This window comes from Pseudomonas sp. Pse1, from assembly GCF_024519635.1.
Taxonomy (GTDB): domain Bacteria; phylum Pseudomonadota; class Gammaproteobacteria; order Pseudomonadales; family Pseudomonadaceae; genus Aquipseudomonas.
In genome coordinates this window covers 1-230686 of the sequence record NZ_JALJRO010000003.1, presented here as the reverse complement: position 1 = coordinate 230686, position 230686 = coordinate 1, and the positions used below count along the sequence as shown (strand labels likewise).

The window sequence follows — 230686 nt, the reverse complement described above, 5'->3', positions numbered from 1 at the left end:
CGCCGAACTCTATTACGGCGTGCACCTGACCAACTGGCTGACCGTGCGCCCGAACCTGCAGTACATCCGCCATCCCGGTGGCGTGAACGAGGTGGATGACGCGCTGATCGGCGGGATCAAGATCCAGTCGTCGTTCTGACCCGCGCTACAAACCCTGTAGGAGCGAGTGCCCGCTTGCGGCCCGCTCGCGATGAACCCGAAAGCTACGCGGGGTGTCAGGCACCCAACGTCATCGTTTACGTCCATCGCGAGCAGGCTCGCTCCTACAGGGATCACCGTTTTTATCTGAACCACGCCCGCGCACGATCCTCATCTACAGTGAACTTGCGCAAGGCTACTTAAAACGTCACGGAGAATCGCACTATGAGCACTGAAGGTGCTTCAAGTCCAAGCCGCCTGATGCCGAGCCTGCTCGGCATCCTGCTGCTGCTAATGGGCCTGGCCTTGTTGGCCGGGGGGATCAAGCTGAGCATGCTTGGCGGCTCGTTGTACTACCTGCTGGCCGGTATCGGCCTGGCGCTGACCGGCATTCTGCTGCTGGCCGGCCGTCGCGCAGCCTTGGGCCTGTATGCACTGGTGCTGCTGGCCAGTACCGCCTGGTCGTTGTGGGAAGTCGGCCTGGACTGGTGGCAACTGGTGCCGCGGCTGTCGCTGTGGTTCGCCCTCGGCGTGGTCCTGCTGCTGCCGTGGTTCCGTCGTCCGTTGCTGCGCCAGGGCCCGGCACCACTGGGCACCGCCGCCTTGAGCGTGGCCGTGGTGATCGCCGGCGCCGCTGCCGTGGGCAGCCAGTTCACCCACCCGGGCGAAGTGCTCGGCGAACTGGGTCGCGACAGCACCGACATGACCAGCACCGCCCCGGCCATGCCGGATGGCGATTGGCAGGCCTATGGTCGCAGCGAGTTTGGCGACCGCTACTCGCCGCTCAAGCAGATCACCCCGGAAAACGTCGGCAAGCTGCAGGAAGCCTGGCGCATCCGCACCGGCGACCTGCCCACCGCGGGCGACCCGGTGGAGCTGACCAACGAAAACACCCCGCTCAAGGTCAACGGCATGCTGTATGCCTGCACCGCTCACAGCAAGGTGCTGGCGCTGGACCCGGACACCGGCAAGGAAATCTGGCGTTTCGACCCGCAGATCAAGAGCCCCGTGGGCTTCAAGGGCTTCGCCCACATGACCTGCCGTGGCGTTTCCTACTATGACGAAAACGCCTACGCCCAATCGGATGTCGCTTCCAACGCAGCGATTTCCGAGGCCGGCAAGGCCGTGGCCCAGGCCTGCCCACGCCGCCTGTACCTGCCCACCGCCGACGCGCGCCTGATCGCTCTCAATGCCGACACCGGCAAGGTTTGCGAAGGCTTCGGCAACCAGGGCGTGGTCGACCTGACCACCGGTATCGGTCCGTTCACCCCGGGCGGCTACTACGCCACCTCGCCAGCCGCGATCACCCGTGACCTGGTGATCATGGGCGGCCACGTGACCGACAACGAGTCGACCAACGAGCCGTCCGGCGTGATCCGCGCTTTCGACGTCCACGACGGTCACCTGGTGTGGAACTGGGACAGCAACAACCCGGACGCCACCGAGCCTCTGCCTGAAGGCGAACACTACAGCCGCAACTCGGCGAACATGTGGTCGCTGGCCAGCGTCGACGAAAAACTCGGCATGGTCTACCTGCCACTGGGCAACCAGACACCTGACCAATGGGGCGCCGATCGCACTCCGGGCGCCGAGAAATTCAGCGCTGGCCTGGTGGCCCTGGACCTGGCCACCGGCAAGGTGCGCTGGAACTACCAGTTCACCCACCACGACCTGTGGGACATGGACGTTGGCAGCCAGCCAACCCTGTTGGACATGAAAACCGCCGACGGCGTGAAACCGGCGCTGATCGCCCCGACCAAACAGGGCAGCCTGTATGTGCTCGACCGTCGTGACGGCACGCCGATCATCCCGATCCGCGAGATCCCTGTTCCACAGGGCGCTGTCAAAGGTGACCACACCGCACCGACCCAGGCCCGTTCGGACCTCAACCTGCTGGCTCCGGAACTCACCGAAAAAGCCATGTGGGGCGCCAGCCCGTTCGACCAGATGCTGTGCCGCATCCAGTTCAAGGAACTGCGCTACGAAGGCCAATACACCCCGCCGTCGGAACAGGGCAGCCTGATCTACCCGGGTAACGTCGGTGTGTTCAACTGGGGCGGCGTGTCGGTCGACCCGGTGCGCCAGATGCTGTTCACCAGCCCGAACTACATGGCCTTCGTCTCGAAAATGGTGCCACGCGCCCAAGTGGCGGCCGGCAGCAAGCGCGAGAGCGAAACCGCCGGGGTGCAACCGAACACCGGCGCGCCTTACGCGGTGATCATGCACCCGTTCATGTCGCCGTTCGGCGTACCGTGCCAGGCCCCCGCCTGGGGCTATGTGGCCGGGATCGACCTGACCACTGGCAAAGTGGCGTGGAAGCGCAAGAACGGCACCAGCCGCGACAGCTCGCCACTGCCTATCGGCCTACCGATCGGCGTGCCAAGCATGGGCGGCTCGATCGTCACTGCCGGCGGCGTCGGCTTCCTCAGCGGCACCCTGGACCAGTACCTGCGCGCCTATGACGTCAACACCGGCAAGGAACTGTGGAAAGCCCGCCTGCCAGCGGGCGGCCAGGCCACGCCTATGACCTACACCGGCAAGGACGGCAAGCAGTACGTGCTGCTGGTGGTCGGTGGTCACGGCTCCCTGGGTACCAAAATGGGCGACTACGTGATCGCCTACAAACTGCCGGAATAAGCTTTCCCGGCGGTATGAAAAAGGCGACAACCTCCCGGTAGTCGCCTTTTTTCTGCGCGAGCCAATCAGTCTCCAGGTAACAAAGCGCTTACCAAACAAACCGCGCCCACCATTGAAACCACCCGCCACCTGCCCCATCTAAGACCCATACCCCATTGCGCAGGTGCCCCATGAGCGACCAGCAAGCATTCCCCGAAGACCTCAGCGAATACGCCGATCCGCAGAACGCCGAACACCCCGCCCACTCCGGCAAAGGCCTGGCCTTGCCCGGGCAGAACCTGCCGGACAAGGTCTACATCATCCCGATTCACAACCGGCCGTTCTTCCCTGCGCAAGTGCTGCCGGTCATTGTCAATGAAGAGCCCTGGGCCGAAACCCTGGACCTCGTGGCCAAGTCCGAGCACCACTCCCTGGCGCTGTTCTACATGGACACCCCACAGGAAGATCCCCGACACTTCGACACCAGCGCACTGCCGCTCTACGGCACCCTGGTCAAGGTCCACCACGCCAGCCGCGAGAACGGCAAACTGCAATTTGTCGCCCAGGGCCTGACCCGTGTCCGACTCAAGACCTGGCTCAAACACCACCGCCCACCGTACCTGGTGGAAGTTGAATACCCGCACCAGCCGAGCGAGCCGACCGATGAGGTCAAGGCCTACGGCATGGCGCTGATCAACGCGATCAAAGAGCTGCTGCCGCTCAACCCGCTGTACAGCGAAGAACTGAAGAATTACCTCAACCGCTTCAGCCCCAACGATCCCTCGCCGCTGACTGATTTCGCTGCCGCGTTGACTTCGGCCACCGGCAATGACCTGCAGGAAGTCCTCGACTGCGTGCCCATGCTCAAGCGCATGGAAAAAGTCCTGCCAATGCTGCGCAAGGAAGTCGAAGTCGCGCGCCTGCAGAAAGAAATCTCCGCCGAAGTGAACCGCAAGATCGGCGAACACCAGCGCGAATTTTTCCTCAAGGAACAACTCAAGGTCATCCAACAGGAACTGGGCCTGACCAAGGACGACCGCAGCGCCGATGTCGAGCAGTTTGAACAACGCCTGACCGGTAAAGTCCTGCCGCCGCAGGCACAAAAACGCATCGAAGAAGAACTCAATAAACTGTCGATCCTCGAAACCGGCTCGCCGGAATACGCCGTGACTCGCAACTACCTGGAGTGGGCGACCGCCGTGCCCTGGGGCATCTACGGCGAGGATAAGCTCGACCTCAAGCTCGCGCGCAAAGTGCTCGATAAACACCATGCGGGCCTCGATGACATCAAGGACCGCATTCTCGAATTCCTCGCCGTGGGCGCCTACAAGGGCGAGATCGCCGGTTCCATCGTGTTGCTGGTCGGCCCGCCGGGCGTGGGCAAGACCAGTATCGGCAAGTCCATCGCCGAATCCCTCGGGCGGCCGTTCTATCGCTTCAGCGTCGGCGGCATGCGCGATGAAGCCGAGATCAAGGGTCACCGCCGCACCTATATTGGCGCGCTGCCGGGCAAGCTAGTGCAGGCGTTGAAGGACGTCGAAGTGATGAACCCGGTGATCATGCTCGACGAGATCGACAAGATGGGCCAAAGCTTCCAGGGCGACCCGGCCTCGGCGCTGCTGGAAACCCTTGACCCGGAACAGAACGTCGAATTCCTCGACCACTACCTGGACCTGCGCCTGGACCTGTCGAAAGTGCTGTTCGTCTGCACCGCCAACACCCTCGACTCGATCCCCGGCCCGTTGCTCGACCGTATGGAAGTGATTCGCCTGTCGGGCTACATCACCGAAGAGAAAGTCGCGATCGCCAAGCGTCACCTGTGGCCCAAGCAGCTGGAAAAGGCCGGCGTGGCGAAAACCAGCCTGTCCATCAGCGACAGCGCGCTCAAGGCGCTGATCGACGGTTACGCCCGCGAAGCCGGCGTGCGTCAGCTGGAAAAACAACTGGGCAAACTGACGCGCAAAGCGGTGATCAAGTTGATGGATGATCCGCAGCAAGTGATCAAGATCGGCCCCAAGGACCTGGAAACCTCGCTGGGTATCCCGGTGTTCCGCAACGAGCAAGTGCTTTCAGGCACCGGGGTGATCACCGGCCTGGCCTGGACCAGCATGGGCGGCGCCACCCTGCCGATCGAAGCCACGCGCATCCACACCCTCAACCGCGGCTTCAAGCTCACCGGGCAGTTGGGTGAGGTGATGAAGGAATCGGCTGAGATCGCCTACAGCTACGTCAGTTCTCACCTCAAGCAGTTCGGTGGCGATGCCAAGTTCTTCGACGAAGCCTTCATCCACCTGCACGTGCCGGAAGGTGCCACGCCCAAGGACGGCCCGAGTGCCGGCGTGACCATGGCCAGCGCCCTGCTCTCGTTGGCGCGCAACCAGCCGCCGAAGAAAGGCGTGGCAATGACCGGCGAACTGACCCTGACCGGGCATGTACTGCCGATTGGCGGGGTGCGGGAAAAGGTAATTGCCGCGCGGCGGCAGAAGATTCATGAACTGATCCTGCCGGAACCCAACCGGGGCAGCTTCGAAGAACTGCCGGACTACCTCAAGGAAGGGATTACCGTGCACTTTGCCAAGCGCTTTGCGGATGTGGCGAAGGTGTTGTTCTGATCCTTCTGTAGCGCCTGTCCTGGCCTCTCGCGGGCAAGTCCGCGAGAGGCCAGACCTGCCAATCCATTTCCCAGACATCCATGGCCCACTGTCACAATTTGTCTCATCTTCGGTTATGCTCGCCGTTCGTCGCGAAATTCCGGAGCGCCTGATTTTGATGTCCCCCACCCGCCTGTTATTGCCCCTGAGCCTTGCCCTGCTGGCAGCCTGTGCCTCGCAACCCAAGCAAAACCTGACGGTTGAGAAGCAGAGCCAGTGCCCGGTGCAACTGCACACCGGGCAAAACCTGATCCTGACCCTGCCGAGCAACCCGACCACGGGCTATCGCTGGGCAATTCAGGATTCAGCCGGTGGCGTGCTGCGGGCGATCAGCCCCGAGGTGTATACCAACCCGGAAAACAGCGGCCTGGTGGGCAGCGCCGGTGTTTCTACCTGGCGCTTTCAGGCGTTCAGCAGCGGTAACGGCCGCCTGCGCCTGACCTCGCAGCAGCCTTGGGCGCCGGAAGTGGATCCGGTCGAGACCTTCGACTGCGCGATCACGGTGAACTGATGGGCTGGTTGATTCTGGCGCTGATGGGGGCGGTCACCTTCCTCTACGGGGTAAGCGTGCACGCCGAGTTGCTGTGCCTGCTGGTCAAGCCGCTGCCGGTCCTGGCATTGCTCGGCTGGCTGCACGATGCACCGCCGAGCGAATACCGTCGCTGGATCAGCCTGGGACTGATCTTTTCCCTGCTCGGCGACGTGCTGCTGGCCTGGCCGGGCGATCTGTTCGTGTTCGGCCTCGGGGCGTTCCTGGTGGCGCACCTGGCGTATCTGAAAGCCTATTTGAGCGATTGCCGGCGTCCGGCGCTGCCAGCGCTGATCATTGCTCTGGTAGTCGGTGCCGTGCTGCTGGGGATCCTGATTGCCCACGGCCTCGGCCCGCTGCTGATCCCCGTGATTGTCTACGGCACCGCCATCAGCGCCATGCTCTGGCGCGCCCTGGCCCGCCTCGGCAGCGATGTGCCCAAGCGCTCCGCCTTGTTGGCCGCCGCGGGTGCCCTGGCCTTTGTGTTTTCCGACAGCGTGATCGGTATCGACCGCTTTGCCGTGCCGTTTTCGGCCGCGCCTTATGTGATCATCATCAGTTACTGGCTGGGGCAATGGGGCATCGCGGCGTCAGCCTTTTCCCAAAGCCATCGCCCGGAACGCGAGCAGCCATAGCACGGCCCGGCGCGGTTTATCAGACAAGCCGCGCATCCCCTCGCCAACTTGGCTAAAATGCCGGCCTTTTCCATATCACCGCTGGAACCGCCGTGAGCAAAGAACCCGATCGCCTTTTCGCCCAGCCTTTGGCCCAGGTGCCTGACTTCGCCTTTAACGAGGATGTGGTGCGGGTGTTCCCGGACATGATCAAGCGCTCGGTGCCGGGTTATCCGACCATTGTCGAGAACCTCGGCGTGCTCGCCGCGCAGTTTGCCCAGCCCAACAGCGTGCTGTACGACCTCGGTTCGTCCCTCGGCGCGGTGACCCAGGCCCTGCGCCGTCACGTGCGCACCGACGGCTGCCGGGTAATCGCGGTGGATAACTCGGCGGCCATGGTCGAGCGCTGCCGCGAGTACCTGAATGGTCAGGATTCGATGTTCCAGGAGTTGTTGCCAGTAGAGGTGATCGAAGGCGACATCCTCGCCCTGGACTTCCAGCCGGCCTCGGTGGTGGCGCTGAACTTCACCCTGCAATTCATCGCGCCGTCGCAGCGCACTGAATTGCTCGCGCGGATCCGCCAGTCGCTACTGCCCGGCGGCGCCCTGATCCTTTCGGAAAAACTGCGCTTTGAAGACCTGCAGGAGCACGAGTTGCTCACCGATCTGCACATCGCCTTCAAGCGCGCCAACGGTTACAGCGAACTGGAAATTGCCCAGAAGCGCAGCGCCATCGAAAACGTCATGAAGCCCGACAGCCTCGAAGAACACCGCGAACGCCTGCTGGCCGCCGGATTCTCGAAAGTCGTGCCGTGGTTCCAGTGTCTTAACTTTGCCTCGTTGATTGCCTTGCCATGATTGATCTGTCCCCCCTCGCCCGCCGTCTGGCTGGTACACCGCTGGCTGAATGGGCCAAGACCCTGCAAGCGCAACTCGACGTCAAGATGGAGAAAGGCCACGGCGACCTTGAGCGCTGGCAAAGCGCGCTGGATGCCCTGCCAAAGATCCAGCCCACTGAAGTCGATCTACTCAATGGCCTGAAGCTCGACACCGATTGCGACGCCGAAACCCGGGCACAGATGCGCACCGCACTGATGGGCCTGTCACCATGGCGCAAGGGCCCGTTCGACCTGTTCGGCGTGCATGTCGACACCGAATGGCGTTCGGACTGGAAATGGTCGCGGGTCGCGCCTCACCTGGATCTCAAAGGAAAGCGCATCCTCGACGTCGGCTGCGGCAACGGCTATTACATGTGGCGCATGCTCGGAGCCGGGGCCGACAGCGTGATCGGCGTCGACCCGAACTGGCTGTTTTTCTGCCAGTTCCAGGCGGTTCAGCGCTACCTGTCCGAACCCAACGCCTGGCACCTGCCCTTCCCCTTCGAAGACCTGCCGCCTAACCTGGAAGGCTTCGACACCGTATTCTCCATGGGTGTGTTCTATCACCGCCGCTCGCCGATCGAGCATCTGCTGGCGCTCAAGGACTGCCTGGTCAAGGGTGGCGAACTGGTGCTGGAAACTCTGGTAATCGAAGGCGACGAGCAACAGGTACTGGTGCCGGAAGATCGTTATGCGCAGATGCGTAACGTCTGGTTCCTGCCGTCGGTGCCGGCGCTGATGCTATGGCTGCGCCGTGCCGGGTTCAGCGATGTGCGCTGTGTGGATGTGAGTACTACGACGGTCGAGGAACAGCGTGGCACCGAGTGGATGAAGTATCAGTCGCTGAGGGATTTCCTCGACCCCGAGGACCACAGCAAGACCATCGAAGGCCTGCCGGCGCCGATGCGGGCGGTGATTGTCGCCAGAAAATAATGCAGAAACCTGTAGGAGCGAGCCTGCTCGCGATGGACTTGAAAGCGCCGCATTCATTCAGAAAGCCCGCGTTATCGTTGTCCACCATCGCGAGCAGGCTCGCTCCTACAGGGGGTCGGTGCTTAGTCTGAAGCTTTTGCTCTGCGAGCCTTGAAGAACTCGCTCAACACCGTCCCGCACTCCTCGGCCAGCACCCCACCCTCATACAGCACCCGGTGATTCAAGAAGCCCTGGCTGAAGAACTGTCCCTGGCTCTGCACAATCCCCGCCTTGGGCTCCAGCGCGCCGTACACCACCCGGGCAATCCGCGAGTGGACGATCAGCCCGGCGCACATGCTGCAGGGTTCCAGCGTCACATACAGCGTGCTGCCGGGCAGACGATAGTTATTCAGAGCCTGGGCGGCGGCGCGAATCGCGACCATCTCGGCGTGGGCACTGGGGTCGCTGCCGCTGATCGGGCAATTAAAGCCGCGACCGATGATTTCGCCGTTCTGCACCAGCACCGCGCCCACTGGCACCTCACCGAGGGCCGCACCTTGCGCGGCCAGGGCGAGCGCCTCGCGCATGAAATGCTGGTCGCGGCTGCGGTCGATAATGGCCGCTGGACGAATCTGGCGCATCACTTCACCTCGATCGCGGCCATCAGGCCGGTTTCCATATGGTCGATCACATGGCAGTGGAACATCCACACCCCCGGGTTATCGGCCACCAGCGCCACTTGCGCGCGCTCGTTCTTGCCCAGCAGGTAAGTGTCGGTGAAGTACGGAATCACCTTGTGCCGGTTCGAGGCGATCACCTTGAAACTCATGCCGTGCAGGTGAATCGGGTGTTGGTACTGGGTCATGTTCTTCAATTCGAAAATATAGCTCTGCCCCAGCTTGAGGCTGGCAATCGGCCGGTCGGCGCAGGTCTTGTCGGTGATGTCCCAGGCCTGGCCGTTGATCTGCCACAGGCTCGGCGGCTTGCCGTTCTCGACATTCACCGAGACCGAACCGACCCATTCGAAATTGAAGTTGAGTTTCTCGGCGTTGGCCATGTCCGGTTCGGCAATCGGATTGGCCGGTAGTGCTGGCGGCCACTCGGTCGGCGCGTCGCTGTTGGCCACCGAGCGCAAGGTGCCCAAGCGCACCGGGCCGTTACGCAGAGACAATTCCTCACCCGCCGCCGGCGCCTTGATCGCCAGGCAAATGCGCATGCCCGGACCCAGCCAGTAATCCTTGCCCAACGGCCGCGGCTCGACCGGGTTGCCGTCCAGCGCATAAATCTGCGCTTCGACGCCCGGGATGTTGATGCGATAGGTCAGGGTATTGTCGAGATTAAGCAGACGCACGCGAGTAATCTGCCCGGCAGGCAAGTCGATGACGGGCAATGGCACGCCGTTGATGGTCGACAGGCGCCCCGCCGTACCGCCGCGCGCCGCTTCCCGGGGGATGCTGAATTCGACGAAATTGCCCACGTCATCGATATGCCAGTTCTTCAGGCTCAGGGTCTTTTCGTACTTGAACCCAGTGGGCTCGCGCTCCTCGACAATCAACGGCCCGACCAGGCCACGGCCCAGCTCTTCGCTGCTGCTGACATGGGGGTGGTACCAGTAGCTGCCGGCATCCGGCACGCGGAACTTGTAGTCGAAATACTCGCCTGGCAGCACCGGCAGTTGCGAGACGTAGGGCACACCATCCATCTCCAGCGGCAGGCGGATGCCGTGCCAGTGAATGGTGGTCGCCACTGGCAGGTGGTTGATGAAACGCACCCGCAGCCACTCCCCCTGACGCACCCGCAACTCGGTCCCAGGCGCCGAAGGGCCAAAGGCCCAGGCCTGGGTCTTGTGCCCGGGCACCAGCTCCACGTCCAGCGGCGCGGCAATCAACTCGTAGTCATGACCGGCGTTGGCGTCCGCCACTTTCCCCAGCCAGTAACGCGATGCACCACCGGCCCCGACGCCAACCACTGCCAGACCGGCCAGACCACCAAGTATTTGTCGACGGGTAAAGGACATGGACTCAACTACCTCACGTATCTGCCGCAGGCCCAGGGCCCGCAAAAGGCGAATACGATACACCCGCAATTGCGAAAGAAACAGCAAAGCGCACGTGACTACGGGACGCAGGGTGGCCAGGTTGGCGGCTACCCATGAGCTCCCTGCGCGGTCAGTTTGCGGCGCTATCGACTTTTCGAACGCCAATGGTTTTGCGTTCACCGGTCGCGCTGACTTCGTACACGTTCATGACCCACGTGTCGGCGATCACGGTTTCAACCAGGTAATTCTTCTTAGCTTGCGGCGTGAATTGCTGCGCAGCAGGCTGCTCCTTGTCGAACGGCGTAGGCATGGGAATACCGTTCAAGGTAAACGATTTGGCCTTGACCTTCCCTTCCACGTAGACGGTTTTGTCAGCCTCGACCAGTTGACTGATGCTGTCCGTACCACCGGCCATTTTCTTCAGATAAGCCGGTATGCGCTTGAAGTAAGCGGAGTCATAAACCCGATCACCCGCGCTCTCAAATCCCGCATTGTCATAGCCGTACGTGTAACTGACAGGATGATCACCCTCGCCGCCTATGGTTCGGAAAGTCATGCTGGCTTGATGGTCATTCATGGCCAGTGGAACTACCGGCTCTGAAGTAAGATCACCCGCCTGGCGGCTGCTGCAGCCGGTCATGACAAGCGCGAAAGTGATTGCTAATGGAAAAGCCAAAGAGGTTTTCATTCGATCCCTGAACAAGCTAGAAGTAGGCCTGTGTAGAGCCACTTGCACAGCTAAAGTTCCTGGAAGTGCCCCTTCTGCCGATGCGCATAGCTGCCAGATTCTGCCACCCCCAAAAAGCCAAAAGCCCGCATTTACGCGGGCTTCAGGGTGTTTCTTGCTAGTGGGTGCCGGTCAGTACCGGACGTCCATCATTCCCACTCAATGGTCGCTGGCGGCTTGCTCGACACGTCGTAAGTAACGCGGGAGATGCCTTCGATTTCATTGATGATGCGTCCGCTGACGGTTTCCAGCAGTTCGTAAGGCAGGTGTGCCCAACGTGCGGTCATGAAGTCGATGGTTTCCACGGCACGCAAGGCCACGACCCAGGCGTAACGACGGCCATCGCCAACCACGCCTACCGATTTCACCGGTTGGAACACCACGAACGCCTGGCTGACCTTGTGGTACCAGTCGGCCTTGCGCAGTTCTTCGATGAAGATGTGGTCGGCGCGACGCAGCAGGTCGGCGTATTCCTTCTTCACTTCACCGAGGATCCGCACGCCCAGGCCCGGGCCCGGGAACGGATGACGGTAGACCATGTCGTACGGCAGGCCCAGTTCCAGGCCCAGACGACGGACTTCGTCCTTGAACAGTTCGCGCAGTGGCTCGACCAGTTTCAAGTTCATTTCTTCCGGCAAGCCGCCCACGTTGTGGTGCGACTTGATCACGTGGGCCTTGCCGCTTTTCGCGCCAGCCGACTCGATCACGTCCGGGTAGATGGTGCCCTGGGCCAGGTACTTGATGTTGTCCAGCTTGCAGGATTCGGCATCGAACACGTCGATGAACGTGCGACCGATGATCTTGCGCTTCTTCTCCGGGTCGGCTTCGCCGGCCAGGTTACCGAGGAACTGCTCTTCGGCGTTGGCACGGATCACCTTGACGCCCATGTTCTCGGCGAACATGGCCATCACTTGCTCGCCTTCGTGAAGGCGCAGCAAACCGTTGTCGACGAAGACGCAGGTCAGTTGGTCGCCAATCGCCTTGTGCAGCAGCGCGGCGACTACCGAGGAGTCGACGCCACCGGACAAGCCCAGCAGGACGTTGTCGGTGCCGACCTGGGCACGGATGTTGGCGATCGCGTCTTCGGCGATCTTCGACGGCGTCCACAGCGCTTCGCAGCCGCAGATGTCGAGGATGAAGCGCGACAGGATGCGCCCGCCCTGCTTGGTGTGGGTCACTTCCGGGTGGAACTGCACGCCGTAGTAGCCGCGCTCGTCGTTGAACATGCCGGCGATCGGGCAGCTCGGGGTGCTGGCCAGGATGTGGAAGTCTTCCGGCATCTTGGTGACCTTGTCACCGTGGCTCATCCATACGTCGAGGCCGAACAGGCCGTCGGCGTCGATGTGGTCTTCGATGCCGTCGAGCAGGCGGCTCTTGCCGACCACGTCAACGCGGGCATAACCGAACTCACGCAGCTCGGAACCTTCGACCTTGCCACCCAGCTGTTCAGCCATGGTCTGCATGCCGTAGCAGATACCGAAGACCGGCACGCCCAGGTCAAACACCGCTTGCGGGCAGCGTGGGCTGTCGGCGACGTGCACAGACTCGGGGCCGCCGGCGAGGATGACGCCTTTGGGAGCGAACTCGCGAATCGCTGCATCGTCCATGTCGAACGGGTGCAGTTCGCAGTACACGCCGATCTCACGCACGCGGCGGGCGATCAGTTGGGTGTACTGGGAACCGAAGTCGAGGATCAGGATTCGGTGAGCGTGAATGTCGAGGGCCATGATTCAGTCTCGTCTAGATAATTCAGAAACAGTCGTGATTCAGAAACAACTCGGGGCTGAATCAAACAGCCCCGGTCGTTAACTTTTTACTGAAGGCTCAACCTACGCGGTAGTTTGGCGCTTCTTTGGTGATCTGCACGTCGTGGACATGAGACTCGGCCATGCCGGCGCCGGTGATGCGCACGAACTCAGGCCGGGTGCGCATTTCCTCGATGTTGGCGCTACCGGTGTAGCCCATGGAGGAACGCAGGCCACCCATCAGTTGATGGATGATGGCGCTCAGAGTGCCCTTGTACGGAACACGCCCTTCAATGCCTTCCGGGACCAGCTTCTCGGCGCCTGCCGAGGAGTCCTGGAAGTAACGGTCGGAGGAACCCTGGGCCTGGGACATGGCGCCCAGCGAACCCATGCCACGGTAAGCCTTGTACGAACGGCCCTGGAACAGTTCGATCTCGCCCGGCGCTTCTTCGGTGCCGGCGAACATCGAGCCCATCATCACGCAGGAAGCACCCGCTACGATGGCCTTGGACAGGTCACCGGAGAAACGGATACCGCCGTCGGCGATCAACGGCACGCCAGTGCCTTCGAGGGCAGCGGCAACGTTGGCGATGGCGCTGATTTGCGGCACGCCAACACCGGCAACGATACGGGTGGTGCAGATCGAGCCAGGGCCGATACCGACCTTGACCGCATCCGCGCCCGCTTCGGCCAGGGCCTTGGCAGCAGCGCCGGTGGCAATGTTGCCGCCGATCACTTGCACTTCAGGGAAATTCTCTTTGACCCAACGCACGCGGTCGATCACGCCTTTGGAGTGACCGTGGGCGGTGTCGACCACCACCACGTCAACGCCGGCAGCCACCAGGGCAGCAACGCGGTCGCCGGTGTCTTTACCGGTACCGACGGCAGCACCCACGCGCAAACGACCCTGGTCGTCCTTGCTGGCCAGCGGGTAGGCCTTGGCTTTTTCGATGTCGTTGACGGTCATCATGCCCTTGAGGGCGAATTTGTCGTCGACGATCAGCACGCGTTCGATGCGGTGCTTGTGCAGCAGCTCACGCACGTCGTTCTTGTCGGCGCCTTCCTTGACCGTGACCAGACGCTCTTTAGGCGTCATCACTTCACGGACAGTGGCTTCCATACGGTTTTCGAAACGCACGTCACGGGAGGTGACGATGCCGACCAGGTCGCCGTTGTGCAGCACCGGCACACCGGAGATGTTGTGCATGCGGGTCAGTTCGAACAGTTCACGCACGGTAGCGTCAGCCACGATGGTGATCGGGTCCTTGACCACGCCGGCTTCATAACGCTTGACCTTGCGCACTTCGGCAGCTTGCTGCTCGATGGTCATGTTCTTGTGGATGATGCCGATGCCACCTTCCTGAGCCATGGCAATGGCCAGACGGGCTTCGGTAACGGTGTCCATGGCGGCAGAAACCAGTGGAATATTCAGCTCGATGCCACGGGTAAGACGGGTTTTGAGACTGACTTCGTTAGGAAGCACCTCGGAATAACCGGGCACTAAAAGAATGTCGTCGAAGGTCAGAGCTTCTTGGCTGATACGCAGCATCGCGGGGGCTCCCGAGCGGGAAAATGGAAGCGCGCCATTATACTCAGACACCCCCGCCGGCTCAATGTAAAAGTCTGTCTATTATTGATGCGGTGATCGACGGGGTATCTAGCGCCAAATAATCTGTAGGAGCGAGCCTGCTCGCGATGGACTCAAGAACACCGTGGGGAACCAGACTCCCCGCGTAATCGTTCACGTCCATCGCGAGCAGGCTCGCTACACAAGGTCATCAGAGTTCGACTTTCACCCAACTCACCGGCAAATCCAGCCAGTCGGCGAACTCATCGATAAAGCTCTGCTTGAACCCGGCCTCGGCCCAGTTGTTGAAAATGAAGCCCAGATTGGAAAACCCGCACTCCTGAAGGAACAGGAAGCCATTGATGTCATCTTCATGGCCGCACTCGGGGCAGGTGAAGTTATCGGTACGCCCCGGCATCCAGTCTTCCAGGCTCTCGAACAGCGCTTCACCGACTTCCTGGCGGCATTCGGCACAGCCGGCTTCTTCGAGAAAGCCCTTGGCCGGGGTATAGATGCAGCGCTTGGTGATGATTTCCAGGCCATTGATCGGCTCGCCGAACGGCAACGCCTTCGGATGCAGCACCACCTCGCGGGCGCCGGGGGCGATGGCGTGGGCCATGCGGTTGCCGGTCCGGCCACAGGTGCTCAACGGCTCTTCAATGATGTTCTTGCGCACCAGCCAACGCACAATCGCCCGCGCCCTGGGCTCGTGCACCGGCAGGGTGGATATTTTCGGGACGAGGATACTTTGTGAGTTCATGCTGGGGGTCCTGCTGTATGAAGGCCGGCAGCTTAATCCCTGACAAAATCAGGTCAAGTACTCAAATAGCGACCAATCAACGCCAGCCCACTGGCCAGCACCAACCAGGTCACCAATCGCACAAACGCCTCGCGGGACAACTTCATGGCCAGGCGCCGGCCGATCCACAGCCCCAGGCCCATGGCCGGCAACAGGCACGCCGCCAGCATCAACAAGGGTAGCTCGGCATAGACCCCGGCGACCAGGAACAGGCTCAGGCGCACCAGGGTGCTGCAACTGATCAACGCGCTTTGGGTGGCGCGGGCCGCCTCCTTGGGCAGGCGACTGTTGAGATAGATCGCATATAAAAAGCCGCCGCTGCCAAACAGCGCGCCGAACAAACCGCCGATCGTGCCCATGGGAATTGCCCAGCCGGCGGATAATTGCGCGGGACGCACCTTCACCCACAGGCTGTAGACCGCATAGAGACTGATAAACAACCCCATTAATAGCAGCAACAGATCGGACTTCAGGTTCAGCAGGAAGATCACCCCCAGGGTGCAGCCAACCGCCATGCACGGCAGCAAGCGCAACAGTTCGGACTTGGCCACATCTCGCCGCGAGGGCAGCAGGTTGCCGAACGCAGCGACAAAATCCAGCAGCACCAGTAATGGCACGATTTTCGACAGGGGCATGAACAGGATCAGGATCGGCCCAGCCACCAGCGCCGTACCGAAGCCGGCAATGCCAAACACGATGTAGGCGAGACTGATGCCCAGCCCGACCAACAACCAATCCGTGGCCCCCAGCGGCCATTGCTGCAACAACTCGAGCACATTCATCGACAGGCGTTCCTTGAGTAATGTTGATGACTTTAGCCAGCACGGAGCATTGCGACTAATATCGTCTACGCCTCCAACCTATCTCTAAAAGGCATGACTTGTGCTATCGACCCGTCAATTGCGCTATTTCGTCGAAATCGCCGAAAGCGGCAGTTTCAGCGCCGCTGCCGAACGCCTGTTCGTCGCTCAATCCGCCTTGAGCCGGCAGATCAAGGACATGGAGAACCGCCTGCAGACCCCGCTGTTCGAGCGCACCGCCCGCCAGCCGCGCCTGACCGCCGCTGGCGAGGCCTTCTTGCCGCGTGCCCGCAGCCTGCTCAATGAACTGGTCAAGGCCAGTGACATGGCCACCCAGGTCGGCAACGGCCAACTGGGCACCCTGCGCCTGAGCCACTCCAGCACGGTGCCCTTGTCCGGGCGGGTACTGACGGATATCAGCGCCTTTATCGAGCGCGAGCCCGGCGTGTCGCTGGACATCGGCAAACTGTCCTCCGAAGCGCAGCTTGAGGAATTGAGTGAGGGCCGTCTCGACCTTGGCCTGCTACGTCTGCCGGTGTTGCGCCAGCGTGAAGGCATCCAGATTGTGCCGCTGTTCAGCGAGCGCTTGCTGCTGGCAGTGCCCACGGACCATCGACTGGCCGCCTCCAGCACGGTCGAGTTGGCGCAATTAAAGGACGAGGCGTTCATTTCCATCCCCCATCCGCAACGCGGCGGCCTCAGCTATTTATGCGCCGAGTTGTGCATGGGCCAGGGATTTTTTCCGACAGCCGCACGGGTGGTGTCGCGCAAGACCACCCAATTGCAGTTGATCCAGGCCGGATTCGGCATCGCCTTGCTCCCCCAGTCCATGCAGGACATCGCCCCATCCGGCGTGCGCTTTTTGACCTTGGCTGATGAGCATTGCCAAAGCACGGTCGCCCTCGCCTACCGACAGGACCCACCGCCGCTGATCCAGCACTTGATCCGAACCCTGACCCGTGACGAAGATCGCTGAGGCCCGGACATGGTCATGGAGATTCCCAAGCGAATGCCTTTAAACTGCGCCCCATGATTAAAGATCCCTTTGCAAGACTCGGCCTCGACCGGGAAGTCCTGACCGTCAGCCAGCTCAACGGCCGTGCGCGGGTGTTGCTCGAAGACGTGTTCAGCAACATCTGGGTCGAAGGCGAAATCTCCAACCTCGCCCGCCCGGCGTCCGGTCATGTCTATTTCACCCTCAAGGACAGCGGCGCCCAGGTGCGTTGCGCGCTGTTCCGGCAGAACGCGGCACGGGTGCGCCAGGCCTTGAAAGATGGTCTGGCAGTCAAGGTGCGCGGCAAAGTCTCGCTGTTCGAAGGACGTGGCGACTATCAGCTGATCCTCGATACCGTCGAGCCTGCCGGCGACGGCGCTTTGCGCTTGGCGTTCGATGCGCTGAAGGAAAAGCTCAGCGCCGAGGGCCTGTTCAGCGCCGAGCGCAAAGTGCCGCTGCCGGCCCACCCGCAACGCATCGGCATCATCAGCTCGCCAACCGGCGCGGTGATTCGCGACATCATCAGCGTATTCCGCCGCCGCGCGCCGCAGGTGCAACTGACCCTGATCCCCACCGCTGTGCAGGGCCGCGAAGCCACGGCGCAGATCGTCCGCGCCCTCAAGCTGGCCGACTCCCGGGGCTTCGACGCCTTGATCCTGGCCCGTGGTGGCGGTTCGCTGGAAGACCTCTGGTGCTTTAACGAGGAGGCGGTGGCGCGTGCAGTGGATGCCTGCGTCACGCCGATTGTCAGCGCGGTCGGGCATGAGACCGACGTGTCGATCAGCGATTTCGTCGCCGATGTCCGCGCCCCTACCCCATCGGCCGCTGCCGAGCTGCTGGCGCCAGACTCCAGCGACCTGGTGCGCCGCATCGAAAGCCTGCACCGGCGACTGCTGATGCGCATGCGCGACCGTTTGCTGCGCGATCGCCTGCGCTTGGAAGGCATTTCCCGCCGCCTGCGTCATCCGGGCGAGCGTCTGCGCCAGCAGGCTCAGCGTCTGGATGACCTGGACATGCGAATGCGCCGCGCGTTCGAACGTCAGCTCAACAGTCGACGCGAGCTGTTGCTGCGCCTGGAAACCCGCCTTGCCGGCCAGCATCCCGGACGCCAACTGGCCCTGCTGCGCCAACGCCTCGACAGCCTCGGCGAACGCCTGCCGCGGGCCATGCGCGAAGGGCTCAAGGCTCGACGAATGCAACTGCAAAGCCAGGTGCAGACCCTGCAAGTGGTCAGCCCGCTGGCGACCCTGGCCCGTGGCTACAGCATCCTGCTGGATGAACGCGGCAACGCGATCCGCAGCGCCGCCCAGACCCACAACGGCCAACGCCTGAAAGCCCGGCTGGGCGAGGGCGAGCTGCAGGTACGTGTCGAGGACAACCACCTGACGCCTGTCACCCTTTCTCTACTGGATTGATCAATGCCGCGCTTTCTCGCTCCCCTGCTGTTGCTTTGCCTGACCTTCAATGCCCACGCCGACAGCTACATCACCCGCCTGCTGAACAAACCGGTGCCCGGCGGCGTTGCCGTGATCAGTCTCGGCGCCTCCCCTCAGGCGCCCAAGGCCAGCTACCAGGGCAAACCGGTGCTGGTGGTGAAAGAACAGGACAATTGGCTGGCGATTGTCGGCGTGCCCTTGACCGTCAAACCCGGCCAACAACAAATCAGCAGCGCCGGGCGCAACCTGAGTTTCACCGTGAGCATCAAGAAGTACCCGGAGCAGCGCATCACCCTGAAAAACACCCAGCAGGTCAATCCGAACCCGGCCAACCTCAAGCGCATCGAGGCCGAACTGGCGGAACAGATCAAGGCCTACCGCACGTTCAGTCCGAATACCCCGAGCAATCTGCTGCTGGACAAGCCGGTCAATGGCCCGTTGTCGAGCAAGTTCGGGGTACGCCGCTTCTTTAACGGCGAAGAGCGCAACCCCCACTCCGGCCTGGATTTCGCAGTGCCGGCGGGAACGCCAATCAAGACCCCAGCCGCTGGCAAGGTGATCCTGATCGGTAACTACTTTTTCAATGGCAACACGGTGTTCGTCGATCATGGGCAGGGCTTTATCAGCATGTTCTGCCACATGTCGAAGATCGACGTGAAGGTCGGCCAAGCGCTGGCCCGAGGCGCGGTCGTCGGTAAAGTGGGCGCCACCGGGCGTGCAACCGGGCCACACATGCACTGGAACGTCAGCCTGAATGATGCCCGGGTCGACCCGGCGATCTTCATTGGTGCGTTCCAGCCGTAACCCCTGCCCTATGGATTGCGCACGACCAAAAGTCTGCGCAATTACCAGCAACAATTTCACCAATCTCGAAAATAAAATCTCGAGATTAGCGACATTACAGGTATTCCTCTCAAAGATTTTCGACTGCTTGCCATCCTTTCCCGGCGCGGTTAGGGTTGAGGGCATGAAAACCTCTCACACCCTCATTCAGCTTCGCCAGCACCGCAGCCTGTGCCTCGTCAGCGCACGACTGCCGGGCTGAATCGCAGCGCCTCGCCCCCTGCTTTATCCCACAAGAATTGATCCACCGGCAGGCCGCCTCTTTTCGGCCGATCACAGAACAAGGATTACCCAGATGAGCATGCTCAAAGACCCGTCTTCGAAATACCGCGCGTTCCCGACCATCGACATCCCTGACCGCACCTGGCCATCGAAGACCATCGATGTCGCGCCGATCTGGTGCAGCTCCGACTTGCGCGACGGCAACCAGTCGCTGATCGAACCGATGGACGCGGTGAAGAAGCTGCGCTTCTGGAAAACCCTGGTCTCGGTGGGCGTCAAGGAAATCGAAGCGTCGTTCCCGGCCGCTTCGCAAACCGACTTCGACTTCGTACGTACCCTGATCGAAGACGGCCACATCCCGGACGACACCACCATCCAGGTGTTGACCCAAGGCCGTGAAGACCTGATCGCGCGCACGTTCGAATCCCTGCGCGGGGCGAAAAAAGCCATCGTTCACCTGTACAACGCCACCTCGCCTTCGTTCCGACGCATCGTCTTCAACCAGGACAAGGACGGGATCAAGGAAATCGCGGTCAGCGCCGCCAAGCTGTTCGTCAAATACGCCGCCCAGCAGCCAGAGACCGAGTGGACCTTCGAGTACTCGCCAGAAACCTTCAGCGCCACTGAGCTGGAGTTCGCCAAGGAAGTCTGTGATGCGGTGATCGAGGTCTGGAACCCGAGCCCAGAACACAAGATGATCCTCAACCTGCCAGCGACCGTCGAGTGCGCTACGCCGAACATCTACGCCGACCAGATCGAGTGGTTTGGCCGTCACATCAACCGTCGTGACAGCGTGATCATCAGCCTGCACACCCACAACGACCGTGGCACTGGCGTGGCCGCCACCGAACTGGGCCTGATGGCCGGCGCCGATCGCGTCGAAGGCTGCCTGTTCGGCAACGGCGAGCGTACCGGTAACGTCGACCTGGTGACCGTGGCCTTGAACCTCTACACCCAAGGCGTCAACCCGGAACTGGACTTCTCCGACATCGACGGCGTGCGCAAAGTCGTCGAAGAGTGCAACCAGATCGCCGTACACCCGCGTCACCCGTACGTCGGCGACCTGGTCCACACCGCATTCTCCGGCTCGCACCAGGACGCCATCCGCAAGGGCTTCGCCCAGCAGCAACCGGATGCCTTGTGGGAAGTGCCGTATTTGCCGATCGACCCGGCCGATATCGGTCGCAGCTACGAGGCGGTGATTCGCGTCAACAGCCAGTCCGGCAAAGGCGGTATCGCTTACCTGCTGGAGCAGGAATACGGCATCAACTTGCCGCGCCGCATGCAGATCGAGTTCAGCCAGGTGGTGCAACGCGAAACCGACCGCTTGGGTCTGGAAATGACTGCACAGCAGATCCACGCTTTGCTGCACAGCGAGTACTTGCAGGCCAACACCCCGTACGCGCTGGTCAGCCACCGCCTGCAGGAAGAAAACGGTCATAGCGCGGTCGAAGTTGAAGTGTCGAGCAAGGGTCAGGGCGAAACTAACCTGAACTGGCGCGGCAAGGGCAACGGCGCCCTCGAAGCCCTGGTGGCCGGCTTGCCAATCCCGGTTGAAATCATGGACTACAACGAACACGCGATTGGCGCAGGCACCAATGCCAAGGCGGCGGCCTACATCGAACTGCGGGTCAACGGTGAACGTGCGGTACACGGTGTGGGTATCGATGAAAACATCACCACCGCCAGCTTCAAGGCCCTGTTCAGCGCGCTGAACCGCTCGCTGAGCCAGCCGCAGGCCAAAGCGGCGTAATGCAATAGCTGCAATGCAAAAGGCCCCGAATTACGGGGCCTTTTTTTGTGACCTTAAAGGCCCCATCGCGAGCAGGCTCGCTCCTACAGTGAGAAACGCATTACCTGTAGGAGCGAGCCTGCTCGCGAAGCGATCTGTCAGGCAACAAAGAACTCAAGTGAACTCAAAGGTATCGGCATCCAGATTCGCCGGGAACCGCGCCCGGTAAGCCGCCAACTCGGCAGCATCGAGCACGACCTTGAACACCCCATCCGCCTCGCTGGCACTGAGCAAAGTCTCGCCCTGGAAGTCCAGGACCTGGCTGTCGCCGGTATAAGCGAAGCCCTTGCCATCGGTGCCGACCCGGTTCACTGCAGCGACATAACAAAGGTTTTCAATGGCCCGCGCTGGCAGCAAGCGATTCCAGTGCAGGCGGCGCGCGCCGGGCCAGTTGGCGGTGTACAGCAACAGATCAGTGTCGTGTGGGTCACGGCTCCACACCGGAAATCGCAGGTCGTAGCAAATCAGCGGTCGCACCCGCCACCCCTTCAGCTCGAACTGCACCTGACGCTCGCCGGGGGTGTAATGGTTGTGCTCACCGGCCATGCGAAACAGGTGGCGCTTGTCGTAATGCCACACCTCGCCATCGGGTCGCGCCCACAGCAAGCGATTGCGATGACTGCCATCCGCCGCCTGGACAATCACGCTGCCGGTGATTACCGCATCCAGCTTGGCCGCCTGAGCCCGCAACCATTTACTGGTCGGACCGTTTTCCGCCTCGGCAAGGGTTTGCGACTCCATGGAAAAGCCAGTAGTAAACATCTCGGGCAAGATCACCAGGTCAGCACCACGGGCCTGCTCCAGCAGCAGTTCGAAATGCTCGAGGTTGGCCTGACGGTCGTGCCAGGCCAGCGTGGTCTGGATCAACGCCACGGTGAGATTCGGCAAGCTGCTCAGATCGCGCATAGTTTCACCGCTGCTTCACGCAGGGTCTCCTCTCGCTTGGCAAAGCACAGGCGCACCAAGCGCTGGCCTTGCGGTGGCGTCTGGTAGAACACGGAAATCGGAATACTCGCCACGCCATGCTCGCGGGTCATCCACAGGGCCATTTCGACATCATTGAGGTCGGGACGGATCTGCGAGTAATCGACGAGCTGGAAGTAAGTGCCAGTTGACCGGGTGAAACTGAAGCGCGATGGCGCCAGCAGGTCGCAGAACAGATCGCGCTTGGCCTGGTAGAAACCGGGCAGTTCTTCAATGTGTTCAGGATGCTCAGCCATGAAATCGGCCAGGGCGTATTGCAGCGGCGTCACCCCGCAAAAGTTCACGTACTGGTGCACCTTGCGCAATTCCGCCGTGAGGGCCGGCGGCGCGACCACATAGCCGGTTTTCCAGCCGGTAACGTGGTAGGTCTTGCCGAACGAGCTGACCACGAATGCACGCTGGTACAGCTCTTCATGGGCCAGGACGCTGGCATGGGGCACGTTGTCATACACCAGGTGTTCGTAGACTTCGTCGCTGATCAGGTAGATATCGCGATCCCGGATCAACGCCGCCAACTGGTCGAGCTCGACACGGCTGATCAAGGCACCGCTGGGGTTGTGCGGGCTGTTGAGGATGATCATCCGCGTGCGCGGGCTCAGTGCCCGGGCCAACTTTTCGAAGTCGATACGAAAATCGTCCAGGCCCAATTGCACATGCACACAACGACCGCCGGCCAGCTCTACCGAGGGCTCGTAACTGTCGTACGCAGGGTCAAACACGATGACTTCGTCACCGCTGTGGATAACCGCCTGAATGGCACAGAAAATCGCCTCCGTGGCGCCGGGAGTCACGGTCACTTCCGCGTCCACATCGACTTGCACACCGTAACGGCGGGCGACCTTCGCGGCAATTTGCTCACGCAACACCGGCAGCCCGGTCATTGGCGAATACTGGTTGTGGCCGTTGGCGATATGCCGGCCGACCGCATCGCACAGTGCCTGGGGGGCCGCGAAATCGGGGAATCCCTGGGACAGATTGAGCGCGCCGGTCTGCGCCGCGAGCTGAGACATTTGCGTGAAGATGGTGATGCCGACATTCGGCAGCTTGCTGGTGATCATCGGTGGTTCCCTGCTCTACACCCGACTCGAAAGCCCGAGGATAGCCCATCCGCCGCCGATAAAAAAAGGGCGCATAAAGCGCCCTCTTTCGGCTCGGATCCAGGGATCAGAGCAGGCCAGCCATCAACGCTTGTCGCGACGCTTCTTGTCGGCCTTCTTGTGGTGCGACATCAAACGACGCTTCTTGTTGACCTGGCGGTCGGTCAGCGAGTTCTTGTTGGCTTCGTATGGGTTCTCGCCGCCCTTGAACTCGATGCGGATCGGCGTACCGACCAGCTTCAGCACACGACGGTAAGTGTTCTCCAGGTAACGAACATAGGAGTTCGGGACCTTCTCGATCTGGTTACCGTGGATCACGATCAGCGGCGGGTTGGCACCACCCAAGTGCGCATAACGCAGCTTGATCCGGCGGTTGTTGACCATCGGTGGCGCGTGCTCGCTGACCGCGTCTTCGAGAATCTGGGTCAGGCGGTTGGTTGGCCAGCGAGTGATCGCCGACTTGAAGGAGTTCTGTACCGACTGATACAGGTTACCCACACCAGTGCCGTGCAGCGCCGAAATGAAGTGGATGTCGGCGAAGTCGACGAAGAACAACCGGCGCTCCAGTTCGACCTTCACGTAATCACGCTCGGATGGCGTCATGCCGTCCCACTTGTTCAGCGCGATAACGATGGCGCGACCGGCTTCCAGGGCAAAGCCCAGCAGGTTCAGGTCGTGGTCTACCACGCCTTCGCGGGCATCCATCACAAAAATCACCACGTTGGCGTCTTTGATCGCCTGCAGGGTTTTGACCACCGAGAACTTTTCAACTTCCTCGTTGATCTTGCCGCGCTTGCGCACACCGGCGGTGTCGATCAGCGTGTACTTCTCGTCGTTACGCTCGAACGGGATGTAGATACTGTCGCGGGTGGTGCCTGGCTGATCGTAGACGATGACCCGGTCTTCACCGAGCATGCGGTTGACCAGGGTCGACTTGCCGACGTTCGGACGACCGATGATGGCGATCTTGATGCCATCTTTTTCGCTCGGACCGGGAATCCGCACCGCTTCTTCGCCTTCGGCGACGTTGGCGTTCAGATCCTCTTCTTCGGTGTCACGCGGGAATTCGCCCAGGGCGGCTTCCAGCAACGTATTGACACCGCGACCTTGCGCACCGGCAACACCGATGGCGTGGCCCATGCCCAGCGGGGCGAATTCGGCGCGGGCCATTTCAGGATCGATGTTGTCGATCTTGTTGGCCACCAGCAGGGAGCGTTTGTTGCGCTTGCGCAAGTGCTCGGCAATCATCTGGTCGGCGGCGGTGAAGCCCGCCTTGGCGTCTACCAGGAACAGAACGACATCGGCTTCTTCGATGGCCAGCAGCGACTGCTCGGCCATCTTTTCGTCCATGCCGTGTTCGTCACCGGAAATACCACCGGTGTCGACCAGGATATAGGAGCGCCCTTGCCACTTTGCCTCACCGTATTGGCGATCACGGGTCAGACCGGAAAGGTCGCCGACAATAGCGTCGCGGCTTTTGGTCAGGCGGTTGAACATGGTGGACTTGCCGACGTTCGGTCGGCCCACCAGGGCGATTACGGGAACCATGCGGCTCTCCACTTCGATAATTCAGAAAATACAAAAGCCGCTGCAAGGCAGCGGCTGGTGCTCGAGGGCTTCCCTGGACGCATCTCTGTAGGAGCGAGCCTGCTCGCGAAAAACGCCCAGACACCGCATTTATTCAGGACGCCAACGTCATCGTTGACGTCCATCGCGAGCAGGCTCGCTCCTACAGTTCAGTATTGCCGACAGGTATAGCCGCCTGGGGTATTACCCCCAAGCATAGTCCTTACTTGATGGTCAGGGCTTCCAGTTTGCCGCTGTTGCCATACACATAAATCGTGTCACCCACCACCAGCGGACGGGCGCGCAGGCCATCGCTGTCGATGCGTTCACGGCCGACGAAACGGCCATCCACCTGACTCAACAGGTGCAGGTAACCTTCCAGGTCACCGACTGCAACGTAGCTGGAGAACACTTCCGGAGCCGACAGTTGACGACGGGCCAGCGAATCGTTGCTCCACAATGCCGTGGTGGAACGCTCGTCGACGCCTTCAACAGTGCCCGAAGACAGGCTCACGTAGACGTTGCCGAAACCCTGGGCGACACCGGCGTAGCTGGACGCATCACGCTGCCACAGCTGACGACCGCTCTCCAGGTCCAGCGCCGCAACGCGACCCTGATAGCTGGCGACGTACAGGGTGCCGCCCGACAGCAGCAGGCCGCCGTCGATATCGACCACGCGGTCCAACTCGGAACGACCCTGAGGGATCGCTACACGAGTTTCCCACACCGGCACACCGTTGTTGATGTCCAGCGCCACGACCTTGCCAGTCGACAGACCGGCCAGCGCCAGGCGGTTGGTCACGATCGGTGCACTGGTACCGCGCAGGGTCAGAACGGCAGGCGTGCTGTCGTAGATCCAGCGCTGATTGCCGGTGGACGCATCCAGGCCGATCAGGCGATCGTCCTGGGTCTGAACCACCACCACGTCACCATTGTTCGCCGGCGGAGCCAGTACTTCACTGGTCACACGGGCGCGCCAGCGCTCGTCACCGGAGTTGGCATCCAGGGCAACCACTTCGCCGCGCAGGGTACCGACCATGACCAGCCCGTAACCCACGCCTACGGCGCCGGAGACTGGCAGTTCAAGGTCTTTCTTCCATTTGACGTCGCCGTTACCGCGATTCATGGCCACGACAATGCCGTTTACGTCGCCGGCATAGATGGTATCGCCATCGATCGCCGGGACCAGCATGTTATAGGTCTCGCCCTGACCGTCACCGATCGAACGACTCCACTGCTTCTGCAGGACCACTTCTTCTTTGAAGTCGACCAGTTCGGCCGGTGGCAATTCTTTTTTGCTGTTGCTGCTGCAACCCGCGGCCAGAACGGCCAGAGCCAGCAATGCTGCATGTTTCCAACGAATCACGTCACGCATCCCCTTTGGCCAGGTCATCCAGCTTGATTTGCAGGCCGCCGACTGCCGCTTCATCCGACAGTGCCGCCTTGGCTTTTTCGTACGCCGCGTGAGCCTCGTCGGTACGACCCAACTGCACCAGCAGGTCACCCTTGAGCTCTTCGCGAGTGGCCAAGAACGCCTTGTCGGCATCGCCGTCCAGCAGTTTCAGGGCATCTTCAGCTTTGTTCTGTGCAGCCAGGACCTGCGCCAGACGCTGACGCGCGATCTCGCCCAGGGCCGGATTGGCCGGCTTGTCGGCAACTGCTTTCAGCTCGGTGGCTGCGTCGTCGAGCTTGCCGCTGTCGACCGCGACCTTGGCCACGAACAGGCTGCCGTATTGGGCGTAGGCGGTGCCGCCGAACTCGCTGTTGAGCTTGTTCGCCAGGTCCGCTACACGGGCTGCGTCAGGCTTGCCGTCCGGGGTCAGGGTGGTTTCCAGCAATTGCTGATAGAGCATCGAGGCGCCTTGCGACTGATTGCTCTGATACTTCTGGAACGCCTGCCAGCCGAACACGATGACCAGCGCCAACAGGCCGCCAGTGACCAGGGGTTTACCGTTGCGCGTCCACCAGTCCTTCAAATCCGCCAGCTGTTCATCTTCGGTACTCGACACCCCAATACTCCTTATTCGCTAAATCGGCTGTTTGACAGCTTCAACCCTGCACGACGCAGGTGGCCAGGTGAGCGGCGAGCGCATCCCAGGCAATGCTTTGTTGTTCGCCCTGGCCACGCAGGGGTTTGAAACCTACCACTTGCTGGGCCATTTCGTCGTCACCCAGGATCAGTGCGTAGAGTGCACCGCTCTTGTCGGCTTTCTTGAACTGGCTCTTGAAGCTGCCACCGCCGGCATTCACTTGCAGGCGCAGGTTGGGCAACTGGTCACGCACCCGCTCGCTCAACGCCAGCCCGGCCAGCTCGGCGGCTTCGCCGAACGCGCACAGGTAGACATCGACCTGACGGGAGATTTCTTCCGGGATCTGCTCCAGGGTTTCCAGCAGCAGCACCAGACGCTCGATCCCCATGGCGAAACCGACGCCAGTGGTCGGCTTGCCGCCCATCTGCTCGACCAGGCCGTCGTAACGACCGCCCGCGCACACGGTGCCCTGGGCACCGAGCTTGTCGGTGACCCATTCGAAAACGGTCTTGCTGTAGTAATCCAGCCCGCGCACCAGCTTCGGGTTGATCACATAAGGAATGCCCGCGGCATCCAGGCGCGCCTTGAGGCCTTCGAAGTGCGCGCGCGACTCGTCGTCCAGGTAGTCGGCCATCTTCGGCGCATCGACCAGGATCGCCTGGGTATCGGCGTTCTTGGTGTCGAGCACGCGCAGCGGGTTGGTCTTCAGGCGGCGCTGGCTGTCTTCGTCGAGCTTGTCGAGGTGTTGCGAGAGGAACGCCACCAGCGCTTCACGGTAACGACCACGGGACTCACTGGTGCCCAGGCTGTTGAGCTCGAGCTTGACCGCATCGCGGATACCCAGCTCGCCCCACAGGCGCCAGGTCAGCACGATCAGCTCGGCATCGATGTCCGGACCGTCGAGGTTGAACACTTCGACGCCGATCTGGTGGAACTGGCGATAACGGCCTTTCTGCGGACGCTCGTGGCGGAACATCGGGCCGATGTACCAGAGCTTCTGCACCTGGCCACCACCGGTGATGCCGTGCTCCAGCACTGCACGTACGCAAGCGGCAGTGCCTTCCGGACGCAGGGTCAGGGAGTCGCCGTTGCGGTCATCGAAGGTGTACATCTCTTTTTCGACGATGTCGGTCACTTCACCAATCGAACGCTTGAACAGCTCGGTGAACTCGACGATCGGCATGCGGATCTGCTTGTAACCGTAGTTATCCAGCAGACGCGAAACGGTGCCTTCGAAGTGACGCCACAGCGGGGTCTGATCGGGCAGGATGTCGTTCATGCCACGAATGGCTTGCAGAGACTTGCTCACAAAAATTCCTTAATTCGTTTGATCAGCCGCGGGCGATCAGCGCTGCGTCAGCTTCGACCTTTTCGGCCGCTTTCTGGCGAATCAGCCGTTCCAGCTCATCCACCAGATTGTCATTCGTCAATTTCTGCGACGGCTTGCCGTCGATGTAAATCAGGTTCGGTGTGCCGCCCGTCAGGCCAATGTGCGCCTCTTTGGCTTCACCAGGACCGTTGACCACGCAACCGATTACCGCCACATCCAGCGGTACCAGCAGGTCTTCAAGGCGCCCTTCCAGCTCGTTCATGGTCTTGACCACATCGAAGTTCTGCCGCGAGCAGCTCGGGCAGGCGATGAAGTTGATGCCACGGGAACGCAGGTGCAGGGACTTGAGGATGTCGTAGCCGACTTTCACTTCCTCGACCGGGTCGGCCGCCAAAGAAATGCGAATAGTATCGCCAATCCCTTCGGCGAGCAGCATACCGAGGCCCACGGCGGATTTCACTGTGCCTGAACGCAAACCGCCGGCTTCAGTGATCCCCAAATGCAGTGGCTGGACGATTTCCTTGGCCAGCAAGCGGTAGGCTTCGACCGCCATGAACACGTCAGAGGCCTTCACGCTGACCTTGAAGTCCTGGAAATTCAGGCGCTCAAGGTGCTCGACGTGACGCAAGGCCGACTCGACCAGCGCTGCCGGCGTCGGCTCGCCGTATTTCTTCTGCAGGTCTTTCTCCAGGGAACCGGCGTTCACGCCGATGCGGATCGGGATCCCGCGGTCACGTGCCGCATCGACCACAGCGCGAACCCGGTCTTCACGACCGATGTTGCCCGGGTTGATACGCAGGCAATCGACGCCCAGTTCAGCCACGCGCAGGGCGATGCGGTAGTCGAAGTGGATGTCGGCGACCAGCGGCACCTTGACCAGTTGCTTGATCTTGCCGAAGGCTTCGGCCGCGTCCATGTCCGGAACGGAAACCCGCACGATGTCGACGCCAGCCGCTTCCAGGCGGTTGATCTGGGCCACGGTGGCCGCGACATCGTTGGTATCGCTGTTGGTCATGCTCTGCACGGCGATGGGCGCATCACCGCCCACCGGTACCGAACCGACCCAGATCTTGCGGGATTCGCGACGTTTAATTGGAGATTCGCCGTGCATGACTTATTGACCCAACTTAAGGCGAGCAGTGGCGCCATTGGTGAACGGAGCGATATTGACCGCCTGCCCGTTGTAGGAAACTTCTGCGCCACGGGCAAAGCCCAGGAGGACAGCGAACGGCGGCTTGCCGCTGACATCAACAGTGTCGCCTTTACGTTTCAGACCGGCAAACAGCACTTTTCCGTTGCCGTCTGTCACTTGGGTCCAGCAATCGGCAACAAATTGAATGCGTACCTGGCCGGAACCGGCGACCGGAGTGGCCGGTGCGACGACTGTGGCGACCGGAGCTGCTGGCGTTGCTGGAGCGGCAACAGCAGGGGTCGGTGCAACTGGCGCTACCGGAGCAGCAGGCACGGCCGGTGCAGTCACCACCGGAGCCGCGGTAGCGACCGCAGCAGGATCGGCAGCAGTCGTTTCCGCTGCCGGCGCCGTGCTGGTGCCCTCTGGCAGAGCCAACGGCGTCGCCGCCTCGGTTTGCGCCTCGACCACGGCCTGATCTTCCGGCTCGTCGAGCGGGTGGATCTGCGTGGTGCCGTCGGCGCCCTCGACTTCAACGTGTTCCGGATTCAGACCGATCAGATCTTTGGTACGCAGCGAGGTTTGGTCCTGCCACCAGACAAAACCGCCACCCACGACGGCAATCAGCAGCAACAGGCTGACGATGCGCAAAATGGTGTGGGAAATACGGCTTGGTTCTTCGATGCGGCCCAGGCTGTGCACGTTGCTGCCCTGGGCATCGGTGCCGGTGTGCTGGTCGAACTGCTGAACCAGAACGGCCTGGTCCATGCCGAGCAATTTGGCATAGGCACGGATATAGCCGCGGGCAAAGGTATGCCCTGGCAGCTTGTCGAACGCGCCAGCTTCCAGGTTACCCAAGGAAATCGTGGTGAGGTTGAGCTTTACTGCCACTTCCGCCAACGACCAGCCATTGCTTTCGCGGCCCTGACGCAAGGTCTCTCCGGGGTTTACGCGAGTCGCTGCTACAACTTCGGGATGCGCCGCTTTCATCATTGCTCCGACAGGTATTGCTGATATTCCGGGGTACCGGGATAGAGTCGTGTTAATTGCAGGCCCAGACTGGCGGCCTTGTCGCGATCTTCGAACACACTGGCCAACCGCACGCCGAGCCATAGACTACGTGCATTTTGCTCGGCGAGCTGGCTAAAACGGTCGTAATAGTCGCGCGCGGGCACATAATGCCTGTCTTCGAACGACAACTCAGCCATTTCCAGCAACGCCCGTGGCTGCTGGCGATTCAGGCGCAGGGCTTTTTCCAGGTATTCTCTGGCCAGATCACGCTCGCCGAGCTTCATGGCGGTCATGCCCAGGCTTTCGAAAACCCGTGAACGTTCAGGGTAGAGACTGTCGGCAGCCGCTTGTTCAAAGCGCTCGTAGGCGTCCTTGTAGCGCTGCTGCTGATAGAGAAAGCTGCCGTAGTTGTTCAGGATCCGCGCATCGCCGGGACGCACCGCCAGTGCCTTGCGAAAATGCTGGTCGGCCAGCGACGGCTCCATTTCCGCCTGGAACACCAAGCCCAGGGCAGCATTCGCATCGGCGTCCGCAGCATCGAGCTCCAGCGCTTTCTTGAGCGGCACCTTCGCTTGCTCGGTCATGCCCTTGTGCAGGTAGCCCATGCCCAATTGCACATAGGCGGCTCGCGCTTCGTCCCGCCCCTTGCCGGTCTGCAGCGGGTCGTTGCCGCCCGATGACACACAGCCAGCCGAAAGGCTGGCCAACAGCAGGAGCAGCGCCAAGCGCAGGGACATAGAGATCCTCTCTTAGTTACGGGTCGCAGCGTCTTGGGCCATATCGTTGTCGGCGCTCAATTCACGCACGGCGATATAACGTTCGCTGCGGCGGGTGCGATCCAGCACCTGCCCTACCAATTGACCACATGCGGCATCGATGTCTTCGCCGCGCGTGGTGCGCACGGTGACGTTGAAGCCAGCATGGTGCAGTTGATCCTGGAAACGGCGAATGGCGTTGTTGCTCGGCCGCTCGTAACCGGAATGCGGAAACGGGTTGAACGGGATCAGGTTGATCTTGCACGGTACGTTCTTGAGCAACTCGATCATTTCAACCGCGTGCTCAACTTTATCGTTGATGTCCTTGAGCAAGGTGTACTCGATGGTCAACACACGCTTCTCGCCCAGGGACGACATGTAGCGCTGACACGATTCGAGCAGCATCTTAAGCGGATACTTCTTGTTGATCGGCACCAATTGGTTACGCAATGCATCATTCGGTGCGTGCAGCGACAACGCCAGGGACACGTCGATGTGCTTGGACAGCTCATCGATCATCGGCACCACGCCGGAGGTCGACAGGGTCACGCGGCGCTTGGAGATGCCGTAGCCCAGGTCGTCCATCATCAGGTGCATGGCGGCAACGACGTTGTCGAAGTTCAGCAGCGGCTCGCCCATGCCCATCATCACCACGTTGGTGATGGCACGTTCGGCGGTAGCCGGAATGCTGCCAAACGATTTGTTGGCAATCCACACCTGGCCGATCACTTCGGCGGCGGTGAGGTTGCTATTGAATCCTTGCTTGCCGGTGGAGCAGAAGCTGCAGTCCAGGGCACAGCCTGCCTGGGACGAAACGCACAAAGTGCCGCGTTTGCCCTGGGGAATGTAGACGGTCTCGACGCAGCTGCCGGACGCCACGCGCACCACCCACTTACGGGTGCCGTCGCTGGAAATGTCCTCGCTGACCACTTCGGGGCCGCGAACTTCGGCAATGGCCTTGAGCTTGTCGCGCAGGGCCTTGCTGACGTTCGTCATGGCGTCGAAATCATCGACGCCAAGGTGGTGAATCCATTTCATTACCTGACCGGCACGGAAACGCTTCTCCCCGATTGAGTCGAAGAATTTTTCCATTTCCTGTTGAGTCAGACCCAGCAGGTTGGTTTTTACAGTCGATGTAGTCATGGATTCACCTTCACTCTTAAGCCAATGCTTAGCGAGTGGTTACTTCAGTAGCTGCGAAGAAGTACGAGATTTCGCGAGCAGCAGCGGCTTCGGAGTCCGAACCGTGTACAGCGTTGGCGTCAATCGATTCAGCGAAGTCAGCACGGATGGTGCCGGCAGCAGCTTCTTTAGGGTTGGTAGCGCCCATCAGCTCACGGTTGCGAGCGATAGCGTTTTCGCCTTCCAGAACCTGAACAACCACTGGACCGGAGATCATGAAAGCAACCAGGTCACCGAAGAAACCGCGCTCTTTGTGCTCAGCGTAGAAGCCTTCAGCTTCGGCTTTGGACAGCTGCTTCATTTTCGAAGCAACAACTTTCAGGCCTGCTTTTTCGAAACGAGTAACGATTTCACCAGCGGCGCCTTTGGCAACGGCGTCAGGCTTGATGATGGAGAAAGTGCGTTGAACAGCCATGATGTAACTCCAGAAACAGTAATGTGCGAAAAATTAAACCCGCGAATTATACGCGGGTTCTTGGGTATTGCCTAACCTGCGAGGACGATCAGTCGACTTCTTCAATCCAGAGCGCCTGGACCGCTTCCAACACCTTCTCGCCGACTCGGCCAGAAGTGTTGTCAAAGTCCGGCAGCTCCATGATCCATCGCTGCAGGTCGACGAAATTGACCGAAAGCGGATCTACATCCGGCTTGGCTTCAGCCAGTTCTTCTGCGATGCGTTGAACATCATTCCAACCGTAGCTCATGACAGTCTTACCAGTCAGTGCGGCGCTTCGGCCGCATGGTTAAGCGAATATTTCGGGATTTCGACGGTGATGTCTTCTTCACCGACGATGGCCTGGCAGGCCAGGCGCGACTGCGCTTCCAGACCCCAGGCACGATCGAGGAAATCTTCCTCCAGCTCGTCCGCCTCTTCCAGCGAATCAAAGCCTTCGCGAACGATGCAGTGACAGGTGGTGCAAGCACACACGCCGCCACAGGCACTTTCCATCTCGATGTGGTGCTCATGCGCCAGCTCGAGGATGGAGATGCCGGGGGCCGCGTCAACGACCAGGCCTTCCGGGCAGAACTTCTCGTGGGGCAGAAAAATGACCTGCGGCATCGTTATTCCTCAATCTCGTTCAGGTTGCGCCCCGCCAGCGCGGCTTTCACCGTCGAATCCAGGCGGCGGGCAGCAAAAGCGTCGGTCACTTGCGACAGACGCTTGGTCTGCTGCTCGATGGCGAAACCATCGGTGCCTTGCATCAATTCGGTCAGTTCCTGCACTTGCAACTCGATGACCATGCGCTCGTCGGCATCCAGCAAGCGCTCGCCGTCAGCTTCCAGTGCAGCCTGCACCGCTTCGATCAGGCGCTGGGCGTCGACTTGCTGCTCGCGCAACACGCGGGCCACCTTGTCATCGTTGGCGTGCTGGAACGAGTCCTTGAGCATGCGAGCGATTTCACCGTCGGTCAGGCCGTAGGACGGCTTGACCTGGATGCTCGCCTCGACACCCGAACCCAGTTCGCGGGCGGACACGCTGAGCAGGCCATCGGCGTCGACCTGGAAGGTCACGCGAATCTTCGCCGCACCTGCCACCATCGGCGGGATACCGCGCAATTCAAAGCGCGCCAGAGAGCGGCAATCGCTGATCAGCTCGCGCTCACCTTGGAGCACATGAATCATCATGGCCGACTGGCCATCTTTGTACGTGGTGAAATCCTGGGCGCGGGCAACCGGGATGGTGGTGTTGCGTGGAATCACCTTCTCCATCAGCCCGCCCATGGTTTCCAGGCCCAGGGACAACGGAATCACGTCGAGCAGAAGCAGTTCGCCACCATCGCGCTTGTTGCCGGCCAGGGTATCGGCCTGGATCGCAGCACCAATGGCGACCACTTGATCCGGATCGATTTCGGTCAGCGGCTGGCGACCGAAGGCTTCGGCGACCGCCTCGCGAACACGCGGAACACGGGTCGAACCGCCGACCATGACCACCGCATTGACTTCTTCCAGTTCGACACCGGAATCACGCACGGCACGCCGGCAAGCCTTGAGGCTGCGCGCGACCATCGGCTCGATCAGCGCATCAAAGGCTTCGCGAGTCAGCGCGGCCTTCCACTCGCCGTAGACCACTTCGACGCTGGCGGCGCTGGTCAACGCTTCCTTGGCCGCACAGGCGGTTTGCAACAGATGACGCTGCGCACCCGGATCGAGGTCAGCCGACAGGCCAGCGCTCTCGATGATCCAGCCGGCAATCGCATGATCGAAGTCATCGCCACCCAGGGCCGTATCGCCACCGGTGGCCAGCACCTCGAACACACCGCCAGTGAGGCGCAGGATCGAAATATCGAAGGTACCGCCGCCCAGGTCGTAGATCGCCACCAGCCCTTCGGCGTGCTGATCCAGGCCATAAGCCACCGCCGCAGCGGTCGGCTCGTTGAGCAAGCGCAAAACGTTGAGACCGGCCAGCTTGGCCGCATCTTTGGTCGCCTGGCGCTGAGCGTCGTCGAAGTAGGCCGGAACGGTGATCACCGCGCCCACCAGTTCACCACCCAGGGTCGCTTCTGCGCGCTGGCGCAGGACCTTGAGGATATCAGCAGAGACTTCCACCGGGCTTTTCGGCCCCTGAATGGTGTCGATGAACGGCATGTGCGACTCGCCGTCGACGAAGCGATACGGCAGTTGCTCGCCCAATTGCTTGACGTCGGACAGACCACGACCCATCAAGCGCTTGACCGACAGCACGGTGTTCAGGGGATCGGCGGCCGCGGCCTGGCGGGCGGACTCGCCGACCTCGACATGGTCGGCGTGGTAGCGCACTGCAGACGGCAGGATCACCTGCCCTGCAGCGTCGGCCAGCGGTTCGGAAAGACCACTGCGCAACGCAGCGACCAGCGAATTGGTAGTACCCAAGTCGATCCCCACAGCCAGGCGACGCTGGTGCGGTTGAGGACTTTGGCCGGGTTCGGCGATCTGCAGTAGGGCCATCGTTATCAGGACTTATCTGTATATCAGGCGTGCGACCGAGGCGGCACTGGGTTAATCGTCGAGGCGCTCTTCTAACTGGCGCACTTCGTAGGTGAGCTTGTCGAGGAACTGCATGCGCCGCATCAGGCGTTCGGCCTGTTCGCGTTGCGCTGCATCGTTCCAGCAAGCTGCGAAGCTTTGGTTCAGCTCATCCTGGGCAGTTTTCAGGCGTCGCTTGAACACCGCGACACCGGCCAGATCGGCGCTGTCTTGCAGGTCTTCGAGCTCTTCACGCCATTGCATCTGCTGCAGGAGGAAGTCCGGATCGTGCACCGTGACTTCCAGCGGCAACTCGCCACCGCCGAGCGCGAGCAAGTATCGCGCACGCTTGGGCGGGCTCTTGAGCGTCTGGTAGGCCTCGTTGAGGCTCGCCGACTGCTCCAGCGCCAGGCGCTGCTCACGCTCGGAAGCATCAGCAAAACGGTCCGGGTGAACGCCGCGTGCCAACTCACGGTAGCGCGTAGCCAGCTGATCGAGGTCCAGATTGAAGCTCGGTTGCAGCTCGAATAAAGCGAAATGACAAGGAGTTCCCACGAGCTGCCTCAGATGTTGAAGCTTTCGCCGCAGCCACATTCACCGCGTACGTTGGGATTGTTGAACTTGAAGCCTTCGTTCAACCCTTCCTTGACGAAATCGAGTTCGGTGCCGTCCAGGTAGGCCAGGCTTTTTGGGTCGATGATCACTTTCTCGCCGTGACTCTCGAACACCTGATCCTCTGCCACCACTTCGTCGACAAACTCCAGCACGTAGGCGAGACCGGAACAGCCTGTGGTGCGCACACCCAGACGAATCCCCTCACCTTTGCCGCGCCCGTCGAGGGAGCGTCGCACGTGCCGAGCGGCCGCTTCTGTCATGCTGATAGCCATCGTTGACTCCTTACTCGTCGCCAAAACCTGAAAGTCAGATCAAGCCTTTTTTCTGCTTGTAGTCGCGAACGGCGGCCTTGATGGCGTCTTCAGCGAGTACCGAGCAGTGGATTTTCACTGGCGGCAGGGCCAGTTCTTCAGCCAGCTGAGTGTTCTTGATGGTTTCGGCTTCATCCAGGGTCTTGCCCTTCATCCACTCGGTGGCGAGGGAGCTGGAGGCAATGGCGGAACCGCAACCGTAGGTCTTGAACTTGGCGTCTTCGATCACGCCCTGCTCGTTGACCTTGATTTGCAGGCGCATCACGTCGCCGCACGCCGGAGCGCCGACCATGCCGGTGCCGACGTCAGGATCTTCCGCGTCCATCTTGCCGACGTTGCGCGGGTTTTCGTAATGGTCGATGACCTTTTCGCTGTAAGCCATGATTCTCAATCCTCACTCATCAGAGAGTCGCTCTTTGGGTCCGGTGAAGCATTGATTCAAGGCCGGACCCGTGTGCGGCGACTTAAATATCAGTGTGCCGCCCACTCGATCTTCGAAATGTCGACGCCATCTTTGTACATATCCCACAGCGGCGACAGAGCGCGCAGCTTGGTAACGGCCTCGCAGACTTTCTGCGCGGCGTAATCGATTTCTTCTTCGGTGGTGAAGCGGCCGAAGGTGAAGCGGATCGAGCTGTGGGCCAGTTCGTCGTTGCGGCCCAGGGCGCGCAGCACGTACGAAGGCTCAAGCGAGGCCGAGGTGCAGGCCGAACCGGACGACACGGCCAGATCCTTGAGCGCCATGATCAGCGACTCGCCTTCAACGTAGTTGAAGCTCAGGTTCAGGTTGTGCGGAACGCGAGCGGTCAGGCTGCCATTCACGTACAGCTCTTCGAGGTTTTCCACTTGTTTGTAGAAACGGTCGCTCAGGGCCTTGATGCGCACGTTCTCGGCCGCCATGTCTTCCTTGGCCACGCGGAACGCTTCACCCATGCCGACGATCTGGTGGGTCGCCAGGGTACCGGAACGCATGCCGCGCTCGTGACCGCCGCCGTGCATGGTCGCTTCGATGCGCACACGCGGCTTGCGGCTCACGTACAGTGCGCCGATGCCTTTAGGGCCGTAAGTTTTGTGAGCGGAGAACGACATCATGTCGACCTTCAGCTTCTGCAGGTCGATCTCGACCTTGCCAGTGGACTGAGCGGCGTCGACGTGGAACAGGATGCCCTTGGCGCGCAGCAACTCGCCGATAGCGGCGATGTCGTTGATGGTGCCGATTTCGTTGTTCACGTGCATGACCGAAACCAGAATGGTGTCGTCACGCAGTGCAGCCTCGATCATCTCAGGGGTAACCAGACCATCTTCGCGCGGTTCGAGGTAGGTTACTTCGAAACCTTCACGCTCCAGTTGGCGCATGGTGTCCAGGACAGCCTTGTGCTCGATCTTGGTGGTGATCAGGTGCTTGCCCTTGGTGGCATAGAAATGTGCCGCACCCTTGATTGCCAGGTTGTCGGACTCGGTGGCACCGGAGGTCCAGACGATTTCACGCGGATCGGCGTTGACCAGGTCGGCGACCTGACGACGGGCGTTTTCCACCGACTCTTCGGCTTTCCAGCCGAACACGTGGGAACGGGACGCCGGGTTACCGAAGTTTCCGTCAACCAGCAGGCATTCACTCATCTTTTGCGCGACACGCGGATCAACCGGGGTGGTCGCAGAGTAATCAAGGTAAATCGGCAATTTCATGGACTATCTCCTAAATCAGGCTGGCTGGCGTGCCGCTAGCTCTTTGGCTGTCATTCGACGGCGGACGCTTCAATCTTGTCCAGACGCGGCGCCTTGCTGTTGCAACGACGCTGGTCCTGACGCTGGGCTACTTCTTGCACCTCACGGCGGGTGACAAGATCAGCCAAGCTGATACCGCTGAGAAATTCGTGGATTTGCAGGCTCAGATCACACCACAGGTGGTGGGTCAGGCAGGTATCGCCGCCATGGCAATCGCCTAGACCCTGGCACTTGGTAGCGTCAACCGATTCGTTAACCGCGTCGATCACCTGGGCGACCTGAATCCCCTGCATGTCACGCGACAGCTGGTAGCCGCCGCCAGGACCACGAACGCTGGACACCAGGTTGCTGCGGCGCAATTTGGCGAAGAGTTGTTCGAGGTAGGACAGGGAAATGCCTTGGCGCTCGGAGATGTCAGCCAGGGACACAGGGCCATGCTGCGCATGCAACGCCAGGTCAAGCATGGCGGTGACAGCGTATCGGCCTTTAGTAGTGAGTCGCATGGACAATTACCGCGGAGTTTCGAGATGGGGACGAGTATGCGATTCCCGAGTATTTAAGTCAACTATAAGACCTAGTACTTTAGTCAGGATTACCCGTAAAACAGCGCGCGAATTGTAGCAAAGACTGGTTGCAATCGGCCAGCGGTACCGCGTGATCGTTCTTCGCGAGCAGGCTCGCTCCCACAGAAGATTACATTTCAACTGTGAGAGCGAGCCCGCTCGCGATGCGGCCAACCCGATTTAACTGGCCTGACTCTGATCCTTGTCCTTCACACACGCAAAGTCTTCTTCACGCAGCTGCGGCAGGTCTTTGGCACAGTAATTACTGCCCAGATCCTTCAGCGCACCGCACATCCCCTCCAGGCGCCCATCCACTGCCTGCAGGTGATCGAGCAACTGACCGATGGCGCGCGCCACCGGGTCTGGCATGTCTTCGCTGACGCCGTAGGCATCGAAGCCGATCTTCTCGGCCATCGCCTTGCGCCGGGCGTCCAGCTCATGATCGGGCTTGATAATGATCCGCCCAGGGATACCGACGACGGTCGCACCCGGCGGAACTTCCTTGGTCACCACCGCGTTGGAGCCGACCTTGGCCCCGGCACCGACAGTGAACGGACCGAGCACTTTCGCACCGGCGCCAACCACCACGCCATCGCCGAGGGTCGGATGCCGCTTGCCCTTGTTCCAGCTGGTGCCGCCGAGGGTCACACCCTGGTAAAGGGTGACGTCGTCGCCGATCTCGGCGGTTTCACCAATGACGATGCCCATGCCGTGGTCAATGAAGAAGCGCCGGCCAACCTTGGCGCCCGGATGGATTTCGATCCCGGTCAGCCAGCGACCGAAGTTCGACACCAGCCGCGCCAGCCACTTCCAGTTCCGCCCCCACAGCGCCGCCGACAGGCGATGAATCCAGATCGCGTGCATGCCCGGGTAGCAGGTCAGCACCTCGAACGCATTACGTGCCGCCGGATCACGGTGGAAAACGCTCTGGATATCTTCACGCAAACGCTCGAACATCATTATTCCTTCCGCTTAGGGAGCTCGCCACGGGCCGCTTTCTGGGTTTCCGTGAGGATGCCACGCAAAATGTTCATTTCCGCCCGGCTGACCGAGCTTCGACCGTACAAGCGACGCAGGCGCGCCATCAAGTGCCGGGGCTGTTCCGGATTGAGGAACTCGATCGCCACCAGGGTCTGCTCGAGGTGCTCATAAAAGCGCTCCAGCTCATCCATGGTCGCCAGCTCGGCACTCTTGGTGGACGCCACCTCTTCCTTCTCGACCTTGCTCGGCTGGCCTTGTGCCGCCAACCAGGCCATGCGCACTTCATAGGCCAGCACCTGCACCGCGGCACCCAGGTTCAGCGAACTGAACTCAGGGTCCGAGGGAATGTGCACGTGATAATGACATCGCTGCAGCTCTTCATTGGTCAGGCCGGAATCTTCACGACCGAACACCAGGGCGATCTGCGCGTCCTGCGCGGCTTCTTCCACCACCTTGGTCCCGCATTCGCGCGGATCCAGCAGCGGCCAGGGGATGCGCCGGTCACGGGCGCTGGTGCCGAGCACCAGGTTGCAGCCCACCAGCGCATCTTCCAGGGTGGCCACCACTTGCGCGTTTTCGAGGATATCGCCCGCGCCCGAAGCCCGTGCGTCGGCTTCGTGATGAGGAAAAACCCGTGGTTCGACCAGCACCAGCCGCGACAGCCCCATGTTCTTCATGGCACGCGCAGCCCCACCGATATTGCCCGGATGACTGGTATTGACCAGGACGACACGAATGTTCTGCAGCAAGGGAGGCGCTCTCTGACAGGGAATTTAGGCGGCAAATCTTACAGTTCATCCTAAAGTTAAGCTACGAAAGCGAACGTCGTCGTTCACCTATAGAAACTTTCTGCTAGAATGCTCGGCTTTCTTTAACAACCTTAGGTGACACATCCATGCAGCCCATGCTGAATATCGCGCTGCGCGCCGCCCGCAGCGCCAGTGAATTGATTTTCCGCTCCATCGAGCGCCTGGATACCATCAAGGTCGATGAAAAAGACGCCAAGGACTACGTGTCCGAAGTGGATCGTGCCGCCGAACAGAAAATCGTCGACGCCCTGCGCAAGGCTTACCCGAACCACTCGATCCTGGGTGAAGAGACTGGTATGCACGCTGGCACCGGCATCGAAGGCGAAGAGTACCTGTGGATCATCGACCCACTGGACGGCACCACCAACTTCCTGCGCGGCATCCCGCACTTTGCCGTCAGCATCGCCTGCAAATACCGTGGTCGCCTGGAACACGCCGTGGTCCTCGATCCGGTTCGCCAGGAAGAATTCACCGCCAGCCGTGGTCGCGGCGCCCAACTGAACGGCCGTCGCCTGCGCGTCAGCGGTCGCACCAGCCTGGACGGCGCCCTGCTGGGTACCGGCTTCCCGTTCCGTGACGACCAGATGGACAACCTCGACAACTACCTGGGCATGTTCCGCGCCCTGGTTGGCCAGACCGCCGGCATCCGCCGCGCCGGCGCCGCGAGCCTGGACCTGGCCTACGTCGCCGCCGGCCGTTTCGACGCCTTCTGGGAATCGGGTCTGTCCGAGTGGGACATGGCTGCTGGCGCCCTGCTGATTCAGGAAGCAGGCGGCCTGGTGAGCGACTTCACCGGCGGCCATGACTTCCTCGAAAAAGGCCACATCGTTGCCGGCAACACCAAATGCTTCAAGGCAGTCCTGACGGCCATCCAGCCGCACCTGCCAGCCTCGCTGAAGCGCTAAGCTTCCAGCGACAGAGAAAGCACCCTGCGGGGTGCTTTTTTTATGCCCGTCATTCCCATCACTTGTGGGTCTTGCGGTGTTCTTGCGAACATAAAAAAGCACCCCGAAAGGTGCTTTTTTGACCATCGACGATCAGCGCATCACTGACGCTGCTGATTCTCCGACAGGATCAACCGACCCTCTTTATCCACCGGAATCTGGTTGCCCGGATCACGGTCCATGCGCACCTTGCCTTCCTTGCCATCAAGCGAATAACGCACGTCGTAGCCTACGACCTTGTCGCTGATGTCATTGACCGTGTTGCAACGGGTCTGAGTGGTGGTGTAGGTGTCACGCTCCTGCATGCCTTCCTGCACCTTGTTACCGGCGTAACCGCCGCCTACAGCACCGGCCACGGTGGCAATTTTCTTGCCGGTGCCGCCGCCGATCTGGTTACCCAGCAGGCCACCCGCCAGTGCACCAACCACCGTACCGGCAATCTGATGCTGATCCTTGACCGGCGCCTGGCGGGTCACGGTCACGTCCTTGCACACCTCACGTGGCGTTTTGATCTGTGTCTTGACCGGCTCGACCGCCAGCACTTGCGCATACTCAGGGCCGCTTTTCACCAGGCTGTAGGTGGCAACAGCACCCCCGGCAGTCACACCGACAGCACCCAATACCGCACCAACCAGCAACGACTTGTTCACATGAACCTCCTGACCATCACATGCGGGCATGCCCGCGCTTCTCCCAGCCTTGGAGCATAAAAAAAGGCGCGAGTTCAATACTCGCGCCTTTTTGGGTACTACCAGGTGGGAAAACGTCTTAAGGACGGTCGTCCACTTCCTTCTCGGTATTGGCAGGAGGGATCAGGTCCTCGCTGCTCAGGTTCAGCCAGATCAGCACCACGTTGGCGATGTAGATCGACGAGTAAGTACCCGCCAATACACCCACCAGCAGCGCCACCGAGAAGCCCCACAGGTTGTCGCCACCGAAGATCAGCAGCGCAGCAATCGCCAGCAAGGTCGAAACCGAGGTCGCGATGGTCCGCAGCAGGGTCTGGGTGGTCGAGATATTTAGGTTCTCGATCAGCGTCGCCTTGCGCAACACGCGGAAGTTCTCACGCACCCGGTCGAATACCACGATTGTGTCGTTCAGCGAGTAACCGATGATCGCCAGTACCGCCGCCAACACCGTCAGGTCGAAGGTGATCTGGAAGAACGACAGGATACCGACGGTCACGATCACGTCGTGGACCAGCGACACAATGGCGCCGACCGCGAATTTCCACTGAAAGCGAAACGCCAGGTAGATGAGGATGCCGCCCAGCGCCATCAGCATGCCGAGGCCGCCCTGGTCGCGCAGCTCTTCACCGACCTGCGGACCAACGAACTCGACGCGTTTGACCACGGCCGGGTTGTCGCCGCCGACTTTCTGCAGCGCCTCTGCCACCTGGTGGCCCAGTTGCGGGTCTTCACCCGGCATCCGCACCAGCAGGTCGGTGGTCGCGCCGAAGCTCTGCACCACGGCTTCGTGATAACCCGAGCTCACCAGCTGCTCGCGCACCTTGGTCACATCGGCCGGACGCTCATAAGTCAGCTCGATCAGCGTACCGCCGGTGAAGTCCAGGCCGTAGTTCATGCCTTTGGTGGCAACGCTGAACATCGCCAGCAGGGTCAGCAGCAGTGTGATGCCGAACGCAACGTTGCGAACGCCCATGAAGTTGATTGTACGTAACATGGCAGCCCCTTAAATCCACAACTTCTTGAAGTCACGACCGCCGAAGATCAAGTTGACCATCGCGCGGGTAACCATGATGGCCGTGAACATCGAGGTCAGTACCCCGAGGGACATGGTCACGGCGAAGCCCTTGACCGGACCTGTACCCATGGCAAACAGAATCCCGCCCACCAGCAAGGTGGTCAGGTTGGCGTCGAGAATCGCAGTGAATGCGCGCCCGAAACCTTCGTTGATTGCCCGTTGTACGGTCATGCCGGCGGCGATTTCCTCACGAATCCGCGAGAAGATCAGCACGTTGGCGTCGACCGCCATACCCATGGTCAAGACGATACCGGCGATACCCGGCAGGGTCAGGGTAGCCCCCAGCAGCGACATCAGGGCCAGCAGCAGCACCATGTTCACGCCCAGCGCAACGGTGGCGATCAGGCCGAAGAAGCGGTAGATGGCGATGATGAACAGCGAGACGAACAGCATGCCCCACAGCGACGCATCGATACCCTTGGTGATGTTGTCAGCACCCAGGCTTGGACCAATGGTGCGCTCTTCAGCGAAGTACATCGGCGCCGCCAGACCACCGGCACGCAGCAGCAGGGCCAGTTCCGAGGACTCGCCTTGGCCGTTCAGGCCGGTGATGCGGAACTGCGCACCCAGCGGCGACTGAATGGTCGCCAGGCTGATGATCTTCTTCTCTTCCTTGAAGGTCTGCACCGGCACGTCTTTCTCGACGCCATCAACCACCTGCTTGACGTAGGTGGTCACCGGACGCTGCTCGATGAAGATCACCGCCATGCTGCGACCCACGTTGGAACGGGTCGCACGGTTCATCAGCTCGCCGCCATGACCGTCCAGGCGAATGTTCACCTCCGGCGTGCCGTGCTCACCGAAACCAGCCTTGGCGTCAGTCACCTGGTCGCCAGTAATGATCAGGCCACGCTCGATTTGTGCAGGAGGACGCTTGCCCTCGCGGAACTCGAACATCTCGGAAGTGGCTTTGGATGCGCCCGGCTCAGCGGCCAGACGGAACTCAAGGTTGGCCGTCTTGCCGAGGATACGCTTGGCTTCGGCAGTGTCCTGCACGCCTGGCAGCTCAACCACGATGCGGTTGGCACCCTGACGCTGAACGATAGGCTCGGCAACACCCAGCTCGTTGACGCGGTTACGGACCGTGGTCAAGTTCTGCTTGATGGAGTATTCACGGATTTCCGCCAGCTTGGCCGGGGTCATCGCCAGACGCAGTACCGGCTGACCATTGAGGTCGGCGGGAACAATGTCGAAATCGTTGAAGCTCTTGCGGATCAGGCTACGGGCTTGTTCGCGGGCCGCTTCATCAGTGAAGCCCAGCTGAATGGCACCGTTGAGTTGCGGCAGGCTGCGATAGCGCAGACGCTCTTTGCGCAACAGGCTCTTGACGTCGCCTTCGTAGACTTTCATGCGCGCGTCGATGGCTTTGTCCATGTCGACTTCGAGCAGGAAGTGCACGCCACCGGACAAGTCCAGACCCAGCTTCATCGGGTGCGCGCCGAGGCTGCGCAGCCATTGCGGAGTGGTTTGTGCCAGGTTCAGTGCAACGACATAGTCATCACCCAGAGCCTTGCGCACGACGTCCTTGGCCGGAAGTTGGTCTTCCTGCTTGGTCAGACGAATCAGGCCGCCCTTGCCGTTGGCTGCCAGGGTGGCCGCCTTGACGTTGATCCCGGCATCGTTGAGCGCTTTGCTCACACGATCCAGATCCGCCTGATTGACCTGCAGCGCAGTGCTTGCACCGCTGACCTGAATGGCCGGGTCATCAGGGTAAAGATTGGGAGCGGAATAAATCAGACCGATCGCCAGCACCGCCAGGATCAGTACGTATTTCCACAGAGGGTATTTGTTCAGCATCACGCCGCCCGCTTATGACGCGGGGCGCCTTGCGCGCCCCGTCGATTGGTAGAAGATGAAACTTAGATCGCTTTCAGCGTGCCTTTTGGCAGCGTGGCAGCGATGGCGCCTTTCTGGAACTTCAGCTCTACCGAGTCAGAAACTTCGAGAACCACGAAATCATCCGCTACTTTGGTGATCTTGCCGGCGATGCCGCCAGTAGTTACCACTTCGTCACCCTTCTGCAAGCTGCCCAGCAGATTCTTCTGCTCTTTGGCGCGCTTGGCCTGTGGACGCCAGATCATCAGATAGAAGATGACCAGGAAGCCAACCAGGAAAATCCACTCAAAACCAGTGCCAGCAGGGCCGGCAGCAGGTGCAGCGGCATCTGCCATCGCGTTCGAGATAAAAAAGCTCATTTAGCACTCCAGTTGCTGAATTAGGGTCTTAAACGTTTGAAACTCAGTCCAAGGGCGGAACAGGCAAGCCGCGCTTGGCATAGAAGGCATCGACAAAGGCGGCCAATGTACCCTGTTGAATAGCCTCGCGCAAACCAGCCATAAGCACTTGATAATGGCGCAAGTTATGGATGGTATTGAGCATGCTCCCCAGCATTTCGCCGCACTTGTCCAGGTGATGCAGATAAGCGCGGGAGAAGTTCTGGCAGGTATAGCAATCGCAGGTCGGATCGAGCGGCGAATCATCATGGCGATGGAACGCGTTACGGATCTTCAGCACACCAGTATCAATGAACAGGTGCCCATTGCGGGCATTACGGGTTGGCATCACGCAATCGAACATGTCCACCCCGCGGCGCACACCCTCAACCAAGTCTTCCGGCTTGCCAACACCCATAAGGTAACGAGGTTTGTCAGCCGGCATCTGGCCCGGCAGGTAATCCAGCACCTTGATCATCTCGTGCTTGGGCTCGCCCACCGACAAACCGCCAATGGCCAGGCCATCGAAGCCGATCTTGTCGAGGCCTTCCAGGGAGCGCATGCGCAGATCCTGGTGCATGCCGCCCTGAACGATGCCGAACAGCGCCGCCGTGTTGTCGCCATGGGCGTTTTTCGAGCGCTGGGCCCAACGCAGGGACAACTCCATGGAAATCCGCGCGACGTCTTCATCCGCCGGGTACGGCGTGCATTCGTCGAAAATCATCACAATGTCGGAGCCGAGGTCGCGCTGCACCTGCATCGACTCTTCCGGGCCCATGAACACTTTCGCGCCATCGACTGGCGAGGCGAAGGTCACGCCCTCCTCCTTGATCTTGCGCATGGCGCCCAGGCTGAACACCTGGAAACCGCCGGAGTCGGTCAGGATCGGGCCTTTCCACTGCATGAAATCGTGCAGGTCGCCATGCTTCTTGATCACTTCCGTGCCCGGGCGCAGCCACAGGTGGAAGGTGTTGCCCAGAATGATCTCGGCGCCAGTGGCCTCGATATCCCGTGGCAGCATGCCCTTGACCGTGCCGTAGGTGCCCACCGGCATGAAGGCCGGGGTCTCGACGGTGCCACGGGGGAACGTCAGGCGACCGCGACGGGCCTTGCCGTCGGTGGCCAGCAATTCAAACGACATACGACATTCGCGACTCATACTGTTTCCTCTGGGCCCGCTTCTTTAGGGGCAGTCGGCGCAGGATTACGGGTAATGAACATCGCATCACCGTAGCTGAAAAAACGGTATCCGTTGTCGACCGCGGCTTTGTAGGCCGCCATGGTCTGCGGATAACCGGCAAACGCCGAAACCAGCATCAACAGCGTGGATTCGGGCAAATGGAAGTTGGTGACCAGGGCATCGACCACATGGAACGGCCGGCCCGGGTAGATAAAGATATCGGTGTCGCCACTGAACGGCTTGAGCACGCCATCGCGCGCGGCGCTTTCCAGGGAACGCACGCTGGTGGTGCCTACTGCGACCACACGACCGCCGCGCGCACGGCAGGCGGCAACCGCATCCACCACGTCCTGGCCGACTTCCAGCCATTCGCTGTGCATGTGGTGATCTTCGATCTTCTCCACGCGCACCGGCTGGAAGGTGCCCGCGCCGACGTGCAGGGTCACGAACGCGGTCTCGACGCCCTTGGCGGCAATCGCCTCGAGCAACGGCTGGTCGAAATGCAGCCCCGCCGTCGGCGCCGCCACCGCGCCCAGGCGCTCGGCATACACCGTCTGATAACGCTCGCGGTCCGAACCTTCGTCCGGGCGGTCTATATAAGGAGGCAGCGGCATGTGCCCAACGCGGTCGAGCAGCGGCAGCACTTCCTCGGCAAAGCCCAGTTCGAACAGCGCATCATGGCGCGCCAGCATCTCGGCCTCGCCACCGCCATCGATCAGGATCTTCGACCCCGGCTTCGGCGACTTGCTGGACCGCACATGAGCCAGCACGCGGTGACTGTCGAGCACCCGCTCCACCAGGATTTCCAGCTTGCCGCCGGAAGCCTTCTGGCCAAACAGCCGCGCCGGAATCACCCGGGTATTGTTGAACACCATCAAGTCGCCCGGGCGCAAATGCTCGAGCAAATCAGTGAATTGACGGTGTGCCAGGGCGCCGCTGACTCCATCGAGAGTCAACAGGCGACTGCCGCGCCGCTCGGCCAACGGGTGGCGAGCGATCAGCGAATCAGGAAGGTCGAAAGTAAAGTCAGCAACGCGCATGATGGGGTGTCGTCTAGCAGGGCCGGGAAGTCTAGCGGAAATATCAAAAATTCTCTATGTACCTGATTGACCGACGGTAATCACCTCTCTATACTCCGCGGCCATTGCCCTGATGGCGGAATTGGTAGACGCGGCGGATTCAAAATCCGTTTTCGAAAGGAGTGGGAGTTCGAGTCTCCCTCGGGGCACCAAAATTGAAAAAGGTCTTGCGAAAGCAAGGCCTTTTTTTTGGTCTGGGGAAAACTGCCTGGCACCCCGCCGACCATACGCTGACACCACGATGACCTGTAGGAGCCGGCTTGCCGGCGAAGCTTTTGATCTGCCCCTCCGCGCCATCCGCGCCGCCGGAACATTGCACAAGAACTCCTTACAAGAATTACACCTGAAAACCGCCGCCCTCTTCTCGCTCAAACTCGCCTACGAAACCGAAGGCCAAAGCCCGATCCTGCGTGATGACCTGGTGATGGGTGATTACCAGCGCGATGTGTTTGAGCTGCTGGTGCGGCGTGGGGATTTTGAGGGGATTCAGGTGAAGGTGCGTGAGTGTATGGGGTTGGCGTTGGAGACGGCTGGGAGTGTGGATAAGCCGTTGGGGCGGGAGTTGGGGAGGTTGGTGGGGGAGTTTGCCGGGATTCAGGCAATGGAGCAGCTTGGTACGCCGCTCGTTGCGCTTAAGGATTATCTGAAAGACATCCAGTGAATAACGGTGGGCGTCCTAAAAAGCGGGAACGCCCGATAGTCGGAGCCACGCTGGCTGCCATGTCTAACCCTGTAGACCCCTTTCGCCCGCGACTAAGCTCCAGATTTTTTAAAATAAGCTCGTTAGTACCTTTTAACTTCTGAGCGATGTACCCACACCTCAAACAATACAAAATATACCGATCAGGTTTTCTTTCTGATCGCAGAGGTATTGCGCGCAACTCTGTCGACTCTCATTTTCATTAACGCATCAACGTCTACATCCTCCAACCCAAAGAATGCCATGCTATTGAACTCTCTGGACATAAACGCAGACCACGCACCAAAATACTTTTTCCCCAAGGGCTTTAATAGTGAGTATTTTTCTACATAGTACTTTAGATCCGCGCCGTACGAGCCGAGGCAGTTTATTTGCAACAGCGCCATTTCCGACTGACTAAGTTGAGCCCGCACAATATTGGCATAGTTTCTCTTGCGAAGATAATCCGTATAAAACCGCCTCTTACTTGAGACCAGAACCTCATCACCTTTAAAGTCCAGCGATATATCCTGACTTGTATCAATCATTTTCATAATCCAGTAAAGATTACGAAAATAATGCCCAGACACACTTAGCCACTGATTACAAAAAACCTCAATTTCACTTTGAATGCTACTGTCTACCACTGACTCCGGATAAAAAATACCTGCTTGGTATTTCCTGCCTTCTTTGAAATCTTTTACAATCATGTCGATTGCGTCTCGTCCTTGACGGGCGCGGCCTGGTTGATCGCCATGCTTTATATCTCCTAGTATTTTCGCATGCACATCCAACATACCAAACAGTGTCGACTCAAACATTTGTTTAGAATAAACAGCCGTTTGCTGGCGTTGCTCTTGTGTTGCAGTTTTTGCCTCCAACTGGGCTGCCTTCATCTCTGCCCGCTGCAAAGCCATCGTTTTCAGCACTGCCATTAACGCAAGAAAACTCAACAGCGGATTTAAAAAACCACCCGCAAAATCGCCTAACTGCCCCCAGTAGCTTGCGGTCCCCTGATTTACAACTGCTATTGCAGGGATATTTATTCCCCAGAAAAAATGTACGAACAGAGCGCCAAAAATCGTACCGCAAGCAGTGAGCGCTATCAGGGCGACCCCAATAAAAAAGCGATTTTTCCTTCTATATTCACGAAGCGAGTGTAAATCAACAATACATGCTTTAAGAAAACTCCGAAAATCCATAACTGCTCCATAGCACCAACAAGATTATTTCAACAGTGCAATTTTGCGAGATTGCATGCTATTAACGACATGATGGCATATCGCCCATAAGTCGACAACACCTACACGTAAGCGTATGAATAGAGAGCGACTAACCATTCAACACCACTCATGGTGGTCGCATAAATCACCCTCAACTGACTAGATCACCTTAAATATACTAGTAATCGCTTCATAATTTGACCTTGCCTGATGCGTTTGTGTCGTTGGTGAGAAAAATTGAGAGGGACAGATTATTTCCATTCAATGGATGAGCGTTAGGCGAGCAAGGCATAAAAATGACACATTGAATAATTAAACTGACCCTTTCCATCTTTCCAATGCCTTTTTATGGTCCTCTTTCCACGAAAGCTGGTAGCGAACTGCCCACTTTCTACATCCACACCTAACAACAACCCTTTGTACAAGCAGATCATCCTCCTCACTCACAGCTTGTATTTTTCTATGAATTAACTCATACAAATAAAGAGTCTCGATATAAACCCAGCAAATATATCGAATCATCAAATAACGACCAGGAAAGTAGCATCACCTTTATAAAATATGAAGAGATTTAAAATGACTATCAGTCATACTGATTAATCGTGAACGAAAGTCTCATTCGCTTAACCAGAACATATTCGACATCAAGGAATTTTATCATCAGATATTAAAAGATGGCTTAAAAAATAATTTTTGACGAGTGTGGCTACTTGGAACATTACATAGCAATGACAAAATAGTAGGGCGAACCAGACAGCGACGGCTGCCTGGGTAATTACAAAGATGGGTAAAACAGGAACAGACCGCATTACTTCAGATAATTGGCTTCAGGTTGATGCGTTCGAAGGTTGCGATTAAGTTGTCTGCACGATACCCTCCCGCCGTCGCTGCAAATTCAGCGACCGGGCTTGGTAACCCGAGGTAAATCACTGCGCAACAGTGCCATGCGTCAGGCGCTTTTTTTCGCCTGCGATATTCGTTATGGCGGCTGTGCGTGGGACGTCTCCGGACGTGCCGGTTTCCTTGATTTCCCGGTTTACCAACCTGCGCACAGCTGCCACCCACTCGCTTGGTAACGAGTGCTGGCGGCTCTTCAAATTAAGGAGCTTCACAATGCGCAGCATGGATCCGTTTCAAATTCGGTTGTTTTCCTCAAAAAATCCCTCCCCCATCGCCTCTCCCTCCCCGGAGGCGACCAATGACTGATAAATCCGACCTCAAAACCATCGGCCTGACCCCTGCCATCCACTGCGCAGACCAAGCGCTATTTCACGTCGCTCGCGATGTGCCGCTCGGTGATGCGCTGTCCATGGCCTCAGACTTTCTGCATCTGGCGAAGTTGCTTTCGGAGGATGCTGCGTACGCCCGGGATACGGATCGGCATGCCTGGGCGGCGCACTATTTGATGGGGATGGGTAAGGCGTTGGTGGATGATGCGGTGAAGGTGTTGGGGCAGGATCGGGGTTAAAAGCTGAGGGCTGTGGGGGTGGATGGGCTGGCGTCTTCGCGGGCAGGCCCGCTCCCACGGAATTTGACAGGCTGATTGTCGTTTGCAGTTGGGCAGTAGTAATTTCCGGGGACGCCGCATGGTTCCAGGATAATCGCGTCATCGTTGACGATTTTCGCGAGCAGGCTCGCTCCTACAGGGGATTGGGGCTCAGCCAGCCATCTGACCAGCGCCAGACCGCCCTCGCAGCACTCATCTAGACTTACCCCATAGTCGCAAGCAGAACCAAACACGTCGCTTTCATGCCGATGAATTAAAAGCCCCGTGGCAAGCTGCCTTTTATGCCCAACAGAGGCGCGGCGAAGACCGCGCCGGGCACAACAAGATACCCGTTCAGGGTGCCCTGGCCAACGGCCTGAAAATGCCACGATACCGTGACGTGGCGTGAGTGCCGCAGCCGACACTTTCGGACAACCGACGACCTTCTGGTGTGTCCGTGACCGTGAGGATTGCGCAATGCCTGATGAGAGTTTGCACCTGCCCGTGGTTAACAGCCTGCTGGAGCGCCATGCGGGCACTCCGGGGGCATTGTTGCCGCTGCTTCATGACATTCAAGAACGCATTGGCTATATCCCCGATGCCGCTGTCCCCGAGATTGCCCATGCGCTGAACCAGAGTCAGGCCGAGGTGCGCGGGGTGATCAGTTTTTACCATGACTTCCGTACCGCGCCGCCGGCCCGGCATATTCTGCGTTTGTGCCGCGCCGAGTCGTGCAAGAGCCGTGGCGCCGAGCAGTTGGCGGCGCAGTTGCGCGAGCGTCTGCAACTGGATGACCACGGCAGCAGTGCCGATGGCAGCATCAGTTTGCGCCCGGTGTATTGCCTGGGTGCCTGTGCCTGTTCGCCGGCGTTGGAGCTGGATGGCCGGGTACATGCGCGGTTGAGTGCCGAGCGCCTGGATGCCCTGCTTGATGCTTGCCGGGAGGACGCGTGATGCCGACTCTGTATTTGCCGACTGATTCCCTGGCCCGTGCCGTGGGTGCCGATGAGGTGGCTGTGGCGCTGATCACTCAGGCCAGAGCACGCAATCTGCCGCTGGAGCTGCAGCGCACCAGTTCCCGTGGTCTGTATTGGCTGGAGCCCTTGTTGGAGGTGGAAAGCCCGCAAGGTCGAATCGGCTTTGGCCCGCTGACCGCTGCCGATGTGCCGTCGGTGCTCGATGCGCTGCAAGATCCGTCTTCCCAGCATCCACTCGCCCTCGGCCTAGTAGAAGCATTGCCCTATCTGAAGACTCAACAACGCCTGCTGTTCGCCCGCGCCGGCATCACCCGCCCGCTGTCGCTGGACGATTACCGGGCCCACGGCGGTTTCGAAGGTTTGACCAGGGCCGTCAACCTCGGTGGTGAACAGACCGCCACCGAGGTGTTCGACTCCGGCCTGCGTGGCCGTGGCGGTGCGGCTTTCCCCGCCGGGATCAAATGGCGCACGGTGCGCGCTGCCGAGGCCGAACAGAAGTACGTCGTTTGCAACGCCGACGAGGGCGACTCCGGCACCTTCGCCGACCGCATGTTGATGGAAGGCGACCCCTTCCTGCTGATCGAAGGCATGGCCATTGCCGGTCTCTGCACCGGCGCCACCTTCGGCTACATCTATGTGCGTTCGGAATACCCGGATGCCGTGGCCACGTTGCGCCAGGCGCTGAACCTGGCGCGTGAGGCCGGTTATCTGGGCGCGAATGTCGGCGGCAGCGGCCAGGCCTTCGATCTGGAAGTACGGGTCGGGGCCGGTGCCTATATTTGCGGCGAAGAAACCGCGCTGCTGGATTCGCTGGAGGGCAAGCGCGGCTATGTGCGCGCCAAGCCGCCGATTCCGGCGCTCAAGGGCCTGTTCGGCCAGCCGACGCTGGTGCACAACGTGCTGACCCTGGCTTCGGTGCCGCTGATTCTGGCCAAGGGCGCGCCGTTTTATCGCGACTACGGAATGGGCCGTTCCCTGGGCACCATGCCGTTCCAGTTGGCGGGCAATGTGCGCAAAGGTGGTCTGGTGGAGCGCGCGTTTGGCCTGACCCTGCGCGAACTGGTGGAAGACTATGGCGGCGGCACCGCCAGTGGTCGGCCGCTGAAGGCCGCACAAGTGGGCGGCCCGTTGGGTGCCTGGGTGCCGCCGTCGCAGTTCGACACGCCGCTGGATTACGAAGCCTTCGCCGCCATCGGCGCGATGCTCGGCCACGGCGGTGTGGTGGTGGCGGACGACAGCCTCGACATGGCGCAAATGGCGCGCTTTGCCATGCAGTTCTGCGCCGAGGAATCCTGCGGCAAATGCACCCCGTGCAGGATCGGCTCGACTCGTGGCGTCGAGGTCATCGACCGGTTGCTGGCCGCGCCTGAACAAGGCGCTCGCGATCAGCAGGTGGTCATCCTCAAGGACCTCTGCGACACCCTGCAATACGGTTCACTCTGTGCCCTGGGCGGCATGGTGTCCTTCCCCGTCGCCAGCGCCCTCAAGCACTTCCCCGCCGACTTCGGTGTGCACGCCTCGGAGGCCGAGCAATGATCACTGTATTCGATCCGAAAACCGACATGGATCTAGGCACGCCGGCTCGCGACAGCCAGGTGCAGATCACCCTGAACATCGATGGCCGCAGCATCAGCGTGCCCGAAGGCACCTCGGTGATGCGCGCTGCGGCGCTGATGGGCACCACCATTCCCAAGCTCTGCGCCACCGACAGCCTGGAAGCCTTCGGCTCGTGCCGCATGTGCCTGGTGGAGATCGAGGGAATGCGCGGCTACCCGGCGTCCTGCACGACGCCGGTCACCGAAGGCATGACCGTACACACGCAGACGCCGAAGCTGGCGACCCTGCGCCGCAACGTGATGGAGTTGTACATCTCCGATCACCCGCTGGACTGCCTGACCTGCTCGGCCAACGGCAACTGCGAGCTGCAAACCGTGGCCGGCCAGGTCGGCCTGCGCGAGGTGCGTTACGGCTACGAAGGCGACAATCACCTGGCCGACGTCAAGGACACCTCCAACCCTTATTTCGATTACGACCCGAGCAAGTGCATCGTCTGCAACCGCTGCGTACGCGCTTGCGAAGAAACCCAGGGCACCTTCGCCCTGACCGTTACCGGGCGCGGTTTTGAATCGCGGATTTCGGCGGCCGGTGGCGAGGATTTCCTCGACTCCGAGTGCGTGTCCTGCGGCGCCTGCGTACAGGCCTGCCCGACCGCGACCCTGATGGAAAAAAGCGTGGTCGAACTCGGTCAGCCCGAGCGTTCGGTGATCACCACCTGCGCCTACTGCGGTGTCGGCTGCTCGTTCCGCGCCGAGATGAAGGGCGATCAACTGGTGCGCATGGTCCCGGACAAGAACGGCCAGGCCAACCACGGCCACTCTTGCGTCAAAGGACGCTTTGCCTGGGGCTACGCCACCCACCCGGATCGCATCACCAAACCGATGATCCGCAAGCACATCAGCGACCCGTGGCAGGAAGTCAGCTGGGACGAAGCGGTGACCTATGCCGCCAGCGAAATGCGCCGTTTGCAGCAGAAATACGGTCGCGACTCGATCGGCGGGATCACCTCCAGCCGCTGCACCAACGAAGAAACCTACCTGGTGCAAAAACTGGTGCGCGCCGCTTTCGGCAATAACAACGTCGACACCTGTGCACGGGTCTGCCATTCACCCACCGGCTATGGCCTGAAACAGACCCTCGGCGAATCCGCCGGCACCCAGAGCTTCGACTCGGTGATGCAGGCCGACGTGGTGCTGGTGATGGGCGCCAACCCCAGCGACGCGCACCCGGTGTTCGCCTCGCAACTCAAACGCCGCCTGCGTGAAGGCGCGCGGCTGATCGTCATCGACCCACGGCGCATCGATCTGGTGGACGGCGTGCACGCCCGCGCCGAACTACACTTGGCCCTGCGTCCCGGGACCAACGTCGCCATGCTCAACGCCCTGGCCCACACCATCATCACCGAAGGCTTGCAGGACCAGGCCTTTATCGACGCCCGTTGCGAAGGCGATGACTTTGCGCGCTGGAGCGAATTTGTCAGCCGTGCGGAAAATTCCCCGGAAGTGATCGGCCCGATCTGCGGTGTGCCGGCGCAAGACATCCGCGCCGCTGCCCGGCTGTATGCCACCGGCGGCAACGCGGCGATCTACTACGGCCTGGGCGTCACCGAACACAGCCAGGGCAGCACCTCAGTGATGGGCATCGCCAACCTCGCCATGGCCACAGGCAACATCGGTCGCGAAGGTGTGGGCGTCAACCCGTTGCGTGGGCAAAACAACGTGCAGGGCTCGTGCGACATGGGCTCATTCCCGCACGAATTGCCCGGCTACCGGCACATCTCCAACGTCGCCGTGCGCACCGAGTTCGAACAGGCGTGGAACGTCACCCTGCAACCCGAGCCCGGCCTGCGCATCCCCAACATGTTCGAGTCGGCACTGGCTGGCAGCTTCAAAGGCCTGTACTGCCAGGGCGAGGACATCGCCCAGAGCGACCCGAATACCCAGCACGTCACCGCCGCCCTGTCGGCCATGGAATGCGTGGTGGTGCAGGATATTTTCCTCAACGAAACCGCGAAGTTCGCCCACGTGTTCCTGCCGGGCAGCTCATTCCTGGAAAAAGACGGCACCTTTACCAACGCCGAACGGCGTATCTCGCGGGTGCGCAAGGTGATGGAGCCGCTGGGCGGCAAAGCCGACTGGGAAGGCACCGTGGCCCTGGCCAACGCCCTGGGCTATCGGATGGATTACCAACATCCATCGGAAATCATGGATGAAATCGCCCGCCTGACGCCGACTTTCACCAACGTGAGTTACGCCGAACTGGAGCGTCACGGCAGCCTGCAATGGCCGTGCAACGCCGAGGCACCGGACGGCACGCCGACCATGCATATCGAGGAGTTCGTGCGTGGCAAGGGGCGCTTTATGCTCACCGGTTACGTGCCGACCGAAGAGAAGGTCAACGCCCGTTATCCACTGCTGCTGACCACCGGACGGATCCTCAGCCAGTACAACGTCGGCGCCCAAACCCGGCGCACCGACAACGTCGCCTGGCATGATGAGGACCGCCTGGAAATCCACCCGACCGACGCCGAGAGCCGTGGCATCAACGAGGGGGATTGGGTCGGCATAGGCAGCCGCGCGGGGCAGACCGTACTACGCGCGCGAGTCACCGAACGGGTGGCACCGGGGGTGGTGTACACCACCTTCCACTTCCCGGAATCGGGGGCCAACGTGATCACCACCGACAACTCCGACTGGGCCACCAACTGCCCGGAATACAAGGTCACGGCCGTGGAAGTCAGCCGCGTCTATCACCCTTCCGAGTGGCAAAAACGCTACCAGGCCTTCAGCGACGAACAGGATCGCCTGCTCAAGGACCGCCGACAGGCACGGGGCGATAAAGCGGAGGTACGCCGATGAGCACAGCCAATTTGATCAAGATGGCCAACCAGATCGCCCAGTACTTCGCCAGCCAACCGGACCAGGAACAGGCGGTGCTCAGTGTGCGCAATCATCTGCAGTTGTTCTGGGCACCGAGTATGCGCAGGGAATTGTTGGAGTGGCAGACGGAGCATAAGGGCGCGGAGCTGCATCCATTGGTGCAGGCGGCGGTGATTGGGGCCGGGTGGGGGGCATGAAAACCTAAAACCAAAACACCACCCCTGTAGGAGCGAGCCTGCTCGCGATAGCGGTCTGACAGTCGACAAATAAGTTGAATGTAAGGCCGCCATCGCGAGCAGGCTCGCTCCTACAAAGGGAATCGGTATGGGTGTGGATGGTCAGCTATCCCCACCCACCTTGCGCACCGCCTCTTCAATCGCCCGCACACTGATCGCTGCAAAAATCGCCGTCAACAACACCCCATTAAACCCCAGCAAAATCGCCAACACCCGCGACAGCGGCTGTTTCGGCACCAGTTCGCCGTAGCCGATGGTCAGCCCTGTCACGAAGCCGAAGTAGATACCGTCGAACGGCTGCCAGCCTTCCACATAGGCAATGATCAGGCCGACCGTGACGATCACCACCAGCATGGTTGAGAAGATCGGCCAAGCCAATTTCAGGTAATAACCGACAGCTTTGTAGAACTCGCGGCGGATGTTCGACACGGGAGCGTTGTTCATGGCGGGGCTTTCCTGGGAGTGGCCGGGGCACTGCATCAGCTTGGCACAACCTGGGAAATTTGAACGGCAACCCGTCCCCGACCACAAGCACAGGTCTTTTTTTTCCTCGGCGAAACCGCGATCATCCTCGACCGCCAAGCCCATCTCAGGATTCACACCATGCAACTGCCGCTGGAATCGGTCGCCCTTTTCGCGCTCAAGCTCGTTCACGAAACGGATGGCGCGAGCCCGGTGTTGCGCGATGATCCGGTGATGGACGAGTACACACGGGAAGTCTTCGAGTTGCTGCTGCGCCGCGAGGATCTCGCGGCGATCCAACTCAAGATCGCCGCCTGCGTGGAGTTGGCGCTGGCGGCTGTCGGCGGTGTTGATAAACCGCTGGGGCGCGAGTTGCAGCGCCTGGCCGGCGATGTGGCCACGGCGCCGACCCTTGAGCAGTTGCAGGCGCCGCTGCTGGCGCTGCGGGATTATCTGAAAGACATTCAGTGACCCGATGAGGACCTGACTGATACCGGCATCGCCCGACGCTTGATCAGCCCCACCAGCAGCGCCGCCAGAATCAGCACGATCGACAGCCCTTCGCGGCCATCCACCCGATGGCCGAGGATCAGCATCGAGCCGCCTATGCCGAACAGCGGAATCAGCAACGACAACGGCGCCACCCGCGAGACCGGGTACTCGCGCAGCAACAGGTTCCAGCCCCAGTAGCAGAAGTGCGTCGCCGCGTAGACCTGGAACAGCAACGAGAACAACGCCAGCCAGTGGAAGTCCGTGACCAGCCCGGTAAACGGCGCCGAACCGTGGGCGAGCCAGGTCAGCAACAGCAAGGGGATCGGCGGGAACAGGCTGGCCCACACCACAAAGGCGAACATCTCACGCACGTTCGATTGCTTGATGATCACGTTGCCGACGCTCCAACTGAAAGCGCTCACCAGTAACAGGCCATAGCCCAGCGTGGTGGCCTGACCGGGACTGCTGGCGATGATATTCACCAGTCCCACAGCCGCCAGGCCAATACCCACTACCTGCCCGAAACGCAGGCGTTCGCGAAACAGCAGCACGCCCCAGCCGAGGGTGAAAAAGGCGCTGAACTGAATCAACAACGCAGCGGTTCCGGCAGGGACGCCCATCTCGATACCGAGGTTGATCAGCGCCCACATCGCCACCCCGAAAATCAGCCCGTAAGCGGCCAGCCAGCGGAAGGCAATCGGTGGTCGGCGGATAAAAAACACCCAGGGCAACGCGGCCAGGGTGAAGCGCAGGGCGGTCAACAGCAGCGGATCAATGCTCGCCAGGCCCAATTGGGTGACCGGGAAATTCAGCCCCCAGACGGCCGTAACCAATACGGCGAGTATCAAGTGTTTGCTGTGCATGGTGCGCGGTTCCTCAGGACAGGACCCGCACTATGGGCAATACGGGTATCGGCCCGCTTGCGCTATCGGGTCTTTGATCAGTAAATTTGGGCCATGCCCAAAACCCAGATCGATCCCTACGAAACTATTCCCCGCGATGCCGTGGTCACCGCCAGCGACTATCACGACGGCCTGCACTTTGCGCGGCACAGCCATCAGCGCGGACAATTCGCCTACGCCGCCTGCGGGGTGATCACCGTGTTCAGCGACCAAGGCGACTGGGTCGTGCCGCCGCAGCGGGCCATTTGGGTCCCGGCCGGCGTGCCCCACGCCATGTCCATGAATGGGCCGGTGACCATGCTCAACACCTACATCCGCCCCCTCGCCGCCACCCGCCTCGGCCTGCCGGCGCACTGCCAGGTGTTCGGCGTTTCGCCTTTGCTCCAGCAATTGCTGATGGGCGCCATCGACGTCGCGCCGCTGTACGCCGAAGATCAGCGCGAAGGTCACTTGATGAGCCTGCTGCTGCACGAAATCGCCGCCATGCCGCCGCTCTCGCTCAATGCCCCGCTGCCCCGTGAGCCGAGGTTGGCACTGGCCTGTCGCAAGTTGTTGGAGCAGCCGTCGCTGGAGGTGGGGATCGATACGATGTGCCGGCAGGTGAGCATGAGTCGGCGGACCTTTACCCGTCTGTTTCGCCAGGAAACCGGGATCAGCTTTGTCGAGTGGCGCCAGCAGGCGTGCCTGTTGAGTGCCGTGGTGAGGCTGGGCAATGGCGAGGCGGTGACGCGGGTGGCGATGGATCTGGGCTACAGCAGCCCAAGCGCATTCAGCAGCAGTTTCCGCCGTTTGTTGGGGGAAGTACCGAGTCGCTATTTTGCACAACAGGGAGTGAAGGAATGAGTGGAACCTTGATGATGTCTTGCACGGTCACTAACGGTCAGCTGCCAAGCACCGAAGCATCGTCGATCGACGTGCCCTGGTGGAGTTTCGGCAAAACCGTGATGGCGGCCACCGCCCTGACCCTGGTGTGCGATGGTCTGGTCGACCTCGACCAACCGCTGCCGGAAGGCCCCTTCACTTTGCGCCAATTGCTCCAGCATCAAGCCGGTTTGGCGGACTATGGCGAGTTGCCGGAGTACCACGCGGCAGTGGCCCGGCACGAGTCGGCGTGGTCGGTGGATGAACTGCTGCAGCGGCTCGACGCAACCCGGTTGCGCTATGCACCGGGTACGGGTTGGCGTTATTCGAATGTGGGCTATCTGTACGTCGCACGGCTGATCGAGCGCATCAGCGGTTTGTCCTTGGAGCAGGCTTTGCAACAACGCGCTTTGCTCCCATTAGGCATTTCTCACGTGCGCCTGGCCCGCAAGCGCAGCGATCTGCCAGGCACGGCCGCCAGCTACGATCCGAACTGGGTCTATCACGGCCTGTTGATCGGGCCGCTGCCACAGGCCGCGATTTTCCTCGATCGACTGCTGGCCGGGGACTTGCTGCCAGCCAACCTGCTCGAGGCCATGCAGAGCGTCTATCACCTCGGCGGTCCGATTCCCGGTCGGCCGTGGCAGTCACCCGGCTACGGCCTGGGCGTGATGCAAGGTCCGACGGCGGATGGCTTGCTGCTGTGCGGTCATACCGGTGGCGGTCCGGGCAGCGTGGTCGCGGTGTATCAAGCGAGCCGGGGCGACGACTCGGCCACCGCTGCGGTGTTCGTCGAAGGCGGCAGCGAAGGACAGGTCGAGAAGGCGGTCGTCGAGGCGCTGTTATCTGCCCTGAATTGAAATAGCTTGGTAATGACACTTATTCTCATTAAAGTACGCCGATTCGCGTGGAGCCGCTTTTGGCGTGGCAGGGACGGTGGGCATGGACTCGGGAGACAACCAGCACAAACTCAGCGCGCTGTTTATCGGCCAGCGCGGGGCCTTGATCCGCATGCTCTCGCGGGTGGTCGGCTGCGCCAGCCTGGCTGAGGACCTGGCCCAGGAAACCTACGTCAAGGTCGCCAATGCCCTGAAGACCCGGCCCATCGAGCACTTGCACCCCTTCCTCTACCAGACCGCCCAGTACCTGGCCTTCGATCACCTGCGCAGCCAGCGCAGCAAACGCCGCTTCGAATGCCAGTGGGTCGACGACAGCGTGGTGGTGGAAGTGCCGACCAGCGTCCCCGGTCCGGACATTCAGGTGCAGGGCCAGCAACAGTTGCAGCAATTCCAGAAAGTCCTCGGCAGCCTACCCAAGCGCCAGCAACAAATCCTGGTTTTGCATAAACTGCAGGGCTTATCCCAGGGCGAGATTGCCCAGCGCCTGCAGGTGTCCTTGAGTACGGTGGAAAAAGATCTGCGAAATACCCTCAATGCCTGCCTCAAAGCCACCGACTTGCAGGACCGCCATGACTGACCAGCCCACCCGACTGCCGCCTGGCGCAACCGCTCGGGAACAGGCAAGCGACTGGTTCGCCCAGCGTCAGGCCATCGCCGACAACCCACTGCTGCGCCAGCGTTTCGAGCAGTGGCGCGCGGCCGATTCGCACCATGCCGACGCCTACGCCGAGCTGGAGAACCTCTGGCAATCCCAGGCATTCGAACAGGCCCTGCAAGCGCTGGCGGTTGATCTCGGATTGCCGCCCGCCCCGCTCGAAAAGCCCCCGGTCCACCGCCGCTGGCTGGCCACCGCCGCGGCCCTGCTGCTGATGCTCGGCGTCGGCTGGATCGGCGATGTGCCGATGCGCCTGCAAGCCGACCACCTGACGGCGACCGCCGAGGTCCAGCGCCTGCAACTACCCGACGGTTCAAAGATCGTGCTCGGCAGTCACAGCGCCATCCGCACCGAATTCGACGGCACTCAACGGCGCATTCGCCTGTTGCGTGGCGAGCTTTACGTCGAGGCCTTCCATGACAGCGCGCGGCCGATGGTGATCGACACCGGCGAGGCGCAGGTCACAGTGGTCGGCACCCGCTTCAGCGTCAGTAAAAACGCCAATGGGGTGACGGTGGCGGTACGCGAAGGCCGAGTGCGCCTGGCCAATCGCGAGGGTGCGGACAGCCTGTTGCAAGCCGGCAACTGGCAGCAACTCAAGCTGGGCCATTTGCAAGCCCTGCACACGGAAGGCAGTGAACGGCAACTGGCCTGGCTGAATGGCCGCTTGTCGTTCCAGGACCGGCCACTGGCGCAGGTGCTGGATGAGTTACAGCGTTATTACCCGGCGCCGATTGTGCTGCTCAACGAGCGTGCCGCGCAGCAGAACGTCAGTGGCAGCTACCAGTTGGATGATCCGCAAGCCGTGGTCCAGGCGCTGGCCAAGGTGACGGCCAGCCAACTGACCCGACTGCCCGGCGGCGCCCTTCTGATTCGCTGAATCACGACCTCGAAAAAAATTTTACGGCTTTTGCGCAGCCAACCCGTCAAGGAATTGCTTTTGCAAATAATTCCTATTCAGTACGGGACTCGCATGCTCTTTCCTACGCTCAATCCGACCCCCGCCCGCAGCCTGCTGGCACTCGCCATCTGCCTGGCCTGCAGCCACGCCGCCGCCGTCGAGCCCGTCGCCGAGACGACCGGCCACGAAATGCAAAGCACCCATCGCTTTGCCATTGCTCGCCAGCCACTGGCTAACGCGCTGGATCAATTGAGCGTGCAGAGCGGTCTGCAGATCGCCTACACCTCGGAGATGGCCCAGGGCATCGAGTCTCCCGGCGTCAACGGCCAGATGAGCATCCAGCAGGCCTTGAACCAACTGCTGGCCGGCAGCTCGTTGGACTTCCAGCAAAACGGTCCCAACGCGATCATCCTTGTGCAGCGCGCCAGCGCCGGTGACGCACTGGAGTTGGGCGCCACCAGCATCATCAGCAACCAGTTGGGCACCGTCACCGAAGGCAGCGACTCCTACACCCCCGGCACCATCGCCACCGCCACGCGACTGGTGCTGACGCCACGGGAAACCCCGCAGTCGATCACCGTGATCACCCGCCAGCACATGGACGACTTCGGCCTGAACAACGTCGACGACGTGATGCGCCACACCCCAGGCATCACCGTCTCGGCCTTCGACAGCGACCGCACCAACTACTACGCCCGCGGTTTTTCCATCAACAACTTCCAGTACGACGGCGTGCCCTCCACCGTGCGCAACGTCGCCTACTCGGCGGGCAACACCCTCAGCGACATGGCCATCTACGACCGCGTCGAAGTGCTCAAGGGCGCCACCGGCCTGCTGACCGGCGCCGGTTCGCTGGGCGCCACCATCAACCTGGTGCGCAAGAAACCCACCGCCGACTTCCAGGGCCACGCCAGCCTCGGCGTCGGTTCCTGGGACAACTACCGCAGCGAACTGGACGTCAGCGGCCCGCTGACCGAAACCGGTAACGTCCGTGGCCGCGCCGTGGCGGCCTACCAGGACAAGCATTCGTTCATGGACCACTACTCGCGCGACAGCTCGGTGTACTACGGCATCGTCGAATTCGACCTGACCCCGGACACCCTGCTGACCCTCGGCGGCGACTATCAGGACAACAATCCCAAGGGTTCCAGCTGGTCCGGCAGCTTCCCGCTGATCAACTCCGAAGGCGGGCATAACAGCGTTTCGCGCTCGTTCAACAACGGCACCGACTGGAGCGGCTGGGAGCAATACACCCGCACCGTGTTCGCCACCCTTGAGCATGAACTGGGCAACGGCTGGGTGACCAAGCTGCAACTGGACCACAAGATCAACGGCTACCACGCCCCGCTCGGCTCGATTCAGTTCGACCAGCCACAGCCCGACGGCACGGCGAAAATCAACACGCAGAAGTACACCGGCGAAACCACCAGCGACTCGGCAGACTTCTACCTCAGCGGGCCATTTACCTTCATGGGCCGTGAGCATGAACTGGTGATCGGCGGCTCGGCGGGCAACTCGCACTGGACCGGCAAGGGTTACTGGGACGTGACCCAGAACGCGCCAAACGTGGTCGACTTCAACAACTGGAACGGTAACTTCCCTGAGCCAAACTGGGGCCCGGTGTCGCAACGCACCGATGACACCGTGCGGCAGACCGGCACCTACATGACCACCCGCCTGAATGTCGCCGACGACCTGAAGGTGTTTCTCGGCGGCCGCGTGGTCAACTATCACCTGACCGGCCTGACCCCGTCTTACCGCGAGACCGGGCGCTTCGTACCCTACGTCGGCGCGGTCTACGACCTCGACGAGCAATACTCGGTGTACGCCAGCTACACCGACATCTTCATGCCCCAGGACAGTTGGAACAAAGACCGCAACAGCACCATCCTCGAACCGGACGAAGGCCAGAACTATGAGCTGGGTCTCAAGGGCGAGTTCTTCGACGGCCGCCTGAACAGCAGCCTGGCCTACTTCGAGGTGCACGAAAACAACCGCTCGATGCCGGACGACGACTACAACAACCAGCAACCGACGCCACCGAACTACGCGTTCAAGGGCACCAAGGCCACCACCAAGGGTTATGAACTGGAAATCTCCGGCGAACTGGCCCCCGGCTGGCAGGTGCAGGCCGGCTACACACACAAGATCGTGCGCGACGAAAACGACCAGAAGATCTCCACCTTCGAACCTGAAGACCAGGTCAGCCTGTACACCCGCTACAAATTGCACGGTGACCTCGACAAGCTGACCGTCGGTGGCGGCCTGCGCTGGCAGAGTGTCGGCTGGCAATCGATCTACAACGCGCCGCTGGGTCACTACGAGGATATCGCCCAGGATGCCTATTGGCTGGTGGACCTGATGACCCGCTACCAGATCACCCAGAACCTTTCGACGACCCTCAACGTCAACAACATTTTCGACAAGTCGTATTACACCAACATCGGCTTCTATAACTCGGCGGCCTACGGCGAACCGCGTAACTTCATGCTCAACACGCGCTGGGATTTCTGAGTTGGCAGCTGCCTGTGCAGGGGGGGTTGCATAACCCTGCGCAGGCGGCCCCTACAACACCGGCAACACCACCCGCGCTTCCAGCCCGCCAATGCTGCGGTTTCTCACCGTCAGTTCGCCACCGTGTTCCAGCACGATGGCCCGCGCCGCCGACAACCCCAGGCCGACACCGCCGGTGCTTTTATTGCGCGAGCCTTCCAGGCGATGGAACGGCACGAACACCTGTTCATAACTGTCACTGGGGATTCCCGGCCCGCGATCCAGCACGCGAATAGTCACGTGTTCGGCATCGCTGCGCAGCTCGATGGCCGGTTCACTGGCATATTTGAGGGCGTTTTCCAGCAGGTTGGTGATCACCCGTTTCAGCCCCAGCGGACGACCGACATACGCCAGGCGCTGGGGGCCGCTGAAAGGGATTTCGATGGACTGGTCGCGGTAGTCGTCTATCAGGGTTTGCAGGAGTTCGGCGAGGTCGAACGGGGTGGCTTGTTCAAGGCGTGCGTTGTCGCGGAAGAACTCCAGGCTGGAATTGATCATGGCGTGCATTTCGTCGACGTCGCTGAAGAGCTTTTTCTGCAACTGCGGATCGTCGATGAATTCACCGCGCAAACGCATGCGCGTCAGCGGCGCGCGCAGGTCGTGGGAGATGGCGGCGAGCATTTGCGTGCGGTCCTTGATGAAGTGCTGCAACTGCGCCTGCATGGCATTGAACGCGAGGATCGCCTGGCGGATTTCGTGGGGGCCGACCGGCTTGATCGGCGGCGCACGGAAATCCACGCCAAAGCGTCGGGCGCCCTCGGCGAAAGTTTGCAGGGGGCGGGCCAGGCGGCGGGTGGCGATCAGCGCGACCAAGCCGGTGGAGAGCAATATCAGCACCACCACGATCAAATTGCGCGCCCAGTGCTCCAGGCCCCAACTGCGTGACGGCATGCTGAACATCAGCCAGGAGCCGTCCGCCAGTTGCATGGCCATGGCGTATTGGCCATTGTGCTGCGGCCAGTCCGAGGGTTGGTAGGCTTCCAGGCGCTCACTGTTGAACAGTTTGCGGGCGTTTGGTTTGTCGGCACGGCTGGCGGCGTCAGGTGCGGCGGGCAGCTCCAGCGCTTCGTGGCTGGCGCTCCAGCGGATCGTCAGGCTGCTGTCGCTTGCAGCGTCGGCCAGGCGTTGTCGTTGCGCCGGTTCGGAGGCGGCGATCACTCGACTGAGGGACGAAAGTTTTTCCAGCAGCCCGGTCTCGGTCAACGGCGGATAGGCCCAGACGCCTGCGACCTGGGTGAACAGCGCGTAGAAGCCCAGGGAGGTCAGCATCGCGAGGATGGTGGTCAGGGCGATCCAGCGCGACACGGTATCGCGTTTGCGCAGGCACCAGGCCGCCCGCCAACCTTTCACTGCCGGGTCACGCTGGGGGTGAACAGGTAACCGCCGTTACGCACGGTGCGAATCATTTCCGGGCGTTTGCTGTCGATTTCCAGCTTGCGCCGCAAACGGCTGACCTGCACGTCGATGCTGCGATCGAAGGCTTCGTGGGTGCGTCCGCGCGCCAGATCCAGCAGCAGTTCGCGGGTGAGGATGCGTTGCGGGTGCTCGACGAACACCAGCAGCAGGTCGAATTCACCGGCTGACAGCGGGATCATCACCTGATCCGGCGAGCGCAGTTCGCGGCGCGTCAGGTCCAGTTGCCAGTCGCAGAACTTGATCAGCGGATGGGGCACTTGGCCGGTCAGCGGACGCACTTCGCCGACCCGGCGCAACACCGCACGTACCCGTGCCAACAGCTCGCGAGCATCGAACGGCTTGCTGACGTAATCGTCGGCGCCCATTTCCAGGCCCACCACGCGGTCGCTCAGTTCGCCCATAGCGGTGAGCATGATCACCGGCATGCTGTGTTGCTGGCGCAGGCGCTGGCACAGCGTCAGGCCGTTTTCGCCGGGCATCATGAGGTCGAGGATGATCAGGTCGGGCATTTGTCGCTCAAGGGCGGCCCACAGCGCCACGCCGTCGGTGGCCACGTCGACGACATAACCTTGCTGGACAAAGAATTTACGCAGCAGATCGAGGACCTCAAGGTCGTCGTCCACGATCAACAGATGGCTCACCGGCGGGCACACTCAGCGATGGATAGTGCGGATATCTAAAACCATTCGGTGAGGTTCGTCATATATTTCAACTCGGTCACAAAGCATCAATCCGGTAAAAAAGCAGACATTTTTAAGCAAGGCACGGATGTCAGGATCCAGTTCCCTTATCCCGAAGACTGTTTGCCATGCCTTTGTTCAAGCGTTCCCATGCACTGTTCCGCAATGCTGCATTGCTGCTGACCTTGACCTACCTGTACGGCTGCGCCAGTCGTACTTCGGCCGACAGCGCCCAGGCCGGCTACCCGTTGCATGACCCGGCGGAACAGGTCAACCGCGGCAATTTCGCCTTCAACCAGGTGATCGACGAAGACGCCATCGAGCCGGTTGCCCGGGGTTATGGCTACACGCCGGAATTCTTCCAGTTGGGTCAGCACAACTTCACCACCCACTTCAACCAACCCACGGTGTTCCTCGACAGCCTGCCCCATGTCAACGGCAAACCCTCCTTTGAGCGCTCCGACACGCCGGGCATCGCCCTTCGTCGCTCCGCCTTCGGCCAGACCTTCGGTATCTGGGGCGTTATCAGCGGGCCGCTCGTGGCAACCGATGCCACGTAACAGCCCGCCGCTGGTGCTCGAACAGCGCCTGAACCGACGCGCCAACAGCGGCCTGCACTGCAGCGAAACCAGCCTGCGCCTGACCGACGACGAGCGCGAACTGGTGCTCAGCCGCTACATCGAACTGTACCGCCCCGAAGGCGTGGAATGGGTCGAGCGCAGCCACCGCATCTCGGTCAACGCCCTGCTGCGCTGGATCATCGCCAACGGCGAGGCGCAGGCGGTGGAGCAAGGCAGCGACCTGCCGGGGCGGGGGTCGATGAATTGATCCGCCTCCCCTGAATACCCTGCTCCCACAGAAGAGCCGCTCGGTGTTGCACTGCAGGGAATGTTCCGGCCCATCACCTGCGTTATCATCGCCGGCCTGTTTTTACCTGGAGCCCACCCCTCGGATGTCCACGCCTGCGCCGCACCTCGCTGATCAATCGCCCTTGCCCGCCGTGCTGGTCGGCCCGCTGTTGCGGCGTCTGGAACCGACGCGCCTGGTGCTATGGCTGGTGGGATCGCGGGAACTGGCGCTGACCCTGCGCCTGGCCGGCGTCGGCGACATCGCGCTGAAGCCCCAGGTCATCGCGGTCGGCCGCCAGGCCTTTGTCCACCTGATCGACGTTCAACTCGACCAGGCCCTGCCCCAGGACGTGAGCATCGACTACGATTTGCTGGTCAACGGCGACGATGGCCAGCAGTCGGGCATCGCCGACTGGGCGCCGCACCTGCTGTACGGCACGGCGCAATCGGCGAACTTTGTCCTGCGCAGCCGCATCGACCAACTGCTCCATGGCTCCTGCCGCAAGCCGCATTTTCCAGCCCGCGATGGCCTGCTCTGTGTCGATCAATTGCTGGCGGACAACCCCGCCCCCGAACAACGCCCGGCGCTGTTGATGATGAGCGGCGATCAGGTCTACGCCGACGATGTCGCCGGCCCGATGCTGCGGGCGATCCACGCGCTGATCGAGCGCCTGGGCCTGTTCGGCGAGCACCTCGACGGCGCGGTGGTCGAGGACAGCGCCGCGCTCTACCAGCACCCGGCCAGTTACTACCATCGCGCCGACCTGCTGCCGGCGCTGGAGAGCAACGAGACCCTGCGCGAACGCTTCTTCGGCGGTGCGCGCAAACCGATTTTCACCAGCAGCAGCGCCGACAATCACTTGGTGACTTTCGCCGAAGTCATGGCCATGTATCTGCTGGTCTGGTCGCCCACCGCCTGGACCCTGATCGACCCGCAGCCGCCGGCGCTGACGCCAGAACGCCGCGAGCGTTATGCCCTCGAACAGACCCGCATCGACGCCTTCAAGCTCGGCCTCGATCAGGTGGCACGAGTGCTCGCCCATTTGCCGTGCCTGATGATTTTCGATGACCACGACATCACCGACGACTGGAACCTCAGCGCCCAATGGGAACAGACCGCCTACGGCCATCCGTTCTCCAAGCGCATCATCGGCAACGCGCTGATCGCCTACCTGCTGTGCCAAGGCTGGGGCAACAACCCGGATGCGTTCACCGGCCTTGTGGATAAAACCCGGGCCCTCGACCCGCAGCACGGCTACCTCGACAGCAGCGCCCAGGATGAGCTGATCGACGACCTGCTGAAGTTCCAGCACTGGCATTACGTGCTGCCGACCACTCCGGCGCTGGTGGTGCTCGACACCCGCACTCGGCGCTGGCGCAGCGAGTCCAATCTCAAGCAACCCTCGGGCTTGCTGGATTGGGAAGCCCTGTGCGAGTTGCAACAGGAACTGCTTGATCATCCGTCAGCGATCATCGTTTCGCCGGCGCCGGTGTTTGGCGTCAAGCTGATCGAGACCGTGCAGAAAGTCTTCAGCTGGTGTGGCTACCCGCTGCTGGTGGACGCGGAAAACTGGATGGCCCATCGCGGTGCGGCACAGGTGATCCTCAACATCTTTCGTCACTCGCGCACGCCGGGCAATTACGTGATCCTCTCCGGTGACGTGCATTACTCGTTCGTCTACGAAGTGCTGATCCGCCACCGCAGCGCCGGGCCGCGCATCTGGCAGATCACCAGCAGCGGCATCAAAAATGAATTCCCGCCCACCCTGCTGGAGTGGTTCGATCGCCTCAATCGCTGGCTATACTCGCCACGCTCGCCGCTGAACTGGCTGACCAAACGCCGGCGCATGCAGGTCGTGCCCCACGTACCGGAGCACGCGGAAGCCGGCGAGCGGTTGTGGAATTCGGCGGGGATTGGCCAGGTGTTTTTCAATCAACAGGGCCAGCCCCAGGCAATCTACCAGCACAACTCGAACGGCGCGGCGAAAACCCGGATGGTGCCACCCGCCACCGATTGATCTCTGAGAAACGAAGGATATGTATGCTCAAGCGCAACAAGATGGTGCCCGAACTGACGGTCAGCGACATCGCCAAAAGCCTGGACTTCTGGACTCGCTTGATCGGTTTCCAGGTCGCTTACGACCGTCCCGAGGAGGGCTTCGCCTACCTCGACTTCGACGGCGTGCAGGTGATGCTCGAACAGTATTTTCCCGACGACGGCCAGTGGCACACCGGGCCATTGCAGGCGCCCTTTGGTCGCGGGATCAATTTCCAGATGGAAGTGCAGCAGGTCGAACCGATCCTGGCTCGGCTGACGGCCGCCCAATGGCCGCTGTTTCGTCCCGTTGGCGAAGCCTGGTATCGCTCCGGCGAGATGGAAGTCGGCCAGCTTGAACTGATCGTCCAGGACCCTGACGGTTACTTGTTGCGCCTGGCACAGGCACTCGGTGAGCGGCCGATTCTCTGACCCCGGCCGCGCCAGCGCTCTATCACGCGCCCCCCCCAAAAACGCTGGCTCGTGCACTTATCAATAATGTTTATTTCCTCGCCGTGCGGTTTGACGCCCGCCCTGCCGCCCGGCGCTAATGACCTTCCATCGTCGCCGCTCGATGACGCCCCGACGATTTGCCCAAGGTCATGACATGCACACCCCAGCGTCCCTCAAGCACTCTGAATCGCCCCATTGCAAAAACTGCAAGCTGGCCTCGTTATGCCTGCCACTGGCGCTGGGCAGTGACGATGTCAGTGCCCTCAATGCCATCGTCAAACGCGAACGCCCGCTGCGCAAAGGCGACAGCCTGTTTCGCCAGGGCGATGCCTTTACGTCGATTTACGTGATCCGCTCCGGCGCCTTGAAGACCTCCAGCGTCAACCTCAATGGCGAGGAGCACATCATCGGGTTTCATCTGCCCGGCGAGCTGATCGGGTTGTCGGGGATGGATATCAACACCTACGCCTGCACCGCCCAGGCCCAGGAAACCACCACTGTCTGCGAAATCCCCTTCGATCAACTCGAAGCCCTGCTGGAGAAAATCCCCCAGCTACGGCGGCAACTGATCAACCTGATGAGCCGGGAAATTCGCGACGATCACAAAATGATGCGCATGCTCGCGCAGAAAAATGCCCATGAGCGCCTGGCGATGTTCCTGGTCGACCTGTCCGGGCGTTTCCACGCCAATGGCTATTCAGCCCGGCAATTTCGCCTGAACATGACCCGCGACGAAATCGCCAACTACCTGGGCATCGCCACCGAAACCACCTGCCGCAGCTTTACCTTGCTGCAACAGCAGGGCCTGATCGTGGCCCAGGGCAAATCGATCCAGATTCTGGATTCACCGTCGTTGTCGCAGCTTTCGGAGCGTTAGCCTGCCAATCCCTTGTAGGAGCGAGCCTGCTCGCGATGACGGTGTATCAGTCGATATTTGAGTCGGCTGACAGGGCGCTATCGCGAGCAGGCTCGCTCCTACATTAGTGGAGGGTGGTCATTCAGTTTTCAGAACGCCGTACACCCCCCCGCACAATCATCTCCACCTCCCGCTCGTCCAATGTCAGGGGCGGCAGCAGGCGGATGATGTTGCCCCGGGTGACGTTGATCAGCAGCCCGTGATCGCGGGCGGCGGTCAGGCTCAGGTTGCGTATCGACTGTTTCAACTCGATGCCAATCATCAGGCCCAGGCCACGGATCGCCGCCACATTCGGCAGGCCCTCGAGTTCGGCGCGCAGCCGGCTCAACAGGCGTTCGCCCTGGCGCCGGGCGTTTTCCAGCAGGCCCTGCTCCTCGATGATTTCCAGCACCGTGCAACCGACCCGGCACGCCAGCGGATTACCGCCGAAGGTGCTGCCATGGCTGCCGGGGGTGAACAGTTCGGCAGCCTTGCCCCGGGCCAGGCAGGCGCCGATCGGCACGCCGTTGCCCAGGCCCTTGGCCAGGGTCATGACGTCGGGAACGACGCCTTCGTGTTGAAAGGCAAACCACTGCCCGGTGCGGCCGATGCCGGTCTGAATTTCATCGAGCATCAACAACCAGTTGTGCCGGTTGCACAGCCCACGCAACGCCCGCAAAAAGCCAACAGGCGCCGGCTGTACACCACTTTCACCCTGCACCGGCTCCATCAGCACCGCGACGATGCGCTGGCCATAGGTGGCCTGCGCCTGCTCCAGTGCGGCGAGGTCGCCAAACGGCACCTTGAGAAAATCCCCCGGCAATTGCGCAAAACCCAGGCGCACCGCCGGGCCGTCACTGGCCGACAGGGTGCCGAGGGTACGGCCGTGAAAGGCATTTTCCATGACCACCACCAGCGGCTGCTCGATCCCTTTTTGCCAACCGTACAGCCGCGCCAGTTTCAACGCCGTCTCATTGGCCTCGGCGCCGGAGTTGCTGAAAAACGCCCGATCCATTCCCGACAATTGCGTCAGCTTCTGCGCCAGCCGCTGTTGCCAATCGATGCTGTACAGGTTGGAGGTGTGCAGCAACAGCCCGGCTTGTTCGGTGATGGCGCTGACCACACGCGGGTGCGAGTGACCGACATTGGTCACCGCCACGCCCGCCACCGCGTCCAAGTATTCACGCCCGGCCTGATCCCACAGGCGAGTGCCCAGGCCCCGGGTAAAACTCAGGGCCAGGGGTTGGTAAGTGCTCATCAGGTGGGTGGCGGTCATGGGGGGCAGGCTCCTTGAGGTGGGATGAGGACACTCCTACAGGGGTTGCGTACAGTTAGCAGGACAGTGTTTTCGCAGTATCGTTAACCACCAGAGCTGGATAAACGCCTTAAAACTTCAATCATCTTAAAGCTGAGCTTGATAATGGATCTGTTCCTGGCAATGTCGGTGTACGTCAAAGTGGTCGAGACCGGCAGCATGACCGCCGCTGCTCGCCACTGCAGTTTGTCGACCACTATGGTCGGTAATCACCTGCGAGCGCTGGAGCAACGCCTGGGGGTCAGCCTGATCAACCGCACCACGCGGCGCCAGCGCCTGACCGAATTCGGCAGCGCCTACTACGAGCGCTGCCTGGAAGTGCTGGGGCTGGTCAACGAATCCGAGCGGCTCGCCGAGACGGTCCAGGGCGAGCCCAAGGGCACCCTGTGCATCACCGCGCCGCCGAGCTTTGGCTCCGAATGCCTGGCCCCGGCCATGCACCTGTTTACCCAGCAGTACCCGGACATCCGCGTCGATATTCTGCTCAACAACCAGGTGATGGACCTGATCGACAACAGCGTCCACGTTGCCTTTCGCCTCGGCAACCCCGAGCCGTCAGGCCTGATTGCCCGGCCTTTGGTCGACTACACCCTGAGCATCTGCGCCGCCCCGTCCTATCTGGAGCGACACGGGGTGCCGACCACCCCCAGCGAACTGAGCCAGCATGCCTGCCTGACTTATGCCTATCCGGCCGGTGACGAGTGGAGTTCAGTAGGCAAGCAATGGCCGCTGAGCGGGCCGGAGGGCGAAGTGCTGGTGCCGGTCAGCGGGCCGATGGTGATCAACAGCGTACCCGGCCTGCTACAGGCCGCGCGCGTCGGCATGGGCGTGGTGATGTTGCCTGACGTGCTGGTGCAACAGGATTTGCGCGAAGGCAAGCTGGTAGCCCTGCTGCAGGACTACCAACTGCCGCGCCGGGCGATGAATCTGGTCTACGCCCCTGACCGCTATCGCCTGCCGAAACTGCGCTGCTTTGTCGAATTCGCCCTGCAGATGTGGGGCAAGCCGGGGTTTACTGGCCAGCCCTCACCAACACCGGTTTATCCGCATAGCGCTGGGGATAAAGCTGTTTGAGTTGCGCCACTTTCGGCAGGTCGTTGATCACGATGTAAGGATGGCTCGGGTGCTCGGTGAGGAAGTTCTGATGATAGTCCTCGGCCGGGTAGAAGCCGTTGTAGGTTTCCAGCGTGGTCACGATCGGTTTGCTGAAGACCTGGGCGGCGTCCAGTTGTTTGATATAGGCCTGGGCGACGCGCTGTTGCTCAGGATTTTCGACGAATAGCGCCGAGCGATATTGGGGGCCACGGTCCGGTCCCTGACGGTTCAGTTCGGTGGGGTTATGGGCCACTGAAAAGTAGATTTGCAGCAAGCTGCCATAGCTGACCTGGGCCGGGTCGTAGGTCACTTGCACCGCTTCGGCGTGACCCGTATCGCCCTCGCCGACCCGCTCATATTGCGCCGTCTCGGCACGGCCACCGGCATAGCCGGACACCGCGTTCTTCACCCCTTTGACGTGCTGGAACACGCCCTGCACGCCCCAGAAGCAGCCGCCGGCGAACACTGCGGTTTCACTGCCCGTCTTGGGCGTTTCATCGAGTACCGGCGGGGCCAGCAGGACGGCCTCCTCGGCGCCTGCGACCGACATGGCCAGGCATTGTCCGACAACGCCGGCCAGCGCCAGACCAAGCAGGCTTCGACGCCAGGTCCATTGCATTTTCATCATCATTTTCCTCAGTCATGCACAGGTAAAGGCTCAGGCCGCTTGCGCGGTGAAGGTCATCGCCAGGCCGTTCATGCAGTAGCGCAGGCCGGTGGGTTGTGGACCGTCATCGAAGACATGGCCCAGGTGCCCGCCGCAACGACGGCAGTGCACGGATTCACGGAGCATGCCGACGGAGCGGTCCTGGCGCGTGCCGACCGCATTCGCCAGCGGTGCCCAGAAGCTCGGCCAGCCGGTGTGGCTGTCGAACTTGCTGCTGGAAGAAAACAGCGCCAGCTCGCAGCCGGCGCAGGCGAAAGTGCCGGGCCGGTGTTCATTGTTCAGAGGGCTGCTGTAGGCGCGCTCGGTGCCTTCTTCACGCAGGATGTGGAACTGCTCGGCGCTCAATCGCTGGCGCCACTGTTCATCGCTGTAATTGACCTCGAAAGTCTCGGCGGCCTGCGCGGATTCGATCAACGTCACCCTCCGTGGCCAGGCACTCGCCACCAACGCCGCAATGCCCAGCCCGCCGCCTGCCAGAAGAACTTGTCGACGTGAGTACATGGCTGTCTCCGAAAAATCACTGTGAGGGGTATGCAACACAGCCTAGGCTTGTGCTGATCGCCAAATCCTCACGGGCAGTTAAACAATTCGTGATAACTCGGCGCCGGGAAAACCCGCACAATGGGTGTCATTACGTAACGAGATCGAAGCCCTATGGATCAGCCCAAACGCGTCCTGGTGGTCGAGGACGACACGCACATCGCCGACCTGATCTGTCTGCACCTGCGGGACGAGCATTTCGAGGTGGTGCACAGCGCCGACGGCAACCAGGGCCTGCGCCTGCTCGAACAAGGCAACTGGGACGCGCTGGTCCTCGACCTGATGCTGCCCGGGGTCGACGGCCTGGAAATCTGCCGCCGCGCGCGGGCCATGGCGCGCTACACGCCGATCATCATCACCAGCGCGCGCTCCAGCGAAATGCACCGCATCCTTGGCCTCGAACTGGGCGCCGACGATTACCTGGCCAAACCGTTCTCGATGCTCGAGCTGGTGGCGCGGGTCAAGGCCCTGCTGCGCCGGGTCGACGCCATGGCGCGCAACCTGAAGATGGATGCCGGCAGCCTGAATAGCGACGGCCTGTTCATCGATCCGATCACCCGCGAAGTGGCGCTGCACGACAAGCGCCTCGACCTGACCCCGCGCGAGTTCGACCTGCTGTATTTCTTCGCCCGCCAGCCGGGCAAGGTGTTCTCGCGCATGGACCTGCTCAACGCCGTCTGGGGCTACAGCCACGAAGGCTACGAGCACACGGTCAATACCCACATCAATCGCCTGCGGGCGAAGATCGAAAGCGACCCGGCGCAACCGGTGCGCATCCTCACTGTCTGGGGTCGCGGCTATAAGTTCGCCTCGGCGCAGGAGTCGGCATGAGACTGACCCTGTCGCAACGCCTGTCCCTGGTGTTCGCCCTGTTGCTGCTGGTGTGCAGCGGCACCTCGGTGTGGATGCAGGTGCGCGCGAACAAGATGCACGAGCTGGAAGTGGTGCAAGGTCTGTCCCGCGACCTGGCCCAGCACATCGCCCGCGACACCCAGTTGATGGACGCCAACGGCCTGAAACCCGAAGCCCTGCGCGGACTGTTCAGCCAGTTGATGCTGGTGAATCCGAGCGTCGAGGTGTACCTGCTCGACAACCAGGGCCGGATCATCGGCGACGCCGCGCCGGAAGGTCACCTGCGCCGTGAGCAAATCGACCTGGCGCCTGTACAGCGTCTGCTCAACGACGAAAGCCTGCCGATCCTCGGCGACGACCCGCGCAGTGTCGACGGCCGCAAGGTGTTCAGTGCCGCTCCGCTCAAGGTCGCCGGCAAGCAGGCGGGGTATCTGTATGTGGTGCTGCTCAGCGAAGAGCGTGACCGCCTCGCCGAGCGCGATGCCAACAGCGTTGCCCTCAATACCGCGCTGTGGTCGATTGGGTTGGTGGCGTTGCTGTGCCTGATCGCTGGTCTCACCGCTTTTACCCTGATCACCCGGCCGCTGCGGCGCCTGACCGACAGCGTGGCGCACTTCGATATCGATGGTGTGCCTGCGGCACCGCCCGTTGCACCTGCGCCCGAGCCATCGGCCAGCCAGGACGAAATTGCCATACTCGATGCAGCCTTTCGGCAGATGCAAAACCGTCTCGGCGAACAATGGCGCTCCCTGACCCGTCAGGACCAGGAGCGCCGTGAGTTGGTGGCGAACATTTCCCATGACCTGCGCACGCCGCTGGCGTCGCTGCATGGTTACCTGGAAACCCTGTCGCTCAAGGACGCCAGCCTGACCCCGGAGGAGCGCCGGCGCTACCTGGGCATCGCCCTCGATCAGAGCCGCAAGGTTGGAGGGCTGGCGCAGTCGCTGCTGGAGCTGGTGCGCCTGGAACACGGATTCGTCCAGCCGGTGCTGGAGCGGTTTCCGGTGACGGATCTGGTGCAGGATATTTTCCAGAAATTCGAGCTGACCGCTGAAGCCCGGCAGGTGCAACTCAACGCCAGCTTTGCGCCAACGGTAGCGGCGGTGTGCGCTGACCTGGGGCTGATCGAGCGGGTGCTGACCAATCTGTTCGACAACGCGTTGCGCTATACACCGGTCGGTGGCTCGATCGATATCCGCTTGGTGCCTCAGGGTAAATTCGTCGAAATCACCGTCAGCGACAGCGGCCCGGGGATCGCGGCCGAACTGCGCGAGGGCTTGTTCTTGCGTCCCTTCAACATCGGCGGCGCCCGCCGCGACGGCGGCCTTGGCTTGCGCATCGTGCAGCGGATCCTGCAACTGCATGGGCGGCAGATTCGCTTGCTGGATGTGCCGGGGCAGGGTGCGACTTTCAGCTTTTCCCTGCCGGTGGATGAAGAGACAGCCAGCGGGTTGGCGGTGCGCTCGATGAATCTGAATACGCCGGGGACTCATTGAGGCGCAGACGCCTGTCGGGCCGCCGCGATTGCTTTGGGTCAGGCATGCAGATGCAACTGATCCACCGCCATCGCGAGCAGGCTCGCTCCTACAGGGATCGGGGGCGGTCACAGGTGTGTCTGTGAATTCGCAGGTTAATCCCGGTAGTCCGGTGCTATCCGATCCAACAACCGCAACAACGCCTTCCACGCCAGATCCAGTGCATCCGGGTCGTTCAATTCGCCCTCGGCCAATGGCCGGTCAGGCTGGTTGAACTGGCGCTCGGTGTGGACGCAGACCTCGGGGGTGGGCAGCACCAGTTCGCCGCAGGCCTGAGCCGCGAGCTGGATGTCGCAGGCTTTTTCCAGGTAGTACATGCGCAGGAAGGCTTGGGCCACGCTGGCGCCGACGGTCAGCAGGCCGTGGTTGCGCAGCATCAGCACGCTCTTGTCGCCCATGTCCGCCACCAGCCGCTTCTGCTCTGCCAGATCGAGGGCGATGCCTTCGTAGTCGTGGTAGGCGATCCGTCCGTAGAACTCCATGGAAATCTGATTCACCGGCAGCAAGCCGCAGGCCAGCGCCGCCACCGCACAGCCGGCACGGGTGTGGGTATGCAGCACGCACTGAGCGTCTGCGCGGGCTGCATGCAAAGCACTGTGGATAACAAAGCCGGCCGGGTTGACCAGATGCGGACTGTCCTCCACCGCACGACCATCCAGGCCGATCTTGACCAGGCTCGACGCCGTGATTTCATCGAACATCAGCCCGTAAGGGTTGATCAGGAAATGATGCTCTGGCCCTGGCAAACGCACCGAGATGTGGGTGAAGATCAGGTCGGTCATGCGAAAGTGCGCGATCAGCCGGTAACAGGCGGCCAGCTCTTCGCGCAACCGCTGTTCGGTCGGATTCATGGACGCACCTGGCACTGCTCCAGGCCGTCGATCAAGGCCTGCCAATTGTCGAAGCCACGGCGCCCGATAAACACCAGGCGCGTACCGCTGGCGGTTGCTTCATCGATGGCCGGGAGGAACTGACTGCGGCTGCCGACGTGTTGCAACCAGTGCGCCTTGGCGCCCTGATCCAATACCACCAGACCTTTGACCCGGAACACATCATTGGGCAACGCCTGTAACCAGGCGCGCAGCCGTTCGACGTTGAGCGGCGCGGTGCCCTGCCACAGATGACTGCTGAACATCTCGCTGTGGTCGTCGCTGGCCACCCGCACCAGTGGCTTGAGTGCGCGCGGTTCCAGGTCCAGATCGGAATCTAGCCACAGCGCATCAGGCAACTGCGCCTGCACGCTTTCGTGAATCCGCGTACGCAACCCCAAGGCCTGACGCAGCGCCTGCAACTGTGTTTCGTCGACCAGATCGGTCTTGTTCAACAGCAGCAAGTCCGCCGCCCCGACCTGGGCCCGCGCCAGCCGCGCATACTCGCCTTCGAGCTGCAAATGGCGGGTGGCGTCGACCACGGTGATCACCATGTCCAGTTGCATCTGGCTGCGCAGTTGCGGATAGGCCAGGGTCTGCACGATGCGCTGCGGGTCGGAGACGCCGCTGCACTCGATGACGATGCGTTCCAGGCGCGGCTGCAATTGCGCCAGGCTGGTCAGTTGCGCCAGCAGGTCTTCCTGCACGGTGCAGCAGATGCAGCCATTCTGCAGGCTGTACACCGCATCGGTGACCTCGGAAACGATCGCCGCATCGATGTTCAGCTCACCAAAATCGTTGACGATGACCGCCAGCCGGCTGCCCTCGGCACGGCGCACCATGCGGTTGAGCAAGGTGGTTTTACCGGCGCCGAGAAACCCCGAGACGACGGTCACGGCGATGCGTGGGGAAGTCATTCTGCCTTGCCCTCCAGCACCGGTGGTTCACCCTGCCACACGGCCTTGAGGCCGATATCGCCGAGGGCGCCATGACGGTCGTAGACCAATTGCCCTTCGACGAAGGTCAGCAGCACCTGGGTCTGGTGGATGTAGTTGCGCGCCGGCTGGGCGAACAGGTCGCGGTCGATGACGATCAGGTCCGCCGATTTGCCGACTTCCAGGCTGCCGGTCGAATGCTCCAGGCCCATGGCCACGGCACCGTTGATGGTGATCACGTTGAGGGCTTGCTCGAGGCTGATCGGATCGCCGAAGCAGGACGGGTCGTCGTTCCACGGGTTCTGCCGGGTGACCATGGTTTCCAGCGCCAGCCACGGGTCGATCGACGCCACCGGCCAGTCGGTACCCATCACTGCCGTGCCGCCGGCTTCGAGCACGCCTTTGAAATCGTAGATACGCTTCAGGCGTTCCTGGCCATAGCCCGAGCGCGCACCGCTGGCGAACGGCGTCGGATACCAGGCGGCCGGGGAAAACTCGGCGATCACGTTGAGTTCCTTGAAGCGCGGCAGGTTGCCCGGATGCAGCAGGGTGCTGTGGGCGCACTGGTGACGTACGCCGCTGAAACCGTTGCGGCGACGGGCTTCGGCCACGGCATCGAGGAACACGTCAGAGGCGCCGTCGCCGGTGCAGTGAGCAATCACGCGGATGCCCTTGCGGTCCATGTCCACCACCATATCGGTGATGTGTTCTGGGGTCAGGTTGAGCTTGCCGCGCCAGTTTGCCTCTTCCGGCCATGGGGTCAGCAGGTAGGAGGATTTCGGCTCGACCGTGCCGTCGAAGTGGAATTTCACCGCGTTGGCGCTCAAGCGCGAGCTGCGGTAGTAGTGACGCTCACCGGCCAGCAATTCCCAACGCCGACGCACCGGGAAAATATCGTCCTGCCAACTGATCGCCGCTTCGATGCGCACGGTCAGTTCGCCGCTGTCGTCCAGCTCCTTGAGCGCCTGCAGGCGTTGCTCGCAGACATGAACGTATTTACTCGCGGTGACGCCACGGGAGCTCTGGAAATGCACACCGTCACGGTAGGCACGGCGCAGCACGCTGACCGGAGTCGGCGGCATGGCCGCGTGGATCATCGCGTAGGCGCCGTCGATCATCAGGCCGTTGGGCTCGCCGGTCAGTTCGTCGCGCTCGAAATAGCCGTTGCGCGGGTCCGAGGTGTGGCGGTCGATGCCGGCCAGTTCCAGTGCCTTGGAGTTGACCATCATGGTCCCCCACATGCGGTCGAGCAGTGCCACCGGGCGGTCCGGCATGACGCTGTCGAGCCAGGCGCGACCCGGAGTCAGGCCGGCTTCGCGGAAGGTGTAGCGCACCCAGTACTGACCGTAGATCCAGCCGTCGCCGGGGTGGCTGTCGGCGTAGGCAAGGATGCTTTGGCGCAGTTGCTCGGGAGTCGGGTCTTCGATGCCGACATCCAGGTCATCGCTGTAGCGCGGTGCCAGGGCGAGGTCGGGGTGGGTGTGCATGTCGTGCAGGCCGGGCATGCAGAACGCGCCGTCGAGATCATGCATGCGGGTGTTCGGGCCCTTGAACTGTTGCAGCTCGTCGAGGCTGGCGACACCGATCAACTTGCCGTCGCGAATGGCCACGGCTTCGGCCCATGGCCGCGACGGGTCTTGGGTGTAGATACGGCCGTTCCCGAGGATCAGGTCGGCGTAAACGCCCCGCGCGGAATGGGTAGAAGAAAAGTTGTCGGACTCAGCCATGCAAGCCACCTATGGGTTCAATGCCAGTGAAAGGTCTACCGCGCTCAAAAAGGCTGCGTGGACCCAGACGAATGGCGCTAGTATTGTTGAATCAACCAATACAACAATCGATTTTTTTTGGCCTGATCGTTCAATTTAAGTCACCATAACTGGCACTTTGCTCTCGGCTCGGAATCAGCAAAATACGCCGCCACCCTCACCCTCAACCCTGGCAGGACTTTCTATGCGCTTTCCTTCGATGACAGCCCTTCGGGCTCTGGACGCGGTCGCCCGATTGGGCAGCGTGTCGGTGGCCGCCCGCGAACTGAACCTGACGCGCAGCGCCATCAGCCATCAGATCAGCAAGCTCGAGGAGTGCGTGGGCTTTGCCCTGACCGAGCGCATTGGTCGCGGAATCGGCCTGACCTATCAGGGCGAGCGCTATGCCCGTGAGGTCCACGGCATCCTCCTGAACCTGCTGGACGCCGGGCAACCGGTGAACGACCAGGAAGTCTCCGGGCGCCTGTGCGTCAGTTGCGCCCCGGGCTTCGCCACCTACTGGCTGTGCCACCACATCGGCGCGTTCCTGCGCCAGTACCCGCAGGTGCAGTTGCAGTTGATTTCGCCGAAGTCGCCGGACGACACCCACAACAGCAACGTCGATCTGTTCATTGCCTACGGCATTGGCGACTGGCCGGAAATGGAGGTTGAGGAAATCGTCGCATTGCGCTTTTTCCCGGTGTGCAGCCCACGCCTGATCAACGCACTCGGCGGCCTGAAAAGTCCGCAAGAGCTGAGCGACTACCCGCTGCTGCACATGACCGATTATTCGGACTGGCGGATCTGGCTGACCGCCGCTGGGGCCACGGGGGTCAATGCCATGAGCGGCATTCTGTTCTCCGATGCGCACTGCGCGCAGTCGGCTTGCATAGCGGGGCAAGGGATCGCCATTGGCGACAACCTGATCAGCGGCGACGCATTGTCCAAGGGCCTGCTGGTGCGCCCGTTCGATATCACCATTGATCTGCACCGCGGCTACTACCTCGCCACCGACCCGCAAAAGGCTGAACGCCGCGTGGTGCGCGCCTTCAGCAGTTGGGTCAAGACGCAATTGCAGTCTTCCCATCAGACCTGGCAGGACACGCTGTAAGAAGGTCTGAAGCCACTGGGCAATTGAGTAATTTTTTTGACCAATACCCGCAAAATAATTCCATTGATGTAGCAATGCTTTTAACAATAATGAGGTCAAGCCCCTGTCGGATTAATCCCCGCCTCGCCTGTCGCAGTGGCAATAAAAAGAGGAATTCCATCGTGTCCAGCGGTTCAGCCATCCAGCTCAGCGCACAAGGTATCAGCCAGTATTACGGTCGTTTCGCCGCGCTGGATAATGTCGATCTCGACGTCCGCCAGGGCGAGTTCCTGACCCTGCTCGGCCCGTCCGGTTCGGGCAAGACCACCTTGCTGATGATCCTCGCCGGCTTCCTCAGCCCGACCTCCGGCAAGTTGATGGAACAGGGCGTCGACATCATCAAGCGCTCCGCCGAGAAACGTAACTACGGCATGGTGTTCCAGGGCTATGCGCTGTTCCCGCACATGACCGTGGCGGAGAACGTCGCCTACCCGCTGCGCATCCGCAAAGTCGGCGCCGAGGAGCGCCAGCGTCGGGTCAAGCACATCCTGGAAGTGGTCGGCCTCGGTGCGCAGATGCACAAGAAGCCGGCCGAGATGTCCGGCGGCCAGCAGCAACGGGTGGCGATTGCCCGGGCGCTGGTGTTCGAGCCGGAACTGTTGCTGCTCGACGAGCCGCTGTCGGCGCTGGACAAGAATTTGCGCGAACAGCTGCAAACTGAATTGCAGCGTATTCATCGTCAGGTCGGCACCAGCTTCGTGTTCGTCACCCACGACCAGAACGAAGCCCTGGCCTTGTCGTCGCGCATCGCGATTTTCAATCACGGCAAGCTGACTCAGGTCGACACCCCGGAGAACATCTACAACCGCCCGGAGAGCCGCTTCGTCGCCGAATTCCTCGGCAAAATGAACCTGTTCCCGCTGCACGACACCACGCGCAACGGCCCGACCGCCAGCGGACGCTGCGGCGACAGCGTGCTGCACGCCCAGGCGCCTTCGCCCCTGAGCAAGCAACCGATCGTGCTGGCGGTGCGCCCGGAACACATGGACCTGCACAGCGAGCGGCCGAACCGCGAAGGCTACAACGTGATCCCCGCGCAGCTCACCGACAAGGTCTACCAGGGTTCCAGCACCCATCTGGCGCTCAAGGTCGGCGGCGACAATCTGCCGATCAATCTCTCGGTCCCCGGCAATCACCCTGGCGCACAGATGCCCAGCGGCGCCCCGGTGTGGCTGAGCTGGCCGGTGCAGCAGAGTTTCCTGCTGCAAGCCTGATCGCCCGAACAATGCGTCACGAAGCTCTCTTTTAACCAATAACAACAGCGGACCACCGCCCACCGAGGACTTGCCATGCGCCAGGATCATCAACGCGACTGTATTGAAGTGCTTATCGAAAAGGCCCGTGGCGGCGAGATCAACCGACGCACCTTCATTCAGGCCATGGGCCTGTTGGCGGCGGTGCCGTTGGCGTTGCGCAGCGGCATCAGTTGGTCGGCGGACAAGCCGCTGGTGGTGGTCAACTGGGGTGGCGACGCCCTGACTGCCTTCCGTTCGGCCTGGACCGACACCTTCACCAAGAACACCGGGATCCAGGTGCGCATCGACGGCGCCGGACCGACCGAGGGTGCCATTCGCTCGCAGCTGGCCAGCGGTCAGCCGAGCTGGGACGTGGTCGACGTCGAGAGCTACAGCGCCATCGTCCTCGGCAAGGAAAAGATCCTGCAGCCGCTGGACTACAGCGTGATCAAGCGCGATCAGGTGGCCCCGGCACTGGCCTCGGACCACGGCATCGCCAGCTACCAGTTCAGCTACGTGATGGCCTGGGACAGCGAGAAGTTTGGCGACAACGGTCCGAAAACCTGGGCAGATTTCTGGGACGTGAAGAAATTTCCCGGCAAACGCACCCTGTACAAGTGGATGAACGGCATGCTCGAAGCAGCCTTGCTGGCTGACGGTGTTCCCGCTGATCAGCTGTATCCGCTGGACGTGGCACGCGCCTTGAACAAGATCGACGAGATCAAGCCACACGTGCTGTCGTTCTGGAGTTCGGGCGCCGAGAGCCAGCAGTTGATGGTCGACGGCGAAGTCTCGGTCGGTGCGATCTGGCACACCCGCGCCAAGCTGCTCAGTGAAGACACCGAAGGTCGGGTGCGCTGGAGCTTCGACAACGGCTTCATCAACTCCAGCAGTTGGGCGGTGTTGAACGGCAATCCGGCCGGCACGCCAGCGGCGATGCAGTTTATCCAGCATGCGCTGCAGCCCGAAGGTCAGCTGAAGTTGTTCGAACTGCTGGGCAATGGGCCGTCCAACAGCGCCACCGAGAAACTGATGTCGGCCGAGCAACTGGAGGCCAACTGCGCGTCCGAAGCGAACCTGAAAAAACAGATCGCGCTCAATGCCCAGTGGTACGCCGACAACTATTCAGCCGCCCTGGAACAGTACCTGACGCGACTGTCCAAGTGAGCCCTCGATCATGACCATGACCTTGACCCTGAGCAAACCCAAGCCCCGGTTCAGTTCGCCGGCGCTGGAGCGCAGCCTGCTGCTGTTGCCGCTGCCGGTGTTGCTGCTGATCTTCTACGTGCTGCCGTTTCTTGGCGTGGTCGGCTGGAGCTTTTCGCTGCCGACGCCGGGCATCGAGCAATATGAGCGGATTGCCACGGACCCGGCGATCCACGAAATGCTCTGGCGCACCTTGCGCCTGTGCCTGACGGTCAGTTGCCTGGCGCTGTTGATCGGCTACCTGCTGGCCTACTGCTGGGTGTTCAGCCCGCCGTTCTGGCAGCGCGTGGTGGAAATCTGCATCTTCATTCCGTTCTGGATCTCGGTACTGGTGCGGGCCTTCGGCTGGTTGATCGCGCTGCGCAGCAACGGCGTGCTGAACAATGGGCTGATGGGCATGGGCCTGATCGATCAACCGCTGCAGCTGAGTCGCAACGAAATCGGCGTGGTGATCGGCATGCTCCACGTAATGATTCCGTATGCGGTGTTCCCGCTGCTGTCGAGCATGCGCCAGTTGGACCAACGCATCCTGATGGCCTCCCGTGGTTTGGGTGCCGGGGCGTTGCGCACCTTCTGGCAAGTGTTGCTGCCACAGACCCTGCCGGGGGTGCTGGGTGCGTTCATCATGGTCTTCGTGTTCTGCCTGGGCTTCTTCATCACCCCGGTACTGCTGGGTGGCGGACAGACCGTCATGATCGCCGAATACGTGTTCCTGCAAATGTTCCAGACCAGTAACTGGGGCCTGGGTGCAGCGCTCAGCGTGGTGTTGCTGGCCCTGGTCAGCGCGCTGATCTGGGTCCTGCTGAAAATGACCCGCGTGAACCGCCTGGTAGGCTGAGGTTACTTATGAACACCCATCGCACAAGCCTGAGTACCCGGCTGCTGGCCGTAATTGCTATGGCCTTCATGCTGTTCCCGCTGCTGACGGTCATTCCGGTGTCCTTCACCAGCAAACGCTTCCTGTCGATGCCCGAGGGCAATTGGTCGATGCGGCACTACGAGGCACTGGTGAGCAATCCGGACTGGTTCCATGCCATCAGCCAGAGCCTGACCATCGCCCTCGCCACCAGTGTCATCGCGACCCTGCTGGCCGCCAGCTTCAGCCTCGGCATCTGGTACTCGCGCTCGAAACTGGCCACCGCGCTGATCGGTCTGGTACTGCTGCCGATGGCGATTCCGCCGGTGATCTCGGCGCTGGTGCTGTATTTCATGGAAACCAAACTCGGGCGTTTCGCCCCGGGCATGGGCTATGACACCTTGCCCGGTGTTGTGATTGCCCACGTGATCATGGTCGTGCCCTACGGTGTGGTGACCATGCTGGTTGCCCTCAGCCAGATCGACCGACGCATCGAACTGGCCTCGCGCAACCTCGGCGCCAGCTTGATGCAGACCACCTTTATGGTGATCCTGCCGAACCTGAAACTGGGCCTGGCCTCCACCGCGCTGCTGGGGTTTGCCCTGTCGTGGGAGGAAGTGGCGGTGACGCTGTTCATCACCAGCGTCAACGTCGACACCCTGCCCAAGCGGATCTGGAGCGGCTTGCGCGACAACGTAGACCCGAGCGTGGCGGCGATTTCGGTGTTGTTGATTTCGCTGACCCTGCTGGTGTTGATTGGCCGCCTGGTGGTCCAACACCTGGCCGACAAGCGTGCGCAGAAACTTCTGCATCCGTAACGCGCTTACCCCCCGAGAGAGCCCCGCGTTTGCCTGGCATGCGCGGGGCTTTTTTCGTTTATCCCCCGCCGTCCCTGTAGGAGCGAGCCTGCTCGCGATGGTCGTCAACGATGACGCGAACATCCTGAATGCACGCGGCGCCCTCAGGTTTTTCGCGAGCAGGCTCGCTCCCACAAGGAGTTTGCGGTGGACGCTGATCTCGTGATCAGCCACAAACATTGCAGGAACGAAAACATGACCAGTCACCCGTTCATCCGTGACAACGCCGCCCCGCTCCCATAAATTAGGCGGCCCGAAAAGCCCTAGGGCTTTCTCGCCCCGATCCAGTTAGAGAAGTAGTGAAATTTCAATGTCAGATTCCAACACCGCTGAATCCGTAGTCACCCTGTCGTCCAAAGCGGAATACGAAAACTCCATCAATCTTTCACAACACGTGCCCCAGGCCAAAACCATCAGCGAGATGGTGCTGGACGCCTTTCACAGCAACAAGGAAAGCGAGCAGATTCGCGAACTGCGCGCGGCCATCCGCGAGGCCCATGACCGTTTCGACGATGACCAGGCCTACGAACTGATGGGCCAGCTCAAGCAACTCAAGGACGCCGAGGCCGCCGACAGCGCCGCCCTCGAAGACCTCAGCAGCAAGTTTCCGATCAGCCGCATCCTGTCGAGCTTCAAGGATGACCCGAGCTTCCAGGAACTGGTCTACGGCCTGGCCCTGAAAGTGCTGAACCAGACTCACCAGGCCATCAGCAACCCGAGTGGCGGCAAAGGCAAAAGCGCCCGGGTGAAGAAAGAAGCCGAGGTGTTCAGCATCAGCAAGGACGGCGTCAGCGTCACCCTGCCCCTGCGCACCCCGCGCTCGAAACCGAGCGTCGACCGCGAAGCCTTCGAATTCCTCGGCTTCAGCTTTGTCGGCGAAGGCGATGAGCAGGAACTGACCAGCGAGACCTTCCTCGACCACCAGGGCAACGAACAACCCGCCACGCGCAAAGCCATCATCACCGCCCTGCAACAACAGACGGCGTTTGAGGGGTACAGCATTACTGCGCAGTAAATAGATGCCTGACACACCGCCTTCGCGAGCAGGCTCGCTCCCACAAGGTTTTGAACTGCGCCAAACGACACAACACCTGTAGGAGCGAGCCTGCTCGCGATGAGGCCATAAGCTACACCACTTGCACTTCATCGCTGGCTCGCTCCAACAAAAAGCCCCGCTCTTCTCTCGAAGGCGGGGCTTTTGTATTGCGGCAAAGCTTATGGCGCGTAGGTCAGCAACAGCTCGGTCGGTACCTTGAAGTCCAGCGACATCATCACGCTCAGGGCGGTGATGGTGAAGATCGAGAACACGAACAGCTTGCGTGCCCAGACCGTGTCATCCACTGCCTTGTAGCCGGTCCAGGCCATGTACAACCAGTACATGCCCATGGCCGCGGCGACGGCCAGGTAGCTCATGCCTGCGTAACCACTGAAGGTCAGCATCAAGGTCGCTACCAGGAACGCCAGGATGTAGAACAGGATGTGCTTCTTGGCCACCTGGATTCCGCGCTTGACCGGCAGCACCGGGATCGATGCGGCCAGGTAGTCGTTGAAGCGGAAGATCGCGATGGCGTAGGAATGCGGCATCTGCCACAGGCTGAACATCACCAGCAGGGTCAGCGCAGCCATGTCGAAGCTGTTGCTCACTGCCACGTAACCGATCACCGGCGGCATCGCACCCGACAGACTGCCCACCAACGTGCCGTGAACCGACTTGCGCTTGAGGTACAGGCTGTAGAAGCCGACATAGATGATGAAACCGATTACTGCGAACAGTGCGGCCAGCGGGTTGGCGACCTTGTACAGCAAGGCAACCCCGGCAACGCCCAGGACGGTCGCGTAGACCAGTGCCAGTTTCAGGGAAATCAGGCCCTGCACCAGCACGCGGTTCTTGGTGCGCTCCATCTTCAGGTCGATGTCACGGTCGATGCAGTTGTTGAACACGCAACCCGAGGCCACGACCAGGGACGTGCCGATCATCGCGGCCAGGAAAATGGCCAGATCGACATGCCCCTTCGAGGCCAGGAAAAATCCGCCTGCCACAGAAAGCACGTTACCGAAAATGATCCCCGGTTTGGTGATTTGGATAAAGTGCTTAAAGGACATCCGGACTTACCTCACTTCGCCATCATGAACGTGTGGATGCTGAACATGATCCACAGCGACAGGCCAACCAGCAGGACAATCACGATCGCAGCGAAAACAAACGCAATGACGTTGTTACGCTGGGCGGCCGAGCGGTCCATGTGCAGGAAGTACACCAGGTGCACCAGCACCTGGATGATCGCGAACGCCAGGACGATCCACAGGGTGATCGACTTCGGCAGCGATGGGTACATCACCAGGCCGAACGGGATCACGGTGAGGATCACCGACAGGATGAAGCCGATGGCGTACGACTTGACGCTGCCGTGACCGGCTTCGTCGTGGGAGTGTGATGCGTTAGCCATTTACAGAGTCCCCATCAGGTAAACAACGGTGAATACGCAGATCCACACAACGTCCAGGAAGTGCCAGAACAGGCTCAGGCAGCTTAGACGCGTCTTGTTGGTCGCCGTCAGGCCGTGTTTGTTGACCTGATACATCATGATCGCCATCCAGATCAGACCGCTGGTCACGTGCAGACCGTGGGTACCAACCAGGGTGAAGAAGCCGGACAGGAAGCCGGAACGGCTAGGGCCGTAGCCCTCGGAGATCAGAACGTGGAACTCGTTGATCTCCATGCCGATGAAGCCGGCACCGAACAGGAAGGTCATGGCCAACCAGCCCAGGACCTGCTTCTTGTTGCCCTTGAAGAAGGCCAGCATGGCGAAGCCGTAGGTGATCGAACTGAACAGCAGCAGAGCGGTTTCGCCCAGTACGTACGGCAGTTCGAAGATGTCGTGGCCCGACGGGCCACCCGCTACGTTGTTTACCAGTACCGCGTACACCGCGAAGATCGACGCAAACAGGATGCAGTCGGTCATCAGGTAGAGCCAGAAACCGTATACGGTCATCTCGCCCGAGTCGTGGTGGTGGTCATCGTGCCCATGTCCATCGACATGGGTGTGTCCAGCATTGGTCACTAAGTTCGACATGGTTTAAGCCTGTTCCAACGAGGTTTCAACACGGGTGGCAGTAGCAGGGACTTTCCCGGCGGCAACCAGACGCTTGTGCTGCTCGGCTTCGATGCGCTCGATCACGTCGACCGGCACCATATAGCCTTGATCATCACGGGCCGCGTGGATCGCGAAGTAGATCACGGTGCCCGCAAGGCTCGCGATTGCCAGCCACCAGATGTGCCAGATCATCGCGAAACCGAACACGGTCAACAGCGCGCCCATCACCACACCGGTCGCGGTGTTGTTCGGCATGTGGATCGGCTGGTACTTGGCCGGAGCCTGGTACGCAGTGCCGTTTTCCTTGGCTTCGGTGAACGGGTCGATGCAGTCTGCTTTTGGCAGCACGGCGAAGTTGTAGAACGGAGGTGGCGACGAGGTCGACCATTCCAGGGTATGGGCATTCCACGGGTCACCGTGTTCGCACATGTTTTCTGGCAGCTTGCGGTCACGCACGCTGACGTACAGCTGGATCAGCTGGCAGGCGATGCCGACAGCGATCATCACCGCACCGAACATGGCCACGTACAGGTACGGGACCCACTCAGGGTTGGTGGTGGCGTTCAGACGACGGGTCATGCCCATGAAGCCCAGTACATAGAGCGGCATGAACGCGACGAAGAAGCCGGTGATCCAGAACCAGAATGCAGCCTTGCCCCAACCTTCGTGCAGCTTGAAGCCGAACGCTTTAGGGAAGTAGAACGCGAAACCTGCGATGTAGCCGAATACCGCGCCGCCGATGATCACGTTGTGGAAGTGCGCGATCACGAACAGGCTGTTGTGCAGGACGAAGTCCGCACCCGGGATGGCCAGCAGTACGCCGGTCATGCCGCCGATGGCGAAGGTCACCATGAAGCCCAGGGTCCACAGAACCTGGCTGGTGAAACGCAAACGGCCCTGGTAGATGGTGAACAGCCAGTTGAATAGCTTCACACCCGTCGGGATCGAAATCAGCATCGTCGCCAGGCCGAAGAAGGCGTTGACGCTGGCACCCGAACCCATGGTGAAGAAGTGGTGCAGCCAAACCATGAAGCCCAGTACCGAGATCGCGCCCGAGGCGTAGATCATCGAGTGGTGGCCGAACAGTTTCTTGCCGGTGAACGCCGAGATCACTTCCGAGAAAATGCCGAATGCCGGCAGGATCAGGATGTATACCTCAGGGTGGCCCCACGCCCAGAACAGGTTGACGTACATCATTGGATTGCCACCAAGTTCATTGGTGAAAATGTGGAAATCCATGTAACGGTCAAGCGTCAGCAGTGCCAGGGTAGCGGTCAGGATCGGGAACGAAGCGACGATCAGGACGTTGGCCCAGGTGCAGGTCCAGGTGAAGATCGGCATGTCCATCAGTTTCATGCCAGGGGTACGCATTTTCAGTACGGTCGCGAGGAAGTTGACCCCCGTTAGCGTCGTACCTAACCCGGATAGCTGTAGCGCCCAGATGTAGTAATCCATCCCCACGCCCGGGCTGAATTGCAGGCCCGACAGCGGCGGATAGGCAACCCAACCGGTCTTGGCGAATTCGCCGACGCCCAGGGACAGGTTGATCAGTACCACGCCGGAAACCAGCAGCCAGAAGCTCAGGGAGTTCAGGAACGGGAAGGCAACGTCACGCGCGCCGATCTGCAGCGGCACTGCAAGGTTCATCAGGCCAGTGAAGAATGGCATCGCCATGAAGATGATCATGATCACACCGTGAGCGGTGAAGATCTGGTCATAGTGTTCAGGCGGCAGGTAGCCAGGCGAACCTTCGGTGGCCATGGCCAACTGGGTACGCATCATGATGGCGTCGGCAAAGCCGCGCAGCAGCATGACCATGGCGACGATGATGTACATCACGCCAATTTTCTTGTGGTCAACCGAAGTCAGCCACTCGGTCCAGAGATAGGTCCACTTCTTGAAGTAAGTGATACCCGCGAACAGTGCCAGACCACCCAGCGCGATCATGGCGATGGTCACCATCACGATCGGCTCGTGGAACGGGACCGCTTCCCAACTTAATTTACCAAACATCTTTTACTCCTCTGCCCCGGCAGCTGAATGCGAGTCCATGTCCGTAGCGGCCACTTCTTTTTCTTTCTTCTCGTGCTTGACCTTCGGACCCGGTTTCATGCCTTCGTACTTGTCGACGATGGTCTGGAACAGGTTCGGCGTCACCGACGAATAGAGTTCAACCGGGTTGTTCTGGCTTTGCTTGGCAAGAGCCGCGTATTCAGCTTGTTCAAGCTGTTTAGGTGACTTTTTGACTTCACTTACCCAGGCGTCGAATTCTTCCTGAGTGGTGGAAATAGCCTTGAATTTCATGCCGGTGAAGCCAGCGCCGCTGTAGTTGGCGGAGATACCGTCCATTTCAGCGTTGCGATCAGCGATCAGGTGCAATTTGGTCTGCATACCCGCCATCGCGTAGATCTGGCCGCCCAGGCCCGGGATGAAGAACGAGTTCATCACGGCGTCGGAGGTGATGCGGAAGTTGATCGGCGTGTGGGCCGGGAACACGATCTTGTTGACCGTGGCAATGCCTTGTTCCGGATAGATGAACAGCCACTTCCAGTCCAGCGCGACCACTTCGATGGTCACCGGCTTCACGTCGGATTCGATCGGACGGTACGGGTCCAGTTCGTGAGTCGACTTGTAGGTGATGTAACCCAGGGCAATGATGATCAGCACCGGAACAGTCCACACCGCGATTTCAATCTTGGTGGAGTGGTTCCATTTAGGCGTGTAGGTCGCCTTGGTGTTGGAGGCGCGGTATTTCCAGGCGAACAGGAACGTCATGACGATCACCGGAATAACCACCAACAGCATCAGCAGCGTGGCGGTGATGATCAGGTTTCGCTGTTCCAGGCCAACCTGGCCCGTGGGATTGAGCAAGGTCATGTTGCAACCTCCCAGCAACAACGTGCCGAGCAGCGGCACTAAGCCTAGTAGTCTGGGGTACCTGTTTTTACTCATCTCACGACCTCTAAAGCAGCTTGCGCAATGCAGTTGGGTTTTGATCGCCAACACTTCACCCTGCCAAGGGTTGGCATTTTTCTTGGATTGAATAAGGGCTTGCCCGTCATGCGTTAAACGCGCAGTGACATCACCTCGGCGAGCGCTGGTTTCTTATTCGAATTCGTGGTCAAAGGCCTTGTCACAGACCAATTCCATTTGGTGCGGAAAATTGGAAGGCACCGACACCTGGGGTCGCATGGAGCACTCAAACCGCCCCTCGACCACCCTTCGCTGCTCAGGGATGAGCAGTGCCGGAATTTCAGTGCGGGCGATTGTAGATATGTAGCGTTTTATAAACCATGTCTCATCCCGAAATAATTTTTATCGGATACAGCAACAATCATTAAATAAATTCGTAATGATCGCCTATCTTATCGCGATTAATTCTCAACAAGAACCCCAAAAAATGTAGGTCTACTGGGCGCATTTCAGACAGCTTCGTCTTTCAGCAGTCGCCGCCGCCCTCGCCAAAGCCCCCTTTTCACAAGGCCTCTGGCCATTTGCTGGCCGCTGTTAAAATTGCCTGGCTCCCGCGACGAATAGGTCCTGGCCCAATCCGCTTCAGGCTCGATTTTCTGTATCAATCCATAACCAAAAGTGGAATTTGAAATGCACTGCGACACTTTCTCTGTGACAACATGTCGCACATGTGTCGCGCCCGAACTTGCGTCACGTCATGGTCTTCCCATGCAGTGGCCAAAACGCAAAACGCCCCGGCCTCTGTCGAGGGCCGGGGCGTTGTTTTCAGCTAGGGAGGCCTGAGGTCAGCGACCCTGCTTCAGCTGTTTGCGGTTACGCGAAACCAGCAGCGGCACCAGCACCACGATCAGCACGAAGGCCACCAAGGCCCACTGCGCCAGCGACAGGCCGAGGATCGGCGGGTAAGGCGTGGAGCAGAAACCGTCGACCTGGAAACCCAGCGGGAAAATCTTCGCCAATGGCAGGTCATCGACAATTGGCTGGAGCACGTCGATGCCGCAGCTGACCGCAGGATAGAACTGGGTATAGACGTGGTGCCCGGCCGTCGCGGCTCCCGCCAGGGCGAAGATCACCACCAGCACTTCAAAGAAACTGATGCTGCGTCGGGTACTCATGGCCGCCCCGGCAAAGGCACTGATGGCGATCAGCAACAGCGCGTAACGTTGCAGGATGCATAACGGGCAAGGTGCCTCACCCAGAACGATCTGCATGTACAACGCCCCGCCGATCAACGCCAGGCAGATCAGCCCCAGCAACACCAGATAGCGCCGCTCACGGCCCAGGCGCATGGTTTCCTCGTTCATTCCGGTTTCCTTAGTCATCAATGCAGGTAGTGGCCTGGTGCAGATCCCTTGTGGAACTTAGATCTTTTGATTGATGCCGCCCCCTGTAGGAGCGAGCCTGCTCGCGATGGACTCAAAGACAGCGCATTTACTCAGGTATGACGCGTAATCGTTGACGACCATCGCGAGCAGGCTCGCTCCTACAAGGGATCTGCGTTCCAACATCAGGGAAAGGTTTTCCAGCGACAGGCAATGCCCGCCAGTGTACACGCCGCACGCGGGCATGCAGCACGCGCCGTGGTGTCGGACGTTTCGCCAGCGGCTCAACAGAAGGGAATTAACGGCAGGGGTATTAACAGCGGATTAAAGAAAAGGGGCTGTGGCGCCAAGTACGCGCCAACAGCCCCTTGCGCATGTAGCAGCGCTGATTATTCCAGCGCAGCCGCCGGACCGAAGAACTCGTAGCGGCTCTGGCTTTCCGGTACGCCCAGTGCCTTGAGGTGACGCTTGACCGCCGCCATGAAGCCTTTAGGCCCGAGGAAGTAGGCATCCAGGTCGCGTTGCTCCGGCAGCCAGTGCGCCAGTTGTTCCTGACTCAGGAGCCCGACCTTGTGCGCCGCCGGGCTGACACCGTCGTCCTCGGCATAGCAGTAGAAGCGCGTGAGTTGCGGGTGACGCTCGGCCAGTGCGTCGATCCAGTCGCGGAAGGCATGCACGCCGCCGTTGCGCGCGCAGTGGATGAAATGCACCGGGCGCTCAGTGGCCAGCGCCGCTTCGAGCATCGCTAGGGTCGGGGTGATGCCGACACCACCACTGATCAGCACCAGCGGCTTGTCGCTGGCCGTCAGGATGAAATCCCCGGCGGGCGGGAACAGTTGAATGCTGGCGCCGACCTGGAACTGGTCGTGCAGGTAATTTGAGGCACGGCCGCCGGCTTCGCGCTTGACGCTGATGCGGTACTGGCCGTCAGTGCCCAGGGACGATAGCGAGTAGTTGCGACGGATCTCTTCACCGTCGAGGAACAGCTTCATGCCGATGTACTGCCCGGGCTCCGCCGCCAGGATCGGCCCCTTATCTGCCGGTTCGAAGTAGAACGAGGTAATTTCGCTGCTCTCTTCCACCCGTTTGGCCAGCTTGAACTCCCGCGCCCCGCGCCAGCCGCCGACGGCCTCGGCTTTCTGGTCATAGATTGCCGCCTCGGCACCGATCAGGATATCCGCCAGTTGGCCGTAGGCCGCGGCCCATGCGCTCATCACTTCTGGCGTGGCAATCTCGTCGCCGAGCACTTCGCTGATGGCGCGCAACAGGCAACTGCCGACAATCGGGTAGTGTTCCGGGAGGATTTGCAGGGCAACGTGCTTGTTGATGATCTTCGCCACCAGGTCACCGAGCTGGTCAAGCTGGTCGATGTGCCGGGCATACATCAGTACGCCATTGGCCAGGGCACGGGGCTGGTCGCCGCTGGCCTGATGGGCCTGGTTGAACAGCGGGCGCACTTCGGGGTACTCGGAGAGCATCATGCGGTAGAAATGGGTGATCAGGGCTTCTCCACCGCTTTCCAGCAAGGGCACGGTGGATTTGACGATGGCACGGTCTTGGGCACTAAGCATTAGGGTGACTCCTGCACGACGGCTTTTCTAATGAGTTGCCCTTCTCTAATCAGCTTTCGTGCCACCTTTAAAAACTTTATAAATCAATAGCTTAATTTTAAAGTAGTCATATCGACACGCTAGCACTTATAGTCATACAGACTACACGGAGTCATTATGACTGCAAAAGCCTTGCTCACTACCCTGCTGCCCCTGGTCTCCGACCTGTCCCGCGAATTGCCCGAAAGCGAGCGCTATCGACGCCTGCTCGAAGCGATGCGCGCCCTGCTGCCCTGCGACGCTGCCGCTCTGTTGCGCCTGGACGGTGAGTGGCTGGTACCACTGGCCGTCGACGGCCTGAGCACCGACACCCTGGGCCGCCGCTTCAAGGTCAGCGAACACCCACGCTTCGAGGCCCTGCTGAGCAGTCCCGGGCCCACCCGCTTTGCCGCCGACAGCGACCTTCCGGACCCCTACGACGGTCTGGTGGATGGCCTGCACGAGAATCTGGAAGTCCACGACTGCATGGGTTGCCCGCTGTTTATCGATGAGCGCCCCTGGGGCCTGCTGACTCTCGATGCGCTGGACCCGGAACGCTTCGAGCCGATCGAGCTGGACGCCCTGCAAGCCTTTGCCAGCCTCGCCGCCGCCACGGTCAACGCCGCCGAGCGCATCGAACGCCTGGCCAACCGGGTCGAGGACGAGCATCAGCGCGCCGAGGTCTATCGCCAGGCCAGCGGCCAGTTGCAGCGCGAAATGATCGGCCAGAGCAAAGCCCACAAACGCCTGGTGGAAGAGATCGACCTGGTCGGTGGCAGCGACCTGACGGTGTTGATTACCGGCGAAACCGGGGTCGGCAAGGAGTTGGTCGCCCAGGCTATTCATGCCGCCTCAAAGCGTGCCGACAAGCCGATCATCAGCCTCAACTGCGCGGCGCTGCCCGATACCCTGGTCGAAAGCGAGCTGTTCGGCCATGTCCGTGGCGCCTTCACCGGCGCCACCAGCGAGCGGCGCGGCAAATTCGAACTGGCCAATGGCGGCACGCTGTTTCTGGATGAGGTCGGCGAGCTGTCGCTGACGGTCCAGGCCAAGTTGCTGCGGGTGCTGCAGAGCGGCCAATTGCAACGCCTGGGTTCGGACCGCGAGCATCAGGTCGACGTGCGCCTGATCGCCGCCACCAACCGCGACCTGGCCGAAGAAGTGCGCAGTGGCCGTTACCGCGCCGACTTCTACCACCGTCTCAGCGTCTACCCGTTGCGAGTGCCGGCGCTGCGTGATCGAGGGCGCGACGTGCTGCTGCTCAGCGGCTACTTTCTCGAGCAGAACCGCTCGCGCATGGGCCTCAACAGCCTGCGGCTGACCAGCGATGCCCAGGCGGCGCTGCTGGCCTATGGCTGGCCGGGCAATGTCCGCGAGCTGGAACACCTGATCGGCCGCAGCGCGCTGAAAGCCTTGGGCAATGCTCGCGAACGGCCAAAGATTCTCAGCCTCAGTACCGCTGACCTGGATCTGCCCCATGACACATTTCCGGCGTCGCCGTTGTCCGAAGCGCCCGCTCCGGTGAATAAGGTCACCGGCGATTTACGCCAGGCCACCGAGCATTATCAACGGCAATTGATCAGTGCCTGCCTGGAGCGCCACCAGCACAACTGGGCCAGCGCCGCCCGAGAGCTGGGCCTGGACCGGGCGAACCTAGGGCGCATGGCCAAGCGGTTGGGGTTGAAATGATTATTCGACCTGTAGGAGCCAGCCCCCGCTTGCGGCTGGCCGGCGAAGGCGACGGACCTGCCACACCGTGGTGACTGGTTCACGGCGTTGCGGCGTGCCGAAAAGCCAGCGCCTACAGGGGATGGATGTGCCGAGTTATTGGCTAAAGCCAGCCCCTCACAGGTCGATAACCTGATACCAGCGTTCCACAGAAGGTTTTTATGTCCACAACCAAAGCCCGCGCAGATTCCCTATCGCTTCTGCTGTTTACCTTGCGCAGCGGCAAGCTAATGGCGATCAACCTGCTGAAAGTCAGTGAAATCATCCCCTGCCCGCCCCTCACCCGGTTGCCGGATTCCCACCCGCACGTCAAAGGCATCGCCACCTTGCGCGGTAACTCGCTGTCGGTGATTGATCTGAGCCGGGCGATTGGCGAGCGTCCGTTGGTGGACCCCGACGGCGGCTGCCTGATCGTCACCGAAGTCAGCCGCTCCAGGCAGGGCCTGCATGTGCAGGCGGTGAGCAAGATCGTGCACTGCCTGACGTCGGACATTCGCCCGCCGCCCTACGGCTCCGGCGGCGTGCGTTCGTACATCACTGGCGTGACCTCGGTCGACGGTACCCTGGTGCAAGTCCTCGATATCGAAAAAGTCATCCATGGCATCGCTCCGGCGCCGCTGGAAAACGCGCCTACCGAATTGAGCATGGAAGAGGCCGAATTGCTCGGTAACGCGCGGATTCTGGTGGTCGATGACAGCCAGGTGGCGCTGCAACAATCGGTGCACACCCTGCGCAACCTCGGCCTGGAGTGCCATACCGCGCGCAGCGCCCGGGAAGCCATCGACTGCCTGCTGGACCTGCAGGGCACTGCGCAGCAAATCAACCTGATTGTCTCGGACATCGAGATGTCCGAGATGGACGGCTACGCCTTCACCCGCACCCTGCGCGAAACCCCGGATTTCGCCCATCTCTACGTGTTGCTGCACACCTCACTGGACAGCGCGATGAACAGTGAGAAGGCTCGCTTGTCCGGCGCCAACGCACTGCTGACCAAATTCTCCTCGCCTGAACTCACTCAGTGCCTGATCACCGCCGCCAAAGCGGTGGCACAGCAGGGCGCTTGAGCCATGGGCGAGGCCTGGTGCCTGCTGCTGCGACGTGATTTGCGCGATGTTCTGCCGAACGCTGAGTGGCCGGTGGGCATCAACCTGAGCACTTATCAACCGGCCCAGGCGGCGGCTGTCCATCAATTACTGAAAGCCGGCTACCAAAATGGTGGCGGCAGCGTGCCGGCCCTGGACGACTGGCGCGAGCGCTTCGAGCGTGACGCCGAATACGATCCGCAGTTGTGCTTTATCGCGGCGGACAGTCAGGGCATCGTCGGGGCGATCCAGTGCTGGACCAGTGCCTTCATCCACCACCTAGTGGTGCATCCACGCGCCCAGGGCCGGGGCCTGGGGTGGGCATTGCTGCTACACGGGTTCGATGTATTTCAACAAAGGCGCGAAGGTTATGTCGACCTGAAGGTCATGGAAGACAACCATCGGGCGCGGCGGTTGTACGAAAAGGCTGGCATGTATGTAGTCCACCGAGAATTGCTGGTGGATTGAAGGTGTTCGGTAAAACCGTCGCGAAGTATCCGGCATACTCCGGGACCTCTTTTTGTAGGAGCGAGCCTGCTCGCGAAAAGCCAAAGGGCGCCGCGTACATTCAGGATTTTCGCGTGATCGTTGGCGTTTTTCGCGAGCAGTCGAGCCTCGACCGGCTGCTCCTACCAGAACAAACACAACTGCGGAGCCACACCATGAAAAACCCCGCCCTGCTCTTCCTCACCCTGACCAGCCTCGCCACCCAGGCCCACGCCTCCAGCCCCGATGCCTGGGCCGCCTTCGACAAAGCCGTGCTCGCCAGTTGCACCAAGGCCAGCCAACTGAGCCACGTCAAACCGGTAGGCAACGCCGCGCAGTTCGATGATCGAGTCGGCTATACCGCGATGCTGCTGCAAGGCCAGTACCCGCAGAAACACATGAAGGGCCAGACCGGAACCGAGCTGTGCCTGTATCACAAGAAAAGCAAAACCGCCTACGTGACTGAGTGGGACTCGGTGCGGGCGACCGGCAAAGGTCAGTGACTGACGCGTTTTTCGATAGGCCGGGTCAGGTGAGCCTTGCCACGTCTTGAGCAGGCTCTCCAGCCGGCCTCGTCAGACCTCCAACTGGATATCGAACGCACTCGCCAGACGCTTGCGTCCTTTGGCTGTGACGGTCAATGCACGAGAGTCCAGGGCGCGCACAACCCATTTTTCCCGCACCATATGGCCCAGCAGCGCCGCGCCTAACGTGCCGCCGACATGGGCGCAGCGCTGGCTCCAATCCAGACAGGGATAAGCAAACCGGCGCCGCGTCGGGGTATCGGCAGAAAGGTCCATCCCCATTCGGGTCAGGCGCTCGATGCCCTTGGGGGTCAGGCCATAGTCACCTTGCTCCTGGTACATCCACTCGCCCGCCAACAAGGCATCATGCAACAGGACCCCGACCTCCCCGGCCAAATGGTCATAACAGGTACGGGCGTGGCGCAGATGACACGGCGTGGAGGGTTTGAATGCTGGCGACTCGAACGAAGTGAGCGACAGCAGTCCTTCCAACGCCTTGGCAACATCGGCGCTCGCCAGTTGGAAGTACCGATGTTTTCCCTGGGAAACCAGCGTCACCAGCCCTTGCTCCAACAACTTCTGAAAATGACTGGATGCCGTGGAAGGACTCCTCTGCGCGACTACTGCCAGTTCGGTGGCCGTACGGGCCCGACCATCCAGCAAGCAGCACAACATTCGCGCCCTGGCCGGATCGGCAATCGCCGCCGCGACGTTGGCCAGACGCAACTCGGATTGCTCGACATCCATTATTCGATACTCCTCGAAGTGAGACGTTATCCGCCAGCATAACCTATGGCTCAACATGGAGGAGATGGCGATGAAGAACTCGGCTTTTTTTGGACAAACCGTACTGAGGTGTACGTTCATCCTGGCATTGGTCGGCTGGGGCGTGGGGTTTTACGGGCCGCCTATTTACATGCAGGCCGTGATGGACCGTACAGGCTGGCCAATCACACTGGTATCGACTGCCGTCACCCTGCACTTTCTCAGCGGCACAGTGGTCATCGCCAACCTGCCGCGGATGTATGCCCGTTTCGGAGTGCCTGTCGTTACGTTGCTGGGCAGTATCACTCTGGGCGTCGGGGTGAATCTCTGGGCTCAGGCCAACCAACCGTGGGTGCTGAATGCCGGCGCCCTCTGTTCGGGCATTGGCTGGGTGACACTGGGAGCCACCGCCGTTAATACCTTGATCGCCCCGTGGTACATCAAGGAGCGTCCCAAGGCCTTGGGCAAGGCGTACAACGGTGCCAGCCTGGGCGGGGTGATTTTCTCGCCCTTGTGGGTGTTCCTGATTGAACGCTTCGGCTTTGGCATGGCGGCGTTGGTGATCAGCCTGATGGCAGTGGTGCTGATGGGCACCCTCGCCTTTCTGGTCTTCAACAAAACCCCGCAAAGCCTGGGGCAACATCCCGACAACGCAGTATCACTGGAACCCAGCGCAACCACCGCCAACGCCGCGCCCTGGACTGCCGCACAGACGCTCAAGTCAGCGAAGTTTCGCTCCCTGGCGGCCGGTATGTCGCTGGGCCTGTTCGCGCAGATAGGCTTGATCGCTCACCTGTATTCGATCCTGGCGGGACGCATGGGTGCCCAGGACGCCTCCTTCGCCATGGGTCTTGCCACCGCCAGCGCAATGGGCGGTCGATTCATTGCTGCTCGCCTGATGAGCCGGGGCGTCGACCGTCGTCAATTGGCCTGCCTCGGCTACGCGATCCAGATGAGCGGAACGCTGATGCTGCTTGGCCTGGACAGTCACCCGGCGGTAGCCTGGGTGGCGGTGCTGCTGATTGGCTCAGGCATCGGCAACGCCACCTCCCTGCCACCGCTGATCGCACAGACCGAGTTCAGCCGCGAACAAACCGCCAAGGTGATCGCGCTAATGGTGGCAATCAGTCAAGCCACTTACGCCTTCGCCCCCGCGTCCTTCGGACTCATACGCGCAAGCCTCTCCAACCCCGGCGAGGCAATCGTCGCCCTCGTTATGGCCGCCGTAATAGTCCAAACACTGGCCATCCTGTCGTTCTATCTCGGTTCGACCACGCGCCCACTGGGCAAAGCGCTCTATTAACCTATCGGCAGCCTGCTGGAAAATGGCGCACTCCTTGCTTCGTGGCCGTCCCCTGCGATGGTTTTCCGTCATCGCTGATACGTGGCCGGCTTTTCCATGAACACGAAGTTTTCCTGTGTAGGTTGCGGTAAGTGCTGCAGTGACCACCATGTACCCCTGACCCTCGCCGAAGCGCGGATGTGGGCCGCGGACGGCGGTGCCGTGATCGTGCTGGTGGAGGGTTTTCTGAGTAATGGCCTGGGCTTGCCAACCGAACAGCGCGAGCATGCGCAACGGCGCTCGGTGGCGGTGCCCAGTGGCGCAGCCAAGGCCTACGTGACGATCACCTTTGCCGCGTTCAACCCTGGACGCTGCCGGAATCTTGACGAGGAAAACCTTTGTCGGATTTATGAGCGGCGACCGCTGGTGTGTCGGATCTATCCGATGGAAATCAATCCGCATATTCCGCTGAACCCCGGCGCCAAGGACTGTCCACCGGAGTCGTGGGAGCGGGGTCCTGAATTGATTGTCGGTGGTCAATTGGCTGATCTGGAGTTGGCGAGCCTGATCGAACAGTCGCGCCAGGCCGACCGTGATGACATTCGAATCAAGGAAGCACTCTGCCGGCGATTGGGAATTCGCACCAGTGCGCTCAAAGGCGACGGTTTTACCGCGTACTTACCGGACATGACGGCATTTGCCCAGGCGCTGGAACAGGCTCAGGCAGATGCGTCAGTGGATGCGGTCGAGGAGTGGCAGTTTCATGTCTCGGGCGACAGTGTCGCCGAACAGATGCAGGCCGCCGGGGCGTGGTGGACCGTGGAACAACCGCAGACTTACGCGTTTATTTCATTGCGTGCGGCGTGATCCTTATGGCCGCCTACGGCGGATCGTCGGAACGCCGCCCGGAGCGAGCCTGCTCCCACAGGGCGTCAGCGGAGTTTCAGCAGGACTCAGCGTTTGCCCATCGAACGGCGGGTGCCTGGAGGCGCGGCGCCTGGCACTTTGGTATGGCCATTTTTCGCGCCATTCTTGTACCACGGCTGATTGCCCTGCTTGGCCGCAGCCAGTTCGCCCGGCTTGAACGGAAACTTGAAGGCCGGGATCGCGGCTTTGCTGTCGCTGTCGGCGCTGGAGTCGACGCTGTCTGGCAGGTCAGCCTGGTCGTCAGCCGCAGGCATTTGTGTCGGGGAAGTCATGAATGCTCCGGTGTTGCATTGAGTCGGACCCGGAGGGTGGGCCACGAAAGACCGGCAGTATAGCGGGAAGCGCAGCGGCAAGCTTCTGGCTTGGGACGACAAGTCCTACCGCTCGAAACTGTCACGTCTGTCAGTCAGCGGTCACGCTACTGACCGGATCAACGGCCTATAACAGAGGCATACTGCTACCTATCCTACCCACTGGCCCTGGCGATTGACCTGATGCCCATACGCAAACGACCCCTGCTGCTTGTCGGCGCCCTGATTGTGCTGGTCGCCGCTGGCGCCTGGATGCTGCTGCGTCCGACCTCGAGCAAACTGACGGCGCCGACGGCGATTCCCGTGCGGGTGGTCAGCGTCGCCGAACGCGATGTGCCGCGTTACGTCAGCGGGATCGGCTCGGTGCTGTCACTGCACAGCGTGGTGATTCGTCCGCAGATCGACGGCATCCTTACCAAGCTGCTGGTCAAGGAAGGCCAATTGGTCAAGGCCGGAGATCTGCTGGCCAGTATCGACGACCGTTCGATTCGCGCCAGTCTCGATCAGGCCAAAGCGCAATTAGGCGAAAGCCAGGCGCAACTTCAGGTGGCACAGGTCAATCTCAAACGCTACAAGCTGCTCAGCGTCGACGACGGCGTGTCCAAGCAGACCTACGATCAACAGCAAGCGCTGGTCAAGCAGTTGCAAGCCACCCTGCTGGGTAATCAAGCCGCCATCGATGCCGCGCAGGTACAGCTTTCCTACACGCAGATTCGTTCACCGGTCAGCGGTCGGGTCGGCATTCGCACCGTGGACGAAGGCAACTTCCTGCGCATGAGCGACACCCAGGGCTTGTTCTCAGTGACCCAGATCGACCCCATTGCCGTCGAGTTCTCCCTGCCTCAGCAAATGCTGCCAACCTTGCAGGGGTTGATCGACGCTACGCCGGCAGCGGCGGTCAACGCTTATCTGGGGGCCGACACAGACGGCCAGACTGGTGACCTGCTAGGTGAAGGCCATCTGACTCTGATCGACAACCAGATCAACGCCAACACCGGGACCATCCGCGCCAAGGCTGAATTCGACAACGCCGGGCAAAAGCTCTGGCCCGGGCAACTGGTGACCATCAAGATCCAGACTGCGCTGAACAAGGACGCGTTGGTGGTGCCGCCGACCGTGGTCCAGCGCGGCCTCGACCAGCACTTCGTGTACCGGGTCAAGGACGGCAAGGTCGAATCGGTGCCGGTGCAAATGGTCTACCAGAACAGCGAGCTGAACATCATCAAGGGCGTGCAGGCCGGTGACGTGCTGGTCAGCGACGGCCAATCGCGACTCAAGCCGGGGGCCAGCGTGCAGGTTCTCGACGAACCACCGGAGCTGACCCAAGCCACCGCCCCGCAGGCCCAGCCATGAAGGCCCGTGGCGGAATCAGCGCCTGGTGCATCGATCATCCGGTGGCTACGGTACTGTTGACCTTTGCCCTGGTGCTGCTCGGCCTGATCGCCTTCCCCAAGCTGCCTATCGCACCGCTGCCGGAAGCCGAATTCCCGACCATCCAGGTCAACGCCCTGCTGCCCGGCGCCAGCCCGGACACCATGGCCTCGTCGGTGGCGACGCCACTGGAAGTGCAGTTCAGCGCGATTCCCGGCGTGACCCAGATGACCTCCAGCAGTGCTCTGGGCTCGACCAATCTGACCCTGCAATTCACCCTCGACAAAAGCATCGACACCGCCGCCCAGGAAGTCCAGGCGGCGATCAACACCGCCGCCGGCAAGCTGCCCAAGGACATGCCGACCCTGCCGACCTGGCGCAAGGTCAACCCGGCCGACAGCCCGGTACTGATCCTCAGCGTCAGCTCGCTGCAAATGCCCGGCACCCAACTGAGCGACTACGCCGAAACCCTGCTCGGCCGCCAGCTGAGCCAGGTCGACGGTGTCGGCCAGGTCAATATCACCGGGCAGCAACGCCCGGCGATTCGCGTCCAGGCCTCGGCCGACAAACTCGCCGCCATCGGCCTGACCCTGGCCGACATTCGCCTGGCGATCCAGCAGACCAGCCTCAACCTGGCCAAGGGCGCGCTGTATGGCGAGTCGAGCATCTCGACCCTTTCGACCAACGATCAGTTATTCCACCCTGAGGAATACGGTCAGCTGATCGTTTCCTACAAGGACGGTGCGCCCGTACATCTGCGCGATGTGGCCAAGGTGGTCAACGGTGCGGAAGATGCCTACGTGCAGGCTTGGTCCGGCACGCAACCCGGAGTCAACCTGGTGATTTTCCGCCAGCCGGGGGCCAATATCGTCGAGACCGTCGACCGCATTCAGGCCGCCTTGCCGAGCCTGCAGGCGATGCTGCCGGCGTCGGTCGAGGTCAAGGTGCTGATTGACCGCACCCAGACCATCCGCGCCTCGTTGCATGAAGTGGAGCTGACCCTGCTGATCGCGGTGCTGCTGGTGGTTGCGGTGATGGCGTTGTTCCTGCGCCAGCTGTCGGCGACCTTAATTGTCTCCAGCGTGCTGGCGGTGTCGTTGATCGCCAGTTTCGCCCTGATGTACGTGATGGGCTTCAGCCTGAACAACCTGACCCTGGTGGCGATCGTGATTTCCGTCGGCTTCGTGGTCGACGATGCGATTGTCGTGGTGGAGAACATCCACCGCCACCTGGAAGCCGGCGATGGCATGCGCGAAGCGGCAATCAAGGGCGCCGGCGAGATCGGCTTCACGGTGGTGTCGATCAGCTTCTCGCTGGTGGCGGCGTTCATTCCGCTGCTGTTCATGGGCGGTGTGGTCGGGCGGCTGTTCAAGGAATTCGCCCTGACCGCCACCTCGACCATCATGATTTCGGTGGTGGTATCCCTGACCCTGGCCCCAACCCTGGCCGCGCTGTTCATGCGTGCGCCGAAACACCACGCCCAGTCCAGGCCGGGCTTTGGCGAGCGGCTGCTGGCCTGGTACGAGCATGGCCTGCGCCGCGCCCTGGCTCACCAGAAGCTGATGCTCGGGGTGTTCCTGGTGACACTGGGGATGGCGGTGGCCGGTTACGTGTATATCCCCAAGGGCTTCTTCCCGGTGCAGGACACCGGTTTCGTCCTCGGCACCACTGAAGCCGCTGCCGATATTTCCTACGGCGACATGGTGAAAAAACACCTGGCGATGGCGAAAATCGTCGCTGCCGATCCCGCCGTTCAGGCGTTCTCCCACTCGGTCGGCGTCTCGGGCAGCAACCAGACCATCGCCAACGGCCGGTTCTGGATCGCCCTGAAAAAACGTGGCGATCGCGATGTCTCGGCGAGTGAGTTCATCGACCGGATCCGCCCGCAATTGATGAAGGTCCCGGGCATCGTCCTCTACCTGCGCGCCGGCCAGGACATCAACCTCAGTTCCGGCCCGAGCCGCGCCCAGTACCAGTACGTGCTCAAGAGCAATGACGGCCCGACCCTCAACCTGTGGACCCAGCGCCTGACCGAAAAACTGCGCACTATCCCGGCCTTCCGCGACCTGTCCAACGACCTGCAACTGGGCGGCAGCATCACCCACATCAGCATCGATCGGGCCGCCGCCGCGCGTTTCGGGCTGACCGCCAGTGACGTCGACGAGGCACTCTACGACGCCTTCGGCCAGCGTCAGGTCAATGAGTTTCAGACCCAGATCAACCAGTACAACGTGATCCTCGAACTCGACACCCGCCAGCGCGGCAAGGCCGAAAGCCTGGCCTACTTCTACCTGCGTTCGCCCTTGAGCGGCGAGATGGTGCCGTTGTCAGCGCTCGCGCGTTTTGAAGCGCCGACGGTCGGCCCGCTCTCCATCGCCCACGACGGCATGTTCCCGGCCGCCAACCTGTCCTTCAACCTGGCCCCCGGCGTGGCCTTGGGCGATGCGGTGATCCTGCTCAATCAGGCGAAAGCCGAGATCGGCATGCCGACTTCAGTCAACGGTAACTTCCAGGGCGCCGCCCAGGCGTTCCAGAGCTCGTTGGCCAGTCAGCCGTGGCTGATCCTCGCCGCGCTGGTGGCGGTGTACATCATCCTCGGCGTGCTCTACGAGAGTTTCGTGCATCCGCTGACGATCATTTCCACACTGCCGTCGGCCGGCCTGGGCGCGCTGATCATGCTCTGGCTGCTGGGCCAGGACTTTTCGATCATGGCCCTGATCGGGCTGGTGCTGCTGATCGGCATCGTCAAGAAGAACGGCATCCTGATGATCGACTTCGCCCTCGATGCCCAGCGCAATGGCGGCCTGTCGCCCGAGGAGGCGATCTATAAAGCCTGTATCACCCGTTTCCGGCCGATCATCATGACCACCCTCGCCGCCCTGCTCGGCGCCCTGCCGTTGATGCTCGGCCACGGCACCGGCGCCGAGTTGCGCCAGCCGCTGGGCATCGCCGTGGTCGGCGGGTTGCTGGTCAGCCAGGCGCTGACGCTGTTCACCACGCCGGTCATATACTTGTGGCTTGAGCGGCTATTCCATCGGCCCACGTCAGCGCCCGCGCTGGCGACCACACACTGAGGCGGGTCATGCGCGTCCTGATTGTCGAAGACGAAGAAAAAACCGCGGACTACTTGTATCGCGGCCTGACCGAACAAGGCTACACCGTGGACGTGGCGCCGGACGGTATCGAAGGCCTGCACCTGGCCCTGGAAGGCGACTACGCGGTGATCGTCCTCGACGTCATGTTGCCCGGCCTCGACGGTTTTGGTGTGCTGCGGGCACTGCGCGCGCGCAAGCAGACGCCGGTGATCATGCTCACTGCCCGGGAACGAGTCGAAGACCGTATCCGCGGCTTGCGCGACGGCGCCGACGACTACCTCGGCAAGCCGTTCTCGTTCCTCGAATTGGTCGCTCGCCTGCAAGCCCTGACCCGGCGCAGCGGCGGCCACGAACCGGTGCAGGTCAGCGTCGCCGACTTGTGGATCGACCTGATCAGCCGCAAGGCTACCCGCGCCGGCACGCGCCTGGACCTGACCGCCAAGGAATTCTCGCTGCTCAGCGTATTAGCTCGCCGCCAGGGGGAAATCCTCTCGAAAACCTCGATTGCGGAGATGGTCTGGGACATCAATTTCGATAGCGATGCCAACGTCGTCGAGGTCGCAATCAAGCGCCTGCGGGCGAAGATCGACGGCCCATTCGAAGAGAAACTGCTGCACACCATCCGTGGCATGGGCTACGTGCTGGAGAGCCGTCGTGCCCCGTAACTCCATCGCCCTGCGCCTGAGCGCGATGTTCAGCCTGGTGGCGGCGCTGGTGTTCCTGCTGATCGGCTGGGCCTTGTATCAACAGGTCGACAAGGGCCTGGGCCTGCTGCCGGAAGCCGAGCTGGACGCGCGCTACAGCGTGCTCGAATCCACGGTCGGGCGCTTCGGTACACCGGAGCATTGGGTGAAGATCAACAACAAGCTCAAGCTGCTGGGTGAAGAAGACAAACGCATCAGCTTCTGGATCATCAGCGGCGACCGCCAATACGAGTACGGCACCATCACCCCGCAGATTCGCGCCTTTGCCGAAGGCCCGCTGGGCATGCGCGACATGCAGTTGCCGCAGCAACCCTACCCGCTCAAGGTGCTGGTCAGCCAGTTCCCGGCCAAGGATCAGCGCCCGCCCCTGCGCTTCATGATCGGCATCGACACCCAGACGGTTTATGAAACCCAGCACCACTTGCTGATCGCCTTGATCGGCCTGGCGATAATCGGTGTGCTGCTGTCGTGCGCCTTGAGTTATTGGGTCGCGCGCATTGGTCTCAAACCGCTGATCAAGTTGTCCCACGAGGCGCAACGCCTGGCGCCGCCGCTGTTGTCGGCACGCCTGCAACTGTCACCCCTACCGCCGGAACTCGATCAGTTCGTCACCTCATTCAACTCGACCCTGGAACGGGTCGAGCAAGCCTATACGCGCCTCGAGTCGTTCAACGCCGACGTCGCCCATGAACTGCGTTCGCCGCTGACCAACCTGATCGGCCAGACCCAGGTGGCCCTCACCCGCGGGCGATCGGCGGAGCATTACTTCGAGGTGCTGCAATCGAACCTCGAGGAGCTGGAACGCCTGCGCTCGATCATCAACGACATGCTGTTTCTCGCCAGCGCCGACCAGGGCAGCAAGGCCACCAAACTCACCACAACCTCGCTGGCCGATGAAGTGGCGACCACCCTTGACTACCTGGACTTCATCCTCGAAGACGCCCAGGTCCGCGTGCACGTCAGCGGCGATGCCAAGGTGCAGATCGAGATCGCCCACCTACGCCGGGCCTTGATCAACCTGCTGAACAACGCCGTGCAGCACACCGCCCCCGGCCAGGTGATCGAGGTGCATATCGCCACCGAAGAACACCAGGTGCGCCTTGGCGTGGCCAACCCGGGCGAGCCCATCGCCGGTGAGCATCTGGGCCGGCTGTTCGAGCGCTTCTATCGGGTCGACGCCTCGCGCAGCAACAGCGGCGCCAACCATGGCCTGGGCCTGGCCATCGTCAAGGCGATTGCGTTGATGCACGGCGGCGACGTGTTTGTGCGCAGCGATGATGGGGTCAATACCTTCGGCATCTGTTTGCCGGTATGACTGTTGCTTCTGGCGCAATAGTCCTTTCTGTAAATCGCACTGTTTCCTTTTGCCCAAGCGCCTTATCTTTGCCCGCACCAAACAGCACTTGCCAAGCAAGAAGGTTTTAAAGATGTCCAACAGTATGGGTATTGCCAGCGCTTTCGTTTTGTCGTCCCTGTTCCTTTCGCCTTTGGCCATGGCCGAAGAGTCGCCAGCCTTTGTCGCGCAGAATGCTGCACGCGCTGCCGCCTTCGACCAAGCCCAGGCCGAACTGACCGCCAAGACCCAAAACCCTGAGCACGCCCCGCAAGCATCGACTATCAAGGCTCAACCACAGGTTGAAAAAGATAGCTGATTCGCACTATGTAACTGTTTCCCTCGACACTTTTCCGGGCTCTTTCCCAGGTTGAGTTGTCTTAAAAGCCGCTGCTATCAGCGGCTTTTTTTTGTTGTGCTTTTAAACTTGCACGCCTCTTCATTTCCGCTCGCAAAGATTGGATTTTCAAACAGTAACCCTGTTGGTTATAGGTCCAAGAAGATGTATCCCCGTGAGCATCACCGTTAGACGCAGAACCCTGTTCGTTGCAGTCGCTGCAACGATCGCCGCACGCTGGATCTGAGCAACGTCGATCCGGACGGTTATCCGCTGAATGTTTTCCAGCCAAGCAGTAGCCGCATGGTGCAGTTTACTCAGGCAAATGAAATACTTTGTCGGAGCGAGCAAGCTCGCTCCTACAGTTTATTTACTTGTCAGAGCATGAGCCGTATGCACCTTCACTTGACGGGCAACACCCGGCGCCCGGAATTCATGCTGATTCTGGGCAGCTCGCTGACAGTCATTGCGATTATCGCCATCGTCACCTTCCTGCTCATCCGCGAGCACGCTAACGCTTTGCAGGCCGCGACCCGCAGTGCGACCAACATCGTGCAGTTGATCGACGCCGATGTGCTGCGCAATGTCGAACTCTATGACCTGTCGCTGCAGGGCCTGATCGCCGCCTCCCAGCGCAAGGACCTGCAACAGGTGTCACCGCAGGTGCGCCATCTGGTGCTGTTCGACCGTTCCAGCGCCGCACGCTTCAAAGGCGATCTGCTGTTGTTGGACAAGTACGGCAACGTCACCGCGGACTCCTCGCTGATCGAACCCAAGCCGGGCAATTTCGCCGACCGCGACTACTTCCTCGCCCATGCCTTCAATCACGACACCGAGATGTTTATCAGCCGCCCGTTCAAGGCTCGCTGTGACTGTGCCGACAGCGGCCAGTGGCAGATCAGCTTCAGCCGCCGCATCTCCTCCACCAGTGGCGAGTTCCTTGGCGTCGCCGTGGCGTCGATGCGCCTCGAGTACTTCGACGAACTGTTCAAGGGTCTGGACATCGGCAACGACAGCACCCTCAACGTGCTCGACAATGACGGTATCCTGCTCGCGCAAAAACCCATGCTGCTCAATAACAGCATCGGCCAGAGCTTCGGCGCCCGTCCCAACGTAGTGCGCATCATGCGCGAGGGCAACGGCAGCTTTACCAGCGTGTCGAGCATTGACCATCGCGACCGGTTGTACACCTTCTCCCGCGTCGGCAACCTGCCGCTGACAGTGAGCGTGGCGCTATCGGTGGATGAAATTTTCGCGACCTGGCGGCGCACCGCCTACGTCATCAGCGGCGCCACTGGGGTGCTGTGCACTGGCCTGCTGTGGCTGACCCTGCTGCTGTGCCGCGAGCTGCGCCTGCGGCATCACGCCGAGCGGGAGCTGGCGCAGCAGGCGGCCATCGATGCGCTGACCGGCGTCGCTAACCGACGCACCCTGGATGCGGTATTGAGCCGCGAGTGGTCGCGAGCCCAGCGTACGGGCACGCCGCTGTCGATGCTGATGATCGACGCCGATCACTTCAAGGCCTTCAATGATCGCCATGGCCATCAGGGCGGTGACGATGCCCTGCGCGAACTGGCCCGGGTCATCACCGAAAACATCCGACGCCCCGGTGACCTGGCGGCCCGTTATGGCGGCGAAGAATTTGCCGTGGTGCTGCCAGAGACAGACAACGCCGGCGCCCTGCGGATTGCCGAAAACATTCGCGCAGCGGTCGAGCAGATGCCGCTGTTGGCCGGTGACCAAGCGCCGATGACTGTGAGCGTTGGGCTTGCTACTTCCAGTGGACTGCCGAGCGAGAGCCTGGAGAACCTGATGTTCAGGGCGGACAAGGCGCTGTATCAGGCCAAGGGCGAGGGGCGGAATCGGGTGGTGAGTGCGTTGGGGTAGGTTTGAGGTGTGCGTTGTCGTTCTTCGCGAGCAGGCTCGCCCCCACAAAAGAAGGACAGTGAGCGGGAGTAAAATCCGGGATAAAAAAAGGCCACCCGAAGGCAGCCTTTAAAAAACTAGAGAGGTTTTTTACTTACACTGCCGCAACCGGGCGCATGTAAGAGATCGGAGCAGTGCTGGCGTCTTCAAAGGTCACGACTTCCCAAGCGTCTGTCTGCTCAATCAACTTGCGCAGCAGCTGGTTGTTCAGTGCATGGCCGGACTTGAAGCCCTTGAACTCACCGATCAGGCTATTGCCCAGCAGGTAGAGATCGCCAATTGCATCGAGAATCTTGTGCTTCACGAATTCGTCTTCATAGCGAAGGCCGTCTTCGTTCAGTACACCATCGGCGTCGACCACAATGGCGTTTTCGACGCTGCCGCCGAGTGCGAGGTTGTGCTTGCGCAGGTACTCGATATCACTCATGAAACCAAAGGTCCGGGCGCGGCTGACTTCTTTTACGAACGAAGTGCTGGAAAAATCCACGCTGGCGCTTTGTGTGCGGTCGCGAAACACCGGGTGATCGAAATCGATCTCGAAGCTCACCTTGAAACCTTCGAAAGGCACGAAAGTGGCGCGCTTGTCGCCGTCTTCCACTGTCACTTCACGCAGGATGCGGATGAACTTCTTGGCAGCGTCCTGTTCTTCCAGGCCTGCCGATTGAATCAGGAATACGAAAGGTCCAGCGCTACCATCCATGATTGGCACTTCGGACGCGGAGAGCTCGACGTAGGCGTTATCGATGCCCAGGCCAGCCATGGCCGAGAGCAAATGCTCAACCGTGTCCACTTTCACGTCGCCATTGACCAGCGTCGTCGACATGGTTGTCTCGCCGACATTGGCCGCACGCGCCGGGATCTCGACCACAGGATCGAGGTCGGCACGGCGAAAGACGATTCCGGTGTCGATCGGTGCAGGCTTGAGGGTCAGGTATACCTTCTCCCCGGAGTGCAGACCTACACCTGTGGCACGGATAATATTTTTCAGTGTGCGTTGTTTAATCATGGCTTGGGCCGCTTCAGCGCAAATTGCGAACTGGTATCAACAAAGGCTGGCGATGATAGCAGACCACGCCTTTGCTGAACACCAATCACCTTCATAGCCCTAATACATTCCATCAATCGGCCTGACGACGCAGAAATGCCGGGATGTCCAGGTAGTCCAGATCATCTTGCGGATTCAGCTTCGCCGCCGCTGCTGCGCCGGCCTGGGCCTGGTTGCGCATCACGGTTGGACGATCGAGGTCGCGGTAGTTCACCGACGGCAGTTCCTGACGTGCGGCAGCGGCAACAGGAGCCGGGGCGCTGGTCATGGAGGTGTGAACGGTATTGTCGATAACCTTGACCGGCTTCTCGATTTTCGCGCCCAGACCGGTAGCAACCACGGTCACGTGCAGCTCGTCGCGCATGTCCGGATCGATAACGGTACCGACCTTGACCATGGCGTGCTCGGAAGCGAAGGCTTCGATGATGCTACCCACGTCGGAGTACTCACCCAGAGACAGGTCAGGACCGGCGGTGATGTTCACCAGGATGCCACGCGCACCTTGCAGGTTGACGTCTTCGAGCAGCGGGTTGCGGATGGCCGCTTCAGTCGCTTCACGCGCACGGTTCGGACCGCTGGCGCAGCCAGTGCCCATCATCGCCATGCCCATTTCGCTCATCACGGTACGTACGTCGGCGAAGTCGACGTTGATCATGCCCGGACGCTTGATGATGTCGGAGATACCGCGAACGGCACCGGCCAGCACGTCGTCGGCCTTGGCGAAAGCCGACAGCAGGCTGGCGTCTTTGCCGAGGATGGTCAGCAGCTTCTCGTTAGGGATGGTGATCAACGAGTCGACGCTTTCCGACAGCAGGCGGATGCCTTCGTCGGCCAGTTGCATGCGCTTGCGACCTTCGAACGGGAACGGACGGGTCACCACCGCAACGGTGAGGATCCCCATTTCCTTGGCCACTTCGGCAATGATCGGCGCTGCACCGGTACCGGTACCGCCGCCCATGCCGGTGGTGATGAATACCATGTTGGTGCCGGCCAGCACTTCAGCGATGCGCTCGCGGTCTTCCAGGGCCGCCTGACGGCCAACCTCAGGATTCGCGCCGGCACCCAGGCCTTTGGTCACGCCGGTACCCAGTTGCAGGATGGTCCGCGCGCTGATGCTTTTCAGCGCCTGGGCATCAGTGTTGGCGCAGATGAACTCAACGCCTTCAATGTTGCTCTTGACCATGTGGTTGACGGCGTTGCCGCCGCCTCCGCCAACACCGATGACTTTAATGACCGGGCTTGCGGGGATGTTGTCTACGAGTTCGAACATTTTCCCTCTCCTTCAATTCTCTAGTTTTTTTCGCCTACTGCGCCTACAGCGTTTGCACTGCCTTTGCTGCTTGAAGCTTGTTGCTTGCATCTACTGCTTAAAAATTGCCCTGGACCCAGCTCTTGATGCGATCGATCAACGGGCTCTTGGCTTCCTCGTTGCTGTAGCTATCGCGGTTGCTGCTGATCCCCGAGAAGGAAATGCCATCGGACTGCTTCTGCAGGCCGTACATCAGCAAACCCACGCCGGTGGAATAAATCGGGTTGCGTACGACATCGTCCAGACCCTTGACGCCATGGGGCACGCCCAGGCGAACCGGCATGTGGAAAATCTCTTCGGCCAGTTCGGTCGCGCCTTCCATCTTCGCCGTACCGCCGGTCAACACGATGCCGGCCGGGATCAGGTCTTCGTAGCCGCTGCGACGCAGTTCGGCCTGGATCAGGGTGAACAGCTCGTCGTAGCGCGGCTCGACCACTTCGGCCAAGGCCTGGCGCGACAGTTCGCGCGGCGGACGGTCGCCGACACTTGGCACCTTGATGGTTTCACCGGCACCGGCCAGCTTGGCCAAGGCGCAGGCATAACGAATCTTGATTTCTTCGGCGTACTGGGTCGGAGTGCGCAACGCCATGGCGATGTCGTTGGTCACCTGGTCGCCGGCAATCGGGATCACCGCGGTGTGACGGATCGCACCTTCGGTGAAGATCGCGATGTCGGTGGTGCCGCCGCCGATGTCCACCAGACACACGCCCAGTTCTTTTTCGTCGTCGGTCAACACCGAGTAGGCCGAGGCCAGTTGCTCGAGGATGATGTCGTCGATTTCCAGGCCGCAGCGACGCACGCACTTCTCGATGTTTTGTGCGGCATTGACTGCACAGGTGACCACGTGGACCTTGGCTTCCAGACGCACACCGGACATGCCCAGTGGTTCACGCACGCCTTCCTGGTTATCAATCACGTAGTCCTGCGGCAGGGTGTGCAGGACGCGCTGATCAGCCGGGATCGCCACTGCCTGCGCAGCATCGAGAACGCGCTCGAGGTCGGCGGAGCTGACTTCGCGATCACGAATCGCCACGATGCCGTGGGAGTTCAGGCTGCGAATGTGGTTGCCGGCGACGCCGACGAATGCCGAGTGAATCCGGCAACCAGCCATCAGTTGCGCTTCTTCGATGGCGCGCTGGATCGACTGCACGGTGGATTCAATGTTGACCACCACGCCCTTCTTCAGTCCTCGGGAAGGATGGGTACCGATCCCGACGATTTCCAGCTGGCCATCGGCCGCGACCTCGCCTACCAGTGCCACCACCTTGGAGGTACCGATATCCAGACCGACGATCATTTTGCCGCTTTGCACGTTTGCCATGGTCCTGCCTCTTCTCAATTCTTCGCGACGGCGGGTTGGGCCGTCGTGGGCGCTACAGGTTCCCGCCAGCCTACGGCGAGGCCGTTGGCGTAACGCAGGTCGATGCGCGCAATGTTCGTAATCTGTTCTTTAAGCGTCTTGTCGTAGATGGCAAAGAAGCGGCGCATCTTTTCCACCAGGTTGCCGCGGCCCAACAACAACTCGATCCCCGGCCCCGCACTGCCGGCGCCAGTGGTCAGGAACCAACTGCCGCGTTCACGCAACTCCAGCCGGGCGATGGAGAAGCCCATTGGCCGAAGCATCTGGCTCAACACCTGATACTGCTGCATCACTTGCTGCTGGGCCCGCTGCGGACCGAACAACTGTGGCAAGTGTTCGTAGTTGGCCAGCTCTCGCGGGGTAAACGCCTGGCCCTGGTTGTTCAGCAATGCCTCGTCGCCCCAACGGGCCACCGGCAGTTGTTCTTCCAGGCGAATCACCACCTGGTCCGGCCAGACCCGACGCACTTCGGCATGGGCGATCCAGGGCATGGTTTCCAGCTCGGTGCGCATGCTCGCCAGGTCGATGGTGAAGAAGCTCGCCGCGACGAAAGGCGCGATCCGCTGCTGCACTGCTTGCTGGCTGATGTAGCTGAGGTCGCCCTGCACGTTGATCTTGGTGATCGGGCGGTCGGCGTACGGCATCAGGCGCTGCGCACCTTCATAGGTACCGAAACCCAGCGCCACCAGCAGCACTGGCCAGAACAAAGCCTTGAGAAAGCCGAAATTGGCTTTGGGCAGGCGCACCGACATCGGCTCTTTAGCCACCATTCGACTGGCACCCCGTGGCACCGGCTTACGGCCGGGTGCAGGGGACTGATGACGAAGCTGGGCGCCTTGCATGGACTTAACCTCGCGACTCAATACTGGCCGCCAGGATCGCCAACACCAACTGTTGGAAATCCAGGCCTGCCGCCCGTGCCGCCATCGGCACCAGGCTGTGATCGGTCATGCCCGGTGCGGTGTTGACTTCGAGAAACCAGAACTGCCCTTCGGCGTCCTGCATCACGTCAGCCCGTCCCCAACCGGCAATACCCAGCGTCTCACAGGCCTTGGCCGTGAGATCCATGAGCTCTTGTTCCTTGGCACTGTCGAGGCCACACGGAATCCGATACTGGGTATCGGACGCGATGTACTTGGCGTCGTAGTCGTAGAAAGTGTGTGGCGTACCCAGGGCGATCGGCGGCAATACCTGGCCACGCAGCATGGCGATGGTGAACTCCGGACCCTGGATCCATTGCTCAACCAAAACTTGCGAATCGTAGGTGCTGGCCGCTTTCCAGGCGTCGGTCAATTCAGACGCAGATGTCACTTTGGCCATACCGATACTTGAACCTTCATGCGCCGGTTTGACGATCAAAGGGAAGCCCAGTTCCGTCGCCGCCAAAATACAATCGGCTTCGCTGCTCAATACCGCGTGACGGGGCGTCGGAATACCCACGGTGTGCCAGACCTGCTTGGTGCGCAGTTTGTCCATGGCCAGGGCCGAGGCAAGGATGCCGCTGCCGGTGTAGGGAATGCCAGCGACTTCCAGCAGCCCCTGCATGCTGCCGTCTTCACCGCCGCGACCGTGGAGAATGATGAACGCACGGTCGATTTTTTCGCTGAGCAGGCGCTGCAGCAAGTCGTCACCGACGTCGATGCCGAAGGCGTCCACGCCGGCACTTTGCAGGGCGTCGAGCACGGCGTTGCCGGATTTCAGCGACACTTCGCGTTCGGCGCTCTTGCCACCGAACAGCACGGCGACGCGGCCGAAATCTTTCGGGGCAATGGTCGAGGACAGGTTGGCGTAGTCAGCAGTCATTTCAGCTTCCCTTCACTGGGCGCGACAACGGCGCCCGCAAACAACGGACTTTTCAAGAGTTTCGGCGCGAGGCCGCCGATATCACCGGCGCCCTGGCATAGCAGAATGTCACCGGCACGCAGCAGCGGCTTGACCAGCGGCGCGAGGTCGACACCGCGCTCGATGTAGATCGGGTCAAGCTGGCCACGCTGGCGAATGCTGTTGCACAGCTTGCGGCTGTCGGCACCCGGGATCGGCTCTTCGCCGGCCGGATAGACTTCCATCAGCAGCAGCACGTTGGCATCGGCCAGGACATTGACGAAATCGTCGTACAGGTCGCGCGTACGGCTGTAGCGGTGCGGCTGGTAGACCATCACCAAGCGGCGCTCCGGCCAGCCACCGCGTACGGCTTTGATCACTGCCGCGACTTCGGTCGGGTGGTGACCGTAGTCATCCACCAACATCACGTGGCCGTTTTCGACCGGCAGTTCGCCGTAGACCTGGAAGCGTCGGCCCACGCCCTGGAAGCCCGACAGGCCCTGGACAATGGCCTCGTCGCTGACACCTTCGTCGGTGGCGATGCAGATGGTCGCCAGCGAGTTGAGCACGTTGTGGTTGCCCGGCATGTTCACCGACACGTCCAGCGGCTCGCGGTCAGGGCGCAGCACGGTAAAGAAGGTCTGCATGCCGGTCTGGCGCACGTTGATTGCACGTACGTCGGCGTCTTCGCTGAAACCGTAGGTGACGGTCGGACGCTTGACCTGCAGGAGGATTTCGCGAACCACCGGATCGTCCAGGCACACCACGGCCAGACCGTAGAACGGCAGGTTGTGGAGGAACTCAACGAAGGTTTTCTTCAGTTTGTTGAAGTCACCGTCGTAGGTCGCCATGTGGTCGGCGTCAATGTTGGTGACCACGGCCACCAAGGGCTGCAGGTGCAGGAAGCTGGCGTCGCTCTCATCGGCTTCGGCGATCAGGTAGCGGCTGGTGCCCAACTGCGCGTTGGTGCCGGCTGCATTCAGGCGGCCACCGATGACGAACGTCGGGTCCAGGCCGCCGGCAGCGAACACCGAAGCAATCAGGCTGGTGGTGGTGGTTTTGCCGTGGGTACCGGCGACGGCAATGCCGTGGCGGTAGCGCATCAGCTCGGCCAGCATCTCGGCGCGCGGGACTACCGGAATGCGGCGCTCCAGGGCAGTTGCCACTTCCGGGTTGGAGGTGTTGACCGCACTCGAGACCACCAGCACATCGGCGGTCGCGGCGTTCTCGGCGCGATGGCCGAGGAAAATCTGCGCACCAAAGGACTCCAGGCGCTCGGTCACCGGGGAAGCCTTGAGGTCGGAGCCCGACACTTCATAACCCAGGTTGAGCAACACTTCGGCAATCCCACACATGCCCACGCCGCCGATGCCGACGAAGTGGATACGACGGATGCGGCGCATTTCCGGCTGTGGCATGGCTTTCTGATTCTCAACCATGAACCACCTCCAGGCAGATATCGACCACGTTGCGGGTGGCATCAGGTTTGGCCAGGCGACGAGCAGCGCCAGCCATGTCGTTGAGTCGTTGTGGTTGCATCAGCACCTCTGTCAGGCGCGCGGCAAGATCCGCGGCGCCAGTCGTTCTTTGCGGCATCAGGAAGGCAGCGCCTTCTCGGGCCAAATAATCGGCGTTGCGGGTCTGGTGATCGTCGATCGCGTGGGGCAAAGGCACCAGCATCGAGGGCAGACCGGCGGCAGCCAGCTCACTGACAGTCAGCGCACCCGCGCGGCAGACCACCAGGTCGGCCCAACCATAGGCTTGGGCCATGTCTTTGATGAACGGCTGCACTTGCGCCTCGACGCCGGCAGCGCGATAGCGCTCGGCAGTCACTTCATCGTGGTTCTTGCCAGCCTGGTGAAACACCTCCGGACGCAGTTCCACAGGCACCTGCGACAGGGCTTCCGGTAGCAACTTGTTCAAGGGCTCCGCCCCCAGGCTGCCGCCGAGAATCAGCAGCCGTGCCTTGCGTCCGGCCAGCGCCGGGCGCGGTGTTTCGAGGAACAGTTCAGTACGCACCGGGTTACCGGTGGTCCGCCGACTGTCGCGGGCAGCAAAGGTATCCGGGAAAGCTTCGCAGACTCGGGCGGCCAGCGGCACCAGCAACCGATTGGCGGTACCGGCCACGGCATTTTGTTCGTGGACGATCACCGGTACGCCAGCAAGTCGGGCCGCAACACCGCCAGGGCCGGTGACATAGCCGCCAAATCCGAGAACGCAGACCGGTTTGAGTTGGCCAATGATTTTGCGCGCCTGCAGTACCGCCTTGAGCAGGACAAACGGCGCCTTGAGCAGCGACAGCTTGCTCTTGCCACGCAGTCCGCTGACGTTGATCAGGTGCAAAGGCAGGCCGGCATTCGGTACCAGCTCGTTTTCGATGCCACGGGGCGTGCCAAGCCAGTGCACGGTGTAGCCGCGCGCCTGGAACTCGCGTGCGCAGGCCAGCGCCGGGAACACGTGGCCACCGGTGCCGCCCGCCATGATCAGCACGTTAGCGCCCATGGGTTGGCTCCTCGGCAAAATCACTCTCCTTGAATTCCATTTCCTCGCTGCCCAAGTGGGTCCGACTCTCCCACTCGATGCGCAGCAACAGACCCAGGCAGGCACAGCAGATCACCAGCGAGCTGCCGCCGTAGCTGAGGAACGGCAGGGTCAGGCCTTTGGTCGGCAGCAGACCGACGTTCACGCCGATATTGATCAGGAATTGACCAATCCACAGGAAGGACAGGCCGTAGGCGATATAGGCTGCAAAATACTGCTTGGCGCGCTCGGCCCAGAAACCAATGTACATGCCGCGAATACAAACGAAGGTGAACAGCGCCACGGTGCAAAGCGATCCGATCGCACCCAGCTCTTCGGCCAATACCGAGAACACGAAGTCGGTGTGGGCTTCCGGCAGGTAGAACTGCTTCTGCACGCTGTTACCCAGGCCAACGCCAAACCATTCGCCACGGCCAAAGGCGATCAACGCCTGGGACAGCTGGTAACCGGCGCCGAACTGGTCAGCCCATGGGTCGGCAAAGTTGGTCAAACGCGCCATTCGGTACGGCTGCACCTGGATCAGCAACACCACAGCCGCCACCGCCAACACCACCATCAGCGAGAAGCGAAACAGCCCAACCCCACCGAGGAACAGCATGGCCGCCGCCGCGCCCATCATGACTACCGTGGCCCCGAAGTCAGGCTCCATTAGCAGCAGGCCGGCCATCGGCAGCAGCACAATGAACGGCTTGAAGAAACCCATCCAGCTCTCGCGCACTTCTTTCTGGCGCCGCACCAGATAACCGGCGAGGTAGATCACCACGAACACCTTGGCGATTTCGGAGGGCTGGACGTTGAAGAAGCTGAAGCCGATCCAGCGCATCGAACCGTTCACTTCACGGCCGATCCCCGGAATGATCACCATCACCAGCAAGCCGAACGCACCAATCAGCATCAGCCAGCCGAGACGCTGCCAGGTGGCAATCGGGATCATCATGGTGACGATGCAGGCACCCAGGCCCAGCACCACATAGATCAGGTGGCGAATCATGTAGTACAGGGCGCTGCCCGACTGCACGGCTGCCACTTCAGTGGATGCCGAGGCGATCATCACCAACCCCAGGCCGATCAGTGCCAGGCAACCGGCGAGCATCGGGAAGTCGAGGTCGATTCCGCGTCCGGTAATGATCGGCGAAGGATAAGGCTTGATGATGTCGCGCAGACTCATGCCAAGCCCTCCACAGCCCGGGCGAACAAGTGCCCACGCTCTTCGTAGTGCTTGAACATGTCGAAACTGGCGCAGGCCGGGGACAACAGCACCGCATCACCCGGCTGGGCCAGGGCACGGCATTGCGCGACCGCTTCGTCCAGCGAGTTGACGCGAATCAGAGGTACGCCGTCGCCGATGGCCTCGCCGATCAGCTCGCGGTCGCGGCCCATCAGCACCACGGCGCGGCAGTGGGCCAGGACCGGGTCACGCAGGTCCTTGAACTCGGCGCCCTTGCCATCGCCACCGGCGATCAGCACCAGTTTGCCGGCGATGTCTGCACCCAGGCCTTCGATGGCCGCCAGAGCGGCGCCGACGTTGGTCGCCTTGGAGTCGTTGTAGTAGCTGACGCCATCGAGATCACGCACCCACTGGCAGCGATGCTCGAGACCGGCGAAGCTGCGCAGGGCCGTCAACATCGCATCGAACGGCAGACCGACTGCATGGCCGAGCGCCAGGGCCGCCAGGGCGTTGGACTGGTTGTGCGCGCCACGGATTTTCAGCTCACGCACCGGCATCAGGTTCTGGAATTCGAACGCCAGGTACTTCTCGCCGTCCTCTTCGCGGATCCCGAACGCCTTGAAGTCCGGTTTGCTCAGACCGAAGGTCCAGCATGGCTGGCCCTCACCCATGAGCGGCCGGCTCAGCGCGTCCTGACGGTTGACCACGAACTGCTTCGCACCACGGAAGATCCGGTGCTTGGCCAGGTGGTAGGCCGGCAGACCGCTGTAGCGGTCCATGTGGTCTTCGCTGATGTTCAGCACGGTGGCCACTTCGGCGTTGAGCTGGTCAGTGGTTTCCAACTGGAAGCTCGACAGCTCCATCACGTACAGCTCGACGTCGTCGCTCAGCAGATCCAGCGCCGGGGTGCCGAGGTTGCCGCCCACGGCCACGCGCTTGCCGGCCGCAGCCGCCATGTCGCCAACCAGGGTGGTCACGGTGCTTTTCGCGTTGGAGCCGCTGATGGCGACGATCGGCGCCTTCGCGTTACGCGCGAACAGCTCGATGTCACCGGACAGTTTCACCCCACGGGCAGCGGCCGCCTGCAAAGCCGGAGTCGCCAGCGCCAGGCCGGGGCTCACGTAGAGCTCATCGGCACGGCAGAGGAATTCGACATCCAACTCGCCACAACGCACCTCCACGTGCGGATAGTCACGGCGCAGCGTGACCAGCTCCGGTGGATTCTCCCGCGTATCGGCCACGGCAAACGCCACGCCCCGGTTCGCCAGGAAGCGAACCAGGGACATGCCGCTCTTGCCGAGGCCGACAACGATGCGGAAGTGGTCAGAAGCGATCAGGGACACTCGTTCTACCTCAGTTTCAGGGTGGCAAGGCCAAACAGCACGAGAATCACGGTGATGATCCAGAAACGAACGATCACACGTGGCTCGGGCCAGCCCTTGAGTTCAAAGTGGTGGTGAATCGGCGCCATGCGGAACACCCGGCGACCGGTCAGTTTGAAAGAGGCAACCTGGATGACCACCGACAGGGTTTCCATCACGAACACGCCGCCCATGATGAACAGAACGATTTCCTGGCGCACGATCACCGCGATGGTGCCCAGCGCAGCGCCGAGTGCCAGCGCGCCGACGTCGCCCATGAACACTTGGGCCGGATAGGTGTTGAACCACAGGAAGCCCAAACCCGCGCCGATCAGTGCGCCGCAGAACACGATCAACTCACCGGCGCCCGGTACATAAGGAATCAGCAGGTATTCGGCGAACTTCACGTTACCCGACAGGTAGCAGAAGATCCCCAGTGCGCCGCCAACCATCACTGTTGGCATGATCGCCAGGCCGTCGAGACCATCGGTCAGGTTGACCGCGTTGCTCGAACCGACGATCACGAAGTAGGTGAGGACGATAAAACCGGCACCCAGCGCAATGCTGTAGTCCTTGAGCATCGGCAGGATCAGCGTGGTTTCCACCGGGGTCGCTGCGGTCATATAAAGGAAGATCGCCGCGCCGAGACCGAACACCGATTGCCAGAAATACTTCCAGCGGCTCGGCAGGCCACGGGAGTTCTTCTCGATGACTTTGCGGTAGTCGTCGACCCAGCCAATGGCACCGAACAGCAGGGTCACCAGAAGTACCACCCAGACATAGCGGTTGGTCAGGTCAGCCCAGAGCAAGGTGCTGACACCGATGGCAGACAGAATCAGCGCGCCACCCATGGTTGGGGTGCCGGATTTCGACAGGTGCGATTGCGGGCCATCGTTACGTACGGCCTGGCCAATCTGACGGTTCTGCAGGGTACGGATCATCCACGGGCCAAAGCACAGCGACAATGACAACGCGGTCAGTACACCGAGAATCCCGCGCAGGGTCAGGTACTGGAAGACCGCGAAGCCCTTGTAGAACTGTTGCAGATACTCCGCTAGCAGCAGCAGCATTAATGTTTCTCCCCGCTCGAACCGCACAACGCCGCCACGATGTTTTCCATCGCCGCGCTGCGCGAGCCCTTGATCAAAATGGTGGTGTTTGAATCGTGTTCGGCGCCGAGCGCCGCAATCAGCTCGGCCTGATTGGCAAAATGACGGGCCTGCTCACCGAAAGCCGCGACGGCATGCGCCATCATCGGTCCCACGGCGTACAACGCAGACACCTTGCCGCGGGCATAAGCGCCCACATCACGGTGCCCCTGCTCCGCCCACTCGCCCAACTCGCCGATATCCCCGAGCACCAGAACGGTGCGTCCGGAAAAGCCGGCGAGTATATCAACGGCGGCGCACATCGAGGTGGGGTTTGCGTTGTAAGAATCATCAATCACGCGCATGCCGTTGCTAGCCAATTGCGCGACCGCACGGCCCTTGACCGGTTGCACCGCATTCAGCCCGGTGGCGATGCCAAACAGCGACACCCCGAGGGCATGGGCAGCGGCCGCAGCGGCCAGGGCGTTGGCCACGTTGTGAGTGCCCAGCAAGTTCAACTGGACGGGTTCGACACCCATCGGGCTGTGCAATGTGAAGGACGGGCAACCCCGGGCATCACGGCCCAGGTCACTGGAGTAGAAGTCGGCCTGGCTGTTTTCCAAGGCAAAGGTAAGCACCTGGCGCCCGGCAGCACGGGCCTTCCAGATGGCGAAAGCCTTGTCGTCCAGATTCAGCACCGCAATGCCGTCGGCATCGAGGCCCTCGATAATTTCGCCCTTGGCCTCTACGATCTTGTCCGGCCCGCCAAATTCGCCGACGTGAGCGGTCCCGGCATTGTTGAGCACGGCGACATGGGGCTTGGTCATGGCCACTGTGTAGGCAATTTCACCGATGCGCGAGGCGCCGAGTTCGATGACCGCTGCGCTGTGCTCCGGGGCCAGTTCGAGCAGGGTCAGGGGCACGCCCAGATCGTTATTCAGGTTGCCACGGGTCGCCAACACCGGACCGCGGGTGCGCAGGATGCTCGCGAGCATCTCCTTGACCGTGGTCTTGCCGCTGGAACCGGTGATCGCCGCGACCGGGTTGCTGTAAGCCGCGCGATTCAGGGCGCCGAGTTGCCCCAGAGCCTGACGAGTGTCTTTTACCAGCAGTTGCGGCAGCGTCGAGTTCGACACTTCCCGCTCGACCAGCGCGGCAACCGCGCCTTTGGCTGCGACTTCGTTGAGGTAATCGTGGCCGTCGAAACGCGGGCCGGTCAGGGCCACAAACAACTGGCCCGGCTGGATCGCCCGGCTGTCGATGCTGACGCCCTCGAAACGGCTGTCGCTACCGATGACTTGGCCAGCCAATGGCGCAGCCACTTCGCTCAAGGTCAGAGGCTTAAGCATGGGCCACCTCCCAAGCGGTCAGGGCGTGATCGGCCTCGACCAGATCAGAGAACGCATGGCGCTGGCCATTGATTTCCTGGTAGTCCTCGTGCCCTTTGCCGGCCAGGACAATCACGTCATCAGCGCTGGCGCTGGCAATGATTTCGGCAATCGCCGGGCCACGGCCCGGGACAAAACGCACCTTATCCACAGCGGCAAAACCAGCGCGGATATCGTCGAAAATCTGTGCCGGGTCCTCTGTGCGTGGATTGTCATCGGTGACCAGCACGCCATCGGCCAGGCGCTCGACCACTTCGGCCATCAGCGGGCGCTTGCCGCGATCGCGATCACCACCGCAACCGAACAGGCACAGCAACTGGCCCTTGGCATGCGGGCGCAAAGCGGTCAGGACTTTTTCCAGGGCATCCGGGGTATGGGCGTAATCGACTACCACCAGAGGCTGGCTGCCACCACCAAGGCGCTGCATGCGACCGACCGGACCCTCGAGCTTTGGCAGCACGCGCAGGATCTCGTCCAGTGCGTAATCCAGCCCGAGCAAAGCGCCGACCGCTGCCAGCACGTTGCTCAAATTGAAACGACCGAGCAAGGTGCTGCGCAAATGGTGCTCACCCTGCGGCGTCACCAACGTGGCACGCACACCTTCGTCGTCGAACTGGGCTTCGCGGCAGTACAGGTAGGCGCTGGAATCTTCCAGGCTGTAGCTCATCAGCCTCGACTCACGTTTTTCTGCGGCCAACTGCCGGCCGAATTCATCGTCAAGGTTGACCACCCGGCATTTCAGGTCATTCCAGGCAAACAGCTTGGCCTTGGCCTCGCTGTAGGCCTGCATGGTGCCGTGGTAATCCAGGTGATCGCGGGACAGGTTGGTCATCACTGCCACGTCGAACGCCAGCGCACTGACACGCCCCTGATCCAGGCCATGGGAAGACACTTCCATGGCCACGGCCTTGGCCCCGGCCTTCTTCAGGTCGGTCAGGGTCGCCTGCATGGCAATCGGGTTCGGCGTGGTGTGCAGGCCGCTTTGCAGCGCGCCATAAAAGCCGCTGCCCAGAGTGCCGACGATGCCGCAATGCTGGCCCAATAGGTCGAGAGCCTGCGCCACCAGTTGGGTCACGCTGGTCTTGCCATTGGTCCCGGTCACGCCGACCAGATTGAGGTGGTGGCTCGGCTCGCCGTAAAAGCGCCCGGCGATGTCCGACAACTGCGCTGCCAGGCCCTTGACCGGAATCAGCGGAACATCGGTAATCGGCAGGACGGTAGCCCCTTCCACTTCATAGGCCACGGCGGCCGCACCGCGTTGCAGAGCATCAGCGATGTGCGCGCGGCCATCGAACTTGCCACCCGGCACGGCCAGGAACAGGTCGCCAGCGCGCACATTGCGGCTGTCCAGGGTCAGTTCGCGAATCAGCAGATCGTGGCCAGCGTGGGCGAAAATCTTGTTCAGGCTCAGAGACATCAGCCGCGCCCTCCATTGGCTTTAAGCGGGACTACCGGGGTGGCGTTGGCCTGTTGGGTCGGCGGCAGATTGTCCGGGGAAATATTCATCAGGCGCAGGGTGCCCGACATGACTTTGGAGAACACCGGCGCCGATACCAGGCCACCGAAGTAACCGGCCTTGCTCGGCTCATCGATCACCACCACGATGGCAAAACGCGGATCGCTCATCGGGCCGAAGCCGGCGAACAGCGAACGGTAAGAGTTCTCGGCGTAGCCCTTGGTGCCGACCGACGTCTTGCGCGCGGTACCGGACTTGCCTGCCACGTGATACGCCGGCACTTGCGCCCGGAATACCCCGCGCGGAGCCTCGATCACCTGCTGCAGCATGCCTTGCATGGTTTTCGCGACCTTCTCCGGAATCACCTGAGTGGTCTGTGGCGGCTTATCGGTCTTGATCAGGGTCAACGGCGCGATACGACCATTGTTGGCCAGCGCCGAGAAGGCGTGGACCAACTGGATGGCGGTCACCGAGATGCCATAGCCATAGGACAGCGTGGCCGTCTCGGCCTTGCGCCACTCGCGATAGTTGGGCAGGTTGCCGACCCGTTCGCCCGGGAAGCCGAGGCCGGTGTCCTGGCCCAGGCCGATGCGCTGGGCCAGACGGAAAATCGCTTCGCCACCGATATCGAAGGCGATCTTGCTCATGCCAACGTTACTGGAGTTGATCAGGATGCCGGTCAGGTCGAGCACCGGGCCTTCGCTCTTGGAAACGTCCTTGATGGTGTATTTGCCGATCTGCAGGGAGCCCGGGTACACCTCGACGGTGTCGCTCGGCTTCCAGCGCCCGGTTTCCAGGGCGGCGCTCATGGAGATGGCTTTCATGGTCGAACCCGGTTCGAACACGTCGATCATCGCGCGGTTACGCATCATCGCCGGCTGCAGGTTGCGACGGTTGTTCGGGTTGTAGGTCGGCTGGTTGACCATGGCCAGGATCTCGCCGGACTTCACGTCCATGATCACCAGGCTGCCGGCCTTGGCGCCATTCTCGATGATCGCGTTACGCAATTCGCGGTTGGCCAGGTATTGCAGGCGCAGGTCAATCGACAACGCCAAGGGCTTGCCGGCCTTGGCGTTTTTGGTGACCTGGACGTCTTTGATCAGTCTGCCGCGCCGGTCCTTGATGACCTGACGCTTGCCCGGTACGCCGGCCAGCCACTCGTCGTAGGCCAGTTCGACCCCCTCACGACCATGGTCATCAATGTCGGTAAATCCGACCATGTGCGCGGTGACTTCACCGGCCGGATAGAAGCGCCGGAACTCTTCGATGCCATAGACGCCAGGCACCTTGAGGTCGAGCACGACCTGGCCCTGCTCAGGGGTCAGGCCGCGCACCAGATAGATGAATTCTTTATTGGCCTGCGCTTCGAGGCGCTCAGCCAGGGCTTTCGGGTTCTGCCCCAGGGCAGCCGCGAGCGCCGGCCACTTGTCCTTGGCCGTTTGCATTTCCTTGGCGTTGGCCCACAGGGTGGTCACCGGCGTGCTCACTGCCAGCGGTTCGCCGTTGCGATCGGTGATCAGGCCACGGTGCGCTGGAATAGGGATGTGACGAACACTCCGGGCATCGCCCTGGCCCTTGAGGAAGTCACGGTCGACTACCTGCAGGTCGATGATGCGCCAGGCGATCGCAGCCACCATGATCCCGAGCAACCCCAGGACCAGGCGAAAGCGCCAGGGGAACAGGCCGCCTTCGAGCTTCATCATGGCGCCACCATCTGCACTTCTGCGGCGCCAGGAATGCGCATCTTCAGTTGCTCGGTGGCCAGTACTTCGATCCGGCTGTGAGCGGTCCAGGTACTCTGCTCGAGAATCAGCCGACCCCACTCAGCCTGCGCCTTGTCGCGCACACTCAGTTCGTTGTACAGCGAATTGAGCAATTGCCGATTCCAGTGGGCGCTGTAGGACACCGCGATCGCCGAAACGAGCACGCTGACAAACAGCAGGAACATGAAAAAGCTTCCGCCGGGAAGTGGCTTGGCGAAAAGCTTGCTCACCGAAGTTTCTCCGCTACGCGCATGACTGCGCTGCGGGAACGAGGGTTGGCCTTGAGTTCAGCTTCTCCGGCGAACTGCGCTTTGCCATGGACCTTGATTTTCGGTGAGAAGGCTTCAAAACGCACCGGCAAGTTGCGCGGCAGGTTATCGCTTTCGCCCTTGACCAGTTTGCGCATGAACAGTTTGACGATGCGGTCTTCCAGCGAGTGAAAGCTGATGACGACCAGACGGCCACCGATTTCCAGCGCTTCGAGCGCAGCATCGAGGCCGGCTTCGAGGTCGCCCAGTTCGTTGTTGACGTGAATACGCAGGCCCTGGAAGGCGCGAGTCGCCGGGTTCTTGCCCTTTTCCCACGCCGGATTGGCGACTTTCAGGACTTCGGCCAGGTCGCCAGTGCGCTCGAATGGCTTGATGTCACGCCGCTCCACCACTGCACGCGCCATGCGGCCGGAGAAACGTTCTTCGCCGTACTCTTTGAATACGCGGGCAATTTCTTCGACAGGTGCGGTATTGACGAATTCGGCGGCGCTGATTCCGCGAGACGGATCCATGCGCATGTCCAGCGGGCCATCATTGAGGAAACTGAAGCCACGCTCGGGGTCGTCGAGTTGCGGCGAGGACACGCCCAGGTCGAGCAGTACACCGCTGACTTTGCCAGCCAGGCCTCGCTCGGCCACTTCCGAGCCCAGCTCGGCAAAGCTGCGCTGCACAACGACAAAGCGGCCGTCTTCGGCCGCTAGCGTTTGCCCGGTGGCAATCGCCTGTGGATCCTTGTCGAATCCCAGGAGCCGGCCATCGGGACCGAGCTGGCTGAGAATAAGGCGGCTATGGCCGCCACGCCCGAACGTGCCATCGAGATAGCAGCCATCAGGGCGTACAGCGAGAGCCTCGACGGCTTCGTCAAGCAGTACGGTGATGTGGTTAAAGCCGCTATTAATAGTCACAGAATCAAATCACGCAGTTCATCAGGCATGGCGCCCGGTTGTTGAATAGCAGCCAGGTCAGCAGCAGACACTGCATCCCAGGCATCCTCGTCCCACAATTGGAACTTGTTCAGTTGGCCGACCAACATTGCGCGCTTATCCAACTTGGCATATTCACGCAACCGCGGCGGTACCAGAAAACGACCACTGCCATCGAGCTCGAGGTCGACGGCATTACCAATCAGCAAACGTTGCAGGCGACGGTTCTCTTCGCGAAGCGAAGGCAGTGCGCGCAGTTTGGTTTCAATCAGCTCCCACTCATCGAGGGGGTAAACACATAAACAGGGATCAACGGCATCGATCGTCACAATCAATTGCCCGGAACTTCGCGAAATCAGCTCGTCACGGTACCGGCTCGGCATGGCGAGACGGCCCTTTGCATCGAGACTGATAGCGTTGGCTCCGCGAAACACGTCAGCGTTTCTCCAAATTTTAGCGTTTTGCGCTCAAAAAACCCACTTCATGCCACTTTTCGCCACTTGCGCACACTATAGGAATGCGCCCACCGCACCGTCAAGGCGCGCAGTAAAGGAAAATCCTTACAAATCGGCGATTTAACTGGGTAAAAGAAGGGGTTACGGATATTTGGAGAATGAGTACGCCCAGCAACTTCAAGCAGCACAGGCGGCTACGTTGAGAAGTTAAAGTAATTTATTAAGAGTAAGATTTTTTCGGTATTACAAAAGCGCTTCTGCTAGTGATTCAGCAGGGGTGGGTAATTGCTACTACACGCGCGCCTCTACAAGGGGGTCAAGCGGGGAATGATGTCATAGCAACATCAACTTGCACTGCCAGTCACTGTTACTGACATGACGCTGATAATACCAAGCTTTCGTGCCCGTTATTCAAGCACAAGAGCGTAAAAAAGGTGGAGAGTCGATCTGTAAGCCGGGTTCTGTCTTGAACAGTCATTCGTCTACGATGGCCATCACTGGACACCTTTAGCAACCTACCCGGTCCCAGCGCGGGCCACGCCTTGGGACCCTATTTGGTCTTGCTCCAAGTGGGGTTTACCTAGCCACGAACTGTTGCCAGTCGTGCGGTGCGCTCTTACCGCACCTTTTCACCCTTACCGGCGCCGAAGCGCTTAGGCGGTTGTTTTCTGTGGCACTTTCCGTAGGCTCACGCCTCCCAGGCATTACCTGGCACTTCGCCCTATGGAGCCCGGACTTTCCTCCCCCCCCTAATTTTCATAGAGGGCAGCGACTGTCCGATCGACTCTCCGGCGCGAATGCTAACGGCACATGGCCCGAAGAACAAGTAATAAAAGCCTTTTCCTGCTCTGCAGGCCCCGCTGTTACTCGCCCTTCTGTTTTTCCAGGGCAATCTGGTAAAGCACGTTCTTGCGCTCCCCGGTAATTTGCGCCGCCAATGCCGCTGCACGCTTGAGCGGCATTTCCTCCAGCAACAGATTCAGCACCCGCATCGCCTCACTGCTGACTGCATCCTCACTCTCCGGCGCCGTCCAGCCAGCGACCAGCACCACGCACTCGCCGCGCTGCTGATTGCTGTCGCTCTCGACAAACTGACGAAGCTCGGCCAGCGGGAGTCCCTTGAGGGTTTCGAAGGTCTTGGTCAACTCGCGCGCCAACAACGCCGGCCGCTCGGGACCGAATACCAGCTCCATGTCCTGCAGGCATTCGAGAATTCGGTGCGGCGCCTCATAAAAAATCAGCGTACGCGGCTCTTCCTTTATAGACTCCAGACGCGCGCGACGACCCACGGCCTTGGCCGGCAGGAAACCTTCAAAGATAAACCGGTCGGAAGGCAGACCTGCTGCCGACAAGGCGGCGATCAGCGCGCAAGCACCAGGAACCGGCACCACCTTAATACCCGCTGCCCGCGCCTGGCGCACCAGGTGATAGCCTGGATCCGATATCAGTGGGGTGCCGGCATCGGAAATCAGCGCGACATTGTCGCCGGCCAGCAGACGGGTTATGAAGCGACTGCCTTCATCGCGCTCATTGTGCTCATGGCAGGCGGCCAGCGGCGTGGCGATACCGAAATGCTGGAGCAAACGCAGGGAATGACGCGTGTCTTCAGCAGCAATCAATGCCACTTCACGCAAGATTTTCAGGGCCCGCGCACTGATGTCATCCAGGTTGCCGATGGGCGTCGCCACCACAAAAAGCGAGCCAGCAGCGGAATTCAAAGCACCTGGAGCAGTCAAAGCGCACACCTCATGATCGATAAAGCTGCCATTGTAGCGCGTCGAAGGGTGACAGATGCGCCCCACTGTCATGCTCGCGCACTACCCTTTAGTGACCTCGGCAACATTTACACGACCTAAATCGAACGTTTCACGCCAGTAACATCGCGCCCCGGCCAGTGCTTGGGTACAATTCCACGCTAATTTGATCGAGTATCAGGAACACTTACATGATCGCTTGCCTGCGGCTGTTCACTGCCCTCTGCCTCGCTGCCCTGTTGGCGGCTTGCGCCAGCTCGCCCTCGTCCAGCCTTGGCGACCTTCCACGGACGGCCGATGCCAGTATCGAGCAACTGCTCGAACAGGCTGCCACCAGCACCAATCCGGAGAAGGCTGCCCTGCTGCGCCTGAGCGCAGCCGACCTGGCTTATCGCCAGGGCAATGCCGGACAATCCGCGCAAATCCTGCAACAGGTCCCGGTGGACCAACTCAAGCCGGGCCAGCAGGTATTTGCCAGCACCCTGGCCGCTGAACTGGCAATGACCCGGAACCAGCCCAAGGCTGCGCTGACCGCCCTGAGCCACCCGAGCCTGCAACGCCTCAGCGAGTTGCCGGACGAGCAACAGGTACGTACCGGTATTGTCCGCGCACGCGCCCTTGAAGCCGATGGCCAGACCCTCGCCGCAGCACGCGAGCGGATCGCCATCGCCCCACTGATGAAGGGCGACGCCGCCGGCAAGAACCACGAAGCCATCTGGACCCTGATCGCTTCGCTGCCCACCGACCAACTGCAACCCATCACCGACGACGTGCTGGGTGGCTGGATGAGCCTGGCGGTCGCGGTGAAAACGGCCGGCACCCTGGAGTCGCAGCAGACCGCCATCGATACCTGGAAAGCCCAGCACCCGAAACACCCGGCCGCGCTGCAACTGCCGCTGCCACTGACCCAACTCAAGCAACTGGCCAGCCAGCCATTGGCCAAGATTGGCCTGCTGCTGCCCCAGGAAGGCCCGCTCGCGTCCGTCGCCAAAGCGCTGCGAGAGGGCTTCATGGCCGCGCACTACCAGGCACAGCAGGCCGGACAGAATCCGCCCGCCATCGAGTTTTACGACAGCTCGCGCCTGACGTCGCTGGATGACTTCTATCGCAAGGCGCAAGCCGATGGCGTGCAACTGGTGGTCGGCCCTCTGGAAAAACCCCTGGTCAAACAACTCAGCGCCCGCCCACAACTGCCCATCACCACCCTGGCGCTGAACTACAGCGAGGGTGAACAAGGTCCGGCGCAACTGTTCCAATTTGGCCTGGCCGCTGAAGACGAAGCACGCGAAGTATCGCGCCGCGCTCGCGCCGACGGCCTGCATCGCGCCGCAGTGCTGGTGCCGAAAGGCGAATGGGGCGATCGCGTATTGAAGGCTTTCAGCCAGGATTGGCAGGCCAACGGCGGCAGCATTATCGGTATCGAGCGTGTCGACCAACCCGTGCAACTGGCCCAGCAGATCGCCGATCTGTTTCAACTGCGCCAGAGCGAAGGTCGCGCCAAGAGCCTGCAAAGCACGGTAGGCACTGCGGTCGCTGCACAACCTTCGCGCCGCCAGGACATCGAGTTCATCTTCCTCGCCTCGACGCCGCAACAGGCTCAGCAGATCAAGCCAACGCTGAACTTCCAGTACGCAGGCGATGTACCGGTCTATGCCACTTCCCACGTCTATAGCGCCAGTGGTGACCAGAACCAGTACAACGACATGAACGGCATTCGCTTCTGCGAAACCCCATGGCTGCTCAGCACCAGCGACCCACTGCGCCAGCAAGTGGCCGCACAATGGCCGCAAGCCAACAGCAGCCTGGGCCGCCTGTACGCCATGGGCGTCGACGCCTATCGCTTGGCACCCCGCCTGGGTCAGCTCAAGGCCCTGCCGAACAGCACCATCGAAGGCCAGTCGGGCAACCTGAGCATGAGCCCGACCCAGCGCGTGCAGCGCCAGTTGCCGTGGGCACAATTCGTCAGCGGCCAGGTTCAGCGCCTGCCTGACACGCCGCGCTGATGCCCGACAGGTCACGCCAACAAAGCGGTCGAGATGCCGAGCGCCAGGCGCTCGAGCATCTCCAGCAACAGGGTCTGCGCCTGCTGGCGCAGAACTGGTTGTGTAAACGCGGCGAGCTTGATCTGGTCATGCTTGACGGCGATACAGTAGTATTCGTCGAAGTCCGCTACAGACAACACACCCAATGGGGTGGCGCGCTCGATAGTATCGATGCGCGAAAGCGCGAAAAACTGATTCTCGCCGCGCAGTATTTTCTGCAGAGCGAGGCACGCTGGGCCGAATCTCCCTGCCGTTTTGATGTAGTTGCCATAGACAGCACTGCAGCGCACCTGAACTGGCTAAGGAATGCCTTTGACAGCTGAACGCTCTCGGGCTCGGCCGTTTTTTACCCACTATTCTTGCTCTTTGCTTTGCGGGCCGCACATTGCGGTGCCACCAGGCCGCGCCACTTAAGGTCACACAGATGGACATGCAATCCCGAATTCGCCAGCTTTTTCAGGCCAGCATCGACACCAAGCAACAGGCGATGGACGTACTTGCACCACACATCGAGCAAGCCAGCCAAGTGATGGTCAACGCCCTGCTCAACGACGGCAAAATGCTTTCTTGCGGCAATGGCGGCTCAGCAGGTGATGCCCAGCACTTTTCCTCCGAGCTACTCAATCGCTTCGAGCGTGAGCGCCCGAGCCTGCCAGCCATCGCGCTGACCACCGACAGCTCGACCATCACCTCGATCGCCAACGACTACAGCTACAACGAAATCTTCTCCAAGCAGATTCGCGCTCTGGGCCAACCCGGCGACGTACTGCTGGCGATTTCCACCAGCGGCAACTCGGCCAACATAATTCAAGCGATCCAGGCCGCACATGATCGCGAAATGATTGTCGTAGCAATGACCGGACGCGATGGCGGCGGCATGGCCTCGCTGCTGTTGCCGGAAGACGTCGAGATTCGCGTACCGGCCAATGTCACCGCACGCATCCAGGAAGTCCACTTGCTGGCGATCCACTGCCTCTGCGACTTGATCGATAGCCAACTGTTCGGGAGTGAAGAATGACCCCTAATCGCCTAGGCCTTCTGGCCCTGACCCTATGCCTCGGCATCAGCGGTTGCACCTCGGTGGTTAATGCCAGCCGTGAAAGCCCCATTCAAGATGACCGTGGCACCCGCACCTTCGGCAGCAAGATCGACGACTCCCTGATCGAAACCAAGGTCGGCGTCAACGTTGCCAAGGCCAACCCGGATCTGGACAACAAATCCCACATCGTCGTCTCCAGCTTCAACGGCGTGGTTCTGCTGGCCGGGCAAACGCCCCGCGCCGACCTCAAGGCCCAGGCCGAACAGGCAGCGGCAGCCGTACAACGCGTCAAGACGGTACACAACGAACTGCAGGTGATGCAGCCATCGTCGCTGCTGGCGCGCAATAACGACGCCTGGCTGACCACCAAGATCAAGACCCAGATGCTGGCCGATGCCAACATTCCCGGTTCGCGCATCAAAGTCATCACCGAAAACGGCATCGTCTATCTGCTGGGCCTGCTGACCAAACAGGAAGCCGCCCAGGCCACCAATCTGGTTCAGGGCGTTTCCGGGGTGCAGAAAATCGTCAAACTGTTCGAGTACATCGACTGATGTAATCCGAACGGCAGGCACAAAAAAGGCGATCCATCCGGATCGCCTTTTTTATTACTTCACCACTTTCAGACTTGGCCGCCCGCTTGGGCGCGGCGGCTCGTCGTCCGGTGGCAAATCGTCTTCCGGCTCGAGCTCATCCTCGTCACCTACCGGCGACTCCAGATCGAACACCATGCCCTGCCCATTCTCCCGGGCGTAAATCCCCAGGATCGCCGCGACAGGCACGTACAGAGTGTGCGGCACACCGCCGAAGCGGCCCTCGAAGCTCACCGCATCGTTGTCCATGTGCAGATGGCGTACAGCTGCAGGCGATACGTTGAGGACAATCTGTCCGTCACTGGCAAATCCCTGCGGCACCTGCACCGACGGAAACTCGGAGTTGACCAGCATGTGCGGGGTGCAATCGTTATCCACAATCCACTCATAGAGCGCACGGACCAGATAAGGTCGACTGGAGTTCATAGCGGCTCCTTAAGCCTTAGCGCATATCGCGTTCGACAGCAGACAGGCTCGCCTGAAATGTCTCACGCGCAAACTGGCGCTCCATATAATCAAGCAGCGGCTTGGCCGGCCGCGGCAGTTCAATACCCAGAATCGGCAAACGCCAGAGTATGGGCAATAGGCAGCAATCCACCAGACTTTGTTCCTCACTGAGGAAAAACGGTTTGTCGGCGAACAGCGGCGAAACGCCCGTGAGGCTTTCACGCAGCTCTTTGCGCGCCTGCGCACGCGCGGGCTCTTTGGTGCGCGAATCCAGGATCAGATCCACCAAGCCACACCAGTCGCGCTGGATGCGGTGCATCAGCAGCCGGCTATTGGCCCGCGCCACAGGATAAACCGGCAATAGCGGCGGATGCGGGTAACGCTCATCCAGATATTCCATCACCACCGTCGACTCCCACAACGCCAGGTCGCGATCGACCAGGGTGGGCAAGCTGCCGTACGGGTTCACTTCGATCAGTTTAGGCGGCTGACGCCCCGCCTCAACGCTGATGATCTCGGCGCTGACACCCTTCTCTGCCAGTACGATGCGCACTCGGTGGGAATAGTGGTCGGCGGGGTCGGAGTAACAGGCCAACCGATTGGTCACGCCCATGGCGGTCCTCCTCGCTTGTTGAAATATTCGTAAGCGGAAAAACGCGCGCGCCCAGAGGGCGCCTCCCGTAACACCTGTTTGACCAGGCCTGTTACGTTTTCAGAGACACCCTTGGGCGCGCGCGGTTAACAGCAATTGCTTGAAGCTTTATCAGTGAACATCTTTCCAGTATTCGCGCTTGAGCAAGTAGGCGAATACGAAGAAGAACGCCAGGTACAGCAATACATAGGTACCAATGCGTTGATGCTCCAGCTTAACCGGGTTAGCCGAGTAAGCGAGGAAGGTTACCAGATTCTTGACCTTCTCATCGAACTGCTCTTCGGTGAGAGCACCGGACTTCGGCACGATGGTCAACTGATCGCACGCTTCATGAGTCAGCGGCGTACCGGTCAGCGGATCATATTGCTTCTTGCCGTCTTCGACGATCTGCACCTGTTTGCAGCCTACGACCTGGCGACCTTGCAGGCCGACCAGCACGTTGGGCATGCCGACGTTCGGGAAGACCTTGTTGTTCACACCCCAAGGGCGTGCAGGATCTTCGTAGAACGATTTCAGGTAACCGTACAGCCAGTCAGTACCACGCACACGGGCGACCAGGGTCAGGTCAGGCGGCGCAGCGCCAAACCATGCCTTGGCGTCCGCCGGCTGCATGCCGATGCTCATGTGGTCGCCGATTTTGGCGCCGGTGAACACCAGGTTCTTGAGCATCAGATCGTGAGGAATACCCAGATCGTCGGCAACGCGCTCGTAGCGCTGGAACTTGGCACTGTGGCAGCCCATGCAGTAGTTGGCGAACGTGCGTGCGCCATCCTGCATAGCCGCTTTATCGGAGACGTCGATATCGACTTTCTCAAGCTCGGGGCCACCGTGTTCAGCCGCAAAGGAGAAGACAGGCAGAGCAGCAAGAATCAGTACAGCAAATAGCTTTTTCATCAGCCAGTCACCCTTTCCGGAACCGGTTTTGTCTTCTCGAGCCGGGTGTAGAACGGCATCAGAATGAAGTAGGCGAAGTACAGGAAGGTGCATACCTGCGACAGCAGCGTACGACCCGGCGTTGGCGCCAGAACCCCCAGTACACCCAGGATCACGAACGAAATGCAGAATACCCACAGCCAGATCTTGCTCATCCAGCCCTTGTAGCGCATGGATTTGACCGGACTGCGGTCAAGCCATGGCAGGACGAACAGCACGGCAATCGCGGCACCCATGGCGATAACGCCCAGGAGTTTGTCCGGCACCGCACGCAAGATCGCGTAGAACGGGGTGAAGTACCAGACAGGAGCGATGTGCTCTGGGGTCTTGAAGGCGTTTGCCACTTCAAAGTTCGGTTTCTCCAGGAAGTAACCGCCCATTTCCGGGAAGAAGAACACGATCGAGCAGAAGATGAACAGGAACACCACCACGCCGACGATATCTTTCACGGTGTAGTACGGGTGGAAAGCAATGCCATCCAGCGGTACGCCGTTCTCGTCTTTGTATTTCTTGATGTCCACGCCATCCGGGTTGTTCGAGCCGACTTCGTGCAGTGCCAGGACGTGCAGTACCACCAGGCCAAGGATAACGATTGGCAAGGCGACCACGTGCAAGGCAAAGAAGCGGTTCAGGGTGATGCCCGAGATCAGGTAGTCACCACGGATCCACTGGGTCAGGTCGTCACCGATAACCGGGATCGCACCGAACAGCGAGATGATCACCTGGGCACCCCAGTAGGACATCTGGCCCCACGGCAGCAGGTAGCCCATGAAGGCTTCCGCCATCAGTGCCAGGTAGATCAGCATACCGAACACCCAGACCAGCTCACGCGGCTTCTGGTACGAACCGTAGAGCAGGCCACGGAACATGTGCAGGTAGACCACGATGAAGAACGCCGAGGCGCCGGTGGAGTGCAGCAAGCGCAGGATCGAGCCGTACTCGACGTCGCGCATGATGTATTCGACGGAGGCAAAGGCCTCTTCCGCCGACGGGGTGTAGCTCATGGTCAGCCAGACACCGGTAACGATCTGGTTAACCAGAACCAGCAGTGCCAGGGAGCCAAAGAAGTAGAAGAAGTTGAAGTTCTTCGGGGCGTAATACTTGCTGAGATGGTCTTCCCACATCTTGGTCGCGGGGAAGCGCGCATCAACCCAATCCATGAACTTGCTCATCACGCTTTCTCCGTGTCGACGCCGACGACGATGATCTCGTCCGACTCATAGGAATGCGGGGGAACTGGCAGGTTCAAAGGCGCAGGCTGCGACTTGTAGACACGGCCAGCCAGGTCGTAGTGGGAGCCGTGGCAAGGACAGAAATAGCCACCTACCCACTTCGGCCCGAGATCGGCGGGCGCCACTTCTGGACGGAAGGTCGGCGAGCAGCCCAGGTGCGTGCAGATACCGATCAGCAGCAGGACCTCTGGCTTGATCGAACGCGTCTTTGGGTCAACGTAGGCCGGCTGTACCGAAGCCTTGGACTCCGGATCGGAGAGGTCACCCTCGATCTTCGTGAGATTGCCGAGAATTTCCGGGGTACGGCGGACAATGAATACCGGCTGGCCGCGCCATTCAGCAATCAATTGCTGGCCTGGCTCGATCTTGCTGACATTCACTTTCACCGGTGCACCTGCGGCTTTCGCCTTGGCACTGGGAAACCATGAACCCACGAACGGGACCGCAGCCCCCACCGCTCCTGCAGCACCCACCACGGATGTGGCTGCTACCAAGAAGCGACGCCGGCCTGTATTCACGCCGTCATTGCTCATCCAGTCCTCTCCCATCAGCTTTGTGGCCTGTTAAATCAGGCATCTACTAAGTAAAAATCTGTACTTATAAAAATTTTGCAGAATGGTAATGAAAAGCCCCAATTCTGACAAGGTAATTACCACCCGTCAGAACCCCAGAGCCTTGTAGTATAGGGGCTCTGTGGCTGTGGCAAGTTGTCACACCAAAAAAACATCGCCCAAAAAAAACGCCCAGCTCCGTGAGGAGACTGGGCGCTTTGAACGCGAAAGCGAATTAACGCTTCGAGTACTGCGGACGCTTACGCGCTTTACGCAGACCAACTTTCTTACGTTCAACTTCACGCGCGTCACGGGTTACGAAGCCCGCTTTACGCAGAGCGCTGCGCAGAGTTTCGTCGTAGTCCATCAGGGCACGAGTGATACCGTGGCGGATTGCGCCAGCTTGACCACTTACACCACCGCCGATAACGGTGACGTAGATGTCGAACTTCTCGACGGTCTCGGTCAGTTCCAGCGGCTGACGAACTACCATGCGGGCAGTTTCGCGACCGAAGAAGTTATCCAGGGAGCGGTTGTTGATGGAGATGTTACCAGTGCCCGGACGCAGGAAAACGCGTGCGGTTGCGGTCTTGCGACGGCCAGTGCCGTAATTTTGAGTCGCCGACATAATGAACTATTCCGTTAAATCTTCAGTTCTTGGGGCTGCTGAGCAGTATGAGGGTGTACAGCGCCCGCATAGACTTTCAGCTTACGGTACATGTCACGACCCAGCGGGTTCTTAGGCAGCATGCCTTTAACCGCGGTCTCGATCACGCGCTCAGGGGCCTTGGCGATCAGCTTTTCAAAGTTGATCGACTTGATGCCGCCCGGGAAACCGGAGTGGGAGTAGTACATTTTATCAGTGGTTTTAGCACCGGTAACACGGATCTGCTCAGCGTTGATTACGACGATGTAGTCGCCGGTATCTACGTGAGGAGTGTACTCAGGCTTGTGCTTGCCACGCAGACGGCTCGCGATTTCGGTGGCCAGACGACCCAGGGTCTGACCAGCAGCGTCGACGACGAACCAGTCGCGCTGTACTGTTTCCGGTTTAGCAGTAAAAGTTTTCATTCTTTATAGCCTCAGGGGCCGCCTGTAAATTTAGACGGCGGATCTTACTGAATAGTGCGTACTTTGACAAGTCAAAGGCAGCCGGATACAGACGCTTTCGGGGGCTCGGGTCGGCGCGTCCGTTCAACGGCAAGATTCTTCGGCGGCGGCGCATCACTTCCACTGCAGAAAGAGGTGCGCAATTATGCAGATTGCGAAAAATATTTCAACCTGCTTTTATGATTGTTTTGCCAAGGGAGCACCCGATGGACTATCGCCAGCTAGGCCGCACCGATCTCAAAGTGAGTGCCATCTGCCTCGGAACCATGACCTGGGGTGAGCAGAACAGCGAGGTCGAGGCCTTCGCCCAGATCGAAAGAGCCAAGGGCGCCGGGATCAATTTCCTCGATACGGCCGAGATGTATCCGGTGCCACCAAAAGCTGAGACCTACGCCAGCACCGAGCGTTATATCGGCAACTATTTCAAGAGCCGTGGCGATCGCGCCGACTGGATCCTCGCCAGCAAGATCGCCGGTCCGGGCAACACCATCGACTACATCCGTGACGGCCACCTCAAGCACAACCGCGAACACATCGTCCAGGCTCTGGATGCCAGCCTCAAGCGCCTGCAGACCGACTGGATCGACCTCTACCAGTTGCACTGGCCGGAGCGCAGCACTAACTTTTTCGGCCAACTGGGCTACAAGCACAAGAGCGAGGTCAACCTGACGCCGCTCGAAGACACCCTTGAAGCGCTGGATGAACAGGTCAAGGCCGGGAAGATCCGCCACATTGGCCTGTCCAACGAAACCCCGTGGGGCACCATGCGCTTCCTCGCCCTGGCCGAGGCCCGTGGCTGGCCACGCGCGGTAACGATCCAGAACCCCTACAACCTGCTCAACCGCAGCTTCGAAGTCGGCCTGGCAGAAATTGCCATCCGCGAACAATGCGGCCTGCTCGCCTATTCGCCCCTGGCGTTCGGTTTCCTGTCGGGCAAATACGAAGGTGGCGCACGTCCGCCAAAAGGCCGCCTGAGCCTCTACAGCCGCTTCAGTCGCTATTTCAACCCACAGTCGGAAGCGGCGTGCAGCCGTTATGTCGCACTGGCCCGCGAACACGGCCTGGACCCGGCGCAAATGGCCCTGGCCTTCGTCACCCAGCAGCCGTTCGTCACCAGCAACATCATCGGCGCGACCACCCTTGAGCAACTGGACAGCAACATTGCCAGTTTTGATTTGAAGTTGTCGGATGAGGTGCTGGAGGGGATTGAGGCGATTCACCGGGATCACCCGAATCCGGCGCCTTGATCGACCGCTAAAAGCTTCGCGGGCAAGCCCCTTCCTACAGGAGCGAGCCTGCTCGCGAAACGATCTGTCGTCAGCTGCAGATCAAAGCGCCCGCGCAATAATCTCCTTCATGATTTCATTGGTCCCGGCATAGATCCGCTGCACCCGCGCATCCGCCCAGGCCCGGGCGATCGGGTATTCCCACATGAAGCCGTAGCCGCCATGCAGTTGCACGCACTCGTCGAGCACCTGGCATTGCAGGTCGGTCCCCCAATACTTCGCCATCGCGGCCGTCGGCACGTCGAGTTTGCCTTGCAGGTGCAGTTCCAGGCAGCGATCGACAAATACCCGGCCAATCTGAATCTGCGTGGCCATTTCCGCCAGCTTGAAGCGGGTGTTCTGGAAATCCGCGATCGACTTGCCGAACGCCTTGCGCTCACGGGTGTATTCCAAGGTCCACTGCAACGCCGCTTCCGCCGAGGCCAGACCACCGATCGCCACCGTCAACCGCTCCTGGGGCAACTCCTGCATCAAGTAGGCAAAACCCATCCCGGCCTGCCCCAGCAAGTTCTCCTTGGGCACCCGCACGTCCTGGAAGAACAGTTCGGAAGTGTCCTGGGCCTTCATCCCCACCTTCTCCAGACGCTTGCCCTTATCGAAACCCGGCGTGCTTGCCTCCACCAGGAACAGGCTGGTGCCCTTGGCGCCCGCCTTTGGATCGGTCTTGGCCACCACGATCACCAGGTCCGCCAGAAAGCCGTTGGTGATAAAGGTTTTTGAGCCATTGATCACGTACTCGTCGCCATCCAGCACCGCGGTGGTCTTCACCCCTTGCAGATCGGAACCGGCGCCAGGCTCGGTCATGGCGATGGCGGTGACCATTTCCCCGGAGACCAACTTGGGCAGGTATTTGTGTTTCAGGGCTTCACTGCCGTAATGCAGGATGTACGGCGCGACGATATCCGAATGCAGGGAAAACCCAATCCCGGTCAAACCGAGGCGCCCTACCTCCTCGATCACCACCGCGCTGTAAAGGAAGTCCGCCCCCAGACCGCCGTATTGCTCCGGCAAATGAGAGCACAGCATCCCCGCCTCCCCCGCCTTGTTCCACAGCGTACGATCGATGAAACCCTGTTTTTCCCACTGCGCATGGAACGGCACCGCCTCTTTTTCGAGGAAAGTTCGGACGCTGTCACGGAACAGTTCGTGCTCGGAGCTAAACAGGGTTCTAGGGATCATCGGGGCACCTGTAATTATTGTTGGCCGAAAATGAATCCAGAGACTAAGCCGACCACCTGCAACAGGACACTGGACACATCCGCCAAAAAATAAGACGATCCAGCCGCTTGGTGACCACTTTCCCCTATAAGAATAAATTGAATTATGTCTACCCAATCCTCTGCGCCATTACGGCGCGTCAGCATCCTGGCGATCGACCGGGTTTTTGCCTATACCCTCATGCAGGCCAAGGATTTCTTCCATCTGGCCAGCCTGCGCTACGGCAAACAACAGGGCCAGGGCCTCACTCCCGGCTTTGAAACCCGCGTTGTCAGTCCCGACGGCAAACCCGTCAACAGCTTCAGTGATGTGCTCATGCCGGTGGACGGCGGCCTGGAAAATACCGACGTGATCATCCTCCCGGCCTTCTGGGACGATTTCGAGACCATTTGCCAGCGTTATCCACAGGTGTTGCCGTGGCTGCGTGAACAGCATGCACGAGGCGCGGTGCTCTGCGGTGAAGCGACCGGCGTGTTCTGGCTCGCCGAAGCCGGCCTGCTCGACGGCAAGGAAGCGACCACCTACTGGCGTTTCTTCAATGCCTTTGAGGAGCGCTTTCCCAACGTCCAACTGAATAAAGACAAGCACCTCACGGATGCCGACAACCTGTTCTGCGCCGGCGGCACCACGTCGGCCTGCGATCTTTACATCTACCTGATCGAGCGTTTCTGTGGCGCCAACGTCGCCCAGGCCGTTGCCCGCGACATCCTCTACGAAGTGCAGCGCAACTACTCTCCCGGACGCATCGGTTTTGGCGGGCAGAAGCTGCACCAGGATGTAATCATCCTGCAGATCCAGCACTGGCTCGAAGAGCATTTCGCCGACAAGTTCCGTTTCGAGGATGTCGCCCGCGAACACGGCATGAGCATCCGCAATTTCATGCGCCGCTTCCAGACGGCCACCGGCGACAAGCCGCTGCACTACCTGCAAAGGCTGCGCATCGAAACCGCCAAAGGCCTGCTGTCAGGCAGTCGCAAAAGTATCAAGACCATCAGCTACGAAGTCGGCTACGACGATGCGAGCTTCTTCGCACGGCTGTTCCGCCAACACACCGAACTGTCGCCGAACCAGTATCGCCAGCAGTTCCAGCAAGCCGCCTGATTACAGGTGCAGCACACAAAAAAAGGGCCTGCATTGCAGGCCCTTTTTTGCATCCGTGTCCGCTTAAGGCTTGTGCGCCCGCGACAGGAATTCGTGGGATTGCATCTCCAGCAGACGGCTCAGGGTGCGCTGGAACTCGAAGTTCAGGCGACCGCCGGTGTATAGATCCTTGAGCTCGACTTCAGCAGAAATGATCAGCTTGACGTTACGATCATAGAACTCGTCGACCATGTTGATGAAGCGACGGGCGATGTCGTCGGTGGTCACGCTCATCTGCTCCACGCCACTGAGTAACACGGCGTGGAAGATCTTGCCGAGTTCGATGTAGTCGTTCTGGCTCCGTGGGCCGTCGCACAGTTCGCGGAAGTCGAACCAGGCCACGTCGTCGCAGGTGCGCAGGGCACGGATCTCGCGGTTCTCGATGATCAATACGTCATTTTCAACGGCTGCCGTGCATTCCGGAGTGAGTGCGCGGAAGCTTTTGCGCAGGCTCTCGTGGGACGCTTCGTCGAGCGGGAAGTGAAACAACTCCGCTTGCTCAAGATGGCGAAGACGGTAATCGACGCCGCTGTCGACGTTGACGATGTCGGTGTTCTGCTTGATCAACGCAATCGCGGGCAGGAAGCGCGCACGTTGCAGACCGTCCTTGTACAGGCCATCCGGCACGATGTTCGAGGTCGCGACCAGGGTCACGCCGTTCTTGAACAACTCTTCCATCAGAGTGCCGAGAATCATCGCGTCGGTGATGTCGGACACGAAGAATTCATCGAAGCAGATCACCCGCGCTTCGGCGGCAAAGCGCTTGGCGATGATGGTCAGCGGGTTCTTCTCGCCGCCCAGGGTTTTCATCTCTTCGTGCACGCGCTTCATGAAGCGGTGGAAGTGCGTCCGGGATTTCTCCTTGAACGGCAACGCTTCGAAGAAGGTATCGACCAGGTAGGTCTTGCCGCGACCCACGCCGCCCCAGAAATACAGGCCCTTGACTGGCGCCTGGTCCTTCTTGCCGAACAGTTTGCCGAGCAGGCCCGGCTTGTTTTGCGAGGCCGCGATCAGGTCGTCGTACAGGCGCTGCAAATGACGCACAGCAGTTTCCTGGGCGGCGTCATGGAAGAATTCCGGACGTTTGAGATCAGCTTGATATCGTTCTAGGGGCGTCATAATTCGTTAGCAAGGCAACAAAAACGGGCCGACACTGTAGCGACGGCCCTGAAGAATGGCAATCGGCCCTTGGTCGGGCCGGGCCGTTGTTTATTCCTGAACGGGGGTCAGCGCGACGCGCAAGGCCTCGATGGCCAGGTCCCGCGCTGCGCCGTCGGCGAACGCCGGGCTGTCGCCGACGCACTCGCCTTCCAGCCAGACACTGAAGCTCGACCCTTCGCTGCGTACATCCAGCGCCTGGCCGGATTGCAGTTGTTTGGTCACCTGACCGGCGGTCTTGCCGTCGGCGAAATTGCGCGACAACAGCAATTGCTCGCCATCCGCCGCCAGCAGACGGAAACGGAAACTGCCGTCGTCTTCACGGAAACTGACGAAACGCGCAGCTTTGGCCGCCTTCTTCTTGGTGCTGGCAGCGACCTGGGTCTGAGTGACGAACGAACGCAGGCCGACCGCTTCACGCAACTGCTGCAGGAATGGTGTTGCCACCGCACGGGCTTTTTTCGCGCCCATTTGCAGGATGTCTTCCAGGTCCGCCGGACGGGCGATCAACTGGTGATAACGCTCGCGGGACTCACCCAGCTCGGCATCGAGCAACTGGAACAGACGGTTCTTCGCCTCACCCCAGCCCAGGCCCTGCACCAGCTCACCGTGGAACTCGGCGGCTTGCGCCGGTGTGGCGAAGGCCTGGTACAAGGTGAACAGGTGCGAGTTGTCCGGGTCCTTGGCTTCGCCCGGGGCGCGCGAGTCGGTGACGATGCGCGAGATCGCGTCCTTCATCTCCTTGGCGCTGCTGAACAACGGAATGGTGTTGTCGTAGCTCTTGGACATCTTGCGACCGTCGAGGCCTGGCAAGGTGGCGACGCTTTCCTCGATCAGCGCTTCGGGCAGGGTGAAGAACTCCTGGCCCTGGCCAAACAGGTGGTTGAAGCGTTGGCCGATGTCGCGGGCCATTTCCACGTGCTGGATCTGATCGCGACCGACCGGCACTTTATGCGCGTTGAACATCAGGATGTCCGCCGCCATCAGCACCGGGTAGCTGTACAGGCCCATAGTGATGCCGGCATCCGGGTCTTCACCGGTCTCCAGATTTTTATCCACCGAGGCCTTGTAAGCGTGGGCACGGTTGAGCAGGCCCTTGGCCGCAACGCACGTCAGCAACCAGGTCAACTCGGGGATTTCCGGGATGTCGGACTGGCGATAAAAGGTTGCTCGCTCGACATCGAGGCCACCGGCCAGCCAGGTCGCGGCGATTTCCAGACGCGAGCGCTGGATGCGCAGCGGGTCATCGCATTTGATCAGCGCGTGGTAATCCGCCAGGAAGTAGAAGGAATCGGCATTGCTGTCACGGCTGGCGACGATCGCCGGGCGAATCGCGCCCGCGTAGTTGCCCAGGTGCGGGGTGCCAGTGGTGGTGATGCCGGTAAGGATGCGCGTACGAGTCGTCATGGGTAATCGCTTGTCTGACTGCATTCAATTCGAAAGGCGCGGCAGGAGCAGATCCTTGAGATCGGTCAGCTTGCCGTGAAAAAAGTGTCCGCATTCTGCCACTTTCAGCAGCTCATGGGGGCGATCAAGGTTTTCGGACCAGTCGTAAACCAGCTGTGGGTCGATGACTTCGTCGGTTTCCGGCTGGATCAGGGTCAAGGTGCAGTGCTGTGGCAACTGATCCTGGCTGCCCAAGCGCATCACCGCTGGCGCCACCATGAACAATCGGGTGAGACTTTCGCCCTCGGCCTCCAGGCGTCCGCCGAGGCTGGCAGCAACGAAACCGCCGAAGGAAAAACCCATAAGGGTCATCGGCAACTCGGGGTGCTTTGCGCGCAACCAACGGGCGGCAGCCTGGGCGTCATCGACTTCTCCGGTGCCCATGTCATGGCTGCCGGCACTCGCGCCGACGCCACGGTAGTTGAAGCGCAAGGTGATAAACCCGGCGTCACGGGCGGTGCGCTGCAAGGTCGAAACGACTTTATTGAGCATGGTGCCGCCTTGCACCGGATTGGGGTGACAAATCAGCGCCAGGCCCCGTGGTTCGGGGGAATCCAGGTACAAGGCTTCCATTTGACCCACCGGGCCATCAATCACTACAGGGGTTTCACGCATAAGCAAGGAAGGAACTCCGTGACCTCTCGAAGGGTCGACTCGTCTAGCTAAAAGTCTGTGCCTGGCATAATTGCGATCTCATCGCGGTATACAGCGCAGGTCCGAGCCGTTAACGTAAAGCAAAGCCGTTTATAGAGGAAGGACTCGTGGAACACTCGCTCTTAGTTTGGTTGTTGCCGACTCTTGCCCTGGTTGCCGGTGTCGCCATTGGATTCCTGGTTGCTCGCCTGCTGCCCAATGCCGTGCCCAACAGCACGCAACGTCAGCTGGATGACATTCAGGAACGTTTTGACAGCTATCAGAATGAAGTGGTTACCCACTTCAACAGCACCGCAACGCTGGTGAAGAAACTCACTCAGAGCTACCAGGAAGTGCAGGATCACCTGGCCGAGGGCGCCAATCGTCTGGCCCTGGACGAGCAGACTCGCCAACGCCTGCTGGCTGCCCTGCATGCCGACGCCGGGCATGCACCACGGGAACGCCTGACGCCACCGCGCGACCAGGAACCGCCTCGCGACTACGCGCCAAAGACGCCTAACGCTCCGGGCATGCTCGACGAGCACTACGGCCTGAAAAAGTAATACGCCTTCAGCGCCAATAAAAAGCCCTCGGCCAATGACTTGACCGAGGGCTTTTTCATGCCCGCCGATTACTCAGGCATTCAGCATTACTGCTGACCACCATACTGCTGACCAGGGATCGCCTTGAGGTTGACCTCGACACGGCGGTTCTGAGCACGGCCGTTGACGTCGCTGTTGCTCGCGATCGGATTGTCCGGACCGGCGCCACGGGCGCTCAGGTTGGCACCGCTCACGCCTTGCGAAGTCAGGTAGGTCGCTACGCTCTGCGCCCGACGCTGGGACAGGTCCATGTTGTGCTGGCGGCTGCCGGTGCTGTCGGTGTAGCCGACGATTTCGATCTGGTTCTGGCTGAACTCTTTCAGCGAACCGGCCAGGTTGTTCAGCGGCTGGTAGAAGCTCGGAGCGATGTTCGCCGAATCGGTGGCGAAAGTGATGTTGCCCGGCATGATCAGCTTGATCTGATCGCCCTGACGCTGCACTTCAACCCCGGTATTGGCCATACTGGCGCGCAGTTTCTTTTCCTGCTGGTCGGCGTAGTAGCCATAGCCGGCGGCGGAAGCACCGACCACCGCAGCGCCAATCAGCGCGCCCTTGCCACGGTTATCGTGGTTGATCGCGGCACCGGCGAGGGCACCGGCCAGCGCACCCAGGCCACCGTACTTGGCAGTTTTGCTCATGCCCGTGGAGCCGCCGTCGGCCTGACCCTGGTTGTCATACGGGTTGGGCGATGCACAGCCAGACAACAAGGCCACGGCGGTAGCGACAATAATCAAACGACGCGAGGTGAACATGGAGAGCTCCTACTTTTTCATTCTGTGGTGCAACGGACGTTAGCAAAAGACCCCTGCGGGCGTTGGAACACGGCAACCGGCAAAAATTCCGTGAGCGGCCCCGACGTCGGGAAAATCAGGCCCGTACGAACGGGTTTTCACGCATTTCATCGCCAAGACGGGTATCTGGACCATGTCCGGCGACCACGGTGGCCTCTTCATCAAGGGTATACAGGCGCTGCTTGATCGAGCGCACGATGGTGGCCTGATCGCCGCCCCACAGGTCGGTCCGCCCTACCCCGCGCCGAAACAAGGTGTCACCGGCAATCAGCAGCTTAGCCTCTGCAAACCAGAAGCTCATGGAACCCGGCGTATGCCCGGGCGTGTGCAACGCCACCCCGCAACCGCAGGCCAACTCTTCATCGTCCTCCAGCCAGCGGTCCGGCGACGGCACCGGGACGTAAGGCACGCGAAACATCTGGCATTGCATCTCCAGATTGTCCCAGAGGAACTGGTCTTCCTTGTGCAGGTGCAGGGTGGCGCCGGTTTTTTCCTTCAATTGGCCCGAGGCCAGGAAGTGATCCAGATGCGCGTGGGTATGAATGATGCTCACCAGCTTCAGGCCCTGGGCCTCGAGACGCGCCAGAATCAACTCATGATTGCCACCCGGGTCGACGACGATGGCCTTTTTGGTGATCGGATCGCCAATGATCGTGCAGTTGCACTGCAACGGGCCGACGGGGAAGGTTTCGCGGATCAGCGCGGGTTTGGCAGCGTCCATGAGTGTTCCTGGAGAGAGTTAATCGACTATTCTGGCACAGCCGCTGGGCGTCGCCGATGGCGCGAGCGTTACAAAATCATCGCAAGGAAGCCGCATTCATGACATTCAACTGGCACAGCGACACGCTGACCGTCACCACCCCCATCGACCTAACCTACAAGAACACCCAGAACGTGCGCCGCTTCATGCACGAGCACTGCGGCGCCGAGTTCAAGTTTGACCGCGACTTCATGGCTTGGATCCGCAGCGGAATCCCGGCCACCCTGGGCGATGTGGTCGATGAATACCGTCGGCGACAGACGGCAAAGTGCTGATCAGAACCCCAGTGGCAGGGTCTCCCGGCCTTCCAGCCCCAACAGATACTGCTTGGCTTCCAGCCCGCCGGCGAACCCGGTCAGGCTGCCCGATGCACCAATCACCCGGTGGCAGGGTGCGACGATCGACAGCGGGTTCTTGCCGTTGGCCGCGCCCACCGCGCGAACCGCCTTGGGGCTGCCGATTTGCTGGGCAATCTGACTGTAGCTGCGGGTTTCGCCGAAGGGGATGGTGAGCAAGGCCTGCCAGACTTTTTGCTGGAACTCGGTGCCGGCAAAATCCAGTGGCAGCTCGAAGCGGTCGCGCTCACCGACGAAATACTGCTTGAGCTGGCGCTCGGTTTCCTGCAGCAGCGGGTTGTGGATATCTTCCTGCAGCGGGCCGATGCGCACCCGATTGAGTTTTTCGTTTTCCCAGAGGATGGCGCACAGTTTGTCGCCCCGGGCGATCAGGGTCAGGGTGCCAACGGGCGAAGGTAGCCGCTTGAATACGTAGGACATGGGAGGCTCCTGGGTCAGAGAACGTATTCAGGGTAATTCGGGATTCAAACGCAAGAACTACGTTTCTTGCGTTTGAATTTGCCCCATCGATCAGTGCGCCTCCTCCAGCTCATCATGCAGCAGGCCGAAGATCTCGCGTTTCATCTCGATGAACGAGCGCTCCATGACCATATCCAGCGTGCGCGGGCGCTCGATGGGCACGTCGAGGATCTGCTTGATCCGCCCCGGGCGAGCGCCCATGACGTAGACCCGGTCGCCGAGCAGGATGGCTTCATCGATATCGTGGGTGACGAACAGTACGGTTTTTTTGCTGTTGCCCCAGACCCGCAACAGCAGTTGCTGCATTTGCAGGCGTGTCTGGCTGTCGAGGGCGCCGAAAGGTTCGTCCATCAACAGGATCTGCGGGTCGTTGGCCAGGGCGCGGGCGATGGCCACGCGCTGCATCATGCCGCCGGAGAGCTGCTTGGCGTAGTTGTCGGCGAAAGCGCTCAAGCCGACTTCGTTGACGTAGTAATCAACAATTTCCTTGCGCTTGGCGGCCGGCATCCCGCGCCGCTTGAGACCAAATTCAACGTTCTGCCGCACAGTCAGCCACGGAAACAGGGTGTAGCTCTGAAACACCATGCCGCGATCGGCACCGGGGCCCTCGACTTGCTGGCCGCCGACGTAGATCTCGCCTTCGGTGGGCTCCGCCAGGCCAGCGGTCAGGTACAGCAAGCTGGATTTGCCGCAGCCTGAAGGTCCGACCAATACCGCAAACTGCTGGTCCGGCACCTCGAACGAGACCTTTTCCAGCGCGCTGAAAACGCCGCCATCAGGTTTCTGATAACGCAGGCTGACCTTGTCGACCTGCAGGCGCGGGGCGGCGCTGATGGCAGCCGCTCGGGGAGTATCAAAACGGTGAGTGGCAGCGCTTACTGAGCCCATGCGGCGATCCTCAGGCGAAGGAAACGGAACAGTTGGTCGGTGATCAGGCCCAGCAGGCCGATGATCGCGATGGCGAGGAAAATCACGTCAACCTGGAAGCCACGCATGGCCTTGAGGCTCAGGTAACCCAGGCCGCTGGAGGCGGCCACCAGTTCGGCGACCACCAGGTAGGTCCAGGCCCAGCCCATGGTCACGCGTAAGGTGTCGAGTACGCCGGGCAAGGACGCCGGGGCGATCACATGCAGCACCGCATCACGCCGGCTGGAACCGAGGGTGTAGGACGCGTTGATCAGATCCTTGGAAATGCCCTTGGAGACGTCGGCAATCATCACCAGTTGCTGAAAGAACACGCCGAAGATAATCACCGACACCCGCTGCTCCAGACCGATGCCGATCCACAGGATGAACAACGGCACGAACGAGGTGACCGGCAGGTAGCGGATGAAGTTGACCATCGGCTCGAGGAACGCCTGAACGATACGGAAGCTGCCCATCAGCAGGCCCAGCGGCACTGCCACCAGCGACGACACGATGAAACCCACCATCACCACTTCCAGGCTCGCCCACACATGCTGGCCGAGGGTGCCATCGCGGCTCAGTCGCCCAGCCGCTTCCACCACCGCACCCGGGGTCGGCAGGAACATCCCCGGCACCACGCCGCCGTACGACAACCCCGCCCACAGGCCCACCAACAGCACCCAGGCCAGGCCACTGGCGCTCCAGATGACCTTGACCGGCAAAGCCGTCTTGGGCGTGACACAGCGGCTCAACCATGAATTGCGCTTGAACATGACAGTCTCCTAGAGCGGGCTGACGAAGCGGTTGTCGACCAGTTCGTCGTGGCTGACGTTGTAGGGTTTGCCTTGCAGTTCGCTGGCGGTTTCGTTGGCCAGCTTGATCAGCGCGGCGCTGTCACCCGGTTTGCCCGGGGAGCCGAGGAGTTTTTCGCTCATGGCCTGGTCGTAGAAGCGCACGCCTTTGGCCGCGGCCGCCAGTTCCTTCGGATCGGAGAGATAGCCACCGACACCCTTGGCCATGATCTCGTAGGCTTTTTCCGGATGATCCTGGGTGTACTTCACGGCCTTGTACAAGCCCGAGACCAGCGCCTTGACGTCGTCCGGTTGTTTCTCGATGACGTCGCAGTTAAGCGCCACCACGTCGACGATCACCCCCGGCGTGGTGCTGCTGTCGATCAGCACTTTGCCTTGCTGCTTGTCACGGACCATCGACAGGTGCGGCTCCCAGGTCACCGCGGCCGGCACGCGCCCGGCGATGAAGGCGGTGGCGGCATCGTCGGCGGTCATATTCTGCACGGTGATGTCACTCATGCTCATGCCGTTCTTTTTCAGCAGGTAGGACAGCCAGAACTGCGAGGTCGACCCCTCGTTCACCGCCACGGCCTTGCCCTTGAGTTCCTGCAGGCTCTTGACCTCCTTGCCGACCAGCACACCGTCGCCACCGTGGCTGTCATCCAGGGCCGCCACGGCCTTGAAGCAGAACTGCGGACGGTATTTCAGCACTTCGTCGATGGTCGACGCCGAACCGGACAGTTGACCCGATGCCTGGGCGGCCATGTACATCGCCGCTTCTTCCACCACCGGCAGTTCGACCGTCAGGCCGTTTTCCTTGAAGTAACCCAGGTCCTGGGCCAGATACAAGGTGCCGTAGCCGACCCAGGTGGTGTGGCCGATGGACAGTGTCCCGGCCTGGGCGCTGCTGGCGGCTGTGGCGGCGATAGCGGTGACCGCCAGCGGATGGGCAAAACGCGTTAGCAAGGACTTGATCATGGAGCACTCCCACAGCTGTTGATTTGATTGTGTGTTGCGGGGCAGTACGGCCAGCGGCCTCGAACAGGTGGTGCAGGCGGTCTCTGACTGGACCTTGAAGGGTCAGCGTTGGGCTGACTGGCCAGACGAATGTTGGCCCATGGGCGCGGTGAGGAAAATGAGGAAATATGTGGATGCGAATGAGCAAAAAACTCGCTAGAGCGCCCTGAAAATGGGCGCACTGGGCAGGGTTGCCCGGGCTGGGGGCACGGCCCGGAAAATGACTGGAACTGGCAAAAAGCAATAGCGGCGGTGCGACGACTCGACAAGCCCGCTCCCACAGGTCAGGTGTCGAGCCCAAAACTTGCAGTCGACACCGATTCAACTGTAGAAGCGGGCTTGTCGAAACGTCGTACCGCCGCGATTAGCCTTCAAGACCTTGCTAAAAAATCAAAGCCGACCAAATTCCCGCGCCGTGCGATCCACCGCCTTCAAGGTCTTGCCTATCAGCTCATCAACTTCCTCACGACTGGCAATCAACGCCGGCGCCATGATCATCCGGCCCAGCGTCGAGCGAATAATCACCCCCTCCTCAAAGCCGATCGTGCGGCAGCGCCAGGCGATGTCGTTTTCATTGGCAAAGCGCTTGCGCGTGTCCCGATCCTCGGCCAGTTGCAGTGCCGCGACCATGCCCGTGCCCTGGATATCGCCCACCAGCGGGTGCTGGCCGAACACCTCGCGCAGGCATTGCTGCAGGTAAGGCCCGATATCGTCCTTGACCCGACTGACCACCCCTTCGTCGCGCAGCGCCTTGAGGTTGGCAATGGCCACGGCGGCCGCCACCGGATGCCCGGAGTACGTCAGGCCGTGGGCAAAGACACCGCCCTGCTCCACCAGCACCTGAGCCATTTTTTTCGACAGCACCAAGCCGCCCATGGGGATATAGCCAGAGGTCAAGCCCTTGGCGATGGACAGGGTGTCCGGCTCGAAACCGAAGTACTCGTGGGCAAACCATTCACCGGTACGCCCGAAGCCGCCAATCACTTCATCGGCGCACAACAGCACGTCGTATTGGCGGCAGATACGCTGAATCTCCGGCCAATAACTCGCCGGCGGGAAGATCATGCCTCCCGCGCCCTGGAAGGGTTCGGCGATAAAGCCGGCGACTTTGTCCGCACCCAGCTCGATGATTTTTTCCTCCAGTTGTCGCGCCGCCCGCAGACCAAATTCCTCTGGCGTGAGGTCGCCTTCGTGGGCGAAGAAATAAGGTTCGTCGATGTGCGCGATGTCCGGGATCATCCCGCCCATTTCGTGCATGAACTTCATGCCGCCCAGCGCCGTGGCGGCCAGGGTCGAGCCGTGATAACCGTTCCAGCGCCCGATCATCACCTTCTTCTCGGGCTTGCCCAGCACTTGCCAGTAACGGCGCACGGTGCGGATCAGCACTTCGTTGGCCTCGGAGCCGGAGTTGGTGTAGATCGCGTGGCTGTAGTGCCCCGGCAGCAGGCTGAACAGCAGTTCAGACAGCTCGATCACCTGCGGGTGGGTGGTGTGGAAAAACATGTTGTAGTAGGGCAACTGCTCCAGTTGCTGGCTGGCGGCAGCGGCCAGGTCCTTGCGCCCGTAGCCAAGGTTGGTGCACCACAGCCCCGACATGCCGTCCAGGTAACGCCGACCATCGTTGTCCCACAGGTACAGGCGTTCGCCACGGACCATCACGCGCGGCCCTTCGTCGTTGAGGGCTTTCTGATCGACAAAGGCGTGGATGTGGTGTGCAGCATCGGCGGCCTGGTAGTCGCGGGTTTCACGTGGGGTGGTCATCGCCAGTTCTCCGTTGTGGTGATCAGCGCAGTTGAAACCAGGTGGTTTTCAACTGGGTGTATTTATCGAATGAGTGCAGCGACAGGTCGCGACCGAAGCCGGATTGCTTGCCGCCGCCGAACGGCACGGTCACATCGAGGGCATCGACGCTGTTGACCGAAACGGTGCCGGCACGCAATTGCCGCGCCACGCGGTGCGCGCGGTTGAGGTCGTCAGTCCACAGCGATGCGGCAAGGCCGTAGACGCTGTCGTTGGCCAATCGCAGGGCGTGGGCTTCGTCGTCGAACGCCGTGACCGCCAGCACCGGACCAAAGACTTCATCGCGAAACAGCGGCATGTCAGGACTGACGCCGGTGAAAATCGTCGGCTGGATAAAGTTGTCGCAACCCTTGAAACTGACCTGCTCACCGCCAAACACACGTCGGGCGCCCTGGCGTTGAGCCTGATCGATAAAGCCCAGGATGCGCCGGGTTTGCCGACTGTCGACGATGGCTCCAGCCGGACTGCATGGGTCGAGTGGATCGCCGGGCTGCCAGCGCGCAGCCTGCACTTTCAGGCGTTCGACGAATTCATCGTGGATCGAGCGCTGCACCAGCAAGCGCGAGTTGGCCGAGCAGACTTCGCCCTGATTGAAGAAGATCCCGAACGCGGCTTTCTGCGCGGCCAGGTCCAGGTCCTGGCAATCGGCGAACACCAGGTTCGCGCTCTTGCCGCCACACTCCAGCCACACCTGCTTGAGGTTGGACTGCGCCGAGTACTGCATAAAGTACTTGCCGACTTCGGTGGAGCCGGTGAACACCAGGCAATCGATATCCGGATGCAGGCCCAGCGCCTTGCCAGCCTGTTCGCCAAGGCCCGGCAGCACGTTGAGCACGCCCGGTGGTATACCTGCCTCCAGCGCCAGCTCACCCAGGCGCAGAGCGGAAAACGGCGACTGCTCGGCGGGCTTGAGGATCACCGAGTTGCCCGCGGCCAGAGCCGGTGCCAGTTTCCAGGCCGCCATGTCCAACGGAAAATTCCACGGCACCACGGCAGCGACCACGCCCAGGGCTTCGCGGGTGATGGTTGCCAGCACGTTGTTGGCGCTGGGGGCTACCTGGTCATACAGCTTGTCGAGACTTTCCGCGTACCAGCGAAACACCCCGGCGGCGCCTGGTACGTCGATGTTGTAGGCGTCCATCACCGGCTTGCCCATGTTCAGCGAGTCGAGCAGCGCCAGCTCTTCGCGATGGGCCATAAGCAGATCGGCCAGGCGCAGCAAGACTTGCTTGCGCTCGCCAGGAGAACGCTGCGCCCAGACACCCGCATCAAATGCCTGACGGGCACTGCGCACGGCCGCATCGACGTCCTCACTGCCGCAGGCCGAAACCTCGGCCAGCACACCGCCGGTGGCCGGATTGATCGCGGTAAAGGTCTGCCCGGACAGCGCCGTACGCCATTGCCCGCCGATCAAAGCCTGGGTAGGAAACTGCAACTCAGCCGCCTGGCCTTGCCAATATTCAAGCTCGAACACGTTCGGATGCTCCATGGGCTTCTTGTGTAGTGGATAGTGACCCAGGCGGCTGCGGCGCAAAAATAGTAAAAATGTCTTCGCAGGCGATGAAAAAACTGTGCAGCCATTCTCCCCACCCGAGCGCGAGGTGGTTATTGTTCAGGCACGACAAAAGCACCGCCACGCGGATCGGGGCGGTGCGTAAATTGCTTGGTTTCAGGGATCGAGAGTTACGCTGAGTCCATCATCCCGAGGTCTGCTGTGGCTGCCTACAATCTGCGTCAACTGAAGTACTTCATCACCACCGTCGAATGCGGCAGCGTCGCCGAGGCGTCGCGCAAGTTGTATATCGCCCAGCCGTCGATCTCCACCGCGATCAAAGGCCTGGAGGACAGTTTCGGCGTGCAATTGCTGATCCGCCACCACGCTCAGGGCGTGTCCCTGACACCCAGCGGCGCGCGCTTTTTTCGCAAGGCCCAGGAACTGCTGCGCATGGCCCGGGAGTTCGAACAGAACGCCCTGGCCGACAACGACGTGGTGTCCGGACAGATCGACATTGGCTGCTTTGAAACGGTCGCGCCGTTGTACTTGCCACAACTGATGGCCGGGTTCTCGGCCTTGTATCCGGGCGTGGAAATTCGCATCCGCGATGGCGAGCAACAGGAGTTGGTGCAGGGGCTGACGTCGGGAGCGTTTGACTTGGCGATCCTCTATGAACACGACCTCGATGGCACTATCCAGACCGAACCGCTGATGCCGGCGCAGCGACCCTATGCGTTGCTGCCTGCCGATCACCGCTTTGCCCAACAAGCGCAGGTCTCGCTGCGCGACCTGTGCCTGGAGCCGATGATTCTGCTGGACGTGCAACCGAGCCGCACCTACTTCGTCAGCCTGTTCGACGAGCTGGGACTGACCCCGAATATCGCCTTCAGCTCACCCTCGATCGAGATGGTACGGGGCATGGTCGGCCAAGGTTTCGGCTTTTCGATTTTGGTCACCCGCCCCCACTCCGAATGCACCTACGACGGGCAAAAAGTGGTGTGCGTGGACATCGTTGAAGAGGTGACCGGCTCCGGCCTAGTGGCGGCTTGGCTGAAGCGCGGACAGTTGACTAAACCGGCGCAACTGTTCGCCGACTACTGCCGCGAGCATCTGACCGCCAAGGCCAGGCGGCCAGTACCGGCTGACTAAACCAACAAGCCCAGCTCCTTGGCCCGGGCCACTGCCTGGGTGCGACGCTCAACGCCCAGCTTGCTGTTGATATGGCTGGCGTGGGTTTTTACTGTGTGTAGCGAAATGAACAGCTGGTCGCTGATTTCCTGGTTGGAACAGCCACGCGCGATCAGTTGCAGTACCGCCCGCTCCCGTGCGCTGAGGGTTTCGTTGCCCGCTGCCGACTCGATGGCACGACTCGCGCCCGCCGGCAGACGCTCCATCAGACTCTGCCGCAGTGCAGCATTGGGGCAGTGCGCCAACTGCTCGCGCAGCCAGTCCGGGCGCTCGCGCAGCAACCATTCGAATGGCTGTAACACGCCGCCATTGGCTGCCTCGAAGGCTTGGGCCAAAGCTTGGCGCGCCTCGGCTTCGCGAGCCGTGCCGAGCAGCAGCGAGACCTTCTGATTCAAGGCCATGACGCTGAGCATCTGCCGCCCGCTGTTCTGCCCCAACTCGTGCAAGACATTGAGGCGCCCCTCCGCAAGCATCGGCTGGCCCTGGATGACATCCAGCAAGGCTTGCTGCAATTCAATGTGCAGGGCCATCTGAGGATGAAATTCCGGCGGCGAAGCCGGCTGCTCACCGTTGTAAGTCTGTCCGAGCCGGGACAACCAGGCACCCGCCAGGTCGGTGCGCCCCTGGGCCAGCCACAGCTCGCATTTGATCAGCGTAATCATCGCCAGGTAGTAGATCGGCGGGACATCCCAGATATGCATCAGGCGCTCGGCTTCCGCCAGTTCGGCAAAGGCCCTGGCGAACTCGCCCCTGCTGCCTTCGTAGCGGGCGATCACGCTGTGGCCGATCAACACGCTGATGTCGCGGCAGGCCCGGGCTTCCAGCAGGCCAGCCTGCAGGCGTACCAGCCCGAGTTCCGGTTGCAGGCGCAGGACCAGCAGGAAACCCTCGTACAGGGTCAGACGGGCACGCACCGCATACAGCCGCTGTGGCGACAAGCCCTGCAAGCGCTGCTGGCCCTGGCGTACTTCATCGAGAGCGCGAAGAATTTCCCCACGCGCCTGTAGCACCCGGGCCCGATCGTAATGGGCCAGCGCTTCGAACAGCGGGTTGCCGACGCGCTGGGCGAGTTCCAGGGATTCCCGGTTCAAGCCTCGCGCGCGCCACAGGTCGGCATCGGCAATGGCCAGGTTGGACAAGGTCGACAGGCACATCAGGCGCTGGCCATAACGTTTGTGCGGCAGGCTTTCGAGAGCTTCGCTGCAGTACCGCAGGGTCTGCTCACGCTGGCCGCGCCCGCGGGCGATGATCCCACTCAACGCCAGCCACTGCGCGAGCATGGATTTCTGCGCCGTGGCCGAGGGCGCCGGCAGGAAGCGGCTCAAATGGCTGGCCAACTCTTCGGCGGCGTCCAGTTGACAGGCCAGCCCCAGGGCCCAGCTGTACAGCACGATCAGGCGCGGCGTGCTGACCAGCAGGCTGTCGGGCAAGTCCATTTTCCAGCGCAGCAGCATGCCGACGTTCTGTTCGGCCAGCAGTTGTTCTTCCGACAGGTTTTGTACCAGATTCGCCGCCACGTCCAGGTGGCCAGCACGCAGCGCCTGCTCCACCGCCTCGTCGAGCAGGCCCTGGGCATTGAACCAGCGGCAGGCACGCAAATGCAGGGTCGCGGCCGGCACTATGGCATTGGCCGGTGGCCGGCTGCGCAGCAGATCGGAAAACAAATGGTGATAACGGTACCAATGCCCCTGTTCGTCGAGGGGCACCAGAAACACCTGGTGGGACAACAGGAAGCGCAGGATTTCGCCACTGTCATGGGCTTCACGCACGGCGTCGCACAGCTCGCTGCAAAAACGTTCCTGGGGCGCGGTGTCGTAGAGAAAGGCCTGCACCTCGGCGGGCAGGCAATCGATGACTTCCTCCAGCAGGTAGTCGCGGATCAGCCCTTCGCCGCCATGCAGCGGTGGTGGCAACAGTGCACTGCTGCCCGCCTCGGAGGCGGCCAGCAGCCAGAACCGCAGGCCTGCGACCCAACCCTCGCTACGCTGAATCAGATTCTCCAGCGCCTCGCCACGCAATGAGCTGCTGTGCCGGTCAAGCAAGGCCAGGGATTCGTCATGGGTCAACCGCAGGTCCTGCTCATGCAGTTCGAGCAATTGCCGTGACAGGCGCAAGCGTGCCAGATGCCAGTCCGGACGCTGGCGACTGGTCACCAACACCAGCAAGCCGTCCGGCAAATGATTGAGGAAAAACTGCAGGCAACGGTCCAACACCGGCCCCTGAGCCAGATGGTAGTCATCCAGTACCAGCAGTAACGGCTCGCTGGGAGACAGATGCACGGCCAACTCGTCGAGCAGCCCGTCGAGCCATTCTTCAAAGGCGAAAGGTTGGTGCCGCTGGCGCATCTTCAGCAGGCCAAGGGCCTGGCTGCCAAGGTCGGGAAAATAGTGTTGCAGGCCTTCGAGCAGCCGTTCGAGAAACCGCCCGGGATCGCTATCCCGTGAGCTGAGCCCCAGCCACAGGCTTTGCCAATGGGGCGCCAGGCTCTGGCAAAACTCCACTGCCAACGAGCTTTTACCGAATCCGGCCGGCGCACTGACCAGCAGTAATCGCCCCTGCAAGCCAGCACTCAGCCGCTCGCACAGGCGCGGCCGCACGACATGGCCATCGGGCAATGGCGGACGATAAAAACGTCCCTCCAACACTGGCACCGCAGCGTTAGGAGAGTTCTGGATTCGGAACAGGTCAGTCATAGCCAACTCTTTTTGGAGTGCTGTTGTCGGCATTGCAGATGTCCGCAGACTAGCGGTAAAGCGGAAGGGTTTGAAGGCAATTGCTACAAATGGCTACAAAAAGTACACAGGAATACCGCACAAGAGGCATCTCGTTGTCATATGGCCCGCTGAATGTAACGCTTGGGTATTGCAGGAAAATGGCGACGGTTTCCCAAGCACAAAAAAAACGCCCCGAACCAGTCGGGGCGTTTTTCGAGGATGCGGCCTCTGTTACAGCGGGTTAGCGAATACCATCCTGGCGTAGCGCAGCCGGGGTGAAATCGCTGGTGGTGGCGGTGAAGCCGAAGTCATAGGCCTGCTTCTCTTCGTTCTTCATGCCCAGCGCCAGGTAGCGGCCGGACTGCAGGTCGTAGAGGGTTTCCAGGGCGTACCACGGCACTTGCTTGTCGTAGTAGTTTTCGGCGTGCGCTTCAGCCACGCGCCACAGTTGACCACGACCGTCGTAGTGATCGATCACTGCCGCTTGCCAGGTGTCTTCGTCGATGTAGAAGTCACGCTTGGCGTAGATGTGGCGCTGGCCTTCCTTCAAGGTCGCGACCACATGCCACACGCGGCGCAGCTCGTAGCGAGCCAGGTCTTGGTTGATGTGGCCGGCCTTGATGATGTCGGCGTATTTGAGCTTCGGATCGTCGAGCTTGTAGGCGTCGGAGGCGATGTACATCTCTTTCTTGCCTTCAAGCTTCCAGTCGTAGCGATCCGGCGCACCGTTGTACATGTCAAGGTTGTCGGAAGTCCGCAGGCCGTCCGCGGCAGTACCTGGGCCGTCATAGGACACTTGTGGTGCACGTCGCACACGACGCTGACCGGCGTTGTAGACCCACGCCAGACGCGGCTCCTTGACCTGATCGAGCGTCTCGTGCACCAGCAGCACACCACCGGCCAGACGCGCTGGCGCGGTGACTTTCTGCTTGAAGTAAAAGAGGATGTTGCCCGGATTTTTCGGGTCGTAATCCTTCATCTTGTCACGGAACACGAACTGGTCCTGGAAGTACACCAGGCTGTACGAGCCGTTGGCCTGCGGCGTGGCCTGGGTTACCAGGCGGGTCACGCTGCCACCACGGTAGCGGGTGATGTGGTTCCAGATGACTTCGACACCGCTTTTCGGAATCGGGAACGGCACGGCCGTTTCGAAGTTTTCCAGGCCGTTGCCGCCGGAGACCAGATTGGTGTTGGTGGCGTTTCTCTTGATTGCCGCGAACACATCATCCGGCACGGTGGCACCACGATGAGAGGTGTACACCGGCATTTTGAAGGTATCGGGGTATCGCTTGAACATCGCGTACTGACCCGGCGCCAACTTGTCCTTGTACTTGTCGACGTTCTGCGCGGTGATGGTGAACAGCGGTTGCTCGCTGGCATAAGGGTTGGACAGGAAACCACGGCTGTCCACGCTGCCGGCATTCTTCGGCAGCGGCTTCCAGCTCGGGATCGAGCCGTCGGCATTGCCGGCCATTTCCGCCCCCATGGGTGTCAGGCTCTTGCCCAGCTTGTCGGCTTCGGCAGCCGGTACGGCGGCGATCACGCTGGTCGCCAGCAATGACAGCCCCAGGCCCGCGACGTACATCAGATTCTTGGCTATTTTCATTTCGTGTTCGTCCTGAAGAAGCAGTGCTTAGAAGTTCACGCCGACGCTGAGCGCGACGAAGTCACGGTCATCCACGGTGGTGTACTTGCCGTCGAAGAAGTTGGTGTAGGCCAGGCTGGCGGTGTAGGTGTTCTGGTATTCGGCATCCAGGCCCAGGCTGATGGCTTTACGGCCTTCCTCGAAGTTGCCGCCAGGACCCGGCGAGTAGCCGCTGACGTCGTGGGACCAGGCCACGTTCGGCTTGAGGTTGACCCCGGCGAACACGTCGTTGTAGTCCCAGATCGCACGGCCACGGTAGCCCCAGGAAGTCGGGGTGGTGAAACCTTCGTCGTCGCAATTGCGTGTGGCGTTGTTGGTCGCAGCACCCGGACCTGCACCGGCGATGGTTCGGCCGTTGAGGAATTCGCAGCTACCGCCAGGCAACTCGCCCGGACCGTAGACCGGATCGCGGCCATAACGCACGTCCGATGTACTTTCCAGCCCGCCTACGTGGGTCACGCCGACTTCACCCACCAGGGTCAGGCGGCTGGCGCCCATGACCTGATCGAAGAAGTGCGTCAGGGTGGTCTGGAACTGGGTCACTTCCTTGCGGCGATAGCCGTGCAAGTCGGTACCCGGCGCCGCCGACAGCAAGGAAGCGTTGGCCAGGGCACCGCCCAGAGGCCGCACGCCGGCGAACAGGATGTCGGTGGAGTTCAGTTGCACCGGCGCGTTCGGACGGTAGCTGATCTCACCCTGCCACGCCGTGCCGGTAGGCAGGGTGGTGGAGAAGCTCAGGCCATACAGGCGGATGTCTTCCGGGTATTCGACGAAGTATTGCGAGTTACCCGCCACCAACAGCGGCGCGAGTGCCGCGAATGGCCCCGGCAAGGCACCTGCGGTGTTGTAGATCGATTGCGAGGCACCGGTGGCGCTGAAGATGGGTGCCCGGCTGTGGTAGTTCATGAAGTAAGCACCGAACTCGGTGTCCAGCGGGTCGAACATGTACTTGAAGGAGGCGCCCCACTGGCCACTGTCCCGTGCATCGCGGTCCGGACCGCGACGTACGAGCACACCTTCCTCGTTGACGTCGACACCCAGTGCAGCTGCCGGGCCCAGGGCTGCAGCCGGCAAGGTCGAGCGCTTGTTCAATACGCGCAGGTTGTTGTCGCAACCGTCGGCAATAATGTCTGGCTGGGAGAAAAAGGTGCCGCAGTTGTCGACGACCGTCTGGTCCCACTCAAGTTGGTAGAAGGCTTCGGCCGACAGGTTTTCGGTCAGGCTCTGGGACACGTAGAACATGTTGACCGGGATCAGGCCTTCCTTGATCTCGGCGCCTGGACGACGAAACGCTGACACGTCGATCGGGTTGATCGAGTTGATGCCACCGCCGATGAAGGTACTTTCACCCCAGCTGACGACTTGTTTACCCAGGCGCACGGAGCCTGGCTGATCGGCAATCGCGTAGTTGTGGTAAATAAAGGCGTCGAGAATTTGCCCACCGGAGGACTTGGCGCCTTCCTTGCGGTTGTCGTTGCTGACGTTCTTGAACTCCAGGTCTTCGTTTTGCAGCGCGAAGTCGTACCAGTATTTGCCCCGGACGAATACGCCGGTGTCACCGTATTTCAGTTCGAGGTCATGGATGCCTTTGAAGATCTTCGAGAACGCTTGTCCGCTCTTGAAGTTCAGGTGGCCGTCGTCAGAGGTCTGGGACAGACCGTGCCCACCGTTGTTGACGCCGATGAGGTTCTTGTTCGGTGACTGGGTCGACACACTCATGCCCAACGAGAGGGATGAGTCGAACTGACCTTCGATTTCACCAACGTTGAAACTGACGCCGAATGCGGGCCCGGCGAGCGTAGAGGCGAGACTGACCGCCAGGGGCAATTTCGCCCGGCGCCAGAACTGGTTTACTGATGTCATCGACGCTACTCCATGTGCTTTTATTGTTATGGCAGTGAGCACTTTTAAAAACGCTCTGGAAGACGGAGAGCCATGCGCTCGCGAAGTCATCCAAAGTTGCATCGCCCCTGTTCGTGCGTGCGCCACGTTCCTAAAAATCCTTGAACGGACTATATCCAGCAGGTTGTACTGCTTGATCCCTCTAAAGTGTGATTTGCAGTCCTCGACCACTCTGGAACGGTCCTTTCGCCAGTCCGGCAGATGCCGGCTCGGCAAGGATGGCTGAAAATTCCGATTTGACAAGCCAAGCGCTTGCTTGGTGGGCGTGCCGTGCCCTTTTGGACACGGCACGGGAGAGTTAAAGCGTCGAAAGGAAGGTGCTGTTGTTGGCCTGCCATTCGCTGATGTCGAGGCGAATGCGCTTCTTGTCGAGCTTGCCGACACTGGTCTTGGGAATTTCAGTAACAAGCGCGATCTGACTCGGGATCGCCCACTTGCTCAGGTGGCCCAGCTCGACAAATGGCTTGAGGTGTTCCTTGAGTTCCTTGGCCCCAATCTCATGGCCTTCGCGGATCACCAGCAAGGCAAACGGGCGTTCTCCCCATTGCGGATCGGGGATGCCCACCACTGCTACTTCACGTACCGCAAGGTGACGACTGATCAGGTCTTCGAGGTCCAGCGACGAGACCCATTCGCCACCGGTCTTGATCACATCCTTGATCCGGTCACGGATGTCGATCACGCCCATGCTGTCGAGCGTCGCCACATCGCCGGTATGCAGCCAGCCGCCGGCCCACAGCTCGGCGCCCTTCTGCGGTTCGTTGAAATAACCTTCGGTAAGCCACGGCGCGCGGAGTACCAGTTCACCCTGAGATTCGCCATCGGCGGGCAGGAAGTTACCTTCGGCGTCAACGATCGCCGCTTCCACCAATGGCCCCGGAACCCCGGCCTTGATCCGGTACGTTGTGCGTTCATCCTCGGTGCCGGCCATCAGCTCATCGTTGAGGTGAGCGCAGGACACCAGCGGCCCGGTTTCCGACATGCCATAGGCGGCGGTCAACTGGATGCCCTTGGCCTTCGCCGCTTCGTACAGCGCACGGTTCAGCGCGCTGCCGCCAATGACGATTTTCCAGCCGGCGAAATCGGTGCCCTGCGCACCTTTGGCGTTGAGCAGCATTTGCAGGATGGTCGGCACGCAGTGGGAGAAGCTGACCTTTTCCTTGCGCCACAACTCCACCAGGAATTCCGGATCGTAGCGCCCCGGGTAGACCTGCTTGAGCCCGAGCATGGTCGCCACGTACGGTAAGCCCCAGGCATGGACGTGAAACATCGGAGTGATCGGCATGTAGACGTCGTTGGTGCCGAGCAGACGCACACTGTCGATGCTGCCCATGATCGTCGACACGCCCATGGTGTGCAGCACCAGTTGCCGGTGAGTGAAGTACACACCCTTGGGATTGCCGGTGGTGCCGGTGGTGTAGAACGTGGTCGCCACCGAGTTTTCGTCGAAGTCTTCGAACTGATAGTGCGGACTCGCGGCCGCCAGCAGTTGCTCGTACTCGCCCACCAGGTTCGGCAGGTCAGCGGTTTTTTCCGGCAGGTCAGTCAGCAGCAGGGTTTTCTCGACGGTGGTCAGGTGCCCGGCAATCGCCTGGTACAAGCCGACGAACTCACTGTTGACCAGCACAAAGCGGTCTTCAGCGTGGTTCATGGTGTAGAGAATCTGCTCGGGCGACAGACGTACGTTGATGGTGTGGATCACCGCGCCAATCATCGGGATCGCGAACATGCATTCCAGGTAGCGATGGCTGTCCCAGTCCATCACCGCCACGGTATCCCCGGCCTTGACCCCTGCCGCCGTCAGCACGTTGGCCAGCCGCGCGACTCGCTCGATCAGCGTTGGATAGCTGTAGCGCAACTGGTCACGGTAGACAATCTCGCGGGTTTTCTCGTAGCGGCTGCCGGACATGAGCAGGCGCTTGATCAACAGCGGGTATTGATACGCACCTTCAGCGGGTGGAATAACGCGAGTCTGCAACATAATGATCCCTTTAATCTGACTGCACGGTCGTGGCATAAAGACTGCACTTTAGTCAGCCTTGGCGGGCACCAAATCAGCCAAAGGAATGATTTGCAGAGCCAGGCAAATACTGGCTCCGAGCCAGCATTTGCCGGAAAAACTACAGCTATCAGGCTACTTGTCCTACAGCCGCTTCAGACGGAGTGCGTGGGAATACCAGCGCAGCGACGAAGGTCAGTGCCGCAAACCCGGCAAGGATCAGGTAAAGGCCGACAAAACCCTGTCGCGGTTCGACATACGCAATCAGAGGAATCGCCGTAGCACTGGCACCGAACGACAGGCAATAGCGCAAGGCGAAGACCCGCGATTGCCACTGTGGCGAAACGAAATTGGCAACCATCGCATCGTTTACCGTCACCTGCCCGAATACCACGAACATGAACGTGGCCCCCAGTGCGATCACTCCCCAGCCGTCGACGTAAGCGAGGCCCAACAGCAATGGCGCCTGGCACAGGGTCAGCAGGATAAATGGCCATTTCAGGCTGAAGCGATGCAGCACCCGACCGATACTCAACTGCGCCACGGCGCCGAAGGCATACGCCAGGCTCACCACCACACCGAGGGTTTGCGGCGAGGCGAACAGCGCGTGCAGGCGCTCCTCGAACAATTTGGGATAGGTCATGGTCGTGGCATTGAACACCACGCCACCGGTGGCCGTGGCCAGCGCCAGCACACTGAACACCATGAGCATGGAAATCCGCTGGCCCGAAGCGCCCTTGAGTGGAGCATGTGCGCGCACCGGGATCGGTTCCTCGCGGACCTGCAAGGCAAAACCGATGCCCAGCACGATGGAAACGACACCTGGCAGGATGAACGCCGAACGCCAGCCGAACTGCGCCACCAACAAACCGGTCACCAGCGCCGAGAATGCCACGCCGAGGTTACCCCACATGCCATTGATGCCGATCTCGCGGCCACGGTTTTGCGCGTACGCCACCAGCATCGCGGTGCCGACCGGGTGGTAAATCGCCGCAAATACCCCGGTCAGTGTCAAGCCCAGCACCAGCATCGCCGGCGTACTGCTCAAGCCGGTGAAGATTGCCGAGGCACCGATGCCGAAGAAAAACAGCAGCATCATCTGCCGTCGGCTCCAGCGGTCGCCGAGCCAGCCCGCCGGTAGCGAGCAAGCGCCAAAGGCGATAAAGCCGCCCAGGGACAGGCCAATCATCGCCGCGTAGTCCAGGGCAAACACCTGAGTCATGCCGAGCACGGCAGCGGGGAAAATCAGCATGAACATGTGATCGATCACATGAGCAGCATTGATGTAGCGGATGACATTTCGCGATTGATTCATGACGACACGCTATTCGTTGTGGTTGTGCCGTTATGCTAAGTTGGCAATAAATCGCATTCTTGCCATATAACTCATCGATTCAGACATGTTAGTCAGCCACTTCCTCCACGGACCGGTCAGCGCCTACCCACGCAACTATCAGGATGGCGCGCACCAGGTCCTGCACCAGCATCGCGAGGCGCAGTTTCTGTATGCGGTGTGCGGCACCATGCGCGTGGTCACCCGGCAAGGCGCCTGGGTGATTCCGCCGACCCGCGCGGTGTGGATTCCGCCCTGGGTCGAGCACGAGATTTTCATGTCAGGCGAGGTGCACATGCGCTCGCTGTTCATCGCACCCGAACTGTGCCCGGCCAACCTCGGGCAATGCTGCGTACTGGCGGTCACGCCGCTGCTGCGCGAACTGATTGTGCGCGCGGTACAGGGCCGCGCTCAGGCGGAAAACCCGTTGATTCAACAGTTGATGCTGGAAGAAATTGCCAACCTGGAAAACCTGCCGCTGCACATCCCGATGCCCGAAGACCGGCGCTTGCGCAGCATCTGCCTGGCGTTACTGGAAGCGCCAAACCATGCCCATACTCTGGAAGACTGGGCGCAACAGGTCGGCGCCAGCTCACGCACCCTGGCGCGACTGTTTCAGCAGCAATTGCAGATGAATTTCAACGCCTGGCGCCAACAACTGCGCCTGATGGAAGCCCTGCCCCGCCTACTCGCCGGGGAAAGCGTGCAGCAGGTGGCGCATGAGCTGGGATATGGCAGTGGCCGGGCGTTCAGCGCGATGTTCCGGCGATTGCTCGGCGACAATCCTCGGGAGTACCTCAACGCGCTGAATCAGCTCGGCAGTCTCAATGCATCTCGGTAAAGGCCAGTTTCACCCCGATCGCCACCAGCACCACGCCCATGGTGCGGTCGAACCAGTGGCCCATGCGCGCAAAGCCGGCGCGCACTCGCTGCTGGCTGAACAGCATCGCCACCAGGCAGAACCAGAACGCCGTGGCTGCGGCCAGGTAGACGCCATAGCCGGCCTGGATCGCCAATGGCGTATGCGGATTGATCACCACGGTAAACAGCGAGAGGAAAAACAGCGTCGCCTTGGGGTTCAGGCCGTTGGTCACGAAGCCCGAGGTAAAGGCGCCACGGGCAGTGCGCTCGCCGGCTTCCTTGTGCAGGTCATCGGTCGCCGGTTTTGCCGGTTGCGCACGCAGCGCCTTGAAGCCGATGTACAGCAAGTAGGCCGCCGCCAGCCACTTGAGGGCGTTGAACAGCACGATCGATTGCGAAACGATCAGACCGATCCCCAGCAGCGAATAACCGACATGCAGGAAGATCGCGCAACCTACCCCCAGGGCGGTCCAGGTGCCGGCGCGGCGACCGTGGGTCACCGCTTCGCGCACCACTACGGCAAAGTCCGGACCAGGACTGGCGACGGCCAGCAGGTGGATCAGGGCGACGGTCAAGAATTCTGTCCAGTACATGTAGGCTCCTTCAGGCCAAGCGTAACTATTTATTTCATCTGTTAGGCTCGGCAGATTACGCCTTCAGACCCATGCGCAAAAGGTACAGTTAATGACAAACAATCGCCGCGCGGTATTCCTCGACCATAACTCGCTGGACCTCGGTGACCTCGACCTCAGCGCTTTGCAGCAGTGCTTCAGCGAACTGCAACTGCGCTCCGTGACCACCGCGCAGAACATCATCGAACGACTGCAGGGCGCCGAAGTGGCGATCAGCAACAAGGTGCTGCTCAATGCCGAAACACTCAAGGCTTGCCCGGACCTGAAGCTGATCCTGATCGCCGCCACCGGCACCAACAACGTCGACCTCGCCGCTGCCCGCGCCCTGGGCATTACCGTGAGCAACTGCCAGGGGTACGGGACGCCCTCCGTGGCGCAACACACGCTGATGCTGCTGCTCAACCTGGCCACACGACTGAGCGACTATCAGAAAGCCGTTGGCGAAGGACGCTGGCAACAGGCCCAGCAGTTCTGCCTGCTCGACTACCCGATCATCGAATTGCAAGGCAAAACCCTCGGTCTGCTGGGTCATGGCGAGTTGGGCGGAGCCGTGGCGCGGCTGGCCGAAGCCTTTGGCATGCGGGTTATTTCGGGGCAGGTCCCCGGCCGCCCGGCACGCACTGAACGCATGCCGCTGGACGAACTGCTGCCGCAAGTCGACGCCCTGACCCTGCACTGTCCGCTCAACGAACATACCCGGCACTTTATCGGCGCACGGGAGCTGGCCTTGCTCAAGCCCGGCGCGCTGGTGGTCAACACCGCACGCGGCGGCTTGATCGATGAACAGGCCCTGGCCGATGCCTTGCGCAGTGGTCACCTCGGTGGCGCGGCGACCGATGTGCTGAGCGTCGAACCACCGACTGCCGGCAATCCGTTGCTGGCGAATGACATCCCGCGCTTGATCGTCACTCCGCACAACGCCTGGGGCAGCCGCGAAGCACGGCAGCGAATCGTCGGCCAGTTGACGGAAAACGCCCTTGGATTTTTCAGCGGTACAGCACTGCGGGTCGTCAATTGATAAACTGCCGCACTTTTTTTCAAGGAGCAGAGTATGGATCCGCGCAGTGAAGTACTGCTTCGCCAGGCCGAATTGTTTCAAGGCAACGTGCTGCTGGCCGGTTTGCCCGCCGACGACCTGTTTGGCAAATTGCCCGAGGCCCACGGCTGGTGCTGGCATGCCGGTGATCAGGCGGCGCTGGATACACGCTTCGCCGAACGCAGCCACTTCGGGGTCGAGGCACCAGCGCGCGGGTTCGACGCTGCGGTGTTGTTCCTGCCCAAGTCCAAGGACCTGACTGATTACATCCTCAACGCCCTCGCCTCGCGCCTGGCCGGTCGAGAACTGTTCCTGGTGGGAGAAAAGCGCAGCGGCATCGAAGGCGCCGCCAAGCAACTCAATCCCTTTGGCAAACCGCGCAAACTCGACAGCGCCCGGCACTGCCAATTGTGGCAAGTCACCGTGGCCAACGCGCCGGCGGCCAAAACCCTGGAAAGCCTGGCCCAGGAATACGAGTTGCCGTTGGCTGAGGGTCCGCTGAAAGTCATCAGTCTGCCCGGGGTATTCAGCCACGGTCGCCTGGATCGCGGCAGCGCCCTGCTGCTTGAACACCTGGATAAATTGCCCAGTGGTCACTTGCTGGACTTCGGCTGCGGCGCCGGCGTGCTGGGTGCAGCAGTCAAACGCCGCTACCCCCACAATACGGTGACCCTGCTTGATGTCGACGCATTTGCCGCTGCCAGCAGCCGCCTGACATTGGCCGCCAACGGCCTGGAAGCCGAGGTCCTGACGGGCGATGGCATCGACGCCGCGCCCATGGGATTGAACGCGATCCTGAGCAATCCACCGTTCCACGTCGGGGTGCATACCGACTACTTCGCCACTGAGAACTTGCTGCGAAAAGCGGCAAAACATCTGAAAAACGGCGGCGAACTGCGCTTGGTTGCCAACAGCTTCCTGAAGTATCAGCCACTGATCGAAGAGCACCTGGGGCCTTGCTCGATCAAGGCCGAGGGCCAGGGTTTTCGTATCTACCGGGCCAAGCGTGGTTGACACCCGGAATGGAAAAGAACGCTTGCCGAAAGGATTTTGTCTAGGCAGAATCCGCTCCGTCCTAGGGGAGTAGTCTCCCACGAGCGCCACGCTCGTCCGGCATGCGTCAACATACTTGGTCCGAAGACCATGGCGCATGCGACCCAAGAGTCCGCACAGACGGACCGCAGGGTTTGACAAGACCTATGACACGCACACCTTACCCGGGGCGGGAAGGCTGTACGTGTCATAGCCGTGTCGACCCGCCCCTTGGGAAAAAACCTGATGTTGGACTCATTACTCGTTCCTACCGCAATAGTTGCCTTGGCCGAAATCGGCGACAAGACGCAACTCCTCGCGCTCATTCTCGCCGCTCGCTTCCGCAAACCCTGGCCAATCATCGCCGGTATCGTTGCCGCGACCCTGGCCAACCACGCTGCGGCCGGTGCGGTCGGCGCCTGGTTCAGTACGTTCTTCTCCGATTCGGTGCTGCACTGGATTCTCGCCGCCAGCTTCGCCGCCACGGCGCTGTGGACCCTGGTGCCGGACAAGATGGATGACGACGAGAGCAGCAGCGCGCGCAAGTACGGACCGTTCCTGACGACGCTGATCGCCTTCTTCCTCGCCGAGATGGGGGACAAGACCCAGGTCGCCACGGTCATGCTCGCAGCGCAGTACCCGGAACTGTGGCTGGTGATCATCGGCACCACCCTCGGCATGCTGATTGCCAACGTGCCGGTGGTATTGGCGGGCAACTTCGCCGCCGACAAACTGCCGCTGACCCTGATCCGTCGCCTGGCAGCGTCGGCGTTCCTGGTCCTGGCGTTGATTGCGGTTTACAAGGCAATGCAAACCAGTGGGTGGATTTGAAAGCAACTGCTAGCGGCAAGCTGCAAGTGTCACCCACTTGCAGCTTGTAGCTTGCGGCTTACTTTTTAGCGCTGTTGTAGAGCGGCATAACCTTCGGAATGGCCGCCTGCAGCGACGCGATACGGCTGCTGGAGGCCGGGTGGGTGCTCATGAACTCCGGTGGAGCACCTTCGGAAACCTTGCTCATCTTGTTCCACAAGGTGATCGCTGCGTTCGGGTCATACCCGGCGCGGGCCGACAGTTCGAGGCCGATCAGGTCGGCTTCGTTCTCGTTGGCACGGCTATTGGGCAGGGTCATGCCGTAGTTGGCCACGGTATCGGCCAGCGCCAGGGTGTCCTGACCAAGGCCGAGCAAGGCGCCTGCACCCTGCTTGGCCATTTCGATGCCATAGGCCTTGGACATCGCTTCTCGCCCGTGCTCGCGCAGGGCGTGGGCGATTTCATGGCCCATGATCGCGGCGATTTCGTCGTCGGTGAGTTTCAGCTTGTCGATCAGTCCGGTGTAAAAAATGATCTTGCCGCCAGGCCCGCAGTTGGCATTGAGCTCGTCACTCTTGATCAAATTGACTTCCCAATTCCATTGCGCCGCATCCGGGCGGAACACCGGTGCCTGGGCAATCAACCGCGTGGCAATCGCCTGGACGCGTTTGGCATCGCTGCTGGTCTTGTCCAGCACACCGTTGCTGCCCGCCTCGCCGACGGTCTTCTGGTACGACTGGGCGTACATCTGGTTGACCTCATCGGTCGAAAGCATGCTGAACATCCACTGCGAGCGCTCCACGCCCACCGCACCGCTCTTGGTGGTATTGACCGACTGGCAACCACTCAGCAACAGGCTGGCGCCCAGTGCACCCACAAGCCAAATCTTGTTCATTGAATTACTCCCTGAAAACATGGCGGTATCCTAGGCGGTGGCGAATCCGCGCGCCAGATGTAACAGACGCATAACGCGGCATTTCGCCGGAGAAAACCGCTGTTCGCGCTCAACCCGGGGTCAGGCACTCAGGGGCATTGAGTTTGGGATCATTGACCAGATTGGCCAGCACCCGCTCACGCAGGACGGCAGGCTCACTGGCGAGCTGTGCCTGAAGGGTGTGCAGCGGGGTGTCGGGATTAAGCCAGGCCTCCTGGCCTGCCGCATCGAGAATCAACGGTCGACGCTGACTGGCCGCCGGCTGGGTGATCACTGCCACACTCAGCCACACCTGCTCCTGCACCGGATAGGCTTCCCAGATCGCCGCAAAAAACAGCGACGAACCTTCGCCCGGCGTCAGCCAATAAGGTCGCTTGCGCGTGGTTCCACGCCACTCGTAGAAGCCGTTGGCTGGCAACAGGCAACGACGCTGGCGAAACGCCTCGCGGAACATCGGTTGCTCGGCGACGGTTTCCGCTCGGGCGTGAGCCGGCGTCTTCGACATATCCGTCAGCCACGGCGGGGTCAGCCCCCAACGCGCACGAGCCAAGGTGCGCTGGCCGGCCTCGGCGCGCAGGATGAGTACCGAATCATTGGGCGAAATATTCCACTGCGCCCGCTGATCAGCCGGAAATCCGGGCAAGGCCGCAAACGCGGGATTCCAGCGAAACAGGGCAAAACGTCCACACATGGGTTAACACGACTCTTGATCAAACGAGCGTCAGCCTAACAGACCAGCACACCCGGGAAGCTATCCGGTTCGTCGCCGGGCAGCGGCAAGGCGGCATTGTAGGCGGCGATCAGCTCGCGGGCGTACTGCGCCTGGTCATTTTCCACCGCCAGGCCCAATAGCCCGTATATCGGCAGCTCACCTGTCGCGCCGAGCAAATCACGCCCCACCAGATGCGCCTCAACGCCTTCGCTGGCGAGCATCCCCTGAAGCAACTCACCTTCCATCAGGTTTTCCGGCTCGTAAATGCGCTGCATGGCGCCCCCTCACTCGTTTTCGCTGTGAACTTCGAGCATCCACTCCACACCATCAGTCTGCAGAACGAAGGTAATCGGCCGGCAACAGACCGGACAGTCCTCAATATAGGTCTGATCACCTGCGGACAAATCCAGCGTGGCGTCGACGTCTTCACCACAATAAGGACATTCGTAGCGCTCGGTTTCCAGCATCGCGGTCTCCCAAGTGACTTGTGCGTATAATCGCCGGTCTATTTGCAGGGCTATTTTTGTTTGAGCTGATTTTTCAGACCGTACCCTGTGTGGATTTGATCCAATCCATTACTTACCCTAGCCGTTTCCAACAAGAGAGCATGATGGGCGAATTCGATGCCATCCGACCTTACGACGACAGCGAAGTCCCAGCCGTGCTGGCACGGCTGCTGAGCGACAAGGCATTTCTAGATATCCTCACGCACTTTCGCTTCCCGCGTTTTGCCGGGGCCCTGGGCTGGATGCTCAAACCTCTTATAGCTCATCGGCTGCGCCGTGAGTTTGCCGGTGTCACGTCGGTAGCCACACTGCAGGACAAGGTCGAGCACTATGTCGACCACACCATCGAGCGCGCGACCGATGGCGTGACTTACACCGGCGTCGAGCAGTTCAAATCCGGCAGTGCCTACCTGTTCCTGGCCAACCACCGCGACATCGTCATGGATCCAGCGTTCGTCAACTATGCGGTGTACCACGCCGGCCTGCCGACGCCGCGCATCGCGATTGGCGATAACTTGCTGCAAAAGCCTTTCGTCAGCGACCTGATGCGCCTGAACAAGAGTTTTATCGTGCACCGCTCGATCACCGGGCGACGCGAGAAGATGGCGGCCTATCAGTTGCTCTCGGCCTACATCAATCACTCGATCCGCAACGATTGCCAGTCGATCTGGATTGCCCAGGCCGAAGGCCGTGCCAAGGACGGTGACGACCGTACCGAATCGGCGATCCTCAAGATGTTCCACATGAGCCGCAAGGACGAGCCGTTCGCCGACGTCATCCAGTCGCTGAACCTGACGCCGGTCTCGATCAGCTACGAGTACGACCCGTGCGACCAGGACAAGGCACGCGAACTGTTCATCCGCGCCACGACCGGCAGCTACACCAAGGCGCCCGGTGAGGACGACGTGAGCATCGCCAAGGGCATTACCGGCTACAAGGGCCGGGTCCACGTGAACTTTGCTGCGCCGATCAGCGAGCGCTTCGAGGACACCAAGCAACTGGCAACCGAAATGGATCGGCAGATCCTCGGCGGCTATCGGCTGTTCCCGGTCCATTACCTGGCGTATGCCCAGTGGACAGACGCCGATCCGCAACTGCAGGTGCCGCGCGCGGCCGAGTTGTTCCCGGCCGAAGAGCTGGTCAAGGCCCAGCAAGAATGGCAGGGCCGCCTGGACGCCTGCCCCGCGGAACACCGTCCGTTCCTGGTGCTGCAGTACGCCACACCCGTGCGCAATCAGTATCGGGTCAAGGCGGGGTTGCCGCTGTGAGGCAAGGTTCGCGATAAAAAAACGGCGCTGAATAAGCGCCGTTTTTTTTCGCCTGGATCATAGCCGGGTGCTGAGCCACGACACCATCAATGCAACGCCGAGACAGGAAAAGCCAAAGGCATAGAAAAAACGGTTCATGCGCAGGGTGGCGATGCTCGACAGGTGCAGTCGCGTATCACCTTCTTCGCGTCCGGCCTGAGCGGCGAGCGTGGCGCGCGCCTGCTGCTCCCGGCGGCGCGTCACATGCAGCAACCAGCTGCCAGGGCAGGCAAACAGCAGGGCGAGCAGGTTGATCAGCTTGGCGGGATGAGCGGAAAACAGTGACCAGAGATGCAGTGACATCGGGAACCTCAAATGAAACAGGACAAGCGCGGCGCGAATTCTACCCAAACCCGCACGTCCTGCCCGGGCTTTCCGACAAAAAACGAAACATTCGCCGGACTAATGTCCTGCGTCACAGCTTCGTCATCTAATTAGGTCAGTCTGTCGCCCCTCGAAACCGCTGACATGGAGCCTGTCATGCTGCACGCTGAAAACCAGGATCGCCTCTACCTCATCACGCCGTCCGACGAACAGCAAATCCTTGTCGGCAGCCTGGCCTTCAACGTTCAGGATCGCCATTGGCTGGTCTATTGCGCCCTTGGCGGCCACCAGCACGCCGACCTGCCGGAAACCGACCTGCTGACCGGCGTCAGCGTTCTGGACTTTTACTCCCAAGCGGCGTGAACGCCTTAAGCGCATCCAAATCACCTGTGCATGAAAAAGCCCGGTGCCATTTCTGGCCACCGGGCTTTTTCATGACTGACCGCGATTATTCGGCGAGGATCTGACCGATGGTCGGGTCCTTGAACAGGCGCGTCAGTGCATCGCTCAACACATCGCTGACCAACTTGGTGTTGGTTTCCTGGTTCGGGGCCATGCCGAAACGTTGATCCAGCGAGGCACCGTAGCGACCGCTGTAGCGGCGGTTGGCGTTCTGCACATCGGAGCGGAAGGTCGCGCCGATGGTCGCTTCAGTCACATACAGGCCTTCTTTGGGCGACTGATACTTCAGTTCCGCCAGGGTCACGGTCAACTGCGGTGCATTCATTGCGCTGGAAGTCGGGGTGAAGCCCAGCAGGCGAACGGCCGCTTCGGCCTGGGCCTGCAACTTCGGCAGGATCTGCGCGCCCTGCACGGTGATAGCGCTGGTTTCCGGGTACATGCCACCACGGGTGCCCAGGGTCGGCGACGGACGCCCGTCCACTACCCGTACTACTACAGGCTGACCGTGGCCGACAGGCGCCAATTGGGTCGTCAGCTTCGGCTCGGGAGCCAGTTGCTGCGGACTATGGGCGCAGCCAACCAGGGTCAAGCTGGTCACAGTGATCAAACCGAACAACAGGCGTTGCAACATGCGCTTCTCTCCAGAATCAGGCACAAACAGAGCGCCAGTATAGCGGTGCGCGCGCACTGCAAACCAGCAACCCTGAACAGCCGCTGAAGACTTGTGCAATGTCAGATTTGTCCGACATTGGTAAAGAGAGTGTCATGCCACACTGATAACTTCTGCACCGTCACCCGTTCGAGGGCATCGCCATGCACTTTCTCTTGTCACTGTTCGCTCCACGTCGCAAATATCGCTACTTCGCTCGGCTCGACAGCAATGATTGCTGCGTGTCGTTCAAGCACTGCCATGTACCGCCAATGGGCGAGGGTTGGGTGGAAATCGAAGAAATTCGCCTCAACTGGTTGCACCAGCCACTGCCAGCAAGCGCCCGCCTGAGCCCGCGCGTTGCACGTGCGCGGTTGCACCCGGCACTGGTGAGTTGACCGAAGGCCTAATAAAACTCATTAAACACGACCATTTCCCTGCATTTCTTCGCTACAATCTCCCCCCGATTATAAGGACGTCTCCTGATCGGGCCTCGCAGCACCGTTGATACCTGCGTATCGACACCCCCGCACCGCCCACAGAGAGCCGCCCACACAGATCGAGTGAAGCTGGCGAGCTTGCTGTTTTTCCTGCAAATCACCACTTTTCGCGAATCTGCCAGAGCTGTCATGACGCTCGGCCACTGAGCTGCGGCGCAGATAGCCCTTTTTTGAGGTTCACGTCTTCAAAAGAGCGTGAAAAAACGGGTTTTCACAACTTCACAAGAGTGTGGCGAGCAAATGAATAGTTTTGCGTCTGAATATGCACCATTAGCGTCTACAACAGCCCAACGAAACAGGACCGAGCACGCCTCGAATTCCGGAGCCTGAAGCCTGTCCGCTACGGATTTGGTTGCACAAACGGACGTATCGACCATAAGTCGAATTGTCTCTCGCGCCTTGAAGTGAGTTCATAGGAACCCTGGGGCCGGAAGCTGACGTCTGTCGAAGTTGCAAAAAATTGCGAAGATTCGGACATGGCGATTCTGGCCATGGGTGACCTGGGGCGCTATAGAGCATGCCCCGTAACTCCTGGCAGCCATGCCGACAATTTGGTGCTGCAGATTTTGGAGACGCGTTAAATGGCGCATAACGAAGCAGTCGACGTAGTACTGGTTGGGGCCGGCATCATGAGTGCCACCCTGGCCGTACTGCTCAAAGAGCTCGACCCCGCGATCAAGCTGGAAGTCGTCGAGCTGATGGATTCCGGAGCCGCGGAGAGTTCCAACCCGTGGAACAACGCCGGTACCGGTCACGCGGGCCTGTGCGAGCTGAACTACACGCCGCAGGCCGCGGACGGCAGCGTCGACATCAAGAAAGCCGTGCACATCAACACCCAGTTCGAGGTGTCGAAGCAGTTCTGGTCGTACCTGACCCGCAAAGGCACGTTCGGCTCGTCGAAGACTTTCATCAGCCCGGTTCCGCATCTGAGCTTCGTGCAGGGTGACGCAGGCGTGTCGTTCCTCAAGGAGCGCTTCAACGTCCTGAAGCAGCACCACGCCTTCGCTGATATGGAATACACCGAAGACAAGTCCAAGATGGCAGAGTGGATGCCATTGATGATGCCTGGTCGCGACGCCGGCGAAACCCTCGCCGCCACCCGCGTAATCAATGGCACTGACGTCAACTTCGGCAACCTGACCAATCAACTGCTCAAGCACCTGACCAGCGCACCCGATGCCCAGGTCAAGTACTGCAAGCGCGTGACCGGTCTCAAGCGCAACGCCAATGGCTGGACCGTCAGCATCAAGGACGTCAACAGCGGCAATAGCCGCGAAGTCGACGCCAAGTTCGTCTTCCTCGGCGCCGGTGGCGCGGCCCTGCCGCTGCTGCAAGCTTCGGGTATCGAAGAGAGCAAAGGCTTTGGCGGCTTCCCGATCAGCGGCCAATGGCTGCGCTGCGACAACCCGGAAGTGGTCAAGCATCACCAGGCCAAGGTCTACAGCCAGGCCGCGGTAGGCTCGCCGCCGATGTCGGTGCCGCACCTCGACACCCGCGTAGTCGACGGCAAGAAGTCCCTGCTGTTCGGACCTTACGCCGGCTTCACCACCAAGTTCCTCAAGCACGGCTCCTTCATGGACCTGCCGATGTCGGTTCGCGCCGGCAACATCGGGCCGATGCTGGCCGTGGCGAAGAACAACATGGACCTGACCAAGTACCTGGTCAGCGAAGTGATGCAATCGATGGAGCAACGCCTGGAATCCCTGCGTCGCTTCTACCCCGAGGCGAAAGCCGAAGACTGGCGCCTGGAAGTGGCCGGCCAACGGGTGCAGATCATCAAGAAAGACCCGAAAAAAGGCGGCATCCTGCAATTCGGTACCGAACTGGTCGCCGCCAAGGACGGTTCCCTGGCCGCCCTGCTCGGCGCCTCGCCAGGCGCTTCGGTGACCGTTTCGATCATGCTTGAGCTGATCGAGAAGTGCTTCCCGAGCAAGGCCAAAGGTGAGTGGGCAGCCAAGCTGGCGGAGATCTTCCCGGCGCGGGAAAAGGTCCTGGAAACCGACGCGGCGCTGTATCGCAAGATCAATGCGCAGAACAACGTCGCCCTGGAACTGGTTGAAGCCAGCAGCGAGACCCCAAGCTTCGCTTGATCCTCGCCGATAAAAAACGCCCCGTTTTGTTGTAGAAAACGGGGCGTTTTTTTATGGTCCGGAAAAACTTAACCGCGGGCTTTTTCGATCAGCTCGATGTAGTCCGGCGCGTTGCGCTGATCCTTGATCAGGGCAACGAAATCATTGCCATGCTCGTCCAGGCCATTTACGTCGTAGCCGGCTTCGACGAAGAACGTCAGGAAGCGCTCGAAGTCGTCGATACGCAGGCCACGATAGGCCTTGATCAGTTTGTGCAGGGACGGTGAAGTCGCATCGACCGGTTCGAAATCAAGGAACAATTTGATCTGCCCATCGCCGATCTCGTCACCAATCACTTGTTTTTTGTCTTTACGCATTGCCGACTCCAGCTCGCAGATATTTCACGGGGCGGGCAGTTTACCCCTGCGCCGGCCCAAGCCTCAACGACAGGCTTCAGCGGGCACGTACAGTGCCCGTGTGCAGGTCGGCCCAGATGTGGCCGTTGGCATAGCTGAGGAATTGGCAGTACAGCGTGTCGTTGCGCAGCAAGTCCATTAACACCCGGTACTGGGCCATCGGGTAATACAGGCTGAGGGTCCGGGTCGCGGCGTCGTAGGCCGGCTTTTTCAGGCTTTTGCTTTCGCCGTCGAAGTTCACCAGCACCTGGCTGATGCTCGCGCCCTTGTTCAGGGACTTACCCTTGAGGCGAATCAGCACCGGCGAGGTCACTGGAATCGGTTGCTGATTGGATTGGCGCTGGCTGCCTACCACCACCGAATAATCGGTGATCTGCAGCAATTGTTGCTGCTCGGGTGGGGTATCGCGCAGGCTCAGGTCGTCCGGCGGTAAAAATTGCCCGTGCATTACCGCTGGCGCGGCGGCCAGGGGCAGGCTGAAGCTCAGCAACAGGACGGCGCAACTGCGAATCAAAGGGCTCATGACGGGCTCCGGAACGGGGCCCAGCACTGTAACAGTGTGCCGCTTGGCGTCAATCGAACTGCGCGCGCATCCAGGCGTGATACTCGGCAACACCCGACTCGCCTTCGCGCGGAGCCCAGTGCGCATGTTCACCCTCGCCCACCGGCCGATAGGGCCCGGACTTGCACTCGAACATCACGCTGTCCGCCTCCAGCACCACCAGGCCGTGATAGACCCGGGCCGGCAGGTCGACGCCCAAGGTATCGGCGCCCATCTCCAGGACACGTTTGGCCACTACCTGGCCGGCCTCGTCGAAAATCAGCACGCCGAGGCGGCCCTTGAGCACCAGCAGGGTTTCGGCCTTGTCGTCACTGAGATGGCGGTGCGGAGGGATGTAGGTCGACGGCTGCAAACCCACGGCCATGCGGTGGCAAGGCTCTTCCATCTGATGGAAGTTGTGATGCTGGCGACCGCGGGGACTGGCCGCAGCCTTCTCGGCCAGTTGCGCGAACAGGGCTTGATCAAGAAAGCTGGGCGTCGTCATGCTTACATTCCTTTAACGGCAAAAATCCCGTTGGCGTTGCGCCAGTAGCCTTTGTAATCCATGCCATAACCGAAGATGTAGCGGTCCACGCAGGGCAAGCCAACGAAGTCGGCCTTGAGGTCCGGACGCGCCTTGCGCTGGTGGTCTTTGTCGATCAGCACGGCGGTATGCACCTGACGGGCACCGGCGTGCTTGCAGAAGTCGATGATCGCGCCCAAGGTGTGGCCTTCATCGAGGATGTCATCGATGATCAGCACGTCACGGTCGATGAAAGAGACTTCCGGCTTGGCTTTCCAGAACAGGTCGCCGCCGCTGGTTTCGTTGCGATAGCGGGTCGCGTGCAAGTAGGACGCTTCGAGCGGGAACTGCAAATGAGTCAGCAGTTTGCCGGCAAAAATCAGTCCGCCGTTCATCACGCAGAACACCACCGGATTGCTCTCGGCCAGTTGCTCGTTGATGTGTGCACCGACGCGGGCAATGGCGGCCTCGACTTCAGCTTCGGTGTACAGGCAGTCAGCCTCTCGCATGATTTGACGGATATGCTCGAGATCAGCGGACATGGTGCTCTCCAAGGGGGTGGCGGATTCGGAAAAGCGAGCAAAGGTACGCATCCCGCTGCGTCGAATCAAGCGTTTCTGGACTAACGTACTGATTGTCTATAGGACAACAACCTCGGATAGATTAATCTAGGCCGGTTTTTTTGCCCGCCGCCGGAGCCTTTCCCTATGCCCATCCGTGAGATCCGCCATCCGCTGATCCGACACAAACTTGGCCTTATGCGCCGTGCAGACATTAGCACGAAGAATTTCCGCGAGCTTGCTCAGGAAGTCGGAGCCCTGCTGACCTACGAGGCCACCAAAGACCTGCCCCTTGAAACCTACGACATTGATGGCTGGTGCGGCACCGTATCGGTCGAAAAAATCGCCGGCAAGAAAATTACCGTAGTGCCGATCCTGCGCGCCGGCATCGGCATGCTCGAAGGCGTGCTCAGCCTGATCCCGGGCGCGAAGGTCAGCGCCGTGGGCGTGGCTCGCAACGAGGAAACCCTCGAAGCGCACACCTATCTGGAGAAACTGGTACCGGAAATCGACGAGCGGTTGGCCATGATCATCGACCCGATGCTGGCCACCGGCGGTTCAATGGTTGCGACCATCGACCTGCTGAAAAAGGCCGGTTGCAAGGAGATCTGCGCCATGGTCCTGGTCGCCGCTCCCGAAGGCATCGCCGTGGTCGAGAAAGCTCACCCGGATGTGACCATCTATACCGCCTCGATCGACGAAAAACTCAACGAGCACGGCTACATCATTCCTGGCCTGGGCGATGCTGGCGACAAGATCTTCGGCACCAAGCAGAAGGACGCGTAACCATGCAGGATGAGTTCAACGACCCGCTCTGGCGCCAGGTCTTGTCTGGCGCGCAGATGCTGTTCGTGGCATTTGGCGCGCTGGTGTTGATGCCACTGATTACCGGCCTCGACCCCAACGTCGCGCTGTTCACGGCGGGTCTGGGGACTCTGCTGTTCCAGCTCGTGACCGGCCGCCAGGTACCCGTGTTTCTGGCCTCGAGCTTTGCCTTCATCACCCCGATCATTCTCGCCAAGGGCCAGTTCGGCCTCGCGGCGACCATGGGTGGCGTGATGGCCGCCGGCTTCGTCTACACCTTCCTCGGCCTGGCCGTGAAGATCAAAGGCACCGGCTTTATTGACCGCCTGCTGCCACCGGTGGTGATTGGCCCGGTGATCATCTCGATCGGCCTGGCGATGGCGCCGATTGCCGCCAACATGGCCATGGGCAAGGCCGGTGACGGTAGCGAGCTGATTCATTACCAGACGGCAATGATGATCTCGATGCCAGCACTGCTGACCACCTTGATCGTGGCGGTGTTCGGCAAAGGCATCTTCCGTCTGGTGCCGATCATCTCCGGCGTGCTGGTGGGCTTTGCCATGGCGTTTTTCTTCGGCGTGGTCGACACCGCGAAAATCGCTGCGGCGCCCTGGTTCGCCCTGCCGCACTTCACCGCGCCCGAATTCAACTGGCAGGCGATCCTGTTCATTGTTCCAGTGGCGCTGGCACCGGCCATTGAGCACATCGGCGGGGTTATCGCGGTCGGCAGCGTGACTGGTCGCGACTACCTGAAAAAACCCGGCCTGCATCGCACGCTGTTCGGTGACGGCATCGCCACCACTGCCGCCGGCATGCTTGGCGGCCCGCCCAACACCACCTACGCCGAAGTGACTGGCGCGGTGATGTTGACCAAAAACTACAACCCGAAAATCATGACCTGGGCGGCAATCTTCGCCATCAGCCTGGCATTTATCGGTAAGTTCGGCGCGCTGCTGCAGAGCATTCCGGTGCCGGTGATGGGCGGCATTCTTTGCCTGCTGTTCGGTTCGATTGCTGCGGTGGGCATGAACACCATGATCCGCCACAAGATCGACCTCGGCGAAGCACGTAACCTGGTGATCGTCTCGGTGACCCTGGTGTTCGGGATTGGCGGTGTGCTGATTGGAACCGGTACCGGTCCGGACGACTTCGGCCTGAAGGGCATCGCGCTGTGCGCCATTGTGGCAATTGCACTGAACCTGATCCTGCCCGGCAACGATGGCTGGAAGAACAAGCAGCCGGATGAGCCTTTGCTTTAAGCCGTTGGATAATCCGCTGCCCCAGGGTTTTCAGCAACCCTGGGGCAGCGGGCTCAGCCTTTTCGCGGGCAAGTCGAATCGTCGCACCGCCGCTCCCACAAGAACTCCGCTGTTCAGTTTGATAGTGCCAATGGCGCCCGCTCGCACAAGCTGTTCAACGCCTTCGCCCACTGCGGGTTGTCGTTGAGACAGGGCACCAGCACCAACTCCTCGCCTCCGGCCTCGCGGAACTGTTCCAGGCCACGATCACCAATTTCCTCCAGAGTCTCGATGCAATCGGCGACGAACGCCGGGCACATCACGAGGATCTTCTTCGCGCCGCTTTTGCCCAGCTCATCAAGACGCGCCTCGGTGTAAGGCTCGATCCACTTTGCCCGGCCCAGTCGCGATTGGAATGCCACCGACCATTTGCCGTCCGGCAAGCCCAGACGTTTGGCAAAAGCGGCCGCGGTGCGCAGGCATTGCGCGCGATAACAGGTGGCAACCACTTCGGCAGGCGCCCGGGCGCAACAATTGCCATCCGCCTCGAAGCAATGACCTGGATTAAGCTTTTTCAGGTGCCGCTCTGGCAGGCCATGGAAGCTCAGCAACAGGTGATCGTAGTCCTGTTCCAGGTAAGGCTGGGCGCTGGCCGCGAGCGCCTCGATGTATTCGGCCTGATCGTAGAACGGCTGGAGAATCGAGAATTGCACGGCGAGCTTTTTCTCGCGCACCACCCGCTTCGCCTCCTCTATCACCGTGGTCACGGTGCTGTCGGCGAACTGTGGATACAGCGGCGCCAGAGTGATCTTGCGAATGCCCTGCGCAGCCAGGCGGGTGAGCACCGTTTCGATCGACGGCTCGCCGTAGCGCATGGCCAACTCCACCGGGCCATGAGTCCACTGCGTCGTCATTGCCTGCTGCAGGCGCTTGCTGAGTACCACCAGTGGCGAGCCCTCGTCCCACCAGATCGAAGCATAGGCATGGGCCGATTGCTCGGGACGCTTGATCAGGATCAGCGACACCAGCAACCGCCGCACCGGCCACGGCAGGTCAATCACGTAAGGGTCCATAAGGAATTGATTGAGGTAGCTGCGCACGTCCGCCACCTGAGTGGAAGCGGGCGAACCCAGATTGACCAGGAGCAACGCGTGATCGGTCATGCAACGTCCTATTTCAAAGGCGGCTGGACAGGTCATCCAGAGCCGCGCGCAAATCAGTGAAACGAAAAATGTACCCCGCCGCCAGCAACCGCGCCGGCGTCGCGCGCTGGCCACCCAGCAGCAACAGGGACAACTCGCCAAGGCCAACCTTCAGTGCGAAAGCTGGCATGGGCATAAACGCCGGCCGGTGCAGAACAGCGGCCAGGGTCTTGGCAAACTCGCGATTGCGTACCGGTTTTGGCGCGCAGGCATTATAGGGACCGCTGGTCGAATTCTGATGCAGAAGAAAATCAATCAGGCCGATTTGATCATCGATATGAATCCACGGCATCCACTGCCGACCATTGCCGATAGGCCCGCCCAGCCCGGCTTTGAAGGGCAGTAACAGGCGCGACAAAAAGCCGCCCTGCGCCGACAGCACCAAACCGGTTCGTATCAATACCACGCGCATGCCCAAGGCTTCGGCACGCTGTGCGGTTTCCTCCCAGGCGATGCACAACTGACTGGCGAAGTCTTCGCTGACCGGAGGCGAATCCTCGGTCAGTTCACGCTCGCCACCGTCGCCGTACCAACCGACGGCCGAACCGGAAATCAGCACCTGCGGTTTTTGCCCTCGACTCTCCAGCCAGGCCAGCAAGGTTTCCGTCAGGCTGATCCGACTGCTCCATAGCAGCGTCTTGCGCCGGTGGGTCCAGAGTCGATCGGCGATCGGCGCTCCCGCCAGATTGATCACTGCATCCACCGGCACCTCGCCCAAATCTTCCAGACGGGCAATGCCGCGCACCTGAGCGCCACACAAATTCGGCACTTGTTCCGGCTTGCGACTCCACACCGTCAAGCTGTGGCCCTGGCTCGACCAGTGCCGGCAAAGCTCGCGTCCGATCAAACCAGTACCGCCGGTCAGCAATATGTGCATGACTTGTTCCTCGCGTGGCGTTTTACCTCGATCACTAGTCTATTTTTATAAGCAGGGACGTTTCTGATCGAGCAGGTTCTATGATTAACCATAGGCCAAGTGGTCAGAACCAGAACGCTGGAAGTTATACCAAAAAATATAATTGTACAGGTTTAATCCCCGGCGTAGCCTGTAGAGAAAGGTAAACGAGGCCCTTATGACTCTACCCATTGCAATCATCGGCACCGGCATCGCCGGGCTCTCCGCCGCCCAGGCTTTGCAGAAGACCGGGTATACCGTGCAGTTGTTCGACAAAAGCCGTGGGAGTGGCGGCCGGATGTCGAGCAAACGCAGCGACGCCGGTTCACTGGACATGGGCGCGCAATATTTCACCGCACGCGATCGTCGTTTTGTTACCGAAGTCCAGCGTTGGCAAAGTCAGGGGTGGGCTGCCGAGTGGACGCCGCAACTGTACAATTTTCAAGGCGGCCAACTGAGCCCTTCGCCTGACGAGCAGACTCGCTGGGTCGGCACTCCGCGCATGAGCGCTATTACCCGTGGCCTTATCGGTGACCAGGAAGTGCATTTCGCCTGCCGGATCACCGAAGTCTTTCGCGGTGAAGAACATTGGCATCTGCAAGACGCCGAAGGCTTTACCCATGGTCCCTTCAGCCATGTGATCATCGCCACGCCTGCACCTCAGGCGACGGCCCTGCTGGCGGCCGCACCGAAACTCGCCGGAGTGGCGGCCGGGGTTAAAATGGACCCGACCTGGGCGGTTGCACTGGCGTTCGACACACCGCTCGACACCGATATGCAAGGCTGCTTCGTCCAGGACAGCCCCCTCGACTGGCTGGCGTGCAATCGCAGCAAACCTGGCCGCGACAGCAGCCATGACACCTGGATCCTCCACGCCACCAGCAACTGGAGTCGGCAACATATCGACCTGTCCAAGGAAGCGGTGATTGAACAACTGCACGGTGCTTTCGCCGAACTGCTGCACAGTGCGATGCCCGCCCCGACTTTCAGCCTGGCCCATCGCTGGCTGTACGCCCGCCCCGCCAGCAGCCATGAATGGGGGGTGCTCGCCGACGCCGACCTGGGCTTGTATGCCTGTGGTGACTGGTGCCTTTCGGGTCGCGTAGAAGGTGCCTGGCTAAGCGGTCAGGAAGCCGCACGCCGGTTGCACGAACACCTGCAGTAAAGTCGTATTTCCTCGCCAGCTGCTGACGCCCGGACAGCAGCCTCGCGAAAACCTATACAAAAAAATTGACTTGTAGACCCTTGGTTCTATGATTAAGCCATGTTGTACAGAAATATAAATCTGTACAGGTTTAATGAGAAGCCATCGATGTCCAGCGAACGCCCCAACAAACCGAAGATAGCCATCAGTGCCTGCCTGCTGGGTGCCGAGGTGCGCTACAACGCCGGGCATAAAAACTCCCGGCTGTGCAGTGAAGTCCTCCGTGACTATTTCGATTTCGTCCCGGTATGCCCTGAAGTTGCAATCGGACTGGGAATCCCTCGCGAGCCGATTCGCCTCGTCGGCGACGCACACCAACCTCGCGCCATCGGTACCGTGGACGCCCAACTGGATGTCACCCAACCGCTGGCCGACTACGGTCACCGCATGGCGAACGAGTTGGCAGATATCTGCGGCTATATCTTCATGCAGAAGTCCCCCTCCTGCGGGCTGGAGCGGGTCAAGCTCTACCATCCCAGGGGCCACGTGCAAGACGGCGGCACCCGTGGCATTTATGCCAGGGCGTTCTGCGATCGGCACCCAGACCTGCCGGTGGAAGAAGACGGACGACTCAACGACCCGGTACTGCGTGAAAACTTTCTGACCCGGGTCTTTGCCTACTCCGCCTGGCAGGAGCTGCTGCGAAACGGCTTGAGCCGCCGCAGCCTGACCGACTTCCATGCACGCTACAAATACCAGCTCATGGCCCATAACCCGGTGCAATACAAAGCCTTGGGCAAACTACTGGGCGACATGGGCACGACCGACGCCAGAGAACTCGGCCCACGTTATTTCAGCGCATTGATGACCGCACTTAAGCAGTGCGCGACCCGCGGCACCCACAGCAACGTGCTGCAGCACCTGAGTGGCTACTTCAAACAAAGCATCAGCCGCGAAGACAAACAGGAAATCCAGCACGTCATTGGCCAATACCGCCAGGGCATTGTGCCGCTGGTGGTGCCCTTGACTCTGCTCAAGCACCACCTGCGCCATCACCCCGATCCCTACATCGCACAACAGGTTTACCTGCAGCCTCATCCGGAAAATCTCAGCCTGAGAAATGCGATCTGAATGAACAGCTCATCCGCAACGCCACCGCTTACCGACAACCCCGGCGCCGACTACCAAAAGGCGCTGGACGAAGGTTGGCTGCCAATACGCGAGGTGGCTCGACTGACCGGCGTCAACGCCGTCACGTTGCGAGCCTGGGAGCGACGCTACGGCCTGGTCGTACCGCTGCGTACACCCAAGGGACACCGGCTGTTTTCCAGCGAGCATGTCCAACGCATTCAGGACGTCCTGACTTGGCTCAACCGCGGCGTAGCGGTCAGTCAGGTCAAGGCACTGCTCGACAACAACCATGCACTCGTCCCGCCGGTGGAAAACGACTGGCAACAGTTGCGCCAGAACCTGGTGCAGGCTATCGGCAAGCTGGCTGAGCGTCAGGTCGACGATCTGTTCAATCAGGCCATGGCCCTCTATCCGCCACGCACCCTGTGCGAACAACTGTTGCTGCCGTTGCTGGCTGAACTCGAACAGCGCTGGCAAGGACTGTTTGGCGCACAGATGGAGCGCACCTTTTTCCATGGCTGGTTGCGCAGCAAATTTGGCGCGCGGATCTACCACAACAATCGCCAGGTTCGCGGATCTCCGGTACTACTGGTCAATCAATCCGAAGTGCCGTTCGAACCCCATCTATGGCTTGCTGCGTGGCTCATCAGCAGTGCCGATTGTCCGGTGGAAGTGTTTGACGGCCCATTACCGGCCGCAGAGCTTGCGCTGGCAACCGACCACCTTCAAGCCCGTGTCGCCCTGCTGTATTCGAGCAGGACGAGCAACCTTAAAAACCTGGTGAAACTTCTGAACGCTTCCAGATGCCCAACGCTAATCGCCGGATCCACTGTGACTATCCACAGCAATGAGTTGTCGGCGATTACCCACGAAATGGTCAATGTGTACCTGGCTGAAGATCCCTTGTCGGCCCATCAGGTATTGATCCAGCGAGGGCTGATTTAATGTCTCGGGGAGTTTCAAGCTTGCAACTGATCTGGCTGCGCAGCGACCTGCGCGTGCATGACAACACCGCCTTGAGTGCCGCGGCGGTCCGTGGTCCTTGTGTCGCGGTCTATTTGTTAAGCCCTGCACAATGGCTGGCCCACGACGATGCACCGTGCAAGGTGGATTTCTGGCTGCGCAATCTGCGCGATCTGAGCCAGACCCTGGCCAGATTGAATATCCCGCTGCTGATCCGCGAGGCCTCGCACTGGGACGACGCTCCCCGGGTTCTGGCCGGTTTGTGTGATGAGCTTGGGGTCGAGGCGGTGCATGCCAATGATGAGTACGGCGTGCACGAAACCCGTCGCGACGCCGCCGTGCGCCAGGCACTGGAGACCGCCGGCATCGCCTGGCACAACTATCTCGATCAACTGTTGTTCCAGCCGGGTAGTGTGCTGACCCGGACCGGGACCTATTTCCAGGTATTCAGCCAGTTCCGCAAAGTCTGCTATTCGCGCCTGCATGGCAGCCTGCCGCAGTTGGTCGCACCGCCAAAAACCCAGGCCCCAACAGGCATCGACTCCGACTCGATTCCTGAACAACTCGATGACTTCCCAACGCCGAGCGCGCACTTGCGCGCCTTGTGGCCGGCAGGCGAAGCAGAAGCACAGCGCCGCCTGAACGAATTCACTGACGCTCAGATCGATTACTACAAGGACGAGCGCGACTTGCCGGCCAAGCCCGGCACCAGCCAGCTGTCGACCTACCTGGCTGCCGGCATCCTCTCACCCCGTCAATGTTTGCACGCCGCTCTGCAAAGCAATCAGGGTGAGTTCGAGAGCGGGAGCGTCGGCGTCGTGACTTGGATAAATGAACTGCTCTGGCGAGAGTTCTATAAACATATCCTCGTCGGTTACCCACGCGTCTCCCGACATCGCGCATTTCGCCCGGAAACCGAAGCCCTGGCCTGGCGTCACGCTCCTGAAGATCTGGCTGCCTGGAAAGAAGCGCGCACCGGCTTGCCGATCATCGACGCGGCGATGCGCCAACTGCTGGAAACCGGCTGGATGCATAACCGGTTGCGGATGGTGGTGGCCATGTTCCTGACCAAGAACCTGCTGATCGATTGGCGCGAAGGTGAGCGTTTCTTCATGCGTCACCTGATCGATGGCGACCTGGCCGCCAACAACGGCGGCTGGCAATGGAGTTCCTCAACCGGCACCGACTCGGCGCCCTACTTCCGCATTTTCAACCCGCTGAGCCAATCGGAAAAATTCGACAGCGAAGGCCTGTTCATCAAGCACTGGTTACCAGAGCTGGCGGGCTTGAACAAAAAAGATATCCACAACCCGGCCAATATGGGCGGGTTGTTTGGCGTGGCGGATTATCCCTTGCCGATCGTCAACCTCGGACAATCACGCGAGCGAGCCCTGGCCGCATTCAAAAATCTGCCAACCCGAATGGATGCCGCAGGTGTGCATGACTAACCTCGCGTAGCACATTACCCCTGACGTTTCAGGATGGACAATCAGCCAGACCAGGAGTGCAGTATGAGTCTGACCAGACCCCGGCGGTATTGGCTAACAGGCGCCGGCAATGGCTTGGGCGCAGCCTTGGCCGAGCAGTTACTCAAAGCTGGCGTGCATCTAGCCCTCAGCGCACGCACCGCGACGCCACTCAAAGCCCTCGCCCAGAACTACCCGGGCCAGGTGCTGGTGCTGCCCGGCGACCTGACCAACAGTCAGACCGTGCGCGAGATCGCTGAACAGATCATGGACGATTGGGGCTCGCTGGACACGGTCATACTGAATGCGGGCACTTGCGAGTACGTCGAAGCCAAGCAGTTCGATCCATCGTTCAGTGAACATGTGGTACGCACCAATCTACTCGCCAGCAGTTTCTGCATTGACGCCGCCCTGCCGCTACTGCGAGCCGGTACCGCACCGCATCTGGTCGGTATCGCCAGCCCATTGACGCAGATGCCACTGCCACGCTCCGATGCCAAAGGCAGTGCAATAGCCGGCCTGCGCCATCTGTTCGAATCCGTACGAATTGACCTGGCTCCCGAAGGCATTGAAGTGACCCTCGCCAGCCCCGGCACCGCCGACAGCCTGGTAGCCGACAACCGGGCCGACCCAGTGCCACTGAGCCTATCTGCAGAGGCGACAGCCTGTCACATCGTCGAAGAGCTCAAACAGCGCCCACTGCAGATCACTCTGCCGCCCCTATCCATGCCTGCACTCTGGCCATTGTCGGGAGGCCGCGAAGGCGTAGAGCTGGTCATCAGCAAACCCGGGAACTCCCACTTGCCGCCCCTAGACGAACAGCCGTGAACATCAGCCACAGGCAGTCTTGCCAGCCTGCCTGACGATCGAGCGTCCGTCAGGGCGTTCACACGGTGCGCGCCCACTGCCGTAGACTGGCGCCCATGAACACCATTCCCCTTACCGAAGTCGTCGACCCCGCCGTCACCTGCTCGACCTGTGCGGCCTGCTGCTGCCAGCTTGAAGTGATGCTGATTACCGACACCGGTGTGCCTGAACGTTATATCGATACCGACGATTGGGGCGGCGAAGTCATGCTGCGTCTGGATGACGGCTGGTGCGCGGCGCTGGATCGCGACACCATGCTGTGCACGATCTACGAACAGCGTCCGCTGATTTGCCGCGAGTTCGAGATGGGCGCACCTGAGTGCCTGGAAGAACGCCGGGGCATCGCCACGGCGTATAAATAGTCAGGCCTACAGCGGCATCGTGTAATGCAGGGCGTAGCTCTCGACACCGTCGTTCGGATTGCTGATCCCCGCGTTGGAGTAATGCGTGGCGCGTATCCCGACTTCGTGCCCCCCGGCAAAGCGCAGGCCGAACCCGAAGCGGTCCTCGAACTGGAAGGCCGAGCCGAGTTTGTTGTCCTCGACTTGAGTATGCGCGAAGAGCGCAACGCCGATCCCGGCTTCGACGTAAGGTTTGACGCTATCGCCGGCGAATTCGTAGACCAGCACCGGCGAGAATGACAGGCTGTGGTTGCTCGCCTCTTTGTCACCATCCCAGAACGTGTACGCCCCGCTCCAGTAGCCAGTCAGGCGCCCGACATCGGTTTGCCACCAGCTCTTGTCCCAATCGGATTGCATCCCCAGGCGATAGGTCATGGTCGAATCACTCGTCTGACCTACCCCGAACTCCACGCCCGCTGCCTGGACGCTGAAACTATTCCCCAACAACGCGGCCGCAAGCGCAGCCAGACAGAACACTTGCCTCATAGGAAACATCCTTTTTTGCGAACGACTTTTAGAGTTTTTGTTCAACAGACGCAGCAATAGAATCTCGCCCCCGCGCGAAAGTTCAGCCGAATTTCCCTGCTTGTTGAGTTCGTCCTACAGGCTGAAGCTTTGCACAACGCCGGGGTTATTCCAGAGTAACGGCAAGATATTTATGAAGTGTTGCTGGTTGCCACTGGTCCAGAATCGAGTGGCAGCTGCCGGCCCATCCGCCAGTAACTCACGCTCGGCGAGCAGGCGTTGCAGTTGCCGGGCAACGGCGGCACCGGTGTCGATCAGGCTGATGTCGGCGGGGAGCATCTGCAGCAGCAGGTGCTTGAGGAAAGGATAGTGGGTACAGCCAAGGATGATCGTGTCACAACCGGCCGCCAGTAACGGCTCCAGGTAATGCCCCAGTAATTGGCGCAAGGCCGGACTGTGCAGGTCGCCGGCCTCGATCATCTCCACCAGGCCCGGGCACGGCTGGGTGACCACCCGCACATCGGTGGCAAAACGATCGAGCAAGGCGGCGAACTTGGCGCTTTGCAGGGTCCCGGTGGTGGCAAGCACTCCGACCACACCGCTGCGGGTGGCCGCAGCAGCGGGTTTGACCGCCGGCTCCATACCAACGATGGGCCACTCTGGATAGTCACGCCGCACATCCGCGACGCCGGCCACAGTCGCGGTGTTACAGGCCACCACCAGGGCCTTGGCGCCCTGTTCGCGGAAGAATTTCGCCATCACGCTGCAGCGCTGGCGAATAAACTCCGGGGTTTTCTCGCCATAGGGAATGTGCCCGCAATCGCCGAGATACAGCAGCGACTCATTCGGCAGCAGGCGCTGGATCTCCGCCAGCACCGAGAGCCCGCCGACACCGGAGTCGAATACTCCAACCGGCGCCTCACGCATGGGTCGTACCGCAGACACTGCAACCCGGATCACGCTTGACCCGCAACTCACGAAAGCGCGTGCCCAGCGCGTCGATCAACAACAAGCGGCCCACCAGCGGCTCGCCGAAACCGGCCAGCAACTTCAGCGCTTCCAACGCCTGCAGACTGCCGACCAAACCCACCAGCGGGCCGACCACGCCGGCTTCACTGCAGGTCAGTTCGGCTTCGCTGCCGTGTCCGTACAGGCAGTGATAACACGGGCTCTCGGCGCGGCGCGGGTCGAACACCGACAATTGCCCTTCAAGGCGAATCGCCGCACCGCTGACCAATGGCTTGCGCGCCGCGACACAGGCTGCGTTCACCGCTTCACGGGTAGAGAAATTATCGGAACAGTCGAGCACCAAGTCGACGGCCGCCACTGCGGCCGCCAGCGAGTCCTCATCCAGCGCGGTGCGGTGGGCGAACAGTTCGATCTCGGGATTGATCGCGCTCAGGCGGCGGATCGCCGAGTCGACCTTGCTCATACCGACGCTGTCGGTGTCGTGGATGATCTGTCGTTGCAGGTTGGTCAGGTCGACCGTGTCGAAGTCCGCCAGGTGCAACTGGCCGACTCCGGCCGCCGCCAGGTACAACGCCACCGGTGCGCCAAGGCCACCGAGACCGATGATCAGCGCGCGGCTTTGTTTGAGTCGCAACTGGCCGTCGATGTCGACGTGCTGCAACAGGATCTGCCGGCTGTAGCGCAACAGCTCCTGATCGTTCAGCACGGCAGGCGCCCCAGGCTGATTCGCTGATGACCGCCGAGGTCCTTGCGGCTGTGTACCTCGTCAAAGCCTTGGCTCAGCAGCAAACCGCGCACTGCCTCGGCTTGATCGTAACCGTGTTCGAGCATCAACCAGCCCCCCGATTCCAGGTGTTGCGGTGCCTGGGCAATGATCAGGCGCAGATCGTCCAGGCCATCGACGCCGGCCACCAGTGCGCTGGCCGGTTCAAACCGTACGTCACCGGCGACCAGATGTGGATCGGCGGCGGCAATGTATGGCGGATTACTGATGATCAGGCTGTAGCGATGGTCCTTCAGCGAGTCGAACCAGTGACTGCTGAGCACCGTGACGTTGAGCAGATGCAGGCGCTGGCGATTGCGCTCGGCCAAGGCCACGGCCTCCAACACACGATCCACTGCCGTCACCTGCCACGCCGGACGCTCGCTGGCCAAGGCCAAAGCAATGGCCCCGCTGCCAGTACCCAGATCGAGTACCCGGGCGGGCGTGGCCGGCAACAGTTCCAGCGCGGTTTCCACCAGCAACTCGGTGTCCGGACGCGGAATCAAGGTGTGCGGGGCAACTTCCAGGTCGAGCTTCCAGAAACCCTGCTGGCCGAGGATATAGGCGACCGGCTCGCCGCTGCGACGGCGCTGCAGGTAGTCGGCAAAGGTCAGCGCGGCTTCGCTGGGGACAATGCGTTCCGGCCAGGTGTGCAGGAAGCTGCGGGATTTTCCCAGGGCGGCGGCCAGCAGTAACTCGGCATCAAGGCGTGCCGTCGGCGAGTCAGGCAGGTCGGCGGCGCGCAACAAACTGGCAATGATGGTCATTTACTCACCTATCGCCGCCAGTTGGTCGGCCTGATACTCGGCCAGCAACGGCTCGATCACGGCCTCGACGCCGCCGGCGAGAATCTCGTCGAGGGAATACAGCGTCAGGTTGACCCGGTGGTCGGTGACCCGACCCTGGGCATAGTTATAGGTGCGGATCCGCTCGGAGCGATCACCCGAACCCACCAGCAATTTGCGCTCGCTGGCGATGGCATTCGCCGCCGCTGCGGTTTGCTGATCGTTGAGTTTGGCCACCAGCCAGGCCATCGCCCGTGCTCGGTTCTTGTGCTGGGAGCGTTCTTCCTGGCACTCGACGACGGTGCCGGTCGGCAAGTGCGTGATGCGGATCGCCGAGTCGGTTGTGTTGACGTGCTGACCACCCGCCCCAGAGGAGCGGTAAGTGTCAACGCGCAAATCCGCCGGGTTGATCTCGATCGCTTCTCGCTCATCCGGCTCAGGCAGCACCGCCACGGTGCAGGCCGAAGTGTGAATGCGGCCTTGGGACTCCGTCGCGGGTACACGCTGTACGCGGTGCGCGCCAGATTCAAATTTCAGCTTGCCGTAAACGTTGTCGCCTTCAATGCGGGCGATGACCTCTTTATAGCCACCGTGTTCGCCTTCGTTTTCCGAAAGAATTTCCACACGCCAGCCACGCCGTTCGGCGTAACGCGAGTACATGCGGAACAGGTCGCCGGAGAAAATCGCCGCCTCGTCGCCACCGGTGCCGGCACGAATTTCGAGGAAGACGTTGCGGCTATCGTTGGGATCCTTGGGCAGCAGCATGCGTTGCAGATCGGCGTCCAGGGTCACCAGCAATTCTTTGGCATCGCGGACTTCTTCCACAGCCATTTCACGCATGTCCGGGTCGTTGTCCTTGAGCAGCGCTTGCGCGCCTTCAAGATCGCTTTGTACGCCGAGCAGCTTCTTATAAGCGTGTACGACCGGCTCAAGTTCGGCGTATTCCTTGGAATAAGCGCGAAATTTGGTCTGATCGGAAATGACTTCGCCATCGCCGAGCAAGGCGGTCAGTTCCTCGAAACGATCCTGGAGGACATCCAGTTTATTGAGCAGTGACGCTTTCATTGCGGTTTTTTATCCGAAGAGCTATCCGACGCCCCCTCACCGAGGGCAAAGAGTTCCTGTGCCATGGCCAGCGCATCGAGGCGGCCTTCGGCGGTAAGCTTTTTCAGTTGCACACTGGGGGCGTGCAGCAGTTTGTTGGTCAGGCCCCTGGCCAGTTGCACCAGCACTTCTTCGGCGCTGCCGCCATTGGCGAGCAGGCGCTGGGCCTTCTGTAATTCTTCATCGCGCAAGCGTTCGCTTTGCTGACGATAGGCCTTGAGCACGTCGACCGCTGCCAGTTCACGCAGGCGCACCATGAAATCATCAGCGCCGACCGACACCATTTCTTCCGCCGCCTGGGCAGCTCCCTGGCGACTCTTGAGGTTTTCCGCGACCACTTCGTGGAGATCGTCGACGCTATAAAGGTAGACGTCATCCAATTCGCCGACTTCCGGCTCGATATCCCGTGGCACGGCGATGTCGACCATGAAGATCGGCTTGTGCTTGCGCAGTTTCAAGGCGCTTTCCACCGCGCCCTTGCCCAGGATCGGCAACTGGCTGGCGGTGGAGCTGATCACGATGTCACTGCGCACAAGCTCTGCCGGGATATCCGAGAGCAACACGGCATGGGCGCCGAACTGTTCAGCCAGCAGGCTGGCGCGCTCCAGGGTACGGTTGGCGACGACGATGCGCTTGACCCCCAGTTCGTGCAGATGCCGGGCAACCAGGGTGATGGTTTCACCGGCACCGATCAACAACGCCTGGCTGCGCTGCAAATCGCTGAAGATCTGCTTGGCCAGGCTTACGGCGGCAAATGCCACGGACACCGGGTTCTCACCAATGGCGGTGTCGGTGCGCACCTGCTTGGCGGCATTAAAGGTTGCCTGGAACAAGCGCCCGAGCAACGGCCCCACGGTGCCGGCCTCGCGCGCCACAGCATAGGCCGATTTCATCTGACCGAGAATCTGCGGTTCGCCCAACACCAGCGAGTCGAGCCCGGAGGCGACGCGCATCATGTGACGAACTGCCGCATCATCTTCATGCACATAAGCACTCGCGCGCAGCTCATCGAGGCTTAAATGATGATAATCGGCCAACCAGCGCAGCACGGTATCGGCACTCAGCTGATCCTGTTCTATATAGAGTTCGCTGCGATTGCAGGTGGAGAGGATCGCAGCTTCGCGGCTGTCGGTGAGTCGGCAGAGCTGCTGCAAGGCCTCAACCAGCTGTTCCGGAGTAAAGGCCACGCGTTCGCGGACGTCTACGGAAGCAGTCTTGTGGTTAATACCGAGTGCAAGGAAGGCCATTCAAGATCGCTGATGATGTCGAGAAGCCGACAATTGTCCTACTTCGCCAGACTCAGAACAACCACCGTTGTCTATTGTCCCTATAGACAGCCCGTGAAAAGGCCGTAAAGAGATAAAGAGTGCCCCGGTTATGTTTGACCGAAGGCTTGTGTCATGATGATCCGACCGCAGGTAAGTCGTCCTCTTCCCCTATGAATAGATCTTTCGCGTTGTTCCTCGCTGTTGTCTTCCTCAGCGGCTGCCAGGCCATGGCACCCGACTCGACGGACGGTACCCCGCCGGTCGCCGGCAGCACGCCAGCCCCTGAAAAACCCAAGGTCTACAGCTCTTTCAGCGAAGACACGGTGTTCAGCCTGCTGAGTGCGGAGCTGGCCGGCCAGCGCAACCGCTACGACATTGCGCTGGACAACTATGTGACCCAGGCCATCAATACCCAGGACCCGGGCATTTCCGAGCGGGCGTTTCGCATCGCCGAATACCTGGGCGCCGACCAGGCGGCACTCGATAGCGCATTGATCTGGGCCAGAAACGCCCCCGACGACCTTGAAGCGCAACGTGCCGCCGCTATCCAGTTGGCGCGCAGCGGGCGCTACGACGACTCCATGGTCTATATGGAAAAAGTCCTGCAAGGCAAGGGCGACACCCATTTCGACTTCCTCGCCCTGTCCGCCGCCGACACCGACCAGGACACCCGCAACGGTTTGATGAAGAGCTTTGATCGCCTGTTGCAGCGTCATCCGAACAACGGTCAGCTGATTTTCGGCAAGGCCTTGCTGTTGCAACAGGACGGTGACTCCCAGGGCGCCTTGACCCTGCTGGAGAAAAACCCGCCGGAAGACGGTGAGGTGGCGCCGATCCTGCTGCGCGCACGCCTGCTGCAGAGTCTCAATCGCGGCGACGAATCGCTGCCGCTGCTGCAGAAAAGCATCCGCAAATATCCGGATGACAAGCGCCTGCGCCTGACCTATGCCCGCCTGTTGGTCGAGCAGGACCGCATGGACGACGCCAAGGCCGAGTTCTCCAGCCTGTTGCAGCAGTATCCGGAAGACGATGAACTGCGCTATTCCCTGGCGCTGGTCTGCCTGGAAGCCAAGGCTTGGGACGAGGCCAAGGGCTATCTGGAAGATCTGGTCGCCCGCGACAGCCACGTCGACTCCGCTCACCTGAACCTGGGCCGTATCGCCGAAGAGCGCAACGATCCACAAGGGGCGCTGATCGAATATGCCCAGGTCACGCCAGGCACCGACTACTTGCCGGCGCAACTGCGCCAGGCCGATATCCTCATGCAGAATGGCCGCACCGCCGAAGCCCAGAGCCGCCTGGCCAAGGAACGTGACGAACAACCGGACTACGCGATCCAGCTATACCTGATCGAAGCCGAAACCCTGGCCGCCAACAAACAGCCCGATCGCGCCTGGTCCGTCCTCGACAAAGCCTTGAAGCAATACCCCGACGACCTGAACCTGCTGTACACCCGCGCGATGCAGGCGGAAAAACGCAACGATCTGGCGCAAATGGAGACCGACCTGCGGCAAATCATCAAGCGCGACCCGGACAACGCCATGGCCCTCAATGCCCTGGGCTACACCCTGTCCGACCGCACCACGCGCTACGCCGAAGCCAAAACCCTGATCGAGCAGGCGCACCAGTTGAGCCCGGAAGACCCAGCCGTACTCGACAGCCTCGGTTGGGTCAATTTTCGCCTGGGCAACCTCGATGACGCCGAGCGCTACCTGCGCCAGGCCCTCGAGCGCTTCCCTGACCAGGAAATCGCCGCGCACCTGGGCGAAGTCCTGTGGGCCAAGGGCAAACAGCGCGAAGCCAGGCAAATCTGGGCCAAGTTCCTCAAGGACCAACCCGACAGCCCTACCCTGCGCAGCACCATTAAGCGCCTGACCGGATCCGAGACTCTTTAAAATCATGTTTTTGCGCCACTTCATTGCTTTCATCTTCATCGCCCTCCTCGCCGGCTGTGCGGGCCTTGGCCCCCGCGAATCGGTCGAGGGCCACGGCAACGCCGCGCAATGGCGCGAACACAAAGAGCAACTGACCGGCCTCGATGGCTGGCAGATTGACGGCAAGATCGGCATCCGCGCGCCAAAAGACTCAGGCAGCGGCACGCTGTTCTGGCTGCAGCGCCAGGACTACTACGACATCCGCTTGTCCGGCCCGTTGGGTCGCGGCGCGGCACGCCTGACCGGCCGCCCTGGCGATGTGACCCTTGAAGTGGCCAACCAGGGCCGTTACAACGCGCCGAGCCCGGAACTCCTGCTTGAGGAACAATTGGGTTGGAAACTGCCGGTCTCCAATCTCGCCTGGTGGGTGCGCGGACTGCCATCGCCTGCCAGCAAAAGCCGCCTGTCCCTGGACGGTAACAGTCGCCTGGCAAGCCTCGAACAGGACGGTTGGCAAGTCGAATACACGGCCTACACCGAGCAAAATGGCTACTGGCTGCCCGAACGGATCAAGCTGCACGGCAGTGATCTCGACGTCACGCTGGTGATCAAGACCTGGCAACCGCGCAAGCTGGGGCAATGACATGAGCGCTGACCGCCTGACACTGCCCTCTCCGGCCAAGCTCAACCTGATGCTTCACATTCTCGGCCGTCGTGCCGACGGTTATCACGAGTTGCAGACACTGTTTCAATTCCTCGACTACGGCGACGAAATCACCTTCGCCCTGCGCGATGACGGCGTGATTGCCCTGCACACCGAATTCGAAGGCGTCCCCCACGACAGCAACCTGATCGTCAAGGCAGCGAAAAAACTTCAGGAACAAGCCGCCTGTGGTCTGGGGGTCGACATCTGGATCGACAAAGTCTTGCCCATGGGCGGCGGCATCGGCGGCGGCAGTTCGAACGCGGCGACCACACTGCTGGGTCTCAATCATCTGTGGCAACTGGGCTGGGACGAAGATCGCCTGGCGACGCTGGGTTTGACCCTGGGTGCTGACGTCCCGGTTTTCGTTCGCGGCCATGCGGCGTTCGCCGAAGGCGTGGGCGAGAAACTGACCCCGGTGGACCCCGAAGAACCGTGGTACGTCGTGCTTGTGCCGCAAGTCTCTGTTAGTACGGCAGAAATTTTTTCCGATCCGTTGTTGACACGTAACACGCCGCCCATTAAAGTGCGCCCCGTTCCCAAGGGAAACAGTCGAAATGACTGCTTACCGGTGGTAACAAGGCGTTACCCAGCTGTAGCCAACGCCTTGAATTTGCTAGGTAAATTTACCGAAGCAAAGCTCACCGGAACTGGAAGTTGTGTGTTTGGGGGCTTCCCAAGCAAAGCTGAAGCTGATAAAGTCTCGGCCCTTCTTACAGAGACCCTTACAGGGTTTGTAGCAAAAGGAAGCAACGTTTCGATGTTGCATCGCAAGCTGCAAAGTCTGCTCTAAAGGAACCGATTACTGGGTAATCGTTGCAACAAATACAGGGGCGTCGCCAAGCGGTAAGGCAGCAGGTTTTGATCCTGCCATGCGTTGGTTCGAATCCAGCCGCCCCTGCCATTTTCCTATACTCATCCAGGTTACCCTCAGCCTTCAGGTACTGCGCGTGTCCAAGATGATGGTCTTTACGGGGAACGCTAACCCCGATCTGGCTCGGCGTGTCGTACGTCAGCTGCATATCCCTCTCGGTGACATCTCTGTCGGTAAGTTCTCCGACGGCGAAATTACTGCCGAGATCAATGAAAACGTTCGCGGTAAAGACGTCTTCATTATTCAGCCGACTTGCGCTCCGACCAACGATAACCTGATGGAACTCGTCGTGATGGCTGATGCCTTCCGTCGTTCCTCAGCGACTCGAATCACTGCGGTGATCCCTTACTTTGGTTATGCCCGTCAGGATCGCCGTCCGCGTTCCGCACGTGTGGCTATCAGCGCGAAAGTCGTTGCTGACATGCTTACCGTAGTCGGCATCGACCGTGTCCTCACGGTTGATTTGCATGCTGACCAGATCCAGGGCTTCTTCGATATTCCAGTAGATAACATCTACGGCTCCCCAGTACTGGTGGATGACATCGAAGACCAACGCTTCGAAAACCTGATGATCGTGTCCCCGGACATTGGTGGCGTCGTGCGTGCACGGGCCGTTGCCAAATCCTTGGGCGTGGATCTCGGGATCATCGACAAGCGCCGTGAGAAAGCCAATCACTCTGAAGTGATGCATATCATCGGTGATGTCGAAGGGCGTACCTGCATTCTGGTTGACGACATGGTCGACACCGCCGGCACCCTGTGTCACGCGGCGAAAGCCTTGAAAGAGCATGGCGCTGCCAAAGTCTTTGCCTACTGCACACACCCTGTGCTGTCGGGTCGGGCGATCGAGAACATTGAAAATTCCGTGCTGGACGAGCTGGTGGTGACCAACACCATCCCGCTGTCCGCTGCAGCACAAGCCTGTGCGCGTATCCGCCAACTGGATATCGCACCGGTAGTTGCTGAGGCGGTTCGCCGCATCAGTAATGAAGAATCGATCAGCGCGATGTTCCGCTAAGGGCCCTGCCCTTCTCGAACCTCTCGTTGATGAAAGCGCCCCGCCCCGGCATTCCTGTCGGGGCGGGGCTTTTTTGCCCATACCGTGTTTGGCGCTGGTCGCAAACGCCTTCCGGTAATGGCTATTTTGGAGATACAAAATGACTGACTTTACTCTGAACGCTCAAGCGCGTACTGACCTGGGGAAAGGTGCGAGCCGCCGCCTGCGTCACGCACTGAACATCCCTGCCGTTGTATACGGTGGCGACAAGCCTGCTGAATCCGTGACCATCCTGGCCAAGGAAATCGCCAAACTGTTCGAAAACGAAGCTGCCTACAGCCACGTTATCGAACTGAACGTTGACGGCGCCAAGCAGAACGTCATCGTTAAAGCGATGCAGCGTCACCCAGCCAAGCAATTCATCATGCACGCTGACTTCGTGCGCGTTGTTGCTGGCCAGAAACTGACTGCCAAGGTACCGGTTCACTTCATCAACGAAGAAGCTCCGGTCAAGAAAGGCGGCGAGATCTCCCACGTTGTGAACGAGATCGAAGTTTCCTGCGAAGCCAAGGACCTGCCTGAGTTCATCGAAGTTGACCTGGCTAACGCCGAAGTCGGCGCGATCATTCACCTGTCCGACCTCAAGGCTCCTAAAGGCGTTGAGTTTGTTGCTCTGGCACACGGCGATGACAAGGCAGTTGCCAACGTCCACGCTCCACGTGTTGCTCCAGAAGCAGAAGGCGCTGCAGAGTAATTTTACTCTGTACGCCGGAGTGACCCAGTAACATCGCGGACTGGAACGTAGCGAGAAAGCGGGCGGAACGCGGAGTTTACATCATGGTAAATGAGCACTTTTCGTCCACTTTCGCCGCAACCTCCACTTGCCGCGATCTTACTCACCACTCCAAGGAAGGGCCCCTGACGTGACTGCCATCAAACTGATCGTTGGCCTGGGAAATCCAGGCACCGAATACGAACAGACCCGGCATAACGCAGGGGCCCTTTTTGTTGAGCGCATCGCGCAAGCGCAGGGTGTCAACCTTGTGCCCGATCGCAAATATTTCGGCCTGACCGGACGCTTCTCGCATCAGGGTCAGGATGTTCGCCTGCTGATTCCCACCACCTACATGAACCGCAGCGGCCAGGCCGTGGCGGCACTGGCAGGATTTTTCCGGATCAAGCCGGAAGAAATACTGGTGGCGCATGACGAACTCGACTTGCCTCCCGGCGTTGCCAAGCTCAAACAGGGCGGCGGGCATGGCGGTCACAACGGGTTGCGCGACATCATCGCGCAACTGGGCAATCAGAATACGTTCTACCGCTTGCGGCTTGGCATTGGCCACCCGGGCGTTGCCAGTATGGTTTCTAACTTTGTCCTGGGTCGTGCGCCACGCGCCGAACAGGAAAAACTCGATGCCAGCATCGACTTTGCCCTCGGCGTGCTGCCGGATATCTTCGCCGGTGAATGGAACCGCGCGATGAAAAACCTGCACAGCCAGAAGGCCTGACTCTTATCCAAGGGGAAACACCATGGGATTCAATTGCGGCATCGTCGGCCTGCCTAACGTCGGCAAGTCCACCCTGTTCAACGCCCTGACCAAATCCGGTATTGCGGCGGAGAACTTCCCCTTCTGCACCATCGAGCCGAACAGCGGTATCGTGCCGATGCCGGACCCACGCCTGGAAGCCCTGGCTGCCATCGTCAATCCCAAGCGCATCCTGCCGACCACCATGGAATTCGTCGACATCGCCGGCCTGGTGGCCGGCGCCTCGAAAGGTGAAGGCCTGGGTAACAAGTTCCTGGCCAACATCCGTGAAACCGATGCCATCGCCCACGTGGTCCGCTGCTTCGAAGACGAGAACGTGATTCACGTCTCCAACAGCGTCGACCCGAAACGCGACATCGAAATCATCGACCTGGAACTGATCTTCGCCGACCTCGACAGCTGCGAGAAGCAACTGCAGAAAGTCGCGCGCAACGCCAAGGGCGGCGACAAGGACGCAGTGGTCCAGAAAGGCCTGCTGGAGCAACTGATCGCGCACTTCACCGAAGGCAAGCCAGCGCGCAGCCTGATGAAGAACATGGGCGCCGACGAGAAAGCGGTGATCAAGGGCTTCCACCTGCTGACCACCAAGCCGGTCATGTACATCGCCAACGTCGCTGAAGACGGCTTCGAGAACAACCCGCACCTGGACGTGGTCCGGGCCATCGCCGAAGAAGAAGGCGCCATGGTCGTTCCGGTCTGCAACAAGATCGAAGCGGAAATCGCCGAGCTCGATGACGGCGAAGAGAAAGACATGTTCCTCGAGGCCCTGGGCCTGGAAGAGCCCGGCCTGAACCGCGTGATCCGCGCCGGCTACGAAATGCTGCACCTGCAGACCTACTTCACCGCCGGTGTCGAAGAAGTCCGCGCCTGGACCGTCCGCGTCGGCGCCACCGCGCCACAAGCCGCGGGCGTGATCCACACCGACTTCGAAAAAGGCTTCATCCGCGCCGAAGTGATCGCCTACAACGACTTCATCCAGTTCAAGGGTGAAGCCGGTGCCAAGGAAGCCGGCAAATGGCGCCTGGAAGGTAAGGACTACATCGTCAAGGACGGTGACGTGATGCACTTCCGCTTCAACGTCTAACGGCATCCGTGGGATACCACGGCGCTAAATGGACCTCAAAACCCCCGTAATCACTCAGTGATACGGGGGTTTTTCGTATAGCAACAAACACCCTCCCCAGCATTTTTCAAATGCATCCTCTGATGCCCCACAAGCCCACCAGACGGGTGCCGCATAAAAAAACTTCGCCAAGCCAAACTTTGGGAAACGGACTACATACACGAAGCCCCTCCGCCCACCAGAATTCGCGCGTTTCACCCAGCCCATCCGGGCTGGCCAGGGAGCGTCGCACGAGCCGAAAAGACTCAGCCCTCCCGTGAAATACAATCGCCACCATGAGGGTGGCGAAATAAAAACCCATGGGACTCAAGCATGAAACGCATTATCAAAGCATCGATCGCACTCACTCTTGCTACTGGTGTTGCAGTGCTTTCCGGCTGTACTGGCCAGATGTACAACCAGCAAAAAAACTGCTCCTACGATTATCTGCTCCACCCGGCGGTTTCCATTTCGAAAATCATCGGAGGCTGCGGCCCAACAGACAAGCTGCCGCAACAGTGAGTTCGACAGTCGATTGAGCGACTAACTTTCGACTGAGATAGAAACCCTTCGTCCAACATCGACGAAGGGTTTTCAAGATAAAGAACCAGCCACGCCAGAGGTGCTGGCTCAGGCCTTTTTCGAGCGTGGCAGAAAGATTGCCAGCACCCCGAGCAATGGCAGGAACGAGCAGAGGAAGTACACGTATTCGATGCCGTGAATGTCCGCCAGATAGCCCAGCAACGCCGCACCAATCCCGCCAAAACCGAACATCAGGCCGAAGAACACCCCGGCGATCATTCCCACATTGCCCGGCACCAACTCTTGCGCGTAGACCACAATGGCCGAGAACGCCGACGCGAGGATGAAGCCGATCACCACACTAAGAATGGTGGTCCAGAACAGGTCGACATGGGGCAGCAGCAAGGTGAACGGCGCGACGCCGAGGATTGAGAACCAGATCACCGCCTTGCGCCCGATCTTGTCGCCGATCGGCCCACCGAAAAAGGTCCCCGCTGCCACCGCACCCAGGAACAGGAACAGGTGCAACTGGGAGCTGGCCACCGACAGGTCGAACTTCTCGATCAGGTAGAAGGTGAAGTAGCTGGTCAGGCTGGCCATGTAGAAATACTTGGAGAACACCAGCAGGCCAAGGACCACCAACGCACTGATCACCCGGCGCTTCGACAGCCCGTGCGTCGCCGCCTGGCCTTGCTTGAGCTTGAACAGATTGAGGTGATTGGCGTACCAGCGACTGATGCGGTACAGCACCAGCAAAGCGAACACCGCGAACAGCCCGAACCAGGCCACATTGCCCTGACCAAACGGAATGATGATCGCTGCCGCCAGCAACGGCCCAAAGGCCGAACCGGCGTTACCCCCCACCTGGAAGGTCGACTGGGCGAGGCCAAAACGCCCACCCGAGGCCAACCGCGCCACGCGCGAAGCTTCCGGGTGGAAGGTCGAGGAACCGATGCCGATCAACCCCGCCGCCAGCAGAATCAAGGGAAAGCTGCCGACCTGAGACATCATCAGAATACCGACCAAGGTGCAGACCATGCCCATTGGCAACAGATAGGGTTTGGGATGACGGTCGGTGTAATAGCCCACCCAGGGTTGCAGCAGCGAGGCGGTCAACTGGAAGGTCAAGGTGATCAGGCCGACTTGGGTGAAGGTCAGGCCGTAGCTGTCCTTGAGCATCGGGTAGATAGACGGCAGTACCGACTGAATCAGGTCATTGATCAGATGCGCCAGGGCCACGGCACCGATAATACGCATGACCAGAGGGCTACTTTGCGGAGTCGCGGGCGCCGCTGACGCGGCAGTTTGAGAGGTGCTGATTGCCATGAGGGTTTCCAGACAGCGGATGGGCGCAATTGCAGGTGCGACAATGTGCCATTTTTCCCTAGGCAAAGACCATCCCCTTAGCCTGCTAACGACTTTATCGGATCATTCCAAACAGGGCATTGGTCGGCTGCGGGGGCCAAAAATTGGTTTTTATCGAGGTTTGTGGGTAAGCAGTTGAAAGTGTAGAGAAATATTTTAGATTCATGCTTGACACATCATCGTCTCATGCCGATAATGCGCACCACTTGGCTACATAGCTCAGTTGGTTAGAGCATAGCATTCATAATGCTGGGGTCCGGGGTTCAAGTCCCTGTGTAGCCACCAAGTACCGATTCATAGATGCCAGCATCTATGAATCACCTCAAGAAGCCCGCCTAGTGCGGGCTTTCTTGTTTCTGGGGTTTGACACTTCCTCCTCTACAGTCAAAAGACAGCCCAGCCGTCACGCGCAGCAACCCGGTTCGTTTGCCCGATTGTCATCAAGCACTGCATGGATAATAATGAGAGATATTATCATTTGCAGCGATCAATCATGGATGCCGGGATCAAGTCGTCACCACCTCTGGATATCGAATACCTGTATGGCGAGCACCATGGCTGGCTGAAAGGATGGCTGCGGACTCGGACCGGCAACTCTGCTGATGCAGCGGACTTGGCCCAGGATACTTTCGTGCGCATGCTGACCTTGCGCCAACTACCCGTACTGCGCGAACCCCGCCATTACCTGGCAACCATTGCCCGCGGCTTGCTGATTGATAAAGCCCGTCGTCAAACCCTTGAACGGGCTTACCTGGAAGTACTGGCTGCACGTCCGGAGCCGCTTGAGGTCTCACCGGAAACTTACCATCTGATCATCGAATCGCTGCTGGCCATCGACACCTTGCTCGACGGACTGGGCGCGCGAACGCGACAGATCTTCCTCATGGTGCAGCTCGAGGGCCTCAGCTACGTTCAGGTCGGCAGGCAGTTGGGCCTTTCGGTGACGACCGTTAAAAATCATCTCGGCAAGGCGCTCCTGCAATGCATTCTGCTAATGGAAGATTGACTGGCTCGCGTCCCCGACTGCCCGCCAAGGCGCACTTGCAAACGGCAGTGCAATGGTACTTGACGCTCAATGACTCGAATGTCAGTCCTGAACAGCTCCTGGCCTGGCAATCCTGGCTTGCCGCTGATCCCGGACATGCCAGCGCATGGGCCCGAATCGAGAAACTCCAGGATCAACTACGCGGAGTTCCACAGGATGTGGCGCTGCCCGTGCTGTCCCAATTGGGTGTGCAAAGGCGCCAAGGCCTCAAACTGCTGGTGTTGTTGAGCGCAGGGGCGGCCACTTTCGCCGGCTATCGGAGCTCTCCCTACAGCGCGGATCTGGCCACACGCACAGGGCAGCGACGCCTGGTGACGCTGTCCGATGGCAGCCGTCTTGAGCTGAACACCGACACTCGCGTCGATATCGCATACGGTCCCCAGGAGCGCCTGATCATTCTGAACCAGGGCGAGATTCTTCTCACCACGGCTGCAGACCGCCCCTCCAGTCGCCCACTGTCAGTCGAAACACCCCATGGGCGGATACTCGCGCTCGGCACCCGCTTCGACGTACGCCTGCATTCGGGCTTCAGTACCGTCGACGTACTTAGCCATAGCGTTGAGGTGCGCCCCAAAGACGCACCACAGCAAGCGCGGCGCGTCGAGGAAGGTCAGGCCCTGACCTTCGGCGTCTCGCAAGTAGGCAGCCTGCGTCCGGCACCTCCCGGAGGCAGTAGTTGGACGCAAGGTCTGTTGGTTGCCAACGACTGGCGCCTGGTCGATTTTGCCCGCGAACTGGCTCGCTATCGTGCCGGCCATCTCGGATGTGCCGATAACGTAGGAGACCTGAGAATCTCCGGCGCGTTTCGCCTGGATGATATCGACGGTGTCCTGGATAACCTGCAGATTTCTTTACCGGTCAAGGTACGTCGTTTCTCAAAGTATTGGGTGCGGATAGAGGGGTAGTCGACCCGTCCTTCGATCAACAAACGCATAACTGGCCTTGCCGATTACTTATTTCGTACGGCTCATCAGTAGAGCGGTCAATCAGCCGCCTTTACTGCCACGGGATAGGAAGTATTGCATGAGCCACCCACGTCACCTGCACCAACCGGCCTTGCGGCTGAAGCTCGGTTCCACGCTACTGAGCATTGGCCTGAGCGCAGCGCTGGGCGCCACCCCCCTCGCCCCACTCGCCTGGGCGCAACCCGCCACAGAACAGCTCGAATACAACATCGCGGCCGGACCACTGGGTACCGCCCTTAGCCAGTTCGCCGCGACCAGTGCCGTGACCTTGTCGTTCGCCTCGACGCAAACCCAGGGCTTACTTAGCCCGGGTATCCAGGGCCGATATTCCTTCGACGAAGGCATTGCCCATCTGCTGGCCAATAGCGGGTTGCAGGTACGCCAGGAGGGGGTGGACCGTTACAGCCTGATCGAGACGCAGGGTGGTTCGACGCTGGAGTTGGGCGCAACCCATATCAAGAGTGCCGTTCTGGGTGCCACGACCGAGGGCAGCGAATCCTACACCACAGGCCCCATGCAGACCGCGACCAAGCTGGCCCTGACCGCGCGCGAAACACCGCAATCGGTCTCGGTAGTCACTCGCCAGCGTATGGACGACCGCGGCATGCAGGACTTGCACGACGTCATCAAGGACGTCCCCGGAGTCACGGTGGAAAAGGACGGACCGGAGCGCCCGACTTACTACGCCCGCGGTTTTCAGGTCGACAACATCATGTACGACGGCTTGCCGACCACGGTGTCCAGTTACACCGCCCGGGACACCATCGCTGCGGCGGACACCGCCATGCTCGATCGGGTCGAAGTGGTGCGCGGCGCCACCGGCCTGATGAGCGGCTCGGGCAGCCCGTCAGCCGCGATCAATCTGGTGCGCAAACGTCCAGGCCACGAGCCCCAGGCCAGCATGACCGCCAGTGCCGGTACCTGGGACAACTACCGCGCCGAGGTGGACGCCTCCAGCCCCCTGAACGACAACGGCAGCCTGCGTGGCCGCACGGTCGCCAGCTATCAGATCAAAGACAGCTTTCAGGACGTCGTGAACAAAGAACACGCCCTGTTCTACGGTATTGGTGAAGCCGACCTCAGTGACAGCACCACCCTGACCCTGGGCGCCTCTAACCAGAACCTCAACAACAACACCGCCTGGGGCGGCGTGCCCACTGCCAGCGATGGTGGCGACCTGGGCCTGCCGCGCTCCACCTACCTGGGCAACGACTGGGGACGCTGGGATCAGGACAATAACAGCGTCTTCGGTGAGTTGGAGCACCACTTCGACAATGGCTGGAAAATGCGCATGGCGGCCACCAAGATGTGGTCAAAGCTGGATCTCCTGGCATCCTATGTCAGTGCCGGCGCCGTTGACGGCACATACAACCAGATGACGGGCAAGTTCAAATACACCAACGACCAAACCAGTTACGACATGTTTGCCAACGGGCCTTTCCAGCTGTTTGGTCGAGAACATGAACTGGTGGTGGGCGCCAGTCGCCGAAAGGAAAACTTCAGCGGTAACGGGACCACGGTGCTGTCGGCGTCGAATGTCGACATTTACAACTGGAACCCTCACATCACACCCATTCCCACCTTCAACATGGGAGCCTGGCAACAGCAGAGTGAAACCGAACAGACCGGAACCTATATCACCGGCCGTTTCAGCCTTGCCGATCCGCTGCACCTGATCCTTGGCGGACGCCTTGACTGGTATGACTACGAGATCCAGAACTCCAGCAACATCGTCGGCGTCAACCCGACATCCAGCCAGTACGATGTCACCCGCAACCTGACCAAGTACGCCGGTCTGATCTACGACCTCAATGACACCTACTCGGTGTATGTCAGCTACACCGATATCTTCACCCCGCAAGGTGTAGTGGATGCCGATAACAAAGCGATCAAACCGATCGTTGGCAAGAACTACGAGGCCGGCATCAAGGCCGAGTACTTCAACGGGGCGTTGAACGCCAGCGCAGCGATCTTTCGTATTGACCAGGAAAACCGTGCTTCGGTGATCAACACCCCGGGGGTCTGTCAGGCACCGGCAGGTGTCTCTTGCTACCAGGCATCAGGTGAAGTGCGCAGCGAGGGTTTGGAACTGGAGGTCAGCGGTGCACTGACTGAGAGCTGGCAAATGGCGGCTGGCTACACCTACAACTCCGCCAAATACCGCAAGGATGCCAATCCGGATAATGAAGGCCGACTGTTTGCCAGTGACCTGCCCCGCCACCTGTTCAAGGCCAACACCACGTACACCCTGCCGGGAGCGCTCGAGCGCTGGCGTATTGGCGGCGGCCTCACCGCGCAAAACACTATCTACAACAAAGGCACCGGCTACCGCATCGAACAGAAGGCCTACAGCATCGTTGACCTGATGGCCGGCTTCAAAGTCTCGGAAAACATTGACCTGCGCTTGAACGTGAACAACCTGTTCGACAAGAAGTACTACCAGAGCATCAACAGCAACACCTGGAATGCTTTCAACGTTTATGGCGATCCACGCAACGCCATGATGACGGTGCGCTGGTCGCTGTAAGGACGCCTCGACCTGGTGGACATAAGCCGGCTTACCGAAAGGTAGCCGGCGCTTGTGACACGTTATCGGCAAAGCGCCAGCCACGCCTGGCGCATCAAAGGTTCGGCAAAGCCGCCAGCGCCTTGTCCCAGATCTGCCGGGTACGCACCCAGGTCAATTCCTGCCAGTCAGGATCCGCCGGATAGAACTGCTCCAGCAGCCCAAGCTTGATCTCGCGCCCCACCTCGTCCAACGGATCGCCGTGCAGGTGCAACCAGTGATCGTCGCGCAGATGCTCATGCACCGCTTGCGTGGGATAGGTCCCGCACTCAATGACAAACGGCATCAGACGTGTGTGTGGCAGCGCGTCGAGCAGCGCTTGTGAGGTGTAGCCGGTGGCTGAGGCGGCGATTCCGGTTTCGCTGTGTTCTGCAGTACCGGTCTGCACGGTGTACAACCATGGACCGTAAAGCGCCTGGGCCTGGGCCAAAGCCGGATACACCGCCTGGCTCACGGTCAACAGCATCGGGTGGCCGTATTCACCGGCCCCGGTATGCAGGTCGAAGCACATCGCGACTTCCGCGTGCGCCAGATGGGTGTCGATGATCTGGTGCAAGGTGCGGTTCGACCAGCTCGCCTCGAGACCGCCGTAAAAAAAACCGTCGGGATGACTGTGCTGACCGCCTTCGACAATCGACATCACCGCCGGCCAGCCCTGCGCCTGCAACTGTTCGGCGAGCAGATCATCGGCACGTTGGCGCTGGGGTCCACGCAACTCGGTAAAGTCGTAGATGCCGTGCAGTGCGGCGTAGGCCTGATTGTCCGGGAGTGCTGCGGAAAAATTCAGCTGATTGCGGTTTAGGTCGATGTTGTCTTCGTTGACTCGACGCAGCCATGCCGTGCCCCACGGGTTAATCAGATGAATCACCACGACCGCCACATCCTCAGGCAGCGCTGAACACCCAGCCAGCCCACTGAGCCATTTGGCCTGGCACTGCGAGCCGTAGTAGCCCTCAACGCCGTGAGTGCCGCTCAGGAGCACCAGCAGGCGTTTGGCGGCGGGATCGCCGAGCACCGCCACATCAGTGCCCAAGTCCTCGCCAAACGGCCCCTTGAGCGGATGGGGATAGTGGGTCAGGCGGGCACCGACGGCAGCGACCGTACTGAGGAATTGCGCACGCTGGTCGGCGAAATTGAGATGGTCTGGAAACACGCTGGGCATATCGACCTCTTGTTGTTTTGGGTGTGGTTCAACTCCCTATGACACTACAGAGAATTCCCCGGTGTATGAAGGACTCAAACCTCTTATCCGTAGGCCAACCGCATAAGGCCAGCGTTGCGGCGCACTCCTCACGCCGATACAGTCGCCAAATCTTTTATCCCATGGACGGAGTGCCACGTGTTCCCTGCTTCTCTCTTGCACACTTATCGCCTTGGCGCCCTGTCGTTGATCGCCGGTACACTGGCGCTCGTCGCCTGTAACGCCCCGCCCGCCTCGACCACCGTCAGTGCCCTGCCCACGGCTCCGGAAGTCGCCTCGGGCTATCGCAGCGACCTGCATACCCAAAATGCCACCAAGCACATGGCCGCCGCCGCCAACCCGTTGGCTGCCGCTGCCGGCCGCGAAATGCTGCGCCAGGGCGGTTCGGCCATTGATGCGGCAATCGCCATGCAGGCTGTATTGACCCTGGTCGAGCCGCAATCTTCGGGCATCGGCGGCGGTGCGATGATCGTGCTCTGGGACGGCAAGGCCGTGCGCACCTACGATGGCCGTGAAACCGCACCGGCGGGCGCCAGCGAGACGCTGTTCCTGCAAGCCGATGGCAAACCCATGCCGTTCCCTCAGGCACAGATCGGCGGCCGCTCGGTGGGCACGCCCGGCGTCTTGCGCGCCTTGGAAATGGCCCATCGCCAACATGGCCGCCTGCCCTGGGCAACGCTGTTTGAACCTGCCATCGCCCTGGCGGAAAAGGGCTTCGCGATTTCGCCGCGTTTGCACACCATGATCGCCTCCGATCCGGCGCTGCCAGCGTCGCCGGAAATGTCCGCGTACTTCCTCAATGCCGATGGCAGCCCAAAAGCGATCGGCACCCTGCTGCAGAATCCGCCGCTGGCCAAGGTCCTCAAGCGCATTGCGACAGAGGGGCCGGACGCGCTCTATCAAGGCCCGATCGCCGACGAAATCGTCGCCAGAGTTCAGGGCAGCAGCAACCCGGGCAGCCTGTCCCTCAGTGACCTCAAAGGCTACCAGGCAAAGGAACGCGCACCGCTGTGCACGGACTACAAACGCTGGCAGGTGTGTGGCATGCCGCCACCCTCCTCAGGCGGAATTGCCGTGGCGCAGATTCTCGGCACTCTCCAGGCGCTGGAGGCACGCGACAACCGCCTGGCCCTGGCCTCCATGAAACCGCTGAAGACGGACAAGCCGGCCGGCATCGAGCCGCCGGCCGAAGCCGTCCACCTGATCGCCGAAGCCGAGCGCCTGGCCTACGCCGACCGCGCGCTGTACGTTGCCGACAGCGATTTCGTTCCGGTGCCGGTGGCCGGTCTGGTGGCACCCACCTACCTGGCCAGCCGCGCCGCGCTGATCGGCGAACGCAGCATGGGCAGCGCCCAACCCGGCACACCGCCGGGGATTGAAGTGGCCTATGCCACGGATCGCTCGCCGTTGCGTATCTCAACGTCCCAGGTAGTCGCAGTGGATGACTTGGGCGGCGCCGTGTCGATGACCACCACCGTGGAAGCCGCCTTCGGTTCGCACCTAATGGTCCAGGGTTTCATGCTCAATAATCAGCTGACCGACTTTTCCTTCATCGCCCGCGAGAATGGCCTGCCAGTGGCCAACCGGGTCGAGCCCGGCAAACGCCCGCGTAGCTCCATGGCGCCCACGCTGATCTTCGATCGGCAAAGCGGCGAACTGGTGGCCACCTTGGGTTCGCCGGGCGGCTCGCAGATCATCGAGTATGTTGCCAAGTCGACGATTGGCCTGCTCGACTGGCAACTCGACCCTCAGGCAGCGATCAGCCTGCCCAACTTCGGCAGCCGCAATGGGCCGACCGAACTGGAACGCGGCCAATTCAGCCCGGCGCTGATTCAGGCACTCAAGGACAAGGGGCACGTGGTCAACGAGATCGACATGACCAGCGGTACCCAGGCCATCGTTCGCGTGCGTGATGCCCAGGGCAAGGCGTCCTGGGCCGGTGGGGCCGATCCGCGGCGTGAAGGTGAAGCCCTCGGCGATTGATCGCGATCAGGTCGCCAGGCGCAGATGAATCAGGGCCAGACGTCGGCCCTGTTTGTCCTGGCGCTCTTCAATCGCATAGGGAACGAAGCCCAGTTTCGGATAGAGCAACAGCCCCGCCACATTGCTGTTGAAGCACGACAACGTCACTTCACTGGCCTGATGGCGAGTCCGCGCGATGTCGATCATCTGCTCGATCAGGAGCGCGCCAATGCCCTTGCCCCTGATCGCGGGATCGACAATCACATTGCCGATGGTGCAGGTACCCGCCTGCTCCCATTTGTAGAAGTTGGCGAAGCCCACCACCACGCCGTCGAACTCAATGACCGTCGAATCCGATCGCTTGTCGACCGAGGCCTGCAATTGCTCCTCGGTCAACGGCCAGGTAGCGGCGGGGAAGAAGAAAAACTGCTCTTCCTCGGTGCGGGCAAAACTGCAGATGCGCGCAATATCCTGCGCCTGTACGGTTCTGAAGGTGACGCTCATGGTTGGCTCTCCCTATCCTTGTTGCGGCTCGACACTATGCAGCCTCACGTTCTACCCGAGCTTGCGTAGATCAATCAAGCCGTTGGCCGGCTGACAGCCGGCCTGTCGCTGCGCTACCGTGTAGACCATGACCCACGGCGTCAACGAAGACTTTCCATGAACAAGCTCCCTGCCCTCACCGACTGGCTGCATCGCGCCCCTGAAACCGCAGGACTGGAGCGTATCGAAGCGTTTTTTGCCGGGCACGGCTATGAACTGCACCGCCACGACACCTACGCCATCGGCCACACCCTGGCCGGCGTGCAAAGCTTTCAGTACCGCGGCAGTTGGCGCCACAGCCAGCCGGGCAGCACCATGGTGTTGCACCCGGACGAGGCCCATGACGGCGAGGCCGGCACCGAGGAGGGTTTCAAATACCGGATGCTCTACGTCGAACCGGCACTGATTCAGCAGATGCTCGGCGGCCAGCCGCTACCCTATATCAAGACCGGGATTTCCAGCGATCCGCGCCTGTTCGCTGCTGCCGGTGCACTGCTGCACAGCATCGACCGCCCGCTCGATCCGCTGGAGCAGCAGGACGCGCTGTTCGACCTGGCCCAGGCGATGAGCCAGGTGTCGGGCAACCTGACGCGGCACAAGCGCTTCGACTATCTGGCGGCAGAGCGCGCCCGCGAATTGATTCACGGCGCCCTCGATCAAAACGTGACGCTCGACCAATTGGCCGAACACAGCGGGCGCGACCGTTGGAGCCTGTCCCGCGACTTTCGCCTGCTGTTCGGTACCAGCCCCTATCGCTACCTGACCATGCGCCGTCTGGACTTGGTGCGTGCGCTGCTGATGCAGGGCGAGTCGCTGACGAACGCTGCGCTGATTGCCGGGTTCAGTGACCAGAGCCACATGACCCGGCAATTCGGTAAGACCTACGGCCTGTCGCCAGCGCGCTGGCTGAAAATGCACCGCGCCTGAGCCACGCACAATCGTGCAAGAAATGCCCAGACGCCGCGACTAATCTGGGCTCGCCATCCAACCGAGCGAGCCTTGCCATGACTGCCTATCAAAGCCTGAATTTCAGCGACAAGCTGCATTTGCTCAACGAGCACTGGTCGCCGCGAGTCATCGCCGAAATGAACGACTACCAGTTCAAGGTGGTGAAACTGCTGGGGGAGTTCATCTGGCACGATCACCAGGATACCGATGAGACCTTCATCGTCCTCGAAGGCCAGTTGCGTATCGATTTTCGTGACGGCCAGGTACTGGTGAATGCGGGTGAGATGTACGTGGTGCCCAAGGGCGTGGAGCACAAACCCTTTGCCGAACAGGAAGTCAGCCTGATGCTGATCGAACCCCGGGGCGTGCTCAACACCGGTGCTGAAGGTGGCGCACGCACGGCGCAGAATGATCAATGGATCTGACCCTGCACGCCACTTGCTGACTCACTCAGCGTCGAGGTGCCTGCCGGTCACGGGCTCACCGATGGTGAGGAAATGCCCGCCCGCCACATGATGCAACGTGCGCAACTCGTCGCGCCCTTCGAAGTGCCAGCGGCCATCGCTGAAAACCCGCTCGTCGGCTTGCGCGGCGATCACTTCGGCGAGAAACAGGTCGTATTGCTGATGATTGTGCGGTTCCGGCAGCAGCCTGCATTCCAACCAGGCAACACAGCCCTCAAGCATTGGCGCCGCGAGTTGCTCGCCGGCGAAGGTTTGCAGGTCATAGGCCTGAAACTTGTCCTGCTGCGCGCCGCTGGTCGAGCCGACAGTCTGCACGATATCGGCCTGGGCGGCACAGGGCACGTTGAGAACAAAGGTACCGGACGCTTCCAGCAATTGGCGGGTCCAGGTGGACTTGTCGAGTACCACGGCGATCTTCGGTGGCTCGAAGTCCAGCGGCATCGCCCAAGCGGCAGCCATGATATTGCGCGCGCCCTCGTGGGCAGCACTGACCAGCACCGTCGGCCCGTGATTGAGCAGGCGATAGGCCTTGGACAGTGGAACCGTACGGCGATGGGAACTGCTCATGGGGCGTGCATCTAGCAATCAAAAAAATTGTAACGCTATCTCAAAGACCTGCCCCTGACCACCCGGCGGCGCGTCCGGATGCGCCTCAGCTCGACAGCTGGCTGGTGAACTGGCCAATCGCATCCACCACCTTTTGCGCGCCATCCTGGATCTCGACGATCACCGTGCCCGCCTCGGCCGCCAGCGCCAGCCCGTGTTCGGCCTGCTGCTTGCCGTCGCTCATGAGCACTACCGCGTCACGCGCCATGTCCTGGTTTTGGCGCACCACGCCGACGATTTCATCGGTGGCCTTGCTGGTGCGCGATGCCAACTGTCGAACCTCGTCCGCCACCACCGCAAAGCCGCGCCCCTGTTCACCGGCCCGGGCCGCTTCGATAGCCGCGTTGAGCGCCAGCAGGTTGGTCTGCTCGGCAATAGCGCTGATGGTCTTGACGATGCTGCCAATCACCAGCGATTGCTCGTTCAGCGCCTCGATGCCCTCGCCGGCCTGCTGCATGTGCCGGGCCAGTTCGCGCATCACGTCGACGGCCTGGGTCACGACCGTCGTGCCACGCTGCGCACAACTATCAGTCTGCAACGAAGTGCTGTAGGCAATGTTCGCGGCCTCGGCAACCGCCTGCTCCTGCAGAACCTGTTCGGTAATCACGGTGGCGAACTTGACCACCTTGTACAGCTTGCCGTTGGCGTCGTGCACCGGGTTATAGGACGCCTCGAGCCACACCACGCGGCCCTGGCTGTCGACCCGCTTGAAGCGATCGGCGACATATTCACCATTGTTCAAGCGCCGCCAGAACTCCTGGTAAGCGGCGCTGCCGGCCTCCTCGGCGTCGCAGAACTGGCGGTGATGCTTGCCCTTGATCTGCGCCAGGCCATAACCCATGCCGTTGAGGAAGCGTTCGTTGGCAGTCAGCACATGGCCGCCAAGGTCGAATTCAATCACGGCCGTGGAACGGAGCAACGCGCCAATCAGGTTCTCGTGCTCACGCGAGGACTCAATCGTGCGGGTCAAGTCACTGGAGTAAATCGAGATGTGCCTGATTTTCCCCTCTGCGTCCCGTATCGGTTGCGCGATCGAGCGCAGCCACGCTTCCTTGCCATTGCCGCGCAGCAGGCGCACTGCACCGGCGAAGTGCTCGCCACGGGTCAGGGCATGGCGAAAGCGCAGATGAAACTCATCGTTCTTGACCTGCGCCGGAACGATTTCCTCGATGTGGCGCCCCAGCAGTTCGCTGTCCTTGTAAATCATCTCTTGGGCAAAGTTGGGATTGATCGAGCGCACCCTGCCATCCGGGTCCAGGGTCAGCACCAGCATCTCGCTGTCGAGACTTTCCTTCACTTGCTTGAGGCTGGAAAGTTCCTCGCGAAGAGCCGACAGCTCCTGCTTCAAACGTTTATTGAACATGGGGGATATACCGATGGGCAGGATTGAGTGCGGGGTTCTACATTGCCATCGGCCTTGTACAACTTTTCTGAAGGACTTTGTCAGCCTATACAAGAAAAATAGTTTGCCGTGGCGCTATAGTCAGCGCTGCCCCCACACCCTCAGGAGAAACGCCGTATGGATCAATCACGCAAAACACTGTTTGAAAGTTTCGCTCAGGAGCTGGGGCATCGCTTCGACGGTGAGATGCGCATTGGTGGCAACTACGTGCCAACTGTACGTAACGGTAACGAGATCTACATCAGTGGGCAGATTCCACGTATCGATAATACGGTGATGGTGGTGGGTCGCGTCGGTGCCGAAGTGTCCCTCGAGCAGGGGCGATTGGCGGCGAAAATTTGCACGATGCGCGCCCTGGCCGTCCTCACCCAACAGCTGGGCGACCTCGAGGGCATTGAGAGGGTCTTGCGGATCAACGTCTACGTGCGCAGCGCCGAGGACTTCACCCAGCAAAGTGAAGTGGCCGACGCCGCCTCGGAAGTGCTCTACGGGGTGTTCGCCGAGGCCGGCGTGCACACGCGGACCTCGGTGGGGGTGTATCAACTGCCCAAGGGGGCGGCGGTCGAGGTCGACATGATTGTCGCGCTCAAACCGGCAAGCTGATATCCCTCAGGAACAGCAGGTCGCGCCTGTCGGCTGGCTGACCAGCGGCAGGCGCGCGCCGAAATACAGCGCAGCGCCCATGCCCACGGCGCCCATCACCGCGCAGAAGATCACGCAGATCCATGGGCTCCACGGCATCAGTCCGATCAGCAACAGCGGCGTGATGCTGGCCCAGATCGCGTAGGCAATGTTGTAAGTGAAGGAGATCCCTGACACGCGAATCCGCGCCGGGAACAGGTTCACCATCACCGACGGCACCGCCCCCACCACCCCGCAACACAAACCGGCGATCACGTACGCCAGCGCCACCCACTGCCCCCCACCGATCAGGCTGGCGTAGAGCACGCCGATCCCCAACGGCAGCAGCAGGCTGTAGAGCATGACGGTGCGCCAGGCGCCGAGGCGATCGACGATGAGGCCGGCGATCACGCAACCGATATTCAGAAACACAATGCCCAGACTGCTGAGGGCGAAGGTGTGGCTGGCGGTCATGCCAAAGGTTTTCTGCATCATGGTCGGGGTGATGACGACGAAGGTCACCACTGCCGAAGTCAGGACGCAGGTGAGGATGGCCGCGGGCAGCATCGCCAGGCGGTGTTCACGCAACACCGTGCGCAACGGCAGCTCGACGTGCGTCTCGCGACTGGCCTGCAGGGCCATGAATACCGGGGTTTCATTGAGCCAGCGGCGCAACCAGACCCCCATCACGCCAAACACCCCACCCAGCAGGAACGGGTAGCGCCAGGCGTAATCGAGAATTTCCGCCGGGGTGAACATCTGCGCCAGCAAAGTCGCGGTCAGCGCGCCGATCAGGTAGCCGAAGGTCAACCCGGCCTGCAGGAAACCCAGGGCGTAACCACGGTGCCCGACAGGCGCGTGCTCCGCGACGAAGGCCCAGGCGCTGGGTACTTCACCGCCGACGGCGGCGCCCTGGAATACCCGCAGCAACAGCAACAGCAAAGGCGCGAAATAGCCGATTTGGGCGTAGGTCGGCATGATCCCGATGAGCAGGCACGGCAGCGCCATCATCAGGATGCTCAAGCTGAAGACCTTCTTGCGCCCCAGGCGGTCGGCAAAGTGCGCCATCAGGATCCCGCCCAGCGGTCGGGCCAGGTAGCCGGTGACGAAGATCCCGAAACTCTGCAGCAGGCGCAGCCACTCGGGCATTTCCGGCGGAAAGAACAGTTGGCTGAGGGTCAGGGCGAAAAACACGAAAATGATGAAGTCGTAGATTTCCAGGGCCCCGCCCAATGCCGCCAGGCTCAAGGTCTTGTAATCAGACCGGGAGAATGGCTTGGGTCGAGTATCGGCAATGGCAGTCATAAGCAGGCTCGAGAACTGGAGAAAAAACACGGCGCCCATGGTCTACGTAAAAGGGCTCCCGGACAAGCCGTTAGACCATAGTCCCAATTTCACGATGCACAACCGCAAACGCCTGTGGATTGATTTATGGTTGAAGTCTGACCGAACCGGCCCAAACCGCCTGATCGGCACCACAATAAACATAAAAATGAGGTACTTACGTGTCCCTGGAAATTGCAGATAGTCGTTCCGCGCGCTTTGCCCTGCGCTGCTCGAACTTTGCCGAGCGCTGGTTTCCCGACTCCTGGGTATTTGCCGCGCTTGCCGTGATCATCGTTGCACTCGCCACCCTGGCGATGGGCGCCAAGCCCACGGATACCGCCATGGCCTTCGGCGACGGTTTCTGGAGCCTGATCCCGTTCACCATGCAAATGGCCTTTGTGGTCATCGGTGGTTACGTGGTCGCCAGCTCGCCTCCGGCCGTCAAGTTGATCGACCGCCTGGCACGCATCCCGAAGAACGGCCGCTCGGCCGTGGCCTGGGTGGCATTGATCTCGATGGTCGCCTCGCTGCTCAACTGGGGCCTGTCGCTGGTCTTCGGCGGGCTGCTGGTGCGGGCGCTGGCCCGGCGTACCGATTTGCACATGGACTACCGCGCTGCCGGAGCCGCGGCCTACCTGGGTCTTGGCGCGGTCTGGGCCTTGGGCCTGTCGTCTTCAGCGGCCCAACTGCAAGCCAACCCGGGCAGCCTCCCACCCTCGATTCTGGCGATTACCGGGGTGATCCCGTTCACCGAAACGATTTTTCTCTGGCAATCCGGCGTCCTCCTGCTGGCGTTGATCGTGGTCTCGTTGATTGTCGCCTACGCCACCGCTCCAGGCCCAAGTTCAGCGCGCGACGCCAAAGCCTGTGGTGTCGACCCCAGCTTTAGCATGCCAGCGCTGGCGCCGCGCACCCGACCTGGCGAGTGGCTTGAGTACAGTCCGCTGCTGACTATCCTGCTGGTGCTGCTGGCGGCGGGTTGGCTGTTCCATGAGTTCTCGACCAAGCCGGCGATCAGCGCGATCTCGGGCCTGAACACCTACAACTTCCTGTTCCTGATGCTCGGCGCCCTGCTGCACTGGCGCCCGCGCAGCTTCCTCGACGCCGTGGCCCGCGCGGTGCCGACCACCACCGGGGTGATGATCCAGTTCCCGCTATACGGTTCGATTGCCGCACTGATGACGGTGGTCAAGGGCGCCGAAGGCCAGACCCTGGCCCACCATATTTCCACCTTCTTCGTCAGCTTCGCCTCACACGACACCTATGCCGTGCTGATGGGCGTTTACTCGGCCATCCTTGGCTTTTTCATCCCCTCGGGTGGCGGCAAGTGGATTATCGAGGCGCCTTACGTCATGCAGGTGGCTAACGACCTGGAGTACCACCTGGGTTGGGCAGTGCAAATCTATAACGCCGCCGAAGCCTTGCCGAACCTGATCAACCCGTTCTACATGCTGCCGTTGCTGGGGGTGCTCGGCTTGAAGGCGCGGGATTTGATCGGGTTTTCGTTCGTGCAGTTGCTGGTGCACACGCCACTGGTGCTGTTTTTGCTGTGGGCGCTGGGGACAACGCTGGCGTATGTAGCGCCGGTGATGCCGTAGCTTTTGTTGTATTGAATCAGCACCACCTGTCAGAACTGACAGTAGACCCTGCAGATCATTTGCGCGACGCTAGCGTCGTAGGTACATGGCTGCAGGGCTGACAGGATGGCCCGTCACGGTAATCGCCGCCATCAACAGACAGGGATGGTTATGAAACCGCAGGCGAAAGCACACACACTGCCGAGCACGTGCATTTATCCATTTGCAACGCTCAGCACAGAGCAGGGCTATCCGTCTCCTGACGATTTCGTTGTCAGTAGCAATGACCCCCGCAACATCAACGTCCGGGCTCAGCGCCACTACCAACGCATTACCCGCATGTGCCGCATTTCCGGTCAGTTGATGCACCACCGCCAACCGCACACGGTGCAGTTGGCGCCGGGCATCCACGTCTACGATCCGTACTTTTGCGGTCACTTGCCTCACGCCTGCGAGCCCAATGTCTTTCTCGACATGAGTGAGCTGTGGATGTGGGCCTTGCAGGACATTTCACCAGGCACCCTGCTGAGCATCGACTACGCCAACACTGAAGCCAGGCTGCTGCGCCAGTTCGCTTGCCAATGCGGCTCACCGCGCTGCCGGGGCTGGATCACCGGTTACGATGAGCCGCCCAGCAGCGAGGGCATGCTGTACCTGCAAGGCTGGCGCCGCACGGCCCCTGTCAAGCAGGGGCCCGGGGCTTTCTAGGGCGCGTCGACCGGACGCAGGCGATATTGCGGCGGCAATTGCTCGGCGCCGCTGATGGTGGCGTTCAGGCTTTTCCAGCGACCGTCCTTGATGCCATAGATGCAACCGTGAACCGACAGCTTCTGTCCGCGGTGCCAGGCGTTCTGCACGATGCTGGTATGACCGACATTGGCGACTTGCTGGATCACGTTCAATTCACAGAGACGATCGACCCGCTCTTCTTCCGTTGGCAATTGCGCCAGGGCGTCACGGTGTTCGTAGTACAGATCGCGGATCGAACGCAGCCAGCCATCGATCAGGCCGAACTGACGGTCCTGCATCGAGGCGCGCACACCGCCACAGCCGTAGTGGCCAGTGACCAGGATGTGTTTGACCTTGAGCACATCGACCGCGTACTGAATCACCGACAGGCAGTTCAAGTCGGTATGCAGCACCACGTTGGCCACGTTACGGTGGACGAACAGATCACCCGGCAACATGCCGACAATCTCGTTGGCCGGCACCCGTGCATCGGAACAACCGATCCATAGATACTCCGGCGTCTGCTGACGGGCCAGTTTGGCGAAGAAGTCAGGATCTTCCTGCTTGATCGCATCGGCCCAGCGCTCGTTGTTATCAATCAGATCTTGTAATTCGTTCATATGCTGAAGCCTCAAGAATGATGCGCTGGTTTGACTGCCGACTGTGGGTCGAGGTCACGTTGCAATGTGCGATCAGTGCGCCGAAAAAGCCCGGGAATCTTCAAGGGCAACGCCTGTCCACCTTATAAGCCCCCATTATGAGGATTTGCCATGACTGATTCACGACGTCCGTACGGTGCGGAGCAGCCTGAGCCCATCGACGACAACGAAGACCGCATGGGTTCGATGCATGAGCTGGACTTCGATGAAGAACCGCAAAGTTCGATAATCGGTGATGAGCTGCCCGAGCACTTGCGCCAGCGCCCCGCCCCGCGCAAATCGGCGCGCAGCATGGATGTTGGCAAGGCGGATGATGAGGAGGCCAGCGACGACGAGCTGACCCCGGGCAACCTGATTCGAGAAGACGGCGCACGCGATGCCCATGACACCGGCGGCGACGAACCTGCCGACTGGGATTTAAGCATTGTCGGCGAGGGCGAGATCGGAGGGGGTGACGGTCTGGATGAAGCCGAACTGGCGCGACGCGATCCAGTCGGTCGCAAGCGCTGAAACACTGACGAGGGTGTCTTCGCCCTCGTCAGCGCGGTGCTGACTAGTCCACCAGGGTGCAGGCCATCACCACCGCATCTTCGCGACCACCGACCGCCGGGTAGTAGTCCCGACGCCGGCCAATTTCGTTGAAGCCATAACGCTCGTACAGGCTGAACGCCGCGCGGTTGCTGTCGCGGACCTCGAGGAAGCATTCCCGGGCGTCCGCCTTGTAGGCAATCGACATCAAATGCTCGAGCAGCGCCAACCCAAGCCCACGGCCCTGGTTTTCCGGTTTGACCGTGATGTTCAGCAGATGCGCTTCATCGAGAATGATCTGCACCACGCCATGGCCAACCTGTTGTTCACCCTCGAACATCAACCAGATCTGGTATTTGCCCAAGCCATCGAGAAATATCCCGCGGGTCCACGGGTGACTGAACGCTGCGTATTCAATTTTCAGCACAGCATCAAGGTCCGCCTCGGTCATCGGGCGGAATGTTACAGCGTCACTCATTGGGTTCTTTCCAGCGCGCCATCAGCCGACGCATGGCTTGCCAGACATCAGCCTTACGCTGTGGCTCTTCCATTAATAGTTCCAGCCCAGGCAAGGCCCAGGTTGTTCCCAGGCCTTCGACCTGGAGTTCGCGATTGTAGGACTCGGCATCCGCCTCGCCGGCGAAACGTACCGCCGGCAGGCCGATCAACCACAGGCATGCACAGGGCGCGTCTTCCAGGCGGGCCGAGAGAAATCCCTGGACAAAATCCCGCGCGGCGTCGGGCCCCTGGTCGAGGGCGCCACGTACCAGCAGCGGCCAGCGCACCGGCTCGCCGATGATCTGCGGGCTGTCCGGCAGGCCAGCGGCGCGCAGCATGTCCTTGAGCAGCATGTAGGCCGGGTCGCGGCTCTGGAAGGCCTCCCCCGTGGGCAACTCCACCAGCACCAGGCAACGTCCGGCGCGCAGCAGTTGCAGGGCAAAGCGCGGCGGCGGAATCTGTGGCGCCTTGGCCACCACGGGCTCAGCCTCGGCGGTCTCGAGCGGTTTGCTGGACGGACGCGCCGCTGCGGGCGTCGGCCGTGGCACCTCGATTTTCACCCGCTCGGTCGGCCGGACCGGCGGTTCAGCCTGCCTGTCGCCAACCGGCACCGGCGCGATAGGCGTCTCCACCACCGGCTCTGGCGCTTGCAGCAGCTCAGGCCGTGACGGGGCGGCAAAGGGCAATTCGGTACGCGGCAGCCAGTTGACCACCTGCATGGCGGTCAAATAGGCGCGGCGACGGGACTCGATTAGCAAGGGTCGGCCACTTGTGGATAACTGAGAGTGCGGGGATTCTACCGCCCTTCGCGCAAGATCGCCCGCAGTTGCGAGGAGAAAAACGACAGTCCGTCCCGTCGATCCGCCGAGAATGATTGCCACCGAGCGCGATGCAGTACAATCGCTGCTTTTAATCGCCAACCAGCCGGCCAATCCAATGATCGAACCCAAGCGCGTCTTGCGCGCCCTCGCCGAACACTGGGCACTTCTGGAGCCACTGTGTGAGCATTTCGACCAAGGCACCCTGAGCCTCAACGAACTGCGCTCGCAACTGGCCGCCCAGCAACTGGACAGCACGCCACAGGACATCACCAGCCTGCTGGACGTGTGGATCCGCCTCGACATTCTGGTTCCGGTGGCCAAGAGCCCGAACCGTTTTGAACTGAACGCGCAGATCCACGATTTCCTGGCTTACCTGCGGCGTGAGCACCGCTTGGGCTTGTGCCTGGAGATCGAAGCTTACCTGCGGCACCTGGAGCGGCTGGCAGGCTATATACAAGACGCTTTCGACATTCGCGATGGCAACGATCTGGCACGGCAACTGCGCTTGCTCGACATGCGCGTACGCGATGTGCTGAAGAAACTCGCCAACGATGAGCAGGCCCTGGTGGCGGTCGCCGAGCGCGCCAAGACCAGCGACCGGCAGATCCCCCTGCGCCAGCGCTACGCCGAAGTACTGGCGACCTGGGACGAATACGTCGAGCCGATGATTCAGTTGGTCAACGCCGACGGCGCCTTCGAGCAAGGGGTGCGCAAGGTCGAAAATGTCCTGCTGAAGATGCTCACTGAACAGCAGCGCCTCGGCCACCTGGTCGACGACGATATGTTGCTGCGCACCCACGCACGCATCCTCGAAATGCAGACCAGCGCCCAGTTGACCCTGCGCCATGCCCGCGAGCTGCTGCTGCCACTGCGTGAAGAGGCGCGCCGGCACAACGCCGTGACCCGTGGTGCGGCGCTGGCCCTGTCGATGATCCGCCGCAAGGGTCTGGATGCCGTGCCGCAGGCGGCAATGCCGATGTTCACCCGCCCGCAAAGCACCTTCCTCGGCAGTGCGAGCCAAGTCGAGGCCTATGTCTATGCCTTGGCGCGTTTCGAGCCGAAACCGGCGCGCTTCCCCAAGGCCCACAAGACCCAGGTCGGCGAGCCACCTCGCGCGCCGCGCACCGTGCGCGAAATGCTCGAGCGCTGCGAGAGCGCCCTGCCCATGCCGGACCTGATGACCTGGCTGCTGGAGCAGGAACCGGACGGCGCCACCGATGAACTGCTGTACTGGTTTTCGCGCCTGTCACGGGACAAACGCTTCACCCGCGAGCGCCTGGAACGTCGCGACTACCACACACACGAGCACCAGGTCAGCCTGCGCTCCTTCGCCCTGCTCTCGGCCGGCGGCGACGCCACCGAGAATTCTGCGAGCACCCCTCATGCATCTTGATCTTTCCGAACTGTCTCAGCTGGCACCGATCTTTCGCGAGCTGTTCAAGGGTTATCACGTCAGCCGTCGCGATCCCGAGCTGTACGCCCAGCTGTCGAATTTCCAGGACCAGTACCGCACCTTGTTCCGCGCCCTGGGCTTCGAACTGGTGTGCGATACCCGCGGCTTCTATTACTTCGTCCCCGACCTCGCCGCCGCGACCGTGAACAAGACCGCCCAGCGCCTGGCGTTGTTCACCTTTATCCTCGTCGAGCATCTGGCCGACCAGGGCCGCGACCCAATCGCCGTACTCGATGGCGGCAGCCTGGGTCGCGATGAGCTGCCTTCGTTGCTGGAGAAGTACCGCGACCTGTTCCTCCAGGCCGAAGTTCAGACTCAGGAAGAGCTGGAAGAAAAGATCATGCGCCGCATGACTCAACTCGGCTTTGCCGCTGAAGAAAACGGTGTGTACCGTTTCCTGCCGCCAATGCACCGTTTTCTCGACGTCTGCCTGTCGGTTCAGCAGGACCGTGACCTGGCCGCCAGCCTGCACAGCGTGCTACCGCTGCCAACGCCGGTGTTGATCGATGACGACAGCGACGAGAAACTGCTGCACACCGATGATCCGCTCGACTTGAGCGACTTTTCCGAAGAAAGCGAAGAAGACGCCCTGGCCCGTGCCATTGCCGAAGAACAGGAGCTCGACGCATGAGCAAGGAACGTTACGGCATTCGCCGCTTTGCCCTTCTGAATACCGCCGGCTACAGCCTTGGCCTGTTTCCGCTGGAAGAGCCGCTGTCGGTGTACGGCGCCAACAACCTGGGCAAGTCCGCCTCGATCAACGCCTTGCAGTTCCCGATTCTGGCACGCATGTCAGACATGAGCTTCGGCAAGTACAGCCTGGAACAATCGCGGCGCTTCTACTTTGCCTCCGACACCAGCTACATCCTGGTGGAGGTCTCACTGCCCCACGGTCCCCATGTGATCGGCGTGGTCGGACGTGGCCCGGGCGGCGGTTTCGGCCACCAGTTTTTCGCCTACGCTGGCAAGCTGGACCTGGCCCATTACCAGAAGAACGACACCTGCCTGCGCCACAAAGAACTGTTCACCAACCTCGAGCGCGAAGGCCTGAAAGCCTACGAACTCAAGCCGGATGAACTGCGCCGCTTGCTGGTGGGCGGTCACACCTCGATTCCCCTGGACCTGACGCTGATCCCGCTGCGCTCCACCAGTGAACAGAGCCTGAAGACCTTCCGCGCGCTGTTCATCAACCTGCTGCACATGCGCGAAATCACCGCCGCCAAGCTCAAACAACTGTTCCTCGATGCGTTCGAACACAGCCTGCGCTCCGGGAGCGTGGATTACATCGCAGCGTGCGAAGAAGCCTTCCGCGACGTACGCCGGATGGAGCAGGACTACAACTCGCTGGTTACCGCCGGACCACTGGTTGAAGCCCTGTCGTCAGGCGTTAATCAGCGCAATATCCTGCGCGGCAAACTGCACCGTATTTCACCGCTGCTCGATTCCCTGCTGGGCACCTGGTCGGACTACGCCAGTGCGCGCAAGGAAGAGCTGACGATCCAGGCCGAGCATTACCGCAACGAGCAGGACGCGCTGCAAAACGATCAGCGTGGCGGTACCCAGGAACTGATGCGCCTGGAGCGAGAGATCACCGGCATTCAGCGCTGGCTTGGCGAGTTGTCGGTGCTCAAGCATCGCTTTGCCCTGGTCGATGACGTCAAGGTCCTCGAGGCACAACTGCTGGCCGCCAAGGATGCTCACGATGAACTGGCTGGCGCCTTGGCCCAATCGCGGCAGTTCACTGCCGAAGACCTGGATGAGCGTTTGCGGGAGCTGGAAAAACGCCTGAAATCGGTCAAGCAGCAGCTCGATCACGCTGATAACAACAGCTACGCCCGTCTGCGCGAAGAGTTCTCGCAACAGGATGTCGAACGCCTGATGCGCCTGTTCAACAGCGCCCTGTTCAGCCTGCCGCTGGGCGAGCACGGCATCACCCTGGATGAGGACGGGCAGTGGGTCAAATCCCTGGAACTGATCCTCAATGGCTTCAAGGGCGAGCGTTTCGAAGTACCGGGGCTGGCAATCGATATTTCCAACATCGAGCCGCCGGCCTTGCAGGCCCTGGCTGACCGCGCCGCCCTGCGCGACCAGAAAGAGCGCCTGGAAAAAGAACTCAAGCAACTCAAGACCCAGCAGGCCGTTGCCGCCGACCGCGCGGCCAGCAAGACCCAGACCGAAGCGCTGTACCAGCAGGTGCTGGACGCGCAGAAAGCCCTGGAAGACTTCCGTCGCGCGCAGACCCTGAGCGCCGAAGAAGGCGACAAGCTGGAACAGCTGGCGCAGATGGAAGCCGCGCAGGACGAATTGAAACGCTCCAGCGACGCCTTCACCGAACGCGTCCAGCAGTTGTCGGCCAAGTTGCAGTTGGTGGGCCGGCAAATTGGCGACATGGAAGCCAAGCAACGCACCCTGGACGATGCACTGCGCCGTCGGCAGTTGCTGCCCGCTGACCTGCCTTTCGGCACGCCGTTCATGGACCCGATCGATGACTCCATGGAAAACCTGCTGCCCCTGCTCAACGACTATCAGGACAGTTGGCAGGGTCTGTTGCGCGCCGACGGCCAGATCGATGCGTTGTACGCCCAGGTGCGCCTCAAGGGCGTCGCCAAGTTCGACAGCGAAGACGATATGGAGCGTCGCCTGCAATTGCTGATCAACGCCTATGCACACCGTACCGACGAAGCCCTGACCCTGGGCAAGGCGCGGCGTGCGGCAGTGACTGATATCGCACGGACGCTGCGCAACATTCGCAGCGACTACGACAGCCTCGAGCATCAACTGGCGCTGTTCAACCGCGAAATCAACAAACGCCAGGTGTCTAACCTGCAAAGTTTCCGCATTGTCCTGGCGCCGAACAAAGAAGCGCTCAAGCATATCGACCAGATCATCCACAGCGCCGGTCAATATGAGGAAGGTGAAACCCTCTCAGTGTTCGATCTGAGCCAAAGTGCCGAACAGGACAACAAGAACGAGGAAGCCAAGGAATACCTGGCACGCCTGGTGGCGGCGAACCACAACCAGCTCGGTCTCAAGGATCTGTTCGAGCTGGCGTTCGAGATCACCAAGGTCAATGGCCAGCCGGTGATTCACACTGACATCGATGGCGCCGCATCCAACGGCACCACCATGACCATCAAGGCGCTGACCAACATGTATTTGTTGCTGCACTTGATGGACCGCGACCAGGCCGGGCGCGTGCGCTTGCCGTACTACCTCGACGAGGCGGCGGATATCGATGAGAAGAACCAGGCTGCACTGCTGGAAACCAGCCTGCAACTGGGCTTTGTGCCGATCCTCGCCAGTGTGAAACCACAGGTCTGTGCCAGCGTCGCCATCGACCTGGAAGGCGGCAGCGGACCGAACGGTATCTATATCGACGAGGCCGACTGGAAGTTTATCCGTCGGCATGACGAGGTGAAGCCGGCGGTTATTGTCAAGGCTGACGAGCCGGAGTTGGACGCAGTGTAATCCGCTCCTCAGCCGCAAATAAAAAGGCCGCGATCCAGGGATCGCGGCCTTTTTTTATTGCCCGATGCCGCGGTTATTTACCGAGGGAAATTTTCGGTGCCCACTGCAGCCATTCGTCTTCGAACTTGTCGAACAACGGGAAGGTTTGCTGAGGGCGCGCCGGGTTACCCATACGTTCACCGTCCGGTGTCGCAAAGGCGATGCCACCCTGCATCAGGGTTTCCAGAGATTCGGTGCGCACGGTTGCACCCTTGAACAAGCTGTAATCCAGGCCAAAACCGCTGGTGTTCCAGAAGCGTGAGCCGCTGCGTACCAATGGCGCGTACTTCGGTTCGATCAGAATCCGAATCAGCACTCGATCTGCCGTCTGCCCGAGTTCGTAGCCAGTGACCTTGCCCACGGTGATTTCGCGATAGGTCACCGGTACGCCAGGCTTCAACGAACCACGTCGGGCAGCGCTCAACGTCAGGCTGAGCCCGGCCTCTTGCACCTCAGCTTCCGGCGGCTTGGCCAGGGCCACAAAGTTCTTTTGCGGGCCGAGGTTTTTCGGGGCCGGTTGTACCTCGATGTATTGCCCGGTCACCAGGGTTTCCAGGTTCGATGTCTTGATCAGACCCAGCTCCGGCTTGACCACCCAGAACTGGCTCCCCGCCCGGGCAATGCGCTCCGGCACTTCGGTGATACGCGCGGTGAGCAGCACTGATTGCAGGTCGTCACTGAGATCGACGTCTTCAACCTTGCCCACGTCCAAGCCTTTGTAGCGAATCGGCGTGCCACTGTGCAGACCGTCGGCCCGATCGAGCTTGATGGTGACGATCGCGCCTTTTTGCGTGGCCTCGTCGTGGTTGGCAAACAGGCGGAAACGCGGGATGCGCTTTTGCAGCGGCGCCTTGGCCTCCGGCGTTTCAAAGGCAATACCGCCGGCCATCAGACTCTGCAGCGACTCGCTCTTGACCTGAATCCCACCGGTCAGTCCGCCGGTGAGAGTAATGCCGCTGGCGTTCCAGAAGCGCGTCGAGGCATTGACCAGCCCTTCGTATTCTTTCTCGATGTGCACGCCGATGACCAACTGCTTCTTGGTCCGAGAGAACTGATAGCTCTGCACCGACCCGACCTTGACCTGCTTGAACAGGATCGGGCTGCCGACCTCCAGTGAACCCAGGTTATCGGTGAACAGCACCAAGTGCAGGCCCGGCGCACGCAGATCCAGCGGCGGAGCCTTGGGCCGCGCCTCGAATTCACGCTTGGGCGCACTGCCCTTGTCGCCGGGACGCACTGCGATGTAGTTACCCTTGACCAGGGCTTCCAACCCGGTGATACCGGCCAGCGAAATCGACGGCTTGACCACCCAGAACTGCGTGCCTTCGACCAAGTAATCTTCCGCCAGGGGGTCAAGGGTCAATTCTGCGGTAGCGCTGGACAGGTCAGAGTCGACCTTCAACGCTTTCAGGTTACCGACCTGGATGCCCTTGTACATGACCGGTGTACGACCGGCCTGCAGGCCTTCGAAGTCGCTAAGCTTGACCTTGACCCGAATACCGGCCTGAGCCGCGTCGAAATCTTCGTAGAGTCGAAATGGCAGGCTTGGATCGGTGGGCGGACTGTCCTTGCGGTTTTCCGGCGTCGCGAAGGCGATACCGCCGGCAACGATGCTGGCCAGCGACTCACTGCGCACTTTCACTCCGGACAGGTTGGCATCGATGCTGATCCCGCTGGCATTCCAGAAACGCGTGTGTTTGCGCACCAGGCTGGCGTAGGTCGGCTCAATAAAGACTTTGATCTCGACGGTGCTCTGGTCCTCGGACAGCAGGTAGCTTTTGACCTGGCCGACCTGAATCTGCTTGTAGAACACTGGACTGCCACGGTTCAGCGACCCCAGGCGATCAGCCTTGATCGTCAGGTGCAGGCCTGGCTTGGAGTCGGACAGCGGCGGCTCCTGGGCGAGCGCCTTGAATTTGCGCGTAGGTTCACCTTCACCCGGGCTGATGGCGACGTAGTTACCCGAGACAAGGGTTTCCAGACCGGTAATGCCGGCCAGGGTCACGCTGGGCTTGACCAGCCAGAAGCGGGTGCTGGTCTTGAGGTATTGCTCGACGTCCTTGTTCATCTCGATCGTGGCAATCACCCCACGACTCTTGCCTTGGTCATCGAGGGTCAGGTTCTTGACCTTGCCGACCGACATGCCTTTGTAGACCACTTCAGTCTTGTTGGCCTGGATGCCTTCACCGCTTTCAAAACGAACCTGCACCTGAATTCCGGTTTCGTTATAGGCACGCCAGCCGAGCCACCCACCAATCACCAGAGCGATCAGGGGCAATACCCAGATGGCCGACCAGTTGGAGGCCGGTCGAGTTTTAGCTTTTGGCAAATCAGTCATGGTCGTCGTCCGACTCCGTGTTATCCCAAATCAGTCGGGGATCGAAAGTTACTGCAGCGAGCATTGTCAAAATCACCACACTGGCAAAGGCCACCGCACCGAGATTGGCCTCGATACTGGCCAGCCTGCCAAAGTTGACCACCGCCACCAGAATGGCGATGACGAAGATATCGAGCATTGACCAGCGACCAATGAACTCGATAAACCGGTACATCATGATGCGTTGCCGAGCAGAGAGGGGCTGACGGCGCTGGACCGAAAACAGTAACAGCGCGATCCCCACCAGCTTGAAAGTTGGCACCAGGATACTGGCGACGAATACCACGGCAGCGATAGGAATCATCCCGTGCTGAACCAGGGTGATTACGCCGGACATGATCGTATCGCCTTCACCCTGGCCCAATGAATTGACCGTCATGATGGGCAATACATTGGCGGGGATATACAGGATCGCCGCCGTGATCAGCAGCGCCCAGGTGCGCGCGAGACTGTTGGGCCGGCGGGCGTGAACCAGCGCACCACAACGGGAGCAGGTCTGCTCATCGGTGTCCGGCTCCTGTTTGTTCAACTGATGGCATTCAGCGCAAATCAGAATGCCCGCATCAATCGCCCGCATGAGCGTCTTCTCCTGAAAGTGCTTCCCAGATCTGGTGAGGCGACATCACAACTTCCAGCCACACCTGGACCAGCAACAAACTGATAAAGCACACCAATCCCAGACCCACCGTGATGGAAGCAAGGTCGGCCAGCTTGACGATGGCCACCAACACACCCATCAAATAAACCTCAAGCATTCCCCAGTCGCGCAAGTGGTGATAAATGCGATAGAGCAGCAGGCCATAGCTACGCCCGACGTCCAGGCGAATGCTTAATAATACGAATAACTGACAGAGCAACTTGAGCAACGGGATGCCCATGCTGCACAGAAACACCACCACGGCCACGCTTTGCATACCGGTTTCGAACAGGCCAATTACGCCTGTCCAGACGGTATCCTCAGCCGACTGGCCCAATATATTGAGCTGCATGATCGGCAAGAAGTTCGCGGGGATGAACAACAGTAACGCGGCAATCACCAGCGCGAGGCTGCGCTCGACGACATTATGCCGATGAGCATAAAGCTCGTAGCCACAGCGTGGACATAAGGCTTTTTCGTCATGGGCGAGCTGTGGTTTGCGCATCAGCAAGTCGCATTCATGGCACGCCACCAAGTTGTCCAGCGGTAAATCTGACAGCCCAGAGGCGTCAACCGGATCTGGCATAGAGGACTCGGTTTCTGATAAGGAGGGTCTATTCTAGTGTTCTGCCCTGAAAATAACTGTGCAAATTTGTCCTGATTGCATAATCAACTTTCCCGCACGCAAAAACAAAACCCCTACCTGCATTCGCAGATAGGGGTTTCGGAATTTAATCTTGAC

221 protein-coding genes, 3 tRNA genes, 1 other RNA gene, 3 pseudogenes and 1 riboswitch (1 of these 229 cut by a window edge) are annotated in these 230686 nt (G+C 60.7%); of the genes and pseudogenes, 100 read left to right on the top strand and 128 right to left on the bottom strand.

The annotated features are described in order from the left end of the window. The 7 genes from NR126_RS06175 to cmoB form a co-directional block, all read left to right on the top strand. On the top strand, positions 1-139 hold the 3' end of the coding sequence (locus NR126_RS06175) for a carbohydrate porin (protein WP_256829891.1). Its footprint begins 1238 nt before the window's first position; only the last 139 of its 1377 coding nucleotides appear in the window; its start codon lies off the left edge, out of view; the stop codon is at positions 137-139. Between the two features lie 224 nt (positions 140-363). Further along, a complete protein-coding gene (locus NR126_RS06170; protein WP_027619686.1) occupies positions 364-2775 on the top strand; it encodes a glucose/quinate/shikimate family membrane-bound PQQ-dependent dehydrogenase in 2412 nt (803 codons plus the stop codon). Between the two features lie 170 nt (positions 2776-2945). Further along, positions 2946-5366 (top strand): endopeptidase La, encoded by a 2421-nt coding sequence (lon, locus tag NR126_RS06165; protein WP_027619685.1) that lies wholly within the window; start codon positions 2946-2948, stop codon positions 5364-5366. A 157-nt stretch (positions 5367-5523) separates the two neighbouring features. Beyond that, a complete protein-coding gene (locus tag NR126_RS06160) occupies positions 5524-5916 on the top strand; it encodes a protease inhibitor I42 family protein (RefSeq protein ID WP_105756111.1) in 393 nt (130 codons plus the stop codon). Further along, on the top strand, positions 5916-6569 hold the full coding sequence (locus tag NR126_RS06155; RefSeq protein ID WP_027619683.1) for a lysoplasmalogenase: 654 nt from the start codon (positions 5916-5918) through the stop codon (positions 6567-6569). The genes NR126_RS06160 and NR126_RS06155 overlap by 1 nt, the downstream gene beginning before the upstream one ends. Positions 6570-6661: 92 nt before the next feature. Next, the gene (gene cmoA / locus NR126_RS06150; protein WP_027619682.1) at positions 6662-7405 is read left to right on the top strand and encodes a carboxy-S-adenosyl-L-methionine synthase CmoA; all 744 of its coding nucleotides are present in this window, start codon (positions 6662-6664) and stop codon (positions 7403-7405) included. Next, positions 7402-8358, top strand: a complete 957-nt coding sequence (gene cmoB / locus NR126_RS06145; protein WP_105756110.1) for a tRNA 5-methoxyuridine(34)/uridine 5-oxyacetic acid(34) synthase CmoB — start codon at positions 7402-7404, stop codon at positions 8356-8358. Before cmoA ends, cmoB begins: the two co-directional genes overlap by 4 nt. A gap of 122 nt (positions 8359-8480) precedes the next feature. On the opposite strand, the gene tadA is transcribed toward cmoB, so the two are convergent. The 7 genes from tadA to NR126_RS06110 form a co-directional block, all read right to left on the bottom strand. Then, positions 8481-8978, bottom strand: a complete 498-nt coding sequence (gene tadA, locus NR126_RS06140) for a tRNA adenosine(34) deaminase TadA (RefSeq protein ID WP_256829890.1) — start codon at positions 8976-8978, stop codon at positions 8481-8483. Then, the gene (locus NR126_RS06135; protein WP_256829889.1) at positions 8978-10354 is read right to left on the bottom strand and encodes a multicopper oxidase family protein; all 1377 of its coding nucleotides are present in this window, start codon (positions 10352-10354) and stop codon (positions 8978-8980) included. The genes tadA and NR126_RS06135 overlap by 1 nt, the downstream gene beginning before the upstream one ends. Positions 10355-10505: 151 nt before the next feature. Next, positions 10506-11063 carry a hypothetical protein gene (locus NR126_RS06130; RefSeq protein ID WP_027619678.1) on the bottom strand — a complete coding sequence of 186 codons (558 nt, stop codon included), beginning with the start codon at positions 11061-11063 and terminating at the stop codon, positions 10506-10508. A gap of 188 nt (positions 11064-11251) precedes the next feature. Further along, complete coding sequence (guaA, locus tag NR126_RS06125; RefSeq protein WP_027619677.1) at positions 11252-12829, bottom strand: glutamine-hydrolyzing GMP synthase; 1578 nt, start codon at positions 12827-12829, stop codon at positions 11252-11254. Positions 12830-12926: 97 nt separating this feature from the next. Then, the gene (gene guaB / locus NR126_RS06120; RefSeq protein WP_027619676.1) at positions 12927-14396 is read right to left on the bottom strand and encodes an IMP dehydrogenase; all 1470 of its coding nucleotides are present in this window, start codon (positions 14394-14396) and stop codon (positions 12927-12929) included. A gap of 229 nt (positions 14397-14625) precedes the next feature. Beyond that, entirely contained in the window at positions 14626-15174 is a 549-nt protein-coding gene (locus NR126_RS06115) for a hypothetical protein (protein WP_027619675.1), read from the bottom strand. 53 nt (positions 15175-15227) lie between these two features. After that, positions 15228-15995: a sulfite exporter TauE/SafE family protein gene (locus NR126_RS06110; protein WP_027619674.1), complete on the bottom strand. Its 768-nt coding sequence runs from the start codon at positions 15993-15995 to the stop codon at positions 15228-15230. 100 nt (positions 15996-16095) lie between these two features. Between NR126_RS06110 and NR126_RS06105 the strand changes: the two genes are divergently transcribed. The 4 genes from NR126_RS06105 to leuA all read left to right on the top strand — a co-directional run bounded on the left by NR126_RS06105 (position 16096) and on the right by leuA (position 21261). Further along, on the top strand, positions 16096-16989 hold the full coding sequence (locus NR126_RS06105; protein WP_256829888.1) for a LysR substrate-binding domain-containing protein: 894 nt from the start codon (positions 16096-16098) through the stop codon (positions 16987-16989). A gap of 53 nt (positions 16990-17042) precedes the next feature. Next, positions 17043-18422, top strand: a complete 1380-nt coding sequence (gene xseA, locus NR126_RS06100; protein ID WP_027619672.1) for an exodeoxyribonuclease VII large subunit — start codon at positions 17043-17045, stop codon at positions 18420-18422. Positions 18423-18425: 3 nt separating this feature from the next. Beyond that, on the top strand, positions 18426-19247 hold the full coding sequence (locus tag NR126_RS06095; protein ID WP_256829887.1) for a peptidoglycan DD-metalloendopeptidase family protein: 822 nt from the start codon (positions 18426-18428) through the stop codon (positions 19245-19247). A gap of 334 nt (positions 19248-19581) precedes the next feature. Further along, positions 19582-21261 carry a 2-isopropylmalate synthase gene (leuA, locus tag NR126_RS06090; RefSeq protein WP_027619670.1) on the top strand — a complete coding sequence of 560 codons (1680 nt, stop codon included), beginning with the start codon at positions 19582-19584 and terminating at the stop codon, positions 21259-21261. A gap of 153 nt (positions 21262-21414) precedes the next feature. Here leuA and NR126_RS06085 read toward each other — a convergent pair whose 3' ends face one another. From NR126_RS06085 to trmJ, 21 genes are all read right to left on the bottom strand, one after another. Then, positions 21415-22206, bottom strand: coding sequence for an amidohydrolase (locus NR126_RS06085; protein WP_027619669.1), 792 nt, complete (start codon positions 22204-22206; stop codon positions 21415-21417). Continuing rightward, entirely contained in the window at positions 22194-23342 is a 1149-nt protein-coding gene (locus NR126_RS06080; RefSeq protein WP_027619668.1) for a pyridoxal phosphate-dependent aminotransferase, read from the bottom strand. Before NR126_RS06080 ends, NR126_RS06085 begins: the two co-directional genes overlap by 13 nt. Positions 23343-23465: 123 nt before the next feature. Next, complete coding sequence (gene der / locus NR126_RS06075; RefSeq protein WP_027619667.1) at positions 23466-24929, bottom strand: ribosome biogenesis GTPase Der; 1464 nt, start codon at positions 24927-24929, stop codon at positions 23466-23468. 241 nt (positions 24930-25170) lie between these two features. After that, positions 25171-26322, bottom strand: a complete 1152-nt coding sequence (gene bamB, locus NR126_RS06070; protein ID WP_105755908.1) for an outer membrane protein assembly factor BamB — start codon at positions 26320-26322, stop codon at positions 25171-25173. Beyond that, the gene (locus NR126_RS06065) at positions 26315-26956 is read right to left on the bottom strand and encodes a tetratricopeptide repeat protein (protein ID WP_027619665.1); all 642 of its coding nucleotides are present in this window, start codon (positions 26954-26956) and stop codon (positions 26315-26317) included. The genes bamB and NR126_RS06065 overlap by 8 nt, the downstream gene beginning before the upstream one ends. A 40-nt stretch (positions 26957-26996) precedes the next feature. Next, entirely contained in the window at positions 26997-28286 is a 1290-nt protein-coding gene (gene hisS, locus NR126_RS06060) for a histidine--tRNA ligase (RefSeq protein ID WP_027619664.1), read from the bottom strand. Between the two features lie 22 nt (positions 28287-28308). Continuing rightward, positions 28309-29418: a flavodoxin-dependent (E)-4-hydroxy-3-methylbut-2-enyl-diphosphate synthase gene (gene ispG, locus NR126_RS06055; protein WP_027619663.1), complete on the bottom strand. Its 1110-nt coding sequence runs from the start codon at positions 29416-29418 to the stop codon at positions 28309-28311. 3 nt (positions 29419-29421) lie between these two features. Continuing rightward, positions 29422-30426 (bottom strand): RodZ family helix-turn-helix domain-containing protein, encoded by a 1005-nt coding sequence (locus tag NR126_RS06050; RefSeq protein ID WP_027619662.1) that lies wholly within the window; start codon positions 30424-30426, stop codon positions 29422-29424. After that, positions 30426-31184 carry a type IV pilus biogenesis/stability protein PilW gene (pilW, locus tag NR126_RS06045; protein WP_027619661.1) on the bottom strand — a complete coding sequence of 253 codons (759 nt, stop codon included), beginning with the start codon at positions 31182-31184 and terminating at the stop codon, positions 30426-30428. Before pilW ends, NR126_RS06050 begins: the two co-directional genes overlap by 1 nt. Positions 31185-31196: 12 nt before the next feature. Next, positions 31197-32345: a 23S rRNA (adenine(2503)-C(2))-methyltransferase RlmN gene (gene rlmN, locus NR126_RS06040; RefSeq protein WP_027619660.1), complete on the bottom strand. Its 1149-nt coding sequence runs from the start codon at positions 32343-32345 to the stop codon at positions 31197-31199. 28 nt (positions 32346-32373) lie between these two features. Continuing rightward, complete coding sequence (ndk, locus tag NR126_RS06035) at positions 32374-32799, bottom strand: nucleoside-diphosphate kinase (protein WP_003227894.1); 426 nt, start codon at positions 32797-32799, stop codon at positions 32374-32376. A gap of 88 nt (positions 32800-32887) precedes the next feature. Next, positions 32888-33088, bottom strand: a complete 201-nt coding sequence (gene iscX / locus NR126_RS06030; protein ID WP_027619659.1) for a Fe-S cluster assembly protein IscX — start codon at positions 33086-33088, stop codon at positions 32888-32890. 14 nt (positions 33089-33102) lie between these two features. Further along, the gene (fdx, locus tag NR126_RS06025; RefSeq protein WP_027619658.1) at positions 33103-33444 is read right to left on the bottom strand and encodes an ISC system 2Fe-2S type ferredoxin; all 342 of its coding nucleotides are present in this window, start codon (positions 33442-33444) and stop codon (positions 33103-33105) included. A 2-nt stretch (positions 33445-33446) separates the two neighbouring features. Then, the gene (gene hscA, locus NR126_RS06020; RefSeq protein WP_027619657.1) at positions 33447-35309 is read right to left on the bottom strand and encodes a Fe-S protein assembly chaperone HscA; all 1863 of its coding nucleotides are present in this window, start codon (positions 35307-35309) and stop codon (positions 33447-33449) included. 51 nt (positions 35310-35360) lie between these two features. After that, positions 35361-35882, bottom strand: a complete 522-nt coding sequence (gene hscB, locus NR126_RS06015) for a co-chaperone HscB (RefSeq protein ID WP_027619656.1) — start codon at positions 35880-35882, stop codon at positions 35361-35363. An 8-nt stretch (positions 35883-35890) separates the two neighbouring features. Then, positions 35891-36214 (bottom strand): iron-sulfur cluster assembly protein IscA, encoded by a 324-nt coding sequence (iscA, locus tag NR126_RS06010; protein WP_003227904.1) that lies wholly within the window; start codon positions 36212-36214, stop codon positions 35891-35893. 34 nt (positions 36215-36248) lie between these two features. Further along, positions 36249-36635 carry a Fe-S cluster assembly scaffold IscU gene (iscU, locus tag NR126_RS06005; protein WP_027619655.1) on the bottom strand — a complete coding sequence of 129 codons (387 nt, stop codon included), beginning with the start codon at positions 36633-36635 and terminating at the stop codon, positions 36249-36251. Positions 36636-36724: 89 nt separating this feature from the next. After that, a complete protein-coding gene (locus tag NR126_RS06000; RefSeq protein WP_027619654.1) occupies positions 36725-37939 on the bottom strand; it encodes an IscS subfamily cysteine desulfurase in 1215 nt (404 codons plus the stop codon). A gap of 50 nt (positions 37940-37989) precedes the next feature. Further along, on the bottom strand, positions 37990-38481 hold the full coding sequence (gene iscR, locus NR126_RS05995; RefSeq protein WP_027619653.1) for a Fe-S cluster assembly transcriptional regulator IscR: 492 nt from the start codon (positions 38479-38481) through the stop codon (positions 37990-37992). A gap of 240 nt (positions 38482-38721) precedes the next feature. Beyond that, positions 38722-39498, bottom strand: a complete 777-nt coding sequence (gene cysE, locus NR126_RS05990; RefSeq protein ID WP_027619652.1) for a serine O-acetyltransferase — start codon at positions 39496-39498, stop codon at positions 38722-38724. Between the two features lie 2 nt (positions 39499-39500). Next, complete coding sequence (trmJ, locus tag NR126_RS05985; RefSeq protein ID WP_027619651.1) at positions 39501-40271, bottom strand: tRNA (cytosine(32)/uridine(32)-2'-O)-methyltransferase TrmJ; 771 nt, start codon at positions 40269-40271, stop codon at positions 39501-39503. Positions 40272-40417: 146 nt separating this feature from the next. Here trmJ and suhB point away from each other — a divergent pair, with 146 nt between their 5' ends. Then, positions 40418-41236: an inositol-phosphate phosphatase gene (gene suhB / locus NR126_RS05980; protein WP_003185165.1), complete on the top strand. Its 819-nt coding sequence runs from the start codon at positions 40418-40420 to the stop codon at positions 41234-41236. A 140-nt stretch (positions 41237-41376) separates the two neighbouring features. Here the strand turns inward: suhB and NR126_RS05975 are convergent, their stop codons facing one another. From NR126_RS05975 to queA, 6 genes are all read right to left on the bottom strand, one after another. Next, positions 41377-41925: a glycine zipper 2TM domain-containing protein gene (locus tag NR126_RS05975; protein WP_027619649.1), complete on the bottom strand. Its 549-nt coding sequence runs from the start codon at positions 41923-41925 to the stop codon at positions 41377-41379. A gap of 118 nt (positions 41926-42043) precedes the next feature. Further along, positions 42044-42958 (bottom strand): protein translocase subunit SecF, encoded by a 915-nt coding sequence (gene secF / locus NR126_RS05970; RefSeq protein WP_027619648.1) that lies wholly within the window; start codon positions 42956-42958, stop codon positions 42044-42046. 9 nt (positions 42959-42967) lie between these two features. Continuing rightward, a complete protein-coding gene (secD, locus tag NR126_RS05965) occupies positions 42968-44836 on the bottom strand; it encodes a protein translocase subunit SecD (RefSeq protein ID WP_027619647.1) in 1869 nt (622 codons plus the stop codon). 62 nt (positions 44837-44898) lie between these two features. Then, positions 44899-45234, bottom strand: coding sequence for a preprotein translocase subunit YajC (gene yajC / locus NR126_RS05960; RefSeq protein WP_027619646.1), 336 nt, complete (start codon positions 45232-45234; stop codon positions 44899-44901). Between the two features lie 43 nt (positions 45235-45277). Next, positions 45278-46393: a tRNA guanosine(34) transglycosylase Tgt gene (tgt, locus tag NR126_RS05955; RefSeq protein ID WP_175645524.1), complete on the bottom strand. Its 1116-nt coding sequence runs from the start codon at positions 46391-46393 to the stop codon at positions 45278-45280. A gap of 14 nt (positions 46394-46407) precedes the next feature. Then, a complete protein-coding gene (gene queA, locus NR126_RS05950; protein WP_105755911.1) occupies positions 46408-47472 on the bottom strand; it encodes a tRNA preQ1(34) S-adenosylmethionine ribosyltransferase-isomerase QueA in 1065 nt (354 codons plus the stop codon). Positions 47473-47578: 106 nt separating this feature from the next. Between queA and NR126_RS05945 the strand changes: the two genes are divergently transcribed. Together NR126_RS05945 and NR126_RS05940 are read left to right on the top strand one after the other, a co-directional pair. Further along, positions 47579-47663, top strand: a tRNA-Leu gene (locus NR126_RS05945). Between the two features lie 161 nt (positions 47664-47824). Continuing rightward, positions 47825-48172 carry a hypothetical protein gene (locus NR126_RS05940; protein ID WP_256829964.1) on the top strand — a complete coding sequence of 116 codons (348 nt, stop codon included), beginning with the start codon at positions 47825-47827 and terminating at the stop codon, positions 48170-48172. Between the two features lie 182 nt (positions 48173-48354). Here the strand turns inward: NR126_RS05940 and NR126_RS05935 are convergent, their stop codons facing one another. Next, positions 48355-49392, bottom strand: coding sequence for a putative phage abortive infection protein (locus tag NR126_RS05935; protein ID WP_256829883.1), 1038 nt, complete (start codon positions 49390-49392; stop codon positions 48355-48357). A 1219-nt stretch (positions 49393-50611) separates the two neighbouring features. Here NR126_RS05935 and NR126_RS05930 point away from each other — a divergent pair. The 5 genes from NR126_RS05930 to NR126_RS05910 all read left to right on the top strand — a co-directional run bounded on the left by NR126_RS05930 (position 50612) and on the right by NR126_RS05910 (position 56509). Beyond that, positions 50612-50881 (top strand): DUF3077 domain-containing protein, encoded by a 270-nt coding sequence (locus NR126_RS05930; protein WP_256829881.1) that lies wholly within the window; start codon positions 50612-50614, stop codon positions 50879-50881. Between the two features lie 495 nt (positions 50882-51376). Further along, positions 51377-51853 (top strand): formate dehydrogenase subunit gamma, encoded by a 477-nt coding sequence (locus tag NR126_RS05925; protein WP_027619627.1) that lies wholly within the window; start codon positions 51377-51379, stop codon positions 51851-51853. Next, a complete protein-coding gene (locus tag NR126_RS05920; protein WP_256829880.1) occupies positions 51853-53412 on the top strand; it encodes an NADH-quinone oxidoreductase subunit NuoF in 1560 nt (519 codons plus the stop codon). The genes NR126_RS05925 and NR126_RS05920 overlap by 1 nt, the downstream gene beginning before the upstream one ends. Further along, complete coding sequence (gene fdhF / locus NR126_RS05915) at positions 53409-56291, top strand: formate dehydrogenase subunit alpha (protein WP_256829879.1); 2883 nt, start codon at positions 53409-53411, stop codon at positions 56289-56291. Before NR126_RS05920 ends, fdhF begins: the two co-directional genes overlap by 4 nt. After that, positions 56288-56509: a formate dehydrogenase subunit delta gene (locus NR126_RS05910; protein ID WP_027619624.1), complete on the top strand. Its 222-nt coding sequence runs from the start codon at positions 56288-56290 to the stop codon at positions 56507-56509. Before fdhF ends, NR126_RS05910 begins: the two co-directional genes overlap by 4 nt. A gap of 141 nt (positions 56510-56650) precedes the next feature. On the opposite strand, the gene NR126_RS05905 is transcribed toward NR126_RS05910, so the two are convergent. After that, positions 56651-56992, bottom strand: a complete 342-nt coding sequence (locus NR126_RS05905) for a potassium channel family protein (protein ID WP_256829877.1) — start codon at positions 56990-56992, stop codon at positions 56651-56653. 159 nt (positions 56993-57151) lie between these two features. On the opposite strand from NR126_RS05905, the gene NR126_RS05900 reads away from it, so the two are divergent. Continuing rightward, complete coding sequence (locus tag NR126_RS05900) at positions 57152-57481, top strand: hypothetical protein (RefSeq protein WP_027619622.1); 330 nt, start codon at positions 57152-57154, stop codon at positions 57479-57481. On the opposite strand, the gene NR126_RS05895 is transcribed toward NR126_RS05900, so the two are convergent. Next, positions 57475-58365, bottom strand: coding sequence for an EamA family transporter (locus NR126_RS05895; protein WP_256829875.1), 891 nt, complete (start codon positions 58363-58365; stop codon positions 57475-57477). The two genes, NR126_RS05900 and NR126_RS05895, sit on opposite strands and share 7 nt — an antisense overlap. Positions 58366-58458: 93 nt before the next feature. Here NR126_RS05895 and NR126_RS05890 point away from each other — a divergent pair, with 93 nt between their 5' ends. From NR126_RS05890 to NR126_RS05870, 5 genes are all read left to right on the top strand, one after another. After that, on the top strand, positions 58459-59247 hold the full coding sequence (locus tag NR126_RS05890; RefSeq protein WP_027619620.1) for a helix-turn-helix domain-containing protein: 789 nt from the start codon (positions 58459-58461) through the stop codon (positions 59245-59247). An 11-nt stretch (positions 59248-59258) separates the two neighbouring features. Next, positions 59259-60125 (top strand): serine hydrolase, encoded by an 867-nt coding sequence (locus NR126_RS05885; protein WP_256829963.1) that lies wholly within the window; start codon positions 59259-59261, stop codon positions 60123-60125. 82 nt (positions 60126-60207) lie between these two features. Further along, the gene (locus NR126_RS05880; RefSeq protein WP_256829874.1) at positions 60208-60741 is read left to right on the top strand and encodes an RNA polymerase sigma factor; all 534 of its coding nucleotides are present in this window, start codon (positions 60208-60210) and stop codon (positions 60739-60741) included. Beyond that, positions 60734-61699 (top strand): FecR family protein, encoded by a 966-nt coding sequence (locus tag NR126_RS05875; RefSeq protein WP_027619617.1) that lies wholly within the window; start codon positions 60734-60736, stop codon positions 61697-61699. The genes NR126_RS05880 and NR126_RS05875 overlap by 8 nt, the downstream gene beginning before the upstream one ends. A gap of 93 nt (positions 61700-61792) precedes the next feature. Then, positions 61793-64234 (top strand): TonB-dependent siderophore receptor, encoded by a 2442-nt coding sequence (locus NR126_RS05870; RefSeq protein WP_081786384.1) that lies wholly within the window; start codon positions 61793-61795, stop codon positions 64232-64234. A 51-nt stretch (positions 64235-64285) separates the two neighbouring features. Here the strand turns inward: NR126_RS05870 and NR126_RS05865 are convergent, their stop codons facing one another. Together NR126_RS05865 and NR126_RS05860 are read right to left on the bottom strand one after the other, a co-directional pair. Next, positions 64286-65623 carry an ATP-binding protein gene (locus NR126_RS05865; RefSeq protein WP_027619615.1) on the bottom strand — a complete coding sequence of 446 codons (1338 nt, stop codon included), beginning with the start codon at positions 65621-65623 and terminating at the stop codon, positions 64286-64288. Then, positions 65620-66330: a response regulator gene (locus NR126_RS05860; protein WP_027619614.1), complete on the bottom strand. Its 711-nt coding sequence runs from the start codon at positions 66328-66330 to the stop codon at positions 65620-65622. Before NR126_RS05860 ends, NR126_RS05865 begins: the two co-directional genes overlap by 4 nt. 167 nt (positions 66331-66497) lie before the next feature. On the opposite strand from NR126_RS05860, the gene NR126_RS05855 reads away from it, so the two are divergent. The 5 genes from NR126_RS05855 to fnr all read left to right on the top strand — a co-directional run bounded on the left by NR126_RS05855 (position 66498) and on the right by fnr (position 70582). Further along, positions 66498-66929 carry an MlaA family lipoprotein gene (locus NR126_RS05855; protein ID WP_051550557.1) on the top strand — a complete coding sequence of 144 codons (432 nt, stop codon included), beginning with the start codon at positions 66498-66500 and terminating at the stop codon, positions 66927-66929. After that, on the top strand, positions 66919-67197 hold the full coding sequence (locus tag NR126_RS05850) for a hypothetical protein (protein ID WP_027619613.1): 279 nt from the start codon (positions 66919-66921) through the stop codon (positions 67195-67197). The genes NR126_RS05855 and NR126_RS05850 overlap by 11 nt, the downstream gene beginning before the upstream one ends. Before the next feature lie 124 nt (positions 67198-67321). Beyond that, positions 67322-69235, top strand: coding sequence for an alkaline phosphatase D family protein (locus NR126_RS05845; RefSeq protein WP_105754773.1), 1914 nt, complete (start codon positions 67322-67324; stop codon positions 69233-69235). 23 nt (positions 69236-69258) lie between these two features. Further along, positions 69259-69684, top strand: coding sequence for a VOC family protein (locus NR126_RS05840; protein WP_105754774.1), 426 nt, complete (start codon positions 69259-69261; stop codon positions 69682-69684). A gap of 175 nt (positions 69685-69859) precedes the next feature. After that, positions 69860-70582, top strand: coding sequence for a fumarate/nitrate reduction transcriptional regulator Fnr (gene fnr / locus NR126_RS05835; RefSeq protein ID WP_105754775.1), 723 nt, complete (start codon positions 69860-69862; stop codon positions 70580-70582). 121 nt (positions 70583-70703) lie between these two features. Here fnr and NR126_RS05830 read toward each other — a convergent pair whose 3' ends face one another. After that, the gene (locus NR126_RS05830; RefSeq protein ID WP_256829871.1) at positions 70704-71876 is read right to left on the bottom strand and encodes an aspartate aminotransferase family protein; all 1173 of its coding nucleotides are present in this window, start codon (positions 71874-71876) and stop codon (positions 70704-70706) included. A 144-nt stretch (positions 71877-72020) separates the two neighbouring features. On the opposite strand from NR126_RS05830, the gene NR126_RS05825 reads away from it, so the two are divergent. Next, positions 72021-72989: a LysR family transcriptional regulator gene (locus NR126_RS05825; protein ID WP_081786383.1), complete on the top strand. Its 969-nt coding sequence runs from the start codon at positions 72021-72023 to the stop codon at positions 72987-72989. Here NR126_RS05825 and msrA read toward each other — a convergent pair. Together msrA and msrB are read right to left on the bottom strand one after the other, a co-directional pair. Then, positions 72928-73635: a peptide-methionine (S)-S-oxide reductase MsrA gene (gene msrA, locus NR126_RS05820; protein ID WP_027619608.1), complete on the bottom strand. Its 708-nt coding sequence runs from the start codon at positions 73633-73635 to the stop codon at positions 72928-72930. The two genes, NR126_RS05825 and msrA, sit on opposite strands and share 62 nt — an antisense overlap. A 33-nt stretch (positions 73636-73668) precedes the next feature. Beyond that, positions 73669-74178, bottom strand: a complete 510-nt coding sequence (gene msrB, locus NR126_RS05815; RefSeq protein ID WP_256829869.1) for a peptide-methionine (R)-S-oxide reductase MsrB — start codon at positions 74176-74178, stop codon at positions 73669-73671. A gap of 153 nt (positions 74179-74331) precedes the next feature. On the opposite strand from msrB, the gene NR126_RS05810 reads away from it, so the two are divergent. Together NR126_RS05810 and NR126_RS05805 are read left to right on the top strand one after the other, a co-directional pair. After that, positions 74332-75048: a response regulator transcription factor gene (locus NR126_RS05810; protein ID WP_027619606.1), complete on the top strand. Its 717-nt coding sequence runs from the start codon at positions 74332-74334 to the stop codon at positions 75046-75048. Beyond that, on the top strand, positions 75045-76565 hold the full coding sequence (locus tag NR126_RS05805; RefSeq protein ID WP_256829868.1) for a HAMP domain-containing sensor histidine kinase: 1521 nt from the start codon (positions 75045-75047) through the stop codon (positions 76563-76565). The genes NR126_RS05810 and NR126_RS05805 overlap by 4 nt, the downstream gene beginning before the upstream one ends. A 134-nt stretch (positions 76566-76699) precedes the next feature. Here NR126_RS05805 and NR126_RS05800 read toward each other — a convergent pair whose 3' ends face one another. The 3 genes from NR126_RS05800 to NR126_RS05790 are packed head-to-tail and all read right to left on the bottom strand — an operon-like array spanning position 76700 to position 80135. Beyond that, positions 76700-77455: a class II aldolase/adducin family protein gene (locus NR126_RS05800; RefSeq protein WP_256829867.1), complete on the bottom strand. Its 756-nt coding sequence runs from the start codon at positions 77453-77455 to the stop codon at positions 76700-76702. Next, entirely contained in the window at positions 77452-78390 is a 939-nt protein-coding gene (locus NR126_RS05795) for a GTP-binding protein (protein ID WP_256829866.1), read from the bottom strand. The genes NR126_RS05800 and NR126_RS05795 overlap by 4 nt, the downstream gene beginning before the upstream one ends. After that, a complete protein-coding gene (locus NR126_RS05790; protein WP_027619602.1) occupies positions 78387-80135 on the bottom strand; it encodes an amidohydrolase in 1749 nt (582 codons plus the stop codon). Before NR126_RS05790 ends, NR126_RS05795 begins: the two co-directional genes overlap by 4 nt. Before the next feature lie 223 nt (positions 80136-80358). Between NR126_RS05790 and NR126_RS05785 the strand changes: the two genes are divergently transcribed. The 7 genes and pseudogenes from NR126_RS05785 to NR126_RS05755 all read left to right on the top strand — a co-directional run bounded on the left by NR126_RS05785 (position 80359) and on the right by NR126_RS05755 (position 86472). Beyond that, a complete protein-coding gene (locus NR126_RS05785; protein ID WP_105754780.1) occupies positions 80359-81264 on the top strand; it encodes a LysR substrate-binding domain-containing protein in 906 nt (301 codons plus the stop codon). A gap of 161 nt (positions 81265-81425) precedes the next feature. Beyond that, on the top strand, positions 81426-82517 hold the full coding sequence (locus NR126_RS05780) for an ABC transporter ATP-binding protein (protein ID WP_027619600.1): 1092 nt from the start codon (positions 81426-81428) through the stop codon (positions 82515-82517). Between the two features lie 75 nt (positions 82518-82592). Then, the gene (locus NR126_RS05775) at positions 82593-83705 is read left to right on the top strand and encodes an ABC transporter substrate-binding protein (RefSeq protein WP_027619599.1); all 1113 of its coding nucleotides are present in this window, start codon (positions 82593-82595) and stop codon (positions 83703-83705) included. A gap of 10 nt (positions 83706-83715) precedes the next feature. Beyond that, positions 83716-84582 (top strand): ABC transporter permease, encoded by an 867-nt coding sequence (locus NR126_RS05770; protein ID WP_081786382.1) that lies wholly within the window; start codon positions 83716-83718, stop codon positions 84580-84582. Between the two features lie 8 nt (positions 84583-84590). Then, entirely contained in the window at positions 84591-85418 is an 828-nt protein-coding gene (locus NR126_RS05765) for an ABC transporter permease (protein ID WP_027619597.1), read from the top strand. A 97-nt stretch (positions 85419-85515) separates the two neighbouring features. Continuing rightward, positions 85516-85593 (top strand): annotated as a pseudogene (locus NR126_RS05760) (outer membrane lipoprotein carrier protein LolA); the annotation flags it as partial. 174 nt (positions 85594-85767) lie between these two features. Further along, on the top strand, positions 85768-86472 hold the full coding sequence (locus tag NR126_RS05755) for a hypothetical protein (protein WP_256829865.1): 705 nt from the start codon (positions 85768-85770) through the stop codon (positions 86470-86472). 200 nt (positions 86473-86672) lie between these two features. Here NR126_RS05755 and cyoE read toward each other — a convergent pair whose 3' ends face one another. The 7 genes from cyoE to hmpA all read right to left on the bottom strand — a co-directional run bounded on the left by cyoE (position 86673) and on the right by hmpA (position 94418). Next, the gene (gene cyoE / locus NR126_RS05750) at positions 86673-87560 is read right to left on the bottom strand and encodes a heme o synthase (protein WP_027619593.1); all 888 of its coding nucleotides are present in this window, start codon (positions 87558-87560) and stop codon (positions 86673-86675) included. A gap of 11 nt (positions 87561-87571) precedes the next feature. Next, a complete protein-coding gene (cyoD, locus tag NR126_RS05745) occupies positions 87572-87904 on the bottom strand; it encodes a cytochrome o ubiquinol oxidase subunit IV (RefSeq protein ID WP_027619592.1) in 333 nt (110 codons plus the stop codon). Then, the gene (locus tag NR126_RS05740; RefSeq protein ID WP_027619591.1) at positions 87905-88531 is read right to left on the bottom strand and encodes a cytochrome o ubiquinol oxidase subunit III; all 627 of its coding nucleotides are present in this window, start codon (positions 88529-88531) and stop codon (positions 87905-87907) included. A gap of 3 nt (positions 88532-88534) precedes the next feature. After that, entirely contained in the window at positions 88535-90565 is a 2031-nt protein-coding gene (gene cyoB, locus NR126_RS05735) for a cytochrome o ubiquinol oxidase subunit I (RefSeq protein WP_027619590.1), read from the bottom strand. A gap of 3 nt (positions 90566-90568) precedes the next feature. Beyond that, positions 90569-91504: a ubiquinol oxidase subunit II gene (cyoA, locus tag NR126_RS05730; RefSeq protein WP_027619589.1), complete on the bottom strand. Its 936-nt coding sequence runs from the start codon at positions 91502-91504 to the stop codon at positions 90569-90571. 806 nt (positions 91505-92310) lie between these two features. Next, positions 92311-92829, bottom strand: a complete 519-nt coding sequence (locus NR126_RS05725; protein WP_027619588.1) for a disulfide bond formation protein B — start codon at positions 92827-92829, stop codon at positions 92311-92313. Between the two features lie 407 nt (positions 92830-93236). Next, entirely contained in the window at positions 93237-94418 is a 1182-nt protein-coding gene (gene hmpA, locus NR126_RS05720; RefSeq protein WP_256829864.1) for an NO-inducible flavohemoprotein, read from the bottom strand. 156 nt (positions 94419-94574) lie between these two features. Between hmpA and norR the strand changes: the two genes are divergently transcribed. The 4 genes from norR to NR126_RS05700 all read left to right on the top strand — a co-directional run bounded on the left by norR (position 94575) and on the right by NR126_RS05700 (position 98235). After that, positions 94575-96125 carry a nitric oxide reductase transcriptional regulator NorR gene (gene norR, locus NR126_RS05715; protein ID WP_256829862.1) on the top strand — a complete coding sequence of 517 codons (1551 nt, stop codon included), beginning with the start codon at positions 94575-94577 and terminating at the stop codon, positions 96123-96125. Positions 96126-96325: 200 nt separating this feature from the next. Next, positions 96326-97228 (top strand): chemotaxis protein CheV, encoded by a 903-nt coding sequence (locus NR126_RS05710; RefSeq protein ID WP_027619585.1) that lies wholly within the window; start codon positions 96326-96328, stop codon positions 97226-97228. A 3-nt stretch (positions 97229-97231) separates the two neighbouring features. Next, the gene (locus NR126_RS05705; protein WP_256829860.1) at positions 97232-97714 is read left to right on the top strand and encodes a GNAT family N-acetyltransferase; all 483 of its coding nucleotides are present in this window, start codon (positions 97232-97234) and stop codon (positions 97712-97714) included. A gap of 194 nt (positions 97715-97908) precedes the next feature. After that, positions 97909-98235 carry a hypothetical protein gene (locus NR126_RS05700; protein WP_105754823.1) on the top strand — a complete coding sequence of 109 codons (327 nt, stop codon included), beginning with the start codon at positions 97909-97911 and terminating at the stop codon, positions 98233-98235. Positions 98236-98307: 72 nt separating this feature from the next. On the opposite strand, the gene NR126_RS05695 is transcribed toward NR126_RS05700, so the two are convergent. After that, the gene (locus tag NR126_RS05695; protein ID WP_256829859.1) at positions 98308-99003 is read right to left on the bottom strand and encodes a helix-turn-helix transcriptional regulator; all 696 of its coding nucleotides are present in this window, start codon (positions 99001-99003) and stop codon (positions 98308-98310) included. Positions 99004-99073: 70 nt separating this feature from the next. Here NR126_RS05695 and NR126_RS05690 point away from each other — a divergent pair, with 70 nt between their 5' ends. Beyond that, complete coding sequence (locus NR126_RS05690) at positions 99074-100324, top strand: MFS transporter (RefSeq protein WP_256829858.1); 1251 nt, start codon at positions 99074-99076, stop codon at positions 100322-100324. A 96-nt stretch (positions 100325-100420) separates the two neighbouring features. Then, a complete protein-coding gene (locus NR126_RS05685; RefSeq protein WP_027619580.1) occupies positions 100421-101170 on the top strand; it encodes a YkgJ family cysteine cluster protein in 750 nt (249 codons plus the stop codon). Between the two features lie 86 nt (positions 101171-101256). Here the strand turns inward: NR126_RS05685 and NR126_RS05680 are convergent, their stop codons facing one another. After that, on the bottom strand, positions 101257-101502 hold the full coding sequence (locus NR126_RS05680; protein ID WP_256829857.1) for a hypothetical protein: 246 nt from the start codon (positions 101500-101502) through the stop codon (positions 101257-101259). 222 nt (positions 101503-101724) lie between these two features. Here NR126_RS05680 and NR126_RS05675 point away from each other — a divergent pair, with 222 nt between their 5' ends. The 6 genes from NR126_RS05675 to NR126_RS05650 all read left to right on the top strand — a co-directional run bounded on the left by NR126_RS05675 (position 101725) and on the right by NR126_RS05650 (position 110268). After that, positions 101725-102894: an efflux RND transporter periplasmic adaptor subunit gene (locus NR126_RS05675; protein WP_256829856.1), complete on the top strand. Its 1170-nt coding sequence runs from the start codon at positions 101725-101727 to the stop codon at positions 102892-102894. Further along, positions 102891-105986, top strand: a complete 3096-nt coding sequence (locus tag NR126_RS05670; RefSeq protein WP_105754788.1) for a multidrug efflux RND transporter permease subunit — start codon at positions 102891-102893, stop codon at positions 105984-105986. Before NR126_RS05675 ends, NR126_RS05670 begins: the two co-directional genes overlap by 4 nt. Positions 105987-105994: 8 nt before the next feature. Next, positions 105995-106672: a heavy metal response regulator transcription factor gene (locus NR126_RS05665; protein WP_027619576.1), complete on the top strand. Its 678-nt coding sequence runs from the start codon at positions 105995-105997 to the stop codon at positions 106670-106672. Next, positions 106662-108026: a heavy metal sensor histidine kinase gene (locus tag NR126_RS05660; RefSeq protein WP_105754789.1), complete on the top strand. Its 1365-nt coding sequence runs from the start codon at positions 106662-106664 to the stop codon at positions 108024-108026. The genes NR126_RS05665 and NR126_RS05660 overlap by 11 nt, the downstream gene beginning before the upstream one ends. A 112-nt stretch (positions 108027-108138) precedes the next feature. Next, positions 108139-108363: a hypothetical protein gene (locus NR126_RS05655; protein WP_027619574.1), complete on the top strand. Its 225-nt coding sequence runs from the start codon at positions 108139-108141 to the stop codon at positions 108361-108363. A 411-nt stretch (positions 108364-108774) separates the two neighbouring features. Continuing rightward, positions 108775-110268 (top strand): sensor domain-containing diguanylate cyclase, encoded by a 1494-nt coding sequence (locus NR126_RS05650; RefSeq protein ID WP_256350841.1) that lies wholly within the window; start codon positions 108775-108777, stop codon positions 110266-110268. A 133-nt stretch (positions 110269-110401) separates the two neighbouring features. Here the strand turns inward: NR126_RS05650 and lpxC are convergent, their stop codons facing one another. The 18 genes from lpxC to rsmI form a co-directional block, all read right to left on the bottom strand. Next, the gene (gene lpxC, locus NR126_RS05645) at positions 110402-111313 is read right to left on the bottom strand and encodes a UDP-3-O-acyl-N-acetylglucosamine deacetylase (protein ID WP_027619572.1); all 912 of its coding nucleotides are present in this window, start codon (positions 111311-111313) and stop codon (positions 110402-110404) included. Between the two features lie 112 nt (positions 111314-111425). Then, complete coding sequence (gene ftsZ, locus NR126_RS05640) at positions 111426-112622, bottom strand: cell division protein FtsZ (protein ID WP_027619571.1); 1197 nt, start codon at positions 112620-112622, stop codon at positions 111426-111428. Positions 112623-112719: 97 nt separating this feature from the next. Further along, the gene (gene ftsA, locus NR126_RS05635) at positions 112720-113982 is read right to left on the bottom strand and encodes a cell division protein FtsA (protein ID WP_027619570.1); all 1263 of its coding nucleotides are present in this window, start codon (positions 113980-113982) and stop codon (positions 112720-112722) included. Between the two features lie 14 nt (positions 113983-113996). Next, complete coding sequence (locus NR126_RS05630; protein WP_027619569.1) at positions 113997-114863, bottom strand: cell division protein FtsQ/DivIB; 867 nt, start codon at positions 114861-114863, stop codon at positions 113997-113999. Between the two features lie 4 nt (positions 114864-114867). Next, entirely contained in the window at positions 114868-115824 is a 957-nt protein-coding gene (locus NR126_RS05625; protein WP_027619568.1) for a D-alanine--D-alanine ligase, read from the bottom strand. Next, complete coding sequence (gene murC, locus NR126_RS05620) at positions 115821-117281, bottom strand: UDP-N-acetylmuramate--L-alanine ligase (protein WP_256829855.1); 1461 nt, start codon at positions 117279-117281, stop codon at positions 115821-115823. The genes NR126_RS05625 and murC overlap by 4 nt, the downstream gene beginning before the upstream one ends. Next, positions 117274-118344, bottom strand: coding sequence for an undecaprenyldiphospho-muramoylpentapeptide beta-N-acetylglucosaminyltransferase (gene murG / locus NR126_RS05615; protein ID WP_027619566.1), 1071 nt, complete (start codon positions 118342-118344; stop codon positions 117274-117276). Before murG ends, murC begins: the two co-directional genes overlap by 8 nt. After that, on the bottom strand, positions 118334-119551 hold the full coding sequence (ftsW, locus tag NR126_RS05610; RefSeq protein WP_027619565.1) for a putative lipid II flippase FtsW: 1218 nt from the start codon (positions 119549-119551) through the stop codon (positions 118334-118336). The genes murG and ftsW overlap by 11 nt, the downstream gene beginning before the upstream one ends. Next, positions 119548-120894, bottom strand: coding sequence for a UDP-N-acetylmuramoyl-L-alanine--D-glutamate ligase (murD, locus tag NR126_RS05605; protein WP_105754792.1), 1347 nt, complete (start codon positions 120892-120894; stop codon positions 119548-119550). The genes ftsW and murD overlap by 4 nt, the downstream gene beginning before the upstream one ends. Positions 120895-120899: 5 nt before the next feature. Beyond that, positions 120900-121982 carry a phospho-N-acetylmuramoyl-pentapeptide-transferase gene (mraY, locus tag NR126_RS05600; protein ID WP_027619563.1) on the bottom strand — a complete coding sequence of 361 codons (1083 nt, stop codon included), beginning with the start codon at positions 121980-121982 and terminating at the stop codon, positions 120900-120902. Then, entirely contained in the window at positions 121982-123349 is a 1368-nt protein-coding gene (murF, locus tag NR126_RS05595) for a UDP-N-acetylmuramoyl-tripeptide--D-alanyl-D-alanine ligase (RefSeq protein ID WP_256829854.1), read from the bottom strand. The genes mraY and murF overlap by 1 nt, the downstream gene beginning before the upstream one ends. After that, positions 123342-124805 (bottom strand): UDP-N-acetylmuramoyl-L-alanyl-D-glutamate--2,6-diaminopimelate ligase, encoded by a 1464-nt coding sequence (locus NR126_RS05590; RefSeq protein WP_027619561.1) that lies wholly within the window; start codon positions 124803-124805, stop codon positions 123342-123344. Before NR126_RS05590 ends, murF begins: the two co-directional genes overlap by 8 nt. Further along, entirely contained in the window at positions 124805-126544 is a 1740-nt protein-coding gene (locus NR126_RS05585) for a penicillin-binding protein 2 (RefSeq protein WP_177327268.1), read from the bottom strand. Before NR126_RS05585 ends, NR126_RS05590 begins: the two co-directional genes overlap by 1 nt. Beyond that, positions 126544-126837: a cell division protein FtsL gene (gene ftsL, locus NR126_RS05580; protein WP_027619559.1), complete on the bottom strand. Its 294-nt coding sequence runs from the start codon at positions 126835-126837 to the stop codon at positions 126544-126546. The genes NR126_RS05585 and ftsL overlap by 1 nt, the downstream gene beginning before the upstream one ends. Then, a complete protein-coding gene (gene rsmH / locus NR126_RS05575) occupies positions 126834-127781 on the bottom strand; it encodes a 16S rRNA (cytosine(1402)-N(4))-methyltransferase RsmH (RefSeq protein WP_027619558.1) in 948 nt (315 codons plus the stop codon). The genes ftsL and rsmH overlap by 4 nt, the downstream gene beginning before the upstream one ends. Next, positions 127778-128233, bottom strand: a complete 456-nt coding sequence (gene mraZ, locus NR126_RS05570; RefSeq protein ID WP_027619557.1) for a division/cell wall cluster transcriptional repressor MraZ — start codon at positions 128231-128233, stop codon at positions 127778-127780. Before mraZ ends, rsmH begins: the two co-directional genes overlap by 4 nt. A 455-nt stretch (positions 128234-128688) precedes the next feature. Continuing rightward, an RNA gene (gene rnpB / locus NR126_RS05565) (RNase P RNA component class A) lies at positions 128689-129042 on the bottom strand. 75 nt (positions 129043-129117) lie between these two features. After that, on the bottom strand, positions 129118-129990 hold the full coding sequence (gene rsmI, locus NR126_RS05560) for a 16S rRNA (cytidine(1402)-2'-O)-methyltransferase (RefSeq protein WP_027619556.1): 873 nt from the start codon (positions 129988-129990) through the stop codon (positions 129118-129120). Between the two features lie 209 nt (positions 129991-130199). Here rsmI and NR126_RS05555 point away from each other — a divergent pair, with 209 nt between their 5' ends. The 4 genes from NR126_RS05555 (at position 130200) to NR126_RS05540 (ending at position 133643) form a co-directional block, all read left to right on the top strand. Then, entirely contained in the window at positions 130200-132011 is a 1812-nt protein-coding gene (locus tag NR126_RS05555; RefSeq protein ID WP_105754794.1) for a penicillin-binding protein activator, read from the top strand. Further along, positions 132011-132373, top strand: coding sequence for a YraN family protein (locus NR126_RS05550; RefSeq protein WP_081786380.1), 363 nt, complete (start codon positions 132011-132013; stop codon positions 132371-132373). Before NR126_RS05555 ends, NR126_RS05550 begins: the two co-directional genes overlap by 1 nt. Before the next feature lie 101 nt (positions 132374-132474). Further along, positions 132475-133068, top strand: coding sequence for a phosphoheptose isomerase (locus NR126_RS05545; protein WP_027619553.1), 594 nt, complete (start codon positions 132475-132477; stop codon positions 133066-133068). Beyond that, the gene (locus tag NR126_RS05540; RefSeq protein ID WP_027619552.1) at positions 133065-133643 is read left to right on the top strand and encodes a BON domain-containing protein; all 579 of its coding nucleotides are present in this window, start codon (positions 133065-133067) and stop codon (positions 133641-133643) included. The genes NR126_RS05545 and NR126_RS05540 overlap by 4 nt, the downstream gene beginning before the upstream one ends. 54 nt (positions 133644-133697) lie before the next feature. On the opposite strand, the gene NR126_RS05535 is transcribed toward NR126_RS05540, so the two are convergent. The 7 genes from NR126_RS05535 to rplM form a co-directional block, all read right to left on the bottom strand. Beyond that, positions 133698-134108, bottom strand: a complete 411-nt coding sequence (locus NR126_RS05535; protein ID WP_027619551.1) for a ClpXP protease specificity-enhancing factor — start codon at positions 134106-134108, stop codon at positions 133698-133700. Between the two features lie 16 nt (positions 134109-134124). Next, entirely contained in the window at positions 134125-134742 is a 618-nt protein-coding gene (locus NR126_RS05530) for a glutathione S-transferase N-terminal domain-containing protein (RefSeq protein WP_027619550.1), read from the bottom strand. A gap of 150 nt (positions 134743-134892) precedes the next feature. Beyond that, a complete protein-coding gene (locus NR126_RS05525) occupies positions 134893-135675 on the bottom strand; it encodes a cytochrome c1 (protein WP_027619549.1) in 783 nt (260 codons plus the stop codon). After that, entirely contained in the window at positions 135675-136886 is a 1212-nt protein-coding gene (locus tag NR126_RS05520) for a cytochrome bc complex cytochrome b subunit (RefSeq protein WP_027619548.1), read from the bottom strand. Before NR126_RS05520 ends, NR126_RS05525 begins: the two co-directional genes overlap by 1 nt. Continuing rightward, complete coding sequence (gene petA, locus NR126_RS05515; RefSeq protein WP_027619547.1) at positions 136886-137479, bottom strand: ubiquinol-cytochrome c reductase iron-sulfur subunit; 594 nt, start codon at positions 137477-137479, stop codon at positions 136886-136888. Before petA ends, NR126_RS05520 begins: the two co-directional genes overlap by 1 nt. Positions 137480-137732: 253 nt before the next feature. Beyond that, on the bottom strand, positions 137733-138125 hold the full coding sequence (gene rpsI, locus NR126_RS05510) for a 30S ribosomal protein S9 (protein ID WP_003228056.1): 393 nt from the start codon (positions 138123-138125) through the stop codon (positions 137733-137735). Between the two features lie 14 nt (positions 138126-138139). Further along, entirely contained in the window at positions 138140-138568 is a 429-nt protein-coding gene (gene rplM / locus NR126_RS05505; RefSeq protein WP_027619546.1) for a 50S ribosomal protein L13, read from the bottom strand. A gap of 245 nt (positions 138569-138813) precedes the next feature. Here rplM and NR126_RS05500 point away from each other — a divergent pair, with 245 nt between their 5' ends. Beyond that, positions 138814-139854, top strand: a complete 1041-nt coding sequence (locus NR126_RS05500) for an NADP(H)-dependent aldo-keto reductase (protein ID WP_256829850.1) — start codon at positions 138814-138816, stop codon at positions 139852-139854. A gap of 81 nt (positions 139855-139935) precedes the next feature. Here NR126_RS05500 and NR126_RS05495 read toward each other — a convergent pair whose 3' ends face one another. Then, on the bottom strand, positions 139936-141072 hold the full coding sequence (locus NR126_RS05495; RefSeq protein WP_027619544.1) for an acyl-CoA dehydrogenase family protein: 1137 nt from the start codon (positions 141070-141072) through the stop codon (positions 139936-139938). A 243-nt stretch (positions 141073-141315) separates the two neighbouring features. On the opposite strand from NR126_RS05495, the gene NR126_RS05490 reads away from it, so the two are divergent. Beyond that, positions 141316-142212 carry a GlxA family transcriptional regulator gene (locus tag NR126_RS05490; RefSeq protein ID WP_177327267.1) on the top strand — a complete coding sequence of 299 codons (897 nt, stop codon included), beginning with the start codon at positions 141316-141318 and terminating at the stop codon, positions 142210-142212. A gap of 63 nt (positions 142213-142275) precedes the next feature. Here NR126_RS05490 and zapE read toward each other — a convergent pair whose 3' ends face one another. From zapE to NR126_RS05475, 3 genes are all read right to left on the bottom strand, one after another. Then, on the bottom strand, positions 142276-143370 hold the full coding sequence (zapE, locus tag NR126_RS05485; protein WP_027619542.1) for a cell division protein ZapE: 1095 nt from the start codon (positions 143368-143370) through the stop codon (positions 142276-142278). 90 nt (positions 143371-143460) lie between these two features. Beyond that, entirely contained in the window at positions 143461-144816 is a 1356-nt protein-coding gene (locus tag NR126_RS05480; RefSeq protein ID WP_027619541.1) for a tryptophan--tRNA ligase, read from the bottom strand. A gap of 24 nt (positions 144817-144840) precedes the next feature. Further along, positions 144841-145470 (bottom strand): alpha/beta hydrolase, encoded by a 630-nt coding sequence (locus tag NR126_RS05475; RefSeq protein ID WP_105754798.1) that lies wholly within the window; start codon positions 145468-145470, stop codon positions 144841-144843. Positions 145471-145616: 146 nt separating this feature from the next. On the opposite strand from NR126_RS05475, the gene NR126_RS05470 reads away from it, so the two are divergent. Further along, positions 145617-146051 (top strand): YhcB family protein, encoded by a 435-nt coding sequence (locus NR126_RS05470; protein ID WP_027619539.1) that lies wholly within the window; start codon positions 145617-145619, stop codon positions 146049-146051. Positions 146052-146137: 86 nt separating this feature from the next. Here NR126_RS05470 and NR126_RS05465 read toward each other — a convergent pair whose 3' ends face one another. Together NR126_RS05465 and NR126_RS05460 are read right to left on the bottom strand one after the other, a co-directional pair. Further along, the gene (locus NR126_RS05465) at positions 146138-146842 is read right to left on the bottom strand and encodes an OmpA family lipoprotein (RefSeq protein WP_027619538.1); all 705 of its coding nucleotides are present in this window, start codon (positions 146840-146842) and stop codon (positions 146138-146140) included. Positions 146843-146957: 115 nt separating this feature from the next. After that, positions 146958-147602 carry an MBL fold metallo-hydrolase gene (locus tag NR126_RS05460; RefSeq protein WP_256829849.1) on the bottom strand — a complete coding sequence of 215 codons (645 nt, stop codon included), beginning with the start codon at positions 147600-147602 and terminating at the stop codon, positions 146958-146960. Positions 147603-147700: 98 nt separating this feature from the next. Between NR126_RS05460 and NR126_RS05455 the strand changes: the two genes are divergently transcribed. Continuing rightward, complete coding sequence (locus tag NR126_RS05455) at positions 147701-147916, top strand: DUF6434 domain-containing protein (RefSeq protein WP_027619536.1); 216 nt, start codon at positions 147701-147703, stop codon at positions 147914-147916. Here the strand turns inward: NR126_RS05455 and NR126_RS05450 are convergent, their stop codons facing one another. The 6 genes from NR126_RS05450 to NR126_RS05425 all read right to left on the bottom strand — a co-directional run bounded on the left by NR126_RS05450 (position 147917) and on the right by NR126_RS05425 (position 154444). Then, the gene (locus NR126_RS05450) at positions 147917-148417 is read right to left on the bottom strand and encodes a methylated-DNA--[protein]-cysteine S-methyltransferase (protein WP_027619535.1); all 501 of its coding nucleotides are present in this window, start codon (positions 148415-148417) and stop codon (positions 147917-147919) included. A 90-nt stretch (positions 148418-148507) separates the two neighbouring features. Then, positions 148508-149344, bottom strand: a complete 837-nt coding sequence (locus tag NR126_RS05445; protein ID WP_027619534.1) for an ABC transporter ATP-binding protein — start codon at positions 149342-149344, stop codon at positions 148508-148510. Then, complete coding sequence (locus NR126_RS05440) at positions 149332-150135, bottom strand: ABC transporter permease (RefSeq protein ID WP_256829848.1); 804 nt, start codon at positions 150133-150135, stop codon at positions 149332-149334. Before NR126_RS05440 ends, NR126_RS05445 begins: the two co-directional genes overlap by 13 nt. 9 nt (positions 150136-150144) lie before the next feature. After that, complete coding sequence (locus NR126_RS05435; RefSeq protein ID WP_105754799.1) at positions 150145-151131, bottom strand: ABC transporter substrate-binding protein; 987 nt, start codon at positions 151129-151131, stop codon at positions 150145-150147. Between the two features lie 429 nt (positions 151132-151560). After that, complete coding sequence (locus NR126_RS05430; RefSeq protein ID WP_027619531.1) at positions 151561-152931, bottom strand: aspartate aminotransferase family protein; 1371 nt, start codon at positions 152929-152931, stop codon at positions 151561-151563. A 22-nt stretch (positions 152932-152953) separates the two neighbouring features. Further along, a complete protein-coding gene (locus tag NR126_RS05425; protein WP_256829847.1) occupies positions 152954-154444 on the bottom strand; it encodes an aldehyde dehydrogenase in 1491 nt (496 codons plus the stop codon). A 240-nt stretch (positions 154445-154684) separates the two neighbouring features. Here NR126_RS05425 and NR126_RS05420 point away from each other — a divergent pair, with 240 nt between their 5' ends. Continuing rightward, positions 154685-155614 (top strand): LysR family transcriptional regulator, encoded by a 930-nt coding sequence (locus NR126_RS05420; protein WP_027619529.1) that lies wholly within the window; start codon positions 154685-154687, stop codon positions 155612-155614. Here NR126_RS05420 and NR126_RS05415 read toward each other — a convergent pair. The 5 genes from NR126_RS05415 to NR126_RS05395 all read right to left on the bottom strand — a co-directional run bounded on the left by NR126_RS05415 (position 155611) and on the right by NR126_RS05395 (position 165228). Next, the gene (locus tag NR126_RS05415) at positions 155611-158346 is read right to left on the bottom strand and encodes a LuxR C-terminal-related transcriptional regulator (protein ID WP_256829846.1); all 2736 of its coding nucleotides are present in this window, start codon (positions 158344-158346) and stop codon (positions 155611-155613) included. The two genes, NR126_RS05420 and NR126_RS05415, sit on opposite strands and share 4 nt — an antisense overlap. Positions 158347-158608: 262 nt before the next feature. Next, positions 158609-159973, bottom strand: coding sequence for a DUF1329 domain-containing protein (locus tag NR126_RS05410; RefSeq protein WP_027619527.1), 1365 nt, complete (start codon positions 159971-159973; stop codon positions 158609-158611). Between the two features lie 27 nt (positions 159974-160000). Then, positions 160001-161875 carry a DUF1302 domain-containing protein gene (locus NR126_RS05405; protein WP_027619526.1) on the bottom strand — a complete coding sequence of 625 codons (1875 nt, stop codon included), beginning with the start codon at positions 161873-161875 and terminating at the stop codon, positions 160001-160003. Between the two features lie 337 nt (positions 161876-162212). Next, complete coding sequence (locus tag NR126_RS05400) at positions 162213-163895, bottom strand: fatty acid--CoA ligase (RefSeq protein WP_027619525.1); 1683 nt, start codon at positions 163893-163895, stop codon at positions 162213-162215. A gap of 148 nt (positions 163896-164043) precedes the next feature. Continuing rightward, a complete protein-coding gene (locus tag NR126_RS05395) occupies positions 164044-165228 on the bottom strand; it encodes an MFS transporter (protein WP_105754800.1) in 1185 nt (394 codons plus the stop codon). Between the two features lie 85 nt (positions 165229-165313). Here NR126_RS05395 and NR126_RS05390 point away from each other — a divergent pair, with 85 nt between their 5' ends. Then, positions 165314-166087, top strand: coding sequence for a helix-turn-helix domain-containing protein (locus tag NR126_RS05390; protein ID WP_105754801.1), 774 nt, complete (start codon positions 165314-165316; stop codon positions 166085-166087). Here NR126_RS05390 and NR126_RS05385 read toward each other — a convergent pair. Next, a complete protein-coding gene (locus NR126_RS05385) occupies positions 166071-166700 on the bottom strand; it encodes a LysE family translocator (RefSeq protein WP_027619522.1) in 630 nt (209 codons plus the stop codon). The genes NR126_RS05390 and NR126_RS05385 overlap by 17 nt on opposite strands. A gap of 91 nt (positions 166701-166791) precedes the next feature. On the opposite strand from NR126_RS05385, the gene NR126_RS05380 reads away from it, so the two are divergent. The 3 genes from NR126_RS05380 (at position 166792) to NR126_RS05370 (ending at position 169638) form a co-directional block, all read left to right on the top strand. Continuing rightward, on the top strand, positions 166792-167757 hold the full coding sequence (locus tag NR126_RS05380; protein ID WP_256829844.1) for a 2-hydroxyacid dehydrogenase: 966 nt from the start codon (positions 166792-166794) through the stop codon (positions 167755-167757). A gap of 33 nt (positions 167758-167790) precedes the next feature. Further along, complete coding sequence (locus NR126_RS05375; RefSeq protein ID WP_027619520.1) at positions 167791-168789, top strand: class I SAM-dependent methyltransferase; 999 nt, start codon at positions 167791-167793, stop codon at positions 168787-168789. 52 nt (positions 168790-168841) lie between these two features. Next, positions 168842-168963: riboswitch (yybP-ykoY riboswitch) on the top strand. A 93-nt stretch (positions 168964-169056) separates the two neighbouring features. Further along, entirely contained in the window at positions 169057-169638 is a 582-nt protein-coding gene (locus NR126_RS05370) for a TMEM165/GDT1 family protein (RefSeq protein WP_177327266.1), read from the top strand. A 58-nt stretch (positions 169639-169696) separates the two neighbouring features. Here the strand turns inward: NR126_RS05370 and NR126_RS05365 are convergent, their stop codons facing one another. From NR126_RS05365 to NR126_RS05350, 4 genes are all read right to left on the bottom strand, one after another. After that, on the bottom strand, positions 169697-170512 hold the full coding sequence (locus NR126_RS05365; RefSeq protein WP_256829843.1) for a M48 family metallopeptidase: 816 nt from the start codon (positions 170510-170512) through the stop codon (positions 169697-169699). Between the two features lie 109 nt (positions 170513-170621). Then, positions 170622-171242, bottom strand: a complete 621-nt coding sequence (locus NR126_RS05360) for an SOS response-associated peptidase (protein ID WP_256829842.1) — start codon at positions 171240-171242, stop codon at positions 170622-170624. A 35-nt stretch (positions 171243-171277) separates the two neighbouring features. Then, positions 171278-171538: a putative signal transducing protein gene (locus NR126_RS05355; RefSeq protein WP_027619516.1), complete on the bottom strand. Its 261-nt coding sequence runs from the start codon at positions 171536-171538 to the stop codon at positions 171278-171280. Positions 171539-171547: 9 nt separating this feature from the next. Beyond that, a complete protein-coding gene (locus NR126_RS05350; RefSeq protein ID WP_027619515.1) occupies positions 171548-171730 on the bottom strand; it encodes a CPXCG motif-containing cysteine-rich protein in 183 nt (60 codons plus the stop codon). 140 nt (positions 171731-171870) lie between these two features. On the opposite strand from NR126_RS05350, the gene NR126_RS05345 reads away from it, so the two are divergent. Further along, positions 171871-173037, top strand: coding sequence for a 1-acyl-sn-glycerol-3-phosphate acyltransferase (locus tag NR126_RS05345; protein WP_033866276.1), 1167 nt, complete (start codon positions 171871-171873; stop codon positions 173035-173037). Positions 173038-173094: 57 nt separating this feature from the next. Here NR126_RS05345 and NR126_RS05340 read toward each other — a convergent pair whose 3' ends face one another. After that, complete coding sequence (locus NR126_RS05340; protein ID WP_027619513.1) at positions 173095-173379, bottom strand: hypothetical protein; 285 nt, start codon at positions 173377-173379, stop codon at positions 173095-173097. Between the two features lie 177 nt (positions 173380-173556). Here NR126_RS05340 and NR126_RS05335 point away from each other — a divergent pair, with 177 nt between their 5' ends. Then, entirely contained in the window at positions 173557-173763 is a 207-nt protein-coding gene (locus NR126_RS05335) for a hypothetical protein (protein WP_027619512.1), read from the top strand. Positions 173764-173848: 85 nt separating this feature from the next. Here the strand turns inward: NR126_RS05335 and NR126_RS05330 are convergent, their stop codons facing one another. Continuing rightward, a complete protein-coding gene (locus NR126_RS05330) occupies positions 173849-174433 on the bottom strand; it encodes a YajG family lipoprotein (RefSeq protein WP_027619511.1) in 585 nt (194 codons plus the stop codon). Between the two features lie 182 nt (positions 174434-174615). Between NR126_RS05330 and NR126_RS05325 the strand changes: the two genes are divergently transcribed. Together NR126_RS05325 and mqo are read left to right on the top strand one after the other, a co-directional pair. Beyond that, positions 174616-174849, top strand: a complete 234-nt coding sequence (locus tag NR126_RS05325) for a hypothetical protein (protein WP_027619510.1) — start codon at positions 174616-174618, stop codon at positions 174847-174849. A gap of 683 nt (positions 174850-175532) precedes the next feature. Beyond that, positions 175533-177041 carry a malate dehydrogenase (quinone) gene (gene mqo / locus NR126_RS05320; protein WP_027619509.1) on the top strand — a complete coding sequence of 503 codons (1509 nt, stop codon included), beginning with the start codon at positions 175533-175535 and terminating at the stop codon, positions 177039-177041. A 68-nt stretch (positions 177042-177109) separates the two neighbouring features. On the opposite strand, the gene NR126_RS05315 is transcribed toward mqo, so the two are convergent. From NR126_RS05315 to NR126_RS05300, 4 genes are all read right to left on the bottom strand, one after another. Beyond that, positions 177110-177397 (bottom strand): PA4642 family protein, encoded by a 288-nt coding sequence (locus NR126_RS05315; RefSeq protein ID WP_027619508.1) that lies wholly within the window; start codon positions 177395-177397, stop codon positions 177110-177112. Between the two features lie 76 nt (positions 177398-177473). Then, a complete protein-coding gene (locus tag NR126_RS05310; RefSeq protein WP_027619507.1) occupies positions 177474-177959 on the bottom strand; it encodes a hypothetical protein in 486 nt (161 codons plus the stop codon). A gap of 49 nt (positions 177960-178008) precedes the next feature. Beyond that, the gene (locus tag NR126_RS05305; RefSeq protein ID WP_027619506.1) at positions 178009-178482 is read right to left on the bottom strand and encodes a WbuC family cupin fold metalloprotein; all 474 of its coding nucleotides are present in this window, start codon (positions 178480-178482) and stop codon (positions 178009-178011) included. A 2-nt stretch (positions 178483-178484) separates the two neighbouring features. After that, the gene (locus NR126_RS05300) at positions 178485-179042 is read right to left on the bottom strand and encodes a hypoxanthine-guanine phosphoribosyltransferase (RefSeq protein WP_027619505.1); all 558 of its coding nucleotides are present in this window, start codon (positions 179040-179042) and stop codon (positions 178485-178487) included. A 165-nt stretch (positions 179043-179207) separates the two neighbouring features. On the opposite strand from NR126_RS05300, the gene upp reads away from it, so the two are divergent. Together upp and NR126_RS05290 are read left to right on the top strand one after the other, a co-directional pair. Beyond that, on the top strand, positions 179208-179846 hold the full coding sequence (upp, locus tag NR126_RS05295; RefSeq protein WP_027619504.1) for a uracil phosphoribosyltransferase: 639 nt from the start codon (positions 179208-179210) through the stop codon (positions 179844-179846). Positions 179847-179848: 2 nt separating this feature from the next. Continuing rightward, positions 179849-181123: a uracil-xanthine permease family protein gene (locus tag NR126_RS05290; RefSeq protein WP_256829838.1), complete on the top strand. Its 1275-nt coding sequence runs from the start codon at positions 179849-179851 to the stop codon at positions 181121-181123. A gap of 113 nt (positions 181124-181236) precedes the next feature. Here the strand turns inward: NR126_RS05290 and hemH are convergent, their stop codons facing one another. Continuing rightward, positions 181237-182265, bottom strand: a complete 1029-nt coding sequence (gene hemH, locus NR126_RS05285; protein WP_027619502.1) for a ferrochelatase — start codon at positions 182263-182265, stop codon at positions 181237-181239. A gap of 13 nt (positions 182266-182278) precedes the next feature. Continuing rightward, on the bottom strand, positions 182279-183181 hold the full coding sequence (locus tag NR126_RS05280) for a TIGR01777 family oxidoreductase (protein WP_256829837.1): 903 nt from the start codon (positions 183179-183181) through the stop codon (positions 182279-182281). A 196-nt stretch (positions 183182-183377) separates the two neighbouring features. Between NR126_RS05280 and NR126_RS05275 the strand changes: the two genes are divergently transcribed. The 6 genes from NR126_RS05275 (at position 183378) to NR126_RS05250 (ending at position 189132) form a co-directional block, all read left to right on the top strand. Further along, positions 183378-184364: an NAD(P)/FAD-dependent oxidoreductase gene (locus tag NR126_RS05275; protein ID WP_027619500.1), complete on the top strand. Its 987-nt coding sequence runs from the start codon at positions 183378-183380 to the stop codon at positions 184362-184364. Positions 184365-184511: 147 nt separating this feature from the next. Next, positions 184512-185474, top strand: a complete 963-nt coding sequence (locus NR126_RS05270; RefSeq protein ID WP_256829836.1) for a DUF523 and DUF1722 domain-containing protein — start codon at positions 184512-184514, stop codon at positions 185472-185474. Next, positions 185475-186419 (top strand): MerR family transcriptional regulator, encoded by a 945-nt coding sequence (locus tag NR126_RS05265; RefSeq protein WP_027619498.1) that lies wholly within the window; start codon positions 185475-185477, stop codon positions 186417-186419. Between the two features lie 20 nt (positions 186420-186439). After that, a complete protein-coding gene (gene phrB, locus NR126_RS05260; protein WP_256829835.1) occupies positions 186440-187885 on the top strand; it encodes a deoxyribodipyrimidine photo-lyase in 1446 nt (481 codons plus the stop codon). Between the two features lie 63 nt (positions 187886-187948). Further along, positions 187949-188731, top strand: coding sequence for an SDR family oxidoreductase (locus tag NR126_RS05255; protein WP_256829834.1), 783 nt, complete (start codon positions 187949-187951; stop codon positions 188729-188731). A 95-nt stretch (positions 188732-188826) separates the two neighbouring features. Then, a complete protein-coding gene (locus NR126_RS05250; protein ID WP_027619495.1) occupies positions 188827-189132 on the top strand; it encodes a YkgJ family cysteine cluster protein in 306 nt (101 codons plus the stop codon). Positions 189133-189138: 6 nt separating this feature from the next. Here NR126_RS05250 and NR126_RS05245 read toward each other — a convergent pair whose 3' ends face one another. The 6 genes from NR126_RS05245 to hemA all read right to left on the bottom strand — a co-directional run bounded on the left by NR126_RS05245 (position 189139) and on the right by hemA (position 194504). Continuing rightward, entirely contained in the window at positions 189139-189657 is a 519-nt protein-coding gene (locus NR126_RS05245; RefSeq protein WP_027619494.1) for an acyloxyacyl hydrolase, read from the bottom strand. Positions 189658-189771: 114 nt separating this feature from the next. Continuing rightward, positions 189772-190563: a glutamate racemase gene (murI, locus tag NR126_RS05240; protein WP_256829832.1), complete on the bottom strand. Its 792-nt coding sequence runs from the start codon at positions 190561-190563 to the stop codon at positions 189772-189774. Further along, entirely contained in the window at positions 190556-191311 is a 756-nt protein-coding gene (locus NR126_RS05235; protein WP_256829831.1) for a molybdopterin-synthase adenylyltransferase MoeB, read from the bottom strand. The genes murI and NR126_RS05235 overlap by 8 nt, the downstream gene beginning before the upstream one ends. After that, entirely contained in the window at positions 191305-192135 is an 831-nt protein-coding gene (prmC, locus tag NR126_RS05230; protein ID WP_027619491.1) for a peptide chain release factor N(5)-glutamine methyltransferase, read from the bottom strand. The genes NR126_RS05235 and prmC overlap by 7 nt, the downstream gene beginning before the upstream one ends. Continuing rightward, on the bottom strand, positions 192136-193218 hold the full coding sequence (gene prfA / locus NR126_RS05225; protein WP_027619490.1) for a peptide chain release factor 1: 1083 nt from the start codon (positions 193216-193218) through the stop codon (positions 192136-192138). Further along, positions 193215-194504: a glutamyl-tRNA reductase gene (gene hemA, locus NR126_RS05220; protein ID WP_027619489.1), complete on the bottom strand. Its 1290-nt coding sequence runs from the start codon at positions 194502-194504 to the stop codon at positions 193215-193217. Before hemA ends, prfA begins: the two co-directional genes overlap by 4 nt. A 191-nt stretch (positions 194505-194695) precedes the next feature. Between hemA and NR126_RS05215 the strand changes: the two genes are divergently transcribed. The 9 genes from NR126_RS05215 to NR126_RS05175 all read left to right on the top strand — a co-directional run bounded on the left by NR126_RS05215 (position 194696) and on the right by NR126_RS05175 (position 202144). Beyond that, positions 194696-196420 (top strand): tetratricopeptide repeat protein, encoded by a 1725-nt coding sequence (locus tag NR126_RS05215; RefSeq protein WP_105754810.1) that lies wholly within the window; start codon positions 194696-194698, stop codon positions 196418-196420. A 4-nt stretch (positions 196421-196424) separates the two neighbouring features. Beyond that, positions 196425-197042 (top strand): lipoprotein insertase outer membrane protein LolB, encoded by a 618-nt coding sequence (gene lolB, locus NR126_RS05210; RefSeq protein ID WP_027619487.1) that lies wholly within the window; start codon positions 196425-196427, stop codon positions 197040-197042. Position 197043: 1 nt separating this feature from the next. Beyond that, positions 197044-197895, top strand: a complete 852-nt coding sequence (ispE, locus tag NR126_RS05205; protein WP_105754811.1) for a 4-(cytidine 5'-diphospho)-2-C-methyl-D-erythritol kinase — start codon at positions 197044-197046, stop codon at positions 197893-197895. Positions 197896-197931: 36 nt separating this feature from the next. After that, a tRNA-Gln gene (locus NR126_RS05200) sits at positions 197932-198006 on the top strand. Positions 198007-198052: 46 nt separating this feature from the next. Further along, entirely contained in the window at positions 198053-198994 is a 942-nt protein-coding gene (locus tag NR126_RS05195) for a ribose-phosphate pyrophosphokinase (RefSeq protein ID WP_003171603.1), read from the top strand. A gap of 139 nt (positions 198995-199133) precedes the next feature. After that, positions 199134-199727 (top strand): 50S ribosomal protein L25/general stress protein Ctc, encoded by a 594-nt coding sequence (locus NR126_RS05190; protein WP_256829829.1) that lies wholly within the window; start codon positions 199134-199136, stop codon positions 199725-199727. Between the two features lie 169 nt (positions 199728-199896). Further along, positions 199897-200481 (top strand): aminoacyl-tRNA hydrolase, encoded by a 585-nt coding sequence (gene pth, locus NR126_RS05185; RefSeq protein ID WP_027619484.1) that lies wholly within the window; start codon positions 199897-199899, stop codon positions 200479-200481. A gap of 22 nt (positions 200482-200503) precedes the next feature. Further along, on the top strand, positions 200504-201604 hold the full coding sequence (gene ychF, locus NR126_RS05180; RefSeq protein ID WP_027619483.1) for a redox-regulated ATPase YchF: 1101 nt from the start codon (positions 200504-200506) through the stop codon (positions 201602-201604). A gap of 351 nt (positions 201605-201955) precedes the next feature. Then, entirely contained in the window at positions 201956-202144 is a 189-nt protein-coding gene (locus tag NR126_RS05175) for a YhfL family protein (protein WP_027619482.1), read from the top strand. Positions 202145-202252: 108 nt separating this feature from the next. Here the strand turns inward: NR126_RS05175 and NR126_RS05170 are convergent, their stop codons facing one another. After that, a complete protein-coding gene (locus NR126_RS05170; protein WP_256829828.1) occupies positions 202253-203470 on the bottom strand; it encodes an MFS transporter in 1218 nt (405 codons plus the stop codon). A gap of 247 nt (positions 203471-203717) precedes the next feature. Between NR126_RS05170 and NR126_RS05165 the strand changes: the two genes are divergently transcribed. The 4 genes from NR126_RS05165 to NR126_RS05150 all read left to right on the top strand — a co-directional run bounded on the left by NR126_RS05165 (position 203718) and on the right by NR126_RS05150 (position 208046). Continuing rightward, positions 203718-203794, top strand: a tRNA-Met gene (locus NR126_RS05165). Positions 203795-204002: 208 nt separating this feature from the next. Then, complete coding sequence (locus NR126_RS05160; RefSeq protein WP_051550555.1) at positions 204003-204515, top strand: sigma-70 family RNA polymerase sigma factor; 513 nt, start codon at positions 204003-204005, stop codon at positions 204513-204515. Further along, positions 204491-205459: a FecR domain-containing protein gene (locus tag NR126_RS05155; RefSeq protein ID WP_256829827.1), complete on the top strand. Its 969-nt coding sequence runs from the start codon at positions 204491-204493 to the stop codon at positions 205457-205459. The genes NR126_RS05160 and NR126_RS05155 overlap by 25 nt, the downstream gene beginning before the upstream one ends. 118 nt (positions 205460-205577) lie before the next feature. Next, positions 205578-208046 carry a TonB-dependent receptor gene (locus NR126_RS05150; RefSeq protein ID WP_256829826.1) on the top strand — a complete coding sequence of 823 codons (2469 nt, stop codon included), beginning with the start codon at positions 205578-205580 and terminating at the stop codon, positions 208044-208046. Between the two features lie 94 nt (positions 208047-208140). Here the strand turns inward: NR126_RS05150 and NR126_RS05145 are convergent, their stop codons facing one another. Continuing rightward, on the bottom strand, positions 208141-209247 hold the full coding sequence (locus NR126_RS05145; protein ID WP_256829825.1) for a DUF2817 domain-containing protein: 1107 nt from the start codon (positions 209245-209247) through the stop codon (positions 208141-208143). 177 nt (positions 209248-209424) lie between these two features. Here NR126_RS05145 and NR126_RS05140 point away from each other — a divergent pair, with 177 nt between their 5' ends. Next, the gene (locus NR126_RS05140; RefSeq protein ID WP_256829824.1) at positions 209425-211269 is read left to right on the top strand and encodes a gamma-glutamyltransferase family protein; all 1845 of its coding nucleotides are present in this window, start codon (positions 209425-209427) and stop codon (positions 211267-211269) included. 6 nt (positions 211270-211275) lie between these two features. On the opposite strand, the gene NR126_RS05135 is transcribed toward NR126_RS05140, so the two are convergent. Next, positions 211276-211752: a GNAT family N-acetyltransferase gene (locus NR126_RS05135; protein WP_256829823.1), complete on the bottom strand. Its 477-nt coding sequence runs from the start codon at positions 211750-211752 to the stop codon at positions 211276-211278. A gap of 156 nt (positions 211753-211908) precedes the next feature. Here NR126_RS05135 and NR126_RS05130 point away from each other — a divergent pair, with 156 nt between their 5' ends. Both NR126_RS05130 and NR126_RS05125 read left to right on the top strand, forming a co-directional pair. Further along, positions 211909-212718 (top strand): AraC family transcriptional regulator, encoded by an 810-nt coding sequence (locus tag NR126_RS05130; protein WP_027619474.1) that lies wholly within the window; start codon positions 211909-211911, stop codon positions 212716-212718. A 77-nt stretch (positions 212719-212795) separates the two neighbouring features. Further along, positions 212796-213164 carry a cupin domain-containing protein gene (locus NR126_RS05125; RefSeq protein WP_105754814.1) on the top strand — a complete coding sequence of 123 codons (369 nt, stop codon included), beginning with the start codon at positions 212796-212798 and terminating at the stop codon, positions 213162-213164. A 21-nt stretch (positions 213165-213185) separates the two neighbouring features. Here NR126_RS05125 and NR126_RS05120 read toward each other — a convergent pair whose 3' ends face one another. From NR126_RS05120 to NR126_RS28940, 3 genes and pseudogenes are all read right to left on the bottom strand, one after another. Then, a complete protein-coding gene (locus NR126_RS05120) occupies positions 213186-213770 on the bottom strand; it encodes a flavin reductase family protein (RefSeq protein WP_256829822.1) in 585 nt (194 codons plus the stop codon). 85 nt (positions 213771-213855) lie between these two features. Beyond that, a pseudogene (locus NR126_RS28945) lies at positions 213856-214284 on the bottom strand (methyl-accepting chemotaxis protein); the annotation flags it as partial. Positions 214285-214443: 159 nt separating this feature from the next. After that, positions 214444-215082: pseudogene (locus NR126_RS28940) on the bottom strand (PAS domain-containing protein); the annotation flags it as partial. A gap of 246 nt (positions 215083-215328) precedes the next feature. On the opposite strand from NR126_RS28940, the gene NR126_RS05105 reads away from it, so the two are divergent. Then, complete coding sequence (locus tag NR126_RS05105; RefSeq protein ID WP_256829821.1) at positions 215329-215814, top strand: RidA family protein; 486 nt, start codon at positions 215329-215331, stop codon at positions 215812-215814. Positions 215815-215820: 6 nt separating this feature from the next. Here the strand turns inward: NR126_RS05105 and NR126_RS05100 are convergent, their stop codons facing one another. Beyond that, positions 215821-217137 (bottom strand): MFS transporter, encoded by a 1317-nt coding sequence (locus NR126_RS05100; protein ID WP_027619469.1) that lies wholly within the window; start codon positions 217135-217137, stop codon positions 215821-215823. A 200-nt stretch (positions 217138-217337) separates the two neighbouring features. Between NR126_RS05100 and NR126_RS05095 the strand changes: the two genes are divergently transcribed. Both NR126_RS05095 and NR126_RS05090 read left to right on the top strand, forming a co-directional pair. Further along, positions 217338-218756, top strand: a complete 1419-nt coding sequence (locus tag NR126_RS05095) for a TIGR00366 family protein (RefSeq protein WP_256829820.1) — start codon at positions 217338-217340, stop codon at positions 218754-218756. Positions 218757-219074: 318 nt separating this feature from the next. Continuing rightward, positions 219075-219443 (top strand): hypothetical protein, encoded by a 369-nt coding sequence (locus NR126_RS05090; protein ID WP_306218688.1) that lies wholly within the window; start codon positions 219075-219077, stop codon positions 219441-219443. On the opposite strand, the gene can is transcribed toward NR126_RS05090, so the two are convergent. Continuing rightward, the gene (gene can, locus NR126_RS05085) at positions 219440-220084 is read right to left on the bottom strand and encodes a carbonate dehydratase (protein WP_027619466.1); all 645 of its coding nucleotides are present in this window, start codon (positions 220082-220084) and stop codon (positions 219440-219442) included. The two genes, NR126_RS05090 and can, sit on opposite strands and share 4 nt — an antisense overlap. A 150-nt stretch (positions 220085-220234) precedes the next feature. Here can and NR126_RS05080 point away from each other — a divergent pair, with 150 nt between their 5' ends. Continuing rightward, complete coding sequence (locus NR126_RS05080) at positions 220235-220633, top strand: serine kinase/phosphatase (RefSeq protein WP_105754817.1); 399 nt, start codon at positions 220235-220237, stop codon at positions 220631-220633. 43 nt (positions 220634-220676) lie between these two features. On the opposite strand, the gene rimI is transcribed toward NR126_RS05080, so the two are convergent. Together rimI and NR126_RS05070 are read right to left on the bottom strand one after the other, a co-directional pair. Next, a complete protein-coding gene (gene rimI / locus NR126_RS05075; protein WP_027619464.1) occupies positions 220677-221129 on the bottom strand; it encodes a ribosomal protein S18-alanine N-acetyltransferase in 453 nt (150 codons plus the stop codon). After that, positions 221122-221907 carry an energy transducer TonB gene (locus NR126_RS05070; RefSeq protein WP_256829817.1) on the bottom strand — a complete coding sequence of 262 codons (786 nt, stop codon included), beginning with the start codon at positions 221905-221907 and terminating at the stop codon, positions 221122-221124. The genes rimI and NR126_RS05070 overlap by 8 nt, the downstream gene beginning before the upstream one ends. Positions 221908-222085: 178 nt before the next feature. On the opposite strand from NR126_RS05070, the gene mksB reads away from it, so the two are divergent. The 3 genes from mksB to mksF are packed head-to-tail and all read left to right on the top strand — an operon-like array spanning position 222086 to position 226891. Next, positions 222086-223363, top strand: a complete 1278-nt coding sequence (gene mksB, locus NR126_RS05065; RefSeq protein WP_033866329.1) for an Mks condensin complex protein MksB — start codon at positions 222086-222088, stop codon at positions 223361-223363. Continuing rightward, entirely contained in the window at positions 223353-224054 is a 702-nt protein-coding gene (gene mksE / locus NR126_RS05060) for an Mks condensin complex protein MksE (RefSeq protein ID WP_027619461.1), read from the top strand. The genes mksB and mksE overlap by 11 nt, the downstream gene beginning before the upstream one ends. Further along, positions 224051-226891 (top strand): Mks condensin complex protein MksF, encoded by a 2841-nt coding sequence (mksF, locus tag NR126_RS05055; protein WP_256829816.1) that lies wholly within the window; start codon positions 224051-224053, stop codon positions 226889-226891. Before mksE ends, mksF begins: the two co-directional genes overlap by 4 nt. 73 nt (positions 226892-226964) lie before the next feature. Here the strand turns inward: mksF and NR126_RS05050 are convergent, their stop codons facing one another. The 3 genes from NR126_RS05050 to NR126_RS05040 are packed head-to-tail and all read right to left on the bottom strand — an operon-like array spanning position 226965 to position 230530. Then, the gene (locus tag NR126_RS05050; protein WP_027619459.1) at positions 226965-229268 is read right to left on the bottom strand and encodes a PqiB family protein; all 2304 of its coding nucleotides are present in this window, start codon (positions 229266-229268) and stop codon (positions 226965-226967) included. Beyond that, entirely contained in the window at positions 229261-229884 is a 624-nt protein-coding gene (locus tag NR126_RS05045; RefSeq protein WP_027619458.1) for a paraquat-inducible protein A, read from the bottom strand. Before NR126_RS05045 ends, NR126_RS05050 begins: the two co-directional genes overlap by 8 nt. Next, a complete protein-coding gene (locus NR126_RS05040; RefSeq protein ID WP_027619457.1) occupies positions 229871-230530 on the bottom strand; it encodes a paraquat-inducible protein A in 660 nt (219 codons plus the stop codon). The genes NR126_RS05045 and NR126_RS05040 overlap by 14 nt, the downstream gene beginning before the upstream one ends. Positions 230531-230686: the final 156 nt, after the last annotated feature.

Bases quoted from the DNA above. Each gene is read 5' to 3' on its own strand.
- NR126_RS06170 (WP_027619686.1), top strand. From the start codon at position 364: ATGAGCACTGAAGGTGCTTCAAGTCCAAGCCGCCTGATGCCGAGCCTG.
- lon (WP_027619685.1), top strand. From the start codon at position 2,946: ATGAGCGACCAGCAAGCATTCCCCGAAGACCTCAGCGAATACGCCGAT.
- NR126_RS06160 (WP_105756111.1), top strand. From the start codon at position 5,524: ATGTCCCCCACCCGCCTGTTATTGCCCCTGAGCCTTGCCCTGCTGGCA.
- NR126_RS06155 (WP_027619683.1), top strand. From the start codon at position 5,916: ATGGGCTGGTTGATTCTGGCGCTGATGGGGGCGGTCACCTTCCTCTAC.
- cmoB (WP_105756110.1), top strand. From the start codon at position 7,402: ATGATTGATCTGTCCCCCCTCGCCCGCCGTCTGGCTGGTACACCGCTG.
- tadA (WP_256829890.1), bottom strand. From the start codon at position 8,978: ATGCGCCAGATTCGTCCAGCGGCCATTATCGACCGCAGCCGCGACCAG.
- NR126_RS06135 (WP_256829889.1), bottom strand. From the start codon at position 10,354: ATGTCCTTTACCCGTCGACAAATACTTGGTGGTCTGGCCGGTCTGGCA.
- NR126_RS06130 (WP_027619678.1), bottom strand. From the start codon at position 11,063: ATGAAAACCTCTTTGGCTTTTCCATTAGCAATCACTTTCGCGCTTGTC.
- guaA (WP_027619677.1), bottom strand. From the start codon at position 12,829: ATGGCCCTCGACATTCACGCTCACCGAATCCTGATCCTCGACTTCGGT.
- guaB (WP_027619676.1), bottom strand. From the start codon at position 14,396: ATGCTGCGTATCAGCCAAGAAGCTCTGACCTTCGACGACATTCTTTTA.
- NR126_RS06115 (WP_027619675.1), bottom strand. From the start codon at position 15,174: ATGAACTCACAAAGTATCCTCGTCCCGAAAATATCCACCCTGCCGGTG.
- NR126_RS06110 (WP_027619674.1), bottom strand. From the start codon at position 15,995: ATGAATGTGCTCGAGTTGTTGCAGCAATGGCCGCTGGGGGCCACGGAT.
- xseA (WP_027619672.1), top strand. From the start codon at position 17,043: ATGATTAAAGATCCCTTTGCAAGACTCGGCCTCGACCGGGAAGTCCTG.
- NR126_RS06095 (WP_256829887.1), top strand. From the start codon at position 18,426: ATGCCGCGCTTTCTCGCTCCCCTGCTGTTGCTTTGCCTGACCTTCAAT.
- leuA (WP_027619670.1), top strand. From the start codon at position 19,582: ATGAGCATGCTCAAAGACCCGTCTTCGAAATACCGCGCGTTCCCGACC.
- NR126_RS06085 (WP_027619669.1), bottom strand. From the start codon at position 22,206: ATGCGCGATCTGAGCAGCTTGCCGAATCTCACCGTGGCGTTGATCCAG.
- NR126_RS06080 (WP_027619668.1), bottom strand. From the start codon at position 23,342: ATGATCACCAGCAAGCTGCCGAATGTCGGCATCACCATCTTCACGCAA.
- der (WP_027619667.1), bottom strand. From the start codon at position 24,929: ATGGTTCCCGTAATCGCCCTGGTGGGCCGACCGAACGTCGGCAAGTCC.
- bamB (WP_105755908.1), bottom strand. From the start codon at position 26,322: ATGCGTGACGTGATTCGTTGGAAACATGCAGCATTGCTGGCTCTGGCC.
- ispG (WP_027619663.1), bottom strand. From the start codon at position 29,418: ATGCACGGCGAATCTCCAATTAAACGTCGCGAATCCCGCAAGATCTGG.
- NR126_RS06050 (WP_027619662.1), bottom strand. From the start codon at position 30,426: ATGAAAGCGGCGCATCCCGAAGTTGTAGCAGCGACTCGCGTAAACCCC.
- pilW (WP_027619661.1), bottom strand. From the start codon at position 31,184: ATGTCCCTGCGCTTGGCGCTGCTCCTGCTGTTGGCCAGCCTTTCGGCT.
- rlmN (WP_027619660.1), bottom strand. From the start codon at position 32,345: ATGACTACATCGACTGTAAAAACCAACCTGCTGGGTCTGACTCAACAG.
- ndk (WP_003227894.1), bottom strand. From the start codon at position 32,799: ATGGCTGTTCAACGCACTTTCTCCATCATCAAGCCTGACGCCGTTGCC.
- iscX (WP_027619659.1), bottom strand. From the start codon at position 33,088: ATGAGCTACGGTTGGAATGATGTTCAACGCATCGCAGAAGAACTGGCT.
- fdx (WP_027619658.1), bottom strand. From the start codon at position 33,444: ATGCCGCAGGTCATTTTTCTGCCCCACGAGAAGTTCTGCCCGGAAGGC.
- hscA (WP_027619657.1), bottom strand. From the start codon at position 35,309: ATGGCCCTACTGCAGATCGCCGAACCCGGCCAAAGTCCTCAACCGCAC.
- iscA (WP_003227904.1), bottom strand. From the start codon at position 36,214: ATGGCTATCAGCATGACAGAAGCGGCCGCTCGGCACGTGCGACGCTCC.
- iscU (WP_027619655.1), bottom strand. From the start codon at position 36,635: ATGGCTTACAGCGAAAAGGTCATCGACCATTACGAAAACCCGCGCAAC.
- NR126_RS06000 (WP_027619654.1), bottom strand. From the start codon at position 37,939: ATGAAATTGCCGATTTACCTTGATTACTCTGCGACCACCCCGGTTGAT.
- iscR (WP_027619653.1), bottom strand. From the start codon at position 38,481: ATGCGACTCACTACTAAAGGCCGATACGCTGTCACCGCCATGCTTGAC.
- cysE (WP_027619652.1), bottom strand. From the start codon at position 39,498: ATGTTCGAGCGTTTGCGTGAAGATATCCAGAGCGTTTTCCACCGTGAT.
- suhB (WP_003185165.1), top strand. From the start codon at position 40,418: ATGCAGCCCATGCTGAATATCGCGCTGCGCGCCGCCCGCAGCGCCAGT.
- secF (WP_027619648.1), bottom strand. From the start codon at position 42,958: ATGTTACGTACAATCAACTTCATGGGCGTTCGCAACGTTGCGTTCGGC.
- secD (WP_027619647.1), bottom strand. From the start codon at position 44,836: ATGCTGAACAAATACCCTCTGTGGAAATACGTACTGATCCTGGCGGTG.
- yajC (WP_027619646.1), bottom strand. From the start codon at position 45,234: ATGAGCTTTTTTATCTCGAACGCGATGGCAGATGCCGCTGCACCTGCT.
- tgt (WP_175645524.1), bottom strand. From the start codon at position 46,393: ATGTCGTTTGAATTGCTGGCCACCGACGGCAAGGCCCGTCGCGGTCGC.
- queA (WP_105755911.1), bottom strand. From the start codon at position 47,472: ATGCGCGTTGCTGACTTTACTTTCGACCTTCCTGATTCGCTGATCGCT.
- NR126_RS05935 (WP_256829883.1), bottom strand. From the start codon at position 49,392: ATGGATTTTCGGAGTTTTCTTAAAGCATGTATTGTTGATTTACACTCG.
- NR126_RS05930 (WP_256829881.1), top strand. From the start codon at position 50,612: ATGACTGATAAATCCGACCTCAAAACCATCGGCCTGACCCCTGCCATC.
- NR126_RS05925 (WP_027619627.1), top strand. From the start codon at position 51,377: ATGCCTGATGAGAGTTTGCACCTGCCCGTGGTTAACAGCCTGCTGGAG.
- NR126_RS05920 (WP_256829880.1), top strand. From the start codon at position 51,853: ATGCCGACTCTGTATTTGCCGACTGATTCCCTGGCCCGTGCCGTGGGT.
- fdhF (WP_256829879.1), top strand. From the start codon at position 53,409: ATGATCACTGTATTCGATCCGAAAACCGACATGGATCTAGGCACGCCG.
- NR126_RS05910 (WP_027619624.1), top strand. From the start codon at position 56,288: ATGAGCACAGCCAATTTGATCAAGATGGCCAACCAGATCGCCCAGTAC.
- NR126_RS05905 (WP_256829877.1), bottom strand. From the start codon at position 56,992: ATGAACAACGCTCCCGTGTCGAACATCCGCCGCGAGTTCTACAAAGCT.
- NR126_RS05900 (WP_027619622.1), top strand. From the start codon at position 57,152: ATGCAACTGCCGCTGGAATCGGTCGCCCTTTTCGCGCTCAAGCTCGTT.
- NR126_RS05895 (WP_256829875.1), bottom strand. From the start codon at position 58,365: ATGCACAGCAAACACTTGATACTCGCCGTATTGGTTACGGCCGTCTGG.
- NR126_RS05890 (WP_027619620.1), top strand. From the start codon at position 58,459: ATGCCCAAAACCCAGATCGATCCCTACGAAACTATTCCCCGCGATGCC.
- NR126_RS05885 (WP_256829963.1), top strand. From the start codon at position 59,259: ATGATGTCTTGCACGGTCACTAACGGTCAGCTGCCAAGCACCGAAGCA.
- NR126_RS05880 (WP_256829874.1), top strand. From the start codon at position 60,208: ATGGACTCGGGAGACAACCAGCACAAACTCAGCGCGCTGTTTATCGGC.
- NR126_RS05875 (WP_027619617.1), top strand. From the start codon at position 60,734: ATGACTGACCAGCCCACCCGACTGCCGCCTGGCGCAACCGCTCGGGAA.
- NR126_RS05870 (WP_081786384.1), top strand. From the start codon at position 61,793: ATGCTCTTTCCTACGCTCAATCCGACCCCCGCCCGCAGCCTGCTGGCA.
- NR126_RS05855 (WP_051550557.1), top strand. From the start codon at position 66,498: ATGCCTTTGTTCAAGCGTTCCCATGCACTGTTCCGCAATGCTGCATTG.
- NR126_RS05850 (WP_027619613.1), top strand. From the start codon at position 66,919: ATGCCACGTAACAGCCCGCCGCTGGTGCTCGAACAGCGCCTGAACCGA.
- NR126_RS05845 (WP_105754773.1), top strand. From the start codon at position 67,322: ATGTCCACGCCTGCGCCGCACCTCGCTGATCAATCGCCCTTGCCCGCC.
- NR126_RS05840 (WP_105754774.1), top strand. From the start codon at position 69,259: ATGCTCAAGCGCAACAAGATGGTGCCCGAACTGACGGTCAGCGACATC.
- fnr (WP_105754775.1), top strand. From the start codon at position 69,860: ATGCACACCCCAGCGTCCCTCAAGCACTCTGAATCGCCCCATTGCAAA.
- NR126_RS05830 (WP_256829871.1), bottom strand. From the start codon at position 71,876: ATGACCGCCACCCACCTGATGAGCACTTACCAACCCCTGGCCCTGAGT.
- NR126_RS05825 (WP_081786383.1), top strand. From the start codon at position 72,021: ATGGATCTGTTCCTGGCAATGTCGGTGTACGTCAAAGTGGTCGAGACC.
- msrA (WP_027619608.1), bottom strand. From the start codon at position 73,635: ATGAAAATGCAATGGACCTGGCGTCGAAGCCTGCTTGGTCTGGCGCTG.
- msrB (WP_256829869.1), bottom strand. From the start codon at position 74,178: ATGTACTCACGTCGACAAGTTCTTCTGGCAGGCGGCGGGCTGGGCATT.
- NR126_RS05810 (WP_027619606.1), top strand. From the start codon at position 74,332: ATGGATCAGCCCAAACGCGTCCTGGTGGTCGAGGACGACACGCACATC.
- NR126_RS05805 (WP_256829868.1), top strand. From the start codon at position 75,045: ATGAGACTGACCCTGTCGCAACGCCTGTCCCTGGTGTTCGCCCTGTTG.
- NR126_RS05800 (WP_256829867.1), bottom strand. From the start codon at position 77,455: ATGAATCCGACCGAACAGCGGTTGCGCGAAGAGCTGGCCGCCTGTTAC.
- NR126_RS05795 (WP_256829866.1), bottom strand. From the start codon at position 78,390: ATGACTTCCCCACGCATCGCCGTGACCGTCGTCTCGGGGTTTCTCGGC.
- NR126_RS05790 (WP_027619602.1), bottom strand. From the start codon at position 80,135: ATGGCTGAGTCCGACAACTTTTCTTCTACCCATTCCGCGCGGGGCGTT.
- NR126_RS05785 (WP_105754780.1), top strand. From the start codon at position 80,359: ATGCGCTTTCCTTCGATGACAGCCCTTCGGGCTCTGGACGCGGTCGCC.
- NR126_RS05775 (WP_027619599.1), top strand. From the start codon at position 82,593: ATGCGCCAGGATCATCAACGCGACTGTATTGAAGTGCTTATCGAAAAG.
- NR126_RS05770 (WP_081786382.1), top strand. From the start codon at position 83,716: ATGACCATGACCTTGACCCTGAGCAAACCCAAGCCCCGGTTCAGTTCG.
- NR126_RS05765 (WP_027619597.1), top strand. From the start codon at position 84,591: ATGAACACCCATCGCACAAGCCTGAGTACCCGGCTGCTGGCCGTAATT.
- NR126_RS05755 (WP_256829865.1), top strand. From the start codon at position 85,768: ATGTCAGATTCCAACACCGCTGAATCCGTAGTCACCCTGTCGTCCAAA.
- cyoE (WP_027619593.1), bottom strand. From the start codon at position 87,560: ATGTCCTTTAAGCACTTTATCCAAATCACCAAACCGGGGATCATTTTC.
- cyoD (WP_027619592.1), bottom strand. From the start codon at position 87,904: ATGGCTAACGCATCACACTCCCACGACGAAGCCGGTCACGGCAGCGTC.
- NR126_RS05740 (WP_027619591.1), bottom strand. From the start codon at position 88,531: ATGTCGAACTTAGTGACCAATGCTGGACACACCCATGTCGATGGACAT.
- cyoB (WP_027619590.1), bottom strand. From the start codon at position 90,565: ATGTTTGGTAAATTAAGTTGGGAAGCGGTCCCGTTCCACGAGCCGATC.
- cyoA (WP_027619589.1), bottom strand. From the start codon at position 91,504: ATGAGTAAAAACAGGTACCCCAGACTACTAGGCTTAGTGCCGCTGCTC.
- NR126_RS05725 (WP_027619588.1), bottom strand. From the start codon at position 92,829: ATGAACGAGGAAACCATGCGCCTGGGCCGTGAGCGGCGCTATCTGGTG.
- hmpA (WP_256829864.1), bottom strand. From the start codon at position 94,418: ATGCTTAGTGCCCAAGACCGTGCCATCGTCAAATCCACCGTGCCCTTG.
- norR (WP_256829862.1), top strand. From the start codon at position 94,575: ATGACTGCAAAAGCCTTGCTCACTACCCTGCTGCCCCTGGTCTCCGAC.
- NR126_RS05710 (WP_027619585.1), top strand. From the start codon at position 96,326: ATGTCCACAACCAAAGCCCGCGCAGATTCCCTATCGCTTCTGCTGTTT.
- NR126_RS05705 (WP_256829860.1), top strand. From the start codon at position 97,232: ATGGGCGAGGCCTGGTGCCTGCTGCTGCGACGTGATTTGCGCGATGTT.
- NR126_RS05700 (WP_105754823.1), top strand. From the start codon at position 97,909: ATGAAAAACCCCGCCCTGCTCTTCCTCACCCTGACCAGCCTCGCCACC.
- NR126_RS05695 (WP_256829859.1), bottom strand. From the start codon at position 99,003: ATGGATGTCGAGCAATCCGAGTTGCGTCTGGCCAACGTCGCGGCGGCG.
- NR126_RS05690 (WP_256829858.1), top strand. From the start codon at position 99,074: ATGAAGAACTCGGCTTTTTTTGGACAAACCGTACTGAGGTGTACGTTC.
- NR126_RS05685 (WP_027619580.1), top strand. From the start codon at position 100,421: ATGAACACGAAGTTTTCCTGTGTAGGTTGCGGTAAGTGCTGCAGTGAC.
- NR126_RS05680 (WP_256829857.1), bottom strand. From the start codon at position 101,502: ATGACTTCCCCGACACAAATGCCTGCGGCTGACGACCAGGCTGACCTG.
- NR126_RS05675 (WP_256829856.1), top strand. From the start codon at position 101,725: ATGCCCATACGCAAACGACCCCTGCTGCTTGTCGGCGCCCTGATTGTG.
- NR126_RS05670 (WP_105754788.1), top strand. From the start codon at position 102,891: ATGAAGGCCCGTGGCGGAATCAGCGCCTGGTGCATCGATCATCCGGTG.
- NR126_RS05665 (WP_027619576.1), top strand. From the start codon at position 105,995: ATGCGCGTCCTGATTGTCGAAGACGAAGAAAAAACCGCGGACTACTTG.
- NR126_RS05655 (WP_027619574.1), top strand. From the start codon at position 108,139: ATGTCCAACAGTATGGGTATTGCCAGCGCTTTCGTTTTGTCGTCCCTG.
- NR126_RS05650 (WP_256350841.1), top strand. From the start codon at position 108,775: ATGCACCTTCACTTGACGGGCAACACCCGGCGCCCGGAATTCATGCTG.
- lpxC (WP_027619572.1), bottom strand. From the start codon at position 111,313: ATGATTAAACAACGCACACTGAAAAATATTATCCGTGCCACAGGTGTA.
- ftsZ (WP_027619571.1), bottom strand. From the start codon at position 112,622: ATGTTCGAACTCGTAGACAACATCCCCGCAAGCCCGGTCATTAAAGTC.
- ftsA (WP_027619570.1), bottom strand. From the start codon at position 113,982: ATGGCAAACGTGCAAAGCGGCAAAATGATCGTCGGTCTGGATATCGGT.
- NR126_RS05630 (WP_027619569.1), bottom strand. From the start codon at position 114,863: ATGCAAGGCGCCCAGCTTCGTCATCAGTCCCCTGCACCCGGCCGTAAG.
- NR126_RS05625 (WP_027619568.1), bottom strand. From the start codon at position 115,824: ATGACTGCTGACTACGCCAACCTGTCCTCGACCATTGCCCCGAAAGAT.
- murC (WP_256829855.1), bottom strand. From the start codon at position 117,281: ATGGTTGAGAATCAGAAAGCCATGCCACAGCCGGAAATGCGCCGCATC.
- murG (WP_027619566.1), bottom strand. From the start codon at position 118,344: ATGGGCGCTAACGTGCTGATCATGGCGGGCGGCACCGGTGGCCACGTG.
- ftsW (WP_027619565.1), bottom strand. From the start codon at position 119,551: ATGAGTCTGCGCGACATCATCAAGCCTTATCCTTCGCCGATCATTACC.
- mraY (WP_027619563.1), bottom strand. From the start codon at position 121,982: ATGCTGCTGCTGCTAGCGGAGTATCTGCAACAGTTCTACAAGGGCTTC.
- murF (WP_256829854.1), bottom strand. From the start codon at position 123,349: ATGCTTAAGCCTCTGACCTTGAGCGAAGTGGCTGCGCCATTGGCTGGC.
- NR126_RS05590 (WP_027619561.1), bottom strand. From the start codon at position 124,805: ATGTCTCTGAGCCTGAACAAGATTTTCGCCCACGCTGGCCACGATCTG.
- NR126_RS05585 (WP_177327268.1), bottom strand. From the start codon at position 126,544: ATGAAGCTCGAAGGCGGCCTGTTCCCCTGGCGCTTTCGCCTGGTCCTG.
- NR126_RS05555 (WP_105754794.1), top strand. From the start codon at position 130,200: ATGATCGCTTGCCTGCGGCTGTTCACTGCCCTCTGCCTCGCTGCCCTG.
- NR126_RS05550 (WP_081786380.1), top strand. From the start codon at position 132,011: ATGCCCGACAGGTCACGCCAACAAAGCGGTCGAGATGCCGAGCGCCAG.
- NR126_RS05545 (WP_027619553.1), top strand. From the start codon at position 132,475: ATGGACATGCAATCCCGAATTCGCCAGCTTTTTCAGGCCAGCATCGAC.
- NR126_RS05540 (WP_027619552.1), top strand. From the start codon at position 133,065: ATGACCCCTAATCGCCTAGGCCTTCTGGCCCTGACCCTATGCCTCGGC.
- NR126_RS05535 (WP_027619551.1), bottom strand. From the start codon at position 134,108: ATGAACTCCAGTCGACCTTATCTGGTCCGTGCGCTCTATGAGTGGATT.
- NR126_RS05530 (WP_027619550.1), bottom strand. From the start codon at position 134,742: ATGGGCGTGACCAATCGGTTGGCCTGTTACTCCGACCCCGCCGACCAC.
- NR126_RS05525 (WP_027619549.1), bottom strand. From the start codon at position 135,675: ATGAAAAAGCTATTTGCTGTACTGATTCTTGCTGCTCTGCCTGTCTTC.
- NR126_RS05520 (WP_027619548.1), bottom strand. From the start codon at position 136,886: ATGAGCAAGTTCATGGATTGGGTTGATGCGCGCTTCCCCGCGACCAAG.
- petA (WP_027619547.1), bottom strand. From the start codon at position 137,479: ATGAGCAATGACGGCGTGAATACAGGCCGGCGTCGCTTCTTGGTAGCA.
- rpsI (WP_003228056.1), bottom strand. From the start codon at position 138,125: ATGTCGGCGACTCAAAATTACGGCACTGGCCGTCGCAAGACCGCAACC.
- rplM (WP_027619546.1), bottom strand. From the start codon at position 138,568: ATGAAAACTTTTACTGCTAAACCGGAAACAGTACAGCGCGACTGGTTC.
- NR126_RS05500 (WP_256829850.1), top strand. From the start codon at position 138,814: ATGGACTATCGCCAGCTAGGCCGCACCGATCTCAAAGTGAGTGCCATC.
- NR126_RS05495 (WP_027619544.1), bottom strand. From the start codon at position 141,072: ATGATCCCTAGAACCCTGTTTAGCTCCGAGCACGAACTGTTCCGTGAC.
- zapE (WP_027619542.1), bottom strand. From the start codon at position 143,370: ATGACGCCCCTAGAACGATATCAAGCTGATCTCAAACGTCCGGAATTC.
- NR126_RS05480 (WP_027619541.1), bottom strand. From the start codon at position 144,816: ATGACGACTCGTACGCGCATCCTTACCGGCATCACCACCACTGGCACC.
- NR126_RS05475 (WP_105754798.1), bottom strand. From the start codon at position 145,470: ATGCGTGAAACCCCTGTAGTGATTGATGGCCCGGTGGGTCAAATGGAA.
- NR126_RS05465 (WP_027619538.1), bottom strand. From the start codon at position 146,842: ATGTTCACCTCGCGTCGTTTGATTATTGTCGCTACCGCCGTGGCCTTG.
- NR126_RS05460 (WP_256829849.1), bottom strand. From the start codon at position 147,602: ATGGACGCTGCCAAACCCGCGCTGATCCGCGAAACCTTCCCCGTCGGC.
- NR126_RS05455 (WP_027619536.1), top strand. From the start codon at position 147,701: ATGACATTCAACTGGCACAGCGACACGCTGACCGTCACCACCCCCATC.
- NR126_RS05450 (WP_027619535.1), bottom strand. From the start codon at position 148,417: ATGTCCTACGTATTCAAGCGGCTACCTTCGCCCGTTGGCACCCTGACC.
- NR126_RS05445 (WP_027619534.1), bottom strand. From the start codon at position 149,344: ATGGGCTCAGTAAGCGCTGCCACTCACCGTTTTGATACTCCCCGAGCG.
- NR126_RS05440 (WP_256829848.1), bottom strand. From the start codon at position 150,135: ATGTTCAAGCGCAATTCATGGTTGAGCCGCTGTGTCACGCCCAAGACG.
- NR126_RS05435 (WP_105754799.1), bottom strand. From the start codon at position 151,131: ATGATCAAGTCCTTGCTAACGCGTTTTGCCCATCCGCTGGCGGTCACC.
- NR126_RS05430 (WP_027619531.1), bottom strand. From the start codon at position 152,931: ATGACCACCCCACGTGAAACCCGCGACTACCAGGCCGCCGATGCTGCA.
- NR126_RS05415 (WP_256829846.1), bottom strand. From the start codon at position 158,346: ATGACTGACCTGTTCCGAATCCAGAACTCTCCTAACGCTGCGGTGCCA.
- NR126_RS05410 (WP_027619527.1), bottom strand. From the start codon at position 159,973: ATGAAAATAGCCAAGAATCTGATGTACGTCGCGGGCCTGGGGCTGTCA.
- NR126_RS05405 (WP_027619526.1), bottom strand. From the start codon at position 161,875: ATGACATCAGTAAACCAGTTCTGGCGCCGGGCGAAATTGCCCCTGGCG.
- NR126_RS05400 (WP_027619525.1), bottom strand. From the start codon at position 163,895: ATGTTGCAGACTCGCGTTATTCCACCCGCTGAAGGTGCGTATCAATAC.
- NR126_RS05395 (WP_105754800.1), bottom strand. From the start codon at position 165,228: ATGAATCAATCGCGAAATGTCATCCGCTACATCAATGCTGCTCATGTG.
- NR126_RS05390 (WP_105754801.1), top strand. From the start codon at position 165,314: ATGTTAGTCAGCCACTTCCTCCACGGACCGGTCAGCGCCTACCCACGC.
- NR126_RS05385 (WP_027619522.1), bottom strand. From the start codon at position 166,700: ATGTACTGGACAGAATTCTTGACCGTCGCCCTGATCCACCTGCTGGCC.
- NR126_RS05380 (WP_256829844.1), top strand. From the start codon at position 166,792: ATGACAAACAATCGCCGCGCGGTATTCCTCGACCATAACTCGCTGGAC.
- NR126_RS05375 (WP_027619520.1), top strand. From the start codon at position 167,791: ATGGATCCGCGCAGTGAAGTACTGCTTCGCCAGGCCGAATTGTTTCAA.
- NR126_RS05365 (WP_256829843.1), bottom strand. From the start codon at position 170,512: ATGAACAAGATTTGGCTTGTGGGTGCACTGGGCGCCAGCCTGTTGCTG.
- NR126_RS05360 (WP_256829842.1), bottom strand. From the start codon at position 171,242: ATGTGTGGACGTTTTGCCCTGTTTCGCTGGAATCCCGCGTTTGCGGCC.
- NR126_RS05355 (WP_027619516.1), bottom strand. From the start codon at position 171,538: ATGCAGCGCATTTACGAGCCGGAAAACCTGATGGAAGGTGAGTTGCTT.
- NR126_RS05350 (WP_027619515.1), bottom strand. From the start codon at position 171,730: ATGCTGGAAACCGAGCGCTACGAATGTCCTTATTGTGGTGAAGACGTC.
- NR126_RS05345 (WP_033866276.1), top strand. From the start codon at position 171,871: ATGATGGGCGAATTCGATGCCATCCGACCTTACGACGACAGCGAAGTC.
- NR126_RS05340 (WP_027619513.1), bottom strand. From the start codon at position 173,379: ATGTCACTGCATCTCTGGTCACTGTTTTCCGCTCATCCCGCCAAGCTG.
- NR126_RS05335 (WP_027619512.1), top strand. From the start codon at position 173,557: ATGCTGCACGCTGAAAACCAGGATCGCCTCTACCTCATCACGCCGTCC.
- NR126_RS05330 (WP_027619511.1), bottom strand. From the start codon at position 174,433: ATGTTGCAACGCCTGTTGTTCGGTTTGATCACTGTGACCAGCTTGACC.
- NR126_RS05325 (WP_027619510.1), top strand. From the start codon at position 174,616: ATGCACTTTCTCTTGTCACTGTTCGCTCCACGTCGCAAATATCGCTAC.
- mqo (WP_027619509.1), top strand. From the start codon at position 175,533: ATGGCGCATAACGAAGCAGTCGACGTAGTACTGGTTGGGGCCGGCATC.
- NR126_RS05315 (WP_027619508.1), bottom strand. From the start codon at position 177,397: ATGCGTAAAGACAAAAAACAAGTGATTGGTGACGAGATCGGCGATGGG.
- NR126_RS05310 (WP_027619507.1), bottom strand. From the start codon at position 177,959: ATGAGCCCTTTGATTCGCAGTTGCGCCGTCCTGTTGCTGAGCTTCAGC.
- NR126_RS05305 (WP_027619506.1), bottom strand. From the start codon at position 178,482: ATGACGACGCCCAGCTTTCTTGATCAAGCCCTGTTCGCGCAACTGGCC.
- NR126_RS05300 (WP_027619505.1), bottom strand. From the start codon at position 179,042: ATGTCCGCTGATCTCGAGCATATCCGTCAAATCATGCGAGAGGCTGAC.
- upp (WP_027619504.1), top strand. From the start codon at position 179,208: ATGCCCATCCGTGAGATCCGCCATCCGCTGATCCGACACAAACTTGGC.
- NR126_RS05290 (WP_256829838.1), top strand. From the start codon at position 179,849: ATGCAGGATGAGTTCAACGACCCGCTCTGGCGCCAGGTCTTGTCTGGC.
- hemH (WP_027619502.1), bottom strand. From the start codon at position 182,265: ATGACCGATCACGCGTTGCTCCTGGTCAATCTGGGTTCGCCCGCTTCC.
- NR126_RS05280 (WP_256829837.1), bottom strand. From the start codon at position 183,181: ATGCACATATTGCTGACCGGCGGTACTGGTTTGATCGGACGCGAGCTT.
- NR126_RS05275 (WP_027619500.1), top strand. From the start codon at position 183,378: ATGACTCTACCCATTGCAATCATCGGCACCGGCATCGCCGGGCTCTCC.
- NR126_RS05270 (WP_256829836.1), top strand. From the start codon at position 184,512: ATGTCCAGCGAACGCCCCAACAAACCGAAGATAGCCATCAGTGCCTGC.
- NR126_RS05265 (WP_027619498.1), top strand. From the start codon at position 185,475: ATGAACAGCTCATCCGCAACGCCACCGCTTACCGACAACCCCGGCGCC.
- NR126_RS05255 (WP_256829834.1), top strand. From the start codon at position 187,949: ATGAGTCTGACCAGACCCCGGCGGTATTGGCTAACAGGCGCCGGCAAT.
- NR126_RS05250 (WP_027619495.1), top strand. From the start codon at position 188,827: ATGAACACCATTCCCCTTACCGAAGTCGTCGACCCCGCCGTCACCTGC.
- NR126_RS05245 (WP_027619494.1), bottom strand. From the start codon at position 189,657: ATGAGGCAAGTGTTCTGTCTGGCTGCGCTTGCGGCCGCGTTGTTGGGG.
- murI (WP_256829832.1), bottom strand. From the start codon at position 190,563: ATGCGTGAGGCGCCGGTTGGAGTATTCGACTCCGGTGTCGGCGGGCTC.
- prmC (WP_027619491.1), bottom strand. From the start codon at position 192,135: ATGACCATCATTGCCAGTTTGTTGCGCGCCGCCGACCTGCCTGACTCG.
- prfA (WP_027619490.1), bottom strand. From the start codon at position 193,218: ATGAAAGCGTCACTGCTCAATAAACTGGATGTCCTCCAGGATCGTTTC.
- hemA (WP_027619489.1), bottom strand. From the start codon at position 194,504: ATGGCCTTCCTTGCACTCGGTATTAACCACAAGACTGCTTCCGTAGAC.
- NR126_RS05215 (WP_105754810.1), top strand. From the start codon at position 194,696: ATGAATAGATCTTTCGCGTTGTTCCTCGCTGTTGTCTTCCTCAGCGGC.
- lolB (WP_027619487.1), top strand. From the start codon at position 196,425: ATGTTTTTGCGCCACTTCATTGCTTTCATCTTCATCGCCCTCCTCGCC.
- ispE (WP_105754811.1), top strand. From the start codon at position 197,044: ATGAGCGCTGACCGCCTGACACTGCCCTCTCCGGCCAAGCTCAACCTG.
- NR126_RS05190 (WP_256829829.1), top strand. From the start codon at position 199,134: ATGACTGACTTTACTCTGAACGCTCAAGCGCGTACTGACCTGGGGAAA.
- ychF (WP_027619483.1), top strand. From the start codon at position 200,504: ATGGGATTCAATTGCGGCATCGTCGGCCTGCCTAACGTCGGCAAGTCC.
- NR126_RS05175 (WP_027619482.1), top strand. From the start codon at position 201,956: ATGAAACGCATTATCAAAGCATCGATCGCACTCACTCTTGCTACTGGT.
- NR126_RS05170 (WP_256829828.1), bottom strand. From the start codon at position 203,470: ATGGCAATCAGCACCTCTCAAACTGCCGCGTCAGCGGCGCCCGCGACT.
- NR126_RS05160 (WP_051550555.1), top strand. From the start codon at position 204,003: ATGGATGCCGGGATCAAGTCGTCACCACCTCTGGATATCGAATACCTG.
- NR126_RS05155 (WP_256829827.1), top strand. From the start codon at position 204,491: ATGCATTCTGCTAATGGAAGATTGACTGGCTCGCGTCCCCGACTGCCC.
- NR126_RS05150 (WP_256829826.1), top strand. From the start codon at position 205,578: ATGAGCCACCCACGTCACCTGCACCAACCGGCCTTGCGGCTGAAGCTC.
- NR126_RS05145 (WP_256829825.1), bottom strand. From the start codon at position 209,247: ATGCCCAGCGTGTTTCCAGACCATCTCAATTTCGCCGACCAGCGTGCG.
- NR126_RS05135 (WP_256829823.1), bottom strand. From the start codon at position 211,752: ATGAGCGTCACCTTCAGAACCGTACAGGCGCAGGATATTGCGCGCATC.
- NR126_RS05130 (WP_027619474.1), top strand. From the start codon at position 211,909: ATGAACAAGCTCCCTGCCCTCACCGACTGGCTGCATCGCGCCCCTGAA.
- NR126_RS05125 (WP_105754814.1), top strand. From the start codon at position 212,796: ATGACTGCCTATCAAAGCCTGAATTTCAGCGACAAGCTGCATTTGCTC.
- NR126_RS05120 (WP_256829822.1), bottom strand. From the start codon at position 213,770: ATGAGCAGTTCCCATCGCCGTACGGTTCCACTGTCCAAGGCCTATCGC.
- NR126_RS05105 (WP_256829821.1), top strand. From the start codon at position 215,329: ATGGATCAATCACGCAAAACACTGTTTGAAAGTTTCGCTCAGGAGCTG.
- NR126_RS05100 (WP_027619469.1), bottom strand. From the start codon at position 217,137: ATGACTGCCATTGCCGATACTCGACCCAAGCCATTCTCCCGGTCTGAT.
- NR126_RS05090 (WP_306218688.1), top strand. From the start codon at position 219,075: ATGTGCCGCATTTCCGGTCAGTTGATGCACCACCGCCAACCGCACACG.
- can (WP_027619466.1), bottom strand. From the start codon at position 220,084: ATGAACGAATTACAAGATCTGATTGATAACAACGAGCGCTGGGCCGAT.
- NR126_RS05080 (WP_105754817.1), top strand. From the start codon at position 220,235: ATGACTGATTCACGACGTCCGTACGGTGCGGAGCAGCCTGAGCCCATC.
- rimI (WP_027619464.1), bottom strand. From the start codon at position 221,129: ATGAGTGACGCTGTAACATTCCGCCCGATGACCGAGGCGGACCTTGAT.
- mksB (WP_033866329.1), top strand. From the start codon at position 222,086: ATGATCGAACCCAAGCGCGTCTTGCGCGCCCTCGCCGAACACTGGGCA.
- mksE (WP_027619461.1), top strand. From the start codon at position 223,353: ATGCATCTTGATCTTTCCGAACTGTCTCAGCTGGCACCGATCTTTCGC.
- mksF (WP_256829816.1), top strand. From the start codon at position 224,051: ATGAGCAAGGAACGTTACGGCATTCGCCGCTTTGCCCTTCTGAATACC.
- NR126_RS05050 (WP_027619459.1), bottom strand. From the start codon at position 229,268: ATGACTGATTTGCCAAAAGCTAAAACTCGACCGGCCTCCAACTGGTCG.
- NR126_RS05045 (WP_027619458.1), bottom strand. From the start codon at position 229,884: ATGCGGGCGATTGATGCGGGCATTCTGATTTGCGCTGAATGCCATCAG.
- NR126_RS05040 (WP_027619457.1), bottom strand. From the start codon at position 230,530: ATGCCAGATCCGGTTGACGCCTCTGGGCTGTCAGATTTACCGCTGGAC.